Genomic DNA, 230686 nt, shown 5'->3' with positions numbered 1-230686 from the left:
ACATTGGCGATGGCGTTTGCGCAGATCCAGCTTCCAGTTTTCGCCGCTCAACACGTACACCAGCCGCTGCTCAATCAGGCAGCGCGCGGTGCAATTGGTGCCGAGCACCTCTTCGCGCAGGATGCTGCCGACCGGCGTCAGATCCGCGCCGCAGAAGTGCAGCGTCACGCCTTGCGCATCGGTCAGATTGATGTGGCCATCCGGGTTATACGCCAGCAGGTTTTCCATGATGCTGCGCGCCGCGAGGATCAACTCGGCATTGTGCTCAAGGATCGCCGTCAGTTCCGCAGCGGGTGGCGAAACATAGGCAAAGGTGGCGGGATCGATCGCGCGCTGCTGCGATCGCCGCCACGACTGCAAAATGCTGTGCCGCATCCAGCCGGGCTGTTCACCGCGTTCAAAGCTGTGCCAGCCCTGCCACAACAACGTATCCCATTCGCCCAACTCCGCGCTGTCCGGCAAGCTGAAGATTGGATCGCTCTCATCTTTAAACGGCAAACGCTCACTGGCACGCATGTGACACTCCTTAACAAGATGGAATGTCCATTTTATTGACATGTGAAGTTGACATGTAATTTTTGTTGCCAAATTGTGAGCAATATCTGTGTCATGCCTCACATAAAGCGGCGAATTGCAGTTGGCATCGCCTTTGCACTACCGATTGCACATCCCTGCGCTCGAATGAGCATATCCAAAACAATAAGGAATAGGTCATGACATTTCATCTTAAGCCAGTACGCGTCGGCCTGATTGGCGCCGGACGCATGGGCAGCTTCCACGCGGAAAACCTGGCCTGGCGCGTGCCGGGTGCGATCCTCGCAGCGGTGGCCGATCCGCAACCGGGCGCGGCCGACGCGCTGACCAATAAGCTCGGCGTCGCTAAAGCCTATAGCGATCTGCATGCGCTGCTGCAGGATCCCGAAATTGAGGCGGTGGCGATTGCCGCACCAGCGCGCACGCACGCCGAATGGGTGATCGCTGCCGCTGAGGCGGGCAAACATGTGTTCTGTGAGAAGCCGATGGCGGTAACGCTGGAAGAGGCGGATCGCGCGATTGCTGCCGCGAAAGCGGCCGGCGTGGTGTTGCAGGTCGGTTTTAACCGCCGCTTTGATTCCGGCTTTGCTGCAGCGATCGCGGCGGTGAAAGCGGGTGAAAATGGCACCACGCAGCTGAGCCGATCGCTGACGCGCGATCCGGGCCTGCACGATCCTTCGCGCATCCCGCAGTGGACGATCTTCCTTGAAACCCTGATCCACGATTTCGACACGCTGCTGCACTTTAACCCTGGCGCGAAGCCGGTGGAAGTCTATGCGCTGGCCGATGCGCTGGTGCGTCCGGATTTCAAAGACAAAGGCTTGCTCGACACATCGGTGGTTACCATCCGCTTTGATAACGGCGCGATCGCCACCGCTGAAGCCAACTTCCAGGCGGTATACGGCTACGATGTGCGCGGCGAAGTGTTCGGCAGCAAAGGCATGCTGCAGGCGGGCCATATCAACGTTAACAACTGTGTGCGCTATCACCAGGATGGCATCGCGATTGAAACCTCACGCATGGATTCAGACCTGCTGCGCGAAGCCTATGTGGCGGAGATGGCCGAGTTTGCCCGCTGCATTCGCAGTGGCGAAACGCCGCGCGCTACCGGTGAAGATGCACGCAACGCGCTGGTAATCGCGCTGGCCTGTATCGACTCGGTGCAGCAGCAGCAGCCGATCAAATTGGGAGGTCGCTAATGGCCGGTTATCAGCTGTCGGTGTGTGCCGAAATGGTGTTTCTCGATCTGCCTTTTGTCGAGCGCGTGAAACGCATTCATGCACTGGGCTTTGGCGTCGAAATCTGGGGCTGGGCCAACAAAGATATCGATGCGCTGGCGGCGACCGGCGCGCGTTTCACCTCGATGACCGGCTACCTCAGCGGCAACCTGACCGATGATGATGAGATTCAGCAACTGCTGCAAAGTGCTGAAGCATCGCTGGCGGTGGCCGAGCGGCTCAACTGTCCGGCGTTGAACCTGCACGGTACCGGACTGGATGACAAAGGGTTGCCGGTTAAACCGGTTGACGTGGTGACCGGCGCGATGTGGCTGAAAGCGGCCGACACGCTGCGCAAAGTGGCGCAGCTGGGCGAGCGCGCCGGACGCGTCTTCACGCTGGAGAACCTTAACTTGCCGGTTGATCATCCCGGTACACCGTTCGCGCTGGCGGCCGACACGCTGGCGCTGGTGGAAGCGGTTAACAGCCCGGCGCTGAAGATGAACCTCGACCTGTATCACGCGCAGATTGGCGAAGGCAATTTGATCGAACTGATTCGTCGCTGTGGTTCGGCGATAGGTGAGATTCAGGTGGCCGATGTGCCGGGGCGTCAGCAGCCGGGCACCGGCGAGATTAACTATCGCGCCATCGCCCGTGCGTTACACGATGTTGGCTATCAGGGCACCGTGGCGCTGGAAGGCTGGGCCAGCGGCGAAAGTGGCGCCGCGCTGCAGCAGTTCCGCGATCACTTCACGCTTTAACGGTTCCACCGCCGGGTATTCGCCTGTTACCCGGCGTTAACTTCATGAAATGAATAATAATATCTCAACCCTACAGGACTAACCCATGAACATCAGAAATGTGATGCTGTGCCTCTGCGCGCTGCTGCTCAGCCTGAGCGTGAGCGCTAAAACCTTCACCGTCGGCGTCGCGCTGGCTAACTTCGATCTCAACTTCGTCTCGATTCTGCGCACCCAGATGCAGGCAGAGCTGAAAGCTAACCAGCTCAATAGCCAGTTTGTTGATGCCAAAGGCGATGTCGCGCTGCAAGTGCAGCAGGTGGATGATTTTGTTAATCAGGGTGTCGATGCCATCATCCTCAATCCGGTGGACACTCAAGGCGTATTGCCAATGATTACCGCGGCGAAAAATGCCGGCATTCCGCTGATCTTCGTCAATCGTAAGCCAGAAGTGAAACTGCCAACCGACATGGCGTATGTTGGTTCAGACTCGGCGTTGGGCGGCGAAATGCAGATGGAAGCGCTGGCGAAGAAGATGAATTACAAAGGTAACGTGGCGATTTTGATGGGCGCGCTGTCGAATGAGGAAGCGCGTGAACGCACCCGCGCGGTGGAAGCCGTGATTGCCAAATACAAGGATATGAAGGTGATTGAAAAGCAGAGCGCCAAATGGCAGCGCAACGAAGCGGTGGATGTGGTATCGAGCTGGCTGCTGAATCAGCGCCCGATTGACGCTATCGCGGCGAATAATGATGAAATGGCGATTGGTGCCATCATGGCGCTCAACCAGGCGAAAAATGAGAAGATTTTGGTCGCCGGTATCGACGGCACGCCGGATGGTCAGCAGTTCGTGAAGAACGGCAAAATGACGCTGACCATTTTCCAGGACGCGAAAGGGCAGGCGACCGGCGCGGTGCAGGTGACTAAAGCGCTGCTGGAGAAGCAGAAAGTGCAGGAGTTCAACTGGATTCCGTATCAAACCATCACGCCTGAGAACTATGCGCAGTTCGCGGCGAAATAACATTTTTATTTACCAAAACTCTCCTGCTCGCAGGAGAGTTTTACGCTGGAAACCCGATTTATTCCTCCTCCACTTCGCTTTATTTGCCTAACTCTGACTGATAAACTCCGGCTGCAACCAGAATTGTCTCTGGTTAATGATTGCTCAGGCATGATGCATTAACAGAACGCATGCTTTCGACCGGAGAGAAGTGCAGGATGGATAAAGAGATTCTCAACACCATAAATTCTCAGCACCTTTTTCCCGCGCACAGCGACCGGCATATTTTTTTTGGTGTTGATGGTAAATTCATTGGCCACTCGCTGATTACCATCATGTCGATAATCAAGCATGCCAATGATGTTCGTTATCACTTTCATCTTATCTCTTCGGAAATATCTGCAGTTGATACTGCGCGTCTGGAAAAAATATTCGCAGGATCGCCACATGGGTTAACGCTGCATCCTATTCAGGATAGTTTGTTTGGCGCGTTCCCTACCACAGAGTTATTCACTCGCGCGACCTATTATCGTTTTCTCGCTCCGCTTATCTTGCCGCATGCCACTAAATTGCTTTATCTCGATGCCGATATAGTGTGTCTGAATCCTCTGGATGAATTATGGCAGATTGCCATGCCAGCTGACGTTATTGCCTTGGTGGTTGGCGAGATTGAGGCATTGCAACCGCAGTTGGCTGAAAAGGTGGGTTTGCGTGGAAAGCGCTATTTTAATGCCGGCATGATGCTGATTGATGTGCAAAAGTGGAATCGAGAGCAGATCAGTGAACGCGCTTTTAGTTTGCTTAGCGAAAAGGGAAAACAATTCCAGTATCTTGATCAGGATGCGTTGAATACGTTGCTTGAGGACCGTGTGATATTCACGGAAACGCGCTTTAATACCATCAATATGCTCTCACACGATGATAGCGGCTATACGCAGGATGTGCCGAAAAATACCTGCTTATTGCATTATGCGGGTGCCGATAAACCCTGGCAGCGGTGGAATCAACAGCACGTTGGCCATTACTATCGCGATCTTTATCAGATTTCGCCATTAGCCGACGTCTCTTTTGAAACACCGAAAAACGCGCAACAAGCGAAGAGAATGTACAAATTTTTGTTCCGTAGTCATCAATGGATGCCGGCACTCTATTGGCGCATTAAGTATTTTAAAATGAGGTATTTTTGAGTGCAGACTTTACGTTTAAAGCCGCTGTTAACCGAAAGCAATATTTATCAGCTGTGCTTTCTGCTGTTAACCCTGGCATTTGCGACCTCGTTAGTTATCCCCGCATATCCTAAGAAAACATTTTATCTGGTGGGTTATTTAACGCTATTTTTTCTGCTGGCCCAGGGAATAAAAAGAAAATTCATTATCGATAAGAGTGCTTTCATCGTCGCTATTCCCATTCTATTATTGGGCATAGTCAGGGTAATATGGTCGCGTATTTATGCCGATGCCTATTTTAGCGATGTAGTGGATAACTATTTTCAGGGCGGTAAACTTTTCATTATCTCCGCTTTTATCAGCTATTTTTTCATTGCGTGGCGTCACTGTTTGTCAGCGAAAGTCCTGCGCATTAGCGTGTGCTTGTTAATTTTTGGCTTGCTGCTGACGCTGGGCGCCGGCTGGTACGAACATGCTCAGACGCAGCAACGCATCAAATTACTCACAGATTCAGCCGGTACCGTTTCATACCTGATGACGGCGTTAGCATTAACTGCCCTGTTTATTGTGAATAAGGTGATAGTTCGCCGCCTTAATCAAATTCTGCTGTTCACCGCTATCTTTGTGGTGAATATGCTGCTGATGTTCCTCACTGAGTCACGTGCGGCGGTGTTGGTGCTGCCCGTTTTATACTTGCTCTGTTTTTATCTGGTTCATCGCTGGGCAGGAAAATATTCGCTGGTGATTTTAGTTCTTTGCATTGCGGGGGGGCTGTTCTTCATGCCCAGCTCCATTATGCATCGGTTGGACAACATCCAGAACGAAATAGACAGCTATCAGAAAAATAATGATACCTCAATTGGTGCGCGCTTCTCGATCTGGAAAAGTGGCTATCACAGCGTTTCCTGGTCGCTGCTGGGGCAAAGTCCGGATGACAGAACGGATAAAGCGCGCGTTTATATTAAAACCTATGAACGCGCTAATCCTGAGGCTTATAAAAATGTGATGTATCACTTGCACGATGATTTTTTAGAAACGCTTTCGCTGCAAGGTATCGCGGGTGCTGTCACCCTGATTCTTTTTTATGTGGGTTTAATTGTGGCGGCAATGCGTCGTCGGGCATGGGATGTCGCGCTGCTTCCTGTTTCCATTTTTATATTCGGTTTGACCGATACCGTATGGATTCAAAGCAGTTCAGTGTTTATTCTGATGGCATCGATTATTATGAGCTATGCGCTGATGCAGCATAAGCCCCGAACGCATATCTAATATTTGTCAGGTCGCCATTGAAGGCGACCGATTTTCTCAACGCTTCAGCTCATTCTCCGCAATTTCATTCTCAGATATTTTTTCTTCAAACTAAATCTGACTTTACTGTCCAGCAAAAATGAAACGAAAGAGACGTTTTCAATCGCCTGCTTCACCACCTGTTTCTCATGTTCATCGTTAATCAGCGGATAAAACTTATGCGCCAGATTGATCCAGTGACAAGCGAGCAGGTTGCGGTAGCTTTCACCGAGCACATTATCCATCTGTTGCGTGGCTTTGATCAGCATCGATATTTTATCGGCATCCAGCGCGCTGGAGAGACTTTTTTCTCGTTTGAAATAGAGATACGGGCTCTGCTTCGCTAAAAATATCGTCTGACTGGCTTTCAGAATCGAGGGGAATAAATACGCATCTTCGTAGCAACTGAAGTCAGGGAAATGGTTATCTTCCAACAGCGAGCGTTTAATAAACTGACCGATAAAATGCGCCTGAATATCACGATGGATGAGGAATTTTTCAATCACCTGATGTTGCGACAAGGCGTTAACCTGCAAACCTTTCCACTGTTGTAGTTTGGTCTTCTTTTCATAAATTTCATTCAGCGGCGCCAGCAGAATATCGGGTTGTTGCGCCTGCAAAAACTGCACTATGTCAGCAAAAGAGTTCGGCAAAAGCTGATCGTCACCATCCAGCATCGTGACAAAGTGGCCGCTGCATTTGCTGACGCCAAAATTTCTCACTTTGCCGATGTTACGGAACATCACGTCAAAAATTTTCACCTGGCTGAATGAAGCGGCAAAGCTGTGCAGCAACGCGCTGGTGTTATCTGTGGATGCGTCATTCACCAACACAACCTCGACCGCATCCTCAACGCCAGAGCAGGCCTTTTTGAGGCTGTTTAACGTCTCAACAATGTATTTTTCGCAATTGTGAGCCGTGACCAGGACGCTGAGAGTGCAAGGTGAATCCATAGTTAGCATCTATCCGTTAATGTTCTGAGAGCATTCATTGCTAACAAGTCTATCGCTTTCTACGCTGAAGGGAATGAAATTGTGTTGCATGGTTTAGGTAATCATACTCACAGCTCTGCGCGTCGTTAATCAGCACAACTAAACTTTCCTCCCGCCTTGCCGATGTTTTTTACCACTGAGTCCGTGCGCTTTGCCCCACGATTTTGGGGCTCTACGATCAACTTCTTGTGTGGAAAAATGTCATGATCGCAACGCCCTTGTCAGGCCCGGCGGCTTCGCCGGTGGAGATGGTTTCGCTCAAACGTATCGCACAGCGCGCGGATAGCCTGGCGGTGTTCCTCAGTTGGGCGCTGTTGCCGATTGCACTTGGCGTTGGCTGGCTAAATGACAGCGTGCTGGTGGCGCTAATTGCGGGTTTGGTATTGGCGCTGCTGGCGACGTTTTTCGGCACCGTGCTGCGCGGTACGCTCACGTCGCGGCTGGTCTTATCCGCGCTGTTAATCGGCTGGGCTGGGCTGCTTATTCAGGTTGGCGGTGGCGCAACCGAGTACCACTTCTCGGTGTTTGTGTTGATGTCGGCGCTGCTGGCGTGGCGAGATGTGCGCCCGTTATTAATGGGCGCTGCGGCGGCAGCCACGCATCATGTGTTATTCAATTATCTGCAGGAAAATGATCTGTTTGGCGTGGTGGTGTTTCATCATCCCGGCTGGGACATGGTGTTTTTCCACGCGCTGTTTGTCGTGGTGCAAACCGCGATGCTGCTGGTGATTGCACGCCAGATGGCAGCGGATGCGCGCTCGGCCAGCGAAGTGGCGCAACTGGCGGCACACATTAATCAGCAAGCCGGTTATCTCACGCTGCGTGCCGATACTCAGCAGAGTGAAACGCCGTTCGCGCGCACCTTCAGTACTACGCTTGGGACCCTACACGGCACTTTGCATCAGGTCAGCGACGGCGTCGGTCAACTGCTGGCGGAATCCGACAGCATTCTGGAGCGCAACGCCGCGCTCTCGACGCGTACCGACGAGCAGGCGCAAGCGCTGGAAGTGGCGGCCAGCGCTATGAGCGAAATCAGTATCGCTGCCAGCTTAACCCGGGACAAAGCGCAAAGCGCGTGCGAGCTGGCGAGTGAAACCCGCGCGGTGGCGACGCGTGGTGAAGAGAATATCCAGTCGGCGATTCGCTCGATGGAGAAAATCAGCGAAGAGTCGAGAAGGGTGAAGATCATCCTGGAGCTGATCGACGGCATTGCGTTTCAAACCAACATTCTGTCGCTGAACGCCTCGGTGGAAGCGGCGCGTGCCGGTAATCAGGGACGCGGTTTTGCCGTGGTCGCCAGCGAAGTGCGTAATCTGGCGATGCGCAGCGAAAGTGCGGCACGCGAAATCCGTCAACTGATGGATGCCAGTTCCACCAGCACCGAACACGGCACCGTGCAGGTGGAGCATGCGGCGCAAACCATGCGCGAGATTCACAGCAGTATTAGCGGGTTATCGCAGCTGGTGACGGAACTGTCGGCGATGAGTGAGCAGCAGAATTTGAGCATTGAGCAGATTCAGCAGAGCATCAATAGCATTGATCACAGCGTGCATCATAACGTGCAGCACGTGGCCGAAACGCTGCAAGTGGCGCAGCAGCAACAGCAGCAGGCCAATGCGCTGAAGCAGGCGATTTCGTTATTTAAGTTGGGATAAGCGTGACCTTTGCAAAGGTCGCCATGAATGGCGACCTTGCGTTAGTTACTCTACGCCATTAACCAGCAGCACGCGGTATTTCGCGCCTTTCAGGCGATGCGCTTTGGCTTCCTGATACGCCGGGCTGAAATACCAGCCTTTCGCCGCCTCAGCATCCGGGAATTCGAGCACCACCACGCCTTCCGCTTCCGGGCCTTCCAGCGTTTCCAGGGCGCCATAAAACGCCAGCGGGGTGATGGGATGGTCGCCGCGCGCCTGTCCGGCTTTCTCGGCATACGTCGCCATCTCGTCCTGGTCTAAGGTTTCGTCCTTAATAAACACCACATATGCAGCCATTATTTCTCTCCTCGCGCCTGGCGTTTGTCTTCAGTGTTGTTATCGAAATCGGCGGCATCATGGCGCTCCAGCAGCTGATCCTGCGGCTCGGCACCAAAGGCGCGATTCACTTTACGCCCGCGAATCACCGCCGGACGCTCGGCAATCTCTTTTGCCCAGCGCACCACATTTTTGTACGACTGCACATCAAGGAATTCGCTGCCGCCATATTGGTTGTTCAGCACCAGATTGCCGTACCACGGCCAGGTGGCGATATCGGCGATGGTGTATTCGTCACCGGCGAGGAAGCGATGGTCGGCCAGTTGACGATCCAGCACGTCCAGCTGACGTTTAGCTTCCAGCGTAAAGCGGTTGATGGCGTATTCGATTTTCTCGGGCGCATAGTGATAGAAGTGGCCAAAGCCACCGCCGAGATACGGCGCAGAACCTTGCAGCCAGAACAACCAGTTCAGGGTTTCGGTGCGGCCTGCCAGCGAGGTCGGCAGAAAGTGACCGAACTTCTCGGCCAGATAGAGCAGGATATTGCCGGATTCAAACACGCGCTGCGGTGGCGTGACGGAATGGTCGCTCAGCGCCGGGATTTTCGAGTTCGGGTTTACATCGACAAAACCGCTGGAGAACTGATCGCCATCGCCGATACGGATCAGCCAGGCATCGTACTCGGCGTCATTGGCACCCACCGCCAGTAACTCTTCCAGCAGGATAGTAATTTTCTGGCCGTTTGGCGTGCCGAGCGAGTATAGCTGCAGCGGATGTTTGCCGATCGGCAAGGTTTTGTCATGCGTCGGCCCGGCGGTTGGACGGTTGGTTTTCGCGCCGTTACCTTTGGCTTCCGGGTCCCAGATCCAGACTTTCGCGGGCTGATACTGATGTTCCGACATAGTGGTTTCGCCTTGTTGTGATTGTATTTTTGCTGCTACTGAGTGTAGCAGCGCGTGATACAGGCGATTTAACCGCGCTGGCGGTGGGACGCAAAGTCCGATTATGTAAAGTTCTCTTGCGTAAACAGCATAAAGTCCACTCTACCAGGCTGATAGGTGTCGGGAATGTCGCCCTCTTCCAGATGCCGCAGCATCAGCGTTAAGGCGAGCTGAGCATGGCGCAGGGTGTTTTGATCGAGGGTGAGGTTCAGCACGCGATCCTGCAACAGTCGGCGTGTAGTGCTGTACAACTCGTGCGTGACGTACAGCACTTTACCGTCGAGACGATGACGCGCCAGCGCTTCGTGCACCTGTGTGTTGCCAATGCCGGTGTTATACAGCCCGACAATCGGCGGCGAGGCGGCCAGCGTTTTTTCTAACAGGCGGCTAATGCGTTCGCGCTCATCCTGACCGGCAAGAATCTCGCGCAGGCGCAGCCGCGGAAAGCGTTCGGCCAGCACCGCCTGAAAGCCCTCAATGCGCAGGCGGTGGGCTGCGTAATCCGCGCGTCCGCTCATCAACACCACTTCACCCGGCTGCGACAGCATGCTGCCGAGCATCAAACCGGCGGTGCGCCCGGCTTTGTATTGATCGATACCGACGTGGCACAGCCGCGCGGCATCTGGCAGATCGGCGACCAGCGTGATCACCGGCACGCCGCGCGCTTTACAGGCGGCGAGCGCATCGTAGATTAGCGGGTTTTGATGGGCGAAGACGATCAGCGCATCCATCTTTTTACTGCTGGCGGTGATGTGTGCGGCGAGTTTTTCCGGTGCATTTTCCGGGATCAGCGTGCGATGCAGACGCAGGCGGCGATAACCGAGCTGGTCGGCGAGTTTGGCAAAGTCTTGCGCTAATTGCTGAAAGAAGAAGGAGGCGTTGCCGCTGAGCAGCACTTCGATCTGCCACGGATGGCGATGCTCCTCGGGCAGAATGCGTTTTAAACCGGCGTCACGCGCTGCCTGCAGGATTTTTTTGCTCATGGCGGGCGATACGCCACCGCGATCGTTGAGTACCCGGTCAACCGTGGCGACACCGACGCCCAGTTGTTTTGCCAGCTCGGCCAGCGTCACTGCTTTCATGTTGCGTGCATTCCAATAGGGCGGGCCCTCATCCTAACCTTCTCCCGCCAGCGGGAGAAGGGACCGATCGAGCAAGCCGCACCATCCCGTTCCCTCTCCCGGTGGGAGAGGGTTAGGGTGAGGGCATCAGCGCGCACTCAACTATCCCAACAGCTCACGCTCAATCAGCTCGCGGGTTTCCACCGCCTGATACTTCATCTTCTCCGGATAACCGAACAGCGCCGCCGAGATAATCGACTCGCCGCCAACCTTAAAGGTGCGGTTGGCAAAATTCATCTCGCGCAGTGCTTCAAACAGCGCATCGAAATTCACTTCGCCTTCACCGACCGCCACGTGCTGGTGGATGGTGGCATCCACGCCTGGCGGGTTGACGATATAACGGCAGTGCTTGGTGTGGTTCATGGTATCGGCGATCAACATATGCGAAAGATCGTCGCCGGCGTAATGCAGCATGTTCTTCACATCGCCCACACCTTTGTCGTAATAGAAGGTGTGCGGTGCGCTGTAGATGTACTTCACGTTTTCGCTACGGAACGACTTCACAATGTCTGCAGTTTCGTTGCTCTGCTCACAGAAATCCCACGGATGCGCCTGAATTTCGACGCGGATGCCTTCACGTTCGATGATCGGCAGCAGCTCTTCCATCGAACGATAGAACATCTCTTCACAAATTTCTGGCTCGTTGGGATTGCCCGACAGCTCGGTGTTGATCACCTGCACGCCCATTTCGACGGCAATCTCGATCATGCGTTTCCAGTTCTTCACCGCCGCCTGACGACGCAGTTCATCCGGGCCGGACCAGCGATATACGGTAATGAACGAGGAGATCTCCAGCCCGGTGGCATTCAGCGCGTTTTTGTATTCGCGCATGATTTCACGGCTGGCTTTCGGATGTTTATAAAACGGATTGATCTGCGGGTGCGGCGACTGCTCGATGTACTTGTAGCCCCATTCCGCCACCTGATGCACCATGCGCGTGATGCCGAGATCCCTGATTACATCCACATCAAAAGCGATTTTCATTGTTTTCTCCTGAGCGTTAAGCGGTGCGGACTTTGATGATGACCATACTGATCTTTTTACGCGCTTCATCACGTATTCTGATGTGAAACCATCAGCCGGACCGCTTTGAATACGCACATGAATATCAAACATTTATTCTGAATGGTATTAAGATGAAATGAGTTATTTCATTTTTGCGAGAGCGATCAAAATAATGAGAGATTCTCTATCACTCGAAGCCAATTGCTGATGATTTCTGTGCGGGATGATTGGTGATTTACCGCAGGTTAAGGCATTATTTTTGATAATTTATTATCATTTCATTCAGGGAAGTAGCGCATGAGTAAAATCACCATGACCGCGATTGCCGCCGCCGCCGGGGTTGGCGTGGCGACCGTCGATCGCGTGTTAAATCGTCGTGCACCGGTGCGCGCTGCAACGGAGCAGAAGGTGCTGGAAGCCGCTAATCGCCTCGGTTATCGCATCGGCAATGTGCCGCTGCTGAGCGGCACCGCGCCTGCCGCCAGCGTGACGCTGCGCATGGGCTTTATCCTGCTGTCAAAATCCTACTCGTTCTATCATTCCCTCACTGATGCGCTGCGCCAGCATACGCAGCCGTTTCATCCGGCAGGCAGCGAACCGCTTTTTACCTGGCACGACATTGATGATGTGGAAGCGGTGGTGGCCTCGCTGTATGCGCTAGCCGGGCAGGTGGATGCGATTGGCTTAGTCGCGCTGGACCACCCGCTGATTCGCCATGCGATAGAAAACATATCGCGTCAGGGCGTGCGGGTTTATGCGCTGTTTTCCAACTTTTCGCCGTGCGGTCACGCCGGTTATGTCGGTCTGGATAACCAGAAAGCCGGACGCACCGCCGCGTGGATTGCCACGCATCTGTTGCATCAGCCGGGTTCGGTCGGCGTGCTGGTGGGCGACCATCGCTTTATCTGTCAGGAGAGCAATGAGATCAGTTTCCGCTCCTATCTGCGTGAACAGGACAGCGCGCGACGCGTGCTGGAGCCGCTGAAGACCAACGAATCGATTGATGGCGGCTACCGTTCCACGCGTCAGTTACTGGAAGAACATGCCGATTTGGCGCTGATCTTCGCGCCTTGCGGCGGCATTGAGGGTGTGATTCATGCGTTGCGCCAGCATCCGCAGCGTAAGGTGGCGTTGATATGTCACGGTCCGGTGAAAGAGGGCGAGCTGGCGCTGATTGATGGCACCATTACGGTGATGATCCGCAACCGCATCGACGAAATGGCCATGCGTCTGGCGCAGATGGTGCAGCAGCATCATGCGCAGCCGGGCGATCATTTCTCCCAGATCATCCTGCCGTTTGATATCGTCACGCGTGAAAACCTGTAGGCCGCGTCGTTGCTGTGTTTGATATATTTTCTATCATTTTTATGATGCGAAATACTATGATCGCTATCAAAAAATGAATGTTTCATGGTTGTTGATGATGAAATATTTATTTGATACTTGCGCTATCCACTATCGCAAGGAACGATCATGACTATCCATATTGCTAACGCGCCCTGTAGCTGGGGCGTTGATGACCCGAAAAATCCCTTCCTGCCGCCGTGGCAGAAAGTCCTGAGTGAAGCGTCGCAGGCCGGTTATAAAAGCATTGAGCTGGGCCCATGGAGCTATCTGCCGGTTGAGCCTGCCGAACTGCGTCAGCAGCTGGAAGCGCACGACTTGTCGCTGGTGGCGGGCACCATTTTTGATGATTTGGTGAGTGAAGCCAATTTTCCGGCGATGGTTGAGCTGACGCACAACATCTGTCGCAACCTGTCTCTGGTACCGACCGCGACCAAAACCCATGCGGACAACAAACCCGCACCTTATCTGGTGATTATCGACTTCGGTAATCCAGAACGCGCCAAATACGCTGGTCAATCCGCCAAGGCGCCGCGCCTGTCAGCTGAAGCGTGGCAGCGCATGATGCAGCACATCACCACGCTGAGCCAGATTGCCTGGAACGAATACGGCGTGCGTGCGGTGATCCATCCGCATGCCGGTGGCTGCATTGAGTTCGCCGACGAGCTGCAACAGCTGGTGGAAGACATTCCGCATGAAGTCGCTGGTTTGTGCCTCGACACCGGCCATCTGTATTACTCCGGCATGGATCCAATTCCTTACCTCAGCCGCTACTGGGATCGCATCGATTATCTGCACTTCAAAGACGTTAACGATGCGGTATGGCGCGACGTGATTGCGCGCGGCGTCGATTTCTTTGCCGCCTGCGCAGAAGGCGTGATGTGCCCGATTGGCAAAGGGGCAATTGATTATCCGGCGGTGCGCGCCTTCCTGGCGGAGCGCAATTATCAGGGCTGGATCACCGTCGAGCAGGAGCGCGATCCGCGTGATGCCGACACCAGCCTGCGTGACGTCACCGCCAGCCTGCACTATTTGCAATCGGTCGGATTCTGAGGAGAACAACATGATCAACGGCATTAAAGCTCTCGATCGCTCGCTGCGCTGGGGCATGGTTGGCGGTGGCGGCACCAGCCAGATTGGTTACATTCACCGTTCGGCGGCCACGCGTGATAACAACTTCACGTTGCTGGCAGGCGCATTCGATATCAACGCCGAGCGCGGCCGCGCCTTTGGCACTTCGCTAGGTATCGAAGCCGATCGCTGCTACGCAGATTACGAAACCCTGTTTGCGGCAGAAGCGGCGCGCGCCGACGGCATCGAAGCGGTGTCGATCGCCACACCCAATAACACGCACTTCGCCATCTGCCGCGCCGCACTGAATGCGGGTCTCCATGTGGTGTGTGAGAAGCCGCTGTGCTTCACCGCTGCCGAGGCCGATGAGCTGGAACAGCTGTGTGCTGAGAAGAAGAAAATCATCGGTGTGACTTATGGTTACGCCGGACATCAGCTGATTCATCAGGCACGCGAAATGATTGCCGCAGGTTTGCTGGGTGAGATCCGCATCATCAACATGCAGTTCGCGCACGGCTTCCATAACGAAGCGGTTGAATTGCAGAACGAAAGCACCAAGTGGCGCGTCGATCCGCGCTTCGTCGGGCCGAGCTATGTGCTGGGCGATTTGGCGACGCATCCGCTGTTTATCGCCGAAACCATGGTGCCGCATCTGCAGATCAAACGCCTGCTGTGCAGCCGCCAGAGCTTTGTCAAAACCCGCGCGCCGCTGGAGGATAACGCCTTCGTGATGATGGAGTACGACAACGGCGCAGTCGGCACCATGTGGGCATCGGCGGTGAACTGCGGTTCGATGCACGGTCAGAAGGTGCGGGTGATCGGCGAGAAAGCCAGCCTGGAGTGGTGGGATGAGCAGCCGAATCAGCTGCGCTATGAAGTGCAGGGCGAGCCGGTGCAGATTCTCGAGCGCGGCATGGGTTATCTGCATTCGAGTGCGCTGGCTGACGACCGTATTGGCGGCGGACATCCGGAAGGATTGTTTGAAGCCTGGTCCAATCTCTATCGCCGTTTTGCGCTGGCAATGGATGCCACCGATCGTGGCGATCAGGCATTCCTGAAAGACTTCTGGTATCCGGGCGCGCATGCCGGTTTGATGGGCGTGCGATGGGTGGAGCAGTGCGTGAAGTCTGCGGATGCGGGAGCCATATGGATAGCGTGTTGAATGGGCCTTGCTCATGTGCGGAGCAAGAGGGCGTTAATGACTCAATCTTCCGCGGTCGCTTTTAGACCCTCGAAATTGCAGAATTCACTGCCAATTTAAATAAAAGTTAACTCGATTTTTTGAATGATTTTTCACCCCTCTACGCGCTCTTTATCAAGAGCGCAAATTCATTATCCCCAGATTAAATAATCACTAAACGTGCAATTAACGCAACGGAATATAACAGTTTTATTTCTGTAATAGTTAAGCCGCCGTTATAAGAAGCGTATAAATAATAACCACCCTTGCATTGATGGCTTAAGCATCATCTCGCATTTTTTAGCCTTTCCGGCGGCAATTACAGACATATCTTGAGGATACTGAATTTTGTCTCGATCGAACAAAATACTGTCTTAGGTAATTTTTTAGATCTTTAGATCGTTAAAATACAAATGTTAAGTTTTTTATTCTAAAAAAAGATCTTAAAAAAGATCAAAGATCTGTAAATTTACCCTCGCGCTAATTTTTTTAGGGTTATATTTCAAATTGAGCACGAATAATCAAAAAAACTTTCAATAGGTTGAAAGTTGTCATTTACTTAAAGCGGTCGAAGGGCTCCAACATTACTTCGATTAATGTTTTTTTCTGCTATGGAAATGAAAGTTCATTGCTTTAGCAGAGACATTTTTGATGACGATTTTTGAGGCTTAATCATGAAAAGCAAGTTCGCAGTATTGGTTGCAATTACGGCTTCTCTTGGATTTATTGGCACGACAACTGCTGCTGATGGCACGATTAATTTTACGGGTACAATTACCGATAACGCTTGCACGGTAGATACTGGCTCTGCCAACCAAACCGTGAATCTGGGCACCGTTTCGAGCAAAACCTTCACCGGAGCCGGTGTCACCGCGGCACCGACTCGCTTCAACATTAATCTGACAAGTTGTCCTGCTGCGGTAACCTCGGCCAGCGTACGTTTCGATGGCGCAACCTCTGCGGGAAATAACCAAATCCTCGCTCTGAACTCAGGGCAAACTGCCACCAATGTGGGTGTCGCGCTATATGAGCAAGACAGTTCCACTCTCATCCCTATCGCCAGCAAATCGGCTGATCGTCCAATCACGGCAGCCGGCCCTAATGTACTGACCTATATAGCGAAATATTACGCTACGGCCACGCCAGTTACTGCGGGTACAGCAAACTCCACGGCGACCTTCACCATTGCTTACAACTAAGTAGTTTCAGAGCCGCGTCATGCGGCTCTTTCTTTCGTCACGGAGAGAGATGGATGTTTAAAAAAAGTCTTTGGCCATTGGCCATGGCACTTTTGTGCCTGTCGCCTATGGCTCAGTCTGGTGTGCAGATTGGCGGCACACGTCTGGTTTATGACGGTAAAAACAAGCTGGCCGCGATAAGTGTGACTAATCCAGACGATCGTCCCTATTTGATTCAATCCTGGGTTAGCAGTCAGGAAGAGAGTGATACCGCTGATGACACTTTCATCACCACGCCCCCGCTCTTCCGCCTTGAGCCTCATAGCCAGAATTCGGTGCGCGTTATCTACAGTGGTCACACGTTGCCAGACGATCAGGAATCCGTGCACTGGTTGAATATCAAGATTATCCCCACGGTCAATCGTCAGGCCACTAACGATCTCGTTATCACCATTAAAAACAAGATGAAGTTATTTTACCGGCCCGCAGAGTTAAGCGGCGATCCCGCATTGGCTTTTACCAGGCTCAAATTTCGCCAGCGTGAGGGCAAACTCGCCGTGTTTAATCCCACGCCTTACAGCGTTTCGCTCTACGACCTGACCGTAAACGGTTCAACTATGACCAAACCGCCGATGGTGTTGCCTTCACAGGAAATCGTTCTGGGCCAAAAAGTGCATGTTGGCAATCCGGTGAGCTGGCGAGCGATTAATGATTTCGGCGGCATTACAGCAGAACAAACATTAAAAGTGGGCACCGATTAAAGGAGAGGGCCATGTCGATGAGACAAAATATACCTTTAACGCTGAGGCCTGCTTTTCAGCGCACCTTACTTAACATGTTAATACTGGCTGCAATATCCATTAATGATGTGGTTGCAGAGGATTATTTTGATCCTGACACGGTGGAACGACACAGCGGCCAGCGTGCAAATCTGGATCTTTCCACTTTTAGCCACAGTGGAGGCCAGGCGGCGGGCGTTTACAACGCCGACGTTTACCTGAACGACAATTTTGTTGGATCAAAAAGTATACGCTTTGAACCCGGTGCGAAGGGTCTGCAGCCCCTATTAATGAAAGCCGATTTTATGCGGTGGGGCGTGAAAGAGAATGCCACACCCGCTTTCGTGAAAATCTCACCTGCGCAGGAAGTGACGAATATCGCTGCCATCATCCCGCAGGCGCAAACCCGCTTTGATTTAAGCCAGCAACGCTTAAACGTCTCCATTCCACAAGAATATGTACGACATAACGCACAAGGGTATGTTGGCCCAGAGGAGTGGGACGATGGTGTCAACGCGCTATTTATGAATTATGGCTATTCAGGTGCCAATAACTGGAGTGATTATCGTCAGGGAAGTGATAACAACGCGTATCTCAATTTGCGTAGCGGTATCAATCTCGGGGCCTGGCGCGCGCGCAACTACACCACCTATAGCCATAGTCAGGGTAATGATAAGTGGAACAGTATTAATACCTACGTTCAGCGTGACATCAAACCCTGGAAAAGCCAGCTGGTATTGGGAGAGAGCTATACGCCATCAGAGGTATTCGATAGCTTCCCCTTTCGCGGAGCTCAGCTCTACTCAGACGACAATATGCAGCCCGAGAGCTTACGAGGATTCGCACCCGTTGTACGAGGCATTGCGCAGAGCAATGCGCAAGTTACCATTCGTCAGGACGGTAACATCATTTGGCAAGCCTATGTGCCACCCGGACCTTTCGCCATAAACGATCTTTATCCTACCTCTGCCAGTGGCGATCTTGAGGTGGTAATAAAAGAAGCGAATGGCAGCGTCCGACAGTTTGTTCAGCCATTTTCTGCGGTGCCTATCATGCAGCGTGAAGGGCGTTTCAAATATGCTTTCACGGCCGGACAATATCGTTCAACCGGGGGATCGGCAAAAAAGCCGGGCTTTATACAAGGCACAGGTATCTATGGTTTGCCTTATAGCTCAACCGTTTATGGTGGATCAATTCTGTCGGGTGATTACACGTCAGCATCGGTTGGTGTGGGGAAAGGTCTGGGGTTATTGGGTTCGATTTCGCTGGACGGGACATTCGCCAATGCCCGTTTAATGGAAGAAACTCATCGCGGTGGCTCATTTCGTTTTCAATATGCAAAAGATGTCGCAATGAGCGGCACCACTTTTACTCTGGCAGGCTACCGTTATTCCACCTCTGGTTATTACGATTTTAATGAAGCCAATGGCTATTACGCGAATACACTGCCGCCGGGTTTCCGGGGTAATCCCAACAACCGCAATGAAGTTGAACAAGCCCGACGCGAATGGCGAAACTGGCGTTATAGCCATAACAGACGCAGTAAATCCCAACTCAACGTTAATCAATCGTTGGGTGATTATGGCAGTCTTTTTCTCTCCGCTTACCAGCAACAATATTGGGGCGTGACAGAAAAGGAGCGCAGTTTGACGCTGGGCTATAACACCAGCTTCAACGCCATCAATTACTCCTTTAACTACAGCTATTCACAGACGCCGTTCTACACCAAACACGATCAAATTTTTTCGCTGGCGGTGCAGATTCCCTTTGACCGATTTTTACCCAAAAGCTGGCTGAACTTCTCGGGCAGCACCGACAATCGCGATAAAACCACTGGCGCGGTGGGGTTGTCAGGCACTGCACTGGCAGACAATAACCTGAGCTATAGCGTGCAACAGGGTTACACCAATCAAGGGGTTGGCGCCAATGGCAATGCGTCAGTCAACTATAAAGCACGCTTTGGCGAATACCAGGCTGGCTATAACTACTCGCGGAATACCCGACAACTGAATTACGGCGCAACGGGCGGCATTGTGGTGCATCCCTATGGTGTGACTCTGAGCCAGCCGTTAGGTGACACCATGGCGTTAGTGCGCGCTGAAGACGCGGAGGCAGTTCGCGTGCTCAACCAAACCGGCGTGCTGACTGATGGCAGAGGTTATGCCGTCGTACCCAACGTAACACCTTATCGCCGCACCTCGCTTTCGCTTGATGCCAATTCGCTCGGCGATAACGTCGATCTGCTGAGTGACAGCCAAACAGTGGTGCCTACGCAGGGGGCCGTAGCATTAGCCAATTATCCCACGGTATCGGGGGCAAAAATGGTCGTTACCTTGCGTGGGCGTCAAGTGCCGTTCGGCGCACGTGCCAGCGTTGCCAACGGCGAAACCCTTTCGCATGGCATCGTTGATGACAAACAACATGTTTACCTCAGCGGCGTGCCCGCAGCGGGCGTGGTTAAGGTGAACTGGAAGGGCGGCGAATGTCAGGCTCCGTTTACGTTAGGAAAGGCTCAGTTTGGTGTCAATTCTGTGACGGCACAATGCCGCTAAAGGAAGCATTTATGCGTTTATTTCTTTTATTACCGAGCATATTTTTTATTGGGTTGTACGTTAACTTTGCGCAGGCTTATACCTGTACCACCACCACAGCCGCGACGACAATTTCTCCTCCTGCGATAGTGATTCAACGCGATTTACCGGTGGGATCGTTGATTGGCAGCCAGATCACCTCGGGTGCGGTGAACACGTTTAACTGTACTAACACGGCCCCCGCGTTGACTTATCAAAGTGTGGGCGTAAAAGGCACCGGTAACTATGTCACGACCATTGGAGGCAGACGGATTTACAGCACCAATATTGCAGGGATTGGCTTTGCTATCGGTGGCATCTCAGTGAACAACTGCAATAACTTTAGTGGCTGGGTTGATGGAACCAGTACGGGAGATGGTAATGCGAACAATAGGTTGCTGTGTTCGGTCAATGGCTTAATAGCGGGACAACCTCTGCGCGAGCAAGCGTTGCTACAGTTCTATAAAACCGGACCAACCGGATCGGGGATGGTCACCGCGCAGCAGGCAGGATCGTTTATTTTGCACAACAACCAGGCGTTCTGGCATTCACCGGAATCGACTATTCTTATGAATGGTTTTAGTGTCACAACGCTGGCGTGTTCAGTCAGTAATACTGCCATCGCCGTGAATATGGGCAATGTGGATAAGCGTGCGTTCAGTGGGACGGGCAGTTCACCCGATGCCAGCTTTACGCGTAATTTTACCCTTCCGCTTAACTGTAATGCCGGCACCCGCATCAATGTGAAGATTGATGGAAATGCCCAAAACTCCGCCAATGGGGTATTAAATCTGACATCAGGTGCCAATACGGCAAGTGGAGTGGGCGTGCAGCTTCTGTTTAACAATGCGCCTGTGCAACTGGGCGCTAATATTGTTGCCGGAACTTCGGCCAGCGCGGGGAATTATAATATTCCGCTTCAGGCGCGTTATTACCAAACGACCGCAACCATTACACCTGGCACAGCTAACAGTTCCGCGACTTTCACTCTGACCTATCAATAAATAATTTTCCCCCTGGCGGGGGAAAATTGTCAGTGATGACTCACCGATAGATCACTTCAACAGCTTTAATATGACCCGATGATTGCACGCTGACATTGCCGAGTTGAAACGGCAGCGTCTGCTGTTGCTTATTGAATCTAATCTGACGCACTTTATCGACACCATTCTGGCTACATTGCACTGCGGCATGCTGGCTATTGGTCGTCGTCGTACAGGCAGGCTCAACTATCGCACCGGTAAAAGAAACGGTACCGCCCTCAGCCAGAACGGCTTGGGCAAATAGCAAACCAGAAAATAATACGAATGCTGTTTTCATCGGTCTTCTCCTGGTGGTGGCATAAAGAAGAACGACAAGTTAGGACCAAACTTTAATTAAAAATGGCGATAGTGAAAAAATATCCCCCTTAATGCGATCGCAGGTCGCTTAGAAAGCGCTGCGCGCGCGGGTGCTGCGGCTGGGTGAAGAACTGTTCTGGTTGTGATTTCTCCAGAATCTGTCCCTGGTCCATAAACCAGATGGTATCCGCCACCTCACGGGCAAAGTTCATTTCGTGGGTCACGCACATCATCGTCATCCCTTCCTGCGCCAGACCGCGCATCACCGACAATACTTCGCCGACCATCTCCGGATCGAGCGCCGAGGTCGGTTCATCGAACAGCATCACCGGCGGCTTCATCGCCAGCGCGCGGGCAATCGCCACGCGCTGCTGCTGGCCGCCGGAAAGCTGCGCCGGATAAGCATCGGCTTTATGCGCTAAGCCCACGCGCTCCAGCAATTCACCCGCCTGACGACGCGCTTCGCTGCGCTTTACGCCCAGTACTTTCATCGGCGACATCATGATGTTCTCGGCCACCGTCACATGCGGGAACAGGTTGAAGCTCTGAAACACAAAGCCGATGCGCGTGCGCAGCTGATTGAGGCGCGTGCTGCTGCCGTGAATATCGGTGCCATCAAACACAATCTGGCCGTCATCGATCGGTTCTAAACGGTTAACGGTGCGGATCAGCGTCGATTTGCCCGAGCCGGAAGGGCCGCACACTACCACCACTTCGCCGGGATTAATCTCGGCGCTCAGGTTGGTCAGCGCCTGATACGCGCCGTACCATTTATTAACCTGATTAAACATGATCATCGGTCCCATGCGGTTTCCTTATTGCGAGGAGGTTTTAGTCAGCATCACCGCGGGCGCCACGCTGGGCGTTGGCTGCGGTGCTTGACGACGTTTCTGCGCAATGTGCGCTTCGAGTTTATTGGCCAGCCAGGTGAGGCTGAAGCAGATGAGGTAATAGCTCAGCGCCACAATGGCGAACACCTGAAACGGTTTGGTCAGCAGCTGATTGCTAACCTGATTGGCGGCAAAGGTCAGCTCCGGCACGTTAATCACGTAACCCAGCGTACTGTCTTTGATGATCGACACCAGCTGGCTGACCAGGCTGGGCAAGGTGTTGAACAGCGCTTGAGGCAGGATCACCAGACGCAAAGTTTTCAGGTGGCTCATGCCGAGCGCGCGTGAGGCTTCGTATTGGCCGTGCGGCAGCGCCTGAATGCCACCGCGCACGATCTCGGCGATATAGGCACTCTCATAAATCACCAGCGTACACAGCATGGTGGCGAAGCCGCTGATGTTGTGGCCGATCAGCAGCGGCACACAGAAGTAGGTCCAGAACACCACCATCATCAGCGGGATGCCGCGCAGCAGATAAACCCAGCCAGTGGCGGGCCAGCTCAGCCAGCGCCACGGCGACAGACGCGCCAGGCCCAGCAGCACACCAATCGGAAACGCCAGCAGCACCGCCAGCACCGAGATCAGCAGCGTACAGAGCACGCCGCCAATCGGACCGTTCGGGTATTGGCCCATCAACAGCAGCATGCCGTTGTCATGCAAAATGGTGAACATCTCAAACATCGCCATTACCTCGCATAGACGCGCTGGAAGCGGCGGGCCAGCAGTGCGCCAAGGCCCATCAGCAGCAGGGAGAAGAACAGATAGCCCACGGTCGCCACGATGTAAGATTCGAAGGTACGGAACGTTTGGTTCTCAATATCGCGCGTTACATAGGTGAGATCCGCCACACCAATCACCATCGCCAGGCTGGTGTTTTTAAACAGCAGCACCGTGTGGTTGATCATCGCGGGCATCGCATTGCGAATGCCCTGCGGCAGAATCACGCCGTGCATGGCGCGCACATAGCTCATGCCGAGTGCGCGCGCGGCTTCGTTCTGCCCGTCGGGAATGGCGCGCAGGCCGCTGCGGATATCTTCGGAGAAGTACGCCGCCTGACACAGGCCCAGCGCGGTAAGGGAGAACAGGAACTCGGCGTTGTAGTTGTTGATCCACATCTGCAGCGCTTCCGGCAGCAGCGTAGGAATGGCGAAGTACCACATCATCAACTGGATCAGCGTCGGCACATTGCGGTGATAAGAGACATAGGCTTTGACCAGCCCAACCGCGATGCGGTTTTCAGTCAGGCGAATTACCACCAGCAGCAGCGCCAGCACCATTGCCAGCAGCCAGGCACCCAATGCCAGTTCAAGGGTGATCACCGTTCCGTCAACGATCATCTGGCCGTATTGGCCGGTTATCACACTGCTGAAATCGAGAGCCATTCTGTTACCTCATCATCGCCTGCTACGCGCTGTGGTCGCCCGGTCGCATGGTGGAAAGACCGCCCGGCACCTGTAATGTCGGGGTGATTTCGATGTTGCCGATATTTACCGCCAGCGGTGCCGCGAGCGCGAAAGCAACGCAGTCGGCGATATCTTTGGCCTGCGGCAATTCAAAGCCATCAATGAAGCGGCGGCGCGCCTCTTCGTGATCGCCTGACACGTTGCCGAAGATATCGGTGGCGACGCGGCCCGGACAGATTTCGGTGATGCGCACGCGCGCGCCATAGCAATCGACGCGTAGCTGGCGCGAAAGGGCATGCACACCGGCTTTGGTGGCGTGATACACCGAGTTACCGTTGAAGTTGTAGATGGCAGCAATCGAGGTGATGTTGAAAACGTGGCCACGATCGCGCGCCACCATGCCCGGCACCAGCAAACGGCACAGATGCAGCACCGCGCGCAGATTGACGTCTACCTGGGTTTCAATCACGTTCTCATCGGCATCGAGGATCGAGCCCGGATGCGACAGGCCAGCGTTATTCACCAGAATGTCGATTTCGAGATCCTGGCACAGCGCGGTCAGCGCCTTTATGTCACTGACATCCACCGCGTGCGGAATACAGCCGGTACGATCGGCCAGCGCTGCCAGCTGCTCTTTACGGCGCGCCACCGCGTGCACGGTGATGCCCTCCTGGCACAGGCGTTCAACGATCGCTTCGCCCATTCCCGCCGATGCGCCGGTCACCAGCGCGGTTTTGTAATCTGAAAATGGCATCTGCCTCTCCTCGTTATGGCGTCTTTTGACTGTATGCAGTTATGCCGCAAGGGCATAAGACATAAAAATTTTGAGGCAATAAGCGCCCCTTATAACCCCGCAGGGCTGCCATTCATGGCGACTGAAACATCAACACGTCCTCGCCATACTCCACCGCAGACAAATGCTCTGCCGCGAACGACTGCACCGTGCCGCTATCCGGGCTGATCACCGGCACATACAGCGGGCCAACCTGCACCAGCGCCACCACCGCACCGGCCTCGATGTGCTGGCCGGGCGCGACAAAATCCTGCGGACTATGCGGATGGCGGCGCAGCAGCGTGCCGGGCATCGGTGCGCCGATGCGTTGCGTGATGGAGGGGATTTCAGCGGCGGGAAGCGTGACAGGCGCGGGCGTGGCTGGCGTGGCGGCGAAGGTCAACCGCACTGACCAGTGCTTGCCATCGAGCGCCAGGCTGTTCAGCCCGGAGGATTGCATCTTGCGCGCCAGCGCACGCAGCGTCGGCAGCGGTATTGCGGTTTTATCCATGGAATTCCCGTCAAAGCGAAACACGCCCGCCTGAGCGGGCAAAATCGTAATCTAGCGCGTTCGCAATACGGGCAGTAAGAGGGTTTCGCTTTGCGGCAATAAGCGGGACTTATCCCACCAACGTCAAAGGATGATTCTCAACGTTGCGGCGCGACATCAGCGACAGCAGGATCGATTTCACCGCTTCGGCCGGCTGTGACAGCGGCAAGTGATCCGACATGCAGAATGACAGCGACACCTGTACATCCGGATCGACGATCTTCGCCATCCACGCATCGCCGCTTTTCAACATCGCGCGCGCGGCGGATTCCGGCATGATGGTGGTGCCGAGACCGGCGCTCAGGGCGGCATTCAGCGTGGTTTGCGACTCGATCTCGCATTTCACGCGGTACTGCAGATTGTTATGTACGAAGGCATCGTCGAGCACTTTGCGCATGATGTTGTAGACGCGCGGCAGGAACAGATCGTATTGCGCCACCTGCGCCAGCGGGATCTCTTTCACCGGTTGCGCGAGGCTGAACGGACAGACGAAGTAGAGATCCTCTTTCATCAGCGGCATAAAGCGCAGACCGTGAATGGTGCGGTGATCGTAAATTACCGCCATATCCATGCGACCATTCATGATCAGTTCGCTTAGCGTGGTGCCGAAGTTCTCATTGAAATAGAGCACGATGCCGGGATGCTGCTGCTGCACTTCCATCATCAGCGGTAATGCGAGGTTTTGTGCCGCGGTGCCCGGCGCTAAGCCCACTGAGACGCTGCCGCTTAGTGACGCGCCGACCAGCTCAATGGCGCTTTGTGCCTGCTCGCACTGGCGTAAAATCGCCTGCGCGTGGGAATAGAGCGTTTTCCCGGCTTCGGTCGGCGTCACGCCGCGCTTGGTACGAATGAGCAGTTGCTGATTCACTTCCCCTTCCAGCGTAGCCAGCTGCTGGCTCAGCGCGGGCTGGGCAATATGCAAAATATCGGCGGCCTGGGTCAGGCTGCCCACATCAACAATTTTAACAAAGTACTTCAGGCGACGAAGATTCATGAACGCTTCCTCCAACAGAACGCATAGCGGGTATCAAGCAAAGTTGATGCCAAATAGGCTTTCGCGAATGAACTCAGACAGGAGGGTAGAGCCACAGTGCCTCCTACGGCAGGTGCTGAGTTGGACAGTTGCCGAGACGGCGAGGGTAAAACAGCGACCTTTGCACTGGTATGGTGCGATTCACTCATTAGATTTGGCGATGATGGGAGTGAGTAAACCGGCGTTGCGCGCTGTTAACCGGCACTCAAAGTAACACTCTATTAACATTGCGTCAGGCGCTGGCGCGTGACCTGCCGCGCATTTCCACATCAGGCTCGCCACCTTTATGGCGAAAGTGTGCGGTCGGTTCAGTCATCGCTTTGTGTTATATCACCACAACAAAGCACTATTAACCGCCGCTTCGGGCAAAAACCTATCCTCTGATAAACGTCGTGTTTGCAGCTTGCTGCAAACCGTTCATGCTGACACTGAGCCAGGATTAACCCATGCCCGAGATAGCCGATCGATTAAAGAATGTGACCGTTTCTGCCTCCGTTGCCATGACCCAAAAGGCCCGCGATCTCGCGGCGCAGGGCATTGATGTGGTGGCGCTTTCTACCGGTGAACCCGATTTCCCCACGCCACCTCACGCGATTGAAGCCGCTTATGCCGCTGCGCGCGCCGGGGATACGCGTTATCCGCCCACCGACGGCACGCCGGCGCTGCGCAAAGCGATCCAGCTAAAGTTCAAACGCGATAATCAGCTCGATTATGACGTCAGCCAGATCCTCACCGCCGGCGGTGCTAAGCAGATCATTTTTAACGCGATCCTCGCGACCATCAATCCAGGCGATGAAGTGGTGATCCCGACGCCGTCGTGGATCAGCTATGCCGATATCGTCAAATTCGCTGGTGGCGTACCGGTGGCGCTACCCTGCACACAGGAGAACGGCTTCAAACCGCTGCCGGCCGATTTAGACGCCGCCATCACCGATAAAACCAAATGGTTGTTGCTCAACTACCCGAGCAATCCCACCGGTTCGGTGGCGAGCCAAGCGGAGCTGCACGCGCTGGGCGAGGTGCTACTGCGCCATCCGCAGGTGTGGATCATGACCGACGATATCTATGAACACCTGATTTATGACGATGTGCGTTTCTACACGCTGGCGCAGGTTGAGCCGCGCCTGGTTGACCGCGTGCTGACGGTGAACGGCGTGTCGAAAGCCTGGTCCATGACCGGCTGGCGATTGGGGTTCTGCGGCGGCCCGGCGCCGTTGATCAAAGCGATGAGCAACGTGAATACCCAGAACAGCGGCGGTGTTTGCACCTTAACGCAGGCCGCGGCGGTGGCGGTGCTGGAGGGCCCGCAGGATCTGCTGCAGGAGCGCGCGCGCATCTATCGCCAGCGCCGCGATTACGTGCTGGAGCGCCTGACGTCGATTGATGGCCTGCGCTGCCACAAACCGCAGGGCGCATTTTATCTGTTTGTGAATATCGCGGGCTACATCGGTAAAACCAGCGCCGGTGGCCGGCTGATCACCAACGATGCCGATTTTGTGCTGGCGCTGATTGAGGAGCAGCACGTGGTGACGGTGCAGGGCGCGGCGTACGGCATGAGCCCGTTTATCAGGTTGTCGTATGCCACGAGCATGGAGCGGTTAGAGACGGGATGCGATCGCATTGCGGCGTTTTGTGGTGGTTGTGTTTAATGTCCAGGTCGCCAAAAAAGGCGACTTGGTTTTTTACCTGGATTGTATAACCTCCGCCGCCGGGGCGACCTGATGGCCGCTGGCTTCGATTTCGCTGCGCACAATGGTGGCGAGCGCCAGGGAGCCTGGCGTGTCGCTGTGAACCAGAATCGAGCGCGCACGCACCGCAATCTCTTCACCTTCAATCGTCGTCACCGTGCCGTGCTGCAAAAACTGGCGCACGCGGGCGCGCAGCGCGCTTTCCTCGTTGATCACCGCACCGGCAATGCCGCGCGGCACCAGACGGCCTTGCGCGTCATAGGCGCGGTCGGCCAGGAACAGCGTCAGCGTTTTCAGGCCAGCCGCCTGCGCCGCGACTTCAATGATCGTATCGGGCTGGGCGAAGATGATCAGCTCGCTATTGATGCGCGCCACTAACTCCATCACCTGTTGCGCCAGGTCGGCATCGCGGTTGACGATGTTGCCCATCGCGGCGTGGAAACTGAAGTGGGAAACGTGGGTGCCTTCCGCGCGGGCAATCGCCGTCAGCGCGCCGAGTTGATAGGCCACCTGCTGACAAATCTCTTCGGCGCTAAACGGCAGTTCGCGGCGGCCAAAACCCTGGCGATCCGGCAAGCCGGGATGCGCGCCAATGCCCACGCCATGTGCCTTCGCCAGCCGCACCATGTTGGTCATGATCGCCGGATCGCCAGCGTGGAAACCACAGGCGATATTGGCGGATGACACCACTTTCATTAGCGCGGCGTCATCGCACAGCTGGTAAATGCCGAAGCCTTCGCCCATATCGGAATTCACATCAATCTTCATGTCTGGTTTCCTTGTGCGGATTAAACGGTAAGCGCTTTACGCAGTGGCTGGCAGCTGAAGCGCAGACGGCTCAGCCAGCGCGCCACTTCCTGTTCGATGGCGATCGCTTCACGCACATCGCTGTGAATCAGCTGGATCGACTGGCCCGGCAGCACTTGTCCAAGCCGCCACAGATCCTGCTCGATCACGCCAGCGATCTTCGGATAACCGCCGGCGGTATTGGCATCGCTTAGCTGGATGATCGGTTCACCACCCGGCGGCACCTGCACAATGCCGGGGATCAGCCCGTACGATCGCATCTCAATGGTTTCAGAGGGGAAGATCGGATCGCCTGAAAGCCGATAGCCGGTGCGATTGCTTTGATTTGATACCTGCCAGGATTGCTGCCAGAAGCGCGCGGCATCGGCGGCAAACAGCGGGTATTCGCCGGAGGGAATGGCGCGCAGCTGAATGTCTCCGGCGCTGTTGCGGGGAAAAATGGCGTGTAATGCGCTGTCTGGCGGTTCAATGCCGATGCCGCTGTGTGGAAGTGCCGGGCCGCGATTTTCGCCGAGCGCCAGCCGATCGCCACGCTGCAGCGGACGTCCTTCAACGCCGCCGAAGCCACCGCGCAGCGCGGTACTGCGCGAGCCAAGCACCAGCGGCACATCGATGCCGCCAGCAACACACAGATAGCCACGCGCGCCGCTGCGCGGATAACGCAGCTCCAGCACTTGCCCGGCACGCACGCTGCAGCCCCACCACGGCGGCAGCGGCGTGCCATCCAGCGTGGCGCGGCAATCCGCGCCGGTCACCGCGATGCTGCTGTTTTGCAGAAAACGTACGCGGAACGGGAACAGCTGCACTTCAATTGCCGCCGCATTTTCGTCGTTGCCGAGGAGTAAATTACCGGCACGCAGCGCCAGCGGATCCATCGCGCCGCTCACCGACACGCCGATGTGGCGATAGTTGAAGCGACCTAAATCCTGCACCGTGTTGAGCGCACCGCTCTGTTCGATCTCAATCACAGCTCAATCCTCTGCGGCAGAAAACGGATGCGATCGCCCGGTGCCATCAGCGCGGGCGATGCGGCCAGCGGGTCAAACACCACCAGCTCGGCAAAACCAATCGCATTCCAGCCGTTCGGGCCGGTCAGCGCCGAAACGCCCGCCTGCGCGCCACCGATGGTGACGGTGCCTTTCAACATGCTGAGCGACGGCACTTTCTTGCGCGGTGTCGCCAGCAGCGGATCCAAGCCGTGCAGATAGCCGAAGCCCGGCGCGCTGCCCAATGCAAACACCGTGTATTCGCTTTGATGGTGCAGACGCACCACCTCGCGTGGGCTCAAACCGGTATGGCGGCACACCGCCTCGAGATCGGTGGCGTGTTCACCGCCGTAATGCACCGGAATTTCAATCAGTTTGCCCTGCGGACTGATCGCCTGCGCCTGATCCCATGCGGCATGCAGCTGCATACGCACGGCGATTTCATCAGCTGGAATATGGCGGAACAGTACCAGCAGATTGGTGACGCCGGGAATCAGCGCTTCAATCGCTTCATCGGCATGCAGCAGGCGCGCCAGCGACCAGATGCGGCGCTGCGCCGGGAGATCGAAACCGCCTGGCGCTTCCACCAGCCACGCGCGTGCGCCGATGGTGGAGAGCTTGATAGCAGAGGAGCAAGCCAGCGCGGGAACGCTGGCAGGCTGGAGAGCAGAGTGCGACGTCACGGGCATGGTTATTCCAGCGGTTCAAATTTCAGACTGGAGAGCGGCTGTACGCGCTCTTCGCGCACCATTTTGTATTCGGTGTTGGGCCCAATCCACGTATCCCAGATTTTGTCGATGGTGCCGTCATCGTCCATCGCCTTCAGGCTGCTGTTGACGCTGGCCAGCAACGCCGGTTCATCACGCTTCATGCCGACACCAATCGGCTCCAGCGCCATCGGTTCTTTGATCATCGCCAGATTGATGCCGTCTTTTTTTGCCTGCGAAATGGTTTTGATGCCGGTCATGGTGTTGGTGACGAAGCCCACCGATTTGTTCTGCTCCAGCGCGAGGAACGCGGAGGCTGAATCCTGGAAGGTCACCGCTTTGCCGCCTTTGATATGGATTGATTGCTCAGAAGTGGTGCCTTTGGTGGCGCTGATGCGTTTGCCCTTGAAATAGCTCAGCGGCTTGTCGGCCAGCGGTGCTTTGACCAGCAGCATCTCCTTGGCGACGTAATAGGGATCGCTGAATTGAATCTGGTTGCCGCGGGTTTTGGTGTAGGCCAGATTGGCGATCAGTACGTCGGCGCGGCCGGTAGCAATCACCGCAATACGCGCTTCCACCGAGGTGGGCACCAGCGTCAGTTTGACGTTCATCTGCTTCGCCAGCGCGTTACATAGATCGATATCCATGCCCGCCAGCTGACGTGTTTTCGGATCCGGAGAAGAGAAGGGCGGCACGTCCGAATAGACCGCGCACTTTAACTCGCCGCTGGATTTGATGTTGGCCATCATGTCGGCATGAGCAGCCGAAATAGCCAGCAGCGGCAGCAGTGCCAGCCCGATGGTGGTAAATCTTTTCATGGTCATGTGAACTTCCTCAATGATGAATACCACGGCGTCACCGGGACGGAGCGCCTGCGTTCTCGTTTTTCTGGACTATATCGGCTTTGTTTTCAGACGAAAAAGAGGGAAACCCTGTCGTGCAATAGCAAAAAAATATGGCTAAGCGGAGCATAAGTTCTTTCTATTCGGGCAGAGCAAAAAAGTGTTATCCAGCGCACACTTTTCTCGCCAGGCTGATTGCAAGTCCTCTCGGCAGTCCCGCCGATTGCATGTGGTAGAGAGAAGTGAAAAAGCATGAATGCCCGATTAGGCGTGTTACTGAAGATACTGGCCGCGCTGTGCGCCACCTTGATGCTGGCGTGTGTGAAGGGGCTGAACGGCACCCTTCCCACCGGCGAAGTGATTTTTTTCCGCAGTTTTATCGCGCTGTTGCCGCTGCTGATTTGGTTGAAAATGCAGGGCGACGTGCTGGAAAATCTCAAGACGCGTAACCTATCTGGTCACTTTATTCGTGGCTTCTCCGGCACCGGCGGCATGTATTTTAACTATCTGGCGCTGGTCTATATTTCGCTGGCCGATGCCACCGCGCTGAGCTATGCGGCGCCGCTGTTTACCGTAATCCTGGCGGCGATGCTGCTGAAAGAGCGGGTGCGGGTTTCACGCTGGGTCGCCGTGGTGGTGGGATTATCCGGCATTTTGATCATGCTCTCTTCCAGCCTGAGCACCAGCGGCGCGCTGTTTTCCCATGGGGCCAGCAACGCGACGACGAGTATTGGTGTGGCATGTGCGTTGCTGGCGGCGCTGTGCTCCGCGACTTCTAACGTGCAAATTCGCTTCCTCAACGGCATCGAGAAGCCGGGCGCGATCGTGTTCTATTTCTCACTGATGACTACCGTAATTGGCCTGGCGACGGCGCTGTTTGGCTGGAGCAAACCCAGCGCGTTACAGCTGCTGTTGCTGGTGGGCTGCGGCCTGTTTGGGGGGCTGGCGCAGATTCTGGTGACGCTGAGCCTGCGTTACGCCGATGCGTCACTGCTGGCACCGTTCGATTACACCACGCTGGTGTGGTCGATGCTGATTGGTTATCTGTTCCTGAACAGCCTGCCGGGCAGCACCACCTTGCTGGGCGCATCGATTGTAGCGCTGGCCGGGATATTTGCGGTGTGGCGTGAGAATCGCCAGCGCAAACTGGCGATGGTGAGCAGTACGCCTTAGCGTTGCGCAATAATTTGCGCTGCGACAAATAGGTGTACGCATCCGTAGCGGCGCGATTTATCGCGCAATGAATTGCGCCGCTACACATAGGTGCACGCATCGGTAGCGGCGCGATTTATCGCGCGGTTTTGTTTCTAACGAAACACATCATCAATGATTTCAACCTGCTTGGTGCGCAGCGTCTCATCCAGCCAGCTGCGTTCGAGTGAGCCGGTTTTCGCCAGCTCGAAGTTGTGTTCATCAACGATTAAATACGCCTGCGCCGCTTCGAGAATGCGTGCGGCATCCTGGCGAGGAATCACAATCACACCATCCGCATCGCCCAGCACGATATCGCCCGGTGAAACGTGAATTTTACCGCAGGCAATTGGCACGTTGATCTCGCCCGGACCATCCTTGAACGGGCCGCCCGGCGTGTGACCGGCGGCGTAGATGGGGAAGTCCATGCGTGACAACCCTTCGATATCGCGGACCGGTCCGTCCAGCACAATGCCTTCCATACCGCGCTGTCTGGCATAGGTCGCCATCACTTCGCCCATCAGCGACTGGCTGCGATCGCCCTCGTTCGACAGAATAATCACATCGTTTCGGCCCGCCATATCCAGCGCTTTGTGCAGCATCAGGTTGTCACCGGAACGCGCTTTAACCGTCACCGCAAGGCCGCACATGATCGGTTGGCGCGGCGCGGTTTTCAGGCTGATCTCGGCCGACAAGGCGGGCAAACGGCTCATGCAATCCGCCACCACCGCAGCCGGTAACCGGCGAAAAGCTTCCAACAGCGGTTCGGCATCGGCGGGACGACGTAAATAGATTCGGTTTCCTGCGCTCATGGTTATTTTCCTGTAGGGAGTGATTTAATTAATCGCGTTGTGTTCCTGGGTAAATAATTAAATGTAAAAGTAAGGATTTTTATTTTTGTTTTTGATGAGTCATTACTTCATTGAATAGGGTGTTTAGCTAACAAGCTGAATCATCGGATGATTACTGGCACGTGATTAAGCTTACGCGATTACGCAGATGTTACGCAGGGGATGTTACGACTAACCGAGACAGGATCACGAATTACTATTTCGGATGAATTTAACTAACTGATAATTAATTTTATTGGATTTTATTATGGGGAGATAAATTAAAAGTATTAGCTGAGTCTTTAATTTATTTTCAGAAGCGTCTATCAAATCTAAGACGTTAAGTACATCGGCAAGCAGAAATCATGATGAAAATCATCTCTCAAAATATAACTTCCAGTTTATATGGTGTCGATATAAACTACAGTTTATGAGAGGCAATTTTGAACAGTTGGGAAGTCGAAATTACTTTGCTCTTTGCAGCATGGCTGCAAGAACAAGATGATGAAATGGTTGAAGATGTGTTGTCGAGCCTCGAAGTTCTGAAAGTGTTTGGCCCAATGTTGGGGCGACCGGATGTCGATACGGTCACCGGTTCTCGTTTTGCCAACATGAAGGAACTTCGCGTCCAAAGTAATGGAAGGCCGATTCGCGCATTTTTCGCGTTTGATCCCGCAAGGAAAGCTATCGTGCTGTGTGCGGGGGATAAAACTGGAGTGAATCAGAAGCGTTTCTACCAATCGATGATCAAACTAGCCGATAAAGAGTACATGCAGCATCTGGAGGAATTAACCAATGCCAAAACTTGAAGAGCTGATCGCACAGCGTTCTCCTGAGTCCCAAGAGCGCATTAAAAATAAGGCAGACCAAAAAATTCTGGAGATCCGCCTGCGTCAGTTGCGTGAGGAGCTGGAACTTTCACAGGTGCAGCTGGCTGAAAAGATGGGTATCTCGCAACCTGCTATCGCAGCGATTGAGGCGCGAGGTGACGAGATAAAACTTTCCAGCCTGAAAAAATATGTAGAAGCGTTAGGCGGTAAGTTGAGTCTGAATGTTGAACTTCCCACCGGAGATGGTCGGATATTTCAGATCTGATGTGGGGGAAGATGTCGGTGAGAAACTGGCATCTTTTTCAAAACGCAGAAAAGCAAAAACCCAGCCATAAGCTGGGTTTTCAGAATGTTGGTGCCCGGACGCGGAATCGAACCACGGACACGGGGATTTTCAATCCCCTGCTCTACCGACTGAGCTATCCGGGCAACGGGGCGCATTAAACCCTAATGGCTTACAGCCGTCAACGGCTTTCGTCAAAAAAGCGGTGCAATCGTGATTGATTGCTTGCTTTTCAGACAAGGTGAACAAAAAGGCTACGCCAGCGCACCATTTTTACGGCACAGCGCGATACCAAGTACATCTTCCGCCAGACGGCGCGCCGTCGCGACATCCTGTACGTTGCGTTTCACCAGCAGTTTGCTCAGGCAACCTTCCAGAATCAGCTCCATCTGATCGGCCACCATGCTGGGATTATCCAGCGCTAAATCGACCAGAATTTCATGGGTGAATTGCCAGGAACTGCGCTTTTGCTGTTCGGCTAGCTGATGCACCGGCTGATCGGGTTGCGGATAGAAACTGCAGGCGGCGATAAACAGGCAGCCGGGAAAACGACCTTTGCTGACGTGCTCACTCAGCACTTCGTAGCGGGCTAACAGCTTTTGTTCGGCGCTGAGGTGTTCATCAAGCTGCACCTGACGACGCCAGCTGTCAATCTGCTGGCCGTGATAGCGCAGCGCGTCATACAGCAAGGCATCACGATCAGGCCAGAAACGCGTGAGTTGTTCGGCTTCAAGACCGGTTGCACCAGCCAGCTGAGTTAGGGAAGTGGTGGCGGCCAGGCCACTTTGTTCGAGCACATTCAACGCATGCTCGAGTATTTGTTCACGTTGCAAGTGACTCTCCTCTGGAATGCGGGCCCGCTCGCGGACGAACGGGCAGTGTCCTGCTGACAGTGTCGTTTAACGTGACACATTCTGCAAATGCGCGCGGAAATCGGCGGCGTTGAGGAAGCCGGTGACGCGCGAATCGGGGATCTCTTTGCCTTGCGCATCGAAGAACAGAATGGTGGGCAAACCTAAAACCTGCAGATGCTGCAACAGCGCGTTGTCCTGCGCGTTATTGGCGGTGACATTGGCTTGCAGCAGTTGTACCTGACTTAGCGCGTTACGCACGCCCTCATCGCTGAAGGTGTATTTCTCGAACTCTTTGCAGGCCACACACCAGTCGGCGTAGAGATCGATCATGGTGATACGGCCTTGCGCCTGCTGCAGCGCGCTGTCGAGCTGCTCGCTGCTATTGATGGTGTGGAACGGCAGATGCGCCAAGGCTTGCGCGCTGTTGCTGCTGCCAAACGCCCAATCCTGTAGCGGGCGCGCACTGACCAGCGCGGCAGCAAGCATGATGACTTGCAGCACGCGCCATTTGCCGCTGGCGCGCAGGCTGAGGCTGAATGCCCAGGCAAAAAATGCCACGCCAAGCAGGCTCCACAGACGGATGCCCCACAGATCGCCAATCACGCGTTCCAGCAGGAATACCGGCAGCGCCAGAATCACAAAGCCAAAACCCTCTTTGACGGTTTGCATCCACGGCCCACTTTTTGGCAGCAGCTTGTTGCCAAACATCGTCACGGCAATCAGCGGCAGGCCCATGCCGAAGGCATACAACCACAGCGTGCCGGCTCCGGCCCACAGATTACCGCTCTGCGCGATGTACAGCAGAATGGCGCTGAGCGGTGCGGTGGTGCAGGGCGAGCAGATCAACCCGGCCAGTGCACCCATCATGAAGACGCCCGGCAGCGAGCCACCTTGCTGGCGATTGCTCCACAGCGTGAGGCGCGTTTGCAGGCTGGCAGGCAATTGCAGCGAGAACAGGCCAAACATCGACAGCGCCAGCACGATAAACAGCGCCGATAAGCCAATCAGCACGTAAGGATGTTGCAGCGCCGCCTGGAAGCGTAATCCGGCCGCTGCCACAACCATGCCGAGCACGGTGTACGTCAGCGCCATACCTTGCACATACACCATCGCCAGCGCGAACAATCGCCCCATCGAATAGCGGCGTGGGCCTCCTAAAATGATGCTGGAGATCAGCGGATACATCGGCAGCACACACGGCGTGAAAGCGACGCCAATACCAATCAGCAACGCCCAAAGCGGTGAAAACGGCAGCGGCGTGCTGTGATTGGCGGGCTGCGCACTGACCGCAGGCGCAGCCTGATTGGCGGCAACCGCGCTCAGCGGCACCGCGCGGGTTTCCGGCGGATAGCAGAAGCCCGCAGCCGCACAGCCCTGATAGGTCACGGTGACGGTCGCGCCGGCAGCGGCCTGGCGCAGCGTGATCGGCAGTTGCAGATCCTGCGGATAGATTTCACTTTTGCCGTAGAACTCATCTTCGTGCGGCTGGCCCGGCGGCAGCGTAAGTGGAGCAATTTGCGCTTTTTGCGGCGTGACGTGGATTTGCTGGCGATAGAGATAGTAGCCATCCTTCACTTTCCAGCTGAGCGTCAGCTGATTGCCTTGCTGAGTGAAATCGAAGCCAAACGCCTGATCAACCGGCACAAAGCGGCTGTTATTGTTCGGGGAGAAGAGTGAGGCTTGTGCCGAAAGGCAGAAAACCAACGCCAGGCAAAAGCCGGCAAGGCGAAAGAGTCGTGCAGCCATAGCGAATGAATGAGCTCCGGTGGCGAATAGGCTGCGATAATAGCACGACCGCTTCGCCACGAGGTTTTCAGGATGTAAACGCGCTACAGAATCAGGCTGCCAAACAGGAAGCCAAACGCCACCGAGAAGGCAATCGCCAACAGGCCCGGAATAATAAAGGAGTGGTTAAACACAAACTTGCCGATACGGGTTGAACCGGTGTCATCCATTTCCACCGCGGCCAGCAGCGTAGGATAGGTTGGCAGCACAAACAGCGCGGAAACCGCCGCAAAGGACGCGACGGCGGCCAGCGGCGAGACGCCAAGCATCAACGCGGCAGGCATCAACGCTTTGGTGGTGGCGGCTTGCGAATAGAGCAGCGTGGCGGCGAAGAACAGCACCAGCGCCAGCATCCACGGATAACCTTGCAGCATGTCACCGGCTAACGCCTGGATATCGTTGAGGTGCGCTTTGACAAAGGTATCGCCCAGCCACGCTACGCCCATCACGCAGATACAGGCGCTCATGCCCGATTTAAAGGTGCTGGCGCTGAGGATTTCACCGGTATCGACTTTACAGGTCAGGCAGATCAGCGTGGCAACGGTCAGCATAAACACCACGATGGCTTCGTTGCGTGGCAGCACGGGATTGCTGATCAGGCCAACGCTGTCGCTAATCGCGGTGGCGTAGAGCACCACGGCGGCGATGCCGATCAGGAACAGCAATACGGCACGCTTCGCGCCCGGTTTGATGTCATAAACCTGCTCACCGCGCAGTTTCACTTCACCTTTCGCTAAACGTGCCTGATATTTCTCATCATCCCTGAGCTCCTTGCCGAGAAAACTGGTGATGATGGCGGCGCAGAAGATCGCTGCCATGGTAGAGGGAATCGCCACACCCAGCAGCGCCAGATAACTCACGCCATGCGGTTCAAGGATTGAAGCGAAGAATACCACCGCCGCCGAGAGCGGCGAGGCGGTAATGGCAATCTGCGAGGCGACGACCGCAATCGACAGCGGACGCGACGGGCGTACGCCTTGTTCTTTCGCCACTTCGGCAATCACCGGCAAGGTGGAGAACGCGGTGTGACCGGTGCCGGCCAGCAGCGTCATGACATAGGTGACCAGCGGCGCAAGGAAGGTGACATAGCGTGGATGGCGGCGCAGCAGGCGTTCTGCTAATCCCACCAGATAATCGAGACCACCGGCGATTTGCATCGCGGCAATTGCGGCAATCACCGCCATGATAATTTCGATTACATCAAAGGGAATCGCGCCGGGTTTCAAGCCGCAAATCAGCGTCAACGCCAGCACACCTAAACCGCCCGCGAACCCAATACCGATGCCGCCCAGACGCGCACCGAGCCAGATCGCCAGCAGGACAATAACCAACTCCACTACTACCATTCGTTCCACTCCCTGAGCCGCGGAGAAATCCCGACTCTTAAAGTTGTAGCCGCCAAAATGAAAAAAGCACGCCGCATTGTATATGGGCGTGCTGTTGGCAACTTGATCCGGAACGGATTACTGTTCGTTTTCGTCGGTGTAGCGTTTGGCTTTGTACGCCGGATGCATCAGGTTCTGAATGGAGAAAATGTCATCCAGTTCGGTTTCCGTTAGCAGGCCACGCTCCAGCACCACTTCACGTACGCTCTTACCGGTTTCGGCGCAAATCTTACCGACGATATCGCCGTTGTGATGGCCGATGTACGGGTTGAGGTAAGTGACGATACCAATCGAGTTGAACACGTAAGCTTCACACACCGCTTTGTTGGCGGTGATGCCGTTGACGCATTTTTCCAGTAGGTTGAAGCAGGCGTTAGTCAGGATGCTGATCGATTCAAACAGCGCCTGGCCAATCACTGGCTCCATCACGTTTAGCTGCAGCTGACCCGCTTCTGACGCCATGGTGACGGTAATGTCATTGCCGATCACTTTGAAGCACACCTGATTCACCACTTCTGGCACCACCGGATTGACTTTGGCGGGCATGATTGATGAACCGGCCTGCAGTTCAGGCAGGTTGATCTCATTCAGGCCGGCGCGCGGACCGGAGGAGAGCAGGCGCAGGTCGTTACAGATTTTCGATAGTTTCACGGCCAGGCGTTTCAGCGCCGAGTGCACCATCACGTACGCGCCGCAGTCGGAGGTGGCTTCAATCAAATCTTCTGCAGGCACCACCGGCAGATTACTCACTTCCGCCAAACGCTGTACCGCCAGCTGCTGATAGCCATCCGGCGTATTGAGACGTGTGCCGATGGCGGTGGCGCCGAGGTTCACTTCCAGCAGCAGTTCAGCGGTGCGCAGAATGCTGCGAGTCTCTTCATTCAGCAGCACGTTAAACGCGTGGAACTCCTGGCCAAGCGTCATCGGCACCGCATCCTGCAGCTGAGTACGGCCCATTTTCAGAATGCTTTCGAATTCAACCGCTTTGCGCTGGAAACCTTCGCTCAGCTGATTGATGCCGTCGAGCAGTTTCAGGATCGAAGCGTAAACCGCGATACGAAAACCGGTTGGATAAGCATCGTTGGTGGACTGACACTTGTTCACGTGATCGTTGGGATTGAGGTACTGATATTCACCTTTCTGGTGACCCATCAGCTCCAGGCCGATGTTGGCCAGCACTTCATTGGTGTTCATGTTGACCGAGGTGCCCGCGCCGCCCTGATAGACGTCAACCGGGAACTGATCCATGCATTTACCGTTATTCAGCACTTCATCACAGGCCTGAATAATGGTGTTGGCGATATTGCGGGGAATGGTCTGCAACTCTTTGTTGGCGAGCGCGGCTGCTTTCTTCACCATCACCATACCGCGGACAAACTCCGGTATGTCGCTGATTTTATTGTTACTAATGTAGAAGTTTTCAATCGCACGCAGAGTATGAACACCGTAGTAAGCGTCTGCCGGAACTTCGCGCATGCCTAACAGGTCTTCTTCGATACGAATGTTGTTCGCCATGATTACCTTCTTGTTATTGCTGCCTGGTTACTGCCGGGCGTCGGGATGGACGGGCGGCAAACAACGTGCAGGTGAAGCGATTATATTGTCGTGGAATGTCAGCGCCGACATATTATCCATCTTCGCACTGACGGGCACGATCATATTCTGATGTTACAGAATTGTTTGTGCACAGATCACTTTACGGGCTTTTGCAGGCCCAGCGGTAATAACGATATGTGATGTACTTCGCAATTTTAAGTCAGTGGAAAAAAATGGCAGGATCGGTTGAAAATGCCGGTGCAAATGCCCATCTCTATCAATACGGTCATACAGACCCTCCCTTTCTGCTGCCTGGCCATTTGCGGGGCAGCTTCAACTCACAGGAGAACTCGGTGCGCTGGTTACCGTTCGTGATTTTTTTTGTTTTGGCCTGGATTGAGATCTCAATCTTCATTCAGGTCGCGCATGCGCTGGGCGTGCTGCTCACCATGCTATTGGTGATCTTCACCTCGTGTATTGGTGTGTCGCTGGTGAAAAATCAGGGCATGAAGAACTTCCGTTTGATGCAGGAGAAGCTGGCGCGTAACGAAAGCCCGGCGGCTGAGATGACCAAAAGCGTTTCGCTGATTATCTCCGGCTTCCTGCTGCTGTTGCCCGGTTTCTTCACCGACTTCCTCGGTTTACTGCTGCTGTTGCCGCCGGTGCAGAAGCATCTGACGTTGAAGCTGATGCCGCACTTGCGCGTATGGCGCGGTCCGGGCGCCGGTCCGGATGCGGGTTTCACCGTGGACGGTGAATATGAGCGCAAAGATCAGGACCAAATAGGTCACGACAAAGACCATTAGATAATCAAGGCGGCGCAAGCCGCCTTTTTGTTGCTTTTTTCGCCGTCTGTTGCAGAAACGAAAATATTTATATTTTTTGCCCTTGAAAGCCCACTTATTGCCCCTATCTCTTCCAGCACGAGGCTGGAAGCCCTGCTGTCCGGCTCAACCCCAAAAATGAATGATTGGACTTTCTAAAGGAGAGCTATCAAATGAAAATTCGTCCATTGCACGATCGCGTTATCGTCAAGCGTAAAGAAGTCGAAGCTAAATCAGCGGGCGGCATCGTGCTGACCGGTTCAGCTGCCGGTAAATCTACCCGCGGTGAAATCCTGGCTGTTGGCAAAGGCCGCATCCTGGAAAACGGTGAAGTTAAGCCACTGGACGTAAAAGTGGGTGATCTGGTGATTTTCAGCGAAGGCTACGGTGCTAAAACCGAGAAAATCGACAACGAAGAAGTTCTGATCATCTCCGAAAGCGACATCCTGGCAGTTGTTGAAGCGTAATTTACGCGCAATTCACTGAACGAAACGAATTTAAGGGATATTTGAAATGGCAGCTAAAGACGTAAAATTCGGTAATGACGCACGCGTAAAAATGCTGCGCGGCGTAAACGTACTGGCAGATGCAGTAAAAGTTACCCTGGGCCCGAAAGGCCGTAACGTGGTTCTGGATAAATCTTTTGGTGCACCGACCATCACCAAAGATGGTGTTTCTGTTGCGCGTGAAATCGAGCTGGAAGACAAGTTCGAAAACATGGGCGCACAGATGGTGAAAGAAGTGGCCTCTAAAGCGAACGACGCAGCAGGCGACGGCACCACCACCGCAACTGTACTGGCTCAGGCCATCATCACCGAAGGCCTGAAAGCCGTCGCTGCGGGCATGAACCCGATGGATCTGAAACGCGGTATCGATAAAGCCGTTATCGCCGCCGTTGAAGAACTGAAAACCCTGTCTGTGCCTTGCCAGGATTCACGCGCGATTGCACAGGTTGGTACCATCTCTGCTAACTCTGATGAAACCGTGGGCAAACTGATTGCAGACGCGATGGACAAAGTGGGCAAAGAAGGCGTTATCACCGTTGAAGAAGGCACCGGCCTGCAAGATGAGCTGGACGTGGTTGAAGGTATGCAGTTTGACCGTGGCTACCTGTCTCCGTACTTCATCAACAAGCCAGAAACAGGCGCAGTTGAGCTGGAAACCCCGTTCATCCTGCTGGCTGACAAGAAAATCTCTAACATCCGCGAAATGCTGCCAGTGCTGGAAGCCGTTGCGAAAGCCGGTAAGCCACTGCTGATCATTGCAGAAGACGTGGAAGGTGAAGCTCTGGCAACGCTGGTGGTGAACACCATGCGCGGTATCGTCAAAGTGGCTGCGGTTAAAGCACCTGGCTTCGGCGACCGTCGTAAAGCGATGCTGCAGGATATCGCTATCCTGACCGGCGGTACCGTGATCTCTGAAGAGATCGGTATGGAGCTGGAGAAAGCTACCCTGGAAGATCTGGGTCAGGCAAAACGCGTTGTGATCAACAAAGACACCACCACCATCATCGATGGCGTGGGTGATCAAGGCGCTATCTCTGGCCGCGTAACGCAGATTCGTCAGCAGATCGAAGAAGCAACCTCTGATTACGACAAAGAGAAACTGCAGGAGCGCGTAGCGAAACTGGCAGGCGGCGTAGCCGTGCTGAAAGTGGGCGCAGCAACTGAAGTTGAAATGAAAGAGAAGAAAGCACGCGTTGAAGATGCCCTGCACGCGACCCGTGCTGCGGTTGAAGAAGGCGTGGTTGCCGGTGGTGGTGTGGCGCTGGTTCGCGTTGCAGCGAAAATCGCCGCATCTGGCCTGAAAGGCGATAACGAAGATCAGAACGTGGGTATCAAAGTTGCGCTGCGCGCAATGGAAGCCCCGCTGCGTCAGATCGTTTCCAACGCCGGCGAAGAGCCTTCAGTTGTTGCTAACAACGTGAAAGCAGGCGACGGTAACTACGGCTACAACGCGCAGACTGAAGAGTACGGCAACATGATCGACTTCGGTATCCTGGATCCAACCAAAGTGACTCGTTCTGCGCTGCAGTACGCTTCATCGGTTGCGGGCCTGATGATCACCACCGAAGCGATGGTGACTGACCTGCCAAAAAGCGACGCACCTGATTTAGGCGGCGCTGGCGGTATGGGTGGCATGGGCGGAATGGGCGGCATGATGTAATTGCCCCTGACTGCTTAAGTCATCTGGAAAACCCCCGATCGGAAACGGTCGGGGGTTTTTCTTTTGCTGGGGAACAAGGTATAAGTAAGGGCGCAATACTTCGGCTTTACGGGTTTAGGGCAATGAATGTTCAGAAAAAAAGTGCGCTTTTCTGCTACGCTGCCGCCCGACACTGATGATAATAAATGGGGATTACAATGCGGATTAACCTCTTGCTCGGTCTGGCAGTTGGAACTTTACTGCTGGCGGGCTGTAGCAGCTCCAATCAATTGAGTGCTGGCGGCGAACGTGTGACCTTCGTCGACCAACAACCCGCAAGTCAATGTCAGCTGCTGGGAACGCTTACCGGCTCTCAGAGCAACTGGCTGAGCGGTTCAGGCGGTGAAGGCAGTTCACTGCGTGGCGCAGCTAACGACCTACGCAACCGCGCGGCAGAAATGGGCGGCAACGTGATTTATGGCGCCACCAGCCCGACGCAGAATCTGCTGTCAGCTTTCGCACCGCTCGACAGCAAAATGACCGGCCAGGTGTATAAGTGCCCGTAAGTTGCAGTTGTAAAAAAAGCCGCTGATGCGGCTTTTTTTATGCCTGACGCAGCTGCAAATCCAGCGGCGTCTTGCTTGGCTCGCCGCCAATCTCACGCGCCAGTTTCGGCACCATATAACCGGAAACCATCGGCAGCAGCTGGCGCATCAGCCCACGTGCTTCCTCATCTGACACAAAGAAGTGCGCCGCGCCTTGCACCTTATCCAGCACGTGCAGGTAGTAGGGCAGAATGCCAGCATCAAACAGCGCATTACTGAGATCCGCTAGCGTCTGCGCATCATCATTCACATCACGCAGCAACACGCTCTGATTGAGCAGCGTCACGCCGGCACGCTTCAGCATCTGCATGCCGTAACGCAGCTCATCATCAATTTCCTGCGCATGGTTGATATGGCTCACCATCAATACCTGCAGGCGCGTGTCCGCCAGAATCTGACACAAGCTTTCGGTGATACGCGACGGGATCACCACCGGCAAGCGGCTGTGAATACGCAGGCGTTTGAGATGCGGGATTTTCTCCAGCGCGCCCACCAGCCATGCCAGTTCATGATCTTTCGCCATCAGCGGATCGCCGCCGGAGAAGATGATCTCGTCCAGTTCCGGATGCGTGGCGATGTAGTCAATCGCTGCCTGCCAGTTGCGCTTGTTGCCCTGATTATCCTGATAGGGGAAATGGCGGCGGAAACAGTAGCGGCAGTTGACCGCACAGCCGCCTTTTACCAGCAGCAGCGCTCGGTTTCTATACTTATGCAGTAAACCCGGCACAACGCTGCTTTGTTCATCCAGCGGATCGGTGCTATAACCTGGCGCATCGATAAATTCCTGACGGCTGGTGAGCACTTGCAGCAGCAGCGGGTCGGTCGCATCGCCTTTTTTCATGCGTGCGATGAAGGCGCGCGGTACGCGCAGGGCAAAAAGCTTGCGCGCATCGGCGCCTGCAGCCAGATCAGCATGCTGATCAAGAGATAAAAGTTGCAGTAATTCAGCAGGTTCGGTGACAACATCAGCTAGTTGCTGCAACCAATCTTCTCTGACGGGGGGATTTAGGGTTACAATGTGTGCCATTTTTTTGGCTATTTACCAGTTCAATATTTACAGAGGGCCTTTATGGCGACTTATCTTAGCAACGATTTCCGTCCCGGTCTTAAAATCATGTTCGAAGGCGAGCCATATGCCATCGAAGCCAGTGAGTTCGTTAAGCCGGGTAAAGGCCAGGCATTTGCGCGCGTTAAAATGCGTCGTCTGCTGACCGGTTCTCGCGTTGAGAAGACCTTCAAATCTACTGACTCTGCCGAAGGCGCAGACGTTCGTGATATGACGCTGCAATACTCTTACAACGACGGCGACTTCTACTACTTCATGCACCCAGAGTCTTTCGAGCAGTATCAGATCGAATCTAAAGTGCTGGATGACGTGACCAAGTGGCTGCAGGACAATGCGGATTGTATCGTTACCCTGTGGAATGATAAAGCGATCGCTGTTCAGCCACCGAACTTCATCGAAGCGGAAGTTATCGAAACCGATCCAGGCCTGAAGGGTGATACCGCAGGTACCGGCGGTAAGCCCGCTACACTGTCGACTGGCGCGGTAATCAAAGTGCCACTGTTCGTACAGATTGGCGAAGTAGTAAAAGTAGATACCCGCTCTGGCGAATACGTTTCTCGCGTAAAATAATCGTCAAATCAGGCGCATCATTGATGCGCCTTTTTTCTCACTGTGTGTTTCCCTTCTCTTTTTTCATCCGTCCAATCCGCAGTTTTACAGATCAAGACTATGCTTTAAGAGCTGTACTTTTACTGCAACCAAAAAGGATATGGCTATGTTAAAGAAAAGTATTGTCGCGATTTTTTCCGTGCTGGTGCTCTCATCCGTTCTGACCGCTTGTAACACCACGCGTGGTGTTGGCGAAGACGTTTCGGCGGGCGGCAAGGCAATCCAGCGCAGCGCACAGTAAGATAGTCCGGTGCGAAAGCGACTTTCGCACCGGTCCTCTCTATTTCTGCTCCACCCAAATCAGCTCATCCACCGGGAATCCGGCACTTCTGGCCTGTTCAACCAGGCGTTGCTTAACATTTTCATCCAGCTGCGGCGTACGTGACAGAATCCACAAGTAGCTACGATTCGGCCCGCACACCAGCGCATAGCGATAGTCAGGATCCAGTGCGATCACGTTGTAGCCGCCATAGAAAGGGCCAAAGAACGACACTTTCAGCGCGGCGCGTTGTTTATCGCCGGTGAAATAGGCTTTGCCAACGCTCTCTTGCCAGCGCTGTTTCTGCTGATTGTAGCCGCGGTTGATCACCGTCAAGCCGCCGTCCTCGCGCGGACTATAATTAGCGGTAACCTGTTGTAATCCTCGCTCAAAGCGGTGATCGAGTCGGGCGATTTCATACCATTGGCCGAGATAGCGCTGACTGTCGAAACCTTCTACTACCGTGACACCTTTAGGCGGCGCGGTTGAGCAGGCAACGGAGAGAAAAGCGCTCAGGCTGGCAAGCAGGGTTTTCCATGGGGACATTGTGGGATTCCTCTACGATTTTAATGGGTTAAGTATAGCTTCCCGCTAGCAAATTGCTGCCTGCGCCCGCTGCCGTTGTTTGCCATCGGCATTGCGGGTAGACTTCCACCCCTTATCTGTATGAGGAGTCATCAACATGAGCGAAACGGCAAGCTGGCAGCCGAGCGCACCCATTGCCAATTTGTTGAAACGCGCCGCTATCATGGCGGAAATACGTCGTTTCTTTGCCGATCGCGGCGTGCTGGAGGTCGATACCCCGGCGATGAGCCAGGCGACCATCACTGACATCCATCTGGTGCCGTTCCAGACGCGTTTTGTTGGGCCAGGCGCAGCCGAAGGGCGCGATCTGTGGCTGATGACCAGTCCGGAATATCACATGAAGCGCCTGCTGGCGGCCGGAAGTGGTCCGATTTACCAGATGGGTCGCAGCTTCCGTAATGAGGAGGCCGGGCGTCACCACAATCCCGAGTTCACCATGCTGGAGTGGTATCGTCCGCACTACGACATGTACCGCCTCATGAACGAGGTGGACGATTTGATGCAGCAGGTGCTGGAGTGCGACAGCGCGGAATCCCTGTCGTATCAGCAGGCGTTTATCCGCCATCTGGAAGTCGATCCGTTATCGGCTGATAAAGTGCAGCTACGCGAAGTGGCGGAGAAGCTGGGCGAGGGCGAGTTGGCCAATCGTGAAGAAGACCGCGATACGCTGCTGCAGCTGCTGTTTATGCTGGGCGTTGAGCCGAAGATTGGTAACGATAAGCCGTGCTTCGTCTACCATTTCCCTGCGACGCAGGCCGCGCTGGCGGAGATCAGTACAGAAGATCACCGCGTCGCCGAGCGCTTTGAGGTCTATTACAAAGGGATTGAGCTGGCGAACGGTTTCCGTGAATTAACCGATAGCCGCGAGCAGCGTCAGCGCTTTGAGCAGGACAATCGTCGTCGTGCTGCGCGTGGCCTGCCGCAACATCCTATCGATACCTATCTGCTGGATGCGCTGGCGCACGGTATGCCTGCCTGTTCTGGCGTGGCGTTGGGCGTGGATCGTTTGATCATGCTGGCGCTGAAAGCCAGCTCGCTAAGCGAAGTGATCGCCTTCCCGGTCGATCGCAGCTAAATCATCAGGGCGCGCAAGCGCCCTTATGGCGTGGTGGTGGCGGGCGCGGTCACTTCCGGGAATTCCTGAATCGTCACCGGCAAGGTCATTTTCTTTTCATTACGCAAGATCTGCACGTCAATCACCGAGCCCGGCCGAATTTCTGCCACCTGATCCATGGTTTCCTGCGCCGAGAGCGCCGGTTTACCATTCACTTCCAGCAGCACGTCATTGGCCTGAATGCCGGCGCTATCGGCGGGGCCGCCAGGCGTGACGTCGCTAACGATAATGCCCTGCACGCGATCAAGATTACTGCCCTGGCCGTGCAGCGGCGGCAGTTCGCGCCCGGTGATGCCGATGTAGCCGCGAATCACCCGACCATCACGAATCAGCTTATCCATGATTTTGCTCGCCAGCGCGGTGGGAATGGCGAAACCAATTCCTTCCGGCGTTTCGCCATCGCTGCTTTTATCAAACGTCAAGGTGTTAATGCCCATCAGTTCACCAAGCGAGTTAATCAATGCGCCGCCCGAGTTGCCCTGATTGATCGAGGCATCGGTCTGCAGGAAGTTTTGTCGTCCGGATGAGCTCAGGCCCACGCGTCCGGTGGCGCTGATAATGCCTTGCGTCACGGTTTGGCCGAGGTTGTATGGGTTGCCGATCGCCATGACGACGTCGCCGATGTGCGCGATACGTTTGGCGTTGATGGGGATAACCGGCAAGTTGGAGGCGCTGATTTTCAGCACCGCTAAATCGGTCATGGCATCGGAACCCACTAAGGTGGCTTCGAAGAAGCGTCCATCCTGCAGCGCGACGATGATTTGGTCGGCGTTATTAATCACGTGTTTGTTAGTGAGGATGTAGCCTTTGCCGTTCATGATCACGCCGGAACCCAGCGTGGTGATTCCGCGATTATTGTTGCCGTGGGCGCTGCGGTTATAGACGTTAACGACCGCGGGCACGGCACGTCGCACACCCTGATTAAAACTAACGGGTGCTTCATCGTCGCTGTTGTCATGATCAAAGGTGACGTTGCTGCCCATACGCAGCGCAGGGATCGCGACGAGCAGTAAGCCAGCCACGATCAGGCCCATCACCACAGAACGCAAAAGTTTAAGAAACATGGTGTTATTTCAAGCCAGGTGAGATCGCAGGGCAGAATAGCATGAGAAAGGCGGACAAACACCTGCTTGTCCGCCTGTTGCGAGGATTATCGCAGAAGCAGGTAAATCGTCTCTTCGCCGCGCACCACGTTCAGTGCCAGCACCGGCGGTTTGCCTTCCAGCACTTTGCGCATTTCGGCAATAGAAGCGACGCGATTGCGGTTTACGCCGATGATCACATCATCTTTCTGCAAACCGACTTGCTCCGCTGGCGTGCCTTTTTCAATGGCATCGACTTTCACGCCTTTATCACCGGTTTTGGTCGCGCCGTCGCTCAGCGTTGCGCCTTGCAGTGCAGGCGACATCAGCTGCGCGCTGGCGGTGGTTTGCGCGCTCTGTTCCAGCGTGACGGTGACGTTGACCGGTTTGCCTTCACGTAGCAGGCCGATTTTCACATCCTGGCCCGGCGGCGTGGTGCCGACTTTCACACGCAGCTCAGCAAAGCTGGTGATTGGCTTATCATTGATGGAGGTGATGATATCGCCAGCTTTGATGCCCGCTTTTTCGGCGGCTGACTTCGGCAGCACTTCCGAAACAAAGGCGCCGCGCTGCGCATCAACGTTAAACGCTTTGGCGATATCGGCGGTCATTTCCGTACCTTTGATACCAAGCTGACCGCGCTTCACTTCGCCGAACTGAATCAGCTGCTGCGCCAGGTTCATCGCCATATTGGCGGGAATGGCGAAGCCAATGCCGATGTTGCCGCCGCTTGACGCCAGAATCGCGGTGTTGATACCAATCAACTCACCATTCAGGTTCACCAGCGCACCACCGGAGTTACCGCGGTTAATCGCGGCATCGGTCTGAATGAAGTTTTCCAGTCCTTCCAGATTCAGGCCGCTACGACCGAGCGCAGAGATGATGCCCGAGGTGGCGGTTTGACCCAGACCAAACGGGTTACCGATGGCCACGGCAAAATCACCCACTTTCAGCGAATCAGAGTCGGCGATTTTCACCTGCGTCAGGTTTTTCGCGCCTTCAACCTGGATCAATGCGATGTCGGTTTGTTCATCGTGACCAATTAACTTAGCGTCATATTCGTTGCCGTCACCCAGCTGCACGCTGATTTTATCGGCGTTGCTGACCACATGGTTATTGGTGAGGATATAGCCTTTAGCGGCATCAATGATCACGCCAGAACCCAGACCTTCAAAAGGCTGCGGCTGCGATTGTCCCGGTGCCTGACCAAAAAAGCGTTTCAGTGGTTCAGGAATATCCTGCGCCTGCTGACCGCTGTCGGTACCTTCAACACGCACGCTCACTACTGCGGGCAGAACTTTTTCCAGCATCGGTGCCAGGCTTGGCAATGCTTGTCCCTGAATCTGGGCGGGAAGAGTTGCCAGCGCACTCGGCGCCGCAGCCAAACTCATCCCGATACCTAAGGCTAATGCGCTTAACAGACGTGCTTGTTTTTTCATTGCTACAACGCTCTCGCTGCGAAAGGGATAAAAGAAGTGTGACAGTAGTTTGTGGTTTGTGTTCGAAAACAAAAAGGGCACAGCTAAGCTGTGCCCCAAAAGGATTAATTACGCGGAGCGCGGTCGCTGCCACGTAACAGGCCGGATGCGCCTTCAGAGTAATCACGCGGCATCTGCACCGGCGCCTGATCGTTATCCGCTTCGGCTTCCGTTAACTGGTAGGCAAACGGATTTTTCTCGCCGGGCAGATTTGGCAGCAGGTCGTTAGACCCTTTCGCCATGTGCTGATACAGCTGGCGATAATCATGCGCCATATTGTCCAGCAGCTCGGCGCTGCGGGCGAAGTGGTTGGTGAGCTCCTCGCGGTAATCCGCCAGCTCAGCCTTCGATTTTTCCAGTTCATACTGCATGCTACGCTGCTCACGCAGCTTCTTGTTGCCAAAACGCATGACGACTGCGCCGACAATAATGCCAATCACTAAACCAATCAGCCCGTATTCCCAGGTCATAATGACTCCCGTGTAATTTCCGTTGTTTCGTAGGGCATTGCTTCTGTTGCAACATCAACTTCAATAGCAGCCACTATACCCAATAATCTATTGGAAGTGGAACTATCGGGCTGCATCGCTTAGTGTAGAGCGGCCTAATTTTCGTCAACCGACCCGTGAATCGGACTTTTTCAGGGATTCTGTGAGAACCATGCAAACCTCATCTCCGCTTGCACGCTACGAGCAGGCGCTGTCGCAGGGCGAATTTCGCCCGGATGACGTACAACGAGAAGCGATTACCCGCTTAGATACCATCCAGCAAGGATTGATTGCCCGCCAGCAACAGGTTGAACCGGCTGCCAAAGGTTTGTTTGGCCGCTTGTCCAAGATAATGAATAAAGAGAAAAGCACCCGCGAAGCGCCAGTGCGCGGCCTGTATATGTGGGGCGGTGTGGGACGCGGTAAAACCTGGGTGATGGATCTGTTTTTTCAGTCAATTCCTGGTGATCGTAAGCTGCGCCTGCATTTCCACCGCTTTATGCTGCGTGTCCATCAGGAACTGACGCAGCTGCAAGGCCACAGCGATCCGCTGCTAATTGTCGCCGATCGCTTTAAAGCGGAAACCGACATTCTCTGTTTCGATGAGTTTTTTGTCTCAGATATCACCGACGCCATGCTGCTGGGCACGCTGATGGAAGCGCTGTTTGCGCGCGGCATCTCGCTGGTAGCCACCTCGAACATTCCGCCGGATGAGCTCTATCGCAACGGCCTGCAGCGCCCGCGTTTCCTGCCTGCCATCGAACAAATCAAGCGTCATTGTGAAGTGATGAATGTGGACGCGGGTATCGATTACCGCTTGCGCACCCTAACGTCGGCGCATTTGTGGAACTTCCCGCTCAACGAGGCCACGCACAGCGAAATGGAGCGCATGTTCCGCGCGCTGTCCGGCAAAGCGCGTGAAGACGCGCCGGTGCTGGAAATCAACCATCGCCAGATGCCCACGCTGGGCGTGCATGAAGGCGTGCTGGCGATCAATTTCCTGACGCTGTGCGGCGAAGGGCGCAGTCAGCACGACTATATTGAGCTCTCGCGCCGTTTTCACAGCGTCTTGCTGTATGATGTGCCGGTGATGATTTATAAGACCGAAGATCAAGCGCGCCGCTTCCTTGCGTTGGTCGATGAGTTCTACGAACGCCACGTGAAACTGGTTGTCGCGGCTGAAACATCACTGTTTGAAATTTATCAGGGCACACGCTTGAAGTTTGAGTATCAGCGCTGCTTGTCGCGTTTGCAGGAGATGCAGAGCGAAGAGTATTTGCGTCTGCCGCATCTGCCCTGATGACGTGGCATAAATCGTAGGTTTTAGATGCAAAAAGGTTCGATCTTTGAGTTCGACTTCTCTATAATCTTGCGACCCCACGTTACAGCATCGGTTTTCTTTCCCAAGAACTCGATGTGATCCGGTAACTCACTTGAAGGGGTGGCTTGCTGGGCAAAATGGTCGTGTGAGCCTCAATCGTTTACTTAGCGTTTGGGATTTCACCAACGTGTAACTTTTTATTTGGGTAAGCTTTTCAATGAAAACTTTTACAGCTAAACCAGAAACCGTACAGCGTGACTGGTATGTTGTTGACGCAACGGGCAAAACCTTGGGTCGCCTGGCGACTGAACTGGCGCGCCGTCTGCGTGGTAAGCACAAAGCGGAATACACTCCGCACGTTGATACCGGTGATTACATCATCGTTCTGAACGCAGAAAAAGTTGCTGTAACCGGCAACAAGCGTACTGACAAGATTTACTATCACCACACTGGCCACATCGGTGGTATCAAGCAAGCGACCTTTGCAGAGATGATCGAGCGCCGTCCTGAGCGTGTGATTGAAATCGCGGTTAAAGGCATGCTGCCGAAAGGCCCACTGGGTCGTGCTATGTACCGTAAACTGAAAGTTTACGCAGGCAACGAGCACAACCACGCGGCGCAGCAACCGCAAGTTCTTGACATTTAATCGGGATTATAGGCAATGGCTGAAACTCAAAACTACGGCACTGGTCGCCGCAAAAGCTCTGCCGCTCGCGTCTTCATCAAGCCGGGTAGCGGTAACATCGTAATTAACCAGCGCTCTTTGGAGCAGTACTTCGGTCGCGAGACTGCACGCATGGTCGTGCGTCAGCCGCTGGAGCTGGTTGATATGGTTGGTAAATTTGACCTGTACATCACCGTTAAAGGTGGTGGTATTTCTGGTCAGGCTGGTGCGATCCGTCACGGTATCACACGCGCTCTGATGGAGTACGACGAGTCTCTGCGTTCTGAACTGCGTAAAGCGGGCTTCGTTACCCGTGATGCGCGTGAAGTTGAACGTAAGAAAGTCGGCCTGCGTAAAGCACGTCGTCGTCCGCAGTTCTCCAAGCGTTAATTGTTTGCTGCTTCGGCAGCGGCAGTTGGCTCAAAAAACCCGCTTCGGCGGGTTTTTTATTGCCTGCATTAATGATTTTTTCCCACGAAAAACGCGAGCTTTACCCGCATTTTGCCCGCAAATCATCACGCCCGCCCCACAAGCTGCTTAAAATCTGGTAAACTCACTGTCACTTTGCGCCTGCAAGACGCAGCGTTGTGCATGTCGTTCCTGTCCGGAAGACCGGTCGATGCTCCTGACGCTGACGGTAGGCGAATCTGATGAGCCGGTGAGTCGCCGCGTGGTTGGCTATTCGCAGTATCTTTTTGTGAACAAACTTGGAGGTTTTCATGGCTGTCGCTGCCAACAAACGTTCGGTAATGACGCTGTTTTCTGGTCCGACTGACATTTTCAGCCATCAGGTACGTATCGTACTGGCTGAGAAGGGCGTCAGCGTGGAGATCGAGCAGGTTGAAACGGATAACCTGCCGCAGGATCTGATTGACCTCAACCCGTATCGCACCGTACCGACGCTGGTCGACCGTGAACTGACGCTGTATGAATCACGCATCATCATGGAATACCTCGATGAGCGTTTCCCGCATCCACCGCTGATGCCGGTTTACCCGGTAGCGCGCGGTGAAAGCCGTCTGATGATGCACCGCATTGAGCAGGATTGGTACAGCCTGATGCGCACCATCGAAACCGCCAACGGTGTCGAAGCCGATGCAGCGCGTAAGCAACTGCGCGAAGAGCTGCTGGCGATTGCACCACTGTTCGCACGCACACCGTTCTTCATGAGCGAAGAGTTCAGCCTGGTGGATTGCTATCTGGCACCGCTGCTGTGGCGTCTGCCGCAGATGGGCGTTGACCTGTCTGGCGCCGGTTCTAAAGAGCTGAAAGGCTATATGACGCGTGTGTTTGAACGTGACTCTTTCCTTGCGTCACTGACGGAAGCAGAACGTGAAATGCGCCTGCAAGCTCGGGGCTAATGTATGGAAATGTCGCAACTAACGGCGCGTCGTCCTTACCTGTTGCGGGCGTTCTACGACTGGTTGCTGGATAACCAGTTGACGCCGCATTTGGTGGTCGACATCAATCTGCCTGGTGTGCAGGTGCCGCTGGAATATGCGCGTGATGGACAGATCGTTCTGAACATCGCGCCGCGTGCGGTAGGCAATCTTGACCTCGCCAATGATGAAGTGCGTTTCAACGCGCGTTTCGGTGGCGTACCGCGTCAGGTTTCTGTGCCGATGGCTGCAGTTCTGGCGATTTATGCCCGTGAAAACGGCGCTGGCACCATGTTCGAGCCGGAACCGGCTTACGAGCTGGCGACGGACGAGCAGGAAGGTAGCGGTCAGGAAGAGACAATGATGTCTGTGATTGATGGCGATCGTCCGGATGATGCGACTGACGACGATCATTCGCCAGATGATGAGCCGCCGCCGCGTGGCGGACGACCTTCACTGCGTGTGGTGAAGTAAAACGTGCAATAAAAAACGGGCCAATTGGCCCGTTTTTTTTATGCCTGCGCGTCTTAGTAGACGTCGCGCAGGTAGCGTTTATCTTTCTTCAGCTGATCAACGTAAGCCGCCGCGCGCTCGCTGGACAAGCCACCGAACTGACGAACCACTTCATACAGCGCCGCATCAACGTCTTTTGCCATGCGAGATGCGTCGCCACACACGTAGAAGTAAGCGCCATCCTGCAGCCAGGCGTAAAGCTCAGCGCCTTTCTCCAGCATGCGGTTCTGCACGTAGATCTTCTCTTCCTGATCGCGCGAGAAGGCCAGATCCAGATTAGTCAGCAGACCTTTCTCCTGCCATGCCTTCAACTCTTCTTCGTAGATGTAATCGTGTGCCTGATGCTGGTCACCGAAGAACAGCCAGTTTTTACCTTCTGCGCCCGTTGCCTGACGTTCCTGCAGGAAGGCGCGGAACGGTGCGATACCGGTGCCTGGTCCAACCATGATCAGCGGCGCATTGCCGTTTGACGGTACACGGAACGCTTTATTTGGTGAGATGAAGATCGCCGGCTTTTCGCCGCGACGTACACGTTCAGCCAGATAAGTTGAGCACACGCCTTTACGCTCGCGGCCGCTGCTGTGATAGCGCACGGAAGCAATGGTCAGATGTACCTGATTTGGGTGGGCTTTCGAGCTCGACGAGATGGAGTAAGCGCGATGCTGTAACGGACGCAGCATGGCAACGAATTCCGGCACCGACAGGCTGCGCGTCAGCTCGAGCTGCAGCAGATCCAGCGTGTCTTTGCCCCACAGCCAAACGGCAAGGGTATCTTTATCGTCGTGCTGCAGGACGTGACGCAGTTCCTGGTTGGTGGTGTGCTGGCCAACCCACTCAATCAGTTTGCGTGATGGCTCGGAAATTTCGAACTGATAAGTCAGCAGATCGCCGAGGTTGCGATCAAAGCTGGGAACTGGCGTTTCGTAATCTGCTTTGAGCTGAGTCAGCAGCAGTGAAACCAGTGCTGCGTCGTTCACCGGGATCACACCCAGCGCATCGCCCGCTTCATATTTCAAACCGCTGTCGGTGAGATCAAACTCGAAGTGACGAATATCTTTCGCCGACTCTTCTGCCGAAAGACGCTTGTTAGTCACCAACGCAGCCGCATAGGGGTTTTGCTTATTGCTGCCCGGAATGACGGGCGCTTCTGGCGCGCTTTCTAATGCTGTACCGCTGCTGCCTGCACTGGCGGCGAATTGCGGCATCGCCGTACCAATCCACGCGCTGGATGGCTCTTCGAAGTCGATATCGCAGTCGATACGATCGGCGACGCGTTTTGCACCGAGCTGCTCAAGACGCATATCGATGAATTTACCTGCCTGGCAGAAACCGTCGTAGCCGGTGTCGCCAATCGCCAATACCGCAAAGTGCATCTGCTCCAGACGCGGCGCGGTGCTGGCTGAAATCGCGTTCCAGAACAGCTGGGCGTTGTCCGGCATTTCGCCTTCGCCGTAGGTCGAGGTGACGATCAGCACGTGACGCATGGTAGCGAACACATCCAGATCCACTTCGCCCAGCGCTTGAACCACCGGCACCAAACCTTTGGCGCGTGCGGCTTTAGCGGCCGTTTGCGACAGCGCTTCAGCGTTGCCGGTCTGTGAACCGAACAGGATGTGCAGCTGCGTATTGGTGCTGGCACCTGCAGCCGGTGCGCTCTGCTTGTCTTCTAATACCAGCAGGCGCGAATGGAGGCCGGCGAGGAAGCCCGCCAGCCAGTATTTCTGCTCACCGTTAAACGGTGCATCTTCAGGAATGTAAGGAATTTTCATCGGTAAGGCTCAATCCTGTTCAAAATTTTATCCCTGTCATACTTCAGGTTACAGATGCGTTTGCCGCCTTTCTGCACCTTGAAGTAGTGAGGGAAAGGTCAAAATTACACTTGTTCATTGGCGCTGTAATCAGGAAAGTTTCCCGACCGCAGCAGCGATTTCTGGCAGTGCAGCACGCGCAAACAGCTCTTCAAAATCAGGTAGATGACCAAGCACTTCACGGTTGCAGGCATCCTGATAGATGATCCAGCCGTAAGTCGCCAGGCTGTCCATCGAGCGAATGTTGCGCTGCGTTAATGCCGCTTTGTAATCTGACATTCGTTTCGCGGCGATCAGGCTTGCCAGCTCGTCATCGCTGTAACTCTCAATCGCCGAGCGTGCATGACGTTGCAGCTTGCTGATGAGCGTGAAATCTTCGGTCATCAGCAGATTACGTACCGCTTTTTCTACTGCTGGATCTTCCACCCCCGTGCCTTTCGGCAGCTTGCCCAGCGCCAGCTGCTGCGCGAGGCTGAGAACGGTGTAGTTGTTCAGCAGAACAAACATCTCTAGCGTATCGGTCGCGCCATAAGCCGGAACTGCGCCGTTGGCAATGGTTTTACCGTCACGCCACGCTGATTTGAACTTCGCAACCTGATGCGCAGCCAGCGAGGTTGACAGCTCTTCAAGCAGGTCTTTACGTGATTTGGCTTTCAGGATTTCGGTGCCATCCTGATACAGCAGCAGCGAACGCGGCATCACATAAACAAAGTGGTGGCACTCGGTTTCCCAGTTATCCAGCAGCCAGGCCGCGCGTGGCGATTGGGTTGCTTCCAGATGCCAGTTCAGCATGGTCAGCACCGCTTGTTTGTGCACCTGCGCCATTTCATCTTCATCGGCGATAGAACCAAACAGCACCGAATCACCTGCTGCGTGGGCTGCCAGCGATCCATACGGATCGTACTGGTAAGCGAAACCGCCGCTCATGCCGTTGCCAAAGCCTTTACCAAAGGTGCCAAGGTTGAGGATGGCGCCGTTGGTCATGTATTCGCAGCAGAAGTCACCAACGCCTTCCACTACCGCGGTTGCGCCGGAGTTACGCACGGCGAAGCGGTCACCCGCCTGGCCCTGAACGAACAGACGGCCGCCGGTGGCGCCAAACAGCGCGAAGTTTCCGATCAACACGTTGCCATCGCTATCCTGTGCGCCGCCGCCTGGTGACATCACCACCAACTCGCCACCACACTGGCCTTTGCCGACACCGTCGTTACAGGTGCCGTAATGCTTCATCTGCATGCCGTCGTTGCAGAACGCGCCGAACGACTGGCCGGCAGAACCGCTGGTGTTAATCAGCACGGTGGCTGGCGCCAGATAGTGACGACCGCGATCGTCTTTCAGCACCGCTGGCAATGCAGCCAGCTGCTCTGTCGAGAGTTCATGGTTCAGCATGCGTTCGATATCGATCGCCAGCTGACCACCGACGCTTTTGTTACGGTTGTTCAGCGTGATGCCCGCGCCCAGCGCGATTTCACGGCTTGCCGCGCCAACCAGCTGCGTTTTCAGCTCGCTGACCCAGCCATCATCCAGCTCAAAGTCTTTTTCCAGATACACTGGCTTGGCAATTTTCTGCTCTGGCACCACGGTCAACATCGCACGCAGATCCAGTTTGCCGACTTCCAGCGGGTGATCCATCAAGTGCAGCAGATCCGAACGGCCACGCGCTTCACGCAGAGACCGCAGACCGAGGCGGGCGAGGAACTCACGCACTTCCTGCGCCACGTTGATGAAGTACTGCGCCAGCTGACGCGGATCACCATCAAAGGCTTCGGCGTTAGTGGTTAAACCGGCCGGGCATTTGACGTTACAGTTTTTCGCCATCACGCATTTCAGCATCATCAGCGCGGTGGTGCCGAACTCGAAGCTATCGCCGCCAAGTAGGGCAGATTTGATCACATCGCTGCCGGTTTGCTGCGCGCCGGAGCAGCGCAGCTGCACTTTGTCGCGCAGGCCGTTGGCACACAGCGCCTGATGCACTTCAGCGATGCCGATTTCCGCGACGCGGCCGGTATATTTCAGGCTGGTAACGGACGCTGCGCCGGTGCCGCCGGTGTTACCCGCGACGTTAATGACATCCGCGCCGGCTTTCGCCACGCCGACGGCGATGGTGCCGATACCTTCAGAGGAAACCAGTTTGACGATGACGCGCACGCGCGCGGCTTTACAGTCGTGGATCAGCTGCGCCAAATCCTCGATGGAGTAAGTGTCGTGGTGCGGCGGCGGTGAAACCAGCTCAACGCCCGGCGTACCGCCACGCGCTGCGGCAATCTCAACGGTCACTTTTGGTGCCGGCAGCTGGCCGCCTTCACCGGGCTTCGCGCCCTGACCGATTTTGATCTCCAGCTCTTCCAGCATTGGGTCAGCAAGATAAGCCGCCCACACGCCGAAACGCCCGGATGCCAACTGCTTGATACGTGACGCGCGGATGGTGCCGTGACGTGAATAGTGCTCGCCACCTTCACCACAGTTACTCATGCCGCCAACCATGTTCGTACCGTGCGCGACAGCTTCGTGCGCCGGCGCAACCAATGCACCGTGGCTCATCGCACCGGAAGCAAAGGTACGGGTGATTTCGTGGGCTGGCTGAATCTCTTCCAGCGGCAGCGATGGCAGCGCGGTGAAGATCAGCGACAGATAATCGGCCGCTTTGCCGTAAGCGGTGATGTGCAGCACGCCATCCGCTACGTTGCTGCTTTCGATATCGTCGGTGAAACGGGTTTTCAGTGCCCGTGCCAGCGCTTCCAGGCGCTCGCTTTCTGGTTTCAGGCCAGCAATGGCATCGATCAGACGCAGCTCGAACTGGTTCAGGCTGCCGTTCACTGCTTCACATTTCAGGCCACGCGTAGCGAAACCGTTGTTCACCAGCGAGTAGCGGCCCAGTTTACGGCCGAATTCGGCTTCGCTGTCCACATGGGTCAGATCGCACGGCAGCGCAAGGATGTCACGTAGCGCCGCAGGACGGCGTTTACGCTCGGCATGCATCAGGCTGGAGAACTGACGGTAATCTGGCGTGATGGCAAAGCTGTCGATCACCTCATTTGGGATGCGCTCGAAGCTGCTGTCTTTAAAGGCTTCGGCTTTGATGTTGAAAGCGTTATCCAGTTTGGCCAGCGTCATCAAACGAATAAAATTGTCCTCTTCGCGCTCTTTGTTAGCAAAGCGAATCGGTTGTTCCGTCATATCAATGAAGGTACGCACCGCGATGGTGCCGTATGAGTGGCCCGCGCCTTCAGCACGCTCTTTGAACAGGCCGAGCAACGGCACTTCCGCTTCGCCCTGAATTTTTAATGCGCTTTGATGCCAGTCTACCGCCATTTGGGCGATCGCCGGGAAGCCCGCGCCGCCGACCGGCGTTTTGATATTCGGGAAATACTTTTTCAATACCGGATCGTCGGTATTCAGGAAGTTCGGCTCGAAGAACTCGCCGCAGCTGTAGCTCTCAACGGTACAAAGGCCGACTTTACCCATGGTTTTCATCAGCGCTTTTTCGGCTGCTTTGGCATAGCGTTTAAAGGCTTTATTGCCTTCTTCGCCTTCACCGAATTTCTCTTCCGCACGCATCTGCACGCCGAGTGGGTAAACGGCAGAAGCACCGAAGCCCAGCGTCGCTGCGATATGGTGTGAAGAGATGCTTTGACCACTTTCGACCACCAGCGAAACATCCAGACGCAGACCTTCCTGCACCAGACGTTGGTTGATCGCCGACACCATCAGCAGCATCGGGATCGCTGCGTGAGTTGAAGAGATATGACGATCGGTGATCACCGCGATGCCGCCTTGCTGGCGTGCGAAATCGACAACCTGCTGGGCTAAGTCATCAATGGCTTTTTCCAGCGCGTTGGCGTTGGCCGCACGGCTGACGATATCTTTGCCGACCACCGGCTCATACAGCATCTCGAAACGCGCATAAGGAGCGACGGTTTGCTCGCGCAGGCGCAGCATGTCGAGGTGCGTCAGGATTGGCGTCGGAACAATGATTTGCTGACCTTTGCTGCGGCCGAGATGCGGCTTCGCACCCAGCGCCACACGCAGCGTCATGCCGTCCGCTTCACGAATGGAGTCGAGCGGCGGGTTGGTAACCTGGGCAAATCGTTGTGAGAAGTAGTGCGCCATGCCGCCTTCGTGGTCAGACAGGCCGTTGATGGCGTTGCCGTAACCCATGGCTGAGATCTTCTCAGCGCCGGTTTGCAGCATCGGATCCATCATGAATTTGAAGCTTTCCTGGTTGTAGTAGTAGGCGACAAAACGTTGATAGGTTTTGAGGTCACCACGATAACGCAGCGGCGAGCCGAGCTGCTCTGCCTGAATTTCTGGCAGGTCGGCGAGATCGATACGCGCTTTGCTCAGCAGTGACAGATAATCTTTTTCAGCGGCCAGTTTTTCCAGCGCTTCAACCGTGGTGTAAGAGCGTTTCTCTTTGTGATCGTAATAGAGCATGCCGCCCGCTTCGATACGGCCACGACGCAGCACGCTTTCCGGTGGGAAGGCGATCTGGCCCGCTTCAGACATCGCACCGATGTACTCCGCGGTTTCAACGGAACGCAGCGGACGCAGACCGAGGCGGTCAAGTCGCGCGCCGATCACTTCACCGTTACCGAAGATCAGCGCAGCTGGGCCATCGTTCTTCTCTTCATATAAAGAGAAGTACTCGAGCATGGCGCGCACTTCGTTCGAGAGCGAGGTATCGTTCTCCCACGCTGGCGGCATCATCGAAACTACGGCGTTGATCAGGTCGAGGTTATCTTCCATCAAACGGCTATGGATGCTCTGGTCGAGACGCGAACTGTCGGACTGACCTTTTGGACGCACGATTTTTTTACCGCGCGCCAGCATCAGTGCCGCTTCGGCAATGCGGTTTTTACGATCGGTGTTCAGCTCGCCGTTGTGCGCCATTAAGCGGAATGGCTGCGCCATGGTGGTATGCGGATCGGTGTTGGTCGAGAAACGGGTGTGGAAGAACAGCCCGCGCACCTGATGATCGGCATCGGTCAAATCTTTGAAGTAAGGAATCACTTCGTTGGAGTTCAGACGCGCTTTAAATACCTGCGTGCGCGAAGAGAGCGACAGCGGATAGAGGCCGCCGAATTCGCTTTCGGTAAAGGCGCGCGCTTCGATATCCAGCAGCGCGCGATAAATCTGGCGCTCGAATTCGAGTTGTTCAGTCACTTCCTGCGGCGCGGCAAAAATCCACTGCACAATCGGCAGCTGGAATTGCAGGGCGGCCGGGCGCGTCACGCTGCCGTCCAGCGGCATATCGCGTTTCACTAATACCGGGAAGTTATGCGCCGCCAGCGTTTCTTCAACCAGACGCTCAGCGTTTGCACGCAGCTCTGCGTCTTTTGGCACAAAGAAGTTACCGACGCCAAAACGTCCGGCTTCCAGCGCCAGACCGGTGACCTTGCGGAAGAAGTTCAGGGAGAGATCGACGTTCACACCCGCGCCATCGCCCACGCCTTCGGCAGACATGCCGCCACGATGCGGAACCGTGCACAGCGCGCTATGGGCCATCCGCAGAATCTCATGAGTCTGCTCGCCGTCCTTACGGGTAATGAAACCTACACCACAGCTGTCACTGCCAGCTGATGGGTCATACAAACCATAGGGATTCGGTTTTTGCGTGGACATTGAGAGTCTCCTTAAACTTCTTTTGACATTACCTGCATTATTTCGTGTACCGCAGCGTGACAATGTAAGCCAGCGCGGCGGTATCAATTCTTGTGCCGCTCAGTAAAGAGCAGGCGTCGCAGCACCGAGCAAGGGCTCTCAAGACACTGTTGTCACGTCCTTAATGAGCTGCTCTTTTTATTCCGGTCTCTTTCGGGAGATAGCTTGCATCCAGAGGGAGGCTTCTTGCTGCATAGATATGCCGAGACACAGGCCCACCAGGAAAGCTTCCAGTGGAATTCCAACTTATCGGGAAAGCGAACTCAGGTCAAATAGCCAGCTTTGATGCGGGTAATAGGCTTTCTTGTCACTTAATTAAATGATTAATAAGAATTTATTGCGTAAATTTATGTCAATATCCCGCTGCGCATTCCCCCAGGAAGTGTGAGCCGTCTCACTGTGACCCAGCCCTCTAATATCCAAACAATGCTGGCAGAAAGGGTTATAACAGCATTTAATGCTGTTAGGGGCAGTTGATACACAGCATGTATCTGTTTTTCTTATGGCGTCATATTTGAATCAAAATGGCGCTGCCATTAGTAAAATTAATCACACAAAGCATGCGTAGAAAGTCATTTAAATTGAATGGGTATGCAATAAAGAGGTGCAACCATCAGGATGAATGGCTGCCAGGGTGCTGATTAGCACCGGATGTTGAGGAAAGGTTCGCAAAAGCGCGGCCCTCCAGATTATTCAGTTGGCAGAATTAGTCAAGCGCTTTGCGCATATAGAAGGGAACGTCGGCGAAATCACGCTGCGATGCACCATTACAGGGCATAACCTGCGCGATATGGCCGGGTGAAGCGGGGCAGCGCAGCGATAATTACGCTATCATGAGCCAGATTTCGTTCAGGGAGCTCGTAATGAAACAGATTCGTCTTTTAGCGCAGTACTACGTTGATTTGATGGTCAAACTCGGCCTGGTACGCTTTTCGCTGCTGTTAGCCTCAGCGCTGGTGGTGCTGGCGATGGTGGTACAGATGGCCGTCACCATGGTATTGCGTGGGCATGTGGAGAGCATCGACGTCGTCCGCTCCATCTTCTTCGGTCTGTTGATTACGCCCTGGGCCGTCTATTTCCTCTCAGTGGTGGTCGATCAGCTGGAAGAGTCGCGCCAGCGCCTGTCGAAACTGGTAGATAAGCTGGAAGAGATGCGTACGCGCGATCTCGAGCTGAACCAGCAGATGAAAGAGACCATCACCCAGCTTAATCAGGAAATTAACGACCGTATCAAAGCCGAGCAGGCGCGCGAGCAGGTGATGGATAAGCTGCGCGAAGAGATGGCACGACGCGAGCAGGCGCAAATTGAGCTGGAACAGCAATCCTCCTTCCTGCGCTCATTCCTTGATGCGTCACCGGATTTGGTGTTCTACCGCAACATTGATAAGCAGTTCTCCGGCTGTAACCGCGCCATGGAACTGCTAACCGGCATGAGCGAAAAGCAGCTGATTGGCCTGACACCCCGCGATATCTACGATGACGAAGCCGCGACCAAAGTGCTGGAAACCGATGAGAAGGTGTTCCGCCACAATGTGTCGCTGACCTACGAACAGTGGCTGCAATATCCCGACGGGCGCAAAGCCTGTTTCGAAATCCGTAAAGTGCCCTATTACGACCGCGTCGGCAAACGCAGTGGCCTGATGGGCTTTGGCCGCGACATTACCGAGCGTAAGCGCTATCAGGACGCGCTGGAGAACGCCAGCCGTGAGAAGACAACCTTTATTTCGACTATCAGCCATGAGCTGCGTACGCCGCTGAATGGCATCGTCGGGCTGAGCCGCATCCTGCTGGATACCGATCTCAATCAGGAGCAGCTGAAGTACCTCAAAACCATCCACGTGTCGGCCATCACGCTGGGCAACATCTTCAATGATGTAATTGAAGTGGACAAAATCGAACGCCGCAAAGTGCAGCTGGATAATCAGCCGCTGGATTTCACCGGTTTCCTCGCCGATCTGGAAAACCTCTCCGGTCTGCTGGCGCAGCCAAAAGGACTGAAATTTGTCATGGCGCCGGAGCTGCCGCTGCCCCATAAAATTTCGGCGGATGGCACGCGTCTGCGTCAGATTCTGTGGAACCTGATCGGCAATGCCGTGAAATTTACTCAGCAGGGCGAGATTGTGGTGCGCGTTGCCTATCGTCAGGATGAAACGCTGCACTTTGAAGTGCAGGATTCCGGCATGGGCATTCCGCAGGAAGAGCAGGATAAGATCTTCGCCATGTATTACCAGGTGAAAGATCAGCACGGCGGCAAGCCGGCGACGGGCACCGGCATCGGTTTAGCGGTCTCGCGTCGTTTAGCCCAGGCGATGGGCGGCGATATTAGCGTGAGTAGCGTCGCGGGGCAGGGTTCCTGCTTCACCGTGGAGATCAACGCGCCACGCGTCGCTGAGGAAGTGGAAGACGACAATCTGGATGACAGTATGCCGTTGCCGGCGCTGCACGTATTACTGGTGGAAGATATTGAACTCAACGTGATTGTTGCGCGTTCGGTACTGGAGAAGCTGGGTTGCAGCGTCGAAGTCGCGATGACCGGTACGGACGCGCTGGCGATGTTTGATCCGCAGGAGTTCGATCTGGTGCTGCTCGATATTCAGCTTCCGGATATGACGGGCCTCGACGTGTCACGTGCCATCCATCAGCATTACGCAGATGTGGCGCTGCCGCCGCTGGTGGCATTGACCGCCAATGTGCTGAAAGACAAAAAAGAGTATCTCGATGCCGGCATGGATGATGTGTTGAGCAAACCGCTTGCTGTGCCAGCGCTTACGGCGGTGATCAAGAAGTTCTGGGATTATCAGCCGGAGCTGGAAGAGATCGCCACCGAATCATCAGACGCGCAGTCGCGCACGCTGTTAGATGTGGCGATGCTGGAGCAATACATTGAACTGGTTGGCCCAGGATTGATTACCCAAAGCCTGACCATGTTTGAGCAGATGATGCCGGGCTACCTCGAGGTGCTGGATTCCAACATGATGGCGCGCGATCAAAAAGGCATTGCTGAAGAAGGGCACAAGATCAAAGGTGCGGCAGGTTCGGTTGGCTTACTGCATATACAGCAGTTGGCGAAGCAGATTCAGTCGCCGGAATTGCCAGCGTGGTGGGACAACGTGCAAGAGTGGGTCGATGAGTTAAAACAAGAGTGGCTGAAAGACGTGAACGTGTTACGTGAATGGGTAGCGGAGCGGGAAAAATTACAGGACGTTAGAAAAAAATGACCCCAGTCGAAACTGGGGTGCGCGAATACTGCGCCAACACCAGGGAAATGGGCACTGCTGCTATTATTAGAAATCGAATAAGAAAGCAGCAGTTCGGTATTGGTTAACGCTTCCAAATCACCTTAACAAATTCGCCAATGCTTGTGACAAGATTCATTAAATTGTGTGATGTTGAGCAGCGATTAAATACAGAAAACATTAATTTGCTGACACAGTCAAGCAAGGAATTAATTTCTTTGCCATATTGCACCTTTTTTGACCAATTGTTCTGCTTTTTGCCTGGTTTTGCTTCAGTCGTTAGCAGGAAAAGCCTGACACGAGCATGGAAAATGTGATTCTGACAAAAAATTGAAGTTAAGTTAGATTAACATGCTGATATTTATGAATAAAGTCAGGTTTTCTGACGGCTTATCCAAAACGTTTTGGAAACCTTAAACGGAAAGTTCCAGTTTATAGTTTATTGAATGATGTAAACCAATTGTGCGGTAAATCGCTTTACCATCATTGAGGCCGAATGCAGGCAGGATCAGACAGATTTGGTCGCATTTTTCAGAATGGTCTCTGTAATCAATGAACAAGTTCGAACATCATAAAAAATGATAGTTAAGCTTCATGAAAGCTTTTGCGTGAGCGATATCACATTCAGTTAAGTGTTCATGCACGCAGCGCCTGGTGCATTTAACATCATGGAACCGATTCCTTTTTGGCGGAAGTGCTTGATGTGATTGGCTCTAATAGAGGAACGTTGATTGCGCAGGCAACAATTTCACTGACGTTTTTGCCAATCAGAGGATAAAATTTAGTGGTTAATCGTTGGTGTTAGCTATTGTGACTTGGGTGATTGATTAATACAGGGAACAGGTAAGAGAAAATTGCATGAGCAAGAGTAAAGGGACGCTGGGAAAACGTATTAAAGTACTGATTGCTAAAGTGCTGCTGGCCTGGCTCGGCATCTGGTTAGCGGGCATTCTGCTGTTTGCTTTTTTACCGGTACCGTTTTCGGCGGTAATGATGGAGCGGCAAATCGGTGCCTGGTTTACAGGGCGTTTTGATTATGTGGCGCACTCGGATTGGGTCGGCATGGATGAGATCTCGCCGTGGATGGCTTTAGCGGTTATCGCTTCTGAAGATCAAAAGTTTCCCGAGCATTGGGGCTTTGATGTTGATGCCATTCAATCAGTGCTGGATAACGATGGCAATGAACGCATGCGCGGAGCTTCAACCTTGTCTCAGCAGACGGCGAAAAACCTGTTTCTATGGGATGGCCGCAGCTGGGTACGTAAAGGGCTGGAAGCGGGACTCACGGTGGGAATCGAAACCGTGTGGACCAAGCGGCGCATCCTGACGGTTTATCTCAATATTGCAGAATTTGGCGATGGCGTATTTGGCGTGGAAGAGGCCTCACAGCGCTATTTCCATAAACCCGCCAGCCGCCTGACGATGTCTGAAGCCGCGTTACTGGCGGCGGTTCTACCCAATCCGATCCGCTTCCGTGCCGATGCGCCTTCAGGCTACACGCGACAGCGCCAGCAGTGGATTATGCGGCAGATGCGCCAGTTAGGCGGCGAAGGTTTCCTGAATCGCTACAAGCTGCATTGAAAGGCTTAATCTTCGTCAAAGCCCGCTTCAAACAGTTCGATGACCGCTGCCAGCGCCTGCTCTTCCTGCGGGCCGCTGGCTTCGATTTCAATATGACCGCCTTTCGCTGAGTCGAGCATCAGCAACGCAATCACGCTGCTGGCTTCCGCTTCGGTGCCCGATTCGTTACGCAGCAACACTTCAGCATCAAAACTCTGCACCAGCTCGAACAGCTTCATCGCTGGGCGCGCGTGCATGCCCAGCTTATTACGAATTTCAACGGTTTGCTTCACGGTCATGATTTGCGTTTTTCCAGAGTGCGATGACGAGACTGCACGTTTTTACCGCGTGAACGGAAATAATCCGCCAGTTGTTCCGCGATATACACCGAACGATGCTTACCGCCGGTACAGCCAATGGCGACGGTGAGATAGCTGCGGTTATTGGTTTCCAGCATCGGCAGCCACAGTTCCAGATAGCTGCGCGTTTGATAGATAAAATTGTGCACTTCGGTGTGACGATCGAGGAAGGCGGCCACTGGACGATCCAGACCGGTCATCGGACGCAGCTTAGGATCCCAGTGCGGGTTTGGCAGGAAGCGCACATCGAAAACATAATCGGCGTCGATCGGAATGCCGTGTTTGAAGCCGAATGACTCAAACACCATGGTCAGTTCACGCTCACGCTTGCCTAACAGGCGGGTACGCAGCATCTCCGCCAGCTCATGAACCGACATCTCAGAGGTATCGATAATCAGATCGGCGCGTGAGCGCAGTGGCTCCAGCAGATCGTTCTCTTCATCGATAGCACTCTCCAGCGACAAGTTTTTGCTGGAGAGCGGATGCAGGCGACGCGTATCGCTGTAGCGGCGAATCAACGTGTTGCGATCGGTATCAAGAAACAGCAGCTGCGGCGAAAAGGCATCGGGCAGATTGTTGAGCGCCGCTTCAAAGACTTCCGGTGATTCCGGCATGTTACGCACATCAATGCTGACTGCCGCAGAGATATTGCGTTCGGTTAAGGTATTCGCCAGCTCCGGTAGCAGCACCACCGGCAAGTTGTCGACACAGTAAAAGCCCATATCTTCGAGGGCACGCAGCGCGACTGATTTTCCTGAGCCTGACCGACCGCTAACGATCATCAGCACCATCACATTTCTCCCGTTTTAAACCGGCGAAAACGCCGGTAAAAGTGTTTCTCGCTTAAGAGTGTGCTTCCTGAGCTTCTGTGATAATGGCGTAGAGCTCTTGGTCGCTCTGTGCCGCGCGCAAACGACGACAGACGGTTTTATCTGCGAGGCGTTTTGCAACCAGCGAAAGCGTGTGTAAGTGGGTTTTACACTGGTCCGCAGGTACCAGCAGGGCAAACAGCAGGTCAACCGGCTGATTATCTACCGCATCAAAAGCGATAGGCTGATCGAGGCTGATAAACACGCCGACAGCGCGTAAGGTGTCCTCTTCCAGCTTGCCATGTGGAATGGCGATGCCGTTGCCAATACCGGTACTGCCCATGCGTTCGCGGGTCAGGATGGCTTCGAAAAGCGTCTGGTGCGGCAGATTGAGCTGCTTCGCTGCCAGCTCGCTGATAATCTCCAGCGCGCGTTTTTTACTCTGGCAGTGTACGCCGCTACGGGTACAGTCCAGTGAAAGGACCGAGCTCAATTCCAGTGTTAGATCGTTGTTCATCATCGTTTCACTTGCGAGTTCACATAGCCGCGAGTTTCAGGCAATTGATTTCATTACCGTTCGCCCGCTGGCGCTTGCGCAGATGACAAAACGGGGCGGTAAGTTCCGCCCCATTTATGCTCTAAGTGCCGAATCAGTCAGCACTCTGCAAGCGTGAAGGTTAGTGTTTTTTCAGTTTGTCTTTGTGCTTGGTCAGCTGACGGGAAAGCTTATCGATTAACCCGTCGATGGCCGCGTACATGTCTTCCGCTTCCGATGTGGCGTGCAGCTCTCCGCCGTTAACGTGCAGTGTTGCATCCGCAACCTGCGTCACCTTCTCTACCTTCAGAACAATATAAACCTGATTGATACGATCAAAATAGTGTTCCAGTTTGGCAAATTTGGTATTTACAAATTCACGCAGAGGTTCGGTAATTTCAACATTAAGTCCGGTAAGGTTTAGCTGCATAGGTCTTCCTTCTTCGTTCGGTCAAACCAATTGCTTGCGCTGGTTTGATGGCGGTATAGATAAAGACTCGCGATATTTAGCAACCGTACGTCGCGCAACCATGATGCCCTGTTCGGATAACATGGAGGTCAGTTTGCTGTCGCTCAAGGGTTTTGCGGGGTTTTCCGCCGAGATTAATTTTTTCACCAATGCACGAATCGCCGTGGAAGAGGCTTCGCCGCCGCCTTCGGTGTTGACGTGACTGGAGAAAAAATACTTCAGTTCAAAGATGCCACGCGGGCTGTGTAAATACTTTTGCGTGGTCACGCGGGAAATGGTGGATTCATGCATATCAACAGCCTGAGCGATATCCGCCAACACCATCGGACGCATGTACTCCTCACCCTGCTCAAAAAACGCCTGCTGCTGCTCAACGATACAGCGTGTCACTTTCAGCAGCGTGTCGTTGCGGCTCTCCAGGCTCTTAATCAGCCACTTGGCTTCCTGTAAATTGCTGCGAATAAACTGGTTATCGCTTTCATTACGGCCAGCTCCGCCCATCGCCGCATACTGCTGATTGATTTTCAGGCGCGGCATGCTGTCGGAATTGAGTTCAACCGTCCAGCGCTTGCTGATTTTGCGCACCAGCACATCGGGAATGACATATTCCGGTTCACTGGTATTAATCGACTGGCCTGGGCGCGGATCGAGTGACTGAATCAGCAGCATCGCCTCTTTCAGCACCTCTTCCTTCAGACGGGTCACGCGCATCAGGCTGCGGAAATCATGGTTGGCCAGCAGATCGAGATGTTCGCTAACAATCAGGCGTGCTTCCGCCAGCATGGGCGTGGCGGCAGCATATTGCGACAGCTGGACTAACAGGCAATCACGCAAATCACGTGCACCGACGCCGATCGGATCGAAACGCTGCACGCGCTTGAGCACGGCTTCGACTTCTTCCAGCGCCAACTCTTCATCACCAATACTGTCATAAATGTCTTGTAAGCTGACGGTGAGATAGCCGGTTTCATCAATGGCATCAACAATTGACGTGGCAATCGCGCGATCGGTATCAGTGAACGGCGTTAACTCAACCTGCCACATCAGGTAATCCTGCAGCGATTGGGTGGTTTCGCCTTGGTAAATCGGCAGTTCGTCATCCTGGTAATCGGTGCCGGTGCCTGACGGTGTGCCTGCGGTGTAGATTTCGTCCCAGGTAGCGTCGAGCGGAAGCTCTTCAGGCATATCTTTCTGTTCAAGCGCTTCGCGCGTGTCTAACGAATCACTTTCCTGATCCTGAAATTCACGTGCGTCAACTTCTTCGTGCAGTTCGGTTTGTTCAAGCAGCGGATTGCTTTCCAGCGCCAGTTGCAGTTCTTGCTGGAGTTCAAGCGTAGAGAGTTGCAGCAAGCGAATGGCTTGCTGCAACTGTGGAGTCATCGCCAGCTGTTGGCTGAGCCTGAGTTGCAAACCTTGCTTCATAATTCGGTAAGAATTTCCTAAGCAAACGTAGGGTGTTACAACACCTTATCAGAGTCTGAACTCTTCGCCCAAATAAACACGCTTAACTTGCTCATCTACAAGAATTTCATCAGGCGTGCCATGGGCAATTAAATGTCCCTGGCTGACGATATAAGCGCGTTCACACACCGCGAGGGTTTCACGCACGTTGTGGTCGGTAATCAGCACGCCAAGGCCGCTGTCACGCAAATGCTCGATGATTTTCTTGATGTCGATAACCGAGATCGGGTCAACACCGGCAAAAGGCTCATCCAGCAGGATGAATTTCGGATTAGCCGCCAGCGCGCGGGCAATTTCCACACGACGGCGTTCACCACCCGACAGCGCCTGGCCCATGCTGTCGCGCAGATGGCCAATATGGAACTCTTCCATCAGCTCGTTGGCCCGATCCTGACGCTGTTCTTCGGTTAAATCATCACGGATCTGCAGCACAGCCATCAGGTTGTCGTACACGCTCAGGCGACGGAAGATGGAGGCTTCCTGCGGCAGATAGCCGATGCCGCGACGCGCGCGCGCATGCAGCGGCAAAATGCTGATGTCTTCATCATCAATCACGATGCGGCCGGCATCGCGCGGCACAATGCCCACCACCATGTAGAAGGTGGTGGTTTTACCGGCACCGTTTGGGCCCAGCAGGCCGACAATCTCGCCGGATTTTACCTGCAGGCTAACATCTTCCACCACGCGGCGGCCTTTGTAGGCTTTCGCCAGGTTTTCAGCGATTAGTGTAGCCATAGCAATCAGTTACTCTTTTTAGGGCTCGCGGACGAACCGTTTTTGTCCTGCAGCTGCGACGGTACCAGAACGGTAGTCACGCGCTTGCTGTCGCCCTGGCTGAACGCCTGCATCTTCTGCTCTTTCACCAGGTAAGTGATGCGGTCGCCTTTGATGTTGCTGTCCTGCTGCTGAATGAAGGCATTGCCGGTCAGCTCAACAAAATCGTTCGCCAATTCATAGTGCAGTTTACTGGCGTGGCCTTGCACCGGCTTGCCGTTATCCTGCATCTGATAGAAGGTGGCTGGCGTGCCGTAAGCATCAACAATGGTTTTTTTGCTATCGCCGCCCGGACGAGTGACCACCACTTTATCGGCGGTAATCTTGATGGAACCCTGCGTCACAATTACGTTGCCGGTAAAGGTCGCGACGTTGCCCTGCAGATCCAGCGCCTGGTTAACGGAGTCGATATTTACCGGTTTGTCTGAGTCGCCGGTTAATGCCAGCGCAGGCAGGCTCGTTGCCAGCAGCGTACTCACCAGCAATAACTTAAGGCTATTTTTGTTCATTTTGAATTTCATAGGAAGTTTTGACCTTTTCAAGCAGCTCAGCATGTTTCGTCCGTAAATTGCCGCGCATTTTCATGCCAGTGGAATTAAAACTGCGGCCAAAAAGGGTGACTTGATCGTCAGATGTCACATCCTGGGTGACCAAATTAACCTGAGCGTTATCGGTAAGGATGCGCTCAAGCTGTGAATCCTGAGTCAAAGAATTGACAACAACGTTGCCGTAAAGATAAAGCATACGTTCTTTGGTCAGCTTTGCCTTATCGGCGCGCACCGACCATGTCGCCACTTTATTTACGTCATAGGTGGTCATCACCGGATTATCGAACCAACTTATCTCATCGGCAGCAAAGTAGGTCACTTTATCGGAGACCAGCTTATAGCCCAGCGCGCCTGTGGGGTTATACACCACCGTGTTCGATTTCTCGCTGGTGTAGGTTGGCGCTTGATCGTTGGTTGCCACCGGCGTTCTGTCGTCATCCTGGTTGGTGAGATTCCAGCCGATCAGCACTAAGGCGATCAAGGCCAGAATCAGCGTCATCCAACGCCTGCTCTTACTCATATTGATTGCCCTTTGGCATCCTCAAATTTGTTCTGCGCCATCAAAATCAGATCGCACAACTCACGTACCGCACCGCGGCCACCAGCAATGCGGGTCACATAATGCGCGCGCGGCAGTAAAATCGGGTGAGCATCAGCAACGGCAACGCTCAAACCCGCCTGCGCCATTACCGGCCAGTCGATCAGGTCATCGCCAATGTAGGCGACCTGATCGGCTGTTAATGACAGTTTATCCAGGAGTTCCCGCCAGGCCAAAAGCTTATCCGATTGTCCCTGGTAAAGATGCGTAATGCCGAGCGTCTTACAGCGATCTTCCAGCAGTTTTGCTTTGCGGCCGGTAATAATAGCCACTTCGACGCCGGAGGTCAGCAGGCAACGCACGCCATAACCATCACGCACGTTAAAAGCTTTCAGCTCTTCACCGCTGTTGCCCATATAAATGACGCCATCGGACATCACGCCATCAACGTCACAAATCAGCAGGCGAATCTTCGCAGCACGCGCCATGACGTCCGCGCTTACCGGACCGTAGCAAGTCTCGACCATCGCCGTTTCAGCACTCATTATTTCTTCCTGTTAGACCACGCCAGCGCGCAGCATGTCATGCATATGTACCACACCGAGCAGGCGATCGTCATCGGCCACCAGCAGGGCGGTGATGTTTTTGTTTTGCATCAAATTAAGGGCGTCAACAGCCAGCATATTGGGGCGCACGCGAATGCCGCCGCTGGTCATCACTTCCTGAATGGTGGCTTTCTGGAAATCGATGCCCATATCGAACACGCGACGCAAGTCACCATCGGTAAAGATGCCTTCGATTTTCATTAGGTCATCGACGATCACCGTCAAACCGAGATTCTTACGGGTAATTTCCAGCAGCGCATCACGCATCGACGCATCACGGCTAACGTGCGGGATCTCATCGCCGCTGTGCATGATATCGCTGACGTGCAGCAGCAGTTTGCGGCCCAGCGCACCGCCAGGATGCGACAGCGCAAAATCTTCCTGGGTAAATCCGCGCGCTTCCAATAACGCCACGGCCAGCGCATCGCCCATGACTAACGTCGCGGTGGTGCTGGTGGTCGGTGCCAGGCCGAGCGGACAAGCTTCCTGCGGCACTTTCACGCACAGATGCACATCTGCAGCGCGGCCCATCGCGCTCTCAGGACGGCCGGTGATACAAATCAGCTGCACTTTCTGGCGCTTTAACACCGGCACCAACGCAAGGATTTCTCCGGATTCACCGCTGTTAGAAATCGCGATCACCACATCATTGGTGCTGACCATGCCGAGATCGCCGTGGCTGGCTTCGCCGGGATGCACAAAGAACGAAGGTGTACCGGTGCTGGCAAAAGTCGCGGCCATTTTTTTCCCGATATGCCCGGATTTGCCCATGCCCATCACCACCACTTTGCCGCGACAGGCAAAGATCATCGCGCAGGCGCGATCGAAATCATCATTGATATATTGATCAAGCTGCTCCAGCCCTTCGCGTTCGATGCGCAGCACCGCTTTGCCTGCTTGCTGAAAATCGAAATCCGGTTGCTGATGTGACATGGTCAGTCCGTCCTTAATAGCTTGTGATAAGCATGGGGCTCAGCCATAGCCACAGCACCCACGCGATAAAACCACCTAATAATAGTGTGCCTGCGATACGACCAATACGGCGTTTGCGCAGCAGGCAGAGCAGGGCGAACAGTACGCTCACTGCCAGCATCACCCAGTAATCACGTGCGAAGGCATGCGCATCAACGCTGCCGGGATGAATCAGCGCCGGCAGGCCGAGAACAATCGCCAGATTGAAAATATTGGCGCCGATCAGGTTACCGATCGCGATATCGTCCTCACCTTTCAGCGCGCCAGCCACCACGGTGGCCAGTTCGGGCAAACTGGTGCCGACGGCGATCAGCGTCAGGCCCATCACCAGTTCGCTCACACCAAAGTAGTCGGCAAAGACGGTAGCGTTGTCGATCACCATACGCGTCGACATCGGCAAAATAATCAGTGCAACCGCCAGCCACAGAAAGGCCACGGTGTTACCGGCCTCATCGCGCGGCAGCTCCGCCAGCTGTTCGCGGGTTAGCGTGTCGTTATTATCGCGTTCAGCACGGCGAGCAATGCGAATCACCACCAGCAGATAACCCAATGCAATCAGCAGTAACGCGATGCCGTCGAGTCGACTTAAATAGTTATCAAACAGCATGATGCCGCAGAGCAGTGAGACTAGCAGCATTAATGGCAATTCGCGCCGAATCAGATTGGAGTGTACTGTCAATGGGTGGAGCAGTGCCGCGCCGCCCAGAATTAATAGAATATTGGTGATGTTCGAGCCCAGCGCGGTGCCAACCGCTAAATCCATCTGTCCATGCTGTGCGGCCGAAAACGAGACGATCAATTCCGGTAATGATGTGCCAATGCTCACCACCGTCATACCAATGATCAGCGGTGGGATGCCAAAGGATCGACAGAGGATCGCGGCGCTAAATACCAAACGGTCGGCACCGTAAACCAGTAAAATCAATCCGATAAACAGCAAGGCAGAGGCTACGAACATTAAAAATCCTTGATGGATGGAGGTGTCGGCGAACCTTGTCCGACGGGTAAAAACATTCTGCACGCACTAACAGGCGCTGATTTTGACTGTCTGAGAGGCAAAAGTAAATTTTAAGGCCGTTTTCGCCACACTAAGTGGGTAAGTTTCTGTAAAACTATCGTGCATTCGAGGCTACCAGGCTACCATCCACAGCTTTGATAGCGCCCGATCCGCATAAAGAGGTAAAGATGATCCAGCAGCAAACGAATCTGGTTGAGGTTCGTGGCGTCAGTTTCACGCGCGGAGATCGTACTATCTTCGACGACATCTCGTTAACGGTTCCTGCCGGTAAAGTTACCGCGATTATGGGCCCGTCCGGAATTGGCAAAACCACATTATTGCGTCTGATCGGTGGGCAATTACAGCCCGATAAAGGCGAGATTTGGTTCCGCGATCAAAATATCCCGACGCTTTCCCGCACCAAATTGTACGAAGCGCGTAAAAAAATGAGCATGCTGTTTCAGTCCGGCGCGCTGTTTACCGATCTCAACGTGTATGAAAACGTTGCCTGGCCGTTGCGTGAACATACGCAGCTGCCGCCAGAACTGTTGCACAGCACCGTATTGATGAAGCTGGAAGCGGTGGGTTTGCGCGGAGCCGCTAAACTAATGCCTGCCGAACTCTCTGGCGGTATGGCCCGCCGTGCGGCGCTGGCGCGTGCTATCGCGCTGGAACCCGAATTGATCATGCTCGATGAGCCTTTTGTCGGCCAGGATCCAATTACCATGGGCGTGCTGGTGAAGTTAATTGACGAACTGAATCATGCCCTGGGCCTGACCTGCATCGTGGTTTCACACGATGTGCCTGAGGTCTTGAGCATTGCCGATCATGCCTATATTGTTGCCGGACAAAAAATCATTGCTCAGGGTAGCGCGCCGGAACTGCGAGAAAATCCCGATCCGCGTGTGCGCCAGTTTATCGAGGGTCATGCGGATGGTCCGGTGCCTTTCCGCTTTGCCGCTGGCGATTATCTCAGCGACTTGACCCGCTCAGGGAGAACGTAAACTGATGTTGTTACAGGCGCTAGCGTCATTTGGACGTCAGGGAATCAATACCTGTGCCGCTTTTGGCCGCGCAGGCCTCATGTTATTTCATGCGTTAGTCGGTAAGCCGGCGTTTCGTCGCCATGCGCCGCTGCTGGTAAAACAGTTGTATAGCGTGGGCGTGTTATCGTTACTGATCATCGTGGTATCTGGCTTGTTTATTGGCATGGTGCTGGGTCTGCAAGGCTATCTGGTGCTCACCACTTACAATGCGGAAACCAGCCTTGGCATGCTGGTGGCGCTCTCGCTGCTGCGTGAGCTCGGTCCGGTCGTCACGGCGTTGCTGTTTGCAGGCCGTGCGGGTTCAGCGTTAACCGCTGAAATCGGGCTGATGAAAGCCACCGAACAGCTCTCCAGCATGGAGATGATGGCCGTCGATCCGCTACGACGCGTGGTCTCACCGCGCTTCTGGGCAGGATTTATCAGCATGCCGTTGCTGGCGTTGATCTTTACCGCCGTTGGTATTGCCGGTGGCGCGCTGGTTGGCGTGAGCTGGAAAGGGATCGATCCCGGTTTCTTCTGGTCGGCGATGCAGAACGCGGTAGATTTCCGCACTGATGTCGTTAACTGCATGATCAAAAGCGCAGTCTTTGCCGTCACGGTAACCTGGATTGCGCTCTTTAATGGCTATGATGCCATCCCGACCTCGGAAGGGATCAGTCGTGCGACAACGCGTACCGTGGTGCATGCTTCACTGGCGGTACTCGGTTTGGATTTTGTGCTGACAGCACTGATGTTTGGGAATTGATGCAATGCAAAGCAAGAAAAACGAAATCTGGGTTGGCGTCTTCATGCTGGCTGCGCTGCTGGCGCTGTTATTCCTCGGCCTGCGCGTTGCCGATCTCAAAACTATCGGCACCGAACCAACGTGGAAGATGTATGCCACCTTCGATAATATCGGCGGACTGAAAGTCAGTTCTCCGGTGAAAATTGGCGGCGTGTTAATTGGCCGGGTGTCAGATATTGCGCTGGATGAGAAAACCCTCTCACCGCGTGTGACCATGGATATTAGCGATAAATACGCTGATAAGATTCCCGACACCAGCTCATTAGCCATCCGTACTCAAGGCCTGCTCGGTGAACAGTTCCTGGCGCTGAATTTAGGTTTTGACGATCCCGAGCTTGGTTCTTCTATGCTGAAAGATGGCGGCACGCTGCGTGACACCAAGTCGGCGCTGGTGCTGGAAGACCTGATCGGTCAATTCCTCTATAAAAGCGGCGATAATAAATCTGACGATAAATCACAGGGTGCGCAGAGTGCACCGGCAGCACCTGCAACAACGGAATAACCTACGAGGTAAAACATGATGTTTAAACGTTTACTGATGATTGCCCTGTTGGCAATCGCACCGCTGGCAGCCAACGCCGCAGCGGATCAAACTAATCCTTACAAGCTGATGAACGAAGCGGCGGAAAAGACCTTCACCCGCCTGAAAAACGAACAGCCGAAGATTAAGCAGGATCCGAACTATCTGCGCGAAGTGGTACGTCAGGAACTGATGCCGTACGTACAGATAAAATATGCCGGTGCGTTGGTTCTTGGTCGCTATTATCGCGATGCGACACCAGCGCAACGTGATGCCTACTTTGCCGCGTTCGGTGATTATCTGGCACAGGCTTACGGCCAGGCGCTGGCGCTGTACAACGGTCAAACCTACCAGATTCAGCCGGAGCAGCCGATTGGCGATGCCAATATCGTGGCGATTCGCGTCACCATCATCGATCCTAATGGGCGTCCGCCTGTGCGTCTCGATTTCCAGTGGCGTAAGAACAGCCAAACCGGCAACTGGCAGGCGTATGATATGGTGGCCGAAGGCATCAGCATGATCACCACGAAACAGAATGAGTGGGGCGATCTGCTGCGCACCAAAGGCATTGATGGCTTGACGGCTCAGCTGAAAACCTATGCCGCGCAGCCGATCACCCTGGATAAAAAGCAATAATGAGTGAACCGTTAAGCTGGCAGCGCACTGCCAGCACGCTGGCCTTAAGCGGCAAATTAGATCGTGATACTTTGCTGACCTTGTGGCAGGAACGTGACACTGCGGTGGCGGATATTACCACCATTGATGTCGCCGGGCTGGAAAGGGTGGATTCAGCGGGTTTAGCGCTGTTGGTGCATCTGCGTGAAATTGCGCGTGCTCAAGGCAGCGCACCACTTTTCTCTGGGATCTCCGATAAACTCCAGTCACTGATCACGCTGTATAACCTGCAGCAGATTATTGTTTCTGCGGAAAAAATCGCCTGATCAAATGATGTCGATGCTAAGCCCCTGATTTTTTCAGGGGCTTTTGCGTATTTAAGAGTCAGACGCTTTCCTCTAAGATGTCTGCCTTATTATTATTAAGCGAAGTAACGAGCGATGGAAAATAGTGAAGTTCAGGCCGTGCTGATGCAGGCGCTGGCATTAGAAGAAGTACACGTACTCAGCAACGATGGCAGCCATTTTCAGGTCATCGCGGTGGGCGAAATGTTCGGCGAACTGAGCCGCGTGAAGAAGCAGCAGGCTGTGTACGCGCCGCTGATGGAATATATTGCGGATAACCGTATTCATGCGGTTTCCATCAAAACTTATACCCCAGTCGAGTGGGCGCGCGACCGTAAACTCAACGGTTTTTAAGTGCCTCACCGGTTGTTTTATTGATAGATAATTGAGAGCGGTGTTAATGGACAAATTTCGTGTGCAAGGCCCCACCCGTTTAAGTGGTGAAGTGACCATTTCCGGGGCGAAGAATGCTGCGTTGCCGATTCTGTTTGCTGCGCTGCTGGCTGAAGAGCCGGTAGAGATTCAGAACGTACCGAAGCTGCGTGATATCGATACCACCATGAAGCTGCTGAATCTGCTGGGTGCGCGCGTTGAGCGCAATGGTTCGGTCCACGTTGATGCTCGCGAAGTTAATGTTTTCAGTGCGCCATACGATTTAGTGAAAACCATGCGTGCTTCGATTTGGGCGCTGGGTCCGCTGGTGGCGCGTTTTGGTCAGGGCCAGGTTTCACTGCCGGGCGGCTGCGCTATCGGTGCACGCCCGGTCGATCTGCACATTACTGGCCTGGAACAGCTGGGTGCGGAAATTAAGCTGGAAGAGGGCTACGTTAAAGCTTCTGTCAATGGCCGTCTGAAGGGCGCGCATATCGTGATGGATAAAGTGTCTGTCGGCGCTACCGTTACCATCATGAGCGCGGCCACGCTGGCCACCGGCATCACCATCATTGAGAACGCCGCGCGTGAGCCGGAGATTGTCGATACGGCAAACTTCCTCAACACGCTGGGTGCGAAAATCACCGGCGCGGGCACAGACAAAATCACCATTGAAGGTGTTGAGCGTCTGGGCGGCGGCGTTTATCGTGTGCTGCCAGATCGTATCGAAACCGGTACATTCCTGGTCGCAGCAGCCATTTCACGGGGCAAAGTTGTTTGCCACAACACGAAGCCAGATACGCTGGATGCCGTGCTGTCTAAATTGCGTGAGGCTGGTGCAGAGATCGAAGTGGGCGAAGATTGGATCAGCCTGGATATGCACGGTAAGCGTCCAAAAGCGGTGAATATCCGTACCGCGCCGCATCCTGGCTTCCCTACTGACATGCAGGCGCAGTTCACACTGTTGAACCTGGTGGCAGAAGGAACCGGTGTGATTACCGAAACCATCTTCGAAAACCGCTTTATGCATATCCCTGAGCTGATTCGTATGGGCGCGCACGCGGAAATTGAGAGCAATACAGCGATTTGTCATGGCGTAGAAACCTTGTCGGGCGCGCAGGTGATGGCCACCGATCTGCGTGCATCAGCGAGTCTGGTGCTGGCGGGTTGTATCGCGGAAGGCACCACGATAGTGGATCGTATCTATCACATCGACCGTGGCTACGAGCACATCGAAGATAAGTTGAAAGCGATGGGTGCAAATATCGAGCGCGTAAGCGGCGAATAATTTCTGCTTCGTAGATCAAAAAAACCAGTCACGGCAACGCGGCTGGTTTTTTTCATTGGTATTACAGTCAGATCTTTTTACGATCCTTCGGCGATCGTATGCACTTCTTGCGATCCAATAACTGGCCGGTAACAGGATCGTAATATCGGCTTGGCCAGATGTCTGCCGGATGAACCTTGATCGCATTGGCGATTAGCCACTCACCTTTGGGCCAGGGACGCGACAGCGCATTGGCCAGCGTTGAGGAGCTGAGCCCTGATTCGCGTGACAGCGCTGCCAGTGATGTGCCTTTCTTACGTAATGCAGCAATGATATCTGCCGGGTGCCAATCCGCTTTCCTTGTGTACATAACTCTCTTCTCCATGTCCGTGTTATTACTTCATCTCCGCTGTAAAAAGGCGCTCCCGTGGCAGAGATATCTGGAAAAAACCCGCGTTTTTATAGCAAATGTTTCCCGTAATTTTCCAGTAAATGTTTGGCTGGCGCACGAAACTGCGTCGCTTTTCGCAAAAGCGATGCAAGAGATGTAAGTAAAAAGGGAGAAGAGTGAGGAAGGAAACGGGGCCAGAGAAGGCCCCGTTGTAATCAGAAATCGCGCTGTACTGACATGTGCGCCAGCGCTTCGAGGGCGCTGCGCCACGGGCTTTCGGGTAATACCTGCAGGGCTGCGATGGCTTTATCTGCCTCTTCTTCAGCGCGTTTGCGCGTCCACTCCAGCGAGCCAGTCTGTTGCATCGCAGCCAGCACCGGTTCCAGCAGATGACGACCGTTACCTTCTTCAATGGCTTTACGGATCATCTGCGCCTGCTCAAGCGTTCCGTTGTGCATCGCGTGCAGCAATGGCAGCGTCGGTTTACCTTCGCTCAGGTCATCACCGGTATTTTTGCCCAGCGTTTCACCATCTGCGCTGTAATCCAGCAAATCATCAATTAACTGGAAAGCGGTGCCAAGGTAGCGACCATAATCCTGTAACGCCTTTTCCTGCGCGGGCGTCGCCTCAGCTAAAATCGCCGACGCTTGCGAAGCAGCTTCGAACAGGCGAGCGGTTTTGCTGTAGATCACCCGCATGTAGCTCTCTTCAGTGATATCGGGATCGTTGCAGTTCATTAACTGCAGCACTTCTCCTTCGGCGATCACGTTGACCGCTTCCGACATCAGCGCAAGGATCTTTAAGGATCCCATGCTGGTCATCATCTGGAATGAGCGCGTATAGATAAAATCGCCCACCAGCACGCTTGCCGCATTACCGAACGCGGCGTTAGCGGTGGCTTTGCCACGGCGCATATCGGATTCATCCACCACATCATCGTGCAGCAGCGTCGCCGTATGGATAAATTCGATCAGCGCCGCATTAGTGATGTGCAACGATCCCTGATAATTCAGCGCGCGTGCCGACAGCACAGCGATCATCGGACGGATGCGTTTGCCCCCGCCGCTGATGATGTAATAGCCCAACTGGTTAATCAGTGAGACTTCTGAATTCAGCTGCTCGAGGATGGTCTGGTTGACGGCCGCCATGTCCTGCGCGGTTAATTCATTAATCTGTTCTAAGTTCATTCGTCTTTTCAGCTTTACTCGTTTTTTGCATGGTAAGCGCTTTACACAGCGTGAGTTCAGGTAATCTGTTACTGATTGTACTTGAAAAATCGGGTTGCGAAACGTTTGCATTCGCCTTGCGCTTTTTTTCTGCAAGAGAGTGCAAAGTGCTCTTGTCTTCTGCTGGAGTATTGCGTAGAATTCGCGCCCTATTGTGAATATTTATCGCGCCGCCTGATGAATAGAAAGGCACGCGCAGAAGCGGAGTTTTATATGTACGCGGTTTTCCAAAGTGGTGGTAAACAACACCGAGTAAGCGAAGGTCAGACCGTTCGCCTGGAAAAGCTGGACATCGCAACCGGTGAAACCATTGAGTTTGACCAGGTTCTGATGATCGCAAATGGCGAAGACGTGAAAATCGGCGCGCCACTGGTTTCAGGCGGTGTGATCAAGGCAGAAGTTGTTGCTCACGGTCGTGGCGAGAAAATTAAAATCGTTAAGTTTCGTCGTCGTAAACACTACCGTAAGCAAGCTGGTCACCGTCAGTGGTTCACAGATGTGAAAATCACTGTGATCGGCGCGTAAGAGGAGATCTGACAAATGGCACATAAGAAGGCTGGTGGCTCGACCCGTAACGGTCGCGACTCCAACGCAAAACGTCTGGGTGTAAAACGTTTCGGTGGCGAATCTGTTCTGGCAGGTAGCATCATCGTTCGTCAGCGTGGCACCAAATTCCACGCAGGTAGCAACGTAGGTTGTGGTCGTGACCACACCCTGTTTGCCACCGCAGACGGCAAAGTAAAATTCGAGATTAAAGGCCCGAACAACCGTAAATATATCAGCATCGTTGCTGAGTAAGGTTGTCGTGCTGCAGACGTCTAACGTCTGAATACACGAATGAAAGGCCCCGCAGCTTTGCGGGGCTTTTTACATTCTGCTACTGAGCTTGCTGGATAACAGTTACGCTTTAGCACAGTTGTTGTACAATTTATGTACTCCTGGCTTTGCCAGTCTTGTATTATCCGCCGTCGGTCAGCGCAGAAGACCCTGGCGGACCCGTTTGCGGCCTGCAAGCTGCCGTGAACGACAGCGTGACGGAGAAATAAAATGAAGTTTGTAGATGAAGCGACGATCCTTGCGGTCGCGGGTGATGGCGGCAATGGTTGCGTAAGCTTCCGCCGTGAAAAATATATTCCAAGAGGCGGCCCGGATGGCGGCGACGGCGGCGACGGCGGCGACGTGTATTTGTTGGCGGATGAAAACCTCAACACCCTGATCGATTATCGCTTTGAAAAGTCTTTCCGTGCCGAACGTGGCCAGAATGGCCAAAGCCGTGATTGCACCGGTAAACGTGGTAAAGACATCATCGTTAAAGTGCCCGTTGGTACCCGCGTAATTGACCAGGGTACCGGCGAAACGCTGGGCGACATGACGCGTCATGAGCAGAAGCTGATGGTGGCGAAAGGCGGCTGGCATGGCCTTGGTAACACGCGCTTTAAATCCTCAGTTAACCGTTCCCCGCGTCAAAAAACCATGGGAACACCGGGCGAGAAGCGCGACCTGCAACTGGAACTGATGCTGCTGGCTGACGTTGGTATGTTGGGTCTGCCGAATGCCGGTAAATCGACCTTTATTCGCTCGGTATCCGCAGCGAAACCCAAAGTTGCGGATTATCCGTTCACTACGCTGGTGCCAAGCCTTGGCGTGGTGCGTATGGACAACGAAAAGAGCTTTGTTGTCGCCGACATTCCGGGCCTGATTGAAGGCGCAGCGGATGGCGCAGGTCTGGGTATTCGCTTCCTGAAGCACCTTGAGCGCTGCCGCGTGCTGTTGCACCTGATCGATCTTGCCCCTATCGATGAATCTGATCCGGTAGAAAATGCCCGCATCATTCTCGGCGAACTGGAGAAATACAGCGATAAACTGTTCCAGAAGCCGCGCTGGTTAGTATTCAACAAATGTGACCTGCTGAGCCGCGAAGAAGCGGAAAGCCGTGCCAAAGCGGTAGTGGAAGCATTAGGCTGGGAAGAAAAATATTACCTAATCTCTGCGGCTAGCCATGATGGCGTGAAAGATCTTTGCTGGGATGTGATGAGCTTTATCATCGAAAATCCAAAAGAAGCCGAAGAAGAAACTAAAGAGCCAGAGAAAGTGGCCTTCATGTGGGATGATTATCACCGTGAAGCCATGGAAACGGCGCAGGAAGTGGAAGAAGACGACGATTGGGATGACGACTGGGACGAAGAGGACGACGAAGGCGTCGAAATCATTTACCAGCGTTAATCGTACAAAAAAGCGGCCCGAAGGCCGCTTTTTTTATGTCTTAACCCAGCACCGCCACCGTCAATCTCGAGGTGCAGCACAGCTGATTGCGGGCGTTACGAATCTCAATCTGCCAGCTTTGATTACGCGCACCAAGGTGCAGCGGGCGGCAAATACCGCGCACTTCACCGCTGCTTACTGCACGATGGTGGCTGGCGCTCACCTCAATCCCCACCACGCTTTTACCTTCTTCGATGCTGAGATAACCGGCGATCGATCCCATCGATTCCGCCAGCACTACAGAAGCGCCGCCGTGCAGCAGGCCAAACGGCTGCTGCGTGCGGGCATCCACCGGCATGGTGGCTTCGAGATAATCTTCACCGATGGTGGTAAACACAATGCCAACGTGTGCCACCAGCGAGTTTTCACCCATCTTATTCAACGTTTCAACATCGACCGAACGTTTCCAGATTGCCATAACTTAGGATCCCAGCGTTGCGCCACCGTCGACCACAATATCCTGCAGCACCACGTGGCTGGCAAGATCCGACGCGAGGAACATCACGTTAGCGACGATCTCCTGCGGTTTAGCGATCTTACGCAGCGGGATCCCCAGTTTGTACTGTTCCGGGAAACCATTGATCATCTCCTGCTCGGCTTCTGGCGTATGCCACAGACTGCGTTGCATATCGGTATCGGTGGAACCCGGAGAAACGATATTGCAGCGCACGCCGTAAGGCGCCATCTCTAAACCCACGGTCAGACACAAGCTGCGCAACGCCGCTTTGGAAGCGCCATAAGCGGACATACCAAGGCGCGGCGCATGTGCCGCATTAGAGGCGATAGTCACAATCGCACCCGCACGCTGCTGGCGAAACACCGGCAAGGTTTGCTGGAACAGGTTGAACGCGCCGCCGGCATTCACCGCCAGACACGCCTGCCAATCGTCGAACGACAGTTCATCGGTGCTGCCAATACGCAGGATGCCGGCACCGTTCACCAGCACATCGAGACGTGGCTGATCTGCCAGCAAACGCTGACAAACCGCTTTCACCTCGGCGGCGTTCGCCACATCCAGCACCTGCGTGGCGAAAGGATAGTCGGCCTGATCGAAACGCAGATCGAAGCCGACAACCTGCGCGCCCGCCTGATGGAAGCTCAGCGCGGTGTGGTAACCAATCCCTTTGCCTGCGCCGGTTACCCAGACGATTTTTCCACTGAAATCGAAAGTTGCACTCATTTAGCTGGCACCCTTGATAACAGCGCCCACCAGCCATCGATGGTCGGATTTTTTGCCAGACTGACGAAATCGATGTCGCTGTGCACCTGACGCCAGCGCGCCGCCAGCGCCATCACGCGTACTGAATCCAGACCGTAATCGATCAGGTTCTCGTCATCTGCAGGCACATCGTCATCTTCCAGCAGCGGCAGAATCAGCGCACGCAGATCGTCTTTGCTCAACGGCAGCGGCATCAGGTCGGCGGTCATCACTACTTTACCGCTGCGACCTGCGGTGTAAGTCAGCGCCATCATGTGCTCTTCGCGCGTGAAGTCGGCCAGCGCATCCGCCACCATAAACGGCTGGATATTACGCATAAAGGCGTCAGTCGCGGTGGTCAGGCAACCGATATGCGCGTACACGCCGGTGATGATCAACTGATCGCGGCCCATCTCCTGCAGGATCGATTCCAGCGGTGAGCGCACGAAGGCGCTGTATCGCCATTTGGTCAGTACCTGATCGTCCTGATCCGGCGCCAGCGCATCAACGATCTTCTGCTGATCCGGATGTTTGTTCAGGCCCGGTCCCCACATGTCGTTGAGGAGTGCGCGATCGGCATCGCTCTGTTCGTTCGGCTGAGCGGTATAGAACACCGGTATGCCCTGCGCTTTGCAGTAAGCACGCAGACGAGCGATGTTTTCCACCACCTGATTAACCAGCGGGCTGTTTTCGCCCCAGAAATTAAGGAAGTAAGCCTGCATATCGTGAATCAGCAGCGCGGCACGCTGAGGCTCAAGCGCCCACTTCACTTTATTGGTTGGCAGTTCAGTTGCTGCGGGTAGCGCGTAAGCGTTCAGTTTTGGAATAGCCATTACAATCTCCGGAACAGGTCAGGCTTGCGCTTGTTGGTCGGCAAGCTGTTGACGTAAACGTTTTTTATCCACCTTGCCGACAGGCGTCAGCGGCAGAGCATCGACGCAGGTAATACGGTCAGGTAATTTGAACTCGGCCACACCCAGTTCTCGCAGGTGACGACGCAACGCCACCGCTTTGATCGGTTGGCTAGCAACGATAAAGGCGCAGCTCTTTTCACCCATCAATTCGTCGTTCATCGACACCAGCGCGGCGTGGATCACATCCGGATGGCGTTGCAGCAGATTTTCGATCTCTTCCGCGGCGATCTTCTCGCCACCGCGATTGATCTGATCCTTTTCGCGCCCTTGCACGGTGATGTAGCCCTGCGCGTCGATCTCAATCAGATCGCCCGAACAGTAAAACCCGTTGGCGTCGAAGCTGGCGGCGTTATGTTCCGGGCTCTTGTAATAGCCACGGAAGGTGTAGGGGCCGCGCGTCATCAGGCGACCGATGGTGCCGGTTGGCAGCGCGTTGCCGTGCTCGTCAGCGACCCACACTTCGTCATCTTCAGAGATCGGGCGGCCTTGCGTGGTGAGAATGATGTTCTCATCGTCGCCAAAGCGCGTGTAGTTCACCAGACCTTCGGCCATGCCGAAAACCTGCTGCAGCTGACAGCCAATTTCACGCTGAATACGTGCCGCAAGGGTTTCGCCCAGCTTGGCGCCGCCCACCTGAATGCGTTGCAGCGAAGCCAGCTGTTTATTGCTGCCCCATTCCTGAATCGCCTGTAGCCACAAACTCACCGCCGGCGGCACCAAACCGGTATCGGTGACCTGATGCTTCTCAATCAGCGGGAAGCAGAGCGTGGCGCTGGGATCGGCAGCCAGAATTACCTGACCACCGGCATAAAACACACCGAGCGAACCCGGGGAGCTCATGGCAAAGTTATGCGGCGCGGGCAGGGCGATGAGATAACGCGTATCGGCGGTCACCTGACAAATCTCATCACTGGCGCGAATGCTGTAGTAATAGTCGTTGTGGGTGCGCGGAATCAGCTTCGGCGTGCCGGTGCTGCCGCCGGAGAGCTGGAAAAACGCCACTTCATCAGCGGCGGTTGGTGTGGCGAGGTAATCACCCGCGGCTTCCGCCATCAGCGCTTCCAGCGTATTTTCCGGCTGGTTGTCATTACGCAGAATCACCTGCTGCAGCGAAGGCTGCGCGGCGCACAGCGCGTTGATAAAGCTATCATCAGCAAACAGCGTGTGAGTGCGATCGGCAATCAGCAGTTTAGGTTCGATCTGCGCCGCATAGGCGCTTAGTTCGGTGCGCTGATGGCTGAACAGCGCAAATACTGACGCTACGCCGAGCTTAAACAGCGCAAATACCGTGACATAAAAATCGGCCACGTTGCCAAGCTGCACCAGCGCAGTATCGCCATTTTGCAGGCCACGGCGCTGCAGCGCGGCGGCCAGGTTGCTGCTCAGCACGTCCATTTCGCGATAGCTGATCTGGCGATCGCCATCAATCACCGCGATGGCATCATTATGCTGATGACGCGCCAGAATGTCGGTCATAGGCACATCCAGCCAGTAACCTTTTTCGCGATAGCGCGCAGCCAGGTCGTCCGGCCAGCGAGTATAGGGAATGCTCATGTTCTTTCCTTTATTGCAGTCCAAAGGCGCGCAACATGGTGTCCAGCTTCACGCCGGTTTCACGCCATTCTGATTCGGGTTGTGAGTCGGCCACGATGCCCGCGCCGGCAAACAGGCGCACCCGCGTGCCATGCACGGTGCCGCAGCGGATGGTGACCACCCATTCGCCATTGCCCTGGCTATCGCACCAGCCGACGATGCCGCCAAATAGTTGGCGATCAAAAGGTTCCAGCTGCTGAATAAGCTGCTGCGCGCGCTGATGGGGGAAACCGCTCAACGCAGGCGTCGGGTGCAGCAGGCAGGCCAGCGACAGCGCATTTTCGCGCTCATCCTGCACTTCGCCGTCGATTTGCGTGGCGAGATGCCACAGCGTGGCGGTGGTAATCAGCGACGGAATGGTCGGCACCGACAGCAAACGGCTGCGCGGCTGCAAGGTGTCGCGCATCGCGTCGGTCACCAGTTTGTGCTCATGACGATCTTTGCCGGAATCCATCAGCGTATCGCCAGCGGCACGATCCTGCTGGGCATCGTCGTGATTGCGCCGCGCTGAGCCCGCCAGCGGACAAGAGCTAAAATCGCGCCCCTGTTTGCGCAGCATCAGCTCCGGACTGGCACCAATCAGCGCACCGCCTTGCGGCAGCGGCAGATGGAAATGGTAGCTGTTGGGGTTCTGCGCAATCACGCGCTGCATCAGCGCTGCGGTATCAACCGGCTGTTCGCTAACGATATCCATCAGACGCGACAGCACCACTTTATCCAGATCGCCGCGCTGCGTGGCCGCCACCGCATCTGCCACCATCGTGGTAAACACATCGTGATCCGGCACTGCGGTGCGACGTCGCACCTGCGGCAGATCGCTGACGTTTTCCGGCAACGCGTTTTGCAGGTCAGCGCGATTAAACGTCTGATAGGATTCAGGAATAAACAGCGCGGCGGGCTGGCTGACGTCAAACGGGATCGCCCCGACCAGAATCGGATTGTCGATGCCCTGTTTTTTCGCCGCGGCAAAATGCTGACGTAACTGTTGTTGGAAATCACCGTCCAGCGACGCGGCGTCATCTACCGGCGCGGTAACGGTGGTATAGCATCCTTGCGTTGCCAAACTACGCCACGGCGAGGTAAAGAGGAAACCACGGCTTAGCGCGGAATAATCCTTCAGCCAGGCATTTTCAAACGTGGAAGATTCCACCATAATTTTCACCTATAAATGATAAGATTATTAAGAATGATTATCATTTTTATTATGGGCCTGTAACCTACGTCGATTGGGCAAAAGTGTCAATCCATTCGCGGGATTTCAGCTGCGTTTAGCCGTAATCAGGCGCTGACGCTCAGCAGGGCAATATGCTAAAAAGTGGACCAAAACTTATGAATAAATGCGGTTTTTGGGGCATTGCAGCCCTTATAGGTGTTTTCCAGATTTTCACCAGCGTCGCTTATGCCGAACAAGGTTGGCCGCGCACCGTTCAGGGTGCCAACGGATCGATCACGCTCAATCACGCGCCGCAGCGCATTGTCTCGACCAGCGTCACGCTGACCGGATCGCTGCTGGCCATTGATGCGCCGGTGATTGCTTCCGGCGCGACTGCGCCGAACAGTCGCCTGGCCGACGATCAGGGTTTCTTTCGCCAGTGGAGCGACGTTGCCAAAAAGCAGCATCTTCAACGTCTGTACATCGGTGAGCCGAATGCCGAAGCGGTTGCCGCGCAAGCGCCGGATCTGATTATCGTCAGCGCCACCGGCAACGATTCTGCCATCAAGCTCGCCGAACAGTTTTCGGCTATTGCACCGACGCTGGTGGTCAATTACGACGACAAAAGCTGGCAGGATGTCGTCACGCAGTTAGGCCAGGCGACCGGGCATGAAGCGCAGGCGGCGCAGCGCATTAAAGCTTTCGACGATCGTGAAGCGGCGCTGAAAAAAGCCATCACGCTGCCACCGCAGCCGGTCTCCGCCATGGTATGGAACGGCGGCGGACGCGCAGTCAATGTGTGGACCGCGGCTTCGGCGCAGGGCAAGCTGCTGGAACAACTTGGCTTCACCCTGGCAACGCCACCGGCGACGGTTGAGCAGGGACACAGCATGGGACAGCGCAAAGACATCATTCAGCTGTCGGGCGAAAACGTTGCCAGCGGCCTGACCGGTAAAACCTTCCTGCTGTTCGCCGCTGACGATAAAACCACGCAATCGGTGTTGAACAATCCGTTCCTTGCACAAAACGCGGCGGTGCAGGGCAAGCAGGTTTACGAGCTGGGCGTCGATTCCTTCCGTCTTGATTACTACAGCGCCAGCAATCTGCTGGCGCGTCTGGAGAAGCTGTTCGTTAAATCATGATGCCTGTTCCGTCAGCTCCGGTGCTGGCGGATGGTAACGACGTAAACGGCCCATCACCCACCACATCACGATGCCGAGCAGCGCCGCCGTAAAGCCAAATACCGCGGCGGCCTGCGGTGGCAGCAGCCATGAACCCATCGCACCAATCACCGCCGCACCAATCGCATCGCCGGTCACGTTCTGCGCGGTCCACAAGCCGTTGATGCGGCCTAACAGATGATCTGGCGTTAATGCCTGAATCATCGCGTACTGCACCAGGCTGTTGATGGCGCTGAAGTAACCGAAAGCGACTAAACAGGCTAACGCCAGCGGCAGGTTCGGCATCTGGCTAAACAAACCCAACGCGACAAACGCTGCAATCGCACTGCCGAGCACCAGCTGTCCGGGACGCGCGGCGTGTTTCAGTTTACCGCTGGTGAACGCGCCGATAGCTGCGCCGAGCGGCACGGCGGCATACATCAGGCCAAGCTGGTCAGCGCTCACTGACCAATGCGGCGCAAGCGACGGATAGAGCACGCGCACCGCGCTGGCCAGCGTGACTAATGCGCCAATCAGCGCCACCATGCCGACAATCGGGCTGGCGAAAAGAAACTGCACGCCAGCGGCGAGGGATTTCAGCGGATGTTCACGCGGTTGTGGCGGCGGCGGCAAAGTGGGCAATTTCAGCAGCGTTAACACGGTAAGTAAGGTGCCAAAGGCAGCGAGTGCGTAGTTCCACGTCACGCCGCCGTGAGCAATCACCAGACCAGCAATCGCGGGCGATAAAATGGAGCCGAAGCGCACCGTCAACATGGTGATAGCGCCCGCCTGCATAATGTTTTCCCTACCGACCAGCGCGGGCGTCGCCGCCAGCAGCGCGGTGACGCCAATCGCGCCGAAAAAACCATCCCAGAAACCCAGCAGATAAACCGCGATCAGAGAGGGTTCTGGCAGCGCGGCGTTAATCGCCAGCGCGATAAAACCTAAGCCGCAGGTGGATCGGGCAAACAAAATCAGCTTTTTGCGTTCATGGCGATCCGCCAAAACGCCGCCGGTGAGCAGGCCGATAAACATGCCGGCAGCGGCCAGCGTCACCGCCAAGCCCACCAGCAGCGGTGAATGGGTCATGTGCTGAATCTGCACCGGCACCGCCACAGCGAGCATGCCGAGCGCGACAATCGAGATAAAACGCGCGATAAACACCGCGCGAAAAGCCGGGTGAGTTTTCAGCAGCGAGAGATCGATAAAGTGGGAAGATTTGTTCATGTGTTCGCCTTATTGCACCAATTTTCCTCATCGTCCGCGAGGCGAGTCATGGTAACATAGCTGAACGCGAGTAATAACGATAACCATTATCAAGTTACATCGCGCATGCAACGACGTTGAACAGTGAAGGTTTAGAACGCTATGCGCCAGATTCGTGCATTAGCAGGCTCAGGGATTCTGCTCTTGCTCCTCATCGCGCTCAGCTTAATGCTGGGGGCAAAATCAATACCGCTTCCCGATGTTTATCATTCGCTTACCACCTCCTGTCACAGCGCGGAGTGCGTCATTGTGCGTGACGCGCGCCTGCCGCGTACGCTGGCCGGTTTGCTGGCGGGCGTGGCGCTCGGCCTCGCTGGTGCGTTGATGCAGAGCCTGACGCGCAATCCGCTGGCCGATCCCGGCATTCTTGGCGTCAACGCCGGAGCAGGTTTCGCGGTGGTAATTGGCATTGCGCTGTTCGGTGCTGACTCGCCGGTGGATTGGCTCGGCTTCGCCTTTGGCGGCGCGCTGCTGGCGTCCGTGCTGGTGGCGATGACCGGCGCGATTGGCGGCGGGCGTGTCAATCCGGTGCGTCTGACGCTGGCCGGCGTGGCGCTGGGCGCGGTGCTGGAAGGATTAACCTCTGGCCTGTCGCTGCTCAATCCCGACATCTACGATCATCTGCGCTTCTGGCACAGCGGCTCGCTGGATATTCGCAATTTCACCACGCTGCGCACGCTGTTCCCGGCGGTGCTGATCGGCAGCGTGGTGGCCATTGCGCTATCGCAGGCGCTGAACAGTTTGAGTATGGGTGGCGACATGGCGACCGCGCTCGGCACGCGGGTGGCGCGCACCCAACTGCTTGGCCTGTTGGCGATTGCGCTGCTGTGCGGCGCAGCCACCGCGGCGGTGGGCCCGATTGCCTTTGTCGGTTTAATGACGCCGCACTTTGCCCGCTGGCTGGTGGGCAACGATCACCGCTGGATGCTGCCTGCGACCGCGCTGATCACGCCGATTCTGCTGCTCGCCGCCGATATCCTTGGCCGCCTGCTGGTGGCGGGCGAGCTGCGGGTTTCCATCGTCACGGCGATGCTCGGTGCGCCGATGCTGATTGCGCTGGTGCGCCGTAAATTGGGCCGGGGTGCACTATGACGCGTCGTGTCGGGTTACATACGCTTTGGCTGCTGTGCGCCTGCGCTCTGCTGGCTTATATGGCGATGACGCGCGGTGCATTGCAGATCAGCAGTGATCAAATCTGGCAAATTCTGCTCGGGCAGGGCGCCAGCAACGTCAAACTGATCGTGCTGGAATGGCGCTTGCCGCGCGTGCTAATGGCGCTGCTGATTGGTGCGGCGTTAGGCATCAGCGGCGCAATTTTCCAGTCGCTGCTGCGTAATCCGCTCGGCAGCCCGGACATTCTCGGTTTCAACACCGGCGCTTACAGCGGCGTGCTGGTGGCGCTGGTGCTGTTTAATCAAAGCGTCACGGCGATGACCGGCGCAGCGTTGATTGGCGGCATCGCCACGGCGGCGCTGGTCTATCTGTTTGCCTGGCGCAACGGCGTAGAGACCTTCCGGCTGATTATCGTCGGCATCAGCGTGCGCGCGCTGCTGATGGCGTTGAATTCCTGGCTGATTATCAGCGCCTCGCTGGAGTCGGCGCTGAGTGCGGGCTTGTGGAGCGCCGGATCGCTCAACGGCATTACCTGGGCAAAAACGCCGCCGGTGATTGCGGTACTGCTGCTGGCGTTACTGTTGATGGCGCTGCTGGCGCGGCGGATGCGTTTGCTAGAGATGGGCGACGATACCGCCTGCGCGCTTGGCGTGCCGGTGGAGCGCAGCCGCATGTGGCTGATGCTGATTGGCGTGGTGCTCACGGCGGCGTCAACCGCGCTGGTCGGGCCGATTTCGTTTGTCGCGCTGCTGGCGCCGCAGATTGCCCGTCGTCTTGGCGGCGGCGTTAAAGGTGCCTTGCCGCTGGCGGCGCTGTGCGGCGCGCTATTGCTGATTGCCGCAGACTTCGCCGCACAGCATCTGTTCCTGCCATATCAATTACCGGTTGGCGTGATAACCGTCATTCTCGGTGGACTTTATCTGATCGCTTTACTGGTGCGGGAGGCGCGACGCCAATGACCGATATCCCTTCACGTCTGCGCGGCGATAGCCTAACGCTGAGCTATGACAAAAAGGTGGTGGCAGAGAATCTGTCAGTGACGATTCCGCAAGGTGAGCTGACGGTGATTATCGGCCCTAACGCCTGCGGAAAATCGACGCTGCTGCGCACGTTGAGTCGCCTGCATACGCCGTTAAAAGGTGAGGTGTTGCTGGATGGCGCGGCCATTGCCAGCTATCCCACCAAAGAAGTGGCGAGGCGTTTGGGTTTGCTGCCGCAAAGTTCCAACGCGCCGGCGGGCATCAGCGTCACCGAGCTGGTGGCGCGCGGACGTTATCCGCATCAGGCGCTGTTTGGTCGCTGGCGTGCGGAAGATGAAGCGGCGGTGCAGAACGCGATGCGCGCCACCGGCGTGGCCGATTTGGCCCAGCAGTCGGTGGATACGTTATCGGGCGGTCAGCGTCAGCGCGTGTGGATTGCCATGGTGCTGGCGCAGGAAACGCCGCTGCTGCTGCTGGATGAACCGACCACCTGGCTGGATATCACCCATCAAATTGAGCTGCTGGAATTGATGCAGGAGCTGAATCAACAGCATGGGCGAACGCTGGTGGTGGTGCTGCACGATCTTAATCACGCTTGTCGCTATGCCACGCATTTGATTGCGATGCGTGACGGCAGGATTGTCGCCGAAGGGAAGCCGTCGGAAATCGTGACGCCCGCGTTGATCGAGCAGGTGTATGGCTTGCGCTGCGTGATTGTGGACGATCCGGTGGCGCATACGCCAATGATTGTGCCGCTGGGGCGCGGGGGGTAATTAAACGCGGTGCGCGCGGGCCCTCATCCCAGCCTTCTCACGCAAGCGGGAGAAGGGGCCGACCCAGCTTGTATGTTACACCCGTTACCACACCTAAACATTCCCTCTCCCGTCAGCGGCTCCTGATTGTTCCCTCTCCCGCTTGCGGGAGAGGGTTAGGGTGAGGGAAAGATCGCTATCCCAACAACCGCTGCAACAACGGTCCAATCTGCTCAAACATCTGCGGTGAAATGATCTCCACGTGGGCGCAATCCATCGGCCACACTTCCAGTTCACCAACATAGGGTGCCCAGGCGCGGCGCGCATCTTGTCCTGGCTGCTGCGTCTGTTCGGCGAGGAACAGCGTGGCGCGACCGTTGAAACGCGCGCTGCGTGCGGTCGCCAGCAGGCGCACCGAACTGGCGTAGTTGGCCTCGATGGTATCGAACATCGCACGCATCTCTTCGCCGGCCTGATGGCGCTGCGCGGCGATAAACTGCTCGCGCTCGCGGTTCACCTCTTCCAGCACCGCCGGATCCAGCACGTTCTCGCCGCGTTTCTCATCCCAGTTTTGCGTTTCTGGTGGCCAGGTATCCAGCAGGCCGAGGAACGCCACCTCTTCACCGGCCGCTTCCAGCCGGGCCGCAATGCCTTGCGCCAGGGTGCCGCCAAGCGAATAGCCGAGGAAATAGTAAGGTCCGTGCGGCTGCACGTCGCGCAGGGTTTGCAGATGGGCGTCGCACACGTCATCCAGATGCGCGCTTTGGTTCAGCGGGCTACTGATATCCGGCGACTGAATGCCGACCAGCGACCAGCGCGCATCGAGATAACGCTGCAGGATGCTGAATTGCCAGGCAAACCCTGACGCCGGATGGAAGCAGAACAGCGTTGGTCCGTTGCCCTGACGCAGCGGCAGCACCGCTTCGAAACCGGCTTGCTGATGGGATTGCGTATCACTGAGCAGCGTTGCCAGCTTCTCCACCGTGGAGGCCACCATGATTTGTCCCACCGACACCGGCTGTTGCAGCTCACGGCGCAGCTGCGCCGCTAAGCGCATCGCCAGCAGCGAATGGCCGCCGAGGGAGAAAAAGTCATCCTGCGCGCTGATTTCCTCGCGCGCCAGCAGCTGACAGAAAGCATTAGCTAAGGTGGTTTCCAGCCCAGCGTGCGGTGCACGTCCCGCACTGGCGCCGGCGGATGCGGGCAACGGCAGCGCTTTGCGATCCAGCTTGCCATTGCTGCTGAGCGGGAAGGCATCGAGCTGCACAATGGCTACCGGCACCATATGCGCGGGCAAGCGTTGCGCCAGCGCCTGACGCAGCGCGTCGCGATCAACCGGCTGCCCGGCAATCACGTAGCCGACCAGCTGACGCGCATCACCTTGCGCTGCCGTGCCGCCAAGCACCACCGCGTGTGTGACCGCCTGCTCAATGCCGGGCTGCGCGCTGAGCACATGATCGATCTCATTCAGTTCGATACGCTGACCGCGAATCTTCAGCTGATCGTCGCTGCGACCGAGATATTCCACCGCGCCGTTATCCAGCCAGCGCGCCACGTCGCCGGTGAGATACATGCGCTCGCCGGGCATGAAAGGATCGGCGATAAAGCGGCTGGCGGTGAGATCGGGACGGCCGAGATAGCCATGCGCCAGCTGCACGCCGGTTAAGTAGAGATCGCCCGCCACGCCCGGCGGCACCGGCTGCATGCGGGCATCAAGGATGCGCAGGCCGGTATTCCACACCGGGAAACCAATCGGCACGCTGGCACCTTCGACGGCGGCCAGGGCAGCACCAAACGCCGGATACCAGCTGACATCCACCGCCGCTTCGGTTGGGCCATACAGATTGTGCAGCGGCACGCGCGTCAGTTTTTCCCACTCGCGCGATAAATCCGTCGGCAGCGCTTCACCGCTGCAGAACACGTTACGCAGGCTGGCGCAGCAGGCAATTGCCGCTTGATCATCCAGCGCCGCGACAAAGGCCGCCAGCATTGAGGGAACGAAATGCGTGGTGGTGACTTGGTAGCGGGCAAACAGCTGCTGCAGCGCTTCCGGGTCGCGATGGGCTTCTGGCGGTGCCATCACCAACTGCGCACCGACCAGCAGCGGCCAGAAGAATTCCCACACCGAAACGTCGAAGCTGCTCGGGGTTTTTTGCAGCACCACGTCGTCGGCTTGCAGCGGATAGCGATCCTGCATCCACAACAGGCGATTGACGATGGCTTCATGCCCCACCAGCACGCCTTTAGGGCGACCGGTCGAACCTGAGGTGTAAATGATGTAGGCGCCATCCTGCGGCGTCGGCGCGCTGGCCGGCTGCGGTGCATGGGCATTGTGATACAGCACATCAAAATGCAGCTGATTGACCGACGCGATGGCGCTGAAGCGCGCGCTGAGCGCTGCGCAGGTGATCAGCGTTTTTGGCGCGGCGTCTTCCAGCATCAGCTGTAAGCGGTCATCCGGATAACCGGTGTCGAGCGGTAAATAGGCAGCGCCGAGCGAAACAATCGCCTGCAGCGCCAGGGAGAGCTGCACTGAACGCGGCAGCGCCACGGCGACAATATCGCCACGCTGCACGCCGGCGGCGCTGAGATCGGCGGCCAGCGCAAACACCTGCTGTTGCATCGCGCGATAGCTAAGCTGATGCTGCGCATCGGCCAGCGCCGGTGCATCGGGGGTGCGTGCCGCCTGCTGCGCTAACAGTGACGCCAGCGTTTCTGCTGGCAGCGGATAGGCGGTTTGGTTGATTGCGGCAATCTGCGCATGCTCTTCGGCAGTGAGCAGATCGAGTTCGCCGCACGGCCGCTGCGGCTGTTGCGCCAGCTGATCGAGCAGCAGGGCAAAGCGGCTGGCATGACGCTGCAAGGTTTGTTCGCTATAGCGTTCGGCATTGGCCAGCAGCTCCAGCGTCAGTTCACCGTGCTCGCTGATGTAAATGGCGATCTCCAGATCGCGCACCGGCCCGGACGCCAGTTGATGGGTGATGCCTTCCACGCCAGCGAAATCGAGCTGGTAGTCAAACATCTTCAGGTTGATCACCGGACCGTACAGCGGGTCGCCATCGCCGAGGCGGCCGAGATCGCGCTGCACCTGTTCGGCGTCATAGCGCTGATGACGACGCATCTTTTTCACTTCACCCGCCAGCTGGGCGGCGAGCGCGCCGATCGGCTGCGTCGGATCGTAATGGATTGCCATCGGCAATACGTTGATCACCGGACCGGTGGCGCACAAGGCGGCCGAGCCGATGCGGCGCATAAAGATGAAGCCAGCGGCAAAGTCGTTTTGCCCGCTGAGACGTGCCAGCCACAGCGCCACCAGCGCAAAGGCGAGATCGGCCGCGCTGGCGTGCGGATGCTGCTGCACCAGCGTCTGGAAGGTGCTGCGATCCAGCGTAACGCTATGGCGCAGCAGATCGGTGCTGGCGTGTTGACCGGCGAGCGGCAGCGGCGAGAGCGAAGCCGGTGAGGGCAGCGCCGCGCCTTTTTCGCGCCAGAACTGGCTGTCACGCGCAAAAGAGGAGGATTCGCGGTAGCGCTGATACTCGTCCACCACTTCGCTAAACGGAATAAACGGCGTCGGTTCAGCGGCTTGCTGGCGTACGGCCGCGCTGTAGAGATTGGCGATGCGGCGCGTCAGCGCGGTAAAGCTGAAGCCATCCACCACCAAATGATGATAGCGCTGATACCAAAACCAATGCTGATCGTCGAGACGGAACAGGCGGTGATGCCACAGCTTTGCGCCGCTCAATACGCGCAGATCGCCATTCATGTCGTCACGCATCAGCGCGCGCGCTTTGGCGGCCGCATCGGCCTCCGCGCGCAAATCGACAATCTGCGGCAGGCTAAAGGCGTGTGGCTGCGGCCACTGCAACGCTTCGCCTTCCACCTCACCAAAGGCCATATTCAGCGTGTCGGCTTCCTGCATGCCCGCAACGATCGCCTTCGCCAACAGGGCGCTATCAATCTCACCGCGCAGTTCGACAAAGTGCGCCACCGCGTAAGCGTTGTGGTGAGGTGACAGCTGATCGGCAATCCAGATGCCGGGCTGTGCCGCGACTAACGGCAAGGTTTGTTGGTCGGTCATAGGCTTATTCATCAGGGATTCGGACATGGATGCTCCGGTTTGCTCCACAGCGCTTGCAGGCCATTCAGCAGGCCGCCGCGCCAACAGAGCGCGTCATGGCCGCCTTCCACCGGCAGGTAATTCACCTGATAGCCGGCAGCGCTAAGCTGCTGTTGAAGTTGTTGATTAGCTTGCAGAATCAAGCCTTCGCGTTTGCCCGCTTCGAGCCAGAAACGCAGCGGTTGACGCGGTGCAAGACCGTTATCCAGCGCCTGTAGCAGCCAGCCGTGCGGATTGCCGCGTTCCGGCCACCAGAAGGAGCCCGATAAGCTGAGCGCGTTGCCAAAGGTTTCCGGCCAGTGCAGCGCGGCAAACACCGACGCCAGGCCGCCAAAGCTTTGTCCGGCGACGATGGTACTGTCCGCCTGCTGGCGATAAGGCGTTGATTGTGCAATTTGCGGTAACAGTTCTTGCTGAATGGCTTGCCAAAACTGCGCGTTACACGGCAGCTCGCGGCTGCGATGTTCGCGGTCAATGATGTCGATAAACAGATACACCGCTGGCGGCAAAGAACCGGCATCAGTGAGCTGCTGCAGCGGTCCGGCAATCGGCATGCTGTGCGCCCAGAATTGCCCGTCAAGCATGATGGCCAGCGGACGCTGTGCGGGATTGGCTGCGCCGGTGGTGTAAATCCACACCTTGCGGCTGTTGCCTAATAGCGCGCTATCCCATTGTTGCTGTTGCAGTTCAATGGTTGGCGCTGTGCCGTTATCCACCGCGTGCCACAGCTGTTGATCGGGTGCGTGAGGCAGATGCAGCGGCGAGACGCCCATGCCGCGACCACCGGACCAGCCACGTAAGCTGTTCAAAGGATCGGCCTGCGCCGTCGGGAATTTGTCGCGCCACCAGTTGCGCAGCGTGGACATGTCGGCAACGCCAGTGAAGTCCGTGGCCTGTTCATCGGGCATCAAACAGTAACTGCCGCGCCAGTTGGCGGGCAGCGAGGTCTGCCAATACCAGACGTTGGTGCCCGCCACACGCATTAACGACTGCGGCGGGCGGCGCTGGTGGTGATCGGTCACGCCGGTAATGTTAATCCACACGCGCTGGGTCGATGATTGCGTCTCATCGCCTTGCGGATCACGCCAGAAGAAGGTGACCTGACATTGGCCATCGTCTGCTAACTCAATGCGGGGAATGCCTTGGGATTGTTGCGCCTGCCACCAGGCTGCACTGCCGGTTACATCATTTCGCCAGGTCATAGGGCTGCCAGTCGGTGTTTACGCGGAGATTTACATAAGCTTGATGAATAATACTATTGATAATAATTTGCATTTGCAATAGGGTGACTGCGCTCAAAAATGAGCACGCCTGTTCCGCCAGAGGCTTACCGTTCGGTAAGGTTGCGCTACGGATGGTTTGAAGGGTCTGGAACTGGGCGCGATATGGACAGGGATCTTCTCACCGGCTCGCCAGTTAAGCATTCAACGGCTTTTTGCTGGCCATCCAGGAACGTATAAAATGAAAAATTACTCACGGTTATCGTTAGCCATTCTGATTGAACTGGGGCTCAGCGCCTCACTGCTTTCCAGCAGCGCCTGGGCAGCAGAGACTTCCTCCAGCAAAACCTCTGCCAGCACGACTGACGCACAATCAATGGACGGCGGCACCTTGATGGTCACCGCGCAGCAGCAGAACCTGCAAGCGCCGGGCGTCTCAACCATTACCGCCGACGAAATCAAAAAACATCCGCCCGCGCGTGATGTGTCTGAAATTATCCGTACCATGCCAGGCGTTAACCTGACAGGCAACTCCACCAGCGGCCAGCGCGGTAACAATCGCCAGATCGATATTCGTGGTATGGGCCCGGAAAACACCTTGATCATGGTGGACGGCATGCCGATCACCAGCCGCAACTCGGTGCGCCTTGGCTGGCGCGGCGAGCGTGATACGCGTGGCGACACCAACTGGGTGCCGCCGGAGATGATCGATCACATCGACGTGATTCGCGGACCTGCTGCGGTGCGTTACGGTAACGGCGCGGCGGGCGGTGTGGTGAATATCATCACCAAAAAACAGACCGATCAGCAGTGGCACGGTTCCTGGAACACCTATTACAACGTGCCGGAACATAAAGCGGAAGGCGCCACTAAGCGCACTAACTTCAGTCTCGAAGGGCCGCTGGGCGATGATTTCAACTTCCGTTTGTACGGTGGTTTAGCCAAAACCCAGGCCGATGCCTATGACATCAACGAAGGGCATGCGGCGGCGCGCACTGGCAGCTATGCGGGCAGCTATCCGGCCGGTCGTGAAGGTTCGGTTAATAAAGATATTAATGCTTTGCTGAGCTGGGCGTTTGCACCGATGCAGACGCTGGAGCTGCAGGCCGGTTACAGCCGTCAGGGCAACCTGTATGCGGGTGATACGCAGAACACCAACACCAGCGCGCTGGTGAAAAGCCTGTACGGTGATGAAACTAACCGCCTGTATCGCCAGAACGTCTCATTAAAATGGACCGGCGCATGGGATAACGGCGTCAGCACCAATACCTACGCGCGCTATGAGAAAACCCGCAACTCGCGTATCAATGAAGGTTTGGCCGGCGGCACCGAAGGCATCTTCTCTAACAGCGGTTTCAACACCATTCAGCTGGATGACGTGCTGCTGCATAGCGAAGTCAGCATTCCGTTTGAGCTGCTGTTTAACCAAACGGCGACGCTGGGTACCGAATGGAACCAGCAGCGCATGAAGGATGGCTCTTCCAACACGCAGGCGGCGAGCTACGGTGCGGTGCCGGGCATCGATAACACCGGTCGCAGCCCGTATTCCCAGGCAGAGATTTTCTCGCTGTTTGCGGAAGACAACATGGAGCTGACCGACAGCACCATGCTGACGCCAAGCCTGCGTTTCGATCATCACTCGATTGTTGGCAATAACTGGAGCCCGTCGCTCAACCTGTCACAAGGTTTGGGCGATGACTTCACGCTGAAGATGGGGATTGGTCGCGCCTATAAAGCGCCGAGCCTGTATCAGACCAACCCGAACTACTTGTTGTACAGCAACGGTCAGGGTTGTGCGGCCAGCACCGGCGCCTGTTATCTGCAGGGTAACAGCGACCTGAAAGCGGAAAACAGCATCAATAAAGAGATTGGTCTGGAGTGGAAACACGAAGGTTATCAGGCCGGTTTAACCTGGTTCCGCAACGATTATCGCAACAAGATCGAAGCCGGTTACTCGCCAGTGAGCAAAGCATCCAATGGCACCACAGATATTTATAAGTGGGAAAACGTACCGAAAGCGGTGGTGGAAGGGCTGGAAGGCACCGTCAACGTGCCGTTCTCCGACAGCGTGATGTGGAATAACAACTTCACCTATATGCTGCAGAGTAAGAACAAAGAGACCGGCGATCGTTTATCGGTGATTCCGGAATACACGCTGAATTCGACGCTGAGCTGGCAGGCGACACAGGATCTGTCGCTGCAAACTACACTGACCTGGTACGGCACACAGACGCCGAAGAAGTATGATTACAAAGGAAATCTTTCGACCGGCAGCGCAACGGATAAAGTGAGTCCTTACTCAATTATCGGTATGAGCGGTACCTACGATATCAACAAGTACGCCAGCGTCACGGTGGGCATCGATAACCTGTTCGATAAACGTCACTATCGCGAAGGTAATGCGCAAACCACCGGTAACGCCAACACCAACTCTTATCTGTATGGAGCGGGTGCGAATACCTACAACGAATCTGGTCGTACTTACTTTATGAGCCTGAATACCCACTTCTAACGGCGTTTAACCAATCAGTTGATGCGGTAAATAGCAGCGGGCAATCAGCCCGCTGCTATCTTCACGGTTCACCAGCTCCAGCCTGCCGCGATGCATCTGCACGATGCGCAGCACGATATTCAAACCCAAACCGCTGCCGCCATAACGCTGATCGCGACGACGAAACGCCTGCGTCAGCTCTTCCGCAGCGGCGGCTTCAATACCCGGGCCTTGATCCCACACTTCGATAATCACCTGCTGCTGGTCCTGCTGCATCTTCACCACGACTTCGCTGCCTTCCGGGCTGTAGCGCGAGGCGTTTTCCAGCAGATTGCGCAGCATCAGGCGCAGCAGCACTGCTTCACCTTGCTGCGGCACATCGTCGTTCTGTGGCCAGTGCAGGATTTGCTGACGCTGTTGATACAGCTCAGTCATTTCTGGCTCCAGCGGCTGCATGATGTCCTGTTGCCACTGCAACTGCTGATAGTGACCGCCCGCCAGCGCTTGCCCGGCGCGCGATAACATCAACAGTTGTTCCACGGTGTGCATCAGCTGATCGATACGTTCAATTAGCATCTCGCTCTGCGGCACGTTCAGCTGGTGGAGCAGCTCGAGATGCAGGCGCAATCCGGCCAGCGGCGTGCGCAGCTCGTGCGCCGCATCGGCGGTGAACAGGCGCTCCTGCTGCAACGTGTGATTGAGGCGTGAAAACAGTTGGTTGATCGAGGTGGTTACCGCCACGATCTCATCCATTTCGGAGTAGATCGGCAACGGTGTCAGATTATCCGCTGAACGATGCGCAAGGCTGTCCTGCAGCGATTTCAGCGGACGAATAATCCAGTTAATCGCCCAAAACGACAGCAGTAAGGTGAGGGCGACCATGACTAAGGAAGGCAGCAGCAACGAGGCAATGGCTTCACGGATCTCGTTTTCTACCCGATCGTTACGCGCCTGCGCAGAGAGCGTTTCGTTGACTAAAAAACTGATCTGCTCGCGGCTTTCATGCCACAGCCAGATGGCGCTCATCACCTGACAGGTGAGGAGAATCAGCGCCAGCATAATCAATAACCGCTGACGCATGCTGTTCATTCGCGGATTTCCAGACGGTAACCGACGCCGCGCACGGTTTTGATGCGATCTTTTCCGAGCTTGCGACGCAAATTGTGGATGTGAACTTCGAGAGTGTTGGAGCCGGGATCGTCATTCCAGCTGTAGAGATCCTGCTGCAGCGTTTCGCGGTGTACGTTTTGCCCCACGCGCATCAGTAAGCGGGTGAGCAGTGCGAACTCTTTGGGCGTGATCTCCAGCGGCTGATCTTCCAGCAGAACCTGTTGTGAACTGAGATTGAGCGTCAGATCGCCCTGTTGCAGCAGGTTATCGCTGTGGCCCTGATAACGGCGGATCAGCGCTCGCACGCGTGCCTGCAGTTCAACCAACGCAAACGGCTTCACCAGGTAATCGTCAGCGCCGGCATCCAGACCATCAACGCGATCCTCCAGCGCATCGCGCGCCGTGAGGATCAGTACCGGCACCGCAATGCCGTCACGTCGCCATTGTCGCAGCAGTGATGCGCCATCGCGATCCGGCAAGCCGAGATCGAGCACGATCAGGCTGTACTGACCGCTACGCAGCAGCGCGTTGCTCTCTGCGGCGGTACTGGCGCAGTCGATGGCGTAGCCTTGCGAGCTTAACGCCTGCGCAAGGCCCGATTGCAACAGCGCATCATCTTCAACGATTAGCAGTTTCATCAGTTGTTCTTGTTGATATCCGTATAGAGGCGGCTCTCAAAACGTACCAGCGGAATGCGGCGCGTTTTCTGATTTTCCGGCGGTACCGCGTAACCGGACAGGAACTGGACAAAGGCGACGCGCGCGCCGCTGGAGGTGGTGATGAATCCTGCCAGATTATAGACGCCCTGCAGCGAACCGGTTTTCGCCGAGACTTTGCCATCCAGCCCTGCTTCATGCAGACCGCCACGATATTGCAGCGTGCCGTCGTAACCGGCCAGCGGCAGCATCGAAATGTAATTCAGTGTCGAATCATTTTTCGCAATGTATTGCAGCACTTGCATCATGGTCTCTGGCGCGATCAGGTCATGACGCGACAGCCCGGAACCATCAACCTGAATGCTGTTGCCGAGATCGACCCCGGCTTTTTCGCGCAGAATACGACGTACCGCATCTGAACCCGCGCGGAAGGTGCCCGGCACATTGAAGTAATGATGGCCGATGGTGCGGAACACGGTGTCGGCAATCATGTTGTCCGACTTCTTCAGCATAGTGTGCAGCAGCGTGTGCAGCGGCGCTGATTGTGTTGAAGCCAACACGGTACCCGGCGACGTCACTTGCGCCTGGCGAACCAGATGACCGCTGTAATCAATATCGGCGGCGCGCAGCTCGGCTTTAAGTATCTCACCGGCCCACGCAGCACCATCCTGCACGGCAAAGGCCAGCGGCAGCGGCTCTGAACGTTGACGCATGCAGCCGGTTAAGGTGTAACGATTGAGCTCGCCTGGCACCACATCCAGCTCGCAATATTGTCCGTCACCGCTGTTGCGGCCAATGGTGCGCACCTGACTGAATATGTGGGCCGGATAATAGGAGGCGATACGCACAAAGGCGTTTTCGCCCGGCGTATTGGCGCTATACAGCGATACTGAGAAACAGTTTTTATCGACGATGGCCGCTGCCGGTGGCGCACTGAAGCACTGCGTCAAATCGTTCCACGGCCAGCCTGGCGCCATATCGTGGCTGGCGAACACCGAGGTGTCGATCACCAGATTGCCCTTAATATGGGTGATGCCCTGCTTTTTCAGCGCCGTGACCATGTTGCGCAGATCCTGGCGGCTCAGCGTAGGATCGCCGCCAAATCGTGCCACTAAATCGCCATTCAGGGTGCCGTCATTGACCGCTCCTTTGGTTTCCATGGTGGTCTGGAAACGAAAATCGGGCCCGAGCTCTAATAAAGCCGCCAGCGCTGTCATCACTTTCATGGTGCTGGCCGGTAACGCCATCTGTTTGCCGTGATAATCGATTATCGGGGTGGATGCGCCCACTTTTTGTACCATCAGCGCCAGGTTTGCGCCGTCTGGCAAATACTGCATGTATTCTTCAACGGGAGCTGCTTGTGCCTGCAGCATAAACGCACAGGTTAATCCGGTAACAAGTCGTGAAAATCGCATAATCTCGCGGTAACTGACGGGTGAGGGCGTCAATACTACGTCCCCGGACGGTGCAAAGTAAACGATGACCCACAGGGAACTCTGGGGTAAAATACGTATCAAAATGCAAAACCGAACCTGACCCGGAAAGCTTTCCGGGTCAGGCTTCTTTTGCTTGTGAAAAGAGGTAACGCGCTGCAGAAGCTATTTTCTGCTGTCACCGGTCAGGATGACGCCGTTAACCAGGATAGATGACGAGGAGCCAAAATGAATCAGATTCCGATGACGTTGAAAGGCGCTGAGAAGCTGCGCGAAGAGCTGAACGAACTGAAAACTGTGAAGCGTCCGCGCATCATCGCCTCCATCGCCACAGCCCGTGAGCACGGCGATTTGAAAGAGAATGCCGAATATCATGCGGCTCGCGAAGAACAGGGTTTCTGCGAGGGGCGTATTCAGGAGATTGAAGCCAAGCTTTCCAATGCGCAAGTCATTGATGTGACTGCCATGCCGAAAACCGGTCGCGTAATTTTTGGCGCTACCGTGACCATCCTCAATGTGGATACGGAAGAAGAGTTCACCTATCGCATCGTGGGTGACGATGAAGCTGACTTCAAGCAGAACCTGATTTCAGTGAATTCGCCGATGGCGCGTGGATTGGTTGGAAAATCAGCCGACGATGTCGCGATTGTGAAAACCCCAGGCGGGGATGTGGAATATGAAGTTCTGAAGGTGGAATACCTTTAAGATATTGCTACGCTTTGCAATATGTCGCTGCATTTTGTAAAGAAAGGAAAAAGGCCGCATTGCGGCCTTTTATCACATGCAGGAGCGTGGCACTTTCTTTGCCCGTCGCCGCCTTTAAAGGCATGATTAACGCGGAAGAGTAATTTTACGCTCTTTGGCAGGGCGATACAGCACCAGCGTGTTGCCGATTACCTGTACGTTGCCTGCTTTAGTTTCACGCACGATAGCGTCCACGATCAGCTGCTTAGTTTCACGATCTTCCGAGGCAATTTTTACCTTGATCAATTCGTGATGCTCGAGCGCCAGTTCGATTTCGGCAAGCACGCCTTCGGTCAGGCCATTTCCGCCCAGCATGACAACCGGCTTAAGCGGATGGGCAAGGCCTTTCAGGTGCTGTTTTTGTTTGGTACTCAGATTCATCGTATTTTTTGCTTACTCAGGGATTGAAAACGGTTCATTCTACCGCCATCTCGGGTATATCGCCAAATCAACGCGACCATTGCGTGCTGATTTATCGCTACGATGACGATTTAATTGGAAAAATTATGACGGGTAAAAAGCGTTCGGCCAGTTCCAGTCGCTGGCTACAGGAACACTTTAGCGATAAATATGTGCTGCAGGCACAGAAAAAAGGGTTACGTTCGCGTGCCTGGTTTAAACTTGAAGAAATTCAGCAGGGTGACAAGATTTTCAAACCCGGGATGACGGTTGTTGATCTCGGTGCGGCACCCGGCGGTTGGTCGCAATACGTGGTTCAGCTTATCGGATCAAGTGGTCGTATCATCGCCTGCGATCTGTTACCAATGGATCCGATTGTCGGCGTTGATTTTTTGCAGGGCGATTTTCGTGATGAGGCGGTACTTAACGCCTTACTGGAGCGCGTTGGCGACCAAAAGGTGCAGGTGGTGATGTCTGATATGGCACCCAACATGAGCGGTACACCTGCGGTTGATATTCCACGTTCGATGTATTTGGTAGAATTGGCGCTGGAAATGTGTCGGGATATCCTGGCCCCAGGCGGCAGTTTTGTCGTGAAAGTGTTTCAGGGAGATGGCTTCGATGAATACCTGCGGGAAATTCGCTCCCTGTTTACGAAAGTAAAAATTCGTAAGCCGGACGCTTCGCGATTACGTTCGCGCGAAGTGTACATTGTGGCGACGGGGCGCAAACTTTAGCCCGAATTGCCGGAATCAAAGCAAGACGACCAATGCGTTTACTCTGATGTGTAATTCTGAGTTTCAGGGTAAACAAGCAAAATCATCCGCACTGCGATTCCAGGTATGAAGGATCTATAGTACCCTACGCTGTCTGTTAACATCGTTGTAATATGAGGTTAATCCCTTGAGTGACATGGCGAAAAACCTGATTCTCTGGTTAGTCATCGCGGTCGTGCTGATGTCTGTATTCCAGAGCTTTGGGCCCAGCGAGTCGAATGGCCGTAGGGTTGATTATTCAACTTTCCTATCGGAAGTGAACCAAGATCAGGTCCGCGAGGCACGAATTAACGGGCGTGAGATTAACGTTGTCAAAAAAGACAGCAATAAATACACCACCTATATCCCCGTCAACGATCCTAAGTTACTCGATAACCTGTTGACCAAAAACGTCAAAGTCGTTGGCGAACCGCCTGAAGAACCAAGCCTGCTGGCTTCCATCTTCATCTCATGGTTCCCAATGCTGCTGCTGATTGGCGTGTGGATCTTCTTTATGCGGCAGATGCAGGGCGGCGGCGGCAAGGGCGCGATGTCCTTCGGCAAGAGCAAAGCCCGCATGCTGACCGAAGATCAGATCAAAACCACTTTTGCTGACGTGGCCGGTTGTGATGAGGCCAAAGAAGAAGTCGGTGAGCTGGTTGAGTATCTGCGTGAGCCGAGCCGTTTCCAGAAGCTGGGCGGTAAAATTCCGAAAGGCGTCCTGATGGTCGGCCCTCCGGGTACCGGTAAAACGCTGCTGGCGAAAGCGATTGCTGGTGAAGCCAAAGTCCCGTTCTTTACCATTTCCGGTTCTGACTTCGTGGAAATGTTTGTCGGTGTAGGTGCATCTCGTGTGCGTGACATGTTCGAACAAGCGAAGAAAGCGGCACCGTGCATCATCTTTATCGATGAAATCGATGCGGTTGGCCGTCAGCGTGGCGCCGGTTTAGGCGGTGGTCACGATGAACGTGAACAAACGCTGAACCAGATGCTGGTTGAGATGGATGGCTTTGAAGGTAATGAAGGCATCATCGTTATCGCGGCAACTAACCGTCCAGATGTACTTGACCCGGCGCTGCTGCGTCCAGGCCGCTTCGACCGTCAGGTTGTGGTGGGTCTGCCAGACGTGCGTGGTCGTGAGCAGATTCTGAAAGTCCATATGCGTCGCGTGCCGCTGGCAACCGATATGGATCCATCAGTTATCGCACGTGGTACGCCTGGTTTCTCCGGTGCGGATTTGGCTAACCTGGTCAACGAAGCTGCGCTGTTTGCTGCTCGCGGCAACAAGCGTGTTGTTTCGATGGTTGAGTTTGAAAAAGCCAAAGACAAAATCATGATGGGTGCGGAACGTCGCTCCATGGTGATGACCGAAGAGCAGAAAGAATCGACGGCTTATCATGAAGCGGGTCACGCGATCGTGGGTACGCTGGTTCCGGGTTACGATCCGGTGCACAAGGTCACCATCATTCCGCGTGGTCGTGCTCTGGGTGTGGCTTTCTTCTTGCCAGTAGGCGATGAGATCAGCGCCAACCGTCAGAAGCTGGAAAGCCGTATTTCTGTGGCTTACGGCGGACGTCTGGCGGAAGAGATCATTTATGGTCCGGACTATGTTTCTACCGGTGCTTCATCTGACATCAAAATGGCGACCAGCGTAGCACGCAACATGGTTACGCAGTGGGGCTTCTCTGAGAAGCTGGGTCCATTGCTTTACGCTGAAGAAGAGGGCGAAGTGTTCCTCGGTCGCTCAGTGGCGAAAGCAAAACACATGTCAGATGAAACGGCGCGCATTATCGATCAGGAAGTTAAACACCTTATCGATACCAACTACCAGCGTGCACGCCGTATTCTTAATGAAAACATGGACATCCTTCACGCGATGAAAGACGCGCTGATGAAGTATGAGACCATCGATGCACCGCAGATCAGCGATCTGATGGCACGCCGCGAAGTGCGTCCACCAGCAGGTTGGGAAGAGGCGAAAGTTGCTGTGGGTAACGGCGACTCTACGCAGGCTCCACGTCCTGTTGATGACCCGAAAACGCCGGGTTCAGACAAGATCATGTGATGGCATTCTGGCGGGAGGCGTTGCTCACCGCCAGTTCTCCCTCCCGCAATATTTGTTACAATGCAAACCCCGGCCAGTCCGGGGTTTTTTACATTCCGCGATTCAGTGATTCCTCAAGGAGATTCTCGCCATGAAGTTGTTCGCCCGTGATTCCCATCTCGATCTCTCTTTTCCCCATGTGATGGGTATTTTGAATGTCACGCCGGACTCTTTCTCTGATGGTGGAAGTCACAACACGCTGGTCAATGCGCTGACGCACACCAATGAAATGGTGAATGCCGGTGCCACCATTATTGATGTGGGCGGTGAATCAACGCGTCCGGGCGCTGATGAAGTTAGCGTGGAAGAGGAGCTGGCACGCGTTATTCCGGTGGTGGAAGCCATCGCGCAGCGTTTTGAGGTGTGGATTTCGGTCGATACTTCCAAGCCAGAAGTGATCCGTGAAGCGGCGCGAGTGGGTGCTCACATTATCAATGACATTCGTTCTTTGTCCGAACCGGGCGCGCTGGCGGCGGCGGCAGAAACAGGCTTGCCGGTGTGTCTGATGCATATGCAAGGAGAACCGCGCACCATGCAGCAGGCACCGGAATATAGCCACATCGTGAGCGAAGTGGATGCTTACTTCGCTGCACAGATTGCGCGATGTGAAGCCGCCGGCATCAAAAAAGATAACCTGATGCTCGATCCTGGCTTCGGTTTCGGTAAGAATCTCAGCCACAACTATGAACTGCTGGCCAACCTCAGCCATTTCCACCACTACGGCTTACCGCTGTTGGTAGGAATGTCACGCAAGTCGATGGTTGGGCAGTTGCTAAATGTCGGTCCGGCCCAGCGTCTGACCGGAAGCCTCAGCTGTGCGGTGATTGCCGCCATGCAAGGGGCGCAAATTATTCGCGTGCATGATGTGAAAGAGACTGTCGAAGCGATGCGCGTCGTCGAAGCGACACGGAGAGCAAAAGGATAAAGCATGAGTAATCGTAAATATTTCGGTACAGATGGGATTCGCGGCAAAGTCGGTGAAGCACCGATTACCCCTGATTTTGTCCTCAAGTTGGGGTGGGCGGCGGGTAAGGTGCTGGCGCGCCAGGGTTCACGCAAAGTATTGATTGGTAAAGATACGCGTATTTCAGGCTATATGCTGGAATCGGCACTGGAAGCGGGCCTGGCGGCGGCGGGATTGTCAGCGGCCTTCACCGGCCCGATGCCGACACCTGCAATTGCTTATCTGACCCGCACTTTCCGCGCGGAAGCGGGTATTGTCATTTCAGCTTCTCATAATCCCTTTGACGACAATGGCATCAAATTCTTCTCGGCTGAAGGTACCAAGCTGCCGGATGAAGTTGAAGAAGCCATCGAACTGGAGATGGAAAAGCCGATCACCTGCGTAGAGTCGGCTGAACTGGGCCGCGCCAGTCGCATTGTCGATGCTGCTGGTCGTTACATCGAATTCTGCAAAGGGACTTTCCCAAGCGAGCTGAGCCTGAATGGGCTAAAGATTGTGGTCGATTGTGCGAATGGCGCGACGTATCACATTGCGCCTAATGTGCTGCGTGAGCTGGGTGCGAATGTGATTGCTATCGGCGTGCAGCCGGATGGCATGAACATCAACAAAGATTGCGGTGCGACCGATCTGCGTTTGCTGCAGCATCGCGTATTGGAAGAGAAGGCCGATCTCGGACTGGCGTACGACGGTGATGGCGACCGCATCATGATGGTTGACCATTTAGGTCACAAAGTCGATGGCGATCAAATTCTCTACATCATTGCGCGTGAAGGGCTGCGTCAGGGCCAGCTGCGCGGTGGCGTGGTGGGCACGTTAATGAGCAACATGGGTCTGGAACTGGCACTGAAACAGCTGGGTATTCCGTTTACCCGTGCGAAAGTGGGCGACCGCTATGTGCTGGAAAAAATGCAGGAGAAGGGCTGGCGTCTAGGAGCCGAAAACTCCGGTCACGTCATTCTGCTTGATAAAACCACCACCGGCGACGGCATCGTAGCAAGTTTGCAAGTGCTCACTGCAATCGTACGCAACCATATGACGCTACATGACCTGTGCAGCGGCATGAAAATGCTGCCGCAGATTCTGGTCAATGTGCGCTTCGCTGGCGAGCACGATCCGCTGGAAAGCGAAAGCGTGAAAGCTGTGACTTCGGAAGCTGAAAAAACGCTGGCGGGACGCGGTCGCGTGTTGCTGCGCAAATCCGGCACTGAACCCCTGATTCGTGTAATGGTGGAAGGTGAAGATGAGGCGCAGGTCAGTGCGCTGGCGCATAAAATCGCGGATGCAGTAAAAGCGGTGTAAGTTTTCAGGCGGGGAGTTTTTAAACTTTCCGCCTGCAAAATCACCGGGATGGTGCTTTTTTCCGCAATCGAAAGCGATGGTGAAAATTGCACTTGCAGAGGTATGTGCCTTTGGTTAGTATTCACACCCGCTTCTGATGGGTGATGACGAGACTCCCCATCGATATTGGTTGAAGCTTTAACTGTGCAGATACGCGCAAGGAAACAGGTTGATTATGTACGAAGCTCTGTTAGTTGTTTTCCTTATTGTAGCGATTGGCCTCGTGGGTTTGATCATGCTGCAGCAAGGCAAAGGCGCTGATATGGGAGCCTCATTCGGTGCAGGCGCTTCTGGTACGCTGTTTGGTTCAAATGGGTCTGGCAACTTTATGACTCGTATGACCGCGGTACTGGCTACGCTGTTCTTCATCATCAGCCTGGTTCTGGGTAACCTGAACAGTAATAAAACAGCCAAAGGTAGCGAGTGGGATAACCTCACTGCGCCGGCGCAGTCTGAACAGCAGACTCAGCCAGCTAAACCGGCAACACCGGGCAATGATATCCCGCAGTAAGATCGTCAACGCTGTAGTGCGATAAAACAACGTCGCAGTCTAGTGATGTACCGAGGTGGTGAAATTGGTAGACACGCTACCTTGAGGTGGTAGTGCTCGAAAGGGCTTACGGGTTCAAGTCCCGTCCTCGGTACCAAATCTCAGTTTAACTTGCATTTTTTGCAAGGTCGGCGTATTATTCGCCACGTTTTCGGACGCGGGGTGGAGCAGCCTGGTAGCTCGTCGGGCTCATAACCCGAAGGTCGTCGGTTCAAATCCGGCCCCCGCAACCACTTTCCCTTAGAGTTCTTTTTTTAAATATACTGTATGCATCGACGGACGCAATCTCAGTGATTTTTGAAAAAAATTCTTTTGGATTGTGCTCCGAAGCCGCTATGCGGCGTACAGGGTCCAGTCACAAAAAGCCCCGAATATTCGGGGTTTTTTGTTATCAGGAAATCGAAACACTGGGCTATAGGCCCTTTTTTTATGTCTTGGGGGTGGGCTTGTCCACATTAGAGCAAAAATTGACAGAGTTGATCTCTGCTCCAGTAGAAGCGCTTGGCTACGAATTAGTCGGTATTGAGTTTATTCGTGGTCGCACATCAACCCTGCGCATCTATATTGATAGTGAAGAGGGTATCAATGTTGATGATTGCGCCGATGTTAGCCACCAGGTTAGCGCAGTAATGGATGTGGAAGATCCAATTACCGTGGCTTACAACCTTGAAGTTTCCTCGCCGGGTCTCGAACGTCCTCTTTTCACTGCTGAACACTATGCACGTTTTGTCGGTGACGAGGTGAGCCTGGTACTACGCATGGCCGTACAAAACCGCCGTAAATGGCAGGGTATCATCAAGTCTGTTGAAGGCGAGATGATCACGGTGACCGTTGAGGGTAACGATGAAGTGTTCGCGCTGAGCAACATTCAGAAAGCGAACCTGGTCCCCCACTTTTAAAAGTCCGGATTGAGGCTAACCAGGATGAACAAAGAGATCTTAGCTGTAGTAGAAGCCGTTTCTAACGAAAAAGCCCTGCCGCGTGAGAAAATCTTCGAAGCGCTGGAGAGCGCTTTGGCCACTGCGACCAAAAAGAAGTATGAGCAAGAGATCGAAGTGCGTGTCAGCATCGATCGCCGCAGCGGCGATTTCGACACCTTTCGTCGCTGGCAGATTGTAGAAGAAGTCACGCAGCCGACTCGCGAGATCACGCTGGATGCAGCCCGTTATGAAGACGAAGCGTTCAATCTGGGCGAATTTGTCGAAGATCAGATTGAATCTGTCACCTTTGACCGTATCACCACCCAAACTGCTAAGCAGGTTATCGTACAAAAAGTACGTGAAGCTGAGCGCGCAATGGTGGTTGATCAGTTCCGTCAGCACGAAGGCGAAATCATCACCGGCGTGGTGAAGAAAGTGAACCGTGACAACATTTCACTGGACCTCGGCAGCAATGCTGAAGCCGTGATTTTGCGTGAAGACATGCTGCCGCGTGAAAACTTCCGTCCAGGTGATCGTATCCGCGGTGTGCTGTATGCCGTTCGCCCTGAAGCGCGTGGCGCGCAGCTGTTCGTCACCCGTTCTAAACCAGAAATGCTGATCGAGTTGTTCCGCATTGAGGTGCCAGAAATTGGCGAAGAAGTTATCGAGATCAAAGCGGCAGCGCGCGATCCGGGCTCACGCGCCAAAATCGCGGTGAAGACCAACGATAAACGTATTGATCCAGTGGGCGCTTGCGTCGGTATGCGCGGTGCGCGTGTCCAGGCGGTTTCGAGCGAGCTGGGTGGCGAGCGTATCGACATTGTGCTGTGGGACGACAACCCGGCGCAGTTCGTTATCAACGCTATGGCGCCAGCCGATGTGGCGTCAATTGTGGTGGATGAAGATAATCACACCATGGATATCGCTGTTGAAGCCGGCAATCTGGCTCAGGCGATCGGCCGTAACGGCCAAAACGTGCGTCTGGCTTCCCAACTGAGCGGTTGGGAACTAAACGTGATGACCGTCGATGATCTGCAGGCTAAGCACCAAGCTGAAGCCCATGCAGCGATCGATATGTTCACCAAACATCTCGACATCGACGAAGAGTTCGCCACCATTCTGGTGGAAGAGGGCTTCTCTTCGCTGGAAGAATTGGCTTATGTGCCAATCAACGAGCTGCTGGAAATCGACGGCCTCGATGAAGAGACCATTGAAGCCCTGCGTGAACGAGCAAAAAATGCGTTAACCACCCTGGCATTAGCGAAAGAAGAGAGCCTTGGTAATCAGGAGCCCGCTGAGGATCTTCTGAATCTTGAGGGCTTGGATCGTGCGCTGGCGTATCGCCTGGCGTCGAAAGGCGTTTGCACGCTGGAAGATCTCGCTGAGCAAGGTGTTGACGATCTGACAGATATTGAAGGGCTGGATGACGAGAAAGCCGGTGCGCTGATTATGGCTGCACGTAATATCTGCTGGTTCGGCGATGACGCGTAATAACAGGAAGGAACAGCATGACAGATGTAACCGTAAAATCGCTGGCCGCCGAAATTCAGACCCCGGTCGATCGCCTGGTACAGCAATTTGCTGATGCAGGGATCCGTAAGTCTGAAAACGATGCGGTATCCCAGCAAGAGAAAGAAACCTTACTGTCTCACCTGAATCGTGAGCACGGTCAGACCGGTTCAAGCAAGCTGACTTTGCAGCGCAAGACGCGCAGCACCTTGAATATTCCCGTCACCGGGGGTAAAAGTAAGTCGGTACAAATCGAAGTCCGCAAAAAGCGCACATACGTGAAAGGCGATGCAGAGTCTGAGCAAGCTCAGGCAGAAGCGGAAGCCGAGGCGCAGCGTGAAGCGGAAGAGCAGGCGCGTCGCGAGGCGGAAGAACAAGCCCGTCGCGAAGCTGAACAGAAAGCGCAACGTGAAGCCGAAGACAAAGCCAAGCGCGAAGCCGCTGACAAGGCTAAACGTGAAGCAGCGGAAAAAGAGAAATTGACTAATCAACCTACCGATGTAGTAGCCAAGGCTGCGCAATCTGATAAAGCCCGTCGTGAAGCAGAAGCTGCCGAACTGAAACGTAAAGCAGAAGAAGAAGCACGCCGTAAGCTGGAAGAAGATGCGCGCCGCGTGGCTGAAGAAGCCCGCCGCCTGGCTGAAGAGAAAGGCGCTGAATGGGCAAAACCTGAAGAAGAGGATAAAGGCGATTATCACGTCACTACCTCTACTCACGCCCGCCAGGCAGAAGACGAGAACGATCGCCAGGTAGAAGCTGGCCGTGCACGTGCCCGCACCACCAAAGCGGCTCGTCCGGTTAAGAAAGGCAACAAGCACTCTGAAGCTAAAACCGATCGCGAAGAAGCGCGTGCTCAGGTGCGTGGCGGCAAAGGCGGTAAGCATCGTAAGCCAAGCACCCTGCAGCAGGGCTTTAACAAGCCAGCTCAGGCGGTTAACCGCGATGTTGTAATCGGTGAAACCATCACCGTTGCTGAACTGGCTAACAAAATGGCGATCAAAGGTTCTCTGGTCGTTAAAGCGATGATGAAGATGGGCGCCATGGCGACCATTAACCAGGTTATCGATCAAGAAACCGCTCAGATGGTTGCGGAAGAGATGGGTCACAAAGTGATCCTGCGCCGCGAGAATGAGCTGGAAGAAGCGGTAATGGACGATCGTGACACCGATGCTGCGCAGGAAAGCCGTGCGCCAGTCGTCACCATCATGGGTCACGTTGACCACGGTAAAACCTCGCTGCTTGACTACATTCGTTCAACGAAAGTGGCATCAGGCGAAGCGGGCGGTATTACCCAGCATATTGGTGCTTACCACGTTGAAACTGACAACGGTATGATCACCTTCCTCGATACCCCGGGACACGCCGCGTTTACCGCAATGCGTGCTCGTGGTGCGCAGGCCACGGATATCGTTATCCTGGTTGTGGCTGCTGACGATGGCGTGATGCCTCAGACCGTTGAAGCTATCCAGCATGCGAAAGCAGCCGGTGTGCCAGTGGTTGTTGCGGTTAACAAAATTGATAAGCCAGATGCTGATCCAGACCGCGTTAAGAACGAACTGACCCAATACGGAATTCTTCCGGAAGAGTGGGGCGGTGAGAACATGTTCGTTAACGTCTCTGCGAAAGCCGGTACCGGTATCGACGACCTGCTGAATGCGATTCTGCTGCAAGCTGAAGTTCTGGAACTGTCTGCTATCCGTGAAGGTATGGCGAGCGGCGTGGTGATTGAATCGTTCCTCGACAAAGGTCGTGGCCCGGTTGCTACCGTGCTGGTACGTGAAGGTACGCTGAACAAAGGCGATATCGTGCTGTGCGGCTTCGAATATGGCCGTGTACGTGCGATGCGTGACGAACTGGGTCGTGAAGTACTGGAAGCGGGTCCATCCATTCCAGTCGAAATCCTCGGTCTGTCCGGTGTGCCGGCTGCGGGTGATGAAGCGACTGTAGTACGTGATGAGAAGAAAGCGCGTGAAGTTGCACTGTATCGTCAGGGCAAATTCCGCGAAGTTAAGCTGGCGCGTCAGCAGAAGTCTAAGTTGGAGAACATGTTCGCCAACATGACTGAAGGCGAAGTGTCTGAGCTGAACATCGTACTGAAATCTGACGTACAGGGTTCTGTTGAAGCCATCTCTGATTCGTTGCTGAAACTCTCTACCGACGAAGTGAAAGTACGCATTATCGGTTCAGGCGTGGGTGGTATCACCGAAACCGACGCCACGCTGGCTGCAGCATCCAACGCCATCATTCTCGGCTTCAACGTGCGTGCTGATGCATCTGCTCGCCGCGTGATTGACGCTGAAAACGTTGACCTGCGTTATTACTCCGTCATCTATAATCTGATCGACGAAGTGAAAGCTGCGATGAGCGGTATGCTGGCTCCAGAGTTCAAACAGCAGATTATCGGTCTGGCTGCGGTACGTGACGTGTTCAAATCACCGAAGTTTGGTGCCATCGCGGGCTGTATGGTCACTGAAGGTATCATCAAACGTCACAACCCAATCCGTGTACTGCGTGACAACGTGGTTATCTATGAAGGCGAACTGGAATCACTGCGTCGCTTCAAAGATGACGTCAACGAAGTTCGTAACGGCATGGAATGTGGTATTGGCGTGAAGAACTATAACGACGTTCGCGTTGGCGATATGATCGAAGTGTTCGAAGTGATTGAAATTAAACGCACCATCGATTGATCATCATTTGATGTGTTGCAATTTGGGAGGCCTCTGGCCTCCCGAATTATTTGGGAGAAAGAATAATGGCAAAAGAATTTGGCCGCCAACAGCGCGTTTCTCAGGAGTTGCAGAAAGAGATCGCAATTATCCTGCAGCGCGAAATTAAAGATCCACGTCTCGGTATGATGGTGACGGTTTCGGGCGTCGAAGTGTCGCGTGATCTTGCCTATGCCAAGGTGTTTGTGACCTTTTTGAATGATAAAGATGAAGAAGCAGTGCAAAACGGCCTGAAGGCGCTGAAAGAAGCCTCTGGCTATATCCGTACGCTGGTAGGTAAAGCGATGCGCCTGCGCATCGTGCCGGAGCTAACCTTCTTCTACGACAACTCGCTGATCGAAGGTATGCGCATGTCGAACCTGGTCAGCAACGTTATTAAGAGCGATGTTGAGCGTCGTGGCGATAGCCCGGCGGAAGATGACAAGGAGGACTAATGAGTCGTCCTCGTCGTCGCGGTCGCGACGTCCACGGTGTGTTTCTGCTGGATAAGCACCAAGGCGCATCTTCCAATGATGTGCTGCAGAAAGTAAAACGTCTGTTCAACGCGAACAAAGCGGGCCACACCGGCGCCCTCGATCCCCTGGCGACCGGCATGCTGCCGGTTTGCCTCGGCGAAGCCACCAAGTTTTCGCAGTATCTGCTCGATTCGGACAAGCGTTATCGCGTCATTGCTCGGCTGGGTGAACGCACCGATACGTCTGATGCCGACGGTAATATTGTTGAGACGCGTCCGATTACTTTTGATCAGGCGGCACTGGATGCAGCGCTGGACTATTTTCGTGGCGACACCATGCAGGTGCCGACCATGTTCTCCGCGCTGAAGTATCAGGGACGCAAGCTGTACGAGTACGCACGTGAAGGCATAACCGTGCCGCGTGAAGCGCGCCCGATCAAAGTGTTTGAGCTGCAGTTTATTCGCTGGGAAGGTGATGAACTGGAGCTGGAGATTCACGTCTCTAAAGGCACTTACATCCGCACTATCATCGACGATCTCGGTGAACGGCTTGGCTGCGGTGCGCACGTTATCATGCTGCGTCGTCTGCAGGTGGCGCGTTATCCGATCGAAAGAATGGTGACGCTGGAGCAGCTGCAGGAAGTGGCGGCCACCGTCAACATGGCGGAAACGCCGGATTACAGTGCGCTCGATGCGTTATTGCTGCCGATGGATAGTCCGGCAGAAGAGTTCCCGATGGTGAATTTGCTGCCTACGGTGGCGGCTTATTTCAAACAAGGTATGCCGGTTCAGGTGGCGGATGCGCCGGAACAGGGATTGGTGCGCGTGACGGAAGGTGATGAGCACAAATTCATTGGTATGGCCGAAATTGCCGACGATGGGCGCGTGGCGCCGCGTCGTCTGGTGGTAGAATTTCCTGCGTAATCAAGCCTTTCGCATTTGACCTAACGGCGCATTTGCGTTGCTATCAGGCGAAGAGTAGAATGGCGCGGCTTTAAAAGCGGGCTGCTGAATTAGAGATCGGCACCCATACATTCATTATCCAACGGAGTTTATTATGTCTCTAAGCGTAGAAGCTAAAGCAGAGATCGTTGCTAAATACGGTCGTGGTACCAACGACAGCGGTTCAACTGAAGTTCAGGTTGCTCTGCTGACTGCTCAGATTAACCACCTGCAGGGTCACTTCTCTGAGCACAAGAAAGATCACCACAGCCGTCGCGGTCTGCTGCGCATGGTATCTCAGCGTCGTAAGCTGCTGGACTACCTGAAGCGTAAAGACGTTGCTCGCTACACCGGTCTGATCGAAAGCCTGGGTCTGCGTCGCTAAGTCTGAAGAATCTGATCAAGGATGTAGCGCATGCACCATGCAAAAAAACGCATCTGACGATCAGATTTGTGCGAGTTTCGCGAAAAGGGGGCCTTTATGGCCCCTTTTTTCGAGCAATCCGCAGCAATCCGGACCAAACTCATGTATTGTTGCAGAGAGTGATCTTTGCTTGCAGAGGTTCGCGCGGCTAATGAGAGGCTTTACCGCATGGGCGGTTAAGGTTGTCATTAGTCGCGAGGATGCAACTGAAGATCGGTAATCCCCGGCGCGCCAGAATGGGCTGCGCCTCTGAATTTAAGGACTTAAATTTTGCTGAACCCGATCGTACGCAAATTCCAATATGGTCAGCATACCGTCACGCTGGAAACCGGCATGATGGCGCGCCAGGCTACCGCTGCAGTAATGGTGAGCATGGATGACACTGCTGTATTCGTTACCGTTGTTGGCCAGAAAAAAACTAAACCAGGTCAGGATTTCTTCCCGCTGACGGTTAACTATCAGGAGCGTACTTACGCTGCTGGTCGTATCCCGGGTAGCTTCTTCCGTCGTGAAGGCCGTCCAAGCGAAGGCGAAACCCTGATCTCACGCCTGATTGACCGTCCAGTTCGTCCGCTGTTCCCGGAAGGCTTCATTAACGAAGTGCAGGTTATTGCAACCGTTGTTTCTGTTAACCCACAGGTTAACCCAGACATCGTTGCGATGATCGGTGCCTCTGCTGCGCTGGCTCTGTCAGGTCTGCCGTTCAATGGCCCAATCGGCGCAGCGCGCGTGGGTTATATCAACGATCAGTACGTACTGAACCCAACTGCGGATGAAATCAACGAATCACGTCTGAACCTGGTTGTTGCCGGTACCCAGAACGCGGTGCTGATGGTGGAATCAGAAGCTGACATCCTGACCGAAGAACAGATGCTGGGCGCTGTGGTATACGGCCACGACCAGCAGCAGATCGTTATCGAAAACATCAACGCGCTGGTTGCCGAAGCGGGTAAACCACGTTGGGATTGGCAGCCACTGCCAACTAACGATGCACTGATCGCACGCGTTACTGCACTGGCAGAAGCGGGCATCAGCGACGCTTACCGCATCACTGATAAGCAAGAGCGTTACACTCAGGTTGGCGCAGTGAAAGACGCGACCATCGCTGCACTGCAGGCTGAAGATGAAACGCTGGATGCTGGCGATATCGCTGACATCGTGCACGATCTCGAGAAGAGCGTTGTTCGTAGCCGCATCATCCGTGGCGAACCGCGTATCGATGGCCGTGAGAAAGATATGATTCGTGGCCTGGATGTGCGCACTGGCGTACTGCCACGCACGCACGGTTCTTCACTGTTTACCCGTGGTGAAACGCAGGCGCTGGTTACCGCAACATTGGGTACCGCACGTGATGCGCAGAATCTGGATGAGTTGATGGGCGAGCGTACCGATAGCTTCCTGTTCCACTACAACTTCCCTCCATACTGCGTGGGCGAAACCGGTATGGTTGGCTCACCGAAGCGTCGTGAAATTGGTCACGGTCGTCTGGCGAAGCGCGGCGTGCTGGCAGTAATGCCTAAGCAAGCGGATTTCCCCTACACCGTGCGTGTGGTTTCAGAAATCACCGAATCTAACGGTTCTTCTTCAATGGCTTCCGTGTGCGGTGCTTCTCTGGCACTGATGGATGCTGGCGTACCGATCAAAGCAGCCGTAGCCGGTATTGCGATGGGTCTGGTTAAAGAAGCCGACAACTTTGTGGTTCTGTCTGATATCCTGGGTGACGAAGATCACCTCGGCGATATGGACTTTAAAGTAGCGGGTAGCCGCGATGGTATCACTGCGCTGCAGATGGATATCAAAATTGAAGGCATCACCCGCGAAATCATGCAGGTTGCTCTGAACCAAGCGAAGGGTGCGCGTCTGCACATTCTGAGCGTGATGGAACAGGCAATCAGCACGCCGCGTCAGGAAATTTCTGAGTTCGCGCCGCGCATTTACACCATCAAAATCAGTTCAGACAAGATCAAAGATGTCATCGGTAAAGGCGGCTCAGTGATCCGTGCGCTGACCGAAGAAACCGGCACCACCATCGAAATCGAAGATGACGGTACCGTGAAGATTGCTGCTACTGATGGCCTGAAAGCCAAAGAAGCCATTCGTCGTATCGAAGAGATCACTGCTGAGATCGAAGTTGGTCGCGTTTACTCTGGTAAAGTGACACGTATCGTTGATTTCGGTGCCTTCGTGGCAATCGGCGGCGGTAAAGAAGGTTTGGTGCACATCTCTCAGATCGCCGACAAGCGCGTAGAGAAAGTGACCGATTACCTGCAGATGGGCCAGGAAGTTCCAGTGAAAGTCATGGAAGTGGACCGTCAGGGCCGTGTACGCCTGAGCATCAAAGAAGCGACAGAGCAGAAACCAGCGGAAGAAGTTGCTACCGCTGCATCTGATGCATCTGACGCCGAGTAAGCGTTTACCGATTTACCTCTCCCTGCTTTGCGGGGAGAGGTGTTTAGATCATCGCGAGGGCGGGAATCCTTGTGCACAGCAGGAGGATGACAGGATGGTTGTCCCAATGTTTGTATTCGGGAGTGGGAAATGAAGCCTTTTTTGCGCTGGTGTTTTGTTGCGACAGCTATCACGCTGGCAGGATGCAGCAACTCCAATTGGCGTAAGAACGAAGTTCTGGCAGTACCTTTGCAGCCCACACTGCAGCAAGAGGTGATCCTGGCGCGAATGGAACAAATTCTTGCCAGTCGTGCCCTGACCGATGATGAACGCGCACAGCTATTATATGAGCGCGGAGTGTTGTATGATAGTTTGGGTCTGAGGGCATTAGCGCGGAACGATTTTTCGCAAGCGCTGTCTATAAGACCAGATATGCCTGAGGTATTCAACTATCTCGGTATATACTTAACGCAGGCAGGTAACTTTGATGCTGCCTATGAAGCGTTTGATTCTGTACTTGAGCTTGATCCAACTTACAACTATGCGCATTTAAACCGTGGTATCGCCCTCTATTACGGCGGTCGATACAAGTTAGCGCAAGATGATCTGCTGGCGTTTTATCAAGACGATCCTAACGATCCATTCCGCAGCCTTTGGCTCTATCTCGTTGAAAGCGATATGGATGCCGACAAGGCAAAAGTTACGCTGAGACAGCGTCATGACAAAGCGGTTCGCGATCAATGGGGATGGAATATTGTCGAGTTCTACCTTGGCGACATCAGTGAAAAAACGCTGATGGAACGTCTCAAGGCGGACGCAACGGATAACACCTCGCTCGCTGAACATCTCAGTGAAACCAACTTCTATTTAGGTAAGTATTACCTAAGTCTGGGGGAGAAGGACGACGCGAAAGCGTTGTTCAAACTGGCGGTGGCCAACAACGTTAATAACTTTGTTGAGCACCGATACGCATTGTTGGAACTGGCGCAACTCGGCCAGACACAAGACGATTTATCAGAATCTGACCAGCAATAGCTGACGAACTTTTATTGCCTGAATACCTGTAAAGTCATCATCTTCAGAGATGAGGGCTTTTCTGTTCGTCAAAACTTCTAATTTGAGCCGGTTCACACTTTTTGATGAAAATGACTGAAAGTTTTCACGACGAGTTATGTAGACTGGCCGCCGCAATCTAAGAGGCACGTGTACTACATGACTGATATTCAAACCACTTTTGCTGACCTTGGCCTGAACGCCGACATCCTCGAATCACTGAACGGTATGGGCTACGTAAAGCCTTCTCCAATCCAGGCTGAGTGTATTCCTCACCTGCTGGCTGGCCGTGACGTGTTGGGTATGGCGCAGACCGGTAGTGGTAAAACTGCGGCATTCTCACTGCCGCTGCTAAACAACATTGATCCTACTGTTAAAGCACCGCAAATTTTGGTGCTGGCACCTACCCGCGAATTGGCGGTACAGGTTGCTGAAGCCGTCACAGAATTCTCTAAACACATGCGTGGCATTAACGTGGTAGCCCTGTACGGCGGCCAACGTTATGACGTACAGCTGCGCGCACTGCGTCAGGGACCACAAGTTGTTGTCGGTACCCCTGGTCGTCTGCTGGATCACCTGAAGCGTGGCACGTTAGATCTGTCTAACCTGCGCGGTCTGGTGCTGGACGAAGCGGATGAAATGCTGCGTATGGGCTTCATCGAAGACGTTGAAACCATCATGGCGCAGATTCCAGACGGTCATCAGACCGCGCTGTTCTCAGCCACCATGCCAGAAGCGATTCGTCGTATTACCAAGCGCTTCATGAAAGATCCACAGGAAGTGCGCATCCAGTCAAGCCTGACTACGCGCCCGGACATTTCTCAGTCTTACTGGACCGCTTACGGCCGTAAAACTGATGCGCTGGTTCGTTTCCTGGAAGCGGAAGATTTCGATGCAGCCATCATCTTCGTGCGTACCAAAAATGCCACGCTGGAAGTGGCCGAAGCGCTGGAGCGCAGCGGTTATAACAGCGCAGCACTGAACGGCGACATGAACCAGGCACTGCGTGAGCAGACGCTGGAGCGTTTGAAAGATGGTCGTCTCGACATCCTGATCGCAACCGACGTTGCAGCACGTGGTCTGGACGTTGAGCGTATCAGTCTGGTCGTAAACTTTGATATCCCAATGGATGCAGAGTCTTACGTTCACCGTATCGGCCGTACCGGCCGTGCTGGTCGTGCAGGTCGTGCGTTGCTGTTCGTCGAGAACCGCGAGCGTCGTCTGCTGCGCAACATCGAACGCACCATGAAGCTGACTATTCCAGAAGTTGAGCTGCCGAACGCAGAACTGCTGGGTGAGCGTCGTCTGGCTAAGTTCGCGGCTAAAGTACAGCAGCAGCTGGAAAGCAGCGATCTGGACCAGTACCGCGCACTGCTGAGCAAAATGCAGCCGGGCGAAGATCTGGATATCGAAACGCTGGCCGCAGCACTGCTGAAAATGGCTCAGGGCGAACGTCCACTGATTCTGCCACCAGAAGCACCGCGTCCAGCGCGTCGCGAGTTCAGCGATCGTCCTGACCGTGGTGAGCGTCGCGATTCACGTGATTCTCGTGGTCCACGCGAAAGCCGTGACAGCCGTGATGGTGATCGTCCACGTCGTGAACGTCGTGACGTTGGCGAAATGCAGCTGTACCGCATTGAAGTGGGCCGTGATGATGGTGTTGAAGTTCGTCACATCGTTGGCGCGATCGCTAACGAAGGTGACATCAGCAGCCGTTACATCGGTAACATCAAGCTGTTTGGTACTCACTCAACCATCGAACTGCCGAAAGGCATGCCGGGCGAAGTGCTGCAGCACTTCACTCGTACGCGTATTCTGAACAAACCGATGAATATGCAGCTGATGGGTGATGCGCCAGTGCACGAGCGTAGCGAACGTCGTCCATCTGCTGGCGGCGAACGTCGTGGCAATGGCGCACCGCGCGGTGATGGTGCTCCACGTGGCGAAGGCGCTCCACGTCGCTTCTCCGAACGTCGTGAAGGTGGCCGTGAAGGCGGACGCTTCAGCCGTGAAGGTGGTCGTGGCCCGCGTCCAGAAGGCGCTGCTGCACCACGTCGTCGTGACGCATAAGCGATAAACGCGAAAAGTAAAAAGGGACGCTAATGCGTCCCTTTTTTTATGCCTGTGGAAAGTAAATTTTACACGCCACCAGCAATCAGCACGCGTTCACCGCTAACGTAAGCTGACTCTTCTGACGCCAGAAACAGCGCCACCTGCGCCACATCTTCCGGCAAGCCAAAGCGTCCGAGCGGCGTTGCCGCTATCAGCTGTGCTTTCAACTCCGGGTGCATCTTCTTCGCCGCCAGCAAACCTTCAGTCAAAATAATGCCGGGTGCTAACGCATTGACGCGAATATTACGTGGCCCAAGCTCGCGTGCGAGGCCCTGCGTTAAGGTATCGATCGCGCCTTTGGTTGCTGCCCAAAGCACCGAGCCGGGCGTGCTGCGTTGGCTATTTAAAGCGCTAAGGTTGATGATGGAACCGCCGCGTGCGGGGAAATGTTTTGCCGCCTGCTGACACACCAGCAAGGTACCCAGCAGATTCACATTCAGCTGCTGCTGCATCTCGCTGAGGCTAAGCTCGGCAAAGTCACCGTGGTGAAAAATGCCGGCGTTATTCACCACAATATCGGGCGCGCCAAACTGCTCAATGCTGCTAGCGAACAAGCGCTGCACATCGGCCTCGCGTGAGATATCAGCCTGTACGGCGATGGCGTCGCTACCCAGCGCCTGAATGTCGGTCACCACATCCGCCGCACCCACTTCGTCCTGAAGATAATTCACCACTACCCGAGCACCGGCCGCCGCGAAAGTCATGGCGATGGCGGCACCAATGCCTTTCGAAGCGCCCGTCACCAGCGCAATTTTACCTTCAAGTGTTTTCATCGTGTCTCTCCACCTGAGATTTCGGGGAAAATAAAGCATGCGCTGTCCATACAATCGGGTGGTAGCGCAATCCTGCAAGCTTCTTGCACGATCCTGCAAATCTGCTGTTCAAGGACTAGTCGCAGCGCCAACCACAAGCGAGAATATTAAATCAGTGATTTCTTACCGCGGAGCACCGAGCGCATGATTCATCAGGAACAATGGCAGCAGTTGGTGACAATTATTGCTCGCCACGCACCGCAGGATGGTCGTCACTATTGCCCAATCGATTTTCTCTCTTTCGGCCGCAGTTCTCAGCCCACCAGTTTGGCGCATGTGGCGACCTGGGCGAGCTTTGCCCTGATCGCGCAGGGGCAAAAAGCGCTGCGCATGGGTGATGAAGTGATGCATTACGGGCCGGGCGATTTACTGTTGGTGACGCTTGATATGCCGGTGCAATCCTGCGTGGTCATGGCAACGCCAGAGAAACCGAATCTTGGTGTGGGCATCACCATCAACGAAACGCGTCTGATGCGTTATCTGGAACACTTTCCGCACCATCAACTCGGCAGCACGGCGGTGAGCGAGCGCGGTATCGCCGTGCATAAAGTCGCGCCCCCGTTGGTGGATGCGGTGATGCGTTTGGTCGAGTTGCTGGATCACCCGCAGGACATTGCTGCGCTGGCACCGTTGATTGAGCAGGAGATTTTCTATCGTTTGCTGACTGGACCCGAAGGGCCGCGCATTCTCAACATGGCGTTGACGGAACGGCCAGGCAACAAAGTGGCGCGCGCCGCGCGTTGGCTACGCGAAAACTTTCATCAGCCGTTGAAAATGGATTTTCTGGCGAGCAGCGTAGGGATGAGTATTTCGTCGCTGCATCATCACTTTAAAGCGGTAACGGCGATGACGCCGATGCAGTATCAAAAGCAGCTGCGGCTCAACGAGGCGCGGCGTTTGATGTTGATTGAGAAGCTGGATGCCGGCACGGCGGGTTATCGGGTGGGTTATCAAAGTGCTTCGCAGTTCAGTCGCGAATACAGCCGTTTTCACGGTCAGTCACCGGCGCGAGACGTGCGAACCATTGCGGTGGGCCCAGAGTGGTTAAACCCACCGCAATGAGGTTTACAGCGTGCGCGCTGCTTCCATTGCCAGCGCGAAGGAGCGCAGACGCGCCTGCGAATCGTAAATCTGGCCGTTAACCATAATCTCGTCCGCCTGGGTTTCACGCATCAGCGCGGCGAGGCCGCTGCGGACTTTATCGCTATCGCCGACAATCGACATGCTGAGTGCCTGCTGCACGCCATATTGCTCGGACGGCGACCACAGATTATCCATGTTCTCCACCGGCGCAGGTAGCGGACCCGGTTTGCCGCGACGCAGGTTAATAAACTGCTGCTGCATCGAGGTGAACAGGAAGCGGGCGTCACGTTCGCTATCGGCTGCGACGACGTTGACGCACACCATCGCATACGGCTTCGCCAGACGTGTGGAAGGTTTGAATTTCTCACGATAGAGATGCAGCGCCTGGAACAGCAGATCCGGCGCGAAATGCGAGGCAAATGCAAACGGCAAACCCAGCTGAGCGGCCAGTTGCGCGCTGTACAGGCTGGAACCGAGCAGCCACACCGGAATTTTCAATCCTAAACCTGGAACCGGTTGTACTGGTGGATGTTCTCCCTCTTCGGCGTCAAACCAGCGAATCAGTTCAGAGACATCTTCCGGAAAACTATCTGCCTGGCCGCTGGAAAGATGACGACGCAACGCCAGCATGGTGCGTTGGTCGGAACCCGGCGCGCGGCCCAGTCCCAAATCGATGCGCCCAGGATAGAGTGACTCGAGGGTACCAAACTGTTCGGCGATCACCAGCGGCGCGTGATTGGGCAGCATAATGCCGCCTGAACCGAGGCGCAGCGTTTCGGTATTGGCCGCTAAATAGCCAATCAGCACTGACGTCGCGGCGCTGGCAATCCCCGTCATATTATGGTGTTCCGCCAGCCAGTAGCGGTGAAAGCCCAATGCTTCGGACTGACGGGCCAGTGCCAGCGAATTATGGAACGCGTCGCGTGCAGTGGAACCTTGTGGAATAGGGGCCAGATCCAACACGGACAGGCGAACAGTTTTTTTCTCAGACATGGGCACTCCAAATAGGGATGGCGCAGGTGTTTAGTCGGACCTGCGCTTGTGAGTATTACTCATCGTTACCTATATTAAAACTGCTAATAACAGCAGGAATATAGCCGGAATGTGCCTTTACCTGCCGCCTTCCAGTGCCATTCCCGCCAGGCGACGCCAATAACCATTACAATCACTGCCGCGCGCCATCATTAGCGGTGCCTGACCGCCTTCGTTGGCGCGGAAGCGATCCACTTCGGCGAGCGTACTTTCGCCCTGGGGCGACAAACGCACAATGTCGATCCAGTTATGCATGCCGCTCAGGTCATTGCCGAGGTTGTAGCAATAGCCGCTCATGGTCTGAATGCCGTTGAGCACAAACACCTGCTGGCCTTCCTGCGAGAGCACGCGACGGCCGGTTGGGTAATTGATGCAGCAGGTTTGGCAATCATCTTTGCCACGATTCTCGGCGCGTGCGGTAAAGCAGCGTGCTGACAGCGCCAGCGGCAGATGACCATAGCCAAGCACTTCCACCTCAAATTGTTCGCGCACACCCGCCGCATCGCACTGTTGCAGCAGTTGAATCAGCCAGTCGCGGGACATCTCCACCGGAATGCACCAGCGCGTCATGCCTTCTTTCAGCAACAGTTGCAGCGTCTGCGCGTTATACACATTCAGCGTTGGGCCGGCGACAAACGGCAATTTGCGCTCCGCCGCCATGTTCACGGTGCCGATATCATTGGCTTCCAGCAGGAACTCTCCGTTCTCGACATAGCGGCGCAGCTCTTTGACTTCCGATGGCGACTGCAGCAGTGCCAACGTACTCAGCACCACTTGCTTGCCCTGAAGCGCCAGCATGCGCGCGATGTCCATCCATTGATGGAACGAGGTAGCGCGTCTTTTACTGCAGACGGCTTCGCCGAGATAAATGATCTCCGCGCTGCTCTCGGCGGCGCGTTGATAAAAGGTTTCCAGCGTTGCAGTTGGCCAGTACCACAGCACCGGCCCGATGGCGTATTTCATGCGATCTCCTTATTGCCAGTCACGGTGATAAGCACCGAGCGTGGTTTGGCTGCCTTCTGATAACTCGCCCAACGCCTGCATCCAGGGTTCCTGCACGGCATACTGTTCCGGCGATGCCATGCAGCGATCAATGGCCTGACGCCACACTTTCGCTACCTGCGCCACATAGGCCGGGCTGCGCTGACGTCCTTCAATTTTCACCGAGGCAATGTTGGCGCGCAGCAGTTCAGGCAGCAGCGACAAGGTGTTCAGGCTGGTGGGCTCCTCCAGTACGTGATAGAGCTGGTTATCCACTTCGTAACGGCCTTTGCACAAGGTGGGATAGCCAGCGCTCTCGTCGGGTGCGTAACGGTCAATCAGCACCTCATTCAGGCGCGATTCCATGCCTTTTGGCGTCTGCTGCCAACGCACAAATTTCGCCGGCGAGCAGGCTCCCGCGCTGTTAGGCGACTCGCCGGTCAGCCAGGAAGAGAGGTAGCAGCGGCCTTCAGCCATAATGCACAGGCTACCGAAAGCGAACACTTCCAGCGGTACCGGCGTTTCACGCGCCAGCTGTTTGACCTGATGCATCGACAGCACGCGCGGCAGCACCACGCGGCTGAGTTGAAAATGACGATGGTAAAAATGGATGGCCTGCAGATTGGTGGCGGAGGCCTGTACCGAAAGGTGACGCTCAACCTGCGGATAGTGTTTTGCCGCGTACTCCAGCGTGGCAATATCGGCCAGAATCAACGCATCCGCGCCGTTCTGAGCGGCAACATCAATCGCGCTTTGCCAGCGATTGATGCCATCAGGATGGGCGAAGGTGTTGATTGCCACATGCAGTTTGCGCCGATGCTGATGCAGATAGCGTGCGGCTTCAGCCAGTTTCTTATCGGTAAAATTGAGGCCAGCAAAGTGGCGGGCATTGGTATCGTCTTTCAGGCCGACATACACCGCGTCAGCACCATGCTCCACCGCCGATTTCAGCGCAGGCAAATTCCCCGCCGGACACAGCAGTTCCATACATTTTCCTCCCCGGATTCTGAAGCCGAAGAGTGTAAATAACTGACCCGACAGCAATGTTGATTTAAGGCAGTGAAAGCGGCATTGATGATCGGGAGTGAAGGTTTTTCGTCCAGCCAGGCGGCGATTTCCTTGATCTCAGTGGAGGCGAAGCCGGTCAGATGTGGCAAAATAGATGAAATTTTCTGAAGGGAATGACGATGATGTTTGCGCGCTTACGCGGTCTGATTGTTAAAAAAGGGCCAGAATTCCTTGCTTTACCTGTTTCCATTACCCCTTTCCCGCTAAAAAAAGCTATTCTGCAACAACTCCTAAACTGGCAATTTCGTCATGCTTTGTCTGAAGGTGAGTTAGACTTTCTGGAAGGGCGTTATCTGGGGATTGAGGTTGCCGATGTGAATCTGCGCTGGATCACCACCCTGCAAGCAGGGCGCCTGACCGTTTCGCGCGACACCGAGGCTGATGTCTGGTTTCGCGGTGAAGCCAACGATCTGTTGCTGGTGGCAGCACGCAAAGCGGATCCCGATATGTTGTTCTTTCAACGCCGTCTGGTGATTGAAGGTGACACTGAGCTGGGACTTGAGGTGAAAAACCTGATGGATGCCATTGAACTGGATGCCATGCCCACGCCATTACGCACGGGATTGCAGCAGCTCGCTGCTTTTATTGAGACAGGAATGAAACAGGACGCGAAGGCCGCTGAGGCGCGCGCGGGGATCTCATGTTGATTCGTACTGAAATTGGCGTTGATGCAGCAGGCATCGATAGCCTGTTAAAGCGCAGTTTTGCTACCGCTGCCGAAGCGGAACTGATACAGCAACTGCGCGAAGATGGCTTACTGACTCTCGGTGTAGTTGCCACGGATGATGAAGGTCAGGTGCTGGGTTATGCCGCTTTCAGTCCGGTGACCCTGCAGGGAGAAGACCGCAACTGGGTCGCGTTGGCGCCGCTCGCCGTGGATGAATCGGTGCGCAAACAGGGCCTTGCTAAACGGCTGGTGTATGAAGGATTGGATTCACTGAATGAGTTCAGCTACAGCGCCGTGGTGGTGCTGGGCGATCCTGAGTTCTACAATCCACTCGGCTTTGAACCGGCGGCACGTCATGGTTTGCACTGTCGCTGGTTAGGCAGTGAAGCGGCCTTTCAGGTTTACAAACTGGCCGACGATGCGTTTGTCGGCGCAGAAGGGCTGATCGAATTCGCGCTGCCGTTTAACCGTTTCGACTAAACCAAGCCACTAAGCAGGGCGGCTGCTGTGCAACCAGCAGCAGCTTTTGCGCGCGGCTCAGCTGCTTCACCTGATATTCCAGGCGTGACGCCGCCGCCCGATCGCCCGCATCGCAGTGAAACACCAGCGTCAGCGGGCCCTTGCCACGTAGCGAACGCGCGCCGCGTCCCTGCTGATGCTGTTGCAGCCGACGATTAACATCGGTGGTGATGCCGGTATATAGCATCCCTGCGGCGGTTTGTAGCAGATAAAGCTGCCAGCCTTGTTCCATCATACTTATCCCGAAAATTAGCTGGCAGGCAGTGTAGCGCGCTTCAGGCCGCATCGCTATTCGCCGCACGGAGTCCAATTTTGTCCGACCATGCTCATCTGATTCGCTACTTAAAAAAACAGCACGTGCTGTCGTTATCTGCCAGCCACGGCGACGATCTGTGGTGTGCCAACTGCTTTTATGTATTTGATGCCGCGAACATGGCGTTCTGGCTGATGACTGAACCGGACACGCGCCATGGCGCATTAATCCAGTCAAATCCGCGCGTGGCGGGCACGGTGAATGGCCAGCCCAAAAGTGTGCTGCTGATTAAAGGCGTGCAGTATCGCGGCGTGATTCAGCTGCTAAGCGGAGACAGGGAAGTTATTGCGCGTCACGCCTATCAGAAGCGTTTTCCAGTGGCAAAGAAGGTCACCGCACCATTGTGGGAAATCGTGCTCGACGAAGTGAAGATGACCGACAATGCGCTGGGCTTTGGCAAAAAGATTATCTGGACCCGGCCTTAGGGCCGCCATTCACGGCGACCCCAATGCAGGAAAAACTATCAGGCCGCGTTCAAAATCCGCAGCGACTCGCGATTAAACGCGGGCAGGTCTTCAGGCGTGCGGCTGGTAACTAACTTGTCATCATCCACCACCACTTCTTTATCGTAAAAATCCGCACCGGCATTACGCAGATCGATGGCGATGGCTTTTACGCTGGTCATTTTGCGGCCGCGCACGCCGTTCGCGCTGATCAGCAGCTGCGGGCCATGGCAAATGGCAAACACCGGCTTGCCGCTGGCGACAAACTCCCTGGTGAAGTTGACGAAACGATCGTCACCGCGCAGGGCATCGGGCGAGTGTCCGCCGGGCAGCAGCAGCGCATCGAACTCGGCTGCATTCACATCATCAATAGCCTTGTCGATGTTGACCTCAGCTTTACCCTGCTTCCCTTTAACGATGTTGCCGGCCTTAAACTCGATGGTAACCACTTCATGGCCCGCCTGAGTGTAAGCCTCCGCCGGTGAGGTAAACTCTGAGTCTTCAAATTCATCGGTAATCAGTACCGCTATTTTCTTGCTCATCTTTTTTCCTCCTTGTTGATCACGAACCTTATGTTCGTTGCACTTCTAACCCAACAAGCCTGGTAGCCATGTCGCAAAAAGCAAGCCAGCCGGCAATTCTTCCGGGAGGTAAATTTCCGCGCCGGATCAAGTTTAGGCGATTTCCACATGGCGCAATGAAATGACCTGAATGACACTAAGGCCTTTCCGCCGCGTATCCTAACGCGGCATCGTTATTCAGTTGAATACGGAATTCCGTGATGACCCAACTCCCTTCTCATGCCCCGGCGACACGCTTCGCCTGGTGGAAACCGCTGCTGTTCCTCGCCGTGGTAGTAATCGGCCTGTGGTATGTCAAATGGCAGCCTTATTACGGCAAAGCCTTTACTGCTGCCGAAACGCATTCGATCGGTAAATCGATTCTGGCCAATGCGGCGGACTCACCGTGGCGCGCGGCGCTTGATTACGCCATGGTCTATTTCCTCGCCGTGTGGAAAGCGGCCGTGCTCGGGGTGATCCTCGGATCGTTGGTGCAGGTGCTGATTCCGCGCGCCTGGCTGCTGCGTCTGATGGGCAGCTCACGCTTTGGCTCGACGCTGATGGGCACTGGATTAGGTTTGCCGGGCATGATGTGCAGCTGCTGTGCGGCACCAGTGACCGCTGGCTTACGTCAGTCACAGGTTTCCAGCGGTGCGGCGATGGCGTTCTGGCTGGCGAATCCGCTGCTCAATCCTGCCACGCTGATTTTTATGGGCTTTGTGCTCGGCTGGCATTTTGCGGCGATTCGGCTGGTGGCAGGTTTGATGATGGTGTTGGGCATCGCGTGGCTGGTGCAGCGCAGCGTGCCGGATCAAGCCGTTACCGCGCCCGTTATCCCGGCCCGCGATGAACAGCCGTTTCTGTCACGCTGGCTGCGGGTGATGTGGCGACTGTTCTGCAACACCATTCCGCTGTATATCGTCGCGGTATTGTTGCTCGGCGCCGCGCGCGTGTGGCTGTTCCCGCACGCGGATGGCGCGGTGGGTAATACGCTGTTTTGGGTGATGTTGATGGCAATCGCCGGCTGCCTGTTTGTGATTCCTACCGCCGCGGAAATCCCGATTGTGCAGACCATGATGCTGGCGGGCATGGGCATTGCGCCCGCGCTGGCGTTACTAGTCACGCTGCCCGCCGTGAGTGTGCCGTCGTTATTGATGCTGCGTCGCGCCTTTCCCGCACGGGCGCTGTGGATCGCGCTGATCGGCGTGGCAGGCAGCGGCATGCTGCTCGGCGTGCTCGCTTTGTGGCTGGCGTAACCACCAAATCTTCTGATTGCGGCTGCCGCGCCACAGCAGCCGCGCATCTTTCTCCGCTTCGATAAAGCGTCCATCAATCAGCACATCAATTTCCTCCACCACTTCGCGCTGCGCCGCGCTGAGTTCCGCCATTTCATATCCGGTCCACAGCCAGATATCCTTATCCGGACACTCACGCCGCACGCGTTTCACCAGACGACGTATATGCGGCACGTTGTGCGGATGCAGCGGATCGCCGCCGCTCAGCGACAAGCCCTGGCGCACAATGCGCCGATCGTTAAGATCGGCGATCAGCTGCTCTTCCATCTCCAGCGTAAACGGCACGCCGGAATCCAGCCGCCACGTGCTTTGGTTGTAGCAGCCGCGACATTGATGTTCGCAGCCCGCGACAAACAGCGTGCAGCGCGTGCCGGGCCCGTTAACGATATCAACCGGATAATAGCCGTGGATGCGCATCATCCCAGTTTTCCTGTCTCCAGATGTTTAACGCGCCGCTGTACTTCTTGCTGCTTACCGGCGTTAAACGGACGCGCATCCGGGCTGCCGAGATAGCCGCACACGCGGCGCGTCACCGACACGCGCGCCGGATCGTGATTACCACAGCATGGGCAGGTAAACCCTTTGCTGGTGCAGCTAAACTCGCCGCTAAAGCCGCATTCGTAGCACTCATCAATCGGCGTATTGGTGCCGTAATAGGGCACGCGGTGATAGCTGTAATCCCAGACATCTTCGAGCGCTTTGAGGTTGTGCTGGATGTTGGGATATTCGCCGTAACAGATGAATCCGCCATTAGCGATGGCGGGATAGGGCGCTTCAAAGTCGATCTTGTCGTACGGATTGACCTTCTTCTCCACGTCGAGATGGAAGCTATTGGTGTAATACCCTTTGTCGGTAACGCCGGCCACCACGCCAAATTCGGCGGCATCGAGGCGACAGAAGCGGTCGCACAGATTCTCGCTCGGCGTGCTGTACAAGCTGAAGCCGTAGCCGGTTTCCGCTTTCCACGCATCCACCGCGCGGCGCAGGTGCGTGACAATCGCCACGCCTTTTTCCCGCAGGTAATTGGCGTCATACGGATGCACTTGGTTGCCGCTCAGCGCATTCAGCGTTTCATGCAAGCCGATGTAGCCAAGGGAAATTGAGGCGCGGCCGTTGCGGAAAATGGCGCCCACTTCGTCATCCGCTTTCAGGCGCACGCCGCAGGCACCTTCCATATAGAGAATCGGCGCTACGCGCGCTTTGGTTTTTTCCAACCGGGCGATACGCGTCATTAAGGCACGTTTCGCCAGCGCCAGACGTTCATCGAGCAAGCGCCAGAACTGCGCTTCATCGCCTTTGGCTTGCAGGGCGATACGCGGCAGATTGAGGCTAATGACGCCAATATTGTTGCGGCCTTCGTGAATCTGCTCGCCGTTCTCCTCGTAGACGCCAAGGAAGCTACGGCAGCCCATCGGGGTTTTAAACGAGCCGGTCACTTCCACCACTTTTTCGTAGTTGAGGATATCCGGATACATACGCTTGCTGGCGCACTCTAGCGCCAGCTGCTTGATATCGTAATTAACATCGCCAGGCCGATGATTCACGCCTTCGCGGATAGCAAACACCAGTTTCGGGAATACCGCGGTTTTGTGATTTTTGCCCAATCCGGCAATGCGGTTGCGCAGAATGGATTGCTGGATCAGGCGCGCGGCCCAGTCGGTGCCGAGGCCAAAGCCAAAGGTGACAAACGGCGTCTGGCCGTTGGCGGTGTGCAGCGTATTCACTTCATATTCCAGCGACTGAAACGCGTCGTAGCACTCTTTCTCGGTGCGAACGCGCGCATAGGCTTCGGCATCCGCAATCTGCCATTCCAGCGCCACCGCGCGGTGTTTTTCCAGACTGAGCGTAACGAACGGTGCCAGCACTTCATCAATGCGATTGATGGTGGTGCCGCCGTAAATGTGGCTGGCGACCTGCGCGATGATCTGTGCGGTCACCGCCGTGGCGGTGGCGATTGATTTGGGCGGCTCGATCTCGGCGTTGCCCATCTTAAAACCGTGGGTCAGCATGCCGTGCAGATCGATTAGCATGCAGTTAAACATCGGGAAGAACGGGGAATAGTCGAGATCGTGATAGTGGATGTCACCACGTTCATGCGCCAGCACCACATCGCGTGGCAAGAGTTGCTGCTGAGCGTAATGTTTGGCGACGATGCCAGCCAGCAGATCGCGCTGGGTGGGAATCACTTTGCTGTCTTTATTGGCGTTTTCATTGAGCAGCGCGGCGTTGGTTTGCTCCACTAAACCGCGAATAGCGTGATGCAGTTTACCGCGCTGCTCGCGTGCTAAATCGCGGTCATGGCGATATTCGATGTAGGCACGCGCCAGCTGCGGCCAGCGCCCGCTCATCAGCGTCTCTTCCACCGCACACTGGATGTCGCGGATATCCACTTCAGCCTTGTCAGCCAGCTGTTGACTGACCTGCGCCGCCACTTGCGCGCACCACGCCGTATCATCGATTTGTGCCGCAGCTGCAGCCGCGTTGACTGCCGCCTCGATCCGCTGCGCATCAAACGGCACTCTGCAGCCGTCACGCTTAATCACCACCGTCGCCATTTCTTCTCCATGAAACTATATGTAGATAATTTTAAGGAGTTTAATCGCTATATGTGGTGTTTGCGCTGAGATTAATCGCCGGCGGTTTGACCTACAACAAAGAAGCCACAACCAGGAATGAAAGCCGCGCAATGGTTAATCTGGCTAAAATACAAAAGTATTAACCCGCCTTGATTTCAGTTTGTCGCCACTTGCTTTGCAAAGCGAAACAGGTTTAATGGGCCTTTTGCCCATTTTGGTCCGTTGTTTCATTTACAAGGATGCCCAGATGCCATTGCAAAGAACTCTGCTTGCCTGTTGTTTATCCATGACTTTTTCCGCCTTCGCCGCGCCGACTGGAGATTTACCGCTGATGCCGTGGCCACAAAGCGTTGTCCAGCCAGGCGGCGGCGGGGCGTATGCGTTAACACCGCAGCTCACGTTGCATATCTCGGGCGATCATCTGGAAGGTGCTGAATCGCGCTGGCGCGCGCGCATTGCGCGGCAAACCGGCTGGCCGCTGCTGCCGGCCAGCGCATCCAGCGATCATCCCAGCATTCAGGTACAAATCGCGCAGGCGGTTGATCCGCTTCCCCAACCAGACAGCGACGAAAGTTATCATCTGCTGGTTAACAGCGATGGCGTCTTGCTGAAAGCCAACACGCGCTTTGGCGCGATGCGCGGCATGGAAACCGTGCTGCAGCTGATTGAAAACACCGAAAATGGCACCGAAATTCCCTACGTCACCATTGACGACAAACCGCGCTTTCCGTGGCGCGGCGTGCTGATCGATTCGGCGCGCCACTTCCTGCCAATTGAAACCGTGAAACGACAAATCGACGGCATCGCCGCCGCGCGTATGAACGTGTTTCACTGGCACTTAACCGACGATCAAGGTTGGCGATTTGCCTCCAGCCACTATCCGCAGCTGCAGGAGAAAGCCAGTGACGGCTTGTACTACACGCAGCAGCAGATGCGCGATGTGGTGCGCTACGCCACGCAGCGCGGCGTACGCGTGGTACCGGAAATCGATCTGCCCGGTCATGCGTCGGCGATAGCAGTAGCGATGCCGGAGTTAATGAGCGCGCCGGGACCGTATCAGATGGAGCGCGGCTGGGGCGTGTTTAAGCCGTTGCTCGATCCCAGCAACGAAGCGGTATTTCGCTTTATCGACACCTTAATGGGCGAAGTGACGGCGATCTTCCCCGATCCCTACATCCACATTGGCGGTGATGAGGTTGATCCAACCCAGTGGAATGATTCCACACGCATTCAGCAGTTTATGCGCGACCACGGTTTAAAGGATACGCATGCGCTGCAAGCCTGGTTTAATCAGCGCGTTGAGAAAATCCTTGAAGCGCATCAGCGCCGCATGATCGGCTGGGATGAGGTTTACCATCCTGATCTGCCTAAAAGCATTCTGATTCAATCGTGGCAAGGACAGGATGCGTTGGGCACGGTGGCGAAAAACGACTTCCGCGGCATCCTCTCCACCGGTTTCTATCTCGATCAGCCGCAAACCGCCGCTTACCACTATCGCAATGAACCCTGGCCGCAGGGGCTCAACGGCGCGGATCAGGTGCAGGCTGGTGAGCAGGCGCAGAGCTGGCAATTCACCATGCCGCGTTTGAAAGGCAGCGCGCTGAAAGGCAGCTTAACCCTCATAGAAGGGAAAAAAGGCTGGCGCGGCTTTATCGATTTCAGCGGCAAAGCGCGTCGCATGATCAGTGATATCCGCTGGCTGTCGCCCACACAGCTGACGTTCAGCGTCGATACGTGGATGGGGCCATTCCAGCCGATGGTGACGCTAACGCAAGACAAGCTGACCGGTTATATGCTGGTGGGCAACGTGCGCTATCCCGCAGAAGGCAGCAAGTTGCCGCAGGTGCCAGCCGGCATTGCGCCATCGCTGCCGACGCCGCAACAGATGCAGAACAACCTGATTGGCGGCGAAGCGGCGCTGTGGGCGGAGAATGTTAACAGCCGGGTAATCGATACACGCCTGTGGCCGCGCGCCTTTGTGGTGGCGGAGCGGTTATGGTCGGCGCAGGATGTCACCGACAGCGATAACATGTATCAGCGCCTGAGCGCGGTGGATCGCTGGAGCACTGTTTCTGTCGGCTTGCAGCAGCATCAGCAGGCTGAAGTGCAGATGATGCGACTGGCGAACAGCAGTGACATCACGCCGCTGCGCATATTGGCCGAAGTGCTGGAGCCAGCGCAATACTACACGCGCCAGCATCTGAAATTTCAGGCGGGACATTATGACTATTTTGAACCGCTCAATCGTTTGGCGGATGTGTTGCCGGCCGAGAGCAACGCGGTGCGTGTGCTGGATAAGCAGGTGGATCGCTTGATCGCCAATCGCGCCGATCATGCGGCGGCGCATGCCATCCGTCAGCAATTGCAGCGCTGGCAGAACAACAGCGATGCGGTGATGCCGCTAATTCTGCGCAGCTATCAGCTCAAGCCGCTGCAGCAGCAAGTACAGCAAGTAGCAGAGTTGAGCCGGATGGGACTGGATTTGGTCAATGCGCTGGAACGTAATCAGGCGTATGGCGCAGGTGAGGTGGCGCAGATGCATTCACAACTGGATGCGGCAGCGCAGGTGCAGGACGAAACAGTGCTGGCGCTGGTGCGGCCGCTGGAGAAGTTGCTGCGATCGTTTAAATAAATATTGTGCTGGCTGTCCCCCTCCTCGGTCCTCCCCCATAAATGGGGGAGGAAGAGGCTGCCATATGTCAGTGATGAAGCTGCATGTGGCAGCATCTCCTTCCCCCGCTTGCGGGGGAAGGCCGGGATGGGGGACAGCCAGCACCAACCAACCAAATCAACGACGTACCGCAATCGCCTCGATCTCAATCTTCACATCTTTCGGCAGGCGCGCCACTTCCACGCACGAACGCGCTGGGAAGCTGGCGTTGTGCTCGGTGAAGAACGCTTCATAAGTCGCGTTCACGGTGGCGAAGTCATTCAAATCCTTCACAAACACGGTGGTTTTCACGATATCGCCCACTTTCAGGCCGGCGGCTTCGACAATCGCCTTCACATTTTCCAGTGATTGACGTGCCTGCGCGGAAACATCGTCGGCCACGGCGCCAGTGGCCGGATCAACCGGGATCTGGCCTGAAGTGATGATCATGCTGCCGAGATCCACGCCCTGCACGTAAGGGCCAATCGCTGCGGGTGCGTTTGAAGTACTGATTTCGCGAGACATTGTTTCTCCTTGAAAGTGCGCGGCCGACCGATGTCCGCCGCGAAATGAATCGTCCCATTATAGGGACGACGCGGGCGATTACCAGTGACCGAGCACCACGTGGCGCGCGAACTCTTTCTCGCAATATTTGCACTTCAGATGGACATCATCTTCGCGCTTTTTCACCGCAAAACTGGTGAATACCGGCTCGTTACGGCTGATGCAGTTGCTGTTCGGGCAGGTCAGCACGCGGTCAATACGATCCGGCAAGGTGGGGGCGATCTTCGCCACCACTTCGTATTCGTCAATGCGGTTTACCGTGGCGAGCGGCGCATAAACCGCCAACTGATTGATCTGATCGTCGGTCAGGAAGGTATTTTCGATCTTGATCAGATCTTTACGGCCCATCTCGCCCGACGGCAAGTTGAGGCCGATGGTGATGCGCTGATCGGTTTCGGTCAGACGAAACAGCGAAAGTAACTTAAAGCCGACCTGCGCCGGGATATGGTCAATCACCGTGCCGCGTTTGATGGCTTCAACCTGCAATTTATTATCGTGAGTCATCGCTTTCTCCTTACAGTGCCAGTTCGCGATTCAGTACCAGCGCCAGCAGCGCCTGGCGAGCGAAGATGCCATTTCCAGCCTGCTGAAAATACCAGGCGTGCGGCGTGCTATCCACGTCGGTGGTGATCTCGTCGATACGCGGCAGCGGATGCAGCACTTTCATGTTGTCGCGCGCACCGGCTAAATCAGCGGCACGCAGAATGAACTGTGCTTTAACGTTGGCGTATTCCGACGGATCGAGGCGCTCTTTCTGCACGCGCGTCATATACAGAATATCGAGTTCTGGCATCACTTCTTCGATGGTGTCGTGGCGTGACCAGGCAATGTTCTGCTCATCCAGCATATCGGTGATGTACGCAGGCATCGCCAGCGCATCCGGCGCGATAAAGAAGAAGCGGTTGCCATCAAACTTCGCCAGCGCCTGCGTCAGTGAATGCACGGTGCGGCCATATTTCAGGTCGCCGACCATTGCCACATTCAGGTTATCCAGGCGATTTTGCGTTTCGCGGATGGTGAAGAGATCGAGCAGCGTTTGCGTTGGATGCTGGTTGGCGCCATCACCGGCGTTGAGAATCGGAATGCCGCCGGAGAATTCCGTCGCCAGACGCGCGGCGCCTTCCTGCGGATGACGCATCACGATGGCATCAACGTAAGTCCCAATCACCGAAATGGTATCGGCGAGGGTTTCGCCTTTCTTGCCGAGCGAGGTGTTGCTACCGTCGGCGAAGCCCACCACTGACGCGCCGAGACGATGCATCGCGGTTTCAAACGACAAACGCGTACGCGTTGAAGCCTCAAAGAAGCAGCTGGCGATCACATTGTGTTTCAGCAGCTCCGGCTGGGGATTGGCTTTCAGCTGGGCAGCGGTATGCAGCACCAGCTCCAGCTCGTCGCGGTTGAGATCGTTGATGGAAATAATGTGCTTGCGATATAGCGGGTTGGCCATAGCGTTCTCCTCTGCGCTGCCGGATTGCGGACAAAAAAAAGCCCCTGCTTAAGGGGCTTTTTTTACGATCGATTGATGACGGAAAGAAACAGATGCGCCGCCCGCTGTCAGGCGTCGTTGAGCGTCAAATTGTGCGCTGCGCTGTTGCATGTTTCCTCCGGCAAATTGGGCCGCATTATACGCATTCACTGATTTGCATCAAGCAAATATCGCGCGCGAGGTAAACGTTTGCGGCGCCACCAATCATAGCTTGCCGAGTGTCGCGACCATCACCGCTTTAATGGTGTGCATGCGGTTTTCAGCCTGATCGAACACAATGCTGTGCGCAGATTCAAACACCTCATTACTTACTTCCATGCCATCGTGCAAACCGTGCTGCTCGGCCATTTGACGGCCCAGCGTGGTTTTGTCGTCATGGAAGGCCGGTAAGCAGTGCAGGAACTTCACCTGCGGATTGCCGGTCAGCGCCAGCATCGCGCTATTAACCTGATAAGGACGCAGCAGGGCGATGCGATCTTCCCACACTGATTTGGCTTCGCCCATCGACACCCACACATCCGTGTAGATGAAGTCGGCACCTTGCACGCCTTCGGCGATATCTTCGGTCAGGGTGATTTTGCCTCCGGTTTGCTGTGCGGCCACGCGGCACTGCTCCACCAGTTCCGCTTCCGGCCAGCAGCCTTTTGGCGCCACCAGACGCAGATCCATGCCGACCAGCGCAGCGGCTTCCAGCATGCTGTTGCCCATGTTGTTGCGTGCATCGCCGACGTAAACCAGCGTCATTTCATTCAGCGATTTACCCGGCAGATGCTCCTGCATTGTCAGCAGATCGGCCAGCAGCTGCGTGGGGTGGAATTCGGTGGTCAGACCGTTCCACACTGGCACGCCAGCGAATTCCGCTAAGGTTTCCACCAGTTCCTGGCCGTAGCCGCGATACTGAATACCGTCATACATGCGTCCCAGCACGCGCGCGGTGTCTTTCATCGACTCTTTATGGCCAATTTGGCTGCCGCTTGGGCCGAGATAGGTGACGTTAGCGCCCTGATCGTAAGCGGCAACTTCGAAAGAGCATCGGGTACGAGTCGAGTCTTTTTCGAAGATGAGCGCGATGTTTTTGCCTTTCAGGTACTGCGTTTCGCTGGCATTTTTCTTTGCGTGTTTTAATTCACCTGCCAGACTCAGCAGAGAATCGATTTGGGCTGGGGTGAAATCCAGCAATCTCAGGAAATGTCTTTGATGTAGCTGACTCATACAGCGCTCCGGATGACTACATTAAATGAATTAAAATTCAATCTAACCGTATGAATATGCATTTTCAACCCCGGCGTTAAGAAACTTGTTGTTTTGTGTAGTGGCGCGCGAGGCAGTGTGGGAAAATAATTGAATTCAGCCGAATATTTGAGGACACGCCCATGGCATATGAAGCATTGCTGGAAGAACAGCGCGAAGAGACGCGACTGATCATTGAAGAGTTGCTGGAAGACGGCAGCGATCCAGATGCGCTTTACACTATTGAGCATCATCTCTCCTGCAACAACTTTGACTCGCTGGAGAAGGTCGCGGTTGATGCCTTCAAGCTGGGCTACGAAGTGAGCGAGCCAGAAGAGCTGGAGCTGGAAGACGGCACCACCGTAATGTGTGTGGATATCCTGAGTGAAGGCGCGTTGAAGCCAGAGCTGATTGATGCGCAGGTTGAGCAGCTGGTGAATCTGGCAGGCAGCTACAACGTCGATTACGACGGGTGGGGCACCTACTTTGAAGATCCTGATGCCGAAGATGAAGACGACGATGGCGAGTTCATCGACGACGAAGAAGACAACGGTGTGCGTCACTAAGCATTAATGGGCGGCACTCGCCGCCCTGAACACGTTTCCCCGTAAGACAAAAGACTGCCCATGAATTACGCTCCGCTATTAGAACCGATCTATCAATTCCTGCATTGCCGCACGCCACAAGCGTGGATTGATGAAGCGCGCAAGCCGGAAAATCTGACGTTGCTGCTCACCGATCACATGGTTTGTGAATTGAAAGCCGCGCAAACCGCGGTGTTCATCATCCGTAAATACGTGGCGGATAAGCCAAGTGGTGATGCCATTCTGGCATGGCTCAAGCCGTATGAAGATTTTATCTACCGCGACGAGCAGGACGGCAACTTTATCAATGCCCACAAGAATCTGACCAAAAGCATTATCGTGCGCAACGAGCTGCCGTGGGCCGATGATTTGGTGGAGATGATGGTGCTGCTGGTGAAAGAGGAGCTGCACCACTTCTATCAGGTGTGGGAAATCATGCAGTCGCGCGGTTTGCCGTATCGCAAAATCACTGCCAGCCGCTATGCCAAAGGTTTGATTCGCGAGATTCGCACATACGAGCCGGAAGCGCTGGTGGATAAGCTGATTTGCGGGGCGTACATCGAAGCGCGATCCTGCGAACGTTTCGCCAGCCTGGCGCCGTATCTGGATGAGCAACTGGAGAAGTTCTATATTTCGCTGCTGCGCTCGGAAGCGCGTCACTATCAGGATTACCTGAAGCTGGCGCAGCAGATTTCGCCGAAGGAGATTGCGCCGCGCGTGCAGGTGTTTGGCGAGGCAGAAGCGCGCTTAATCAGCGAGCCGGATGGCGAACTGCGGTTTCATAGTGGAGTGCCGGCGGTTTAGGTTTGTGCTCGCTGTCCCCCTCCTCGGTCCTCCCCCATAAATGGGGGAGGAAGATGCTGCCACATGCCAGTGATGAAGCTGCATGTGGCAGCATCTCCTTCCCCCGCTAGCGGGGGAAGGCCGGGATGGGGGACAGCGAGCACACACAGCGAGCAAATCACAACACCTTCAGCATCCGCACTTCACAATCCACATGCCCGGTACAACCCATCGCGCTCTCAATCAGCTCAAACCCCAACGACTCATACAACTTAATCGCACGCGTCAAACTGCCGGTGGTTTCCAGATAGCAGCGCTGAAAGCCCTGCTGACGGGCGAATTCCATCGCACGCAGCGCCAGATCGCGCGCCAGACCTAAGCCGCGCACCTGCGGCAGGAAATACATTTTCTGCAGCTCACAGATATCCGGCGCGCTACAGGCCAGCGGTGCAACGCCGCCGCCGCCCACCACCACACCATCATGTTCCACAATCCAGTAAGCGCTGTTGGCTTCGCTGTAGAGTTCGAACAGGCGATCGAGATGGGGATCGGACACGGTGTAGCCTTTATCCGCCGTCAGGCCAAATTCGGCTGACACATCACGGATCACCTGTGCAATCAGCGGGTTATCGGCGGCTGTAATGGGGCGCACCTTTAAATTGATGGGAGCGTCGGTGGTCATCATTATCTTCCGGTATAAAAAAGCCGGGCAGTGCCCGGCTTCGATTAAGCAGTTGGACTGAAGCGCTTACAATGCCGCAATCACGCCCTGCTGTTCAAACAGTTTTGCTTTTGATTGCTCAAGCTCAGCCACGCGCTCACGCTCTTTGGCGACAACCGCTTCCGGCGCACGTGAGACAAAGCCTTCATTCGCCAGCTTGGTCTGGATCTTCTCAATTTCGACATCAAGTTTCACCAGCTCTTTCGCCAGACGCTCCAGCTCGGCTTCTTTGTTGACCAGATCCGCCATCGGAATCAGCAACTCAGCGCCTTCAACAATCTTGGTGACCGAAACCGGGCCTTTCTCGCCTGCAGGCAGAATGGTCAGGCTTTCCAGACGCGCCAGACGCGACAGGAAGGTGCGGTTCTCTTCGATGCGACGCTGCGCAGCCGCAGAGCAGTCACGCAGCAGCACGTCGAGCGGCTTGCTTGGTGCGATGTTCATCTCAGCACGGATATTACGTACCGCGACGATCGCCTGCTTCATCCACTCGATATCGGCTTGCGCCTCGGCATCCTCTTTCGCCGCGTCATACTGCGGGAACGGCTGCAGCATGATGGTATCGTGATCGATGTTTTTCAGGCCTTTCACACGCTGCCAGATGGTTTCGGTGATGTAAGGAATGATCGGGTGCGCCAGACGCAGCAGCGCTTCCAGCACGGTGACCAGCGTATTACGCGTACCGCGCAGTTCCGCTTCGCTACCGCTGGTCATCACCGGCTTGGTCAGCTCCAGATACCAGTCACAGAACTGGTTCCAGGTGAAGTCGTACAGAATGTTGGCCGCGATATCAAAGCGATAGTTATCCAGCGCTTCGCGATAGGCTTTCACGCTGCGGTTGAACTCGCTCAGAATCCAGCGATCCGCCAGCGACAGCTTCATTTCGCCGCCATTTTGTCCGCAATCCTGCTCTTCGGTATTCATCAGCACGAAGCGGCTGGCGTTCCACAACTTGTTGCAGAAGTTGCGGTAGCCTTCGAGGCGCTTCATATCCCAGTTGATGTCACGACCGGTAGAAGCCAGCGCGGCAAGGGTGAAGCGCAGCGCATCGGTACCTGAAGGCACGATGCCGTCCGGGAACTGCTTTTCGGTACGTTTGCGGATCTTCTCAGCCAGCTGCGGCTGCATCATGTTGCCGGTACGTTTCTCCAGCAGATCTTCCAGAGAAATGCCGTCAATCATATCCAGCGGATCGATGACGTTACCTTTCGACTTGGACATCTTCTGGCCTTCTTCATCGCGTATCAAACCGGTCATATAAACGGTTTTGAACGGCACCTGCGGCTTGCCGTTTTCATCTTTGATAAAGTGCATGGTCAGCATGATCATGCGCGCAATCCAGAAGAAGATGATGTCGAAGCCGCTCACCAGCACGCTGGTTGGATGGAAGGTACGCAGCGCTTCGGTGTTCTCCGGCCAGCCCAGCGTCGAGAAGGTCCACAGACCGGACGAGAACCAGGTATCCAGCACGTCGTCATCCTGGCGCAGCGCCACATCGGCAGCCAGATTGTTTTCCTGACGCACTTCGTCCTCGGTGCGGCCAACATAGACGTTGCCGTCGTTGTCGTACCATGCTGGGATGCGGTGTCCCCACCACAGCTGACGTGAAATGCACCAATCCTGAATGTCACGCATCCATGAGAAGTACATGTTTTCGTACTGCTTCGGCACGAACTGGATATCGCCATTTTCTACCGCTTCAACCGCGACTTTCGCCAGCGGTGCGGTGCGCACATACCATTGGTCGGTCAGCATTGGCTCGATCACCACGCCGCCGCGATCGCCGTAAGGCACGGTGAGGTCGTGCGGTTTGATCTCTTCCAGCAGGCCAATCTCATCAATGGCGGCAACCATCGCTTTACGCGCGGCGAAACGCTCCATTTTCTGGAACTGTGCCGGGATGTCGTCCGCGCACGCATCGCTGACTTCGCCATTGGTATCGAACACTTCCGCGCGCTCGCGGATGTCGCCATCAAAGGTCAGAATGTTGATCATCGGCAGCTTATGACGACGACCCACTTCGTAGTCGTTGAAGTCATGCGCAGGCGTGATCTTCACGCAGCCGGTGCCTTTTTCCATATCAGCGTGTTCATCGCCAACGATCGGAATACGACGGTTCACCAGCGGCAGGATCAGCTCTTTGCCGATCAGATCTTTATAACGCGGATCTTCCGGGTTAACCGCGACGCCGGTATCGCCCAGCAGGGTTTCCGGACGCGTGGTCGCCACCACCAGATAATCTTTGCCTTCAGCGGTTTTCACGCCGTCAGCCAGCGGATAGCGGATGTGCCACATCGAGCCTTTGCTCTCGCGGTTTTCCACTTCCAGATCGGAGATTGCGGTACGCAGTTTTGGATCCCAGTTTACCAGGCGTTTGCCACGGTAAATCAGGTTCTCTTTGTACAGGCGGACAAACACTTCGCGCACGGCGTTGGACAGACCTTCGTCCATGGTGAAGCGCTCGCGCTCCCAGTCAACCGAGTTGCCGAGACGACGCATCTGGCGAGTAATGGTGCCGCCGGATTCCGCTTTCCACTGCCAGATTTTGTCGATGAATGCATCGCGGCCATAATCCTGGCGCGTTTTGCCCTCTTCAGCGGCGATTTTGCGTTCTACCACCATCTGTGTAGCGATACCGGCGTGATCGGTACCGGCCTGCCACAAGGTATTTTTACCCTGCATGCGCTGGTAGCGAATCATGGTATCCATGATGGTCTGCTGGAAAGCGTGACCCATATGCAAGCTGCCGGTGACGTTCGGCGGCGGGATCATGATGCAAAAGCTTTCCTGGCTGGTATCGCCATTCGGTTTAAAGTAGCCCTGCTGTTCCCAGTGCTCGTAGAGCGGCTGCTCGATATCTTGCGGGTTATATGTCTTTTCCATTTCTACACTGTCGTTTGCGGCGAGGGTGGCGTCGCCGTATTCAATTGGAAACCAACGCTGCGATAGGCTTTGTAGCGATCGCGCGCCAGTTGTTTTAGGGATTCTTCATAAGGAACGAAGTCTATCACTTCATGGAAACCAGTAGCAAAATCTGCGAACTGTGGCAGAAGGCTGATCAGCAGATCGCGCGGTGAACTGCCGCGACGCTGTGGCCAGGCCAGCTCAACCGGAGCGCCGTAGCGCGGGCCTTCTCCAGCCAGATTGTGCGGCACAAAAGCGTTTGCCGGAAGTTGCCAGAGCGCTTCATCCAGCCGATTGGCTTGTTCTTCGTTTTCGCAGGCAATCAGGATGCGTTTGCCGTCACGCCAGCGTGTTTCGGCAAGAGAGCACACCAACGCTTCGATGGCGGTTAGGCCGTCGTCGGCGCTCTCAGACTCCATCACATAGAAAGTGGCGTTTTTCATGGGATCCTTTGGATGAGAGGGGGGCTGGGTGCTTGCTGTCCCCCACCTCGGTCCTCCCCCACAAGTGGGGGAGGAAGATGCTGCCCTATGTTAGTTGTGAATTCGCATGTAGCAGCGTCTCCTTCCCCCACTTGTGGGGGAAGGCCGGGATGGGGGACAGCCATCACCAAATCAATCGTCGCCGTTCAACCCTGCGCGATTCAGCAGGAACTGCGACAGCAGCGGTACCGGACGACCGGTTGCGCCTTTGGCTTTACCGGAACGCCATGCGGTACCGGCGATATCCAGGTGCGCCCAGTTAAACTTACGCGCAAAGCGCGCGAGGAAGCAGGCGGCGGTAATCGCACCGCCAGGACGGCCGCCAATGTTTGCCATATCAGCAAAGTTGGATTCCAGCTGCTCCTGATACTCATCCGCCATCGGCAGACGCCAGGCGCGGTCGCCGGACTGCTCAGATGCGCTGATCAGCTCGTGAGCCAGCGGATTGTGGTTTGACATTAAACCGCTAACGTGATGACCCAGCGCAATCACGCAGGCACCGGTCAGCGTGGCTACGTCAATCACCACTTCTGGCTCGAAGCGTTCAACGTAGGTCAGTGCATCGCACAGCACCAGACGGCCTTCGGCATCGGTATTCAGCACTTCAACGGTTTGACCTGACATAGTGGTCAGCACGTCGCCCGGACGCATCGATTTGCCATCAGGCATGTTTTCACAGCCCACCAGCACGCCCACCACGTTCAGCGGTAAATTCAGTTCCGCCACCATGCGCATCACGCCGTAAACGGACGCCGCACCGCACATGTCGTACTTCATCTCATCCATGGAATCGGCGGGTTTGATCGAGATACCGCCGGAATCAAAGGTTAAGCCTTTGCCAACCAGCACGATGGGGCGCGCTTCTGGATCGTGATTGCCTTTGTACTCAATCACCGACATCAGCGATTCATTGTGCGAACCTGCGCCAACCGCCAGATAGGCGTTCATCCCCAACTCTTTCATCTGCTGTTCGCCGATGACGCGGGTGGTGACATTTTTGCTGTACGCATCCGCCAGCTGACGCGCCTGCGACGCCAGATACGCGGCGTTACAAATATTTGGCGGCATATTGCTGAGATCTTTGGCGGCTTTAACACCGGCAGCTACGGCCAAACCGTGCTGAATGGCACGCTCGCCGCTGGTAAGTTCACGGCGGGTCGGCACGTTGAACACCAGTTTACGCAGCGGACGGCGCGGCTCGACTTTGTTGCTTTTCAGCTGATCAAAGTTGTAGAGCGCTTCTTTAGAGGTTTCGACCGCCTGACGCACTTTCCAGTAAGTATTGCGACCTTTGACGTGCAGTTCAGTCAGGAAGCACACCGCTTCCATTGAGCCGGTGTCGTTCAAAGTATTGATTGTCTTCTGAATGACCTGCTTATACTGGCGCTCATCAAGCTCGCGCTCTTTACCGCAGCCGATCAGCAGGATGCGTTCGGAGAGGATATTCGGCACATGGTGCAGCAGCAGCGTTTGGCCCACTTTTCCTTCCAGTTCACCGCGGCGCAGCAGGGCGCTGATGTAGCCATCGCTGATTTTATCCAGCTGCTCAGCAATGGGTGACAAACGGCGCGGTTCGAAAACGCCAACAACAATGCAGGCGCTACGCTGTTTTTCCGGGCTACCGCTTTTTACACTGAACTCCATGCACTCTCCTGAATCTTAAAGACAACGGCCTTGGCTGTCGTTAGAATGTAGCGCGCTCGTAACTCATTAATTCGTTGCGACGCCATGACAATTCAACGCCGGTAGTCATAATGAGTGGTGGTGACAAGTATGTTGTTTTTTCACCACACTAACGCGTTCGTCATACTATTTTAGCTACGATGACGGCCATTGATGAAGAAAAATGGCTGATAAGCGTTGAAACTAGCGATTTTCCTGCAAAAAGACAAGTTATCACAGGCGTACTAAGCGTGATCATCATTAGATATCTGGTTCGGGAAACGCTCAAAAGCCAGCTGGCTATCCTCTTCATCCTGCTGCTGATCTTCTTTTGTCAGAAGTTAGTGCGGATTTTGGGAGCTGCGGTGGATGGCGAAATCCCAACAAACTTAGTTCTGACATTGTTAGGACTCGGCGTGCCTGAAATGGCACAACTTATCCTGCCCCTAAGCCTGTTTCTGGCGATTTTAATGACCCTTGGGCGGCTGTACACCGAAAGTGAAATCACGGTGATGCATGCCTGCGGCCTGGGCAAAAGTGTGCTGATTAAAGCCGCGATGATCCTGATGCTGTTCACCTCGCTTGTGGCGGCGGTCAACGTCATTTGGTTAGGGCCATGGTCATCACGTTATCAGCAGGAAGTGACGCAAAACGCCAAATCTAACCCAGGCGCGGCGGCGCTGGCGGCTGGGCAGTTCCAGACCTCTAGCGACGGCAATGCGGTGCTGTTTGTTGAAGATGTGAAGGGCAATACCTTCGGCAACGTGTTCCTGGCGCAGCTGCGTCCGAAAGGCAACGCGCGTCCCTCGGTGGTGCTGGCTGATAGCGGCCACATGGAGCAACACAAAGATGGCTCGCAGGTGGTGACGCTGGATAAAGGCACGCGTTTTGAAGGCACCGCCTTGCTGCGTGACTTCCGTATTACGGACTTCGTCAACTATCAGGCGGTGATAGGCTACAAAGAAGCCACGCTCGATCCGAACGATGCCGATCAGGCGGATATTAGCACGCTGCTCAAGACCAAAACCCCGCAGTTCCAGGCGGAGTTGCACTGGCGCTTGACGCTGATCTTTGCCGTCCTGGTTATGGCGTTGATGGTGGTGCCGCTTAGCGTGGTGAACCCGCGTCAGGGCCGCGTGCTGTCGATGCTGCCTGCCATGCTGCTGTATCTGATCTTCTTCTTACTGCAAAGTTCTCTGCGTTCCAACGCCGCGAAAGGCCGCTTCGATCCGGCCATCTGGATGTGGGTGGTGAACTTCTCCTATCTGGCGCTGGCGGTGCTGCTGAACATGTGGGATACCGTGCCGATGCGTCGCATCCGCGCGCGCTTTAGCCGTGGAGGATCGGTCTGATGTTTAAGGTTCTTGACCGCTATATCGGCAAAACTATCTTTAACACCATCATGCTGACGCTGTTCATGCTGGTGTCGCTGTCGGGCATTATCAAATTCGTCGATCAGCTGCGTAAAACCGGGCAGGGCGCTTATACCGCCCTCGACGCCGGTTACTACACGCTGCTCAGCGTACCGAAAGATATCGAAATCTTCTTCCCGATGGCGGCGCTGCTGGGCGCATTGCTCGGTTTGGGCACGCTGGCGCAGCGTAGCGAACTGGTGGTGATGCAGGCATCGGGCTTTACCCGCATGCAGGTAGCGCTGGCAGTGATGAAAACGGCGATTCCGCTGGTGCTGTTGACCATGGCGGTGGGCGAATTCGTTGCACCGCAGGGTGAGCAGATGGCGCGTAACTATCGTGCGCAGCAGCTGTACGGCGGCTCGCTGGTTTCAACGCAAAACGGCCTGTGGGCGAAGGACGGCAACGACTTCATCTACATCGAGCGCATCAAAGGCGATAACGAGATTGATGGCGTCAGCATCTATAAGTTCAGCGATCAGCGCCGTTTACTCAGCGTACGCTATGCGGCGAGTGCCGCCTGGAATGCGGATAAAAAGGTCTGGGCGCTGTCGCAGGTCGATGAATCGGATCTGCAAGATGCCAAACAAATTACCGGCTCGCAAAGCCTGAGTGGCGAATGGAAAACCAACCTGACGCCTGACAAGCTCGGCGTAGTGGCGCTGGACCCGGACGCGCTCTCTATCACCGGCCTGTATAACTACAGCAAATACCTCAAGCAGAGCGGCCAGGTTGCAGGGCGCTACCAGCTGAATATGTGGAGCAAAATCTTCCAGCCGCTCTCTGTGGCGGTGATGATGCTGATGGCGCTGTCGTTTATCTTTGGTCCGCTGCGAAGCGTATCGATGGGCGTGCGCGTGGTGACGGGGATTAGCTTTGGCTTCCTGTTCTACGTATTAGATCAGATTTTTGGCCCGCTAAGTTTGGTATACGGTTTGCCGCCGATTCTGGGTGCGATTCTGCCGAGCGGTGCATTCTTCGCCATCAGCTTGTTCCTGCTGATGAAACGCCGGTAATGTTGGATGGTCGCCGCCAAAGGCGACCTGTTTATTGAAGGTGCTGAACCCACCCCGGCACCTGCGACAACACATACAAAATCAGCCCAATCGTCCCGCCAACCAGCGTGCCGTTAATGCGGATAAACTGCAGGTCGCGGCCGATATTCAGCTCAATTTGCTGCGACATATCGCGCGCATCCCAGCTTTTCACCGTATCGCTAATATGGCGCGTCAGGAAGGCAGCAAACTCCGGCGCCACGCTGCGTGCGGCATCTTCCAGATGCTGATTCATTGAGGCGCGCAGCGCTTCGTCAGCCGCCAGCGTCTCGCCCAGCCACAGCGCGGCCAGTCTGACGCGCTCCTGCACCCGTGAATCCTCACTACTTAGATCGTCTTTCAGCCAGCCACGTAAATCCTGCCACAGCTCGCCAATGTAGCGATTGAACGACTCATCTTCCTTCAGCCAGCTCTTGATGTTTTCAGCACGTTCCGCCATTTCAGGATCGCTTTTCAGCCGCTCAATCAGCCGCTGCACCGCGCGGTCGAAGCCCAGGCGCAACTCATGCCCCTGATCGAGCGCGACCTGATCGAGTATCGAATCCACCGCATTCGCAACCAAATCGGCGCTGTGTTCGCCCAGCCATTCGGTTGGTAGCATTTTGGCTTTGATCGGATGTTCGCGCTTGAGCCAGCGCACAATCTGCGCGGCGATAAACTCGCGCGTACCGGGCTTGTGCAGCAAGCGCAGCAGCTGTTGTACCGCCGCATCCAGCAGCTCCTGATGGCGATTATTTTTCGTCAGGCTATCCAGCAACAGCGCGCTGGATTGGGTAAGATCAACCTTATCCAGCGCACGATGCACCGCACGGCGCAGAAAGCGCTGAATGCGCTGATCATCGGTGAGATCGAGAAAACCGCGCATCACCTGTAACAGATGACGACCAATGCGATCGGCGTTGCCCGGCGTGTTCAGCCACTGCGCCAGCATCTGCGACGGATCGTGGCGGCGAATCAGCGCCAGCAGCGAATCGGTATCGAGGAATTTCTCCTGCACGAAGCGACCCAGATTCTCGCCAATGCGATCTTTATTGCGCGGAATAATTGCTGTATGACGCGAGATAAACGGCACCGGCACGCGCCGGAACAGCGCCACCACGGCGAACCAGTCGGCTAATGCGCCGACCATCGCCGCTTCTGCGATTGCCTTCAGCCCAAGCACCCAAAAGTTGGCTGGCAGAAACAGCGTCACAATAAAGGTGGCTGCCGCAATCAGCAGCAGTGACAGCGCCAGACGTTTGCTGCGCTTAAGTTGTTGGAATTTATCCATAGTTCCTTAAATACCCTAAACAATTCGAGTTGCAGGAAGACATACAGCTAACGCACCTGCGGCTTGAAGTATGCCGGGTATTAGCGACGGCGGCCGCCAAGAAGGCTTCCTAATACACCTCGAATGATCTGATTGGTGACCTGGCGCGCGGCACTCTTCGCCACGCTCTGCACCACGCCGTCGCGCTTGCCGCCGCGTGGGCCAGTGGTGCCGAACAGAATGTCCTTCAGACCGCCGAGAATACCGTCATCAACGGCGACCTTGTTGCCTTTGGCTTCCGGCGCATTGGCTTGCTGCGTGGTGGCCTGCACGCCTTTTTGCAGCATTTCGAACGCCGACTCGCGATCGACTTCGCTATCGTATTTACCGTACAGCGGCGAATTGTTGATCAGGCCATTGCGTTCATCCTGCGTAACCGGCCCCATGCGCGATCCGGGCGCAATCACCATCGCCCGCTGCACCATCGATGGACTGCCTTTTTCATCGAGAAAGGAGATCAGCGCTTCGCCGGTGCCGAGCGCCTGAATCGCCTCGACGGTATCAAACGCCGGATTGGCGCGCATGGTTTCGGCGGCACTTTTTACCGCTTTCTGATCTTTCGGGGTAAAGGCGCGCAGCGCATGCTGAACGCGGTTGCCGAGCTGGCCCAGCACGTTATCGGGAATATCGGCGGGATTCTGCGTGACGAAATAGACGCCAACGCCTTTCGAACGGATCAGGCGAATCACCTGCTCAACTTTCTCCAGCAGCACCGGTGGCGCGTCGGTAAACAGCAGATGCGCTTCGTCGAAGAAAAACACCATTTTCGGCTTATCGAGATCGCCGGCTTCGGGCAAGTGCTCATACAGCTCGGCCAGCAGCCACAGCAGGCTGGTGGCGTAGAGTTTTGGCATTTGATAAAGCTTTTCTGCCGAGAGGATGTTGATAAAGCCTTTGCCGTTGCTATCGCAGCGCATCCAGTCGCGGATATCCAGCATCGGCTCGCCAAAGAAGTGCTCAGCACCTTGCTGCTCCAGCGCCAGTAATCCGCGCTGAATCGCCCCAACGGACGCGCTGTTGATGTTGCCGTATTGCGTCTGGAAGGCTTTGGCGTTGTCGCCGATGTATTGCGTCATGGCGCGCAGATCTTTGAAATCCAGCAGCAACAAGCCCTGATCGTCGGCGATGCGGAAGATGATTTGCAGCACGCCCGATTGCACGTCGTTAAGGTTGAGCAGCCGCGCCAGCAGCAACGGGCCGAGATCGGATACCGTGGCACGCACTGGATGGCCTTGCTGACCAAAAATATCCCACACCATCACCGGATTTTTCTGCGCCTGCCAGTCGCTGACGCCAATCTTCGCCAGACGCGCCAGCAGCTTCTCGGATCCTTCGCCTGCGGCGGAAATGCCGGTGAGATCGCCTTTCACATCGGCCATAAACACCGGCACGCCGATATCGGAGAAGGATTCCGCCAGCTTTTGCAGCGTAACGGTTTTGCCGGTGCCGGTAGCGCCGGTGATCAAACCGTGGCGGTTCGCCATGTTGGAGAGAAGATGCAGTTGAACGTCAGGCGTTTGGGCAATCAGTAACGGAGTGGTCATGATTTTTTCGCTCTCAGGCAATAGGTTATGCCAGAAGGATAGCAAGCGGCGCGCGAGGAGGGAGGAGGATTGTGCCGAAAAAGGCGTAATTATGTGCCTGCTGTCCCCCATCCCGGCCTTCCCCCGTGAACGGGGGAAGGAGGTTAGGTGCGCGCTGCCCCCCATCCCGGCCTTCCCCCGTAAACGGGGGAAGGAGATGCTGCCACATGCAGCTTCTGAACGAACATATGGCAGCATCTTCCTCCCCCATTTATGGGGGAGGACCGAGGAGGGGGAAAGCGAGCACAATTTTGGTGGGAGGACCGAGGAGGGGGAAAGCGAGCACAATCCAAAACTATTTCTGCACCGTATCAAAAAACAGCAAACTCACACCAATCCCTTGCTGCACATGATTCACGTTGTTCCGCACCGCAACCTGCTGCGCGCCCTGCAGCGTCACCACGAACGGTGAGTTCTGCTGCACGGTTTTCTGCAAATCGGTATAGAGCGCACGGCGCTTAACCGCATCGCTTTCACCGGCCGCTGCGCGGGTTTTCGCACTCAGATCCGGAATATCCCAGCCGACGCGCCACGCCAGGGTTTTGGAACCGCCCGGCACGTTATAGGCAAAGGCGCTGGCGTTGGTGTTTGGATCGACATAGTCTGCGCCCCAGTAAATGAAGATCGACTGGAAATCGCGACCGCGCATTTTGCTCCACAGCTCCGATTCCGCCACCGGCTGTAACTCAATCTGCACATCCGCTTGGGCGAAGCTGGCCTGCAGCGCCTGCGCCACGTCAATATAGGGCGGCTGATTGATCACCGTCAGCGCAAACTTCGTCCCCGGCTTGATGCCGCCTTTGGCTAAAATCTCTTTGGCTTTCGCCACATCGTAGTGGAACGGCTGATCGTCCAGCGCGCCGTCAAAGCCCTGCGGCAGGAAGCTCTGATGAATGCGGTACTGACCTTTCAGCAAATCCTTCGAGAGGGTGTTGTAGTCCACCAACCAGCGCGCGGCTTGCCACAGCGCCGGATTGCCCAAGGCCGGTTGCGCTTTATCTTTGGTATTGAAACCGAGGTAGTAAACCAGGCTGGAAGGGAAGGCTTCAATGCGCAGATTCTTGTCGCTCTTCAGCGCATCAATCTGATCCGGGCCAAGCTGATACGCCACATCAACATCGCCTTGCTGAATCAGCAGACGACGCGCACTGGCATCCGCCACGCCTTTAAGCAGAATGCGTTTCAGCTTCGGCTGCGGATTCGCTTGTTGGTTAGCGCTCAGCACCAGCGCCTGCTGCGGCACATATTGCTGAAGGATAAATGCGCCGCTGCCGGCGGAATGGGTATGCAGCCAGCCGTTGCCGAGATCGTTATTGGCGACGTGTTGCTGCACGGTTTTGCTATCCACCACCGAGGCCACCGGCGCGGTCAGCAGGCGCAGCGCCAGATTCTGACCAATCTGCGCTGGCCACTGAATCTCCAGCTGATGGTCATTCAGCACTTTGAACTGGCTGGCGATGTTTTCATTGGTCCAGCCAAATTCGGCGAGGATGAAAGAGGGCGCTTTGTTCAGCTGCACCGCGCGCGTCAGTGAGAAGATCACATCCTGCGCCGTCACCGGATTGCCGCTGGAGAAGTGTGCGTTGGGTTTGATGTTGAACACTAAGCTGTGCGGCGTGCTGCCCTGTTGCCAGTGGGTGGCCAGCAGCGGTGCCAGCTTCTGCGGATCATGACGATCTGCCTCCACTAATGTTTGGTAGATGTTGCGCTGCACGCTGTTACTGACGGTTTCGAAGCTTTCAGCGGGATCGAAGCTAATAATGCCGTCGAGCGGGACGGCGACGACAAGGGTATCTTTCGGTGTGGCGGCGTGCAGTGCAAAACTGCTGCCCCATAAAGCGACGAGCAAAATCAGTGAGCGCATTATTATTGTCCTGAGTGATAGATAAATTCACTCTATCTCTGCCGTCGCTTTGGCAAAATGCCGGTTTGTTCTGAGCTGTGCCGGAATATTACAATTGATTACCTGGGGGAATTATTGCGTTTATTTTGTGCGCGACTTGTCATTTCCGCGAAATAGATCGTTCATCTGCTGGTCAATAAAGTAAATAAGATGTTATAAATGAGAATAATTCTCTGGTATGGAAGTATGATTTTTTTTCATTGATTCATTTCTGCGATTATTTCTTTGCGCGATAATCCCTGGTCAAATGCCCACTGATTCGTGCCACTTTCCCATCAAATGTACGGTTAAACCCTGTTTTTTCGCCTCGAAAGCCTTTTACCAAGCCTTAACCTAAATTCAACATGATGACTGAATTTCATCAAAACACATCCATAATTGAATTTTTACATTCTGAAATACCTATATCCCTAAGATTGCCAGGTTATTTACCGATTTATAAAGCTATTAACAAAAATAATTATCTTTCTTAGCAAGTGAGAGTCGTCGCGCCATGCTTCTAAATAAACCGACCACCAGACGTAAGTTTTTACTTGGGTCGCTTTTGGCTTTGCCATTAAGTGACCTGGTATTTAAGGGATTGACTGCGGCGCAAGCTGCGGAAATGGCAGCACCCGAGCTCGCCGACTATAAACCGATCTTTTTCAGTGCCGATGAGTGGCAATTTATTCTGGCCGCAACCGATCGCCTGATTCCAGCCGGCGGCAAAGGTAAAGCGCCAGGTGCACTGGAAACCAACGTGCCGATCTTTATCGATCAGCAACTGCACAGCCCAGAGTTCGGGGCAGAGATCTACATGCAGGGTCCGTTCAACGTGCATGCACCTGCCACCATGGGTTATCAAATCCCGTTCACGCCACAGCAGATGTACCAAACCGGTATCAAGCTGGTGAATCAGTGGACGCAAAGCAACTTCCAGAAACCGTTCCATGAGCTGTCACTGGAAGAGAAAGATGCGGTGCTCACCAAAGTGAACAAAAACGACGGCATTGACTTCGCCGCCCTGGGCGAAGAGAACCTGAAGGCCTCGCAGTTCTTCGGCCAACTGCTCTCAGATACCAAACATGGCTACCTCGCTGACCCGATGTACGGCGGCAACAAAGGCATGAAAGCCTGGATCGCCATCGGCTTCCCGGGCGCGCGCGCCAGCTTTACCGAATGGGTTAAGCAGCACAACGTGCCGTACCCGCTGGGACCGGTCAGCCTCCTGGGTGAAAGCGCGTAAGCACACCCCCGTTTTTGGTATGTGAGACAGGATTAACATGGCACAGATTACAAAGAAAGAAGTCGACGTCGTCGTTTGCGGCCTCGGCTGGGCCGGCTCGTTGATGAGTATTGAACTGGCGATGGCGGGACTCGACGTGCGCGCATTAGAGCGTGGTGGCGAGCGTGATTACCCGGATTTCGCTTATCCGAAACCGGCTGATGAATACGCCTACAACGTGCGTAACAAAGTGTTCGCTACGCCAAAAGAAGTGGCGGTCACGGTGCGTTACAACAGCAGCCAGACGGCGTTGCCGACCCGTAAATGGGGCGCGTTTGCGCCGGGAACCGGCGTGGGCGGCGCGGGCATGCACTGGACGGCGGTGCTGATTCGTCCAACCCCAACCGACCTGAAGCTGAAAACCTACGTCGATGAGGCCTACAAGCCGGGCATCCTGCAGGAAGATATGCGCGTGATGGACTTCCCGTTCACCTGGGAAGAGATCGAGCCGTATTACTACAAGTTTGAGCTGATCTGCGGTCAATCCGGCACCACCGGTAACCTGCGCGGCCAGATTTTGCCGGGCGGCGATCCGTTTGAAGGTCCGCGTTCTGAACCTTATCCGTTGCCTGCGCTGGAAGATACGCTGAACAACGTGATGTTCAAAGAGGCGGCCACCAAACTCGGCTACCATCCGTTCCCGAACCCCTCTGCGTGCGTATCACGCGCGTGGAAAAACCCGTACGGCAACCAGATCGCGCCGTGTAACTACTGCGGCTACTGCTCGAAATATCCGTGCCTCAACTACTCAAAAGCCTCACCACAAACGGCGGTGATGGATGCGTTGAAACGTATGCCGAACTTCTCATACGAAGTGCATGCGGAAGTGGTGAAAGTGGTACTGCATGACGACCAGAAAACTGCCAAGGGCGTGATTTACTACGATGTGAACGGCAACGAAGTGTTCCAGCCGGCGAAGATCGTGGTGCTCTCCAGCTTCCAGCTTTATAACGTACGCCTGATGCTGCTCTCCGGTATCGGCAAGCCGTATAACCCAATCACCGAAGAAGGTGTGGTGGGGCGTAACTATGCGTTCCTGTCAAACGGCGGCGCAACCCTGTTCTTCAAAGACAAAAACTTCAACTCTTACGCCACCGCCGGCGCCACCGGCCAGATGTTCAACGACATCTCACCAGGCAACTTCGATGGTCCGGGCCTTGGCTTCCTTGGCGGCGCCAAGATCCACAGCTCGCAAGCCACCGGCACGCCAATGGCTGCTGCGCTGCCGAAAGGCACACCATCGTGGGGCATGGGTTACAAAGAAGGTCTGGAGGAGTGGTACAACCACTCCATGAAGATCAGCATCACCACTACCTGCCAGTCGTATCGCGATATCTATCTGGATCTGGATCCGAATTACACCGACCATCGCGGTCAGCCGTTGCTGCGCATGACGTTCAACTGGAAAGAGAATGAACTGAAGCTGCAACAGCACCTGAAAGGCATCGTCGGCAACATCGCCAAAGAGCTGAACCCAGACAGCATGAGCATGAGCTTCCTGCCAATGGGCGCGGACTTTGACCTCACCAAATACGTTTCGACCCACAACGTGGGCGGCGCGGTGATGGGCGATAACCCGAAAACTTCTGCACTGAACAAGTACCTGCAGAGCTGGGATGTTCATAACGTGTTTGTACCGGGCGGCAACGCCTTCCCGCAAAACTTCCAGGCGAACCCGACCGATACCATCGGCGCGATCACCTTGATGGCGGCACAAGCCATTAAAGAACATTATCTGAAAAATCCCGGTCCACTGGTACAGGCATAAGCGCATGAAATTAAAATCATTGTTAATCGCCAACGCCGTGCTGCTGGGCAGCTTTGCACTGCAGGCACACGCGGAAGATGAAGCTCAATTGATCAAGCAGGGTGAATACCTGTCGCGTCTCGGCGACTGTATGGCGTGCCATACCGTTTCCGGCAAAGGGGATTACGCTGGTGGTTTGGCGATTGAGTCGAATCTCGGCACCATTTACTCCACCAACATCACGCCGGACAAAGAGCACGGCATCGGCAACTACAGCGAGCAGCAGTTCTCGGATGCGGTGCGCAAAGGCGTGTTGCCGAACGGCTCGCGTCTCTATCCAGCGATGCCGTATCCGGATTACGCCAAAATCTCCGATGCCGATATGCACGCGCTTTACGTCTACTTCATGAAAGGCGTGAAGCCGAGCAGCGAGCAGCCGCCGGAAACCGATCTGAGCTTCCCGTTCAGCCAGCGTTGGGGCATGCGCTTCTGGAACTGGGCGTTTACCTCTGACAAGCCATTCCAGCCGATTGGCGGCGCGTCAGAAGAGGTTAATCGCGGTGCTTACATCGTCGAAAGCCTGGGGCACTGCGGCAGCTGCCATACGCCACGCGGCCTCGGCATGAATGAGAAAGCGCTGGATAGCGGCGACGATCAGTTCCTTGCCGGTGGCAGCCTGAACAGCTGGGATGTGCCGTCACTGCGCGGTCTGCCGCGCTGGAGCGAGCAGGAGATTGTCGATTACCTGCAAACTGGTCGTAACGATAAAGCGGCGGTGGGCGGTGAGATGAAGTCAGTGATTGAGCACTCGAGCTCGCACATGACAGATGCCGACTTGAAAGCGATTGCCTCCTATCTGAAGTTCCTTGGCGGCAACCCGGCGCTGCAGGCGTATGACGTGAAGAAACAGCAGGCGACGGAAGCGAAACTGACCGCTGCGAAAGGCTTGTCGGAAGGTGAGCGTCTGTATATCGACAACTGCGGCGCCTGCCACTTTGTCACCGGTAAAGGTGCGCCGGGGATCTTCCCGGAGCTGGATCAGGCGACCATCGTCAATGCCAGGGATCCAGGTGGTTTAATCCACACCATTCTGGCCGGTGCGCAGCAGCCATCCACCGAGAAAGCACCATCAACGCTGGCGATGCCGGGTTTTGCTAAGCGTCTGGATGATGATCAAGTGGCTAAACTGGCGACCTTCATTCGTCAGGGCTGGAGCAACAGTGCGCCAGCGGTGACGAAAGATCAGGTAGCAGAAGTGCGTAAAACGTTGAAAGGCGAGTAAATCGCTTAAAACTGTGCGATAAACCGCGCCGCTACGGATAGGCGCAAATACCGTAGCGGCGCAATTCATTGCGCGTCTTTTAACGTGGTCTCAATGATAATTGTGAATCACTTCTAACACGCCGTTAATCACGAACTGCACGCCCATACACACCAACAAAAAGCCCATCAGACGTGAAATCGCTTCGATGCCACCTTTACCAACCAGCTTCATGATGGCGCCCGAACTGCGCAGCGAAATCCACAAAATCACCGACACGGCCAAAAACGTCAGCACCGGCGCGACGGCAACCACCCATGCCGGGAAATCTACGCCCGATTTAACCGTCGACGCGGAACTGATGATCATCGCAATGGTGCCCGGCCCCGCGGTGCTCGGCATCGCCAGCGGCACAAACGCGATGTTGACGGTTTCACGGTTGCTGTCGGTCGCGTCCAGTTCATCCTGCTTGTGCTCGGCTTCGACCGAATGCCCGACCGGTTTCGCCGGAAATAGCATGCGAAAACCGATAAACGCCACAATCAATCCGCCCGCCATGCGCAGGCCGGGAATGGAGATGCCAAAGGTGTGCAACACCGCGCTGCCGGCATACCACGCCACCATCATGATCAGGAACACGTAGATCGAGGCCTGCATCGCCTGGCGATTACGTTCCTGGAAATTCATCTCTCCGGCCAGGCCGAGAAACAGCGCCACCGTGGTCAGCGGATTGGCGAGCGGCAAAATCACCACCAATCCCAGCCCGATGGCTTTAAACAACTCCAGCATGAAATGCCCCATTTGAAAAATTATTCGATAATCGCACGGCTCGTAGCGGCGCAATTTATTGCGCGTTAAGAGGATGGAGAGTCGGTCAAAACCGCGCGATAAATCGCGCCGCTACGGTGTGTGCGTTCATTGATTAGTGCTTCGGCGTATCCAGCGCCTCGATCAGCTCAGGGAAGAAATCCTGCAGCAGCTCAGGCGTCATCAGTTCGGGATAATTGATTAAATGCTCGCGAATGCGCTCATTCACATCCGGCAGCAGGCGTTGGGCGGCGTCTTGCGCACTGATCTTCTTCTGCTTCATCAGGCGCAGCACGTCATCCGGCAGATTGTCTTCATCTTCAACTTCATCCACACCTTCGAGATCGTCCAGCTCATCCAGCAGATCCATCAACGCTTCAATCTGCGGCGTGCGTGACTGGTATTCGGATGGCTGCTCGTTCTCCAGATAACGCAGCAACGCGCGCACCGGTGAACCATCGGGTTCGGCAGGCGGTTCGTTGGCGAACCAGGTCAAGAGATCGTGCTGCGTCACCTGATGGACGTGATAACCGTTATCCACCAACTCATCGGCAAGGATATCGGCGGTATCGTGCTCAATCAGGCAAATGTGGGTGCGATTAGGCGTGAACTGCTCCAGCCACTGATAGATCTCTTCAATTACGCTGTCGTCGTAAATAAAGTGTTGGCTGAGATAGCTGTCATCCTGCTGGTGAACGCAGATGTGAATCTGGTCGGGATCGAAGTAAATCGCAATGTTGATGCCTTTCATGTGCGCTGTCCTGTGTGGTGCAAAATCTCACTATAGCCTCAGGCAGCGCAGATGAACATGGTGCCGCCAGCAGCATGAGCGACTGGCGGTAAAAATTAACGTAAATCAGCACGATCCAACCCATAAGCGCTGTCCAGTGCACCCGGCGTCATCTGCGATAGCACCATCAGGCGATTCCAGGTGTTGATCACCGCGATACAGAACGTCAGCTCGCTGGTCTCCACTTCGGAGAAGTGCGCGCGCACCTCGCTGTACAGCGCTTCGTCGATGCCGTGATCGCCCAGACGCGTCAGCGCTTCGGTCAGCGCCAGCGCCGCTTTCTCTTTGACGGTGAACAGCGGGGATTCGCGCCAGATCGCCACATGATGCAGACGCAGCTCGCGCTCGCCGTGCAGTTTGGCCTCTTTCACATGCATGTCGACGCAGAACGCGCATTGATTGAGCTGCGAGGCGCGCAGATCGACCAGATGCTTCAGTGAGGTTTCTAATGAAACGTTACTGACGTTCATGGAGAGATCGGACATGGCTTTGACCAGTGTCGGAACGGTTTTGAAGTGGTTAACGCGTGCAGTCATGTTTTTATCCTCAGGTCAGTCGTTTTTCAATGCGAAGGTGATGCGGGCATCTTAAACTTCCATGTCTGAGTGAAAAGGGTCAAAAAACGTAAAAACAGGTAGGGCATGGCGTGGGTTATAAAGAGATTTATGCGCGATATCGCCAGCAGATTCTTGCAGGGCAGCTGAAGCCGGGCGACCGCGTACCGGCGATCCGTACGCTGGCGAGTGAGTTGCAAGTGGCGCGAAAAACGGTGGAAGCCGCTTATGAAATCCTGATCGGCGAAGGCTATTTTGTCAGTCAGGGCGCGAAGGGCACGCGCGTTAATCCTGAACTGATTCTGCCGGAAACAACCGGGAAAACGGCAGTGCCTGCGCCGCCAGTGAGCGCGTTAACCCAGCGTGAGAGCAAAGGCGAGCTGCGGCTTGGCATCCCGGCGCTGGATGCGTTTCCGCACAAAAAATGGCTGCTGATTTCCGGCAAAGCGGCGCGCAGCCTGCGCGCCGATGAGATGATTTTGCCGCCGGTCATGGGTTATCAGCCGCTGCGGGAAGCCATCGCCAGCTACCTGAATATTTCGCGTGGGCTTAACTGCCAGCCGGAACAGATTTTCATCACCAGCGGCTATCGCGCCAACCTGCGACTGATTCTGGCGGTGCTGGCGCAGCCAAGCGACAAGGTGTTGTTTGAAGATCCCGGCTATTTCTTCGGGCAAAAACTGCTGAAGCGCATCGCGCCGAATCTGCATTACGTGCCGGTCGATCGGCAAGGCATGGATGTGGATTATCTGCTGCGCTATCACGCCGATGCGCGTTTCGCCATCGTCACGCCTACGCATCACAGCCCGCTGGCGGTAACCTTATCGCTGCCGCGCAAACATCAACTGCTGGAGTGGGCACAGCACAATGACAGCTGGATTATTGAAGATGATTACGACGGCGAGTTTCACTACACGCGCAAAGTGATTCCGGCGCTGAAAAGCCTGGATGTGCACGATCGGGTGATTTACACCGGCACCTTCAGCAAAACCATGATGCCGGCGATGCGCGTGGGTTATCTGGTGATGCCGAAAGAGACCATCGCGCGCTTCAGCGAGTTGGGGGAAATTCTTGAAACCGGTATGTCGCTGCTGCCGCAAAAGATTCTGGCGCAGTTCCTGAGCGAAGGGCATTTCTATCGCCACATCAAAAAGATGCGCACGCTTTATCAGCAGCGACGCCGCATGATGCTGGATGCCTTGCAGGCATGTTTCCCGGATGTGTTTGATTTTGAACTGACGGATGGCGGCATGCACATTGTCGCCTTCCTGCCGCGCGGCACGCAGGACACGGCGCTGGCGGAGATTTGGCAGCGGCATCAGCTGCGCGTATTGCCGCTTTCTGGCTGGTATATGCAGACACAGAAACGCTATGGCCTGGTGATTGGCTATACCAACATTCGGTCGCTGGACCAGGCGCGGGAGTTGTTGCAGAGAACGGTGCTGGAGACGCGAGCGTTACTGGACTAAAGAAAAGGCGCGAGGGACAGCTCGCGCCTTGATATCGGCGCGTCCTTACATGCCGATATATTTTTTGCCTTGCTTCAGAACCACATCGCAGGCTTTGGTTTTCAGCTTCTCACCCATCGGCGAGTTGCTCAGACTTTGCAAATTCAGTTGCTGACCGTTGCCAGTGTTAAGCAAGCCTTGCAAACCCTGCTGGTAATCGGTTTTCTGCTCTTGCGCGGTGGTGCTGTTCAGGCCGAGTTTGCTCAGCACCTGATCTTTTACCGACTTCACGTTGTTATCCACCACGTTGTGCTGCACGCAGTAGGACATCACGCCTGCGGCGTTGGTCATGCTGTTGGAACTCACCGCTTTATCGCCGCCGTTGAGCAGGCCGGTAAGCGATGAGAGCGACATGCCGCCATTCTGCGTGGTGCTGGTGTTGCTGGTGCTGTTGTTTTGCTGTGACAGCTGCGATGCCGCGCTGCTCAGCTGATCCTGCCAGCTTGCTGCAGATGCGCTCCCCGCAACCATGGCTGCCGCGATGCCCCATCCCCAAATCATGCGTTGTACTTTCATCTCAACCTCGTTGTCTTTTATGTTCTGACTGCGTCAGTTTTGGTTAAGAGAGGTTTGAATTCGGAAAGTTCCAGTTAACCGGGCTGATTGGGGAAAATTGGGAGCGTTCTGGATTTAGGTTTTTGGGATTCGTTTGATGGGATCGATGTTATAACAAGCAGTTATCCGCGAAATGCTGTTTTTTTCAACGCTTAGCGCACATCCCTAACGATTCCGGTTGCGCACGCTGTTCGTAACGGTATAATCGCCAACGTTTTCCGCATCCTCTTCAGTGCCGAAGTGGCGAAATCGGTAGACGCAGTTGATTCAAAATCAACCGTAGAGATACGTGCCGGTTCGAGTCCGGCCTTCGGCACCATCGGAACATCAATAGACGTCAACGGACGTCTTTTTTTGTGCCTGAAATCCAGTATCCGCAAGGCTTTCCTCGCGTTTTCACTCAACCTAAGTCAACCTGATTCAATCTACATCAACTTACTGATGCGGGTACAACTGCGGGTATATCCCGGTTCGATAATGTTTGTACCCACACAGAACCCTTGAAAGGATACTCATCATGGCTCTGAGTGATGTGAAAGTTCGTTCGGCTAAGCCTGAAGCAAAAGCCTATAAACTTACTGACGGCGACGGCATGGTTTTGCTGGTTCACCCTAACGGCTCCAAATATTGGCGGTTGCGTTATCGCTTTGGTGGTAAAGAGAAGATGCTGGCACTAGGGAAGTATCCTGAAGTTTCGTTAGCTGATGCTCGATCGCGGCGAGACGAAGCGCGTAAGCTCTTAGCTAATGGCGTCGATCCCAGTGAGAACAAGAAAGCCGTTAAGGTAGAGCAGGAACAAGAGGCTATAACGTTTGAGGTGGTCGCCAGAGACTGGCATGCCAGCAATCAAAAGTGGTCGGCATCGCATAGTGCTCGTGTATTGAAAAGCCTGGAAGATAATCTCTTCGCTGCTATCGGTAAGCGGAACATTGCTGAATTGAAGACACGGGATCTGCTTGTGCCCATTAAGGCTGTGGAATCATCCGGACGACTCGAAGTCGCCGCCCGTTTGCAACAGCGAACTACCGCGATTATGCGCTTTGCTGTGCAGAGTGGTTTAATCGACTACAACCCTGCACAAGAAATTGCCGGTGCGGTTGCTACGGCAAAAAGACAGCATCGTGCTGCCCTGGAGCTTAACCGCATTCCTGAATTGCTTTACCGCATCGATCACTATTCCGGAAGGCCATTAACCCGATTTGCTGTCGAACTCATGTTGTTGGTTTTCATCCGTTCAAGCGAGCTGCGTTTTGCCCGTTGGACAGAAGTGGATTTTGAAACGGCTATGTGGACGATCCCTGGTGAGCGTGAACCGCTGGAAGGTGTAAAGCATTCTCAGCGTGGTTCAAAGATGCGAACTCCCCATCTTGTTCCCTTGTCACGACAAGCCTTAGCCATTCTGGAAAAGATCAAAAGCATGAATGGGAACCGAGAGCTGATTTTCGTGGGCGATCACGATCCGCGTAAACCCATGAGTGAGAACACGGTTAATAAGGCGCTGCGGGTGATGGGCTACGATACAAAAACGGAAGTCTGTGGACATGGCTTCAGGACCATGGCGTGTAGTTCTTTGATTGAATCGGGATTGTGGTCGAGGGATGCGGTAGAAAGGCAGATGAGCCATCAGGAGCGTAGCTCTGTTAGGGCTGCCTACATCCATAAAGCGGAACATCTGGGGGAGCGCAGGTTGATGTTGCAGTGGTGGGCGGATTATCTGGATGCGAATCGGGAAATAGGGGTAAGTCCGTTTGATTTTGGAAAGTAACACCTAAATATTTTTCTATCATGAATTCGCAAGATAAATGAGAATAATCATGATGTTAGTGAGCCCATGATGCATAGCGGCAATGACATCGTGAAAAAGTAGTACGACGCTACTATTGCATAAATTCTCTGTAACCTGTTATAGTCTTCTCACTGACCTAGTACGACGCTACTACCTAGGTAAGAGAGGGAGTAAATAGCAGTTGCCGCTGCTATTTACCCGAAACATTCTGATTAAAACCGCTCTGAGAGGCTCTAACAAAATGAACGAGAAAAAATATCAATCCCTGCGTAAAAAGTCAATAAGTAAGGGGGGGAATATGGCTTGTATTGTTATGCTGGTACACGCGCTCTCCTTTTCCTCATTGCAGATGGATTTAGATGTACGTGTGGGGGATGTGAATTGGAAACACTCGATTGTGCTTAAAACTACTGGAGGAAAGGGAGAGTAATCTCCCTAACTTACTTATGCATAAAATTGTTACATTAGAGAGTGTTGCTGAGATCCGCTTAGGGATGCCCTTTAAATCGGCAATACAAGATGCTGGTGAGCAAGGCTCCTGTTATCTTATCCAGACGAAAGATATTGGACTTGACGGCATTTTAGATCTAGGTGCTTTAACCTCTGTTATCCCAGAGGGTAATCCTGAGAAGCATTATCTTTTCCCTAATGATATTTTATTACGTCTGCGGGGGCCTGTGTTTTCTGCTGGGATTATCGAAGGAAATTTAGGCAAACCAATCATTACGTCCAATCAGTTAGCAGTAATTAGATGTAATGATAATCTAATACTGCCACATTATTTACATTGGTATATAAACTCTACTTCTGGAAGTAAACATATTCGCAGTTTGAGTGAAGGTACGAGTATTAGTAAACTTAATTCAAAAACAGTTTCTAAAATGACTGTTAAACTCCCAAATTTGGGGGTTCAAGAAAAGATTGGTTCTATTAATAGAAACTGGAATAAACAAAAAACAGTTTATAATTCACTAATACAAAATGGTGATATGCTCTTTGATGGTATATGTGAAAGTATCATTAATAGCGAGGAGTTAGAAAATGAGTGAGATGAAGGCGCTTCATGAATCACTTTTACTTGCTTGTGATTTGTTTAGAGGGAAAGTTGACTCATCTTCTTATAAAGATTATATATTTTCAATGTTATTGCTGAAATATATTTCTGATGTTAAGGCTGACTATGAATATGATTTAATTAATGAAGAATATTCTGGGTTGTTAGAGATTGTTTCTCGAGTACCAGAGGATGCGAGCTTTTATAAAATATATCATGAGGCTAAGAATCATGGTGATTATATTGGAGAGAGGATTGACGACTCGCTGAAATTAATTGATCAGGCTATTGATTCGGTCTGTCAAAGTAGAGGTGGTTATTTATTTGAGTCTATACAATTTGCGACGGTTAATTTTGGTGCAAGATCAGCGAGAGATCGAATGCTTGTTAATTTACTCGCTATTTTTGCACGTCCTGAAATGAATTTTGGTTATATTCAAGGTGGTAATGAAAAGATAAAAGTAGCATGTAGATATCTTTTGGAAAAGATTGCATCTGACTCGGCGATGAGGGGTGGAGATTTTTATACTCCAGAAGGTATTTCGTTACTATTTGCAGAGTTATTGCAGCCTAAGGATGGAGATAGTATTTGTGATCCTACTTGTGGATCTGGTTCTCTTTTAATTACCCTAGGGGAAAAAATAAAAAAATCCTTTAAAAGCAATAACTATACCTTGTTTGGTCAAGAGGCTAATAGATCCAGTTGGGCCTTGGCTAAAATGAATATGATTATCCATAACGAAATTAATAGTCGGATAGAATGGGGGGATGTAATATCTAACCCTCAGCTTCTGGATACAGATAATAGATTGATACAGTTTGATGTAGTTGCATCTAACCCTCCATTCAATATTATCGGTTGGAATCATGATGATTTAATACATAATGATTATGGTCGTTTTAATTTAGGTTTTCCACCTCAGTCTAAGGGTGATTATGCCTTTATTTTGCACATGATTTCAACACTTAAAAGTGCAACTGGTAGAATGGCCATACTGGTATCTCACGGGGTATTGTTCCGTGGAGGTCAAGAGGAGAGTATAAGGAAAAATTTAGTTAGTGAAGGGTTGTTAGATGCGGTAATAGGTCTACCAGATAGGTTGCTTCTTGGTACAGGGATACCATGCGCTATTTTGATCTTCAGGAGAGATAAAAAACATTCTAATGTTGTGTTCATCGACGCATCTGATTTGGCTAAACCCGTAAAGGGGCGCAATTTAATAACAAATGAAATCATTGAGAAGGTATCAGAATGCTACTTTGAAAGAAGTAGTATCAGTAATTTTTCATATGTTGCTTCTTTTGATGAAATACAAGAAAATGATTTTAATTTAAATATATCTCGGTATGTTAAGAAGCATGAAGAGCAGGCTTTTGTTGATCTTGAGAGCTTACGTCAACAGCGTGAGGAACTACTATCAACATTGCATGAATTAGAAAGAGAAATGAAAGATTTTATTGATAATTGATGGAGATGGTTGATGCAATAGTATCAACCATTTTCTGATTAAATTTCAATATCCCCAGTAATTATAAGCCAAGGGCATCTTATTCAACTTAGCTCTGTGTTCGCGCCAGTTAGGTAGGTACATGTTCATCAGGCCGATAAAGCGCTCGTTATGTTTGCGTTCGTGCAAATGAACGAGTTCGTGAACCGCAATGAATTCAAGGCATTCAGGAGGCTTTTTAACCAGTTCCAGATTGATCCAGATACGTGCGGTTTGGGGGTTACAGCTACCCCATTTAGTCTTCATTCGCTTGATGCCAACAAAACTGGCTTCAGCCTTTACCTCTTGCTGCCATTTTGCCATTAACTTAGGCAGTCTTTGTTTTAAAATACCGCGATACCACTGGTTAAGAACCGCTTCCCGCTGGGCCGTATCATAATGTGGAGGTACTTTCATGCGTATCCAGCCACCCTGTAGTTTCACTTCAGCGGGCTTATCCACTAACACTACATCCAGCCGATACCCTCTTCCCCAAAGATAGTGTGTTTCGCCACTACACATTTCTCGTTCACTCTGGCGCGGCTGAGCCTGAAATTGTGCTTGCTGCTGTCGAATCCATACCAGCCTTCTGACAACAGCCATCCTGATAGCTGTGTCTGACAGTGAGACGGGAGCCGATACTCTTACTCGGCCATCCGGAGGAAGTACGCTGATATGCAAGTTTTTGATTGGCTTACGCTGTAAATCAAGAGTGAGCTCACCAAATGTAACCAATGGCATCAGCGGTACTCCTTCTGTGCCTTCACCAGGGCCATTACATCGGCGACCGTCACTGAATAACCTTTGATCTCTTCAGCGATAGCGAAACTAATCTCGCGTTCTTTAAAACGATCCCCATACCAGTCGGCCTTTTTGGTGTGACGCACTGCAGTATCTATCTTTATCACCAAGACTTCATCCTGCCCGAGGTTGTCATACAACGCTTTCTTAGCGAGAGTATCAATGCTTGCTGGATAAGTACTTTTACTTCCAGATTGCGGATGTTTTACCTGCTTTGCAAGTTCGCGTACCTGTTCCAGGTACTCCTGATAGGAGATAGCCTGTTGACGACGAAGGGCGATCAGTTCATCAAGCAATACCGACATTTTTTCGTAGTATTTCGGGTTGACGGGGTTTTCATCAACAATAGTTCTGCGAACGTTATTTTCAATCGCTTCAGCCATGGCCTCCTGGTTGCCACGCATGTCGGCTGGAAGTCCATCCAGTGCTTCTTCTCCGCGTTCAATAATTAACTCAAGCAGTCCTAGTTCCTCAAAATCCATAAGGGTTTCACTAGGATCGGCATCCACCCAAAGATCCATCATCTGCCGCATCCCTGGCTCGAATTGCTTCATGTCCACGAAATCGCCACTGGCTATTTTGATTTCATCGCGGACTTTTGTGTAAAACTCAACATCGATGCGGATTTGAGCTGCCTGCTGCTCGCTATAACCAGCATCTGTTAGTTCACCTGCCAGATTGGTAAAAGCACGGATAAGCTTCGCCACGGATTGATACAATGTTAGACGTAAAGCTTCTTTCTCAGATAACTGCTCTATCGACGCCCCTGATTCCCCACAAAAATAATGCTGATAGTCAAGTTGATTGCGTGGCATTTTTACTGGTTCGCAAAGGGTGCGAACGGCATCCAGAGCACCATCAAGATCGATTTTGGCTTGTTGCAAACGATCTTTCAGTAAACCGGCTACATCTTCTTTGTCGTAGCCGTCAAAGGCTTCTGCGGTGTAGTCCTGCACTGTTTTTTCCAATGAGCGGAAAAGGTCTTTATAGTCGACAATATAGCCGTATTCTTTATCTTCACCATCCAACCGGTTAACGCGACATATCGCCTGGAAAAGGTTGTGATCGGCCATTTTCTTATCGATATAGAGGTATGTGGCTGACGGAGCATCAAAGCCAGTCAATAACTTATCAACGACTATCAGAAGGCGCATCTGGCCTGGTTCTTTGATGAAGCGTTGTTTGACCTCTTTTTCGAAATCACTCACTCGTTTGGCTGCTTCAGCCTCAGGTTGTTCAAAATACTCCGCAAGCATTTTGCGATAGATGTTGTACTTGGCCAGTTTCTCAGTCAGTCCTTCGCCGCTCTCCTCACCTTTAATCTCACTGGCATTTGGCTGGTAGCTCGTCACAATCGCACATTTACCGGCAAAACCAGCTTCACTAAACATCTCATAGCATTTGCAGGCTTGATAGACACTGGAACAAACCAGCATGGCGTTACCTCGGCCGTCGGCTAGTCGTGGTTTTTGTTCAAAATCTAGAAGGATGTCAGCTACAATCTGTTCCAGACGCGAGCGGCTCGACAACAACTTCTGCATCGAAGCCCATTTCTGCTTGAGTTGCTGTTGGCCAAGGCGAGAAAGTTTAGATGTCTTAGCATCAAACCACTGGTCGACTTTTTTCTGAGATTTGACCCGCTGATCGATGTCACGAGCTTCGTAGCGCAGGTCCAGTACAACCCCATCATTGACTGCTTCATCAAATTTATAAGTGTGGATGTAAGGCCCGAAGACCTCCACTGACTTCTTCTTATCTTTCTTCATCAGCGGGGTACCGGTGAAACCGATAAATTGTGCATCTGGCAAAATGCTTGTCATTGCCGAATGCAATTTGCCGGATTGGGTTCGGTGGCACTCATCCACAAACACGAATAATTTTCCCTTCGGGCTAAAATCTGCAGGGATATTTCGTTTCATTTGTTCGATAAAATCGTCCGTGTCAGCGTCTTTGTCATCCTCCTCCTGACGACCAAATTTATGTACTAGCGAACATATAAGCCAGGGTTTAGTTTGATTCAGACGAGTCACCAGATCTGCGCCGCTTCTGGTGCGAAGGATCTCTTCTTCCACACCGTTAAACACTTTCTCGATCTGCTCATCGAGTTCTGTTCGGTCAGTAATGATTAAAACTCTGCTGTCGGTAACATTTTCTCTAATCCACTTTGCCAGCCAAACCATTGTCAGACTTTTACCGCTGCCCTGGGTATGCCAGATAATCCCGCCTTCATTGCGTTGAATAAACGGTTTCGTTGCAGTGACGCCAAAATATTGGTTATGACGGCAGGTTTTTTTCACTCCAGCATCGAAAACGATAAAATCGTGGATCAATTCCAGCAGGCGCTGTTTATTGCATATCTGAGCCAGGTGACGATCAAGCATGTAGGCGTGGGGGGATTCAGCGGCTTCTTTCCATTGAAGGTAATATTTCTCCGGCGTTTCAATTACACCATAGCGAAGCCCTTCTAAATCATTGCCGGCCATCACCAGTTGGATGGTAGTGAAGAAGTTGCGGATGAATGCTTTTTGCTGATTATCGAGGTTTTGGCGGATGCCCTCTGAGACTGACACTGTAGAGCGTTTTAGCTCAATGACACCAAGCGCAATACCGTTGACATACAGCACTAAATCCGGGCGCTTTTTATTTTCGCCGTTATAGGTTACTTCTTCAGCTATAGCAAAGTCATTGGCATCTGGATTTTCCCAGTCGACCAACCACACTGTTTGATTCTGCTCACCTGCACCTTCTTTATCCTTTACGCCGTAGCGCAGAAGGCGATACACCTCTTTGTTTGCATCATAGAGGATACGACCTTCACCGAGGCTTGCGGCTCGATCCAGCTGCCGTAATGCTCGGGCGATTAGGACTTCTGAAACGCCGCGTTTTGTTAACCAGGCAGAGACTAAACCGGGTTCAATGTTCCGGTTGTCTTCTCGTTTATGCCAGTTACCAAGATAGTGATAACCGAGATGTTCGGTGAATAACTGGATAACACGTTTTTGTGTCATGCGTTCACGTTGACCAACACTGTTCATAACACCTCCCTAAATACGCTATCACTACCACCGGCACTGCTTAACACTGCCAGCATTTCCGCTTCGTGAGTGGCGATTTCCTCTTCCCCCCACTTATTGTTCTTTTTCATCAACTCGACCATGGCGAGCAGTTTCAGGCTATCTATTTCATTCCGTTCAAGACTCGCTTCGAAGTGCTCTTGCTTTTGTTTTGGCTGGAAATTACTCAGTCGCGAATTCTTGCTGTGGCTAATAAGGCAGAGGTTGCCGAAGGAGTGCAACGATGTATCTGGTAATGTCTTGTAGCTATCCATGGGGTGTTGAGGATAGAAATGCTCTACCGAACTTCGGAAGGTAAATTCAAAACGTTTGACTACCTCTGTTTTATTTCTGTCACGACACCAGAGTAAGTAGTCTAAGTAATTGAATATCAAGTTGTTTGCTATCATCCCAAAGCGCATCTTCTTCTTAATCTTGTCCGACAGTACCACAGGTTGGAGATGTAGCTCTTTACCGTAGATAATCTCAAAATATGATTTTGGTTCTTGTTCTGCCAGGAAGTTTTGAAAGACAAACGAGGAGGCGAGATGCTCCAGATACCCGAGGTACTTCCTTGCATCTATCTGGCTTACAGCGGAATGGGCATTAAACAGATAGAACAAAGCCCCATTCAACCAGTGTTTGTAAACCAGAGTAGGGGTTGAAACGTGGAATGCGGAAAGCAGCATCAAAATCTGTCGGTTGATGCTGGTATTGTTACCCTCATCTTCATTAAACGTATTGGTATAACTTGTACTCTTCTCCGAATACCAACGCAGGCGCTTCAAACTCCAGCCATCGCTACCTTTGGCGAACTCTCGTTTTATCACGAACTGATCAAAAAGATATTTGCATTTGAGAAGTGCAAAGACGAAATCCTGTACTGCTTTAACCGGGTTATTCTGCTTTAATAACCGAAGTTCGAACTGTTCTATTAATTGTTTGTCGTCAAGCGGAACATCTACTCTGTTCTTACCTGTGTTGCTGCAAACACGCAACACATGGAGCAGGAAGTTGGAGAAGTTGATAACACTATTAAAACGCTCTGAGCTACCTTCATCTTCTTCACTTCTATCACCACTTACGATTAAAGATGACTTGATAATGTCAGCCAGTGTGCGGTTTGTTTGGTTCACTCTTGTGCCAAGCTCAGAAGCCGATGGGATAAGCAAATCAGCCAGGGAATTAAAATTAGTGGGCACAAATTCCCCCCAATTTTCCTGGCCAAATAACTGATGACGTTCGGTAGGTGTAAAACCGTACTGGACATAACGTTCCATGTTAGAGCAAGCATCCCAAACTCGTGAGAGGGTACTAAGGCTGCTTTGTCGATCTTGCTGGTCCGTTATCTTGTTGAGTGCAGCCATAAGTCGCGCTTTCACCACTTCATGCTTTTCAAGTTGCTCGCCACGGTTATTCATCACCTCAAAAAAATGGTTGAGGTCGGTATCGGCAGGCACTTCTATTCGGGCAATTTGTACATGGTCGAAAAGGTAAGTACAAAAATGGTTTAATGACTCACCAACTAGCTTCAAGTCGCGCAACACCTTGCCTATCAGCTCATAGCCATTGATCAACCCTTCGTTAAATTCCTTGCTTCGAAGCTTATGTGGTTCCACGCCTTGCCAGAGGCGGGCAAAGGTCTCACTGGATTTTGGTCTACTCTCGAACCCTAGGTTAATACCTTGGTACCAGTTCATATCCAGCGAGGATTTAGTGTGTTTTTTTAACCAGTTAGCAAGAAGGGATAGGGTAGTGAAACGCTGCTGTCCGTCGATTATCTCTGACTGCCCATCAGGGCGAGTGAACACGACCAAAGTACCGATGTAGTAAGTTTGAGGGAGAGGGCTATGCAGGCTTTTTTGCTGGTAGTCGAGTATGTCCTGCACAAGTTGAGTGATCTCACCTTCTCCCCAGGCATAGTTACGCTGGTACATGGGGATAAGATAACGAGATGCATCACCCAGTAATGATCTGACCGTAAAGGATGTTACCTTTGCATCACTCATAGTAGTTCATCTCCTTGAACAGCCTCACCAGCTCGTCTTGCTCATGGTTACCGGTACGGCGGTTATTATTATTTTCTGAAGCCCGAATTGTGAGTAATGGTATAGATAGCACATCACCAGGTACTCTGGCTTCTTTGATTATTCGGAACAGATTATTTTCCAGTACGTACTTATCCATAGTCGCTAGCTGTACCACTTGCTGCCGAATTCGGCATCTGTAGGCCCAGATAAAGCTTTTTTCAATTGCTGCAGATAACGACTGCCCGCCAAATTTGTCGATATAAAAGATCAGAGCACAATCAAACATGGTGCGTATATATTGATCTCCAGTTCGATAGCGATTTCTATAGCAATTTAACGTTATGAGTATCTCAGCTGCCATTTCATCAAGAACCACGCCCTGAATCATTAACGGCTTTTGAGTATGAGTGCTGGCATGCTCACTGGCGATAATTGCCGATACCAGTTGCTGGTAGTATTCCGCCATTTCGAAAAAGCGTCTTCCATTGATAATCATCTGATCGAGATGGAAAGGGAAACGCATTTTCTGGCCATCAATCTTGCGCTGGTATTGATTGTTATAGTCATCCACAAAATGGTGAGCCATACGCAAAGATTCCACATAAGGAAACTGACCAATCTGATCAAGGTTGATCCCTTTGAATAGGCCGACTTCATTCTTACCAAAGAAACGCGCTGAATTTCCCTGCGACCACTGACGTACCCTGTAGAGATAAGATGCGAAAAGATTAGCCAGGTCATCACTAGGTAATCCTTCCCAATGGGCAACGGATACAGCTTTTAATTCTACCTCATGGCTGGCGAATTCACGTAGATGGAAGGCTTTAAGCAGATCGTGAGGATCCAGATCCCGCCCACGGGCATTTTGTGAGTCGAAGAACTGAAAGGCTTCAGAAAGGTCAGTCAGCACAAAGACCACCAACTGGCAGCGGTTGAGGAGAAAATCAATATGTTGCTCGCTGAATTCTCGATGGCTAACCCTACGTTTTAGCTCCTGATAATTCTGGTACAGATTGTATTCCGATACCTGACTGACAAAGCGTTGCCGTCCCATAAAACCTTCAACGGAGGGCTTTAGATGGGTTAGCGTTTCCTGTAAATCCTGACGTTCCAACTCAGCAAATCGGGTTTCGATAATGGCCCATACTGCCAGCATTAGTGTCAACGTTCGTTGCTGACCATCGACGATATCCAGTCTATGTTCTTCATTACTCTCAGGCTGATGAAACACTACTGAGCCCAAGCGGTAGGCCGATTTATCGAGATGACTGTTTATGTCCGCCAACAGTTCGCTGATATTTTTCACCGTCCATTTATAAGGTCGTTGATAGGCTGGAATTGCTATGTCGGTCAAGTTAAGAAGACCCTTGACCGACAGTACTGTCTTATCAAGGGCATGTTTCATAGCTGCTGGTCCAAAGGTAAACGGATACGTCCGGTCAGCAATTGTTGCATCATTCCTTGTTTTATATCGCGGACCTTGGCTAGTTTTTTTTCTAATGTAACGAGTTCAGCGTCCATATCTGAGAGGACGGTGGCTATGGCGGTTTGTTCTTCCTGCTTTGATGGTATAAGAACAAGAGTTTCGTTAATTAAATCGGTATTCAAGTTCATTTGAGATCCCGTTTGTCCTTGATTTCCCCACTTATCCTCCAGATTTTTTAAAACGTAATACATGTAATCTTGGTCGACAGATAATCCATTAAACACTACGAAACCATCGTGAATACAAAGATCTTTTTTAGTAATAATTGGTTTTCCGACAGTAGCACAGATACTCATAACCAAGTTATCAACTGGTACAAACCGGCTATGTGCAATACCCAATTCAGATAGGCTTTGGGTCGTATTAGTGAGGTACTTTTTTGTTTTAGATACATCAGAAATTCGAAGCCACCCGACTGATGAATTTCTATCAAACCAAATTGGGCTATCAATTGGTCTAGGTGATGCGCCTCGCTGGATTTTAGCCAGAGATCCTAGTTTGTCACATTCCCAATCTTCCGGGATTAGCCCCAACTCGCTGGTCTTATAATTTTTGAGTGTACCATCAGGATGTTTGGAAAATAGTGGTAGGCGAGTATGACCAGTCAGCAGTTGCTGCATGGTGGCAGCTTTGATGGCTCGTTTTTTAACGATTAATTTCTCAATTTCGGTAATTAGATCATCGGTATTGGATAGCACATTACCAATGGCGATCTGTTCTTTTAGCGAACTTGGTAGGGCAAGAGAAAAATTTCTTAATGTTGCTATTGTTATTTCTTGGAGAGCCGAGCCGTTCATAGATGCGAGGAGTCGGTCTGCTGAATCCTTACAGGACAAATATTGCTTTATATATCTTGAATCATACGAACTCTTTGGCGAAATTAACGCCACCCCTCTCGTGAGATTTGCACCTTGAGTATATTTATCAACAATAGCTATCTCGCCGACCTTACCTCGAAGGGGAATTAAAATATCATCCTTCTGAAGTACTGTTCTACGATAAGAAGCACTAATTTTTTCTGATGTTGTTATTAGGTTATCAGTTTGGATTTTTCCGTTTGATATATCGACAACTCTAATGCAGGGGACACCATTAACTACAGAAGGACCCGTTTGTACGATTCCATAGGAGATAGGTCTTTTAGGTTCAGTAATCATTGATAACGGCTCAACAGCCCAATCCTTGGGAATTACACCCACTTCCGTAAGTTTAAATCCTGCATGAATTGGTTTGTCGGTATGCATTTTACTCTGATTCTCCATCATACCCACTCCAGCCCCATCATCTTCAGATGAGCTGCAACTCTTGACTCTAGTTCAGTAACATTTTGAGTAAGAACGGGCAAAGATACGCTATAGCGCTCTTCCAGTTCTTTGACTCGTTTGGCCAACCGCTGTGTGACACGCTCAATCTCCGCTTCCAGAGCACTAGTCAGACTTGCTTTCCATTTATCCTGTACCACCAGAATTTTTATTTCGTTATCAGTGAGCTTTGGATAATAAGCGAATACAGCAAGATCCAGTTTTTCCTCTGCTTCTTTATGCGCTTTTTTGGCTTTGGTTTCAGAATCAAACAATGCCTGAGCAGATTTCAGTACTGCCTTTTCTTCTTTATCAGTGGCAACTTTAAGTCGTGCCTTAACGCTGGCAGCAGTCACTTTCTCTTTGTCGTTCATTGCGTCAGCAAGTAACCCATCTTCACCGCTGTTTTCTTCAAGGAAGCTTTCAAGTGTTTGAGCAGCTTCATCATAAGCGACCTGAAGTCGCTCAAGTTCCAGCTTCTCAGTAGTAAAATAGCGGGCCACTAAAAATTCTGGAGGCAACAGCTCAGCCTTATATTTTTTCTTGCCTATTACTAGATCCGGTGTTTCTTTTATTTTTTCGCCCTTTTCGACAATAAGCTCACGAAGCACTTTGCCCGCCTGCCAGCCATCTTGACTCAGAACATAAACATCGTCCTGCATCACTTCCATCCAGTAATCCATTAGTAACTGATAGATAGCATAGTTTTCGAGCAGTGGAGTATCTGTCATGACTTCTGAAGCATAAGCCGCGAGGAGCCGCTCGCCAATTTCTTCAATCAGCTGTTTCGGTGAGTCACCACGAGCAATTTCTTCAAGCTGACAGCCTGCAAACCACTTTTCGAAGGGTAAAAGTGCCCCAGCTCTGAAAGCGGCAAATTCCGGGTGTGCCAAGATAGTGGTCTTTACTTCACTTGCTTCGACTCGTGCATTGCTGTAATCAGGCCGGGCAGGTTCGAACAGTTCCTGACGTAAAGTCGGGAAAATTTTCCAGTAAACACTAAGAGCATCGATATCACGATCAGGGATGCCACCAGCCAAATGACCAGAAAGGTCGTGCAGGTCTTCAGGATTGCTGCTGTCGATATAGCGAGGGATATTGAGGTTGAAGTCGTTGGCCGCAATTTCTGACAGCGGGACCATGCGACTGAAGCGGGGGATTTCCTGCTCACGATTAAACGCATCGACGATTTTGTGAATGTCTTGGGCGCGTAGGCGGTTTTTATTGCCGTCTTTAATAAAGCCCTTACTGGCATCGATCATAAAGATGCCTTGCTGACTCTCTCCATTAGTATTGAAAGCTCGGAGCTGGGCATCTTCTTTATCGATGACAATAATGCATGCCGGGATACCCGTGCCGTAGAACAAGTTAGCGGGCAGGCCAATGATGCCTTTGATGTAACCCTGCTTGAGCAGATTTTCACGAATACGTGCTTCGGCATTGCCCCGGAACAGAACGCCGTGAGGTAAGATCACAGCACCTTTGCCGGTACTTTTCAGGCTCTTGATGATGTGCAACAGGAAAGCATAATCACCATTCTTTTCTGGTGGTGTACCCCAGACAAAACGGTCAAAAGTATCGTTCGCAGCATCCAGCCCGCTGGTCCAGTTTTTGTTGGAAAAAGGAGGGTTGGCTACCGCGAAGTCAAAAGTTTTCAGATTATCGTTGCTATCTTTCCAGTGCGGATCGGCCAGAGTGTTACCTTTCCAGATTTTAGCAGTGGCGTTGTCATGTAGGATCATGTTCATGCGGGCCAGTGCGCTGGTCGCATAATCCATCTCTTGTCCATAGATGGTTAGCCCCTTGGGGCCTGCTTCGTCACTGGCTTTCAACAACAGTGAGCCTGAACCACAGGTGGGATCATAAACGGTAGCATCCTGTGGTGTCTGCTTGCTGATGCCAATAACTTTCGCCAGAATGCGTGACACCTCTGCAGGAGTGTAAAACTGCCCTTTGGATTTACCTGACTCTGTAGCAAAGTGACGCATCAAATATTCATAGGCATCACCCAGCAGATCGTCCCCGTCAACACGGTTGGCTGAGAGATCCAACCCTTCGAAGATTGCCACCAGCTTGGAAAGGCGGTCGATCATCTCCTTGCCTTTACCCAGCTTGTCTTCATCATTAAAGTCAGCGATGTCTATAACACCTTTCAGGTCGTTAGCCTCAGCCAGTAATCTGATGGTTTTGTTAATTTTTTCGCCAATTTCTTTGTTGCCCTTGAGAGCAATCATATCGTCGAAACTTGCACCTTCCGGCACTTCAATCATCGCGTAAGGGTTGCCCTTAGCTTTGTCGGAGACGTACTTCATAAACAGTAGGGTCAACACATAGTCTTTGTACTGTGAAGCATCCATTCCGCCACGCAACTCGTCGCAGCTCGCCCAAAGGGAGGAGTAAAGTTCGTTCTTCTTGATAGCCATATGGTGTCCGGTGAAAACAATGCATGTAACGCGGCAAAGAGGTGACGATACAATCGTCCAAATAGTTTCTGCCCCGTAAGAATTTACGAGAGAGTTTATCAAGTTGGTGGGGCTTCGACCATGGACGTCTGTACATCAAATTCAGATATTGCTGTAGATAAAAAGGTAAGTTTCACTTAGGCGTGAAGTAGGGAAATTATGGTAAAGGGCTATTCGGAAAGGGCTGTATTACATGTAGTGGCGTCCAATAAGCCGAAAATTACTTTCACCAAAACAGCCCACATTGCGGGCTTTATGATGTAAAGCATACTTCATAGTGAGGGGAGCTATTCTGCATTAATATTCGAACCGTTCACTATCCCTTCTGTTTAGTCTCGCGCTCCTCTGTTGGTCTCTGTCGAACCGTTCTTGCACTTCGCCCATTATCCGCGAGGCTGCAAGCGCAAGCTCCGGATTTCCGCTGTTGCGAAGCTCAGCGAGTAATGCCAATTTATCCTCTGCACAGACTGCTCTGGAGCCTAAGTCGTCATCTGCAGAGACATTATGCACCAAGCCCGATAGCACCGGTTCGGGTGAAGGAGCTCCTGCAATCAGGGCGTTGGCCAGGGCGGTCCACACGAGATGCTCTCCGGATTTTTCATACGGAGAAATCAGTGTTGCCAGGCATGGATAGCGGGTCCGAGGATCCTGCTGACACCAAGCCATTGTGACTGCCAGTGGCAGTACCGTCAGAGGCTGGGCTTTGCTGTAAGACCGCTGTGAAACAACGTCATGGAAGGCTTCATCAATGACGCCGGGTGCAGGACATAAGCGGTCAAGAATAACTTGCGGTTGGTAGTGACAGATGAGGCCGAGTACCTCGGTAAAGTCATAATCATGCAGAGTATAGCGTTCTGATGACCGGACAATGGCTGCCAGCAGGTCGCGCGCCTGCTCAGCAGAACACGCCTGAAATGCACGTTTCGCGATCGCAGAGATGTTATCTGTGGGAATATCTCTGGTCGGTACCGGATGCCCATAGATGATGGCGCAGATCCACCCACGCGCGAGCTCAAGCAGAGGCTCACTGCAGACATAGCCGTCGCGACCGTCATCATGAACTCGCATCGAAAGGATATCGAACGCAGTGGAAGGGCCATTGTGATGGCACCACATCAGTTGTAGGAGTTCGATGAGTGAACTGTCGGGGATCATGGCATGCCGCATGCCACTGGTTAATATTCGGTAGCCACTCACATCTTTTCCCGGGTCCTCAAGATGGCGCATAACTCGCTCAATGCTGTTTGCATCCATCGGTATGTGCGCCTGTATTACTGCAAAGTGCTTCTCCATCTCAGGCATGTGCATCCAAGCATCCAGAACGGCATGACAGAGTGCGGGAGCCTGGCGATAAACTCCCCTTAACGCACCACAGAGAAACACATTTTTAATATTATCTGCGCCTAGCCGGGCTACCTGGGGGTTAAGTTTCTTGCAGAAATCATGAGGGTCTGAAATCTCTTCGCCCAGCGCAGTCGAAAATTCCATCATTTGTCTATACTCGCTGTCCTCAAGCAAGGCACGGCAGATAATGCTGTCCCTAAGGTCTGGCGAGCAGGATGCAACGTTCCTGCCGAGGGTGGCTGCCTCTCTTAGAGCAACGTCATATCCGGAAGTGTGATTTTCCCCGTCCACATCCTTTTCCCCGAGGCCATAAAAACTCTGTTGTTGTGAAAAAATAAAGATGTTGAGTTTCTGTGCTAGGGTGTCCGGCCGGGTCAGTTGTTCGAGCAGCTGCAGAGTCTCCCGTTCTGCTTCGGTCTGTTTCTCGGCGTCGAAATGAATGGCCTGTTTGATGGTCGTCCACAATGCCTCATCACCCGGCGTGCCGACGAGCATTTTAATCAACGTGACAAGTAGGGGCTGTGCGGGTTTGATTTTCCATAACGATCTGAACCAGCTATGCACTATCCCGCACGTATCGCGGGATAGCTCCGGATGCCTGGTATAGGTAGCGATGAGAAAGTCCAGTACCCTGCAGAACCAGCCCTCGTAGTCGCTCCTCGTCTGAGGAAGATATCCAAAGTCACGAACCTGAGCCCCAAAGTCGAAGCCCTGAAATGAGGTAAAATGCGATGTTTTCAGCAGACTATTTAACAGACGCAATGCCAGACCCGTGCGTTGCTCGAGAAGCAGTGTTTCGATGATGTTAAGACGCATTGCTAACGGTGCATGGGTGCCGGACAGATGGATATGAAACAGGGTGCACAGAAGGTCGGTACTGGAGGCATTGTTTTTGTTTGTCTTCTCATTTTCGGCAAAGCGGCACAGCAGCCAGACACACTGCTCAAAATAGCGAGCCTCATAAGCCAGGGAGCGTAACAGACGAGTAATCACGGTAAATGCCAGGTTGTCACGCGTAAAGAACCAGCCGTCTGGCTCCAGGTCACCTGTTCGTGTAATAAACTCCAGTGTTTGCTCTTGGGCTACCGGGGCGACATTGGCAATCAGGGAAAAGGTTTCAGTGTAGTGGTCCTTTCCTTGGGCGAGCATCCTGTCAAATATGCCGTCAGAAGCCAGCATCTTACCAGCCATGGCTGCCGCTTCCTGGGAATCCGAAAGATAACCCAGCCGACGTGTAAACGATCTGAACAGACGTTCATTTTTATCAGGGGCCAGAACCGATAGGATCTGTGTGGCTGGAATGTCTTCCAGTGCTCGCTGTGCGAGTCCGTTTGCAATGGGGTGCGGAAGAATGGCCATCCAGTCTCCCCTAACTTGAGCCAGTCCCCGCCGTTGAATTTCACGCGCGCAGGCATAAAGTCTGTCATGATGAAGGTGGGCAATGCAGGCCAGATCGGTCAGTTCTTCACTGTATCCGTCCCCGTTAGCAAAGCGGAATGAATACACTATCGAGAGAAGTGAACCAGCTTGCATCAACTCCGGGCTAGTATCGTGCCGCTGATTAAAGAGCCTGCTGAACAGCTCGCTGCTCCTCAGTCTGGAAATATTCTCTCCCCGGCCGATGGTGGCAGCTAGCGCCAGTGCAACACGGGCATTCCCTCCCGAGAATTCTGCAATGGTACTTCGACTAGCCTGGCTGATGTCAGGGAAATAGCCAGATATTAAGGCCTCAATCAGTTCTCCGGAGCCGGCCTCCATCGAGATAACATCGGTGTTATCAGGAATATCATCCCGAACATCATACTCCACGGTCAGAAGACGGGAACGCGCAGGCCCAGGATCGGCGTTTAACACACTGTTCAGTGAGTTATGCAAGGCCGGGGCACAGTTGTCGACGACAACCACCGCCTCCTGTGCCGTGGATTTGAGTTTTTCCAGTAGAACATCTGGAGCTGGAAACGCTTGGCCTCCGGCATCGGTATAAAAAACAGTGTCGGGGGAGAGAGCTGCCCGACCGATGTTTGTTTCAAAGAGGGCCTGTACAAAGCGGGTCTTCCCGACCCCAGACAGTCCGACCAAGCGGAGTACCGCACCGGGCACAGCGAGCTTTTGTCTGATCGAGTCCAGCATCTCTTCAGCCGTGATTTTCCTGCCAGCATCGATACTCGCATCGCTGAACTTGACCTTATCATCAATAATATAACGTCCGTCAACGTCTTGCGTAGCGCCTGACCAGTTCTGGTATCCGCGCCAGCCACTGACCTGACTGCCAAAATGCTTCATTAGCCAGAAGTGCTGTGGGGTGATTTTCGCCGACTTAACAAAGTTCAGCACATGCTGATACACCTCATTCTGCCTCGAATCAGGTTTGCAGATCCCGTTATGATCAGCATCGACCATAACCATCTCTGCTTGGATTCCCGGGTCGGCACTGTCTGGTTTGACAATCTTAGCAAGCCCGTATAATTTTCGGCTTTCGCCGAGGACCAGACGCTTACCGGTAAAGGTGCGGTCCCAGTTGCGATACCAGACGTTGAGTTCGCGCAAATCGGGGTTGTTACGGTAAAGATAGGCCGTCATGGCTGACGGTCGTCCTCCGAGGCAGGCAAATGCCAGCAATCTTGCGGGTAAGGAATTACCTAAACTCGAGACATCAGAACCCTGATGGGGGGTACCAAGAAAGGCAACGGCGGTGATACTATTCAGCAGTACGCTGACCTCAGGCTCATCCTTTCGGTCACAGGCAAGCCGGATTATTTGTTTAATCAGCAATCCGCCCTGACTGTGACCGATGAAAATAACTTCTCCGCGAGTGATGTCATTCTGCAGAAGTAGCAATTTAAATATGTTCTGAGCCCGATCCTTCAAGCCAATGTCGGGTTGCAACCAGGTTAGGAGACTGGTTTCATATTCGACAGCCCAGATTCGCAGATCCGGATCATCCTGCTGTAACCATTCAGGCCAGAACTGACGTTTATCCATTCCGGCAGTCCAGGTTTTACGGTAATGGCCACCCAGACCGTGTATCAGAACAACATTGCGTTTTGCCCCTTCAGTACCTGCTATTAAATGAATAGTAGCCATCTTCCCAGTGTTCCTTGCATATGTTTAATCTAAATTCACGCTAGATATGATCATTCTTTAGATATTTGCTTAACACTCTTTATATCAGTAATCAGACTTCTTGACCCGCTCTCAAGATTACATATAGCTGTTAGCACGACGAATTAATCAATGGGACAGGCCATGGTCTAAATTCGTTGCCAGTAAGTCATAACAGAAATAAAAAGTAAGGGGAAAGGGCCCACACACAGGATTGCTTATGTAAAAAGAATCCTACTTTCAAGAGTCTACAAACTTTGTACAAAATTGATAAGACCTGATTCCAGCTGGCGTCTTGTTGCGCCATAAATTTCAAATTAGCGGCTGCGAGGCCCGGCGATAAGTTCTGGCAGTGGCATGTTGACGACGGTATTCTGCTGAATAACCCCGTCGTAAAAGTTTGCCCAGACTGCAGGGTTGGCGGCAAATTTCCCAGAAAAAAAGAGTCTTTTGGTAAAGAAAATACGACAGATATTGGATAGCGGCTGCTGCATTAACGCGTTTGTCATTGTTGATGACCGATTTGTTAAGCATAGTCTGTGTTTTGAAGGGGCTGGCGACCTGCAACTCGTCGCTATTAGCGCTGAGGTGTTCACTTCAGTGCGTTTCTCCCAGTGCTCACAGCACCGTTTCGGTTTGGGGGCATCTGGGATTTTCACATCGGCAAAGTTCTTTTTCCTTATGATGCGCCAGTGGCCGATTTCACCAAATCCACTACCGCTGGTGAGAACAACATGGTCTTCAGTTTCTTGTCCTTCGAATTTACTTTTACCTCTGGTTCCCGGTATGCGTAGTTCAAAGCTGCTTGCTTGTCGTGCTCAAACCACGGCACTTCATGCTGTGAGCCCACCTAAAGGATGAGTCCAGAGCCGCATGATATGCAGCTCCAGATTCTGGCTCCTTACGTGCATCGTTCAGACCACCGTTACCGTCGAGAGCGAGAAAGGATTTGGTGTACATAGTATTGTTCCTTACCGCCAGACGACACGCAGGGGTCAGCCGTCCCGGTACGAGCAGTGTGGTTGGATGTGAATGGCAGGTCAGTTAAGAAATATCAGAAGAGGGCTAAGTCTGTGCTGGATGTCATTACTGTCTGTTAGTTTTCACACTATGAGGTACTGACGTAAAAAAGTCAGAGTGACTGGCTGCTACGGGGTCTCCCGGTTAATGGGCGTGCAGGGACCTCGTTGCAGCCGTAGAGTAGCAGGCCATGCTTTTGCTGAATTTTGGTCATATACGCCAGTACCTGTCGGATGTTGGTGATACTGTCCGGATCGCTGTAACGTACCGGAATGTTAATATTAGCCTCGTAATGCTCTTTAAACTCACATCGGTGATACCAGCCTTCCCTGTTAGTGATATCACTCCAGTACAAACCGGCTTGCTGTGCCCAGGAATAGGTATTCTGAGTTTTACTACCATCCAGCCAGAACACGACATGGGCATGGTAGTGATGGTCTTCTGTCCATTCGATAACCCAGAAGAAACCGACTACTACTTCGAGTTGCACCATACGGTTCATCAGCTTTCTGACATCCCTTTCGAGCTGCCGGTGATCCCGCAGGAAAAACTTAGCGGTATGATCCTGGTAAAACAGATCTGTTCGGAGTGCCCGCAGGCAGGAATAGCGCTCTACCAGTTTGTCGATATGGTTGTTCAGGAGTGACTGTAGAAACCAGTCTGGCTCCCATCGTTGTTTGTTTTGCATAGGATGAATTTCTTTAGTGCTGGCGAGGACCAGTTGGTGGAAAGCATCAGGCCTTCAGGAAGGACCATGGCTGGGGGAACTGCATGGATTGAGGAATGGTTGTAAAAAGGGAGTGCCTATTAATTATATTAATTAACCTAAATTAATTTTCACTCCCCAATAACCCTCAAATTCCTTGCATGACTATGGATGAAGCCTAATTCAGTGGTTCCGCTGTCGTCCGCCATGCAAAGCAGACATACTCGTCCATCAGACTGGCAGCGCAGGGTTTTCAGCCTGCCGGTCATTGATCCAGATATCCATCTCCTTGTCTTTTTTGAACCTAAGGTTGTCGGTCCAGTCATCAAGGCAATTACCCAGCATCAAATCGTACCAGCATAGCCAGACCAGCTTCAGACGCAGCTCGCTACCGCTGAACTGCCGAAACAAACTGATGAGTTTATTTGCCAGAGGATGCTGTTTTAACCGCACGCACTCAGACAGCAAAATCCCCTCCAGCATGGGATGGTGAGCCAGCAAGTGTTCTAGGGTAAATAAACTGACGCTCAGGTCATCATTTACAGTCAGTGGGGTTGCTGCTCTGCCATAAATAATCCGGTGCAGGCACTGGGGAACAATAGCAATAACCTCTTCCTCTCCCGGAAACTTAAGGCTGCCAACCGTCAGGGTATGATGGTGGTAGATATTCTGGTGACACATACCCGATCTGACCGTCAGCTTCGTAAAATCGGTCAACCAGACCTGATAATATTTATAAAGATCTTCATAACGAGGCTTGTAATCTTTCATAGTTCATATTCCTTCTGGCTTAAATGACAAACAGCAGAAAACCTCCGGAGCAACCGGATAGTTATTATTCTGCTGAGGGGTTAGTCTGGCGGGAGGTTATTTACGGGACTGGTCGATTCGCTCCTGTAGCCAGTTTTCGACTTCGCTTTTTAACCATCGGGAGCTTCGCCCCAGCTTGATTGGTTTGGGAAAGATTCCGTCCTTAATGAGCTTATAAATCCACTTATCTGTCATTTGCAGCAGACTAGTGATAAATGCCATGTCAACGAACTGGTCTTCGGTCAGTAAAGGGCGGGTAGTCATGATTTGTATCTCCGGTTAAGAAAGGTCAGCCGGATTAGTGATGTTTGATAACGACCACTGCTCCGACATATCTACCGGGCTGATACGTAAAAAAAGCGAGGTACATTGACCTTTGATCTGCTCCCCGTATTCACATAGGTATTTATTTACCGGGAAGTCGACGCATTATTAATGCTTTTATCGCCTGGAAATGAATCATTGCCGGGGATCAACGGCTGTTGTAAATTAATCATAAAGAAGGGGGGAGCCCAGCCAGATGCGCAAAGCGTCAGGAGTAGTCTCTGGTGAACACGATTCTCAGCATTGACAGTGAACGCAGTGACATAAAAAAGTGACCACCACCCTATTAACATAGACAAAAAGACAATGTAATTCACATCAAAAAAATCCTATTTCCCCCGAGTTCATGTACGTGAAATGGATTGAAATTCGTACTGAAACCATGCTAAAACTTCTTTAATTTACGTTAAATCACGTAGTGATTTATGGATGGGGGTAGTATGGTTAAGTTAACGGGCAATGACCGGAGTAGGATACAGCATCTGGAGAAACGACTACGGGAGGCATTAGATAAGAATTTTTATCATCCTCCTGCCGGGGCAAGTGAAAACGACTATCGTTCATATCAGCAAAAAGTCACTATTTATCTTCGGAGTATTAACACACCCGAAAATAATATTAACGCCTTTCTTTCTGAAACAGATCGCCTTTATTCAGGGATGTTTCCATCTGAAAGTGATACAGAGTGGTATCGAAATGATCCACGGGCGAGCTTATGGCTGGTTTGTGAACTCTATGAGGAGCTGAAGAAAAATAAAGTTGAGCATAATGCCGATTTTTTATCACCGGAATTATTACAGCCAAGCCATAATGTAAGAGTTGATGCCATGCGTAGATGTATTAATGACTGGCCTTTATTTTTCACCACACAAAATGATTTCATCAAAGACAGAGGCATTGAATGGGCTAACCTTCTGGATGGTCATGATTTATTCAGAGATGTAAGATCAAGTAAAGTAGATGTTGGTTCATGGCTGAAAGATTATCTTAAAAATAATACATCAATAGGTTTAAATCGAATTTGCGGTGAGTCTCCAGAAGAAGTCATGGCCTGGTGTTATACCAGTTATTTCATTTGGAGAAAAAACAACCTGCACTTACCTGATTCAGTTGAGTTGTTTGACAGGAAATTTAAGGGCGCGTGGGCAACCCAGAAAAACAGAAACAAGAAGAAAGTTGAACTAAACCTGATAGCTCTGAATGTAAATATAACTCAAAAATCACGCGATATTTTAGCTGATTACTGCACATGCAAAGGTGTATCAAGAGACTCGGCTATTGAGCATGCAATTAAAACGGCACTCAGTAAATTTAAATAGACAACAGGTTTATTCTAACAGATTTCAGACAGATATTATCTCCGTGAATCCCCCGCCTCCTTTACCGGAGCGCGGGGATTTTTTGTTTTTCACGCTGAGAACCCTGTATGACTAAACCTCATGGCCTTCAGGCCCTTGAACAACCGCTGACGTCGCTTCCCGATACGCTTCGCCAGCTCATTCTTGAACGTATTAAGAACCTCACCCACTACGAGCCGGTGATTGGCATCATGGGCAAAAGTGGTGCCGGTAAATCCTCGCTCTGTAATGAACTCTTCCGGGGCGAGGTCTCCCCCGTTAGCGATGTGAACGCCTGCACCCGTGATGTACTGCGCTTCCGGCTGCGCAGTGGTCGTCACAGTCTGGTGATTGTTGATTTACCGGGTGTGGGAGAAAACGGGCAACGAGACCATGAATACCGCGCCCTGTACCGGCGTATGCTGCCGAAGTTAGACCTGGTGCTGTGGGTCATCAAGGCCGACGACCGGGCGCTGTCGGTGGACGAGCAGTTCTGGCACGGTGTGATGCAACCTTACCGGCAGCAGGTGCTGTTCGTGCTGAATCAGGCCGACAAAATCGAACCCTGCCACGAATGGGATACTCGTACCAGCACACCTTCATCACAGCAAAAGGCAAACCTAAAGGAGAAAAAGGATGCCATTACTGCGATGTTTCGCCCCAGTCATCCGGTCTGTGTGGTGTCCGCCAGCACTGGATGGGGCATTGAGGAGATGGTGGCAACCATGATGCGTTGTCTGCCTGACCGCGCCACCAGCCCGGTGGTGACACAACTGCGCGGGAGACTCTGCACAGAGCCGGTAAAGTCGCAGGCCCGTGACAGTTTCGGTGAGGCTGTGAGCCGGGTTTTCGATACCGCAGAATCATCTTCGTTCCTGTCTGTACCACTGAAAACGGTGATTCGTAGCGTGCGTGATGCGGTGGTGTCGGTCGCACGGGCCGTCTGGGACTGGATATTCTTCTGATATCGCAATTTTCTCTGCGAATGATGAACTTGTTGTTAATGATGTGTTGATTGTGGACACGTCCTTTCCATTGCGTTTTGTCATCAACTAAATCAGGAGAAGCATCATTATCTGTCAGACGAGCGCTCACAAGGCCGGGCTGCTCATAAAAAATAGTTCCGATGTTGTCCATACCCTGTCCACCCCTTCCTTTAAAGTAATCATTATTAATTCAGAGAGTTAACTTCTCAGGAGAAATTTTTCATGACGCTTCAGGAGCGGCGACATGACCGGCTTGCCGTCAGGTTGTCGTTGATTATCAGCCGCCTGGTGTCCGGTGAAACTCTGTTTATTCGCAAACTGGCAACTGAATTCGGGGTGTCAGAGCGCACGTTACGTCGTGACTTTCGGGAACGTCTGATGTATCTCGACCTGGATTATTACCAGGGGCAGTGCAGTCTGCGCTCGGATATTCACAGTACGCGGCAGGAAATAGATATTCTGACCTTTGCTCACCGCACGGGGCTGGCCGGGGTTTTCCCGGGCTTTGACCGGCGACTGGTCAGCAGCCTGCTGGATTGTGATGATCGACCCTGTCTGGTATGGCATCAGGACAGACCTCATCCCCCGGCAGGAAAGCTCTCCTTCTACAGGCTGGTCAGAGCTATTTCGGGATGTCAGCGCATCACCATTCTGACTGAAGGGGAGCGTCATGAGGCCGTTGCACCTTACCGGCTAATCGCTCTGGACGGTTACTGGTATCTGGTCGCTGAACATAACAGGCAATTACGTGTCTTCCGGCTGGATGAGATTCATCTGGTAAGGCCATCCCGGGAAACATTTATTCGCAGTGAGCTTCTCCATCAGTTGTCGGAGGATAAGCATTTTATCTCTGCCTTACCTCATTTCCGTTTTATTCAGCAGTCGCTGAATTCATTTTCTCCCTCAGAAAGTCGGGGGCAATCCGGACAAACTGATTAGAGATAGTCTCCATAATTAAATGTAAGGTTAATCTAATGAAAAAATTGAAATTATTGTCTTTACTGCCAGTTATATTGTTTCCCTTACTTATCGCAGGTAATGCTCACGCAGCACGTCCTTATAGCGGGTTCCTACCTGCGGCAGTGAATAATAAGAGTGGGAATATATTCTGGTGTGATGCCCACCGACAGGTCAGAAAACTGTGTACAGCGACGGAAGTAGATTCAATGGGATGGTTTATTGTTGTTCGCTCGAAACCTTCCAGAGATTGTCCGGGGGGAATATGGGGGTGGATCACTCCCAGTAAAGACTATGTGGCAACAGGGTATACCATTACGCCAGGTAAAGAATTCAATCTCACCATGAAGGATATGTGCAGTCCCGATATGAAAGTAACGTTCCGCCCGAATAAAAAGGACCCTCGTTATGACGATCTCGTCGGGATTTATGCCGGGAAAGAAGCGTTTCGCTACAAACAAATAAAATAATCCAACTGTTTTTTCGTTACTTTATTGTTTTAAACAACAAAAGCTTTATTACATGATTTGAGGACAACATTATGCGACTGCCTTACGTAATATTTACATTAGCTATGCTGGCTTCTGTATCAACAGCACAGGCTATTCCCAATATGTGGACGAGTGGTTTTGGGATGGGCGTGACCGAATATATCATTACCAGCCCGGAGAAGGTGGTGTTTAATCTGAATTGTACTGGCAATCCGGATGCGCAGAATATTCTGCAACACGGCGTTAATCTCAACCTGCCTGATGGGACATCAGTAAGTTCTCATGACGACGGGACGGAAATAACGGTCGTCATGGATAGCAGCCAGTATCCGTTACCTTCATCCCTCGGCTGGAGGAATGGCGATAACGCCTGGGTATCATTTATTGACGCCCTGAGCCAGGCTGCGAATTTTGATGTTTACGTCAACGATAAAAAAGTCGGCACCTTCAGTCCGGGTCTGAAGAATACGCAAAAAGAACTGTCTGACCTCAGTGAGTGTCGGACCACACACTACAGCGATTAATTATTCACATTTCAGACCTCTCCAGCCCGCTACGCACCAACACCAGATAGCGACAGGCCATGCTCCTTCGGGAACATGGCCTTTTTTGTTTTTATTTGATTATCAGATAAGGAGTTAGCTATGCGATTAGCCAGCCGCTTTGGCCGTATAAACCAGATACGCCGTGATCGGCCTCTGACCCACGAAGAGCTGATGAGTCATGTGCCCAGCGTGTTCGGGACTGACAAGCATGAATCTCGTTCAGACAGGTACACCTACATCCCGACCATCACCATCCTCGAAAGCCTGCAGCGTGAAGGCTTTGAGCCGTTCTTTGCCTGCCAGACAAAAGTTCGCGACCAGAGCAAGCGGGAGCACACCAAGCACATGCTTCGACTGCGTCGCGCCGGTCAACTGACCGGACATCAGGTGCCGGAAATCATTCTTCTCAATAGCCATGACGGTTCATCAAGCTACCAGATGCTGCCGGGGCTGTTTCGAGGCGTCTGTACCAACGGCCTGGTCTGCGGCCAGTCATTCGGGGAAGTGCGGGTACCGCATAAAGGCAATGTCGTCGAGAAGGTGATTGAAGGGGCTTACGAAGTGCTCGGGGTCTTTGACCGGGTGGATGAGAAACGCGATGCAATGCAGTCGCTGGCGTTACCAGTCCCGGCCCGTCACGCGCTGGCAAATGCCGCACTGAAGTATCGATTTGGTGAGGAGCACCAGCCGGTCACGGTATCGCAGTTGCTGACTCCGCGTCGTCGGGAGGACTACAGCGATGACCTGTGGACCGTATACCAGCGCGTGCAGGAGAACCTGATGAAAGGTGGATTGTCAGGGCGAACCGCTCAGGGGAAAAGCAGCCGCACCCGTGCTGTTACCGGTATTGATGGCGATGTGAAGCTCAATCGCGCCCTGTGGGTAATGGCAGAAAACATGCTCGCGTTTTTCGAGCGTTAAACAACCGTTCCGGCATAAGGAGATAGTTTAATGGATACACACAACCCTGAGTTCGCTGAGCAGGCAGCAATTACTGCCTCGGTGGTCCCTGACGAGCTACGCATCGGCTTCTGGCCGCAGCACTTTGGCTCCATCCCACAATGGATAACCCTTGAACCTCGCATTTTCGCCTGGATGGACCGGCTGTGTGTCGATTATCACGGCGGTATCTGGCGCTTTTCGACGCTCAGTAATGGAGGTGCTTTTATGGCTCCAGAGTCAGAGAGCGGTGAGAAGTGGGCATTGTTCAACAGCATGAACGGCAATGGTGCAGAGCTTACCAGTGAAGCTGCAGGGATGGTCGCCTGTCTGATGGCTTACAACCACCATGCCTGTCGCACCGAGTGTGACGCGATGACTGAACACTATTATCTCTTACGCGACTACGCGCTGAACCATCCGGAATGCAGCGCCATTATGCATCTAATCGACTGAGGAATACCTGACATGAATACCGCATTATCCCCGGTGTCAACGCAGCCTGAACTCTTTCCGCTGGCGGTTATGGCCCAGCATGGTTGCCTGCTCCCCGCGACCTCCGGATTGACACCTTATGCCCAACGGACCATTCGCCGCGCTATCAACCTGCTGGATAAATATCTGCGCCAGCCCGGCATGTCCTTTACCTCAAGCACGGCTGCCCGTGACTGGCTTCGGTTACATCTGGCAGGACAAGAACGGGAAGTGTTTATGGTGCTCTATCTCGATAACCAGCACCGTTTACTGGAGAGTGAAACGCTATTTGCCGGTTCGATTAACCATGTCCAGGTCCATCCCCGTGAGGTGGTGAAGTCAGCGCTTCGCTTCAATGCTGCTGCTGTTGTGCTGGCGCATAACCATCCATCCGGTGATCCGGAGCCCAGCCAATGTGACCGCAACATTACGGGCAGGCTTAAAGAAGCGCTGGCATTGGTTGATGTGAACACGCTCGATCATCTGGTCATCGGTTCAGAGGGCATAGTGTCGTTCGCAGAGCGAGGCTGGATATGAGGGCACTTCAATGAAATCTACTGACTCAGAGAACGATTTATTTCTCAAGTGGGGGCTGAATCGTAATGTGACGCCTTGCTTTGGCGCTCGTCTGGTACAGGAGGGAAACCGACTGCACTATCTGGCTGACCGTGCCAGCATTACCGGTAAATTCATTAACGCAGAATATTTGAAGTTGGATGAAATATTCCCGCATTTTATCAGCCAGATGGAATCGATGCTGACCACTGGTGAAATGAATCCTCGCCATGCCCACTGCGTCACCCTGTACCACAACGGTTTCACCTGCGAAGCCGATACCCTTGGCAGTTGCGGCTACGTATACATCGCCGTTTACCCCACTCAACGTTAACTACCTTCACAAGAGCAAATATGAAAACTCTACCTGCAACAACTCCGCAGGCGGCGACGCTATGTCTGTCGCCCGTGGCTGTCTGGCAAATGCTGCTTGCACGCCTGCTGGAACAACATTATGGACTGACACTTAACGACACACCATTCAGTGATGAAACGGTAATTCAGGAACATATCGATGCCGGTATATCTTTGGCCGATGCCGTGAATTTTCTGGTGGAAAAGTACGAACTGGTTCGTATTGATCGCAGGGGATTCGACTGGCAAGAACAGTCCCCATATCTGCGGGCAGTCGATATTCTGCGGGCGCGGCAGGCAACTGGTTTATTGAAAAGAAATCGTATTAGCGCGGCACAGTGAACATTGGGAATAGCCTTCCTGATTTACACTGCAGCTTTCCTTACTTATTTACTCATTCCAAAAAGCATCTGCCGATGCTGGTTGGTGCTTTTACTTATATGGACGAAATATCATGCAAATAGAAGCTGTAATTTTAACTGGGCACATTATCGCAAGTACAATCCGGGAATGCTGGGCCGTCGTTGTTGATGGTTTTGACGCATGCGACGAACAAGCTTATGATCCAGCTTAATTTCTTTTCTTCATGAAGGGACTGGTATGGGCAACAGAATGTGGATGATTCGTGGCGATGGCGGCAAGCTCTATGACGATTTTCGCGATAAGCAAATTGTAGGCATCGGTTGGTCTCAGCTGGCTCCATTAGTCAAACCCGGCCTGTCCCGAGCCCAGTTACTGGCCTTATACCAGGAGGCAGATCCCTTAACAAAGCTGGGAACAGCCCGTTCTGGTGCATCGCAGGTCTGGCGTTTTGTGAATGAGATCCAAAAGGGTGATTGGGTTATTACCTATTCGCCAGCCAATCGTACTTATCTGCTAGGTAAGGTTACATCTGATTTCCAGTACCACCCTGAATGGGTAGAAGAGGGGATGGGAATCGCTCGACAGGTTAAATGGAATACTGAAGAAATCGATCGCGATCGATTGTCTGTTGCTACCAAAAACACATTGGGCTCCACGCTGACGGTTTTCCAGCTTCCAGAATATGCTCTAGAAGAGCTTTTGCAGGATAAGAAACCCACTGCAGATGTAATTACTCAGAATCCAATTGTGATAGATGAAGATGAGGTCGTTTCTGATCCGCTTCGCGATATGGAAATGCTGGCGTTTGAGGGTATCAAAGATCGTATCAACTCTCTTGACTGGGATGAGATGCAAAATCTTGTTGCCGGAGTTTTACGCAGTATGGGCTATAAAACGCAGGTCTCACCTGCGGGAGCTGATCGGGGTAAAGACATCATTGCTTCACCTGATGGGTTCGGTTTTGAAAATCCGCGTATCATCGTTGAAGTAAAGCACCGCAGGGAGCAGATGGGAAGCCAACAGATACGCAGCTTTATCGGCGGTCGCCATAAAGACGATCGCGGGCTTTATGTCAGTACAGGGGGTTTTACGAAAGATGCTCGATATGAAGCCGACCGTTCGACAATACCACTGACGCTCTGGACACTTGATGATCTCGTCCGTGCGCTTATTGAGAACTACGAACAAGTTGATATCGAGACTAAACTTTTGGTGCCTCTGAAGAAAACGTTCCTGCCTGCCTGAGTCTTGCTTCAACAGCCATATCAGTGTTCTACTGGTATGGCTTTATACCCACTCGCGATGTCTATTTTTTGTACGGATCTTAACTTGTGGGTACAAGTGCGGGTACAACCATTTATTCCTGATTTTAAACTACATTGATATCAGTCTGTTGGGTGTTAAATTCGAGTCCGGCCTTCGGCACCATTCAATTTAATTTCTTATTAAACAGTGAGTTAGACGTAAAATTCTATCTCTCATGTATGTAAGAAATGATCTAAGTTTTCACCAAAAATTGCCGCTTAGTTAGTAGTGACAGATCTTCGGGAATACTATCTCATAGCGGCGTGTAGTTCCAAGCTTCAAACACGTACAGTTGTCAACTTGAAAAGCTATGACGCAGCCCACGCCTCTAAATATCCCAAAACAGTTTGATCGCACGCATTCAAGCCCGATGTGTGGCGTTTTCCAGCCCCAAAACAAGTCTATGGTGGTTCAACGTACCTGCATACGAAATGCAGGCTCTGCCAGCGTCTCACCGGCAGTTTCGGGATCGCAATAATCCCGAAAAGAATAATGAACAATGCGACCACCCAGGCGAAAACCGGGCGCTTAATGAAAAACTGAGCCATTTTACTCTCCGGCCTTCATGGTCAGTGTTGCAGGGGAAGCGGTTGAAATCACTGCCGCGACGTTCATGCCGTTGCCAAGCTTATCCATGCCCTGAACGACCACACGGCTGCCGGCAGGTAAGCCTTCGGCAATGCGGTAGGCGCCATGGATTAGCTCCCCGACACGGACGTTGATCTGGCGGGCCTTTTGCTCATTGTCAACCACCCAGAGTACAGCGTGACCTTCCTGATGCGAGACAGCCTGCTGGGGAACCATCAGCGCATCCTCATAATGCTGACGGGGGATCTCAACCCGCACAAACATGCCGGGCAGGAGTTCGCGATTCGGATTACTCACCTCGATGCGGACTATAACGTCGCCTGTCGCGGTATCGACGCTAATGCCGGAGAAAAGGATTCTGCCCGGCTGGTGATAGACAGCGCCACCGGGTAACAAAACCTTAACCGGCACGCCCGTCGTAGTGGCCTTCTGACTTGCCGACTGCTGGCGCAGCTGGTGGTAAACCCCGGCGGGCTGGTGGATGTCCACATAAATGGGGTCTGTCTGGTAAATGCGGGCCAGAGGAGTGCTGTCGCTGGCTGTCACATAAGCCTCTTCGGAAACCAGAGCCTGATCTATACGTCCGGATATCGGGGCCCCGACGGTGGCAAAAATCAGGTCGAGTTCTTTGCGCCTGAGCGCGGCGCTGGCCTGCGCCACATCTGCCGCGGCCTGTCGGGCATTCGCGATGGCCTCATCGAAACTCTGACGGCTCACCGCGCCCGTTTTCATCAGTGGCCGCAGATGGGCAGCCTGCTGTTGGGCTTTGTCATTGGCGGCTTTAGCACGCAGTAAACCGGCCTGCGCACTGGAGACTTCCGCTTCAAAAGGTGCCGCATTGATCTGGAAAAGAGGCGTCCCTTTTTTAATTTCTGCGCCCTGTTCAAACAGGCGGCGCTTAATGATACCGCTCACCTGCGGGCGTATTTCTGCTGTTTGCAGCGCGTTAACGCGGCCCGGAAGCGTCTCGCTGACCGCTAACACCTGTGGTTGAATCACCTCAACGGCAACCTGAGGTGCAGTGCTTCAGCTTCCGTAACGGCTTTATCATCGCAGCCTGTCAGCGCGGCAATTATGGCAACCAGAAGTAAAGGCAGAGAAAACAGTTTGAGGGACAACATGGGTTTCTCGTATTAAAGAGTGATGACCCATGTTACCGGACACGCGTTTATTCACCGTTGAGAGTGTGTTGAGATTGTGTGTAGAAGCAAAATGTTTTTCTCTATATAGGTACGTGTATTACCTGTGTGAAATGCGGGAGGCAAATGCAAAAAAATCCATATTTCCAACTTCAGAACAGCGTACGACCCGAGGGCATAATATCGCACCACTGTTTTTTGTAATACCAGTCTGGGTTATAGGCACCCAGAGAAAATATAAATTGCTTATCCAATGACGCGGCTAACGCTCTGGCGTGCTGGATGTTTTCCCAGAGCAAAACAGAGCCGACCCCCATAGATTTAAACTGCGGGTCGATACCGCCATTAAAGTCCTCGAAGTAATACCATGATGGGCACTCAACTTTATAGTTGAGATCAAAAGCGCAGGGTGAGTCATTGATGAATAATATTTTGCCAAAGATCATGTCTCTGAACATGGAGAACGTCTCAGTCAGGATCCCGGTGTCAGTGCACTTAAGACTGTTTTGCCACCGCAAATCGAACAGGCGCTGATAGATAGCCGAAAGTTCAGCAGGGGAAAAAGAAGTCACATCCTCAATTGTTCCGCCCGCTTTTGTAAATCGTCGCACCTCTCCGATACGCTTCTTAGCGGTTTTCACGGAAAAATCGGACTTGATGTGAGCCATTTTTTTCTTAAACAGATTGTGACGGATGCTGTTAAATATGACACCCTGAGAATGAGGTGATAACCGCTTGGTTTTAAAAGGAAGTATGACTTTTACATCCGCTTTTATCGGCAGGATAAGATCATCAAAAACAAAGGGAAGCGTTGAATTTTTATATTCCAGAGAGCGATTGACAGAAAACACGCCAGCAATGGGTTGCCCGTCTTGCCTTTTCATATAGTACTGAATACGGACGCCTCCACGCTCGGAAAGATAAGCGAGAACGCGGGGATGGGTGCACACGCTCCCCCCGAATGCAGTGTAAATCTGAGCATACGCAGAAAGCGTGCATTCTTCCCAGCCGGTATTTTTAAGTTTTAAATATGTTGTAAACATGCCAGTTACCTAAAGTGAAATACAAGGGGCCGCTTAATGATTTGTGCGCAAATATTTCATGACAGGCAAGGGTATAATTGATGAGTATTAAACAAGGGGTAAACAAATGCAGGGGTTTATTCTATAAATTGTCTTTTTTAGCTTCTACACATGTTCTACACACAGTCTGAACTGATCCTCAATAAATAAGCGCATAAAAGGTTCACTCACTAAATTAATTATTAGTTCGCAAAAAAATACAAATAAAGCTTGATCCTAAATGGAAAGAATTGTTCAAATCAGATTGTGAAATCAACAGGGTGGTAATGATTTTTAAGAATTGCTTCCTGCGCATGGAATATAAACATAAGCTAAATGAAAAAGTTCAATGAAGTATCTACACTGTTGTTGAGTCTGGCGATAGTTATTAGCTTTATACTGGTCTGGTTTACGACCTGATAAGTGATTAAATCGTCAGTGTGGGATCTAACGTCAATCCTTAATTTATCTTTAAATTCACCATAAATAATTAATTTATTTTTGTGTTTTTTTTGGTTTTTTTGTGTTCGGAAGGCGTTCTGTTAAAGCTTTCCTTTGATCAACCAGAATGGAATGGCACTATCATGAAAAATATCCTTATTACTGGTTCAACAGGTTTATTAGGGGGCAGGGCTCTGGGTATTGATTATCAAAAGGTTTCCTATAAACAGCTTTCTGACAGCAGAAGAACATTTAAGGATCTGTTTGGCCCGAGCAACGAACGGATCATGCTGCGTGCGATGAACCTTTACGGCCATTTCTCAAATCTGAATGTGGTGTTTGATAATTCTAAACTGCTGCAGCTTGGTATGAGTAAGCCTTCCAGGTTCACCGATTATCTGGATCGCTGCGTGCTGACAACGCGTGACGCGACAATTGCCGAACTGATGCAGGTCGATTTTAAATAGTCAGGTATCGGAAAAGCAATAAATACTGAAGCGTAAGTGGGGGCAGGGATCGATTTATGTCGCCCTGTTCATTATGAGCAGGGCGTCCCTGGAATATCACAGTTTGCGAACAACGTTAACGCGTAGAGGGCTAACCTCCAGCCAGATTGCCACACAGATCCCCGCAGCGCGGAGGTACTCTCTGTAGCGCTCAGGAACCCCTGCTGCTTAACAAATCTGCGTACCCGTGTGGAGTGCTGCCATAGCGTGTCAGCCTGTGCCTGTGTGAGTTGACGGGCCTTGCGTGCCGTTATGATATCAGCCTGCAACACGTTGACCCTTGAGGAAATATTCGCATCAAGCAGATCTTCGATGATGCCTCCCGTTTCCGCTTTGACGTTACGCTGGGCCTGCAATGCCGCAGGAAGGGTAAGTCTGTGCAGATTTTATGCCTGCCATTGCCTGGCTGGATACCAGCATAATGAGTCCTACTGTGAGATATTTCATGTATATGACCCTGTAGGTTTTTTTCGCATTGAATGTAACCTTCCTCCGGGGAAGAATGCGTGGGTACAGACCATGGTTGAGTGTCCTGTCTGATCTCACAGAGATAGGGCGTAATATTAAAACGTTTGGATCTCGGCTGTGAGCGAGATGCCGAAGTATGAATGTTTGTTTAACTCCACTGGCTTTTATCCGCTCTTATCCCAGTTCTTCGCGAGTTGGACCTTGAAAGTAGATGCTGCTTATATGACAACTACATGGCTGAGTCAGCAAAAAACGAACTGTTTCCCAGACTGAGTGCCCATTCATCAGACGTTTCTCCATTCTGGATTCTGTATCAAAAGACGTATCTAACCCTGTAAGTTCGAAATCCGGTGGATACAACCCGGTCACACGTATGTTTTCTTCGGACAACTGCTGTGACAGTTTGGTGATAAACCCGCTAAACCCATGTTTGCTGGCGAAAAAAGCAGGGTGCGCAATTGAATCCGTAAAATTCGGGATCCCACATGAAGATATAATTGAGACGATATCAGCATTGTCTGAACGTCTTAACCCGGGCAGCAGAGCCTGAGTCAGTAGAATCGAACCTGTCAGACCTGAACTGACGGTGTTGATAATTTCTGTGTCAGGCTGATCGTCTAATCTCCCTGACAACCACTGAGCAGCATTCAGGATTAAAATGTCTATCGGCTTGTTTGAAATTAACAACTGTGAAGAAAACTGAGAAATGGATTCAGGCCGGGTTAAATCACAGATATACCCTTTTGCAATGCCGCTTTCAGCAGTGATGCTGCTGCAGGTTTTTTAAATATCTTCAGCCCGCCGTCCGCAAAAATCCACCTCTACCCCCTCTCGTGCCAGCCACACGCACAGCGCCTGACCAAATCCCCCGCCGCCACCGGTAATAACAGCTCTTTTACCTCTCTGCATCTTCATTCATCCTTTTCCTGATGACTATGTGTGGATGTAGATATACATGAGGAAGTTAAGTGACATCTTTCAGTTAATGCCCTTTTTACATGAGGAACAGAAATAAGCTGCATTGCAAACTGTTTAGCGTGTGTCAGGGGATTAGCAATGTCCGCTTCTGGCACAAAGCGGACATTAGGTTAAATAAACGCGGGAGAAGGCGAGATGCTTCAAGCTCAGGTAACAACTTTCTAGCTGTAACTGGGCAGCATTTCAGCCATCCACAGGGCGTAAGAGCCAAGTGCACTCAATATGTAGAATGCGAGCTTTCGGCCACTTCAGCCCCTAAGCGCTATTTCTATCATTCCTATCGCGCTTACATTGAAGCCAACCGCCATAAGATTCCGCATAACATAAATATGTTTGACCTGCTACTTAAGAGCATCATTCGGTTGCGCGGGGCATCACTGACTAAAGCTTCACAAAAAGTCAGTGATGCAATCCAATCTCGATCTCACGGGAGAGAGCACGAGCGATTAGCTGCTAGGGTGCGATGAGCCCACAGCAATATGACTATATTTTCCGGCGAAAGCCGGTTTTTTACGTCCAGACTTCACCTGATATGAATGATAATCGTCACCCTGCACCAATCATTCACAGTATAAGGTTATGTTTCTAATCATAAAAATCAATAAGTGAATAATGTGAAGGATAATTATTAAAATCTTTTTTTAGGTGGAAAATGATTATGTGGATTTCAACCTTAGAACGAATCCGCCACATTAAGCAGGCTTTTACTTGAAACGGGCAATACAAAAATTTAGTGAAAGGATATCTATGAAGATTTCGCCAAAAAAAGCGGGGGCACATAAGGGGGCATTAACAGTGATGGTTTGTTGTTTTTTATTTAAAATCAAGTGCTTGAATTGATTGTCGAGTCCGGCCTTCGGCACCATTTAAAGATACGAGAACTTCCGTAACAGTCCGCAAGTTACTAAAATTAAAGCCGAAAGGCTTTTTTTTTGGTTCAAATCCGTCCGAGCCTTATTGTGGTTATGCTAAGGTCGACGGGGCACTTCATCTTCTATTGTCTTTTTCTCCTGAAGTACAATTCAACGCCCACCCGATCAAAACATGACTTTTTGTTTATTGGTTTCGCTTTGTATCGTCACAGTGAGTTTTAATAGCAGCGCCTGTTGATGATATCCATCCTGCGAAATTGGGGAATACATTTAATTGATTGATATTGCTGATTTATATTTCCTTTATTAGTCTCAGTTAATTTTTCCATTCCTGCCGTTTTACTTACCTCATTTCTTATGATTTTCAGTAGACCCGCGGTGCGCGCGAAAAAGAAATCTCGCCAGCATCACAAAAATGAAAATCATCAGATACCTTTCTGTGACAAAAGACACAACCTGATTACAACTTCAGGCACAGAAGGGCGTTTGTCGAGATAATGATTGTACTCTGTACATCTAAGTTTTACACAGTACAACAATCGGCATTGCGAACATATCATCGCGTAAGGCCATGACAAACTTGTGAGGATTATCATGTCTGAGAAAAAGCACACCACGTCTTTCTCTGCCGATATAGAGCAGCAGACCGTTAAGAAGGTGGTTTGGCGCATTTTGCCCTTTCTCATCGTCTGCTATCTGATTGCCATCATTGACCGTGGCAACATCGGTATGGCCTCGCTACAGATGAATGAAGATTTGGGATTATCTAAAGCCGTTTTTGGTCTGGCCAGTAGCCTGTTCTTTGTGGGTTACTTTCTTTTTGAAGTACCCAGCAACCTTGCGATGCAGAAAATCGGTGCGAAGATTTGGATCTCTCGCATCATGGTCTCGTGGGGCATTATCTCGGTCTGTACCGCCTTCGTTGAAAGTGCCAATACACTTTACGTATTGCGTTTTTTACTGGGTGCAGCTGAGGCTGGATTCTTCCCTGGCGTGATTCTCTATCTGACTTACTGGATTCCGGGTAAATATCGCGCCCGCGTGATCGCCACCTTTATGGTTGCCATTCCCGCCGCGAATTTTATCGGCTCGCCCATTTCTGGGGCCATATTGTCACTTGATGGCTGGTACGGCATGCGTGGCTGGCATTGGTTGTTCATCCTGGAAGGCATTCCAGCGGTGGTTTTGGGTATTGCCGCCTTCTTTATGCTGAGCAACAGACCCAGCGATGCCAGCTGGTTAAATCAGGAACAAAAAGCGTGGCTGAATAGCACGCTTGAAGCCGAGAACGCGAAGAAGAAAGCGATTGGCCACATCTCTTTATGGCAGCTGCTGCGCCATAAACATATCTGGGTGATGGCGCTGATTTATGCCGGCGCTTCTGCGGCAGGCTCAACGCTGAGCGTTTGGTCGCCGCAACTGCTTAAATCATATGGCCTGGATAACTTTACCACCGGTTTGGTGAACGCCATCCCTTACGGTCTGGCATCTATCCTGATGATTGTGTGGGGCAGAAGCTCCGATCGCAGCGGTGAGCGTCGCTGGCATACCGCTTTAACCCTTTTCCTGATTGCGGGTGGTCTGTTATCTGCCTTTATCACCAACAGTTTGACGGGCAGCGTGGTGATTCTGTCGCTGGTGCTGGTAGGCGCGTACTCAATGAAAGGTCCGTTCTGGGCGCTTGCATCGGGATGGATGTCTTCCACTACTGCGGCCGCCGGTCTGGCTGCGATTGGCGCCATGGCTAACCTGATCGGCGGAGGATTGATGGTCAACGTTTACGGCATCATCAACCAGGCCACGGGCAGCCACACACTGGCTATGGTGCCGCTGGCGATTCTGTGTGGTATCGGCGGTATCGCCGTGCTGATCATGGGCCGCAAAAAAGAGTTAAACATTGAAGTCGAAAACACCGCGTCGCCGGTGAGTAAATAACGTCACCCTCCCGCGGGCGCTTATCTGAGCGTCTGCGGGAAACTTTTCTCCCATTCCTCCCACCATCAATCCACCCCAAAAGAAGTTCACGTTCCGCCTCATCCAAGCTATGCACTTCTCGTTATCAAGCCGCTAAACGTCATTGAAATCTCAGTAACAAGTCTGAATTGGAAAGACGTAACTGTCTTATCGAAGGGTCAACGCTGAGGGAGTGACGGAGATTTGCAGTGATAGCCGAGGTTGATGAACGACCTTACCAGCAAGCAAGTTGGTAAGGTCGTTTAACAAGTGGTGGGGAAGGTTAATGCATTAAGACAGGGCACTTTCACTTTTAATCGGTTCAGCCAGCACCTTCAAAACGTTACTCGCTGCAGCTGTTCCCATTTTCACGTATGAGTTGTCACTGACGCCACCAATGTGCGGCGACAGGATGACGTTATCAACAGCCTGCCAGACATGTGGTGCGGTCAGCGGCTCAACAGCAAAACTATCCAGAGCAGCCCAGCTAAGGGTGCCGTCACCCAGCGCCGCTAGAAGCGCGTTATCATCGATCAGGCCACCGCGTGCGGTATTGACGAGAATCGCACCTTTTTTACACTGACTCAGCCTGTCGCTGTTGATCATGTGCTGTGTCTGTTCCGTCAATGGGCAGTGCAATGAAATCACATCTGCCTGTTGTAGCAGAGCTTCAAGCGTGGAGGATTCACACTCGTCGGGAAAGGACCTGGCGAACGGGTCATAGGCAAGGACTTTCATACCAAACGCTTTGCCAATGCGAGCCACCCGGCCGCCAATCGCACCCAATCCAATCAGACCCAGCGTTCGGCCTTCAAGCTCAACCGACTTGTGGGTCGACTTGTCCCAATTTCCCTGACGCATTCGCCGATCCAGTGGGAGAACCGCTTTGGCGCAGGCCAATATCATCGTCCATGTATGTTCAGCCACCGCTGCTGCATTAGCACCGGGCGCTGCCTGCACGCTGATATGGCGCTCAGCCGCCGCTTTTTGATCGATAACATCAATGCCGCTGCCGTGCTTGGAAATAACCCGCAGGTGAGGTGCGGCATCCATGATGCGGGCGTTGATTTTGCCGTATCGAACAATAATCGCCACCGGATCGTGCTGGTGACACAGCTGACACAATTCGTCTTCGCTGGGCTTTATGCCTGCGTAAACGATATCAAAGCCCTTGAGCAAGCCTAACGCTTCCTGCGCCAAATCGCTGCCGGTTACCAAAATTACGGGATGAGAAGATGCCATTACAATTCCTCCCCTTCATTCAACATTCCAGCCGCAAGCAGGGCTTTTTCCAGCCAGGGTGCGCGAATATCGCCTTCACGGATGGCGGCAATGCGTTTGGTCTCGGCATCCAGTTTTTTCTGTGCCAGTTCAATCAGCGCCGGAACGGCTTCACGTGGCAGAACGACCACGCCGTCGACATCACCAATGATCAAATCACCAGGCTGGATTGCCGCTCCGGCCACAGAAACAGGATAGTTAACGCGGCCCGCGACAGATTTGGTTGGGCCACAAGGATTCAGACCTGCGGAAAACACCGGGAAGCCGTTTTCGCACAGTGCGTCGGCGTCGCGAACTGCACCATCGATGATGATTCCTGCGATGCCCGACGCTTCTGCCTGAGTGGACATGATTTCACCAATCAAAGCACAGCTGATATCGCCTTTACCGTCGACGACGATAACATCGCCAGGCTGAGCGATGGCGAGCGCCGCGTGAATGGCAAGGTTATCGCCCGGCCGAACCTCTACCGTGATGGCGGGGCCAGCAACTTTCATGGTGGGTGAAACGGGCTTTACGCGACCGTGCAGTGTACCGCGACGTCCGGCAACATCGGCAAGAATAGCGGCCTGAAACTCAGCAGCCTGTTTGACCAGCTCGGGCGCTGTACGGGTAAGGTCGCGCTTGATGAACGTATTCTCTGCGTGTGGCATAAATCACCTCTTCATGTTTTACCTGATACAACTATGTTGTACTATGTAAAACCACTATATCGATGTTAAATCAGATCGCACCAGCGTTAAGCTTTCATTTGTGATGTAAATACGATGTGAATCACAAATTGCACGGTAAACTCTTACCGTCGCAAACAGGAGACCGTACCGATGGGGAATGAAGGCGTAATTGCCGTTGAGAAAGCGCTGGCACTACTGGATTGTTTTAAGCCTGGCGAAGAGGCGTTGACGCTCACCGCTCTGGCACAATTTTCGGGCTACCATAAAACGACGGTTTACCGTCTTATGAACTCACTTGAACGCATGAACTACGTCATCAGACGCGACAGCGGCGTTTACACGTTGGGTCCCAGACTGCTTTATCTTGGCAAGCTCTATGAACAGTCATTTCATCTGGCCAGTATTGTCCAGCCTGAACTGCACGCGCTGGCGACGGCGACGGGTGAAAGCGCCACATGGTATGTGATTGAGAACGGTCAAAGGCTTTGCTTATTCAGAGCGGAGCCCTCCGAAGGATTACGAGAAACGCGCTTACCCGGTACACTTTTGCCGCTGGATAATTCAGCAATAGGGCAAGTGCTTCGCCATTGGGGACTCAATGAACCGCTTCTTGAATCTGCCCCAGAATTACCGCTCTTTACCTCCGGCATGCGTGATCCGCACATTGCTGCATTCTCTCTTCCCGTTTTTGGTGAGGGAAACAAACTGCTCGCCGCGCTGGCATTAACAGGTCCGTCATCGCGTTTAACGCAATCGATGCGCGACAGCGGTGTGGGCAAGATAATGAAAGAGACGGCTTACAGACTCTCCCTAAAGCTCGGCGCCCCTAAGATCAAATGTGATCATTTTTATTCGCTCTAGCTGGCCTGGATAGGTTCGCCTTGTAAATGATATGCCGCGAGTATTGCTAACTTCGGCAGTATGAATGCTAACTATTTCACCTGGGTATGAAGAAGATAACCGGGTGAATCGCACAGCGAAAATAACCCTGCATCGCTACCAGCTTAATTAACCATCTTTTTTTATAAATTATAGAGGCATTCAAGAAGGCTTTAAGTAATGATTATTCACCCTTCCTCATTACTTCTGATTCTAAAGCACTAAGTAAGATTGAAAATGGAGTGATTTATTTGAATGTGAAAGGTAAGGTTTTTTCTTTTAATAATCTCCCTGCTTATAAATACAATAATTCCATTTATACCATTCCCGTCGTTATCACGGCAAAGCCATACTGATTCTATGCAAAGTTAGTGCTGATGTGTGGTACTTAAGATCTTGTTAAGAACTCTTCGTATAATAGCGCCCATCAATGTAAACCAAGAGTTCACCATGAAAAACACCCTGATTTCCCTTTCGATTCTTTTCTCTGCTTTGACCGTGACGTCTGTTCAGGCTGCCAACCCAGCCACCGGCTGCGCCGCTAAAAAGCAGGATATCCAGCAAGAGCTGGCGATGGCGCGTGAGCATGGCAATGCTGCGCGCATCGCCGGTCTGGAAAAGGCGTTACGCGAAACCAAGGCAAATTGCACCGACAGCGGCTTGCTTACAGCGCGCCAGCAGAAAGTGGCCGAGAAGCAATTGAAAGTGCAGGAGCGCGAACAAGATCTAAGGGAAGCGCAGGCCAAAGGCCGCGGCGATAAAATTGAGAAGCAGCAGCGTAAACTGGCTGACGCGCGAGATGAGTTGAAAGAAGCGCAGGATGCATTAACGCAATAAACCAGGCATCCCGGCTGGGAAAACTGGCTCTTTGTCTCAAAATTCTCCTGCAGAGATTTTTTTCATCCAACTGTTGGGATTGCATGGCAGAATGGCGCTCCGGTGAAATCAGTGGAGGTGCAGAAGCGATGACAGTTGAAATTGAGCAGCGTATCTACGAGCTGGTGCGGCGTTACGACGGCGTTTACCTGTTTAAGCAAAAGACGCTGACGCCGCAGATTGATATTGATAGCGATCTTAACTTCGAGCGTGAAGAAGCCGCTGCGCTGATGGATGAGTTCTTCGGCGAGTTCAGCGTCGATCGCGGCGGATTCGTCATTGAAACCTACTATCCCGATGAGCCCTCGCTGGCGCAGATTCTCAATCCATTCAATAAGCGTGAAGTGCCGGTGGTACCCGATTTCACGCTGGGAATGTTGATTGAATCAGCAAAAGCGGGGCGCTGGCTGTACGAGTAACAGCAGGCTCAGCGCCGAGTCTGCCACCTTTCACCGCTTCACATGCACGCCAAAGCCACTCTCTTCCGGGACAAACTCCGCCTTTAAGGTCAGCGCAGGAATCTCATAGTCGCCGCTGTTCTGCTGACGGTAGACAATGGGCGCGGTTTCCGCCAACGTATCCAGCCTTGTAGCCAGCGCATCGCACCAGCCAGCAAATCGTTCTGCTGCTGACTTTTGTACACGATAGAAAACCAGCGGCGGCAGCACGCTAAAGCCGGGATAAAACAGCATGCCGTGCTGAATCGGAAACAGCAGATCGTTGATCGGGCCGTTAATGCCGCGCGGGCTGTAATGCGATTCCCATCCGCCGGTCGTCACCACCAGCATTGCACGTTTGCCGCTAAGATTGCCTTCGCCGTAACGATCGCCCCAATGCTGTTCGTTGTGCTCGCCCACGCCGTAAGCAAAACCGTTGGCGTAAACGCGGTCAAACCAGCCTTTCATGATGGCGGGCATCGAAAACCACCACAGTGGAAATTGAAAAATCACCGTATCGGCCCAGCGCAATTTTTCCTGCTCCGCGGCGATATCGGCGGCCTGCAACTGATGATCGTAGGCGAAGCGGGAATCCACCGTAGCATCGAAGTGGTCGCCCACTAACGGGGCGCGCGTGTCGGCAGCGTCGAGCGGCGCTTTCCACTGCATCGCATAGAGATCAGAGACCTGCACCTGATGTCCTGCATGCTGCAAATGCTGCACGGCAAAGTCTTTGAGTGAACCGCTCAGCGAACGCGGTTCCGGATGGGCATACACAATCAGTACATTCATGGGCTTAATCCTGTAAGATGAAAACCACTGCAGATTAAGTCGGCGCTGGCTATAGTGGAAATCAATTGCTGATATCTCAGGTATAGCCATAGTGAATATCGACTCGCTGGATTTGAATCTGCTGCAGACGCTCAACGTGCTGTTAAGCGAACTCAACGTCACGCGCGCGGCGCAGCGTTTGCATCTCTCGCAGCCTTCCGTCAGCGCTCAGTTGGCGCGATTGCGTAGGCATTTTGACGATCCGCTATTGTTACCGGGGCCGCGTGGCATGCTGCCAACGGCGCGCGCAGCAGCTCTGCGTGAGCCGCTGCGTCTGGCGCTGGAAGCGGTTGAGCGTGCGGTCGCGCCGCCCGATGCCTTTAATCCGGCCAATGCCGATGACACCTGGCGCATCGCCGCCACCGATTACACCTCGTCAGCGTTGGTGCTGCCTGCGCTCAACCTGATCCGCGCTGCTGCGCCGCAAAGTCGTATGGCGATATTGGCGCTGAATCCGCCGCTGGTGGCGCAGCAGTTGGAAAAAGGCGAGCTGGATGTGGTGTTTCATACGGGCGATAACGCGCCGCCGACGCTGCATCAACGCAAACTGTTCAGCGAGCGCTATGTGCTGGCGGGACGGTGCGATCACCCGCAGTTGCAACGTCTGCCGACGCTGGATCAATTCTGTCAGCTGGAATTTGTCATGGTATCGCCCGATGGCGGTGGCTTTAGCGCCGCCACCGATAATGCGCTGGCGAAGCTCGGGCGTTCACGCCGCGTGGTGCTGTCGGTGCCGCACTTCTTGTTTATGCAGGAAACGCTGGCGAGCAGTGATTTAGTGGCGGTGCTGCCCGAGCGGTTGGTGCGTCACGCTTCGCACCTCGCGGTTGTCGATCTGCCGCTGGAGGTGCCGGGCTTTGATATTTTGCTGCTGTGGCATGAACGTCTACACCGCGATCCGGCCCAGCAGTGGCTGCGGCAGCAGATTGTGGCGGCGCTGTCACGTTCTTAATCAAACTGCACAACCTCAAGTTTTTCCGAGATTTCCGGAGGCGCCATTTTGCTTAGCATTTCGTTAGCGATATTAAAATAATCGCATCCTGCCCAAATGGCCTTGCTGCCGATGATATAAACCCGTTTCTGCGCACGCGTTACTGCAACGTTTAACAAATTGGGTTTTGAAGATGCCTATTTCTCTCCGCCAGAATTATTAGCCGATAAACCGAGCACAATAATGACATTTTTTTCTTCTTTTCCCTGAAAGGTATGAACAGTACCAATCCTATCATCAATCCAGCGATTGATATCCTTGATGCCTTTTAGTTCCTGACTCAACAGGAATTTAAGTTGGTTTTTTATCTGTTTGAAGGGTGAAATAATATAGACGTCGGGCAGCGCGCCATGATATTCAAACCAGTCCTTTACCATCATGAGGACTTTTTTCCCCTGTGCGGGAACGTAATGTTTTCCTTCCACTTCACCACAGACATCTAACCAGCAACTCTCTCCCCAAATATCATTTTCAGTAGGCCAACGCTTGTCCCGACCATGTAGCATTTTATTGTTGTAAGCAATTGTGTTGGCGATACTGAACATTGGCTCATCACAGCGCCGATGGACGCGCAGCGGACTGCCGAGCCAATTCTTATTAGATATTTGTGCTGAACCATAGGGGTTCACTCTATCTGCAAGATTTTGTACTGATTGTGTTGTTGGAGACCACTGGCGCCAATCATCAGCGAAGGCACGCTGTGCAAGAGCTTCAACGAATGCTGGAGGAATAGTAAAAACGGGCTCAATCTGTAATGGATCTCCCACCACAACAGTACGTTTCGCGCGCCATAATGCTCCAGCCGCTTGTTGAGGTGTTGCCTGCCCAGCTTCATCAATAAATAACCATCCAATATCGCCAGCACCTAAATGCATGAACTGACGATGCACGGAGGCAAATGTAGAAGAAACCACCGGCACAATCATAAATAGAAGTTGCCACAACGCACGGCAGGCTTTGCTATCTGCTACACCACCGTTAATGGCGTCGCTGACGGAGAATATAACTTTAAGTAAGTTGCACTCTTTATAAGCTTCTTTCAGCCATGATTGGTGTAAATCAAGGGCACATGCTGAAAGTCGACTACGGGCTGCATTCAATATTGCGCCTTGACCGAAAGCGGTACGTTGAATGTCCTCAGCCTCAATATTGAAATCATCCGCAGCAAAAATGGTATCTTGATATTTAATCTTTAACGTTGAGCAATCTTGTTGTTTTGCATCCAGTTCACGTCTCGTTTGACTTAAACGTTGTTCAGTCAACTCCAATAGTGCCAAAGCAGAGCCTAATCTCTTTTTTAATCCTTTAATAATGACTTTAAGACGAGAGATCTTTCCAAATCTTAACGTCCACCATTTTGGTAAACGTTCAGCGCACCGCGTTGTTCGGGCGTGGAGTGAAAATATTCGTAAGCGTAACTGTTCTATTTTAAGCTGCTGTTGATGGAAAATATTGGACAGATCATTCAGACGTTCAAGTTGCTGAACTTCCTGAATGATACCTTGATAGTTTTGTTGCGCCTGAATAAAGGCTTTTTTAGCTGTTGAGAAGCTCACTATGTCTTTATTTTTTAAGGATTCAAACAGATGTCTGTATTCATCAGCCGGTGGTGTAGTTACAGCTTTTGTATGATTTTGTGTGAAAACTCTTTCTTTGAAGCGATCGCGATTCTTTTTCTTACCTAAAGCTACAGCAATCAATCCCCAGCAATCATCTTCTGGCGCAAGAGGTTTAATTAAATAGGTTTTATCTTCTTGCTTTTCATCTTCTTTCAAAATGCGTGAAAATGCTGCAAGTTTACGCGCGGCTGATTTAAAATAATCATGATGTTGCCAATCATCGCCAAGACTTTTTAACTGCGGTAGTTCGCGAGAGATGTTTTCAACAGCAGCATTATTGCTTGAAACAACCACCATTTCGTAGCCACACAGTTCAGAGCGCAGGCAGGGAATCTTTCGTGTGTCGCCATTAACGTCGATGGTAAACGAGCCAGAAAAGGCATCCTCAACCCGATCGAAACTTGCAAGAATAGCAGCACGCTTGACTATATTATTCGCAATTACATCACGTAGTAATGTGGTTTTTCCCGTTCCTGGAGGACCATTAACTGAATATAGCCCTTGATGCGTCAGTTCTTGTTCAAGAGTATTAATGGCAAATTGTTGCATTAAACTCATATTGTGTCTGCTATCTGAAAGCCAGCGTCCGGCAGGAAGCTGGGATAATCGTAATTTATCAATTAATAGCGTTCGTCCTGCCGGTAGAAGAAGATCTGCTTTTCTTTTACGACTTCCGGTTAGATAGCGACCTAATGGAGAATTAGCTTCTAGCTTATTCCGCTTGATATCTTGTATTATCAGCTCGATATCACGTAAGTAGAAGCTGTTTAATATACTTATTTCATTTGAGTAGTGGGCGGCAGAGTTCGAAGAATACTCCGGTTCGTTTAAAAGTTTCTTTTCAGCTATGTCGCTCAGGCCTGAAATTAAATCCAGGTCTAGCGGGGACGAGATATGAATTTTTTTAGGTGTAGTTTCATTTAACTTAATGAATAACGCAGGAGCAGGGATTTGAGGAGTGAAAGGCGTCCATTGTGCCATTGCTTTTAAAAACGCAATGATTTCGAAAGTGGTTAAAACAGACGGTAGGTGGTGTTGTTTTTTTAAATTATCAGCGACCGTAATAATTTCTTTAAAGCGCTGTTGTAATTTTTTTGTATCAACTTCATATGAATCAAAGTTAAGCCGATCTAATCCACCTTCTGCTATCTGACCTAATGCCCAGGTTACGGTAGAAAATTCAAAACTATCACTATCGATAACGCCATTATGGTCAATCTTACATTTTATCGAGCATGTACGACCTTCATTACCGAGTGCATCACTCTCGATATCACTGTTTTCAGCAACGAAAGGTTTGGCTTGCTGGAATATTTCGTCACGATCAAAAATGCCAAAAAAGAGTTCGTAGCGGTATTTTTTCTCAGGTAAATAGTCACTGCCTGCGCGCCTGACTTGCTGTGGTTCAATCCAGGGAAGTGAAGTAATATCTTGTAATTCTTCAATGTTAAGTTGAATTACGCCATCCGCATTATCTTCAAGATCTTTAATGTCAGTTGATTCGAAAAACTCTATTTTGTGCCAATAATCAAGAATATTTATGGCCTGTTGAGTACTCGAGATTTTGCTTTGCTCGTCCATGAAAATTTATATCCTCTGAATGTTTACCTGCTAATTCTTATACTACTGCTTTGAACGCTTAGCTTTCAATGATTAGCTCATCTGTGGAATGGTTAGTGGTAAACGACCCGGCGGCTGCTAGTTCTTGGCCATCCACGTGACCTTAAAAATTCACTTCTCCCGCGTCACAAAAATCATCACACTAGCCACCTTTACCATTATGGAGAGATGGCATGATTACCCGATTGCTGCTGGCGATGTCGCTACTTGCCAGCCTGAGTGCGCCGCTGTTGGCAGATCAAGACGGCGTCTCCTTTAGCCACAAAGACTGGGAACTGGCCTGCGATAACACGCTGACCTGTCGTGCCGCTGGTTACAGCGCCGAAGAGGGCGCGGGCGGCTCGGTGTTGCTGGTGCGCGCGGGCGGTCCCAATGCGGTGACGCACGGTCGCGTGGTGCTGGCCGATACCGGCGATGACGATTCTAAAGTGGTGAACAACTTAGCGTTGTGGATTGATGACCGTGCGCTGGGCGACGTGGCGAAAGCCGATAACGACGAATGGACGCTGACGGATGAACAAACCCAGGCGCTAATTAACGGCATTAAAGGCAGCGGCAAAGTGGAGTTTCGCGGTGGTGATGAGCCTTTCGATCTCTCCAGCAATGGCGCATTTGCTGTGCTGCTGAAGATGGATGATGCGCAAGGTCGTCTTAGTACGCCGGGCGCGTTGGTGCGCAAAGGCAACAAGCCGGAAAGCAGCGTACCGGCAGCGATGGCGATGCCGGTGATTCAGCAGGTAAAAGTGACTAAGGCCGATGCGCGTCCGTTGACGGCCGATGAGCTGGCGCTGTTGAAGCCAAAGCTGATTGCCTCACTCACCGACGACGACAGCTGCGACAATCTGGCTCCGTCCGACGATCAGCCGGAAGAGGGTGCGGAGCCGCTGACCTTAACGCCGGTTGATGATGCGCATGTGCTGATCGCCGCGCTGTGCTGGCGCGGAGCGTATAACGAAGGTTATGGCTATTGGCTGATCGATAAAGCATTGCAGGGCACGCCGCAGCTGGTGACGGATTCCGGCTCTGATTACAGTGAAGGTGTGATCTCAGAAGCGCAGAAAGGGCGCGGCATCGGCGATTGCTGGAGTACAGCGGCGTGGGTGTGGGATGGCAAAGCGTTTGAGCAGAGCAGCGATGCCACCACCGGCATGTGCCGCGCGATTCGTGCGGGCGGCGCATGGCAGTTGCCAACCTGGGTGACCGAGGTGAAACCGGCTCCCTGATAAAAACCGCACATATCGGTAGCGGCGCGATTAAAAGGCCAGGGACGCGCAATAAATTGCGCCGCTACGGAAGGTGCAAATATTATTTACCGCAGCACTGCTTATATTTTTTACCGCTGCCGCACGGGCAAGGATCGTTACGGCCGGTTTTCTCGCCGGCAAAGTGCGGCAGTTGAGGTTCAGGATCGGGCTGTGCCATGCGCTGTTCCTGCCAGTATTCATGCAGCTCCAGCGCCGCGGGGCGAATCGCCTCGATGCTGGCTTCAAACTCTTCCGGGGTGAAGGCTTCGCGCTTCGCCAGATGATCTTCGCTGCCGTGCAAGGCAATCGCCTCCATCATCGGCTGCAGTGATTCTGGCAGCAGCGACCAGTCCGCATCCAGCGCCACGCCGCGCAAATAGCCATAGCACCAATCTTCCACCACGGTGAATTCCTGGCCTTCCATCTCTTGGGTGCCAAACAGCGGATCAAACTGCTCCGGGAACTCGGCCAGACGCTCGGCGATGTCGTTCAGATGCTGGAAGGTCAGCGTCATAAAGCGATCCATCTCACGCTCATTCGACCACTTTGGAATGTGCTTTTTGCCGCCCCACATCGCCACCAGCCATTCGCTCGGTTCGATGTCGTTCGGGCCTGAGAGCAACGCCGTCAGCATGCCGTCCAGCTCAGCGGTATCCACCACCGAGTGTTCGTTGCCGTATTTCTCCAGCATATCTTCAAGCCAGTTGAGCTCTTTTTCGGTTAACGGACCCTGGTTCATACGGCGTCTCCTGCTGTTCATTGATGGGCCATGCCCAAAGTTAATTGGCGGCGATTATAGCGGGAAGCGGGCGCGATTTATCGCTTTTTGCATATCGATTGCTGAACCTCTCCTAAAAATGATTCGCCATAACTTATCGCGCAACAGTATTGGCTGCATTTGTCAGCAGATGGCAGCGTAAAGGCAGAATTTTTCTGCACGAAGGATGCAAAAGTATGGCCAGCACATTGCCGGTACTGGATTTAGCCCTGCTGGAACTGCCGGATGCGGAACAGGCGCAATACCTCGCCGAGCTGCGCGAAACCGCGCGAGACGTCGGCTTCTTCTATCTGGTGAATCATGGCATCAATCCGCAGCTGCTGCAGAACGTGCAAAGCATCACGCGCGCGTTCTTTGCCTTGCCAGATGAAGAGAAGCAGCGCGTTTCGATGATCCATTCACCGCATTTTCGCGGCTACAACCGCGCGGGCGTGGAATACACCCGTGAGCAGCGCGATCAGCGTGAGCAATTTGATATCGGTGCAGAACGGGCCGCCCTGACGTTGCAACCAGACGATCCGGCGTGGAAGCAGCTGCAAGGGCCCAATTTGTGGCCGCAGGCGCTACCGCAGCTGCGTCCGGTGATCCACGCGTGGCAGCAGGCGATGACTGACGTGGCGCTGCGTTTACTGCGCGCCTTCGCCAAATCTCTGTCGCTGCCGCCGGACGCGTTTGACGCGCTGTACGGCACGCACCCCAACGAACATGTGAAGCTGATTCGCTATCCTGGTCAGGATGCCACTGCTAGCCAGCAAGGTGTCGGCGCGCATAAGGATTCCGGCTTTCTGACCTTTCTGTTGCAGGACGATCAACGCGGATTGCAGGTTGAAGTCACGCCAGATCAGTGGATCGATGCGCTGCCGAAACCGGGCGCTTTTGTGGTGAACATCGGCGAACTGCTGGAGATCGCCACCAACGGTTATCTGCGCGCCACCGTGCATCGCGTGGTGTCGCCGCCGGCAAAACAGCAGCGCATCTCCATCGCTTTCTTCCTCGGCGCGCAGCTCGACGCCGAAGTGCCGCTGTATCAATTACCGCCGCAGCTGGCGGCAGAAGCGCGCGGACCGACCAGCGATCCCAGCAATCCGCTGCTGCGTGAAGTGGGCTGGAACTATCTCAAAGGACGTTTGCGATCGCATCGCGACGTGGCGCAGCGTTATTACGCTGACACTCTCAATCGCGTTAAATCATAAGAAACTAAGGGAAGCAGATGAATAAAAAGGTGATAGCCGCGTTGGCGATGGTTTCGGTGTTCAGCACTTACGCCTCGGCGGCCGCGCTGCGCGTGGCGGCCGATGCCGTACCGCACAGCGAAATCCTCAACCACATCAAACAGAGCGACAAGAAACTCGATCTCAAAGTGATTGAACTCAACGGCAACCTCAACGCCAACGAACTGCTGGCGCGCGGTGACGTGGATGCCAACTACTTCCAGCATGTGCCTTATCTGCGCGATCAGGAAAAAGCGCTGGGCGAGAAATTTTCTGTGGTCGCCACCGTGCATATTGAGCCACTTGGCATCTACTCGCACAAAGTGAAATCACTGAAAGATCTGCCTGATGGCGCGCAGGTGGCGGTACCGAATAATGTCACCAATCTGAGCCGCGCACTTTATCTGTTGCAGGCCAATGGTTTGATCAAACTGAAAAGCAGCAGCGCCAACACGCTGGTGACTTCCGCAGACATTACTGACAACCCGCACCATCTGAAGATTATCGAAGTGGAAGCGCCGCAGCTGCCGCGCGCGCTGGATGATGCGCAATTGGCGATCATCAATGGCAACTACGCGTTGCAGGCTGGTTTAGTGCCGTCGAAGGATGCGCTGGCGCTGGAACAGGCGAAAGATAATCCATATGCCAACGTGCTGGTCACTACGCCGAAACTGGCGCACGATCCGCGTATTCTGGAACTAGCGAAAGATCTGGAGTCAAAGCAAACTGCTGAATTTATTAACCAGCACTATAAAGGATCGGTTATTCCCGTTAATCAATAATCCCCGCCGCCACCTGTTTTTGGCAGGTGGCGCTGACTTTCTTCTGTGCTATATTTCGCCACCAACACCCGTCGCACCCTTTATAAAACATAAAAATTCGCTCAATCCATTGCCATGATTACCTTCGCCAGGAATAAACGGGTGCTGTGCCATCGTTTAACAATATGCATCATTGTGCTGGGCATGAGCGTATTGCTCAGCGCCTGCGGCACCTTGTCGCAAACCTCCGCGCCCGTTAGCGATAAAGTCTATCTTTCACACGCGACTTTTAATGAAAACGTGGATGACATCGTGCGCCATTACATGCAGCAAAAGCAGGTTTCTGGCATCAGCATCGCCATTATCCATCAACGCAGCCAGCCTGAATTTTACAGTTTTGGTGTCACCGATGCGCTGCACCGTTATCCCATTACGCCAGACACTTTATTTGCGCTCGGCTCGCTGAGTAAAGGCATCACCGCGGAGGTGATTATAGAGCTGGTGGATCGCGGTGAACTGCACTGGAACGACACCTTAGCGACGCTTTTGCCGCCCAACGTGCCGCTGAGCGCCGATGCCAAACGCATCACGCTGTTGCAGCTGGTGACGCACACCTCGGGCTTGCCGCGTCAGGATATGGATTTGCCGATGTTCATGAAATTTATGGGCTATCTGCGTAGCGGAGAGAACTTTTATGGCAACCTCGACAGCGACGCCGTGCTGGATTATCTGGCCGACTTTGACGCGCCCGCGCATCCTGGCGCGCGCTATTCCAATCTCGGCTATGCGCTGTTGGGCTACATCCTTAAATATCGCTTCCATCAGGACATCGAAACGCTGGCGCAGCGTAATCTGTTCCAGCCGCTGGGCATGACCAGCAGCAGCTTCAAGCCGCAGAGCCTGCGCGGCTATCCGTGGCGTGCGCTCGGTCATGCCGGCGATCAGCCTAAGCTGATTCCTCGCGGGCAAATCACGCCGGACTGGGCGTTTAAAAACAATATGGTGGCGGCCGCCAGCCTCTACAGCAACGCGCGCGATTTGATTCGCTATCTGGATGCGCACCTGCATGACGGCGCGGGCGCTTCGCTCAATGCGGCGTTTGCGCAGGTCAATCACGGCTACGAACAGCACGGCAATCAGTCACAAAATATCGCCTGGGTTACGGATACCTACGGCGATCAGCAGATTACCTATCAGGTTGGCTATATCGGCGGTTACTCCAGCTTTATTGGCTTTGATAAACAGAACGGCAATGCGATTGTGGTGCTGCAGAACGCGTTTAACTGGAGTAACTATCTGGGCATCGCGTTATTGATGGATCTGGCAAATAAAGCGCACGACAAAAACTAACATGGTTGCTTGCAATTTTACTGCGCCAAAAAGCGCCTGAGCTGAGGTATGCTGAGCAGCGAAATTTGACGCGCTAAGCGCGCCGGGGGAACCTTCTGCGTGCTTAACGTGTCAGTTAAATGGACAGTTAATAATTAACCAGAGTGGAAATCACCCATGCGCAGGACACACGTCAATCTTCTTTCTGCAGGAATTTTTCTGGGCGCTTTAAGCCTTGCTCCGGCCGCGCTGGCGGAAGGCGAGCAAACAGACGCCGTACCCATGCCGCCACAGGTGCAGCAAACCGCACCCGACGCGCAAACCCAGGCACCCGCCGCTGATGCGCCTGCTCAGGCGCCGGCCGCTGATGCGCCTGCCAGCAATGAACCGGCTGAATCCAGCGGCGATGTCGCGCCGATTCGTCCACCGCAAAGCGGCAATGCGGCAGCGCCAAACAACTACGATCTGAACACCATCATCATCGACTACAAAGAGTACAAAGTGGGCGATGTGGTGCCAGATGAGTACCGTAAAAAACAGTACACCATTGTTGAGTGGAAGCCACGCCATCTGCCAGCGCCGCAGCCAGGCACGCACTGGGCGTACATCAATGCCAACTACATCCTGATCACCGATGACACCGGTAAGATCGTGATGGGCAAATCAGGCGAAATCTTCTTCCGCGGTTAATTCCCCCGCAGCAGACGCGCTAACTGCGCGACGCCCGCCGTAATCTGGCTGGTGCTGGTGTTACCGTAACCCAGCACCAGCCCTTGTTGCTTCTGCTCCCCGAGATAAAATCCCGACAGCGCGCCCGGCGCGTAGCCACTCTGGATCAGCCGATCCACCAATGCCATATCGTTTTGATCCGCAGCCAGTGATAACACCAGATGCATGCCGCATTCGCCGCCCAGCAACGGAACCTGTGTGCCAAACGTTTGCTGTAATGCCTGTCGCAACGTCGCCTGCCGTTGGCGGTACAGACGGCGCATTTTGCTCAGATGACGGCTAAAATCACCGCTGCGTAAAAACAGCGCCAGCGCCTGCTGCTCAGGACGATTCCCGCCGCGCAGCAGTTCATGCAGCGCAGGGCGCAGCGGCGAGACCAGCTGCGGCGGCAATACCATAAACCCGAGCCGTAGCGCCGGAAACAGCGTTTTGCTGAACGAGCCGACGTAGATCACCGGCGTTGGTTGCGTCATGCCTTGCATGGCGGCGATTGGCTCGCCGCTGTAACGAAAATCGCTGTCGTAATCATCTTCGATAATCCACGTTTGCTGTTGTCGCGCGGCCGCCAGCAGCGCCAGACGACGCGGTGCGCTCATGATTGCGCCGGTGGGATATTGGTGCGTTGGCGTGGTGTAAATCAGGCGCGGCGGACGCTGCTGCCAGTCCTGCGGCTGCGGCGCCAGACCTTGTGCATCGACCGCTATCGGTTCAATACGCATATCTCCCAGCCGCATCGCCGCTTTCGCCCCGCGATATCCCGGCTCCTCCACCCAACCGATGTCGCCAGGGCTGCTGAGCAGCGCCACGCACAGCGTTAATGCCTGCTGCGCGCCTTCGGTAATTACGATTTGTTCGGGCGTACAGCGCACGCCGCGCGCTAATGCCAGATGCTGCGCCAGCGCGGCGCGTAGCGTGCGTTCGCCGAGCGGATCGCCATAGCCCAGCAGTTGCTGCGGCTGATGCAGCATCACGCGGTTCAGCGCCCGTCGCCACTGAGCCAACGGGAAATGTGCCAACAAAGGAACGCCGGGCCGCAGCGCCATCTCCTGACTCAATGTGCGATGGCTGGATCGCAACTGAGCGATGCGTGGTGACAAGACAATTTCGCTGCTGGCGGGCGGCTGAGTTTCCTGCGGTAGCTGCGCCATATTGCTGATGCGACTGCCCTGGCGATCGCTCAGCAAAAATCCTTCAGCCTGCAGTTGCGCCCAAACGGCGATCACCGTATTGCGTGAAACCGCGAGATCCAGCGCCAGCTGGCGTGTTGCGGGCAAACGCGTACCGGCAGCGAGTTTGCCGCTCAGAATCGCCTGCTTGATACGCTGGAACAGCTGCTGTTGCAGCGTCAGCTCGCCGTTGGTCTCTAGCGGGGCCAATAATAATCGATGCAGTGCAATATCACTCATTTACGCGGTTCCGTGGATCCATCAATTTCAACCATTGTGGCGCTTTTTAACACACCAGCAAAGTGGCACTCTGCGATTCTGGCCCTGACTGATAAAGGAATTAAGCTATGTCGCAACACACGAATGATTACGGACAACCGGTAGGATTTCCGCTGCCAGATTGGCAACCCCGCGCCTGGCCGAGCTATGAAACCTTCACCGGTGACTATTGCCGCCTTGAACCGCTGAGTGCCGAGCGTCATGGCCGCGAACTCTATGCAGCCTATGCGCTGGCTGAAGATGGCCGTGACTGGACCTATATGTTCGCCGAACCTTTTGCCGATGAAGCGGCCTATGTTGCCTATGCGCGTCAGCTGGAAAACGGGCGTGATCCGATGCATTTCGCGGTGATCGATCCCGTTAGCAACCGCGCGGTCGGTAGCCTGGCGTTAATGCGCATCGATGCGACAAACGGATCGGTGGAGATCGGCCACGTCGCCTTCTCGCCGTTGCTCAAACAAACGCGCATGGCTACTGAAGCGCACTATCTGCTGATGCGCTACGCCTTTGAGCAACTGGGCTACCGGCGCTATGAGTGGAAGTGTGACAGCTGCAATCAGCCATCACGAAACGCGGCACAGCGTTTAGGGTTTCAGTTCGAAGGGACTTTCCGTCAGGCGATTGTCTATAAAGGCCGCAGCCGGGATACCTGCTGGTTCTCGATTATTGATAGCGATTGGCCGCAGGTGAAACAGGGCTTCGAAAGCTGGCTGGCGGCAGAGAACTTTACGGCGGAGGGGACGCAACGCGAAAAGCTGGAGGCGCTGCGCACCCTACGTTAGTTTTGCGGAATTATTTTTATATCCACCATGCCGATCCCCAGTTTGCGGGGATCCTGGCCGATAATATTGCCGACATTCGACTCCTGCGGCTCCGGCGGCGCAATGATCAAATTGCGGCTGCCGGTTGGATTGGTGAAATGCAGCGTGGTGGTGGAGAAATCTTCACCTAAATTCAGTTGCTGCTCTTCATCGCCAACGCGCACCGGAATCGGACGGTGCGCATTCGGACCGAACGCCCGCGCGGTGATCACCACATCAAAGCGTTCCGGCAGCGGATCGGTGTACTCAATATTCACTTCCGGGGCCAGATTGGCATTTGACCAGCGTCCCCACTCTTCCGGGCGAGATATCCCTTTAAAACTTTTGACGCTGGTTGGCGCGCCAGGCACTGATAACAGGAAGCTGTCCGCGTTGTAGCGAATCGCGTTGTCTTCAATCCGAATCTGCTGCTCGTTGAGCTGGAAGGTTGCCGCACTCACTTCGGCTTTGGGGAAGCTGACTTTCGCTTTCCACTGCGGTTTATCAATGCGGGTAACGCTGGGTTTGGCGCCCATCTGTCCCATCGAAACACACAAATCGTTCGACAGAGCTAAATCTGGCTGCCACAGGCGCGCCATTTTAAAGCAGCGATCAACCCAAACGAATTTGTCGTCGGCAGCAAATTTAGCCAGCTGATAACGCAGTGGCTCCGCGTATTCGCCTTCGGGCAGCGGTTCAACATGCTTATCGGAGACGCGGAACAGAATCGGCAATTTGAAGGTTGCGCCGGAGAAGCTGAAGGTGTTTTTTTGTTGATCGACGGTAAAGCTGTCCATCTTACTGGGGAAATTCCACAGTTGAATGATATCCGCTTTCCACGCCGTGACGCGCTTCGCCATGTCTTCAAACTCGGTTGACAGCGAGGTGGAAGAGAGGCCGCTGCGACCAAGTCCAATCGCGTTATCCCCGCCGAGAATATCCAGCACCGTGGCGCCGTTATCCAGCGTACTGCGTTTGGCGTCGAGCACTTCCGCCTGAGGCTGATCGCCACGAATCACCATAAACAGGTCACGGCGCGGCTGCTTGATCAGGTATCGATGCGCGGTGTTATTCATCGCCAGATGATCGGAGGTCACCACGATGATGGTGTTTTTAAACCACGGCGACGCTTTGATGCGTTCAATCAGACGCGCCACATGCTCCTGCGAGCAGGCGACCGCGCTAAAGGATTGGTTTGGTTTGCCATCATAGCTGTAGCTTTTGCGCTGGCAGCTGCGCGAGATAAAACCATCCGGGTGATGGGTGTCGACGGTGAGAGTGAACAATGCGAAGCGTTTTTGCGCGCGCGATAGCTCTTCATATTTCTCAAACACCTCGTCCATCACCGTGTCATCGTAGTAGCCCCAGTTATTACGATAGCCGGGATCGGCGACGCGACTTTTCAGCTCCTGCGAGCCATACATATTGGCCGCATCAAAGCCATGTGACAGCAGAAAAGTGTCTTTACCGGCGAAGCGTAAATCGGCACCCTGAATAAACCAGTTCTCATAGCCAGAGTTTTTAAGAATGTCGCCCAGACAAATATTCTGCGGATAGAAGCTGGAGAGCGAGGCCGAGGCGTTGCCATCAAAAGGCGCAAACAGCGGGATGCCGCACTGTGAAGCCACCATCCCCGCGATGGTGTAATCAGTGCCAGGCAATTGTTCGGTTTGGCTGAAATCGATGCTGTTATCTTTTTCGCGGCTGAGTTCCGGGGCCAGACCGGGAAATGCCTGCTGATCGAAGTAGGTCCGTTCAAGACTTTCGCCATAAATGTAGACCAGGTTGAGCTTTGGCTCGGCGATCACCTTATTAGGCGTTTTGTAATAGGTTTCGAAGTCCGAATCGGCGAGGCGCGAATGTGAGGCGATCAGCTCTTTCACCTGGCGGAACGCAGGCGTGGTTTGTACCGAACCCGCAGCACAGGCAATCGCCAGCAAACTCCAGCCGAGGTGGTGCGGCCGCTTACGGCGGCGCAATAACCATGAAAGCAGGCAAAATAGCGAGAACAACGCGATGATCAGTCCGATGGCGGGCACCACATATTTGCTCACGCCCGCGCCGGTCAGGCTGTTGGTCAGGGTATACAGCACCGCGTCATTAATGCCATCGCCGGTAAAATAGTTGCTGGCGACCAGCGTGACGTTAAGCACGATAAACAGCGTGAGCAGCAGCAGGATCAGACTAAACCAAAATTTATTTCGCCCGGCTTTGAAGGAGTAGACTGCAATCGCAGCCAAAAAGAGTACTACCGAAACCAATTCGGACAACGTCAGATCCTCATTTTGAATGAATACGCAATCCTTGCGCCAACGACCCTCTGCGGGGATTTTGCGACAATCTATATTGGGTGTCACATGGCTGCAACACATCCAACCAGATTTGTGCGATGCATTCCGATTCGTTTAAGGCGGGTTCAGGCTGACTGTGGTTTAGCCTGGCAGCAACGGACGGACTGCTGCCAGTGAGGGCAGAGAAGGGTATCAGAGTTTTCCAGTGAGGTATTGCGCTTCGCCGTCGGCAAAGCTCCAGTCGCCTTTACTGTTGGTGATAAAACTAATCATCAAATCCGTGCCCTGTACGCCACAATTTTCCAGCAGCTCGCGTGCTAACTCTGCCATAAACAGGCACTTCTGCTCTTCACTTCTTGGGCTGGTATACACGCGCACCATGACCAGATTGTCGGTTCGCGCAAAGCCCAAGCCGGTATCCTGAAAGACCATCTGATAACCTTTGTTTTCGTGAACAATCTGATAACGATCGCGCGCCGGGACTTTGAAGGCGGTTAAGACCGCACGGTGTGCGGCATCCAGCAATGTGCGGATTTCTGATTCTGAACGGCCCTGAATAACGTCGAATGTCAGTAACGGCATAAATAAAACCTCGTTTTTGCTCACATGAAAAGAGTAGGATGTGGCGCTATGCTGCCGCTTGCTGCCGGAAAGAAAAAGCGCGCTGGTTGAATTGATTATTTATTATTTTGAACAATCGATATGAAAGAAATTAAAACCGATAACCTTTGGGTCCATTTGCACTGGTTAACCGTGCTGGCTGAGCTCGGCAGTTTTACGCGCGCGGCGGAACGATTAGACGTCAGCAAAGCGGCGATGAGTCAGAAGATTAAAGAGCTGGAAAAGATGGCGGGCGTGGCGTTGGTACAGCGCACCACGCGCAGCGTGCGACTGACTTCCGCCGGTGAAAAGCTGGTGGATGAGCTGCGCGATCCCTTCGCGAGTATCGCGCAGAGCTTTTTCAGCGTGCGCGATGAAGCCGGTCCAGTGCGTGGCATGGTGCGCGTCACAGCGCCGGTGGCGTTTGCGCGTCAGCAACTGGTGCCGATCATTGGCGATTTCCTGCGCGACTATCCGCAGGTGCGCTTGCAGCTGGATGTCACCGATCGTCTGGTGTCGCTCGGCAGTGAAGGCTTTGATCTGGCGATTCGCCACAGTGATAGCCTGCCTGAAACCCATGTTGCGCTGCCGCTGTGTGAAACCCGCGCGCTGCTGGTGGCGTCGCCGGCATATCTGGCGCAAAACGGCCTGCCGGATTCACCGCAGGCGTTGCAGCAGCATAATTGTCTTTATTATCCGCGCGGACTCGAATCGCCGCAGTGGCGCTTTCGATTAGCGGACGGCGGCAGCGAAACCGTGCAGGTGAAGATTCAGGGCAACTTTGCCACCAACAACAGCGAGTCGATCCGCGATGCCGCATTGCAGGGTTTGGGCATTGCGATGCTGCCGGATTTCAGTGCCAGCGCGGCACTCGCCAGCGGCACGCTGCAGCAGGTGCTGCCGCAGTGGCAAGCGGTGGATGCGTTCGCCGACCGGTTGTGGGTGGTGCGCCCGTATGCCGCACAGGTACCACGGGCGGTAACCACCTTAATTCACTGGTTACGCGCGCGCTTTGTTGATGGGTGATGCCAGCGCGATCGGCGCAGGCGTTTGCATCATCTGACCCAACAAACTGCCGCGGTTGTAGTTGCCGAGCCGCAGGTTGAAGTCGAGATGCAACTGCTCATTGCCGCTGAGTTTAATCACCGGTGGCGGCGTGAGTGGACGCTGGTGAAACAGCACCGCGTGGGCAAACGCCTCGCTTTTCCAGCCGCTTAAACGCTGATAGTAATAAGCGTTCGCCTCGCATTTACGCAGATAGAGATTCACCCGGCGATGTTCGCGCATGGCGATCTGCTGCGCCAGAGAACCTAATTGCTGCTGCGGCTGCGCAATTTTCTGCGTCAGCAGGGAATAATCATCGCGCTTGGTTAATTCACTGAAGTAATTCTGTTCGCCGAGATGTTTGATCGGCGCGTAATGTTTTTGCCACTCGCGGATAAAGGGATTATTGGCGGTTGCCGCCAGGAACCAGCTCTCAATCACCGGCGCGAGATAGTTGACGGTGGCGTTTTCGTGATAATAACCAATCACATCCATGCGACGTTCCTGATGCGCGCGATGTACCCAGGAGAGATCTTCAAATAATAAAGTGCTGCAATCAATGGCAATGCCGCCATAACGCAACAGTAATTCCAGACGAATCACTTCGCTGCGTTGTTGGGCGGTTAATTGGGTCGAGGTAAAGATAAAATCCGGTAAAACTTCTTTTATCGTTAAACGATTTAATAAATGAATTTCATGATCGGGATTATCCTGACGAATCTTTTTAATATTTAACGCCATTGATTTCGGTAAATATTCATTATCCCAATACATCCAGACTTTCTTTGGAATCTCTGGCAGATCTTTTTCGCCAGAAAGTAACACGATATTGTCCTCCTGGCTGGGATCGTATTCCGGCGCACAGAGCGCATTATGCTGTTTTTTCTGCAGGAAAGTCTGGCTGGTAAAAGCGAGTCTTTTCCAGTTATGCCAGAGGGTTAACGCTGGCTGAAGGCGTTTTTTATTCATGATGCACCTGATTATTGTGATTATGCTGGCAAGGCGTCCCTGAATCGCGGCGCTGAGCGCTCTTGATTGTCCTTTAGGCTGTGTGTAAAAAGTACTCTCCTATGCTTAATAAAACATTCTGTGCGGCGCGGCTATCACTTTTTGATCCTTTCAGATAAACCGGAAAATCAAGGATCCGTTAAGCTTTAAATTAACGATAAATAACCGCGTGGATTGTTGATTATTCTATTTTATCTCATTGAGAATATTCCTAATAAAATAACAATGGCGTGGCGTAAGTCGCGGGGCGGATTAAAAATTGCGTGTGAGATCACGTGTTAACCTCGCTACATTTTTCGCTGGTCTGCCGGGAAAATCCCCTCCTGATTGCGGGTTGGCTACGCTTAAAGGAGGTGACGAACAAAAGGAGACACTATGCAGCGACACAACCGTGGATTACTGGCGGTCGATAAGCAGGGCAATCGCGTGCTGTTTCTCAATCCCGAAACCTTTGCCGTTGAACAAGAGTTAAATGCCTTTCCGCCGCGTCCACACGAGCTTCTGATGCTGCCGCAGCTGGAGAAAGCTTACGTGCCGATCTACGGCGACGGCATTCACGGCGACAATCCGCATCCCGGGCGCAAAGTGGCGATCATCGATCTGCGCCTACGGCAGATCAGCGGTTTTATCGATCTGTCGCCGTTAAAAGCACCGCACAGCGGCCAGCTGGGACGAGACGGTAAAGTTTATCTCTGCTGTGAAAACAGCGCGGTGGTGGCAGTGATTGATCCCGTTAGCGATCGCGTGGAGAAAACCATTCAGCTGCCTTCGCACAATGCGCACCGACTCACTTTGTCGCCCAGCGGTCGCAAGTTGTTCACCGAGAATGAAGAGGACGCCAGCATTACCGTAGTGGATCTGTGTGAGGCGGAAGGGCGGATTATTGACAATATTCTGATGCCCGGCCCGATTTCCGGCATCGCCGCCTCGCCGAAACATCCTTATCTGGTGGCGAGCGCCGCCGATGCGCCGCTGCTGTATGTGGTGGATCGGCAAAGCCATCGCATCCGCCAGCGCCTGACGTTGCCGGGCCACCAGCAACCGTGTCAGGTGGTGCGCTTCAGTGCCAACGGCGAGCGGCTGGTGGCGATTGGCGATCAGGAGCCGGTGGTGACGCTGTTTGACGAGCTGCTCAATCCGCTCGGCGATATTCATGTTGGCAACAAGCCGATGGATGGCTGCTTCAGTGAGGATAATCACAGCTTGCTGATTGCTAATGAGGGCGACGGTTCGCTCAGCCTGATTGATCTGCAGCAGATGAAAGTGATTGCCACGCCGCAGGCCGGTACCGGTTGTGAAGTGCTGAGTTACTTTCAGCTCAAACCTTAAATAAACGGGCGATGATAAATCGCACTGCTCCAGTGGCGGCTGCTGGCATGTTTTTCGGCCTGCCAGCCGCGCTTGCGTAACTCGCGCGCAATCAGCTTATTCATGATGCCGTGCCCAACCAATAACACCGTGCCTTGCTGCGACAGCACCACCAGTTTATCCGCCGCCAGACGGGCACGTTCACGCGCATGCTGCACCGATTCGACATGGCCGGCATAGCCGCACAGCCACAACAAGCGTAATAGCGCCAGCCAGACGTTGAGCGGCAGATGCAAGCGTTCAAACGGCAACGTCGGTATCGCCACTTCGCTAAAAACCTCATCCACCGCGTGCGGCTGTAAACCGAGACGCGTTAATGACGAACGGGCGCGCGGCAGCGGGCTGGTGGCGATCACACTCGCGAGGCGCGCAATGGTCTGACTGCGCGGCGGCGGGGAGTCGCAAATATCAGCCTGATCGTAACCTTCACACCAGTCGGCCAGCGCCCGAGCCGTGAAGCGCCCCGTGATCGGATGATTGGGTTTACCGTGTCGCATAAGAATAATGGTCATAGCGCTCCTGAGTGATCTTTCTCCAGTGTAATGCAGACGCTGAGTCAGTCGCGCACCGGTGACGGCATTTAAGAATATTGCGGGTGTGTCATTAAACTTTAACTGAACTGTGCGAAAACCAGCGCGATGAAGATGCAGTATGCGCCGTTAAATGGTAAGCAATAATCGTTAATTACGTTGTAATCAGACATTTCTTGCATACGCGCATTAGATGTAATGTCATGAATTAACGCCTCTTTTATCTTGTGCTCATGAGTTATAGTGAAGTTTATCTAATAAATGTCACTATTTTTGCTTGATTTATCTACGCGCGTAGATAGACTATGCCCATAGTGATAACTCACGGTGCCAGAGACGAAGTTGGCCTTGAGATGACCCAGTTACATTTGCCTTACTAATGCGATCGATGAAAATTACATCGGCGGGAACAGGCGAAGAAGCGGATTCCAACACCAGGGAATTCATTACTGATTTTTCATCCAGGTTTGCCTACTGAACGTCGCCACCGGGGAGTTCCGCTTGTTGCAAGGGAACTGACCCACGGAAGGGCGTTTGCTGTTTTTACCTCATTCAGGGATTGGGTTATGACGGTTTCGCAACAAAGCTCACTGACATCCTCCTCAGCTGCCGACGCGCGGCTTGAAACATCATCCGGCCGCAAAGATTTCTGGCGCGCCACCTTCTCGTGCTGGCTCGGCACCGCGATGGAATATGCGGATTTTGCGCTGTATGGCCTCGCTGCCGGCATTATCTTTGGTGATGTCTTCTTCCCCGAAGCCACGCCGACTATCGCCTTGCTCTCGAGTTTTGCCACCTGGTCGGTTGGCTTTATTGCCCGCCCGATTGGTGCCTTGCTGTTCGGCTGGATCGGCGATCGTAAAGGCCGCAAAACGGTGATGATCTCGACCATCATTCTGATGGGCGCCTCCACTACATTAATCGGTTTGATTCCCTCCTATGCCAGCATTGGCGTTTGGGCACCGGCGTGTCTGGTGCTGCTGCGCTTTACCCAGGGTTTGGGGGCGGGCGCAGAGTTGTCCGGCGGCACAGTGATGCTGGGCGAATACGCGCCGGTTGAGCGTCGTGGTTTGGTCTCATCGGTGATTGCGCTGGGCTCGAACAGCGGCACGCTGATCGCCTCGCTGGTTTGGCTGGCGGTGATCCAGATGGACAAAGAGAGCTTGCTGGCGTGGGGCTGGCGTATTCCGTTCCTCAGCAGCGTACTGATTGCGGTGGTGGCGTTGTGGATTCGTCGTCATCTGCGAGAAACGCCGGTGTTTGAACGCCAGCAGGCGGAATTGCAGGCCGAACGAAACGCCACGCTGGCGCAGGCGAAAGCAGAAGTGGATACGCGCAGTTTCTGGCGTCGCACCCGGGCCTTCTGGACCATGGTGGGTTTACGCATCGGCGAAAACGGCCCTTCTTATCTGGCGCAGGGCTTTATCGTCGGTTACGTCGCCAAAGTGCTAATGATCGATAAGTCGGTGCCCACCACCGCGGTGTTCATCGCCTCGTTACTTGGCTTCGTGATTATTCCGTTTGCCGGTTGGCTGTCGGATCGCTTTGGTCGCCGTATAACCTATCGTTGCTTCTGCTTATTGCTGATGTTCTACGCCTGGCCCGCCTTTAGCCTGATGGACAGCCGCGACCCGACGATTGTCATCGCGGTGATTGTGGTCGGCATGGCGCTGGCATCGCTGGGTATTTTCGGCGTGCAGGCAGCGTGGGGCGTCGAGATGTTTGGCGTGAAGCGTCGTTATACCAAGATGGCGGTAGCGAAAGAGCTGGGGTCTATCCTTTCAGGAGGCACCGCACCATTAGTGGCGGCGGCGCTGCTGTCGTTTACCGGACACTGGTGGCCGATCGCGGTTTACTTCACGGCGATGGCCAGCATCGGTTTTCTCACCACTTTCGTGGCGCCGGAAACGCGCGGACGCGATCTCAATCTGCCGGAAGATGCCATCTGACCAGCAGGATCGCGTAAATCACAACCCCCATTGGCCGGATATTCCGGCCAATGGCATTTACGCAGGGGCAAAGGAATGGCGAAATCTCCAACCGGAAACGTAACGCGCACGGACGTGGCAAAAATCGCCGGCACCTCGGTGGCGGTGGTCAGTTACGTGATCAATAACGGCCCGCGTCCGGTGGCAGAAGCCACGCGTCAGCGCGTGCTGGAGGCGATCAAACAGACCGGCTATCGCCCCAACGCGGTAGCGCGCGCGCTGGCTTCGGGCAGCACTAAAACCTTTGGTTTAGTGGTGCCAAACATCGGCAATCCCTTTGTTGCCTCGATGGCGCACATGCTGTTGCAGGAGTCGATGAATCACGGCCACGTCATGCTGTTGGGGGATGCCGGCGACGATCGCAAACGCGAGCTGGAGATTATTCAGGGCCTGTTAAATCGTCAGGTTGATGGCCTGTTTTACAACAGCGTCGATCGCCATCCCTACATCGATGTGATTCAGGCCAGCGGTACGCCGCTGGTGATGCTGGATCGCATTGAGCCGCGTCCAGGCGTTGGCATGCTGCGCGTCAATGAGCGCGAAGCGGCGTGCCAGGTGACCGCGCATCTGCTCAGCCACGGTTATCAGCAGGTGGGCATGATCAGCGGTCCACTGGACATGCTTAACGCGCAGGACCGTATTCACGGCTGGCGCGATGCGCTGGCGCAGAAAGGGTTGCTGGCAGATGAGGCAATGATTTTCCCTGCCAGCTACACGCGGCAGGGCGGTTACGACGCCGCGCAGCGCATGGTGGCCAGCGGTCGTGTGCCGCGCGCGCTGTTTACCAGTAATGAAGGCCAGGCGATTGGCTGCATTCGTGCGCTGTCGGAGCATGGACTGCGCGTGCCGCAGGATGTCGCGCTGGTGTGTTTTAACGGTACCGATCAGTCGGCGTTTCATGTGCCGACGCTCACCACCGTACGTCAGCCGCTGCGCGATATGGCGCGCAGTGCGATTGCTATGCTCAAAAATTGGGATGGCGACGCGAAGCTGGCGGAATTTCCTCACCATTTAGAAATCGGTGAGTCCTGTGGCTGCCAGCTTACTCAACAAGAATAAAATTATAACACTATGAAAAGATTGATTATTGATTGTGATCCGGGAAACGGTATAGCGGGCGCCAACACCGACGACGGCCTCGCGCTGGCGTTAGCATTGGCCTCAAAGTCACTGTCGCTGGAACTGATTACCACTGTGACCGGCAACACGCCGAGCGCGGTGGGTGCGCAGGTCGCGAAAGATCTGCTGCAGCGGCTGGGACGCAACATTCCGGTGGTGCAGGGCGCGCTGCAGGCGCTGCGTGAAGATCCTGCGCCGTGGCGTGCGCGTCTTGACCACGTTGCTGATGAAAAGCTCGGTGAACTGTGGCGCGGTGTTCGTCAACCGCAGCGTATTCCGGCGGATGGACATGATGCGGCTGGCGTCATGGGCCAACTGATTTGTGACAATCCCGGCGAGTTTACGCT

The 230686-nt window shown here is 53.5% G+C and carries 207 protein-coding genes, 4 tRNA genes and 3 pseudogenes (2 of these 214 cut by a window edge); 111 read left to right on the top strand and 103 right to left on the bottom strand.

What is annotated here, in order from left to right; all coding sequences use genetic code 11:
• Positions 1 to 516, bottom strand: the beginning of a protein-coding gene (locus tag ACVLVH_RS13955; protein ID WP_498949557.1) for a sigma-54-dependent Fis family transcriptional regulator. The gene continues 1440 nt to the left of window position 1, outside the view; only the first 516 of its 1956 coding nucleotides appear in the window; its start codon is at positions 514 to 516; its stop codon lies beyond the left edge, outside the window.
• 197 nt (positions 517 to 713) lie between these two features.
• Between ACVLVH_RS13955 and ACVLVH_RS13950 the strand changes: the two genes are divergently transcribed.
• From ACVLVH_RS13950 to ACVLVH_RS13930, 5 genes are all read left to right on the top strand, one after another.
• Positions 714 to 1733 carry a Gfo/Idh/MocA family oxidoreductase gene (locus ACVLVH_RS13950; protein WP_101762335.1) on the top strand — a complete coding sequence of 340 codons (1020 nt, stop codon included), beginning with the start codon at positions 714 to 716 and terminating at the stop codon, positions 1731 to 1733.
• Positions 1733 to 2512 (top strand): TIM barrel protein, encoded by a 780-nt coding sequence (locus ACVLVH_RS13945; RefSeq protein WP_110868111.1) that lies wholly within the window; start codon positions 1733 to 1735, stop codon positions 2510 to 2512. The genes ACVLVH_RS13950 and ACVLVH_RS13945 overlap by 1 nt, the downstream gene beginning before the upstream one ends.
• A gap of 85 nt (positions 2513 to 2597) precedes the next feature.
• Positions 2598 to 3512, top strand: a complete 915-nt coding sequence (locus tag ACVLVH_RS13940; RefSeq protein WP_101762333.1) for a substrate-binding domain-containing protein — start codon at positions 2598 to 2600, stop codon at positions 3510 to 3512.
• Between the two features lie 197 nt (positions 3513 to 3709).
• Positions 3710 to 4678 (top strand): glycosyltransferase family 8 protein, encoded by a 969-nt coding sequence (locus ACVLVH_RS13935; protein WP_192412607.1) that lies wholly within the window; start codon positions 3710 to 3712, stop codon positions 4676 to 4678.
• A complete protein-coding gene (locus ACVLVH_RS13930) occupies positions 4679 to 5926 on the top strand; it encodes an O-antigen ligase family protein (protein ID WP_192412605.1) in 1248 nt (415 codons plus the stop codon). It begins immediately after the preceding gene.
• A 44-nt stretch (positions 5927 to 5970) separates the two neighbouring features.
• Here ACVLVH_RS13930 and ACVLVH_RS13925 read toward each other — a convergent pair whose 3' ends face one another.
• Positions 5971 to 6897 (bottom strand): glycosyltransferase family 2 protein, encoded by a 927-nt coding sequence (locus ACVLVH_RS13925; protein WP_192412603.1) that lies wholly within the window; start codon positions 6895 to 6897, stop codon positions 5971 to 5973.
• Positions 6898 to 7139: 242 nt separating this feature from the next.
• Here ACVLVH_RS13925 and ACVLVH_RS13920 point away from each other — a divergent pair, with 242 nt between their 5' ends.
• Complete coding sequence (locus ACVLVH_RS13920; protein WP_498949555.1) at positions 7140 to 8591, top strand: methyl-accepting chemotaxis protein; 1452 nt, start codon at positions 7140 to 7142, stop codon at positions 8589 to 8591.
• 45 nt (positions 8592 to 8636) lie between these two features.
• Here ACVLVH_RS13920 and ACVLVH_RS13915 read toward each other — a convergent pair whose 3' ends face one another.
• The 4 genes from ACVLVH_RS13915 to ACVLVH_RS13900 all read right to left on the bottom strand — a co-directional run bounded on the left by ACVLVH_RS13915 (position 8637) and on the right by ACVLVH_RS13900 (position 11952).
• Complete coding sequence (locus ACVLVH_RS13915; RefSeq protein WP_110868107.1) at positions 8637 to 8927, bottom strand: DUF1330 domain-containing protein; 291 nt, start codon at positions 8925 to 8927, stop codon at positions 8637 to 8639.
• A complete protein-coding gene (gene yghU, locus ACVLVH_RS13910) occupies positions 8927 to 9808 on the bottom strand; it encodes a glutathione-dependent disulfide-bond oxidoreductase (protein WP_498949553.1) in 882 nt (293 codons plus the stop codon). The genes ACVLVH_RS13915 and yghU overlap by 1 nt, the downstream gene beginning before the upstream one ends.
• A 101-nt stretch (positions 9809 to 9909) precedes the next feature.
• Positions 9910 to 10929 (bottom strand): LacI family DNA-binding transcriptional regulator, encoded by a 1020-nt coding sequence (locus ACVLVH_RS13905; protein ID WP_280172379.1) that lies wholly within the window; start codon positions 10927 to 10929, stop codon positions 9910 to 9912.
• Positions 10930 to 11070: 141 nt separating this feature from the next.
• Positions 11071 to 11952, bottom strand: coding sequence for a sugar phosphate isomerase/epimerase family protein (locus ACVLVH_RS13900; protein WP_007888450.1), 882 nt, complete (start codon positions 11950 to 11952; stop codon positions 11071 to 11073).
• Positions 11953 to 12270: 318 nt separating this feature from the next.
• Between ACVLVH_RS13900 and ACVLVH_RS13895 the strand changes: the two genes are divergently transcribed.
• From ACVLVH_RS13895 to ACVLVH_RS13865, 7 genes are all read left to right on the top strand, one after another.
• Entirely contained in the window at positions 12271 to 13299 is a 1029-nt protein-coding gene (locus ACVLVH_RS13895) for a LacI family DNA-binding transcriptional regulator (protein ID WP_192412597.1), read from the top strand.
• 147 nt (positions 13300 to 13446) lie between these two features.
• On the top strand, positions 13447 to 14370 hold the full coding sequence (locus ACVLVH_RS13890) for a TIM barrel protein (protein ID WP_110868105.1): 924 nt from the start codon (positions 13447 to 13449) through the stop codon (positions 14368 to 14370).
• Positions 14371 to 14380: 10 nt separating this feature from the next.
• A complete protein-coding gene (locus ACVLVH_RS13885; protein ID WP_498949550.1) occupies positions 14381 to 15550 on the top strand; it encodes a Gfo/Idh/MocA family protein in 1170 nt (389 codons plus the stop codon).
• Between the two features lie 692 nt (positions 15551 to 16242).
• Complete coding sequence (locus ACVLVH_RS13880) at positions 16243 to 16767, top strand: fimbrial protein (RefSeq protein ID WP_101762319.1); 525 nt, start codon at positions 16243 to 16245, stop codon at positions 16765 to 16767.
• A 53-nt stretch (positions 16768 to 16820) separates the two neighbouring features.
• A complete protein-coding gene (locus ACVLVH_RS13875; RefSeq protein ID WP_101762318.1) occupies positions 16821 to 17507 on the top strand; it encodes a fimbrial biogenesis chaperone in 687 nt (228 codons plus the stop codon).
• Between the two features lie 11 nt (positions 17508 to 17518).
• Positions 17519 to 20077: a fimbria/pilus outer membrane usher protein gene (locus tag ACVLVH_RS13870; RefSeq protein ID WP_280172381.1), complete on the top strand. Its 2559-nt coding sequence runs from the start codon at positions 17519 to 17521 to the stop codon at positions 20075 to 20077.
• Positions 20078 to 20088: 11 nt separating this feature from the next.
• Entirely contained in the window at positions 20089 to 21099 is a 1011-nt protein-coding gene (locus ACVLVH_RS13865) for a fimbrial protein (RefSeq protein WP_498949548.1), read from the top strand.
• Positions 21100 to 21139: 40 nt separating this feature from the next.
• On the opposite strand, the gene ACVLVH_RS13860 is transcribed toward ACVLVH_RS13865, so the two are convergent.
• From ACVLVH_RS13860 to nac, 7 genes are all read right to left on the bottom strand, one after another.
• A complete protein-coding gene (locus ACVLVH_RS13860) occupies positions 21140 to 21415 on the bottom strand; it encodes a YmdA family protein (RefSeq protein WP_101762315.1) in 276 nt (91 codons plus the stop codon).
• Positions 21416 to 21503: 88 nt separating this feature from the next.
• The gene (locus ACVLVH_RS13855; protein WP_101762314.1) at positions 21504 to 22241 is read right to left on the bottom strand and encodes an amino acid ABC transporter ATP-binding protein; all 738 of its coding nucleotides are present in this window, start codon (positions 22239 to 22241) and stop codon (positions 21504 to 21506) included.
• 9 nt (positions 22242 to 22250) lie between these two features.
• On the bottom strand, positions 22251 to 23006 hold the full coding sequence (locus ACVLVH_RS13850) for an amino acid ABC transporter permease (RefSeq protein ID WP_137385021.1): 756 nt from the start codon (positions 23004 to 23006) through the stop codon (positions 22251 to 22253).
• A 5-nt stretch (positions 23007 to 23011) separates the two neighbouring features.
• Positions 23012 to 23707, bottom strand: a complete 696-nt coding sequence (locus tag ACVLVH_RS13845) for an amino acid ABC transporter permease (protein ID WP_061718311.1) — start codon at positions 23705 to 23707, stop codon at positions 23012 to 23014.
• Between the two features lie 22 nt (positions 23708 to 23729).
• Positions 23730 to 24482 carry an SDR family oxidoreductase gene (locus ACVLVH_RS13840; protein WP_137385023.1) on the bottom strand — a complete coding sequence of 251 codons (753 nt, stop codon included), beginning with the start codon at positions 24480 to 24482 and terminating at the stop codon, positions 23730 to 23732.
• Positions 24483 to 24594: 112 nt separating this feature from the next.
• Positions 24595 to 25011: an acetyl-CoA carboxylase biotin carboxyl carrier protein gene (locus tag ACVLVH_RS13835; protein ID WP_192412588.1), complete on the bottom strand. Its 417-nt coding sequence runs from the start codon at positions 25009 to 25011 to the stop codon at positions 24595 to 24597.
• 109 nt (positions 25012 to 25120) lie between these two features.
• A complete protein-coding gene (nac, locus tag ACVLVH_RS13830; RefSeq protein WP_049851333.1) occupies positions 25121 to 26044 on the bottom strand; it encodes a nitrogen assimilation transcriptional regulator NAC in 924 nt (307 codons plus the stop codon).
• A 485-nt stretch (positions 26045 to 26529) separates the two neighbouring features.
• Here nac and ACVLVH_RS13825 point away from each other — a divergent pair, with 485 nt between their 5' ends.
• Complete coding sequence (locus tag ACVLVH_RS13825) at positions 26530 to 27732, top strand: pyridoxal phosphate-dependent aminotransferase (protein ID WP_192412586.1); 1203 nt, start codon at positions 26530 to 26532, stop codon at positions 27730 to 27732.
• Positions 27733 to 27765: 33 nt separating this feature from the next.
• On the opposite strand, the gene ACVLVH_RS13820 is transcribed toward ACVLVH_RS13825, so the two are convergent.
• From ACVLVH_RS13820 to ACVLVH_RS13805, 4 genes are read right to left on the bottom strand one after another with little or no spacing between them, the layout of a single operon-like run.
• Complete coding sequence (locus ACVLVH_RS13820; protein WP_192412584.1) at positions 27766 to 28539, bottom strand: 5-oxoprolinase subunit PxpA; 774 nt, start codon at positions 28537 to 28539, stop codon at positions 27766 to 27768.
• Positions 28540 to 28559: 20 nt separating this feature from the next.
• Entirely contained in the window at positions 28560 to 29546 is a 987-nt protein-coding gene (locus ACVLVH_RS13815; RefSeq protein WP_192412582.1) for a 5-oxoprolinase subunit C family protein, read from the bottom strand.
• On the bottom strand, positions 29543 to 30253 hold the full coding sequence (gene pxpB, locus ACVLVH_RS13810) for a 5-oxoprolinase subunit PxpB (protein WP_192412580.1): 711 nt from the start codon (positions 30251 to 30253) through the stop codon (positions 29543 to 29545). Before pxpB ends, ACVLVH_RS13815 begins: the two co-directional genes overlap by 4 nt.
• A gap of 2 nt (positions 30254 to 30255) precedes the next feature.
• Positions 30256 to 31095 carry a transporter substrate-binding domain-containing protein gene (locus ACVLVH_RS13805; RefSeq protein ID WP_192412572.1) on the bottom strand — a complete coding sequence of 280 codons (840 nt, stop codon included), beginning with the start codon at positions 31093 to 31095 and terminating at the stop codon, positions 30256 to 30258.
• A gap of 270 nt (positions 31096 to 31365) precedes the next feature.
• Here ACVLVH_RS13805 and ACVLVH_RS13800 point away from each other — a divergent pair, with 270 nt between their 5' ends.
• The gene (locus ACVLVH_RS13800; protein ID WP_192412570.1) at positions 31366 to 32286 is read left to right on the top strand and encodes a DMT family transporter; all 921 of its coding nucleotides are present in this window, start codon (positions 31366 to 31368) and stop codon (positions 32284 to 32286) included.
• Positions 32287 to 32420: 134 nt separating this feature from the next.
• Here the strand turns inward: ACVLVH_RS13800 and ACVLVH_RS13795 are convergent, their stop codons facing one another.
• A complete protein-coding gene (locus ACVLVH_RS13795) occupies positions 32421 to 33116 on the bottom strand; it encodes an RraA family protein (protein ID WP_101762304.1) in 696 nt (231 codons plus the stop codon).
• Positions 33117 to 33577: 461 nt separating this feature from the next.
• On the opposite strand from ACVLVH_RS13795, the gene ACVLVH_RS13790 reads away from it, so the two are divergent.
• Positions 33578 to 33943, top strand: a complete 366-nt coding sequence (locus ACVLVH_RS13790; protein ID WP_192412568.1) for a type II toxin-antitoxin system RelE/ParE family toxin — start codon at positions 33578 to 33580, stop codon at positions 33941 to 33943.
• A complete protein-coding gene (locus ACVLVH_RS13785; protein ID WP_176970147.1) occupies positions 33930 to 34229 on the top strand; it encodes a helix-turn-helix domain-containing protein in 300 nt (99 codons plus the stop codon). The genes ACVLVH_RS13790 and ACVLVH_RS13785 overlap by 14 nt, the downstream gene beginning before the upstream one ends.
• 88 nt (positions 34230 to 34317) lie before the next feature.
• Here ACVLVH_RS13785 and ACVLVH_RS13780 read toward each other — a convergent pair.
• The 5 genes from ACVLVH_RS13780 to aspA all read right to left on the bottom strand — a co-directional run bounded on the left by ACVLVH_RS13780 (position 34318) and on the right by aspA (position 39786).
• A tRNA-Phe gene (locus tag ACVLVH_RS13780) sits at positions 34318 to 34393 on the bottom strand.
• A gap of 108 nt (positions 34394 to 34501) precedes the next feature.
• Positions 34502 to 35080 (bottom strand): division control transcriptional repressor DicD, encoded by a 579-nt coding sequence (gene dicD, locus ACVLVH_RS13775; protein WP_101762303.1) that lies wholly within the window; start codon positions 35078 to 35080, stop codon positions 34502 to 34504.
• A gap of 66 nt (positions 35081 to 35146) precedes the next feature.
• Positions 35147 to 36847, bottom strand: a complete 1701-nt coding sequence (locus ACVLVH_RS13770; protein WP_498949543.1) for a protein-disulfide reductase DsbD — start codon at positions 36845 to 36847, stop codon at positions 35147 to 35149.
• A gap of 83 nt (positions 36848 to 36930) precedes the next feature.
• A complete protein-coding gene (locus ACVLVH_RS13765) occupies positions 36931 to 38232 on the bottom strand; it encodes an anaerobic C4-dicarboxylate transporter (protein ID WP_192412564.1) in 1302 nt (433 codons plus the stop codon).
• A 117-nt stretch (positions 38233 to 38349) separates the two neighbouring features.
• Entirely contained in the window at positions 38350 to 39786 is a 1437-nt protein-coding gene (gene aspA / locus ACVLVH_RS13760; protein WP_101762300.1) for an aspartate ammonia-lyase, read from the bottom strand.
• A 374-nt stretch (positions 39787 to 40160) separates the two neighbouring features.
• Between aspA and ACVLVH_RS13755 the strand changes: the two genes are divergently transcribed.
• The 4 genes from ACVLVH_RS13755 (at position 40161) to ACVLVH_RS13740 (ending at position 43342) form a co-directional block, all read left to right on the top strand.
• Entirely contained in the window at positions 40161 to 40613 is a 453-nt protein-coding gene (locus ACVLVH_RS13755) for an FxsA family protein (RefSeq protein ID WP_192236087.1), read from the top strand.
• 191 nt (positions 40614 to 40804) lie between these two features.
• Positions 40805 to 41098 (top strand): co-chaperone GroES, encoded by a 294-nt coding sequence (locus ACVLVH_RS13750; protein ID WP_101762298.1) that lies wholly within the window; start codon positions 40805 to 40807, stop codon positions 41096 to 41098.
• Positions 41099 to 41144: 46 nt separating this feature from the next.
• Entirely contained in the window at positions 41145 to 42797 is a 1653-nt protein-coding gene (groL, locus tag ACVLVH_RS13745) for a chaperonin GroEL (protein ID WP_101762297.1), read from the top strand.
• A 197-nt stretch (positions 42798 to 42994) separates the two neighbouring features.
• Positions 42995 to 43342, top strand: a complete 348-nt coding sequence (locus tag ACVLVH_RS13740) for a DUF4156 domain-containing protein (protein WP_008104416.1) — start codon at positions 42995 to 42997, stop codon at positions 43340 to 43342.
• A 37-nt stretch (positions 43343 to 43379) separates the two neighbouring features.
• Here the strand turns inward: ACVLVH_RS13740 and epmB are convergent, their stop codons facing one another.
• A complete protein-coding gene (gene epmB, locus ACVLVH_RS13735) occupies positions 43380 to 44408 on the bottom strand; it encodes an EF-P beta-lysylation protein EpmB (RefSeq protein ID WP_192235896.1) in 1029 nt (342 codons plus the stop codon).
• Positions 44409 to 44450: 42 nt separating this feature from the next.
• On the opposite strand from epmB, the gene efp reads away from it, so the two are divergent.
• The gene (efp, locus tag ACVLVH_RS13730; protein WP_034826669.1) at positions 44451 to 45017 is read left to right on the top strand and encodes an elongation factor P; all 567 of its coding nucleotides are present in this window, start codon (positions 44451 to 44453) and stop codon (positions 45015 to 45017) included.
• Positions 45018 to 45162: 145 nt separating this feature from the next.
• Positions 45163 to 45297 carry an entericidin A/B family lipoprotein gene (locus tag ACVLVH_RS13725; RefSeq protein ID WP_007886592.1) on the top strand — a complete coding sequence of 45 codons (135 nt, stop codon included), beginning with the start codon at positions 45163 to 45165 and terminating at the stop codon, positions 45295 to 45297.
• Between the two features lie 39 nt (positions 45298 to 45336).
• On the opposite strand, the gene ACVLVH_RS13720 is transcribed toward ACVLVH_RS13725, so the two are convergent.
• Positions 45337 to 45861, bottom strand: coding sequence for a lipocalin family protein (locus ACVLVH_RS13720; RefSeq protein ID WP_312464290.1), 525 nt, complete (start codon positions 45859 to 45861; stop codon positions 45337 to 45339).
• Between the two features lie 136 nt (positions 45862 to 45997).
• Here ACVLVH_RS13720 and epmA point away from each other — a divergent pair, with 136 nt between their 5' ends.
• Positions 45998 to 46975: an elongation factor P--(R)-beta-lysine ligase gene (epmA, locus tag ACVLVH_RS13715; RefSeq protein WP_192412562.1), complete on the top strand. Its 978-nt coding sequence runs from the start codon at positions 45998 to 46000 to the stop codon at positions 46973 to 46975.
• 23 nt (positions 46976 to 46998) lie between these two features.
• Here the strand turns inward: epmA and degS are convergent, their stop codons facing one another.
• From degS to zapG, 3 genes are all read right to left on the bottom strand, one after another.
• Positions 46999 to 48078 carry an outer membrane-stress sensor serine endopeptidase DegS gene (degS, locus tag ACVLVH_RS13710; protein ID WP_061718288.1) on the bottom strand — a complete coding sequence of 360 codons (1080 nt, stop codon included), beginning with the start codon at positions 48076 to 48078 and terminating at the stop codon, positions 46999 to 47001.
• A gap of 86 nt (positions 48079 to 48164) precedes the next feature.
• Positions 48165 to 49535: a serine endoprotease DegQ gene (gene degQ, locus ACVLVH_RS13705; RefSeq protein WP_101762291.1), complete on the bottom strand. Its 1371-nt coding sequence runs from the start codon at positions 49533 to 49535 to the stop codon at positions 48165 to 48167.
• 104 nt (positions 49536 to 49639) lie between these two features.
• Complete coding sequence (gene zapG, locus ACVLVH_RS13700; RefSeq protein WP_064737767.1) at positions 49640 to 50044, bottom strand: Z-ring associated protein ZapG; 405 nt, start codon at positions 50042 to 50044, stop codon at positions 49640 to 49642.
• 190 nt (positions 50045 to 50234) lie between these two features.
• Between zapG and zapE the strand changes: the two genes are divergently transcribed.
• The 5 genes from zapE (at position 50235) to sspB (ending at position 53900) form a co-directional block, all read left to right on the top strand.
• Positions 50235 to 51362 carry a cell division protein ZapE gene (gene zapE / locus ACVLVH_RS13695; RefSeq protein ID WP_192412560.1) on the top strand — a complete coding sequence of 376 codons (1128 nt, stop codon included), beginning with the start codon at positions 50235 to 50237 and terminating at the stop codon, positions 51360 to 51362.
• Positions 51363 to 51600: 238 nt separating this feature from the next.
• Positions 51601 to 52029 carry a 50S ribosomal protein L13 gene (gene rplM, locus ACVLVH_RS13690; protein ID WP_007886599.1) on the top strand — a complete coding sequence of 143 codons (429 nt, stop codon included), beginning with the start codon at positions 51601 to 51603 and terminating at the stop codon, positions 52027 to 52029.
• 15 nt (positions 52030 to 52044) lie between these two features.
• The gene (rpsI, locus tag ACVLVH_RS13685; protein WP_007886600.1) at positions 52045 to 52437 is read left to right on the top strand and encodes a 30S ribosomal protein S9; all 393 of its coding nucleotides are present in this window, start codon (positions 52045 to 52047) and stop codon (positions 52435 to 52437) included.
• 329 nt (positions 52438 to 52766) lie between these two features.
• Positions 52767 to 53408, top strand: coding sequence for a stringent starvation protein SspA (gene sspA / locus ACVLVH_RS13680; RefSeq protein ID WP_192412558.1), 642 nt, complete (start codon positions 52767 to 52769; stop codon positions 53406 to 53408).
• A 3-nt stretch (positions 53409 to 53411) separates the two neighbouring features.
• A complete protein-coding gene (sspB, locus tag ACVLVH_RS13675; protein WP_064737765.1) occupies positions 53412 to 53900 on the top strand; it encodes a ClpXP protease specificity-enhancing factor in 489 nt (162 codons plus the stop codon).
• Between the two features lie 53 nt (positions 53901 to 53953).
• Here sspB and ACVLVH_RS13670 read toward each other — a convergent pair whose 3' ends face one another.
• The gene (locus tag ACVLVH_RS13670) at positions 53954 to 55708 is read right to left on the bottom strand and encodes a sulfite reductase subunit alpha (protein ID WP_192412549.1); all 1755 of its coding nucleotides are present in this window, start codon (positions 55706 to 55708) and stop codon (positions 53954 to 53956) included.
• Positions 55709 to 55837: 129 nt separating this feature from the next.
• On the bottom strand, positions 55838 to 61369 hold the full coding sequence (locus tag ACVLVH_RS13665) for a glutamate synthase-related protein (RefSeq protein WP_192412548.1): 5532 nt from the start codon (positions 61367 to 61369) through the stop codon (positions 55838 to 55840).
• Positions 61370 to 62271: 902 nt separating this feature from the next.
• Here ACVLVH_RS13665 and arcB point away from each other — a divergent pair.
• Positions 62272 to 64626: an aerobic respiration two-component sensor histidine kinase ArcB gene (arcB, locus tag ACVLVH_RS13660; RefSeq protein WP_192412546.1), complete on the top strand. Its 2355-nt coding sequence runs from the start codon at positions 62272 to 62274 to the stop codon at positions 64624 to 64626.
• An 876-nt stretch (positions 64627 to 65502) separates the two neighbouring features.
• Complete coding sequence (gene mtgA, locus ACVLVH_RS13655; protein WP_192412544.1) at positions 65503 to 66225, top strand: monofunctional biosynthetic peptidoglycan transglycosylase; 723 nt, start codon at positions 65503 to 65505, stop codon at positions 66223 to 66225.
• 5 nt (positions 66226 to 66230) lie between these two features.
• Here mtgA and npr read toward each other — a convergent pair whose 3' ends face one another.
• From npr to ACVLVH_RS13600, 11 genes are all read right to left on the bottom strand, one after another.
• Positions 66231 to 66503: a PTS phosphocarrier protein NPr gene (gene npr / locus ACVLVH_RS13650; protein WP_008104379.1), complete on the bottom strand. Its 273-nt coding sequence runs from the start codon at positions 66501 to 66503 to the stop codon at positions 66231 to 66233.
• Positions 66500 to 67354, bottom strand: coding sequence for an RNase adapter RapZ (rapZ, locus tag ACVLVH_RS13645; protein WP_101762285.1), 855 nt, complete (start codon positions 67352 to 67354; stop codon positions 66500 to 66502). The genes npr and rapZ overlap by 4 nt, the downstream gene beginning before the upstream one ends.
• Positions 67355 to 67406: 52 nt before the next feature.
• Positions 67407 to 67889 (bottom strand): PTS IIA-like nitrogen regulatory protein PtsN, encoded by a 483-nt coding sequence (gene ptsN, locus ACVLVH_RS13640; RefSeq protein ID WP_176970221.1) that lies wholly within the window; start codon positions 67887 to 67889, stop codon positions 67407 to 67409.
• A 160-nt stretch (positions 67890 to 68049) separates the two neighbouring features.
• Positions 68050 to 68337, bottom strand: coding sequence for a ribosome hibernation promoting factor (hpf, locus tag ACVLVH_RS13635; RefSeq protein WP_101762283.1), 288 nt, complete (start codon positions 68335 to 68337; stop codon positions 68050 to 68052).
• A 21-nt stretch (positions 68338 to 68358) separates the two neighbouring features.
• A complete protein-coding gene (gene rpoN, locus ACVLVH_RS13630; protein ID WP_192412542.1) occupies positions 68359 to 69798 on the bottom strand; it encodes an RNA polymerase factor sigma-54 in 1440 nt (479 codons plus the stop codon).
• A gap of 48 nt (positions 69799 to 69846) precedes the next feature.
• Positions 69847 to 70572, bottom strand: coding sequence for an LPS export ABC transporter ATP-binding protein (gene lptB / locus ACVLVH_RS13625; protein WP_008104371.1), 726 nt, complete (start codon positions 70570 to 70572; stop codon positions 69847 to 69849).
• Positions 70573 to 70577: 5 nt separating this feature from the next.
• Entirely contained in the window at positions 70578 to 71132 is a 555-nt protein-coding gene (gene lptA, locus ACVLVH_RS13620) for a lipopolysaccharide ABC transporter substrate-binding protein LptA (RefSeq protein WP_036648348.1), read from the bottom strand.
• Positions 71107 to 71679 carry an LPS export ABC transporter periplasmic protein LptC gene (lptC, locus tag ACVLVH_RS13615; protein ID WP_192412540.1) on the bottom strand — a complete coding sequence of 191 codons (573 nt, stop codon included), beginning with the start codon at positions 71677 to 71679 and terminating at the stop codon, positions 71107 to 71109. The genes lptA and lptC overlap by 26 nt, the downstream gene beginning before the upstream one ends.
• On the bottom strand, positions 71676 to 72242 hold the full coding sequence (kdsC, locus tag ACVLVH_RS13610; protein WP_101762280.1) for a 3-deoxy-manno-octulosonate-8-phosphatase KdsC: 567 nt from the start codon (positions 72240 to 72242) through the stop codon (positions 71676 to 71678). The genes lptC and kdsC overlap by 4 nt, the downstream gene beginning before the upstream one ends.
• Before the next feature lie 12 nt (positions 72243 to 72254).
• On the bottom strand, positions 72255 to 73235 hold the full coding sequence (gene kdsD, locus ACVLVH_RS13605) for an arabinose-5-phosphate isomerase KdsD (RefSeq protein WP_110868082.1): 981 nt from the start codon (positions 73233 to 73235) through the stop codon (positions 72255 to 72257).
• A gap of 13 nt (positions 73236 to 73248) precedes the next feature.
• Positions 73249 to 74232 (bottom strand): calcium/sodium antiporter, encoded by a 984-nt coding sequence (locus ACVLVH_RS13600; protein WP_137385046.1) that lies wholly within the window; start codon positions 74230 to 74232, stop codon positions 73249 to 73251.
• Between the two features lie 227 nt (positions 74233 to 74459).
• Between ACVLVH_RS13600 and mlaF the strand changes: the two genes are divergently transcribed.
• The 7 genes from mlaF (at position 74460) to murA (ending at position 79240) form a co-directional block, all read left to right on the top strand.
• Entirely contained in the window at positions 74460 to 75275 is an 816-nt protein-coding gene (gene mlaF, locus ACVLVH_RS13595; RefSeq protein WP_192412539.1) for a phospholipid ABC transporter ATP-binding protein MlaF, read from the top strand.
• A gap of 4 nt (positions 75276 to 75279) precedes the next feature.
• Positions 75280 to 76062 carry a lipid asymmetry maintenance ABC transporter permease subunit MlaE gene (gene mlaE / locus ACVLVH_RS13590; protein WP_007886633.1) on the top strand — a complete coding sequence of 261 codons (783 nt, stop codon included), beginning with the start codon at positions 75280 to 75282 and terminating at the stop codon, positions 76060 to 76062.
• Positions 76063 to 76066: 4 nt separating this feature from the next.
• A complete protein-coding gene (gene mlaD, locus ACVLVH_RS13585) occupies positions 76067 to 76603 on the top strand; it encodes an outer membrane lipid asymmetry maintenance protein MlaD (RefSeq protein WP_137385047.1) in 537 nt (178 codons plus the stop codon).
• An 18-nt stretch (positions 76604 to 76621) separates the two neighbouring features.
• Positions 76622 to 77257: a phospholipid-binding protein MlaC gene (mlaC, locus tag ACVLVH_RS13580; RefSeq protein ID WP_101762276.1), complete on the top strand. Its 636-nt coding sequence runs from the start codon at positions 76622 to 76624 to the stop codon at positions 77255 to 77257.
• Positions 77257 to 77562 (top strand): lipid asymmetry maintenance protein MlaB, encoded by a 306-nt coding sequence (mlaB, locus tag ACVLVH_RS13575; protein WP_101762275.1) that lies wholly within the window; start codon positions 77257 to 77259, stop codon positions 77560 to 77562. The genes mlaC and mlaB overlap by 1 nt, the downstream gene beginning before the upstream one ends.
• 114 nt (positions 77563 to 77676) lie before the next feature.
• Entirely contained in the window at positions 77677 to 77934 is a 258-nt protein-coding gene (ibaG, locus tag ACVLVH_RS13570; protein ID WP_498949533.1) for a BolA family iron metabolism protein IbaG, read from the top strand.
• A 46-nt stretch (positions 77935 to 77980) separates the two neighbouring features.
• Positions 77981 to 79240 (top strand): UDP-N-acetylglucosamine 1-carboxyvinyltransferase, encoded by a 1260-nt coding sequence (murA, locus tag ACVLVH_RS13565; RefSeq protein ID WP_110868080.1) that lies wholly within the window; start codon positions 77981 to 77983, stop codon positions 79238 to 79240.
• Between the two features lie 67 nt (positions 79241 to 79307).
• Here the strand turns inward: murA and ACVLVH_RS13560 are convergent, their stop codons facing one another.
• Positions 79308 to 79589, bottom strand: coding sequence for a helix-turn-helix domain-containing protein (locus ACVLVH_RS13560; RefSeq protein ID WP_101762273.1), 282 nt, complete (start codon positions 79587 to 79589; stop codon positions 79308 to 79310).
• A 236-nt stretch (positions 79590 to 79825) separates the two neighbouring features.
• Entirely contained in the window at positions 79826 to 80797 is a 972-nt protein-coding gene (gene ispB, locus ACVLVH_RS13555; RefSeq protein WP_101762272.1) for an octaprenyl diphosphate synthase, read from the bottom strand.
• 252 nt (positions 80798 to 81049) lie between these two features.
• On the opposite strand from ispB, the gene rplU reads away from it, so the two are divergent.
• The 3 genes from rplU (at position 81050) to cgtA (ending at position 83059) form a co-directional block, all read left to right on the top strand.
• A complete protein-coding gene (rplU, locus tag ACVLVH_RS13550) occupies positions 81050 to 81361 on the top strand; it encodes a 50S ribosomal protein L21 (protein WP_007886644.1) in 312 nt (103 codons plus the stop codon).
• 15 nt (positions 81362 to 81376) lie between these two features.
• The gene (gene rpmA, locus ACVLVH_RS13545) at positions 81377 to 81634 is read left to right on the top strand and encodes a 50S ribosomal protein L27 (protein WP_007886647.1); all 258 of its coding nucleotides are present in this window, start codon (positions 81377 to 81379) and stop codon (positions 81632 to 81634) included.
• A gap of 249 nt (positions 81635 to 81883) precedes the next feature.
• Positions 81884 to 83059 carry an Obg family GTPase CgtA gene (cgtA, locus tag ACVLVH_RS13540; protein WP_101762271.1) on the top strand — a complete coding sequence of 392 codons (1176 nt, stop codon included), beginning with the start codon at positions 81884 to 81886 and terminating at the stop codon, positions 83057 to 83059.
• A gap of 40 nt (positions 83060 to 83099) precedes the next feature.
• Here the strand turns inward: cgtA and ACVLVH_RS13535 are convergent, their stop codons facing one another.
• Genes ACVLVH_RS13535 through ACVLVH_RS13515 form a run of 5 tightly spaced genes read right to left on the bottom strand, consistent with a single transcriptional unit; the run spans position 83100 to position 87956 of the window.
• Positions 83100 to 83516 (bottom strand): hotdog fold thioesterase, encoded by a 417-nt coding sequence (locus tag ACVLVH_RS13535; RefSeq protein WP_137385048.1) that lies wholly within the window; start codon positions 83514 to 83516, stop codon positions 83100 to 83102.
• 3 nt (positions 83517 to 83519) lie between these two features.
• A complete protein-coding gene (dhbA, locus tag ACVLVH_RS13530; protein WP_192412537.1) occupies positions 83520 to 84278 on the bottom strand; it encodes a 2,3-dihydro-2,3-dihydroxybenzoate dehydrogenase in 759 nt (252 codons plus the stop codon).
• Positions 84275 to 85129 (bottom strand): isochorismatase, encoded by an 855-nt coding sequence (locus tag ACVLVH_RS13525; RefSeq protein WP_110868078.1) that lies wholly within the window; start codon positions 85127 to 85129, stop codon positions 84275 to 84277. Before ACVLVH_RS13525 ends, dhbA begins: the two co-directional genes overlap by 4 nt.
• Positions 85130 to 85147: 18 nt before the next feature.
• On the bottom strand, positions 85148 to 86764 hold the full coding sequence (locus ACVLVH_RS13520) for a (2,3-dihydroxybenzoyl)adenylate synthase (protein ID WP_192412535.1): 1617 nt from the start codon (positions 86762 to 86764) through the stop codon (positions 85148 to 85150).
• 10 nt (positions 86765 to 86774) lie between these two features.
• Positions 86775 to 87956 (bottom strand): isochorismate synthase, encoded by a 1182-nt coding sequence (locus tag ACVLVH_RS13515; RefSeq protein WP_192412532.1) that lies wholly within the window; start codon positions 87954 to 87956, stop codon positions 86775 to 86777.
• A gap of 176 nt (positions 87957 to 88132) precedes the next feature.
• On the opposite strand from ACVLVH_RS13515, the gene fepB reads away from it, so the two are divergent.
• Positions 88133 to 89098 (top strand): Fe2+-enterobactin ABC transporter substrate-binding protein, encoded by a 966-nt coding sequence (gene fepB, locus ACVLVH_RS13510; RefSeq protein ID WP_192412530.1) that lies wholly within the window; start codon positions 88133 to 88135, stop codon positions 89096 to 89098.
• Here fepB and entS read toward each other — a convergent pair.
• On the bottom strand, positions 89093 to 90343 hold the full coding sequence (entS, locus tag ACVLVH_RS13505; RefSeq protein ID WP_192412528.1) for an enterobactin transporter EntS: 1251 nt from the start codon (positions 90341 to 90343) through the stop codon (positions 89093 to 89095). The two genes, fepB and entS, sit on opposite strands and share 6 nt — an antisense overlap.
• 141 nt (positions 90344 to 90484) lie before the next feature.
• Between entS and fepD the strand changes: the two genes are divergently transcribed.
• From fepD to ACVLVH_RS13490, 3 genes are read left to right on the top strand one after another with little or no spacing between them, the layout of a single operon-like run.
• On the top strand, positions 90485 to 91474 hold the full coding sequence (gene fepD / locus ACVLVH_RS13500) for a Fe(3+)-siderophore ABC transporter permease (RefSeq protein WP_192412518.1): 990 nt from the start codon (positions 90485 to 90487) through the stop codon (positions 91472 to 91474).
• On the top strand, positions 91471 to 92454 hold the full coding sequence (gene fepG / locus ACVLVH_RS13495) for an iron-enterobactin ABC transporter permease (protein ID WP_192412516.1): 984 nt from the start codon (positions 91471 to 91473) through the stop codon (positions 92452 to 92454). The genes fepD and fepG overlap by 4 nt, the downstream gene beginning before the upstream one ends.
• On the top strand, positions 92451 to 93248 hold the full coding sequence (locus ACVLVH_RS13490) for an ATP-binding cassette domain-containing protein (RefSeq protein WP_192412514.1): 798 nt from the start codon (positions 92451 to 92453) through the stop codon (positions 93246 to 93248). The genes fepG and ACVLVH_RS13490 overlap by 4 nt, the downstream gene beginning before the upstream one ends.
• A gap of 175 nt (positions 93249 to 93423) precedes the next feature.
• On the opposite strand, the gene ACVLVH_RS13485 is transcribed toward ACVLVH_RS13490, so the two are convergent.
• Both ACVLVH_RS13485 and fes read right to left on the bottom strand, forming a co-directional pair.
• Positions 93424 to 97335 (bottom strand): enterobactin synthase subunit F, encoded by a 3912-nt coding sequence (locus ACVLVH_RS13485; RefSeq protein WP_498949525.1) that lies wholly within the window; start codon positions 97333 to 97335, stop codon positions 93424 to 93426.
• On the bottom strand, positions 97320 to 98549 hold the full coding sequence (gene fes, locus ACVLVH_RS13480) for an enterochelin esterase (RefSeq protein WP_312464601.1): 1230 nt from the start codon (positions 98547 to 98549) through the stop codon (positions 97320 to 97322). Before fes ends, ACVLVH_RS13485 begins: the two co-directional genes overlap by 16 nt.
• Before the next feature lie 259 nt (positions 98550 to 98808).
• Here fes and ACVLVH_RS13475 point away from each other — a divergent pair, with 259 nt between their 5' ends.
• Complete coding sequence (locus tag ACVLVH_RS13475; protein WP_110868070.1) at positions 98809 to 101079, top strand: TonB-dependent siderophore receptor; 2271 nt, start codon at positions 98809 to 98811, stop codon at positions 101077 to 101079.
• Between the two features lie 6 nt (positions 101080 to 101085).
• On the opposite strand, the gene pmrB is transcribed toward ACVLVH_RS13475, so the two are convergent.
• Genes pmrB through dacB form a run of 3 tightly spaced genes read right to left on the bottom strand, consistent with a single transcriptional unit; the run spans position 101086 to position 104239 of the window.
• Complete coding sequence (pmrB, locus tag ACVLVH_RS13470; RefSeq protein ID WP_280172401.1) at positions 101086 to 102147, bottom strand: two-component system sensor histidine kinase PmrB; 1062 nt, start codon at positions 102145 to 102147, stop codon at positions 101086 to 101088.
• On the bottom strand, positions 102144 to 102806 hold the full coding sequence (gene pmrA / locus ACVLVH_RS13465; RefSeq protein ID WP_101762257.1) for a two-component system response regulator PmrA: 663 nt from the start codon (positions 102804 to 102806) through the stop codon (positions 102144 to 102146). Before pmrA ends, pmrB begins: the two co-directional genes overlap by 4 nt.
• The gene (gene dacB, locus ACVLVH_RS13460; protein WP_312464599.1) at positions 102806 to 104239 is read right to left on the bottom strand and encodes a serine-type D-Ala-D-Ala carboxypeptidase; all 1434 of its coding nucleotides are present in this window, start codon (positions 104237 to 104239) and stop codon (positions 102806 to 102808) included. Before dacB ends, pmrA begins: the two co-directional genes overlap by 1 nt.
• A gap of 246 nt (positions 104240 to 104485) precedes the next feature.
• Between dacB and greA the strand changes: the two genes are divergently transcribed.
• A complete protein-coding gene (greA, locus tag ACVLVH_RS13455; RefSeq protein WP_101762255.1) occupies positions 104486 to 104962 on the top strand; it encodes a transcription elongation factor GreA in 477 nt (158 codons plus the stop codon).
• 126 nt (positions 104963 to 105088) lie between these two features.
• Here greA and yhbY read toward each other — a convergent pair whose 3' ends face one another.
• Positions 105089 to 105382 carry a ribosome assembly RNA-binding protein YhbY gene (gene yhbY, locus ACVLVH_RS13450; RefSeq protein WP_007886683.1) on the bottom strand — a complete coding sequence of 98 codons (294 nt, stop codon included), beginning with the start codon at positions 105380 to 105382 and terminating at the stop codon, positions 105089 to 105091.
• Between the two features lie 125 nt (positions 105383 to 105507).
• Here yhbY and rlmE point away from each other — a divergent pair, with 125 nt between their 5' ends.
• The 17 genes from rlmE (at position 105508) to ACVLVH_RS13365 (ending at position 123600) form a co-directional block, all read left to right on the top strand.
• Positions 105508 to 106137, top strand: a complete 630-nt coding sequence (gene rlmE, locus ACVLVH_RS13445; RefSeq protein ID WP_007886684.1) for a 23S rRNA (uridine(2552)-2'-O)-methyltransferase RlmE — start codon at positions 105508 to 105510, stop codon at positions 106135 to 106137.
• Positions 106138 to 106312: 175 nt separating this feature from the next.
• Entirely contained in the window at positions 106313 to 108220 is a 1908-nt protein-coding gene (gene ftsH, locus ACVLVH_RS13440) for an ATP-dependent zinc metalloprotease FtsH (protein ID WP_036620266.1), read from the top strand.
• 130 nt (positions 108221 to 108350) lie between these two features.
• The gene (gene folP / locus ACVLVH_RS13435) at positions 108351 to 109184 is read left to right on the top strand and encodes a dihydropteroate synthase (protein WP_336768416.1); all 834 of its coding nucleotides are present in this window, start codon (positions 108351 to 108353) and stop codon (positions 109182 to 109184) included.
• A gap of 3 nt (positions 109185 to 109187) precedes the next feature.
• Positions 109188 to 110522, top strand: a complete 1335-nt coding sequence (glmM, locus tag ACVLVH_RS13430) for a phosphoglucosamine mutase (protein ID WP_192412499.1) — start codon at positions 109188 to 109190, stop codon at positions 110520 to 110522.
• A gap of 214 nt (positions 110523 to 110736) precedes the next feature.
• On the top strand, positions 110737 to 111072 hold the full coding sequence (secG, locus tag ACVLVH_RS13425) for a preprotein translocase subunit SecG (protein ID WP_007886689.1): 336 nt from the start codon (positions 110737 to 110739) through the stop codon (positions 111070 to 111072).
• Positions 111073 to 111121: 49 nt separating this feature from the next.
• A tRNA-Leu gene (locus ACVLVH_RS13420) sits at positions 111122 to 111208 on the top strand.
• A 59-nt stretch (positions 111209 to 111267) separates the two neighbouring features.
• Positions 111268 to 111344, top strand: a tRNA-Met gene (locus ACVLVH_RS13415).
• Between the two features lie 213 nt (positions 111345 to 111557).
• Complete coding sequence (gene rimP, locus ACVLVH_RS13410) at positions 111558 to 112010, top strand: ribosome maturation factor RimP (RefSeq protein ID WP_137386838.1); 453 nt, start codon at positions 111558 to 111560, stop codon at positions 112008 to 112010.
• 24 nt (positions 112011 to 112034) lie between these two features.
• A complete protein-coding gene (gene nusA, locus ACVLVH_RS13405; protein WP_101762251.1) occupies positions 112035 to 113522 on the top strand; it encodes a transcription termination factor NusA in 1488 nt (495 codons plus the stop codon).
• 17 nt (positions 113523 to 113539) lie between these two features.
• Complete coding sequence (gene infB / locus ACVLVH_RS13400; RefSeq protein ID WP_064737725.1) at positions 113540 to 116230, top strand: translation initiation factor IF-2; 2691 nt, start codon at positions 113540 to 113542, stop codon at positions 116228 to 116230.
• A gap of 65 nt (positions 116231 to 116295) precedes the next feature.
• Positions 116296 to 116703: a 30S ribosome-binding factor RbfA gene (gene rbfA, locus ACVLVH_RS13395; protein ID WP_101762250.1), complete on the top strand. Its 408-nt coding sequence runs from the start codon at positions 116296 to 116298 to the stop codon at positions 116701 to 116703.
• Positions 116703 to 117647, top strand: coding sequence for a tRNA pseudouridine(55) synthase TruB (gene truB, locus ACVLVH_RS13390; protein WP_192412497.1), 945 nt, complete (start codon positions 116703 to 116705; stop codon positions 117645 to 117647). The genes rbfA and truB overlap by 1 nt, the downstream gene beginning before the upstream one ends.
• 133 nt (positions 117648 to 117780) lie before the next feature.
• Positions 117781 to 118050: a 30S ribosomal protein S15 gene (rpsO, locus tag ACVLVH_RS13385; RefSeq protein WP_036620269.1), complete on the top strand. Its 270-nt coding sequence runs from the start codon at positions 117781 to 117783 to the stop codon at positions 118048 to 118050.
• A gap of 309 nt (positions 118051 to 118359) precedes the next feature.
• On the top strand, positions 118360 to 120498 hold the full coding sequence (pnp, locus tag ACVLVH_RS13380; RefSeq protein WP_101762248.1) for a polyribonucleotide nucleotidyltransferase: 2139 nt from the start codon (positions 118360 to 118362) through the stop codon (positions 120496 to 120498).
• A 129-nt stretch (positions 120499 to 120627) separates the two neighbouring features.
• Positions 120628 to 121512, top strand: a complete 885-nt coding sequence (gene nlpI, locus ACVLVH_RS13375; RefSeq protein ID WP_008104288.1) for a lipoprotein NlpI — start codon at positions 120628 to 120630, stop codon at positions 121510 to 121512.
• A 104-nt stretch (positions 121513 to 121616) separates the two neighbouring features.
• Positions 121617 to 121673, top strand: coding sequence for a protein YrbN (gene yrbN / locus ACVLVH_RS13370; RefSeq protein WP_098053093.1), 57 nt, complete (start codon positions 121617 to 121619; stop codon positions 121671 to 121673).
• A 16-nt stretch (positions 121674 to 121689) separates the two neighbouring features.
• On the top strand, positions 121690 to 123600 hold the full coding sequence (locus ACVLVH_RS13365; RefSeq protein WP_137385063.1) for a DEAD/DEAH family ATP-dependent RNA helicase: 1911 nt from the start codon (positions 121690 to 121692) through the stop codon (positions 123598 to 123600).
• A 68-nt stretch (positions 123601 to 123668) separates the two neighbouring features.
• On the opposite strand, the gene ACVLVH_RS13360 is transcribed toward ACVLVH_RS13365, so the two are convergent.
• Positions 123669 to 124415 (bottom strand): SDR family NAD(P)-dependent oxidoreductase, encoded by a 747-nt coding sequence (locus ACVLVH_RS13360; RefSeq protein ID WP_192412495.1) that lies wholly within the window; start codon positions 124413 to 124415, stop codon positions 123669 to 123671.
• Between the two features lie 183 nt (positions 124416 to 124598).
• On the opposite strand from ACVLVH_RS13360, the gene ACVLVH_RS13355 reads away from it, so the two are divergent.
• Positions 124599 to 125516, top strand: coding sequence for an AraC family transcriptional regulator (locus ACVLVH_RS13355; protein ID WP_192412493.1), 918 nt, complete (start codon positions 124599 to 124601; stop codon positions 125514 to 125516).
• 3 nt (positions 125517 to 125519) lie between these two features.
• Here ACVLVH_RS13355 and ACVLVH_RS13350 read toward each other — a convergent pair whose 3' ends face one another.
• The 3 genes from ACVLVH_RS13350 to ubiU all read right to left on the bottom strand — a co-directional run bounded on the left by ACVLVH_RS13350 (position 125520) and on the right by ubiU (position 128537).
• Positions 125520 to 126530, bottom strand: a complete 1011-nt coding sequence (locus ACVLVH_RS13350; protein ID WP_192412491.1) for a luciferase-like monooxygenase — start codon at positions 126528 to 126530, stop codon at positions 125520 to 125522.
• Positions 126531 to 126647: 117 nt separating this feature from the next.
• Positions 126648 to 127532: a U32 family peptidase gene (locus ACVLVH_RS13345; protein ID WP_192412489.1), complete on the bottom strand. Its 885-nt coding sequence runs from the start codon at positions 127530 to 127532 to the stop codon at positions 126648 to 126650.
• Positions 127533 to 127541: 9 nt separating this feature from the next.
• Positions 127542 to 128537 carry a ubiquinone anaerobic biosynthesis protein UbiU gene (gene ubiU, locus ACVLVH_RS13340; RefSeq protein ID WP_137385068.1) on the bottom strand — a complete coding sequence of 332 codons (996 nt, stop codon included), beginning with the start codon at positions 128535 to 128537 and terminating at the stop codon, positions 127542 to 127544.
• Positions 128538 to 128740: 203 nt separating this feature from the next.
• Here ubiU and ubiT point away from each other — a divergent pair, with 203 nt between their 5' ends.
• Positions 128741 to 129265 carry a ubiquinone anaerobic biosynthesis accessory factor UbiT gene (gene ubiT / locus ACVLVH_RS13335; protein ID WP_192412755.1) on the top strand — a complete coding sequence of 175 codons (525 nt, stop codon included), beginning with the start codon at positions 128741 to 128743 and terminating at the stop codon, positions 129263 to 129265.
• Positions 129259 to 129765 (top strand): GNAT family N-acetyltransferase, encoded by a 507-nt coding sequence (locus ACVLVH_RS13330; RefSeq protein ID WP_101762241.1) that lies wholly within the window; start codon positions 129259 to 129261, stop codon positions 129763 to 129765. Before ubiT ends, ACVLVH_RS13330 begins: the two co-directional genes overlap by 7 nt.
• Here the strand turns inward: ACVLVH_RS13330 and ACVLVH_RS13325 are convergent.
• Positions 129749 to 130036 carry a GIY-YIG nuclease family protein gene (locus tag ACVLVH_RS13325; protein ID WP_101762240.1) on the bottom strand — a complete coding sequence of 96 codons (288 nt, stop codon included), beginning with the start codon at positions 130034 to 130036 and terminating at the stop codon, positions 129749 to 129751. The two genes, ACVLVH_RS13330 and ACVLVH_RS13325, sit on opposite strands and share 17 nt — an antisense overlap.
• Before the next feature lie 80 nt (positions 130037 to 130116).
• On the opposite strand from ACVLVH_RS13325, the gene ACVLVH_RS13320 reads away from it, so the two are divergent.
• On the top strand, positions 130117 to 130542 hold the full coding sequence (locus ACVLVH_RS13320; RefSeq protein WP_192235854.1) for a YhbP family protein: 426 nt from the start codon (positions 130117 to 130119) through the stop codon (positions 130540 to 130542).
• Positions 130543 to 130580: 38 nt separating this feature from the next.
• Here the strand turns inward: ACVLVH_RS13320 and ACVLVH_RS13315 are convergent, their stop codons facing one another.
• Positions 130581 to 131102 carry a type 1 glutamine amidotransferase domain-containing protein gene (locus ACVLVH_RS13315; protein ID WP_101762238.1) on the bottom strand — a complete coding sequence of 174 codons (522 nt, stop codon included), beginning with the start codon at positions 131100 to 131102 and terminating at the stop codon, positions 130581 to 130583.
• Between the two features lie 239 nt (positions 131103 to 131341).
• On the opposite strand from ACVLVH_RS13315, the gene ACVLVH_RS13310 reads away from it, so the two are divergent.
• A complete protein-coding gene (locus tag ACVLVH_RS13310; RefSeq protein WP_498949519.1) occupies positions 131342 to 132376 on the top strand; it encodes a permease in 1035 nt (344 codons plus the stop codon).
• On the opposite strand, the gene nrdG is transcribed toward ACVLVH_RS13310, so the two are convergent.
• Both nrdG and nrdD read right to left on the bottom strand, forming a co-directional pair.
• Positions 132269 to 132835 carry an anaerobic ribonucleoside-triphosphate reductase-activating protein gene (nrdG, locus tag ACVLVH_RS13305; RefSeq protein ID WP_498949518.1) on the bottom strand — a complete coding sequence of 189 codons (567 nt, stop codon included), beginning with the start codon at positions 132833 to 132835 and terminating at the stop codon, positions 132269 to 132271. The two genes, ACVLVH_RS13310 and nrdG, sit on opposite strands and share 108 nt — an antisense overlap.
• The gene (nrdD, locus tag ACVLVH_RS13300) at positions 132832 to 134970 is read right to left on the bottom strand and encodes an anaerobic ribonucleoside-triphosphate reductase (RefSeq protein WP_192412482.1); all 2139 of its coding nucleotides are present in this window, start codon (positions 134968 to 134970) and stop codon (positions 132832 to 132834) included. The genes nrdG and nrdD overlap by 4 nt, the downstream gene beginning before the upstream one ends.
• A 268-nt stretch (positions 134971 to 135238) precedes the next feature.
• Between nrdD and ACVLVH_RS13295 the strand changes: the two genes are divergently transcribed.
• Positions 135239 to 137623 carry a beta-N-acetylhexosaminidase gene (locus ACVLVH_RS13295; protein WP_312462781.1) on the top strand — a complete coding sequence of 795 codons (2385 nt, stop codon included), beginning with the start codon at positions 135239 to 135241 and terminating at the stop codon, positions 137621 to 137623.
• Positions 137624 to 137779: 156 nt separating this feature from the next.
• On the opposite strand, the gene ridA is transcribed toward ACVLVH_RS13295, so the two are convergent.
• From ridA to argF, 4 genes are all read right to left on the bottom strand, one after another.
• Positions 137780 to 138166, bottom strand: coding sequence for a 2-iminobutanoate/2-iminopropanoate deaminase (gene ridA, locus ACVLVH_RS13290; protein ID WP_061718232.1), 387 nt, complete (start codon positions 138164 to 138166; stop codon positions 137780 to 137782).
• Between the two features lie 78 nt (positions 138167 to 138244).
• Positions 138245 to 138709: an aspartate carbamoyltransferase regulatory subunit gene (gene pyrI, locus ACVLVH_RS13285; RefSeq protein WP_007886734.1), complete on the bottom strand. Its 465-nt coding sequence runs from the start codon at positions 138707 to 138709 to the stop codon at positions 138245 to 138247.
• A 10-nt stretch (positions 138710 to 138719) separates the two neighbouring features.
• Positions 138720 to 139655, bottom strand: a complete 936-nt coding sequence (gene pyrB, locus ACVLVH_RS13280) for an aspartate carbamoyltransferase (protein WP_137385077.1) — start codon at positions 139653 to 139655, stop codon at positions 138720 to 138722.
• Positions 139656 to 139898: 243 nt separating this feature from the next.
• The gene (gene argF, locus ACVLVH_RS13275; protein ID WP_192412478.1) at positions 139899 to 140906 is read right to left on the bottom strand and encodes an ornithine carbamoyltransferase; all 1008 of its coding nucleotides are present in this window, start codon (positions 140904 to 140906) and stop codon (positions 139899 to 139901) included.
• Between the two features lie 161 nt (positions 140907 to 141067).
• On the opposite strand from argF, the gene rraB reads away from it, so the two are divergent.
• Positions 141068 to 141490, top strand: coding sequence for a ribonuclease E inhibitor RraB (rraB, locus tag ACVLVH_RS13270; protein ID WP_008104254.1), 423 nt, complete (start codon positions 141068 to 141070; stop codon positions 141488 to 141490).
• Between the two features lie 60 nt (positions 141491 to 141550).
• Positions 141551 to 142312, top strand: coding sequence for a tRNA isopentenyl-2-thiomethyl-A-37 hydroxylase MiaE (gene miaE / locus ACVLVH_RS13265; RefSeq protein WP_101762230.1), 762 nt, complete (start codon positions 141551 to 141553; stop codon positions 142310 to 142312).
• A 157-nt stretch (positions 142313 to 142469) separates the two neighbouring features.
• On the opposite strand, the gene ACVLVH_RS13260 is transcribed toward miaE, so the two are convergent.
• From ACVLVH_RS13260 to pepA, 4 genes are all read right to left on the bottom strand, one after another.
• A complete protein-coding gene (locus tag ACVLVH_RS13260; protein WP_101762229.1) occupies positions 142470 to 142973 on the bottom strand; it encodes a GNAT family N-acetyltransferase in 504 nt (167 codons plus the stop codon).
• A gap of 66 nt (positions 142974 to 143039) precedes the next feature.
• Positions 143040 to 145895, bottom strand: a complete 2856-nt coding sequence (locus ACVLVH_RS13255; protein ID WP_192412475.1) for a valine--tRNA ligase — start codon at positions 145893 to 145895, stop codon at positions 143040 to 143042.
• Positions 145896 to 145897: 2 nt separating this feature from the next.
• A complete protein-coding gene (locus ACVLVH_RS13250; protein ID WP_061718226.1) occupies positions 145898 to 146359 on the bottom strand; it encodes a DNA polymerase III subunit chi in 462 nt (153 codons plus the stop codon).
• A gap of 171 nt (positions 146360 to 146530) precedes the next feature.
• The gene (gene pepA, locus ACVLVH_RS13245) at positions 146531 to 148042 is read right to left on the bottom strand and encodes a leucyl aminopeptidase (RefSeq protein WP_101762227.1); all 1512 of its coding nucleotides are present in this window, start codon (positions 148040 to 148042) and stop codon (positions 146531 to 146533) included.
• 269 nt (positions 148043 to 148311) lie between these two features.
• Between pepA and lptF the strand changes: the two genes are divergently transcribed.
• Both lptF and lptG read left to right on the top strand, forming a co-directional pair.
• A complete protein-coding gene (lptF, locus tag ACVLVH_RS13240) occupies positions 148312 to 149412 on the top strand; it encodes an LPS export ABC transporter permease LptF (RefSeq protein ID WP_110868051.1) in 1101 nt (366 codons plus the stop codon).
• A complete protein-coding gene (gene lptG, locus ACVLVH_RS13235; protein ID WP_137385080.1) occupies positions 149412 to 150488 on the top strand; it encodes an LPS export ABC transporter permease LptG in 1077 nt (358 codons plus the stop codon). The genes lptF and lptG overlap by 1 nt, the downstream gene beginning before the upstream one ends.
• 31 nt (positions 150489 to 150519) lie before the next feature.
• On the opposite strand, the gene ACVLVH_RS13230 is transcribed toward lptG, so the two are convergent.
• The 3 genes from ACVLVH_RS13230 to ACVLVH_RS13220 all read right to left on the bottom strand — a co-directional run bounded on the left by ACVLVH_RS13230 (position 150520) and on the right by ACVLVH_RS13220 (position 155283).
• The gene (locus ACVLVH_RS13230) at positions 150520 to 151797 is read right to left on the bottom strand and encodes a DUF445 domain-containing protein (RefSeq protein ID WP_192412467.1); all 1278 of its coding nucleotides are present in this window, start codon (positions 151795 to 151797) and stop codon (positions 150520 to 150522) included.
• A gap of 80 nt (positions 151798 to 151877) precedes the next feature.
• Positions 151878 to 153380 (bottom strand): helicase HerA-like C-terminal domain-containing protein, encoded by a 1503-nt coding sequence (locus ACVLVH_RS13225; RefSeq protein WP_101762223.1) that lies wholly within the window; start codon positions 153378 to 153380, stop codon positions 151878 to 151880.
• A 334-nt stretch (positions 153381 to 153714) separates the two neighbouring features.
• Positions 153715 to 155283, bottom strand: a complete 1569-nt coding sequence (locus ACVLVH_RS13220; protein WP_192412466.1) for an ABC transporter substrate-binding protein — start codon at positions 155281 to 155283, stop codon at positions 153715 to 153717.
• Positions 155284 to 155815: 532 nt separating this feature from the next.
• Between ACVLVH_RS13220 and ACVLVH_RS13215 the strand changes: the two genes are divergently transcribed.
• Genes ACVLVH_RS13215 through ACVLVH_RS13205 form a run of 3 tightly spaced genes read left to right on the top strand, consistent with a single transcriptional unit; the run spans position 155816 to position 159615 of the window.
• Complete coding sequence (locus tag ACVLVH_RS13215; protein ID WP_110868049.1) at positions 155816 to 156547, top strand: gluconate 2-dehydrogenase subunit 3 family protein; 732 nt, start codon at positions 155816 to 155818, stop codon at positions 156545 to 156547.
• A 37-nt stretch (positions 156548 to 156584) separates the two neighbouring features.
• Positions 156585 to 158354, top strand: a complete 1770-nt coding sequence (locus ACVLVH_RS13210; RefSeq protein WP_192412465.1) for a GMC family oxidoreductase — start codon at positions 156585 to 156587, stop codon at positions 158352 to 158354.
• Positions 158355 to 158358: 4 nt separating this feature from the next.
• Positions 158359 to 159615: a c-type cytochrome gene (locus ACVLVH_RS13205; protein WP_137385084.1), complete on the top strand. Its 1257-nt coding sequence runs from the start codon at positions 158359 to 158361 to the stop codon at positions 159613 to 159615.
• 90 nt (positions 159616 to 159705) lie between these two features.
• Here ACVLVH_RS13205 and ACVLVH_RS13200 read toward each other — a convergent pair whose 3' ends face one another.
• From ACVLVH_RS13200 to ACVLVH_RS13190, 3 genes are all read right to left on the bottom strand, one after another.
• Positions 159706 to 160383, bottom strand: a complete 678-nt coding sequence (locus tag ACVLVH_RS13200) for a MarC family NAAT transporter (protein WP_110868046.1) — start codon at positions 160381 to 160383, stop codon at positions 159706 to 159708.
• Positions 160384 to 160516: 133 nt separating this feature from the next.
• Positions 160517 to 161152: a hypothetical protein gene (locus ACVLVH_RS13195; protein WP_101762216.1), complete on the bottom strand. Its 636-nt coding sequence runs from the start codon at positions 161150 to 161152 to the stop codon at positions 160517 to 160519.
• A 95-nt stretch (positions 161153 to 161247) separates the two neighbouring features.
• A complete protein-coding gene (locus tag ACVLVH_RS13190) occupies positions 161248 to 161727 on the bottom strand; it encodes a carboxymuconolactone decarboxylase family protein (protein WP_192412464.1) in 480 nt (159 codons plus the stop codon).
• 110 nt (positions 161728 to 161837) lie between these two features.
• Here ACVLVH_RS13190 and pdxR (ACVLVH_RS13185) point away from each other — a divergent pair, with 110 nt between their 5' ends.
• Positions 161838 to 163214 carry a MocR-like pyridoxine biosynthesis transcription factor PdxR gene (gene pdxR, locus ACVLVH_RS13185; protein WP_192412463.1) on the top strand — a complete coding sequence of 459 codons (1377 nt, stop codon included), beginning with the start codon at positions 161838 to 161840 and terminating at the stop codon, positions 163212 to 163214.
• Positions 163215 to 163259: 45 nt separating this feature from the next.
• Here pdxR (ACVLVH_RS13185) and ACVLVH_RS13180 read toward each other — a convergent pair whose 3' ends face one another.
• Positions 163260 to 163769 carry a YjjA family protein gene (locus ACVLVH_RS13180; protein ID WP_101762213.1) on the bottom strand — a complete coding sequence of 170 codons (510 nt, stop codon included), beginning with the start codon at positions 163767 to 163769 and terminating at the stop codon, positions 163260 to 163262.
• 273 nt (positions 163770 to 164042) lie between these two features.
• On the opposite strand from ACVLVH_RS13180, the gene ACVLVH_RS13175 reads away from it, so the two are divergent.
• The 5 genes from ACVLVH_RS13175 to ACVLVH_RS13155 all read left to right on the top strand — a co-directional run bounded on the left by ACVLVH_RS13175 (position 164043) and on the right by ACVLVH_RS13155 (position 168117).
• Positions 164043 to 164127, top strand: a tRNA-Leu gene (locus ACVLVH_RS13175).
• Positions 164128 to 164325: 198 nt separating this feature from the next.
• Entirely contained in the window at positions 164326 to 165573 is a 1248-nt protein-coding gene (locus ACVLVH_RS13170) for a tyrosine-type recombinase/integrase (protein WP_001218317.1), read from the top strand.
• Between the two features lie 262 nt (positions 165574 to 165835).
• Positions 165836 to 166024: a hypothetical protein gene (locus ACVLVH_RS13165; RefSeq protein WP_001003202.1), complete on the top strand. Its 189-nt coding sequence runs from the start codon at positions 165836 to 165838 to the stop codon at positions 166022 to 166024.
• 16 nt (positions 166025 to 166040) lie between these two features.
• Positions 166041 to 166643 carry a restriction endonuclease subunit S gene (locus ACVLVH_RS13160; protein WP_000549027.1) on the top strand — a complete coding sequence of 201 codons (603 nt, stop codon included), beginning with the start codon at positions 166041 to 166043 and terminating at the stop codon, positions 166641 to 166643.
• Positions 166636 to 168117: an N-6 DNA methylase gene (locus ACVLVH_RS13155; RefSeq protein ID WP_021554925.1), complete on the top strand. Its 1482-nt coding sequence runs from the start codon at positions 166636 to 166638 to the stop codon at positions 168115 to 168117. Before ACVLVH_RS13160 ends, ACVLVH_RS13155 begins: the two co-directional genes overlap by 8 nt.
• A gap of 45 nt (positions 168118 to 168162) precedes the next feature.
• On the opposite strand, the gene ACVLVH_RS13150 is transcribed toward ACVLVH_RS13155, so the two are convergent.
• The 11 genes and pseudogenes from ACVLVH_RS13150 to ACVLVH_RS13100 form a co-directional block, all read right to left on the bottom strand.
• Positions 168163 to 168876, bottom strand: a complete 714-nt coding sequence (locus ACVLVH_RS13150) for a M48 family metallopeptidase (protein WP_099543368.1) — start codon at positions 168874 to 168876, stop codon at positions 168163 to 168165.
• Positions 168876 to 171971 carry a type I restriction endonuclease subunit R gene (locus ACVLVH_RS13145; RefSeq protein ID WP_498949511.1) on the bottom strand — a complete coding sequence of 1032 codons (3096 nt, stop codon included), beginning with the start codon at positions 171969 to 171971 and terminating at the stop codon, positions 168876 to 168878. The genes ACVLVH_RS13150 and ACVLVH_RS13145 overlap by 1 nt, the downstream gene beginning before the upstream one ends.
• Positions 171968 to 173998, bottom strand: coding sequence for a DUF262 domain-containing protein (locus ACVLVH_RS13140; RefSeq protein WP_099543365.1), 2031 nt, complete (start codon positions 173996 to 173998; stop codon positions 171968 to 171970). Before ACVLVH_RS13140 ends, ACVLVH_RS13145 begins: the two co-directional genes overlap by 4 nt.
• Positions 173991 to 175424, bottom strand: coding sequence for a DUF262 domain-containing protein (locus tag ACVLVH_RS13135; RefSeq protein ID WP_498949509.1), 1434 nt, complete (start codon positions 175422 to 175424; stop codon positions 173991 to 173993). Before ACVLVH_RS13135 ends, ACVLVH_RS13140 begins: the two co-directional genes overlap by 8 nt.
• Positions 175421 to 176770, bottom strand: coding sequence for a restriction endonuclease subunit S (locus tag ACVLVH_RS13130; protein ID WP_498949508.1), 1350 nt, complete (start codon positions 176768 to 176770; stop codon positions 175421 to 175423). Before ACVLVH_RS13130 ends, ACVLVH_RS13135 begins: the two co-directional genes overlap by 4 nt.
• The gene (locus ACVLVH_RS13125) at positions 176767 to 179229 is read right to left on the bottom strand and encodes a type I restriction-modification system subunit M (protein ID WP_099543360.1); all 2463 of its coding nucleotides are present in this window, start codon (positions 179227 to 179229) and stop codon (positions 176767 to 176769) included. The genes ACVLVH_RS13130 and ACVLVH_RS13125 overlap by 4 nt, the downstream gene beginning before the upstream one ends.
• 336 nt (positions 179230 to 179565) lie before the next feature.
• A complete protein-coding gene (locus ACVLVH_RS13120; RefSeq protein ID WP_038981692.1) occupies positions 179566 to 183696 on the bottom strand; it encodes an esterase/lipase family protein in 4131 nt (1376 codons plus the stop codon).
• Positions 183697 to 184031: 335 nt separating this feature from the next.
• Entirely contained in the window at positions 184032 to 184223 is a 192-nt protein-coding gene (locus ACVLVH_RS13115; RefSeq protein WP_498949506.1) for a hypothetical protein, read from the bottom strand.
• A gap of 623 nt (positions 184224 to 184846) precedes the next feature.
• Complete coding sequence (locus ACVLVH_RS13110) at positions 184847 to 185422, bottom strand: YagK/YfjJ domain-containing protein (RefSeq protein ID WP_038981694.1); 576 nt, start codon at positions 185420 to 185422, stop codon at positions 184847 to 184849.
• 196 nt (positions 185423 to 185618) lie between these two features.
• Positions 185619 to 186211 (bottom strand): annotated as a pseudogene (locus ACVLVH_RS13105) (hypothetical protein).
• Positions 186212 to 186307: 96 nt separating this feature from the next.
• The gene (locus ACVLVH_RS13100; RefSeq protein ID WP_099543515.1) at positions 186308 to 186514 is read right to left on the bottom strand and encodes a helix-turn-helix transcriptional regulator; all 207 of its coding nucleotides are present in this window, start codon (positions 186512 to 186514) and stop codon (positions 186308 to 186310) included.
• Positions 186515 to 187014: 500 nt separating this feature from the next.
• Here ACVLVH_RS13100 and ACVLVH_RS13095 point away from each other — a divergent pair, with 500 nt between their 5' ends.
• From ACVLVH_RS13095 to ACVLVH_RS13045, 11 genes are all read left to right on the top strand, one after another.
• A complete protein-coding gene (locus ACVLVH_RS13095; RefSeq protein WP_021554934.1) occupies positions 187015 to 187893 on the top strand; it encodes a hypothetical protein in 879 nt (292 codons plus the stop codon).
• A 107-nt stretch (positions 187894 to 188000) separates the two neighbouring features.
• Complete coding sequence (locus ACVLVH_RS13090; protein ID WP_498949505.1) at positions 188001 to 188876, top strand: GTPase family protein; 876 nt, start codon at positions 188001 to 188003, stop codon at positions 188874 to 188876.
• Between the two features lie 243 nt (positions 188877 to 189119).
• Positions 189120 to 189836 (top strand): helix-turn-helix transcriptional regulator, encoded by a 717-nt coding sequence (locus tag ACVLVH_RS13085; protein WP_021571976.1) that lies wholly within the window; start codon positions 189120 to 189122, stop codon positions 189834 to 189836.
• Positions 189837 to 189871: 35 nt separating this feature from the next.
• A complete protein-coding gene (locus ACVLVH_RS13080) occupies positions 189872 to 190324 on the top strand; it encodes a hypothetical protein (RefSeq protein WP_099543518.1) in 453 nt (150 codons plus the stop codon).
• Between the two features lie 71 nt (positions 190325 to 190395).
• Positions 190396 to 190869, top strand: coding sequence for a YfjT/YkfB family phage-associated protein (locus ACVLVH_RS13075; protein WP_021554938.1), 474 nt, complete (start codon positions 190396 to 190398; stop codon positions 190867 to 190869).
• A 120-nt stretch (positions 190870 to 190989) separates the two neighbouring features.
• A complete protein-coding gene (locus tag ACVLVH_RS13070) occupies positions 190990 to 191811 on the top strand; it encodes a DUF932 domain-containing protein (RefSeq protein ID WP_021554939.1) in 822 nt (273 codons plus the stop codon).
• A gap of 30 nt (positions 191812 to 191841) precedes the next feature.
• A complete protein-coding gene (locus tag ACVLVH_RS13065) occupies positions 191842 to 192285 on the top strand; it encodes an antirestriction protein (RefSeq protein WP_021554940.1) in 444 nt (147 codons plus the stop codon).
• Between the two features lie 12 nt (positions 192286 to 192297).
• Positions 192298 to 192840: a RadC family protein gene (gene radC / locus ACVLVH_RS13060; protein ID WP_099543520.1), complete on the top strand. Its 543-nt coding sequence runs from the start codon at positions 192298 to 192300 to the stop codon at positions 192838 to 192840.
• A gap of 10 nt (positions 192841 to 192850) precedes the next feature.
• Positions 192851 to 193192: a type IV toxin-antitoxin system YeeU family antitoxin gene (locus ACVLVH_RS13055; RefSeq protein WP_000842921.1), complete on the top strand. Its 342-nt coding sequence runs from the start codon at positions 192851 to 192853 to the stop codon at positions 193190 to 193192.
• A gap of 20 nt (positions 193193 to 193212) precedes the next feature.
• A complete protein-coding gene (locus tag ACVLVH_RS13050; RefSeq protein ID WP_021554942.1) occupies positions 193213 to 193554 on the top strand; it encodes a TA system toxin CbtA family protein in 342 nt (113 codons plus the stop codon).
• A gap of 276 nt (positions 193555 to 193830) precedes the next feature.
• Entirely contained in the window at positions 193831 to 194820 is a 990-nt protein-coding gene (locus ACVLVH_RS13045) for a restriction endonuclease (protein WP_077905735.1), read from the top strand.
• 494 nt (positions 194821 to 195314) lie between these two features.
• Here the strand turns inward: ACVLVH_RS13045 and ACVLVH_RS13040 are convergent.
• The 3 genes and pseudogenes from ACVLVH_RS13040 to ACVLVH_RS13030 form a co-directional block, all read right to left on the bottom strand.
• Positions 195315 to 195428, bottom strand: a pseudogene (locus ACVLVH_RS13040) (efflux RND transporter permease subunit); the annotation flags it as partial.
• A 1-nt stretch (position 195429) separates the two neighbouring features.
• The gene (locus ACVLVH_RS13035; protein WP_498949503.1) at positions 195430 to 196467 is read right to left on the bottom strand and encodes an efflux RND transporter periplasmic adaptor subunit; all 1038 of its coding nucleotides are present in this window, start codon (positions 196465 to 196467) and stop codon (positions 195430 to 195432) included.
• Positions 196468 to 196759: 292 nt separating this feature from the next.
• On the bottom strand, positions 196760 to 197650 hold the full coding sequence (locus ACVLVH_RS13030; RefSeq protein ID WP_192412460.1) for a GNAT family protein: 891 nt from the start codon (positions 197648 to 197650) through the stop codon (positions 196760 to 196762).
• Positions 197651 to 198252: 602 nt separating this feature from the next.
• On the opposite strand from ACVLVH_RS13030, the gene ACVLVH_RS13025 reads away from it, so the two are divergent.
• Positions 198253 to 198576, top strand: a complete 324-nt coding sequence (locus ACVLVH_RS13025; protein WP_225614465.1) for a hypothetical protein — start codon at positions 198253 to 198255, stop codon at positions 198574 to 198576.
• A 681-nt stretch (positions 198577 to 199257) separates the two neighbouring features.
• Here the strand turns inward: ACVLVH_RS13025 and ACVLVH_RS13020 are convergent.
• Positions 199258 to 199992: pseudogene (locus tag ACVLVH_RS13020) on the bottom strand (SDR family oxidoreductase).
• 1535 nt (positions 199993 to 201527) lie between these two features.
• Here ACVLVH_RS13020 and ACVLVH_RS13015 point away from each other — a divergent pair.
• The gene (locus ACVLVH_RS13015) at positions 201528 to 202868 is read left to right on the top strand and encodes an MFS transporter (protein WP_110867458.1); all 1341 of its coding nucleotides are present in this window, start codon (positions 201528 to 201530) and stop codon (positions 202866 to 202868) included.
• Between the two features lie 309 nt (positions 202869 to 203177).
• Here ACVLVH_RS13015 and ACVLVH_RS13010 read toward each other — a convergent pair whose 3' ends face one another.
• Positions 203178 to 204128, bottom strand: a complete 951-nt coding sequence (locus ACVLVH_RS13010; protein ID WP_498949501.1) for an NAD(P)-dependent oxidoreductase — start codon at positions 204126 to 204128, stop codon at positions 203178 to 203180.
• The gene (locus ACVLVH_RS13005; protein WP_192235812.1) at positions 204128 to 204820 is read right to left on the bottom strand and encodes an RraA family protein; all 693 of its coding nucleotides are present in this window, start codon (positions 204818 to 204820) and stop codon (positions 204128 to 204130) included. The genes ACVLVH_RS13010 and ACVLVH_RS13005 overlap by 1 nt, the downstream gene beginning before the upstream one ends.
• Before the next feature lie 171 nt (positions 204821 to 204991).
• Here ACVLVH_RS13005 and ACVLVH_RS13000 point away from each other — a divergent pair, with 171 nt between their 5' ends.
• The 3 genes from ACVLVH_RS13000 to ACVLVH_RS12990 all read left to right on the top strand — a co-directional run bounded on the left by ACVLVH_RS13000 (position 204992) and on the right by ACVLVH_RS12990 (position 207015).
• Complete coding sequence (locus ACVLVH_RS13000) at positions 204992 to 205702, top strand: IclR family transcriptional regulator (RefSeq protein WP_192412459.1); 711 nt, start codon at positions 204992 to 204994, stop codon at positions 205700 to 205702.
• 468 nt (positions 205703 to 206170) lie between these two features.
• Positions 206171 to 206557, top strand: coding sequence for a DUF1090 domain-containing protein (locus tag ACVLVH_RS12995; protein WP_192412458.1), 387 nt, complete (start codon positions 206171 to 206173; stop codon positions 206555 to 206557).
• Between the two features lie 128 nt (positions 206558 to 206685).
• Positions 206686 to 207015: a DUF1493 family protein gene (locus tag ACVLVH_RS12990; protein ID WP_008107769.1), complete on the top strand. Its 330-nt coding sequence runs from the start codon at positions 206686 to 206688 to the stop codon at positions 207013 to 207015.
• A gap of 30 nt (positions 207016 to 207045) precedes the next feature.
• Here ACVLVH_RS12990 and ACVLVH_RS12985 read toward each other — a convergent pair whose 3' ends face one another.
• Positions 207046 to 207825 carry an NAD(P)H-dependent oxidoreductase gene (locus ACVLVH_RS12985; protein WP_192412457.1) on the bottom strand — a complete coding sequence of 260 codons (780 nt, stop codon included), beginning with the start codon at positions 207823 to 207825 and terminating at the stop codon, positions 207046 to 207048.
• An 88-nt stretch (positions 207826 to 207913) separates the two neighbouring features.
• Between ACVLVH_RS12985 and ACVLVH_RS12980 the strand changes: the two genes are divergently transcribed.
• Positions 207914 to 208816 carry a LysR family transcriptional regulator gene (locus tag ACVLVH_RS12980; RefSeq protein WP_192412753.1) on the top strand — a complete coding sequence of 301 codons (903 nt, stop codon included), beginning with the start codon at positions 207914 to 207916 and terminating at the stop codon, positions 208814 to 208816.
• 176 nt (positions 208817 to 208992) lie between these two features.
• Here ACVLVH_RS12980 and ACVLVH_RS12975 read toward each other — a convergent pair whose 3' ends face one another.
• A complete protein-coding gene (locus ACVLVH_RS12975) occupies positions 208993 to 212055 on the bottom strand; it encodes a DEAD/DEAH box helicase (RefSeq protein WP_498949499.1) in 3063 nt (1020 codons plus the stop codon).
• 212 nt (positions 212056 to 212267) lie between these two features.
• Between ACVLVH_RS12975 and ACVLVH_RS12970 the strand changes: the two genes are divergently transcribed.
• On the top strand, positions 212268 to 213317 hold the full coding sequence (locus ACVLVH_RS12970) for a DUF1176 domain-containing protein (RefSeq protein ID WP_192412455.1): 1050 nt from the start codon (positions 212268 to 212270) through the stop codon (positions 213315 to 213317).
• 82 nt (positions 213318 to 213399) lie between these two features.
• On the opposite strand, the gene ACVLVH_RS12965 is transcribed toward ACVLVH_RS12970, so the two are convergent.
• Positions 213400 to 214077: a YecA/YgfB family protein gene (locus ACVLVH_RS12965; RefSeq protein ID WP_176970789.1), complete on the bottom strand. Its 678-nt coding sequence runs from the start codon at positions 214075 to 214077 to the stop codon at positions 213400 to 213402.
• 215 nt (positions 214078 to 214292) lie between these two features.
• On the opposite strand from ACVLVH_RS12965, the gene ACVLVH_RS12960 reads away from it, so the two are divergent.
• The 4 genes from ACVLVH_RS12960 (at position 214293) to ACVLVH_RS12945 (ending at position 218107) form a co-directional block, all read left to right on the top strand.
• The gene (locus ACVLVH_RS12960; RefSeq protein ID WP_192412454.1) at positions 214293 to 215309 is read left to right on the top strand and encodes an isopenicillin N synthase family dioxygenase; all 1017 of its coding nucleotides are present in this window, start codon (positions 214293 to 214295) and stop codon (positions 215307 to 215309) included.
• A 17-nt stretch (positions 215310 to 215326) separates the two neighbouring features.
• Positions 215327 to 216109, top strand: a complete 783-nt coding sequence (locus ACVLVH_RS12955) for a MetQ/NlpA family ABC transporter substrate-binding protein (RefSeq protein WP_101762205.1) — start codon at positions 215327 to 215329, stop codon at positions 216107 to 216109.
• A gap of 183 nt (positions 216110 to 216292) precedes the next feature.
• Complete coding sequence (locus ACVLVH_RS12950; RefSeq protein WP_225614464.1) at positions 216293 to 217438, top strand: serine hydrolase domain-containing protein; 1146 nt, start codon at positions 216293 to 216295, stop codon at positions 217436 to 217438.
• A 156-nt stretch (positions 217439 to 217594) separates the two neighbouring features.
• Positions 217595 to 218107, top strand: coding sequence for an RcnB family protein (locus ACVLVH_RS12945; RefSeq protein WP_192412452.1), 513 nt, complete (start codon positions 217595 to 217597; stop codon positions 218105 to 218107).
• Here ACVLVH_RS12945 and pdxR (ACVLVH_RS12940) read toward each other — a convergent pair.
• Positions 218104 to 219552 carry a MocR-like pyridoxine biosynthesis transcription factor PdxR gene (gene pdxR, locus ACVLVH_RS12940; protein ID WP_192412451.1) on the bottom strand — a complete coding sequence of 483 codons (1449 nt, stop codon included), beginning with the start codon at positions 219550 to 219552 and terminating at the stop codon, positions 218104 to 218106. The genes ACVLVH_RS12945 and pdxR (ACVLVH_RS12940) overlap by 4 nt on opposite strands.
• Positions 219553 to 219659: 107 nt before the next feature.
• Between pdxR (ACVLVH_RS12940) and ACVLVH_RS12935 the strand changes: the two genes are divergently transcribed.
• Positions 219660 to 220373 (top strand): GNAT family N-acetyltransferase, encoded by a 714-nt coding sequence (locus ACVLVH_RS12935; protein WP_192412450.1) that lies wholly within the window; start codon positions 219660 to 219662, stop codon positions 220371 to 220373.
• On the opposite strand, the gene opgB is transcribed toward ACVLVH_RS12935, so the two are convergent.
• Positions 220370 to 222661 carry a phosphatidylglycerol--membrane-oligosaccharide glycerophosphotransferase gene (gene opgB / locus ACVLVH_RS12930; RefSeq protein ID WP_192412448.1) on the bottom strand — a complete coding sequence of 764 codons (2292 nt, stop codon included), beginning with the start codon at positions 222659 to 222661 and terminating at the stop codon, positions 220370 to 220372. The genes ACVLVH_RS12935 and opgB overlap by 4 nt on opposite strands.
• A gap of 213 nt (positions 222662 to 222874) precedes the next feature.
• On the bottom strand, positions 222875 to 223264 hold the full coding sequence (locus ACVLVH_RS12925; RefSeq protein ID WP_101762200.1) for a tautomerase family protein: 390 nt from the start codon (positions 223262 to 223264) through the stop codon (positions 222875 to 222877).
• Positions 223265 to 223384: 120 nt separating this feature from the next.
• Here ACVLVH_RS12925 and ACVLVH_RS12920 point away from each other — a divergent pair, with 120 nt between their 5' ends.
• On the top strand, positions 223385 to 224308 hold the full coding sequence (locus ACVLVH_RS12920; protein ID WP_192412446.1) for a LysR family transcriptional regulator: 924 nt from the start codon (positions 223385 to 223387) through the stop codon (positions 224306 to 224308).
• Here ACVLVH_RS12920 and ACVLVH_RS12915 read toward each other — a convergent pair.
• The gene (locus tag ACVLVH_RS12915; RefSeq protein ID WP_101762198.1) at positions 224282 to 225295 is read right to left on the bottom strand and encodes a glycosyltransferase family 32 protein; all 1014 of its coding nucleotides are present in this window, start codon (positions 225293 to 225295) and stop codon (positions 224282 to 224284) included. The two genes, ACVLVH_RS12920 and ACVLVH_RS12915, sit on opposite strands and share 27 nt — an antisense overlap.
• 414 nt (positions 225296 to 225709) lie before the next feature.
• Between ACVLVH_RS12915 and ACVLVH_RS12910 the strand changes: the two genes are divergently transcribed.
• Positions 225710 to 226663, top strand: coding sequence for a YncE family protein (locus tag ACVLVH_RS12910; protein WP_192412442.1), 954 nt, complete (start codon positions 225710 to 225712; stop codon positions 226661 to 226663).
• On the opposite strand, the gene ACVLVH_RS12905 is transcribed toward ACVLVH_RS12910, so the two are convergent.
• The gene (locus ACVLVH_RS12905) at positions 226660 to 227214 is read right to left on the bottom strand and encodes a histidine phosphatase family protein (RefSeq protein WP_498949495.1); all 555 of its coding nucleotides are present in this window, start codon (positions 227212 to 227214) and stop codon (positions 226660 to 226662) included. The genes ACVLVH_RS12910 and ACVLVH_RS12905 overlap by 4 nt on opposite strands.
• Before the next feature lie 584 nt (positions 227215 to 227798).
• Between ACVLVH_RS12905 and ACVLVH_RS12900 the strand changes: the two genes are divergently transcribed.
• From ACVLVH_RS12900 to ACVLVH_RS12890, 3 genes are all read left to right on the top strand, one after another.
• On the top strand, positions 227799 to 229181 hold the full coding sequence (locus tag ACVLVH_RS12900) for an MFS transporter (protein ID WP_101762195.1): 1383 nt from the start codon (positions 227799 to 227801) through the stop codon (positions 229179 to 229181).
• A 75-nt stretch (positions 229182 to 229256) separates the two neighbouring features.
• Positions 229257 to 230279: a LacI family DNA-binding transcriptional regulator gene (locus ACVLVH_RS12895; protein WP_101762194.1), complete on the top strand. Its 1023-nt coding sequence runs from the start codon at positions 229257 to 229259 to the stop codon at positions 230277 to 230279.
• 12 nt (positions 230280 to 230291) lie between these two features.
• A protein-coding gene (locus ACVLVH_RS12890; protein ID WP_192412440.1) for a nucleoside hydrolase crosses the window boundary here: on the top strand, positions 230292 to 230686 show its 5' end (the start). It continues 583 nt past the right edge of the window; only the first 395 of its 978 coding nucleotides appear in the window; the start codon lies at positions 230292 to 230294; its stop codon lies off the right edge, out of view.

It is taken from the genome of Kluyvera sp. 1366 (genome assembly GCF_054823405.1).
Note: the sequence above shows the minus strand (reverse complement) of the source record. Positions and strands in the feature narration are given on the sequence as shown.

Bases quoted from the DNA above. Each gene is read 5' to 3' on its own strand.
- degS (WP_061718288.1), bottom strand. From the start codon at position 48,078: ATGTTTCTTAAACTTTTGCGTTCTGTGGTGATGGGCCTGATCGTGGCT.
- entS (WP_192412528.1), bottom strand. From the start codon at position 90,343: ATGAACAAATCTTCCCACTTTATCGATCTCTCGCTGCTGAAAACTCAC.
- ACVLVH_RS13355 (WP_192412493.1), top strand. From the start codon at position 124,599: ATGATTCATCAGGAACAATGGCAGCAGTTGGTGACAATTATTGCTCGC.
- pmrB (WP_280172401.1), bottom strand. From the start codon at position 102,147: ATGAACAGCATGCGTCAGCGGTTATTGATTATGCTGGCGCTGATTCTC.
- ACVLVH_RS13360 (WP_192412495.1), bottom strand. From the start codon at position 124,415: ATGAAAACACTTGAAGGTAAAATTGCGCTGGTGACGGGCGCTTCGAAA.
- ACVLVH_RS13150 (WP_099543368.1), bottom strand. From the start codon at position 168,876: ATGCCATTGGTTACATTTGGTGAGCTCACTCTTGATTTACAGCGTAAG.
- degQ (WP_101762291.1), bottom strand. From the start codon at position 49,535: ATGAAAAAACAAGCACGTCTGTTAAGCGCATTAGCCTTAGGTATCGGG.
- ACVLVH_RS13225 (WP_101762223.1), bottom strand. From the start codon at position 153,380: ATGACCACTCCGTTACTGATTGCCCAAACGCCTGACGTTCAACTGCAT.
- ACVLVH_RS13345 (WP_192412489.1), bottom strand. From the start codon at position 127,532: ATGAAATACGCCATCGGGCCGGTGCTGTGGTACTGGCCAACTGCAACG.
- ibaG (WP_498949533.1), top strand. From the start codon at position 77,677: ATGGAAAATAGTGAAGTTCAGGCCGTGCTGATGCAGGCGCTGGCATTA.
- ACVLVH_RS13770 (WP_498949543.1), bottom strand. From the start codon at position 36,847: ATGGCTGCACGACTCTTTCGCCTTGCCGGCTTTTGCCTGGCGTTGGTT.
- ACVLVH_RS13015 (WP_110867458.1), top strand. From the start codon at position 201,528: ATGTCTGAGAAAAAGCACACCACGTCTTTCTCTGCCGATATAGAGCAG.
- ACVLVH_RS13260 (WP_101762229.1), bottom strand. From the start codon at position 142,973: ATGACCACCGACGCTCCCATCAATTTAAAGGTGCGCCCCATTACAGCC.
- ACVLVH_RS12935 (WP_192412450.1), top strand. From the start codon at position 219,660: ATGTCGCAACACACGAATGATTACGGACAACCGGTAGGATTTCCGCTG.
- ACVLVH_RS13765 (WP_192412564.1), bottom strand. From the start codon at position 38,232: ATGGTAGTAGTGGAGTTGGTTATTGTCCTGCTGGCGATCTGGCTCGGT.
- mlaC (WP_101762276.1), top strand. From the start codon at position 76,622: ATGTTTAAACGTTTACTGATGATTGCCCTGTTGGCAATCGCACCGCTG.
- fepD (WP_192412518.1), top strand. From the start codon at position 90,485: ATGCGCCAGATTCGTGCATTAGCAGGCTCAGGGATTCTGCTCTTGCTC.
- ACVLVH_RS13525 (WP_110868078.1), bottom strand. From the start codon at position 85,129: ATGGCTATTCCAAAACTGAACGCTTACGCGCTACCCGCAGCAACTGAA.
- ACVLVH_RS13190 (WP_192412464.1), bottom strand. From the start codon at position 161,727: ATGACTGCACGCGTTAACCACTTCAAAACCGTTCCGACACTGGTCAAA.
- ACVLVH_RS13945 (WP_110868111.1), top strand. From the start codon at position 1,733: ATGGCCGGTTATCAGCTGTCGGTGTGTGCCGAAATGGTGTTTCTCGAT.
- dacB (WP_312464599.1), bottom strand. From the start codon at position 104,239: ATGCGATTTTCACGACTTGTTACCGGATTAACCTGTGCGTTTATGCTG.
- ACVLVH_RS13195 (WP_101762216.1), bottom strand. From the start codon at position 161,152: ATGAAAGGCATCAACATTGCGATTTACTTCGATCCCGACCAGATTCAC.
- ACVLVH_RS13805 (WP_192412572.1), bottom strand. From the start codon at position 31,095: ATGACCATGAAAAGATTTACCACCATCGGGCTGGCACTGCTGCCGCTG.
- pmrA (WP_101762257.1), bottom strand. From the start codon at position 102,806: ATGAAACTGCTAATCGTTGAAGATGATGCGCTGTTGCAATCGGGCCTT.
- ACVLVH_RS13070 (WP_021554939.1), top strand. From the start codon at position 190,990: ATGCGATTAGCCAGCCGCTTTGGCCGTATAAACCAGATACGCCGTGAT.
- pyrB (WP_137385077.1), bottom strand. From the start codon at position 139,655: ATGGCCAACCCGCTATATCGCAAGCACATTATTTCCATCAACGATCTC.
- groL (WP_101762297.1), top strand. From the start codon at position 41,145: ATGGCAGCTAAAGACGTAAAATTCGGTAATGACGCACGCGTAAAAATG.
- ACVLVH_RS13220 (WP_192412466.1), bottom strand. From the start codon at position 155,283: ATGCGCTCACTGATTTTGCTCGTCGCTTTATGGGGCAGCAGTTTTGCA.
- ACVLVH_RS13600 (WP_137385046.1), bottom strand. From the start codon at position 74,232: ATGTTCGTAGCCTCTGCCTTGCTGTTTATCGGATTGATTTTACTGGTT.
- ACVLVH_RS13475 (WP_110868070.1), top strand. From the start codon at position 98,809: ATGAAAAATTACTCACGGTTATCGTTAGCCATTCTGATTGAACTGGGG.
- ACVLVH_RS13880 (WP_101762319.1), top strand. From the start codon at position 16,243: ATGAAAAGCAAGTTCGCAGTATTGGTTGCAATTACGGCTTCTCTTGGA.
- ACVLVH_RS13080 (WP_099543518.1), top strand. From the start codon at position 189,872: ATGAAAAAATTGAAATTATTGTCTTTACTGCCAGTTATATTGTTTCCC.
- nlpI (WP_008104288.1), top strand. From the start codon at position 120,628: ATGAAGCCTTTTTTGCGCTGGTGTTTTGTTGCGACAGCTATCACGCTG.
- ACVLVH_RS13140 (WP_099543365.1), bottom strand. From the start codon at position 173,998: ATGAGTGATGCAAAGGTAACATCCTTTACGGTCAGATCATTACTGGGT.
- infB (WP_064737725.1), top strand. From the start codon at position 113,540: ATGACAGATGTAACCGTAAAATCGCTGGCCGCCGAAATTCAGACCCCG.
- ACVLVH_RS13850 (WP_137385021.1), bottom strand. From the start codon at position 23,006: ATGTTTGAGATGTTCACCATTTTGCATGACAACGGCATGCTGCTGTTG.
- ACVLVH_RS13490 (WP_192412514.1), top strand. From the start codon at position 92,451: ATGACCGATATCCCTTCACGTCTGCGCGGCGATAGCCTAACGCTGAGC.
- nusA (WP_101762251.1), top strand. From the start codon at position 112,035: ATGAACAAAGAGATCTTAGCTGTAGTAGAAGCCGTTTCTAACGAAAAA.
- ACVLVH_RS13350 (WP_192412491.1), bottom strand. From the start codon at position 126,530: ATGTCTGAGAAAAAAACTGTTCGCCTGTCCGTGTTGGATCTGGCCCCT.
- yghU (WP_498949553.1), bottom strand. From the start codon at position 9,808: ATGTCGGAACATCAGTATCAGCCCGCGAAAGTCTGGATCTGGGACCCG.
- ACVLVH_RS13095 (WP_021554934.1), top strand. From the start codon at position 187,015: ATGGTTAAGTTAACGGGCAATGACCGGAGTAGGATACAGCATCTGGAG.
- secG (WP_007886689.1), top strand. From the start codon at position 110,737: ATGTACGAAGCTCTGTTAGTTGTTTTCCTTATTGTAGCGATTGGCCTC.
- ACVLVH_RS13900 (WP_007888450.1), bottom strand. From the start codon at position 11,952: ATGAAAATCGCTTTTGATGTGGATGTAATCAGGGATCTCGGCATCACG.
- ACVLVH_RS12955 (WP_101762205.1), top strand. From the start codon at position 215,327: ATGAATAAAAAGGTGATAGCCGCGTTGGCGATGGTTTCGGTGTTCAGC.
- ACVLVH_RS13520 (WP_192412535.1), bottom strand. From the start codon at position 86,764: ATGAGCATTCCCTATACTCGCTGGCCGGACGACCTGGCTGCGCGCTAT.
- ACVLVH_RS13115 (WP_498949506.1), bottom strand. From the start codon at position 184,223: ATGACAAACGCGTTAATGCAGCAGCCGCTATCCAATATCTGTCGTATT.
- ACVLVH_RS13950 (WP_101762335.1), top strand. From the start codon at position 714: ATGACATTTCATCTTAAGCCAGTACGCGTCGGCCTGATTGGCGCCGGA.
- pepA (WP_101762227.1), bottom strand. From the start codon at position 148,042: ATGGAGTTCAGTGTAAAAAGCGGTAGCCCGGAAAAACAGCGTAGCGCC.
- mlaF (WP_192412539.1), top strand. From the start codon at position 74,460: ATGATCCAGCAGCAAACGAATCTGGTTGAGGTTCGTGGCGTCAGTTTC.
- ACVLVH_RS13145 (WP_498949511.1), bottom strand. From the start codon at position 171,971: ATGAACAGTGTTGGTCAACGTGAACGCATGACACAAAAACGTGTTATC.
- ACVLVH_RS13785 (WP_176970147.1), top strand. From the start codon at position 33,930: ATGCCAAAACTTGAAGAGCTGATCGCACAGCGTTCTCCTGAGTCCCAA.
- ACVLVH_RS13230 (WP_192412467.1), bottom strand. From the start codon at position 151,797: ATGGATAAATTCCAACAACTTAAGCGCAGCAAACGTCTGGCGCTGTCA.
- ACVLVH_RS13845 (WP_061718311.1), bottom strand. From the start codon at position 23,707: ATGGCTCTCGATTTCAGCAGTGTGATAACCGGCCAATACGGCCAGATG.
- ACVLVH_RS13825 (WP_192412586.1), top strand. From the start codon at position 26,530: ATGCCCGAGATAGCCGATCGATTAAAGAATGTGACCGTTTCTGCCTCC.
- ACVLVH_RS13325 (WP_101762240.1), bottom strand. From the start codon at position 130,036: ATGGAACAAGGCTGGCAGCTTTATCTGCTACAAACCGCCGCAGGGATG.
- ACVLVH_RS13670 (WP_192412549.1), bottom strand. From the start codon at position 55,708: ATGAAAATTCCTTACATTCCTGAAGATGCACCGTTTAACGGTGAGCAG.
- truB (WP_192412497.1), top strand. From the start codon at position 116,703: ATGAGTCGTCCTCGTCGTCGCGGTCGCGACGTCCACGGTGTGTTTCTG.
- ACVLVH_RS13915 (WP_110868107.1), bottom strand. From the start codon at position 8,927: ATGGCTGCATATGTGGTGTTTATTAAGGACGAAACCTTAGACCAGGAC.
- ACVLVH_RS13895 (WP_192412597.1), top strand. From the start codon at position 12,271: ATGAGTAAAATCACCATGACCGCGATTGCCGCCGCCGCCGGGGTTGGC.
- ACVLVH_RS13210 (WP_192412465.1), top strand. From the start codon at position 156,585: ATGGCACAGATTACAAAGAAAGAAGTCGACGTCGTCGTTTGCGGCCTC.
- ACVLVH_RS13205 (WP_137385084.1), top strand. From the start codon at position 158,359: ATGAAATTAAAATCATTGTTAATCGCCAACGCCGTGCTGCTGGGCAGC.
- ACVLVH_RS13250 (WP_061718226.1), bottom strand. From the start codon at position 146,359: ATGAAAAACGCCACTTTCTATGTGATGGAGTCTGAGAGCGCCGACGAC.
- ACVLVH_RS13365 (WP_137385063.1), top strand. From the start codon at position 121,690: ATGACTGATATTCAAACCACTTTTGCTGACCTTGGCCTGAACGCCGAC.
- pxpB (WP_192412580.1), bottom strand. From the start codon at position 30,253: ATGCCCGTGACGTCGCACTCTGCTCTCCAGCCTGCCAGCGTTCCCGCG.
- ACVLVH_RS12985 (WP_192412457.1), bottom strand. From the start codon at position 207,825: ATGAATGTACTGATTGTGTATGCCCATCCGGAACCGCGTTCGCTGAGC.
- sspB (WP_064737765.1), top strand. From the start codon at position 53,412: ATGGAAATGTCGCAACTAACGGCGCGTCGTCCTTACCTGTTGCGGGCG.
- ACVLVH_RS13515 (WP_192412532.1), bottom strand. From the start codon at position 87,956: ATGGTGGAATCTTCCACGTTTGAAAATGCCTGGCTGAAGGATTATTCC.
- rraB (WP_008104254.1), top strand. From the start codon at position 141,068: ATGGCATATGAAGCATTGCTGGAAGAACAGCGCGAAGAGACGCGACTG.
- ACVLVH_RS13870 (WP_280172381.1), top strand. From the start codon at position 17,519: ATGTCGATGAGACAAAATATACCTTTAACGCTGAGGCCTGCTTTTCAG.
- rpoN (WP_192412542.1), bottom strand. From the start codon at position 69,798: ATGAAGCAAGGTTTGCAACTCAGGCTCAGCCAACAGCTGGCGATGACT.
- ridA (WP_061718232.1), bottom strand. From the start codon at position 138,166: ATGTCTCGCGAAATCAGTACTTCAAACGCACCCGCAGCGATTGGCCCT.
- hpf (WP_101762283.1), bottom strand. From the start codon at position 68,337: ATGCAGCTAAACCTTACCGGACTTAATGTTGAAATTACCGAACCTCTG.
- ACVLVH_RS13160 (WP_000549027.1), top strand. From the start codon at position 166,041: ATGCATAAAATTGTTACATTAGAGAGTGTTGCTGAGATCCGCTTAGGG.
- ACVLVH_RS13110 (WP_038981694.1), bottom strand. From the start codon at position 185,422: ATGCAAAACAAACAACGATGGGAGCCAGACTGGTTTCTACAGTCACTC.
- ubiU (WP_137385068.1), bottom strand. From the start codon at position 128,537: ATGGAACTGCTGTGTCCGGCGGGGAATTTGCCTGCGCTGAAATCGGCG.
- lptC (WP_192412540.1), bottom strand. From the start codon at position 71,679: ATGAGTAAGAGCAGGCGTTGGATGACGCTGATTCTGGCCTTGATCGCC.
- ACVLVH_RS12900 (WP_101762195.1), top strand. From the start codon at position 227,799: ATGACGGTTTCGCAACAAAGCTCACTGACATCCTCCTCAGCTGCCGAC.
- ispB (WP_101762272.1), bottom strand. From the start codon at position 80,797: ATGAACTTAGAACAGATTAATGAATTAACCGCGCAGGACATGGCGGCC.
- ACVLVH_RS12970 (WP_192412455.1), top strand. From the start codon at position 212,268: ATGATTACCCGATTGCTGCTGGCGATGTCGCTACTTGCCAGCCTGAGT.
- ACVLVH_RS13135 (WP_498949509.1), bottom strand. From the start codon at position 175,424: ATGAAACATGCCCTTGATAAGACAGTACTGTCGGTCAAGGGTCTTCTT.
- ubiT (WP_192412755.1), top strand. From the start codon at position 128,741: ATGTTTGCGCGCTTACGCGGTCTGATTGTTAAAAAAGGGCCAGAATTC.
- rlmE (WP_007886684.1), top strand. From the start codon at position 105,508: ATGACGGGTAAAAAGCGTTCGGCCAGTTCCAGTCGCTGGCTACAGGAA.
- npr (WP_008104379.1), bottom strand. From the start codon at position 66,503: ATGACCGTGAAGCAAACCGTTGAAATTCGTAATAAGCTGGGCATGCAC.
- ACVLVH_RS13180 (WP_101762213.1), bottom strand. From the start codon at position 163,769: ATGAAAGTACAACGCATGATTTGGGGATGGGGCATCGCGGCAGCCATG.
- ACVLVH_RS13125 (WP_099543360.1), bottom strand. From the start codon at position 179,229: ATGGCTATCAAGAAGAACGAACTTTACTCCTCCCTTTGGGCGAGCTGC.
- greA (WP_101762255.1), top strand. From the start codon at position 104,486: ATGAATCAGATTCCGATGACGTTGAAAGGCGCTGAGAAGCTGCGCGAA.
- ACVLVH_RS12905 (WP_498949495.1), bottom strand. From the start codon at position 227,214: ATGACCATTATTCTTATGCGACACGGTAAACCCAATCATCCGATCACG.
- rplM (WP_007886599.1), top strand. From the start codon at position 51,601: ATGAAAACTTTTACAGCTAAACCAGAAACCGTACAGCGTGACTGGTAT.
- argF (WP_192412478.1), bottom strand. From the start codon at position 140,906: ATGAGTCAGCTACATCAAAGACATTTCCTGAGATTGCTGGATTTCACC.
- pyrI (WP_007886734.1), bottom strand. From the start codon at position 138,709: ATGACTCACGATAATAAATTGCAGGTTGAAGCCATCAAACGCGGCACG.
- ACVLVH_RS12925 (WP_101762200.1), bottom strand. From the start codon at position 223,264: ATGCCGTTACTGACATTCGACGTTATTCAGGGCCGTTCAGAATCAGAA.
- mlaB (WP_101762275.1), top strand. From the start codon at position 77,257: ATGAGTGAACCGTTAAGCTGGCAGCGCACTGCCAGCACGCTGGCCTTA.
- ACVLVH_RS13885 (WP_498949550.1), top strand. From the start codon at position 14,381: ATGATCAACGGCATTAAAGCTCTCGATCGCTCGCTGCGCTGGGGCATG.
- ACVLVH_RS13100 (WP_099543515.1), bottom strand. From the start codon at position 186,514: ATGACTACCCGCCCTTTACTGACCGAAGACCAGTTCGTTGACATGGCA.
- dhbA (WP_192412537.1), bottom strand. From the start codon at position 84,278: ATGAGTGCAACTTTCGATTTCAGTGGAAAAATCGTCTGGGTAACCGGC.
- ACVLVH_RS13875 (WP_101762318.1), top strand. From the start codon at position 16,821: ATGTTTAAAAAAAGTCTTTGGCCATTGGCCATGGCACTTTTGTGCCTG.
- ACVLVH_RS13120 (WP_038981692.1), bottom strand. From the start codon at position 183,696: ATGGCTACTATTCATTTAATAGCAGGTACTGAAGGGGCAAAACGCAAT.
- ACVLVH_RS13050 (WP_021554942.1), top strand. From the start codon at position 193,213: ATGAAAACTCTACCTGCAACAACTCCGCAGGCGGCGACGCTATGTCTG.
- folP (WP_336768416.1), top strand. From the start codon at position 108,351: ATGAAGTTGTTCGCCCGTGATTCCCATCTCGATCTCTCTTTTCCCCAT.
- sspA (WP_192412558.1), top strand. From the start codon at position 52,767: ATGGCTGTCGCTGCCAACAAACGTTCGGTAATGACGCTGTTTTCTGGT.
- ACVLVH_RS13665 (WP_192412548.1), bottom strand. From the start codon at position 61,369: ATGTCCACGCAAAAACCGAATCCCTATGGTTTGTATGACCCATCAGCT.
- ACVLVH_RS13835 (WP_192412588.1), bottom strand. From the start codon at position 25,011: ATGGATAAAACCGCAATACCGCTGCCGACGCTGCGTGCGCTGGCGCGC.
- radC (WP_099543520.1), top strand. From the start codon at position 192,298: ATGAATACCGCATTATCCCCGGTGTCAACGCAGCCTGAACTCTTTCCG.
- ACVLVH_RS13860 (WP_101762315.1), bottom strand. From the start codon at position 21,415: ATGAAAACAGCATTCGTATTATTTTCTGGTTTGCTATTTGCCCAAGCC.
- kdsC (WP_101762280.1), bottom strand. From the start codon at position 72,242: ATGAGTGCTGAAACGGCGATGGTCGAGACTTGCTACGGTCCGGTAAGC.
- ACVLVH_RS13025 (WP_225614465.1), top strand. From the start codon at position 198,253: ATGAAAAATATCCTTATTACTGGTTCAACAGGTTTATTAGGGGGCAGG.
- cgtA (WP_101762271.1), top strand. From the start codon at position 81,884: ATGAAGTTTGTAGATGAAGCGACGATCCTTGCGGTCGCGGGTGATGGC.
- ACVLVH_RS12975 (WP_498949499.1), bottom strand. From the start codon at position 212,055: ATGGACGAGCAAAGCAAAATCTCGAGTACTCAACAGGCCATAAATATT.
- nrdD (WP_192412482.1), bottom strand. From the start codon at position 134,970: ATGGCGACGGTGGTGATTAAGCGTGACGGCTGCAGAGTGCCGTTTGAT.
- ACVLVH_RS13750 (WP_101762298.1), top strand. From the start codon at position 40,805: ATGAAAATTCGTCCATTGCACGATCGCGTTATCGTCAAGCGTAAAGAA.
- ACVLVH_RS12995 (WP_192412458.1), top strand. From the start codon at position 206,171: ATGAAAAACACCCTGATTTCCCTTTCGATTCTTTTCTCTGCTTTGACC.
- kdsD (WP_110868082.1), bottom strand. From the start codon at position 73,235: ATGTCACATCAGCAACCGGATTTCGATTTTCAGCAAGCAGGCAAAGCG.
- ftsH (WP_036620266.1), top strand. From the start codon at position 106,313: ATGGCGAAAAACCTGATTCTCTGGTTAGTCATCGCGGTCGTGCTGATG.
- fes (WP_312464601.1), bottom strand. From the start codon at position 98,549: ATGACCTGGCGAAATGATGTAACCGGCAGTGCAGCCTGGTGGCAGGCG.
- rplU (WP_007886644.1), top strand. From the start codon at position 81,050: ATGTACGCGGTTTTCCAAAGTGGTGGTAAACAACACCGAGTAAGCGAA.
- ACVLVH_RS13865 (WP_498949548.1), top strand. From the start codon at position 20,089: ATGCGTTTATTTCTTTTATTACCGAGCATATTTTTTATTGGGTTGTAC.
- epmA (WP_192412562.1), top strand. From the start codon at position 45,998: ATGAGCGAAACGGCAAGCTGGCAGCCGAGCGCACCCATTGCCAATTTG.
- efp (WP_034826669.1), top strand. From the start codon at position 44,451: ATGGCGACTTATCTTAGCAACGATTTCCGTCCCGGTCTTAAAATCATG.
- ACVLVH_RS12950 (WP_225614464.1), top strand. From the start codon at position 216,293: ATGAGCGTATTGCTCAGCGCCTGCGGCACCTTGTCGCAAACCTCCGCG.
- ACVLVH_RS13890 (WP_110868105.1), top strand. From the start codon at position 13,447: ATGACTATCCATATTGCTAACGCGCCCTGTAGCTGGGGCGTTGATGAC.
- ACVLVH_RS13920 (WP_498949555.1), top strand. From the start codon at position 7,140: ATGATCGCAACGCCCTTGTCAGGCCCGGCGGCTTCGCCGGTGGAGATG.
- ACVLVH_RS13045 (WP_077905735.1), top strand. From the start codon at position 193,831: ATGATTCGTGGCGATGGCGGCAAGCTCTATGACGATTTTCGCGATAAG.
- ACVLVH_RS12965 (WP_176970789.1), bottom strand. From the start codon at position 214,077: ATGAACCAGGGTCCGTTAACCGAAAAAGAGCTCAACTGGCTTGAAGAT.
- ACVLVH_RS13485 (WP_498949525.1), bottom strand. From the start codon at position 97,335: ATGTCCGAATCCCTGATGAATAAGCCTATGACCGACCAACAAACCTTG.
- rapZ (WP_101762285.1), bottom strand. From the start codon at position 67,354: ATGGTGCTGATGATCGTTAGCGGTCGGTCAGGCTCAGGAAAATCAGTC.
- rpsI (WP_007886600.1), top strand. From the start codon at position 52,045: ATGGCTGAAACTCAAAACTACGGCACTGGTCGCCGCAAAAGCTCTGCC.
- ACVLVH_RS13795 (WP_101762304.1), bottom strand. From the start codon at position 33,116: ATGAGCGCAGGAAACCGAATCTATTTACGTCGTCCCGCCGATGCCGAA.
- ACVLVH_RS13800 (WP_192412570.1), top strand. From the start codon at position 31,366: ATGAATGCCCGATTAGGCGTGTTACTGAAGATACTGGCCGCGCTGTGC.
- ACVLVH_RS12990 (WP_008107769.1), top strand. From the start codon at position 206,686: ATGACAGTTGAAATTGAGCAGCGTATCTACGAGCTGGTGCGGCGTTAC.
- ACVLVH_RS13925 (WP_192412603.1), bottom strand. From the start codon at position 6,897: ATGGATTCACCTTGCACTCTCAGCGTCCTGGTCACGGCTCACAATTGC.
- rpsO (WP_036620269.1), top strand. From the start codon at position 117,781: ATGTCTCTAAGCGTAGAAGCTAAAGCAGAGATCGTTGCTAAATACGGT.
- ACVLVH_RS13255 (WP_192412475.1), bottom strand. From the start codon at position 145,895: ATGGAAAAGACATATAACCCGCAAGATATCGAGCAGCCGCTCTACGAG.
- ACVLVH_RS13725 (WP_007886592.1), top strand. From the start codon at position 45,163: ATGTTAAAGAAAAGTATTGTCGCGATTTTTTCCGTGCTGGTGCTCTCA.
- ACVLVH_RS13030 (WP_192412460.1), bottom strand. From the start codon at position 197,650: ATGTTTACAACATATTTAAAACTTAAAAATACCGGCTGGGAAGAATGC.
- ACVLVH_RS13740 (WP_008104416.1), top strand. From the start codon at position 42,995: ATGCGGATTAACCTCTTGCTCGGTCTGGCAGTTGGAACTTTACTGCTG.
- murA (WP_110868080.1), top strand. From the start codon at position 77,981: ATGGACAAATTTCGTGTGCAAGGCCCCACCCGTTTAAGTGGTGAAGTG.
- ACVLVH_RS13165 (WP_001003202.1), top strand. From the start codon at position 165,836: ATGAACGAGAAAAAATATCAATCCCTGCGTAAAAAGTCAATAAGTAAG.
- lptG (WP_137385080.1), top strand. From the start codon at position 149,412: ATGTTTAAGGTTCTTGACCGCTATATCGGCAAAACTATCTTTAACACC.
- nrdG (WP_498949518.1), bottom strand. From the start codon at position 132,835: ATGATGCGCATCCACGGCTATTATCCGGTTGATATCGTTAACGGGCCC.
- mlaE (WP_007886633.1), top strand. From the start codon at position 75,280: ATGTTGTTACAGGCGCTAGCGTCATTTGGACGTCAGGGAATCAATACC.
- zapG (WP_064737767.1), bottom strand. From the start codon at position 50,044: ATGACCTGGGAATACGGGCTGATTGGTTTAGTGATTGGCATTATTGTC.
- ACVLVH_RS13855 (WP_101762314.1), bottom strand. From the start codon at position 22,241: ATGGGACCGATGATCATGTTTAATCAGGTTAATAAATGGTACGGCGCG.
- fepB (WP_192412530.1), top strand. From the start codon at position 88,133: ATGAATAAATGCGGTTTTTGGGGCATTGCAGCCCTTATAGGTGTTTTC.
- ACVLVH_RS13065 (WP_021554940.1), top strand. From the start codon at position 191,842: ATGGATACACACAACCCTGAGTTCGCTGAGCAGGCAGCAATTACTGCC.
- ACVLVH_RS13170 (WP_001218317.1), top strand. From the start codon at position 164,326: ATGGCTCTGAGTGATGTGAAAGTTCGTTCGGCTAAGCCTGAAGCAAAA.
- ACVLVH_RS13720 (WP_312464290.1), bottom strand. From the start codon at position 45,861: ATGTCCCCATGGAAAACCCTGCTTGCCAGCCTGAGCGCTTTTCTCTCC.
- nac (WP_049851333.1), bottom strand. From the start codon at position 26,044: ATGAATCTTCGTCGCCTGAAGTACTTTGTTAAAATTGTTGATGTGGGC.
- ACVLVH_RS13935 (WP_192412607.1), top strand. From the start codon at position 3,710: ATGGATAAAGAGATTCTCAACACCATAAATTCTCAGCACCTTTTTCCC.
- ACVLVH_RS13155 (WP_021554925.1), top strand. From the start codon at position 166,636: ATGAGTGAGATGAAGGCGCTTCATGAATCACTTTTACTTGCTTGTGAT.
- lptB (WP_008104371.1), bottom strand. From the start codon at position 70,572: ATGGCTACACTAATCGCTGAAAACCTGGCGAAAGCCTACAAAGGCCGC.
- epmB (WP_192235896.1), bottom strand. From the start codon at position 44,408: ATGGCACACATTGTAACCCTAAATCCCCCCGTCAGAGAAGATTGGTTG.
- ACVLVH_RS12945 (WP_192412452.1), top strand. From the start codon at position 217,595: ATGCGCAGGACACACGTCAATCTTCTTTCTGCAGGAATTTTTCTGGGC.
- rbfA (WP_101762250.1), top strand. From the start codon at position 116,296: ATGGCAAAAGAATTTGGCCGCCAACAGCGCGTTTCTCAGGAGTTGCAG.
- ACVLVH_RS13055 (WP_000842921.1), top strand. From the start codon at position 192,851: ATGAAATCTACTGACTCAGAGAACGATTTATTTCTCAAGTGGGGGCTG.
- ACVLVH_RS13905 (WP_280172379.1), bottom strand. From the start codon at position 10,929: ATGAAAGCAGTGACGCTGGCCGAGCTGGCAAAACAACTGGGCGTCGGT.
- fepG (WP_192412516.1), top strand. From the start codon at position 91,471: ATGACGCGTCGTGTCGGGTTACATACGCTTTGGCTGCTGTGCGCCTGC.
- ACVLVH_RS13940 (WP_101762333.1), top strand. From the start codon at position 2,598: ATGAACATCAGAAATGTGATGCTGTGCCTCTGCGCGCTGCTGCTCAGC.
- ACVLVH_RS13000 (WP_192412459.1), top strand. From the start codon at position 204,992: ATGGGGAATGAAGGCGTAATTGCCGTTGAGAAAGCGCTGGCACTACTG.
- ACVLVH_RS12915 (WP_101762198.1), bottom strand. From the start codon at position 225,295: ATGAATAAAAAACGCCTTCAGCCAGCGTTAACCCTCTGGCATAACTGG.
- mlaD (WP_137385047.1), top strand. From the start codon at position 76,067: ATGCAAAGCAAGAAAAACGAAATCTGGGTTGGCGTCTTCATGCTGGCT.
- ACVLVH_RS13560 (WP_101762273.1), bottom strand. From the start codon at position 79,589: ATGTACACAAGGAAAGCGGATTGGCACCCGGCAGATATCATTGCTGCA.
- ACVLVH_RS13130 (WP_498949508.1), bottom strand. From the start codon at position 176,770: ATGATGGAGAATCAGAGTAAAATGCATACCGACAAACCAATTCATGCA.
- ACVLVH_RS13295 (WP_312462781.1), top strand. From the start codon at position 135,239: ATGCCATTGCAAAGAACTCTGCTTGCCTGTTGTTTATCCATGACTTTT.
- ACVLVH_RS13090 (WP_498949505.1), top strand. From the start codon at position 188,001: ATGACTAAACCTCATGGCCTTCAGGCCCTTGAACAACCGCTGACGTCG.
- ptsN (WP_176970221.1), bottom strand. From the start codon at position 67,889: ATGAACAACGATCTAACACTGGAATTGAGCTCGGTCCTTTCACTGGAC.
- miaE (WP_101762230.1), top strand. From the start codon at position 141,551: ATGAATTACGCTCCGCTATTAGAACCGATCTATCAATTCCTGCATTGC.
- ACVLVH_RS13840 (WP_137385023.1), bottom strand. From the start codon at position 24,482: ATGCCATTTTCAGATTACAAAACCGCGCTGGTGACCGGCGCATCGGCG.
- ACVLVH_RS12960 (WP_192412454.1), top strand. From the start codon at position 214,293: ATGGCCAGCACATTGCCGGTACTGGATTTAGCCCTGCTGGAACTGCCG.
- ACVLVH_RS13005 (WP_192235812.1), bottom strand. From the start codon at position 204,820: ATGCCACACGCAGAGAATACGTTCATCAAGCGCGACCTTACCCGTACA.
- zapE (WP_192412560.1), top strand. From the start codon at position 50,235: ATGCAAACCTCATCTCCGCTTGCACGCTACGAGCAGGCGCTGTCGCAG.
- lptA (WP_036648348.1), bottom strand. From the start codon at position 71,132: ATGAAATTCAAAATGAACAAAAATAGCCTTAAGTTATTGCTGGTGAGT.
- ACVLVH_RS12895 (WP_101762194.1), top strand. From the start codon at position 229,257: ATGGCGAAATCTCCAACCGGAAACGTAACGCGCACGGACGTGGCAAAA.
- ACVLVH_RS13010 (WP_498949501.1), bottom strand. From the start codon at position 204,128: ATGGCATCTTCTCATCCCGTAATTTTGGTAACCGGCAGCGATTTGGCG.
- ACVLVH_RS13310 (WP_498949519.1), top strand. From the start codon at position 131,342: ATGACCCAACTCCCTTCTCATGCCCCGGCGACACGCTTCGCCTGGTGG.
- ACVLVH_RS12920 (WP_192412446.1), top strand. From the start codon at position 223,385: ATGAAAGAAATTAAAACCGATAACCTTTGGGTCCATTTGCACTGGTTA.
- pdxR (WP_192412451.1), bottom strand. From the start codon at position 219,552: ATGAGTGATATTGCACTGCATCGATTATTATTGGCCCCGCTAGAGACC.
- ACVLVH_RS13315 (WP_101762238.1), bottom strand. From the start codon at position 131,102: ATGAGCAAGAAAATAGCGGTACTGATTACCGATGAATTTGAAGACTCA.
- yhbY (WP_007886683.1), bottom strand. From the start codon at position 105,382: ATGAATCTGAGTACCAAACAAAAACAGCACCTGAAAGGCCTTGCCCAT.
- ACVLVH_RS13820 (WP_192412584.1), bottom strand. From the start codon at position 28,539: ATGAAGATTGATGTGAATTCCGATATGGGCGAAGGCTTCGGCATTTAC.
- arcB (WP_192412546.1), top strand. From the start codon at position 62,272: ATGAAACAGATTCGTCTTTTAGCGCAGTACTACGTTGATTTGATGGTC.
- rpmA (WP_007886647.1), top strand. From the start codon at position 81,377: ATGGCACATAAGAAGGCTGGTGGCTCGACCCGTAACGGTCGCGACTCC.
- ACVLVH_RS13200 (WP_110868046.1), bottom strand. From the start codon at position 160,383: ATGCTGGAGTTGTTTAAAGCCATCGGGCTGGGATTGGTGGTGATTTTG.
- aspA (WP_101762300.1), bottom strand. From the start codon at position 39,786: ATGGCGAACAACATTCGTATCGAAGAAGACCTGTTAGGCATGCGCGAA.
- mtgA (WP_192412544.1), top strand. From the start codon at position 65,503: ATGAGCAAGAGTAAAGGGACGCTGGGAAAACGTATTAAAGTACTGATT.
- ACVLVH_RS13085 (WP_021571976.1), top strand. From the start codon at position 189,120: ATGACGCTTCAGGAGCGGCGACATGACCGGCTTGCCGTCAGGTTGTCG.
- glmM (WP_192412499.1), top strand. From the start codon at position 109,188: ATGAGTAATCGTAAATATTTCGGTACAGATGGGATTCGCGGCAAAGTC.
- ACVLVH_RS13075 (WP_021554938.1), top strand. From the start codon at position 190,396: ATGCGACTGCCTTACGTAATATTTACATTAGCTATGCTGGCTTCTGTA.
- ACVLVH_RS13215 (WP_110868049.1), top strand. From the start codon at position 155,816: ATGCTTCTAAATAAACCGACCACCAGACGTAAGTTTTTACTTGGGTCG.
- ACVLVH_RS13535 (WP_137385048.1), bottom strand. From the start codon at position 83,516: ATGGCAATCTGGAAACGTTCGGTCGATGTTGAAACGTTGAATAAGATG.
- ACVLVH_RS13330 (WP_101762241.1), top strand. From the start codon at position 129,259: ATGTTGATTCGTACTGAAATTGGCGTTGATGCAGCAGGCATCGATAGC.
- ACVLVH_RS12910 (WP_192412442.1), top strand. From the start codon at position 225,710: ATGCAGCGACACAACCGTGGATTACTGGCGGTCGATAAGCAGGGCAAT.